Genomic DNA, 230686 nt, shown 5'->3' with positions numbered 1-230686 from the left:
CGGATCGTATAACCCCGGCCGGTCGCCAGCACGAAGTCGTCGGGTTCGTCGACCTGCAGCATCCGCCACATTCCTTCTACATACTCCGCCGCGTAGCCCCAATCTCTGATCGAGTCCAGGTTGCCGAGGTAGAGGTCCTTCTGTTCACCCGCCTGTATGCGGGCGACCGCGCGCGTGATCTTGCGCGTGACGAAGGTCTCGCCGCGGCGTGGAGACTCGTGGTTGAAGAGGATGCCGTTGACGGCGAAGAGGTCGTACGCCTCACGGTAGTTCTTGGTGATCCAGAAGCTGTACAGTTTCGCGGCCGCATACGGTGAGCGCGGATAGAACGGCGACAGCTCGTTCTGCGGCGGGGGTGTGGCGCCATAGAGCTCAGACGTGGAGGCCTGGTAGAACTTCGTGTCGATGCCCGACGACCGCACCGCCTCGAGCAGGCGGACCGTGCCGATGCCCGTCGTGTCGGCCGTGTGCACGGGTTCGTCGAACGACACCCGCACATGCGACTGCGCGGCGAGGTTGTACACCTCGTGGGGATGGATCTTCACGAGGAGGCTCACCAGCCCGGCGCCGTCGCTGAGGTCGCCGTAGTGAAGGAAGAGCCTCGCGCTCGGATCGTGCGGATCGACGTAGAGATGATCGATGCGCTGCGTATTGAAGGTCGACGCCCGGCGTATGAGGCCGTGGACCTCGTAACCCTTGCCGAGCAGCAGCTCGGCGAGGTAAGAGCCATCCTGACCGGTGATCCCGGTGATGAGTGCACGCTTCACGTCGTACTCCGTCCCCCAGCGACGCGCGGAGGTCGTACGGCCGTCTCCGCGCAGTCACGGATTCCGCGACGCGGGCAGCCAGGCTCGGGTGATCCTGTCGGGAGCTGTCTCACCGTCGAGAATACGGCGACGATACCGCAGGCTGACCGCGGAAAACAGGCCGCCTTCCGATCGCCGGGCGGAACGCGCTCATAGGATCGATGCATGCTCATCGGCCGCATCCGCCCTGTCGAAACCCGCACCGTCGATGTGGAAGGCGCCTCGCTCGAGGCCCTCAGCGCCGCCGTCCGGGCGGAGTTGGCGGCGGGGTGGGTCGTGACGGACGTCCCGGCCGCTATGCCCAAGGGCTCGCAGCTGCTCACGTCGACCGCGACGATGGCTCGCCGCGACGGCGTCGAGCAGATCGAGGCGGACGACATGGCCGCGCTCCAGGCGAAGGTCCCGGAGGGCTGGCAGCTCCTCGGCGTCTACGCGCTCTGACGGCTACGGCCGCCCCATGCCGTAGTACGTCCAGCCCGCAGCCCGCCAGGCAGCGGCATCCCAGCCGTTGCGGCCGTCGATGACGACGCGGCCGTCGGTGAGGGTGGAAGCGTGCTCGGGGGTGAGCTCGCGGCGGTACTCGTCCCATTCGGTGACGAGGATGATCGCGTCAGCCGCGCGGAGAGCCTCATCGCGGTCGGCGACGTAGTTCAGCTGCGGGTGCAGGCGCTGAGCGTTCTCGAGTGCGGCGGGATCGGTGATCGTGACCCAGGCGCCGAGGCCGTGGAGGCGTACGGCGACGTCGAGCGCGGGGGAGTCGCGGATGTCGTCGCTGTACGGCTTGAAGGCGGCGCCGAGCACGGTCACGTTCTTCTTGAAGACGGATCCACCGAACGCCTCGAGGACGAGCTGTACGGCGCGCTCGCGGCGGCGCAGGTTGATCGCGTCGACCTCGCGGAGGAACGCGACGGACTCGCCGCGGCCGAGTTCCTCGGCGCGCGCGGAGAACGCGCGGATGTCTTTGGGGAGGCAGCCGCCGCCGAACCCGATGCCGGCGCCGAGGAAGCGGCGCCCGATGCGGACATCGTGGCCGATCGCGTCGGCGAGCTGGGTGACGTCGGCGCCGGTCACCTCGGCGATCTCGGCCATCGCATTGATGAACGAGATCTTGGTGGCGAGGAACGCGTTGGCGGCGACCTTGACGAGTTCGGCGGTGGCGAGGTCGGTGACGATGAACGGCGTGTTCTTCGCGACGGAGGGGTGGTAGACCTCGCGCAGCAGGTCGGCGGCCGCCTCGCCGGCTTCGCCCGCGGGCACGCCGACGACGAGCCGGTCGGGGTCGATGGTGTCTTTGACTGCGAACCCTTCGCGGAGGAACTCGGGGTTCCACACCAGCGTCGCGCCGGTCTCCTCGACGCGCGGTGCGAGGTCGGCGGCGGTGCCGACCGGGACGGTCGACTTGCCGGCGACGATGTCGCCGGGCGACAGGTAGGGCAGCAGGCCGTCGACGGCGGCGTTCACGTAGGTGAGGTCGGCGGCGTAGCCGTCCTTCTGCTGCGGGGTGCCGACGCCCACGAAGTGCACCTTCGCGCCCTGGGCTTGCGACATGTCGGTGGTGAACCGCAGGCGTCCGGAGGCGATGCCCGCGGTGAGGATCTCCTGCAGCCCGGGCTCGAAGAACGGCGCCTCACCCTTCGACAACGACGCGACCTTGCGCTCGTCGACGTCGATCCCCACCACGTCGTGGCCGATCGAGGCTATCGCTGCCGCGTGGACGGCTCCAAGGTAGCCGCAGCCGATGACAGTCAGGCGCATAGGAAAGCCCTTCCAGGTATGGGACTAGGCCGTCCGAACGGACGACGGAGAACGGGAAGGGGCGGCGGTGACCCAGCTGCTTGTGATCATTCCATGAGTGAAGCCGACGCGGGAGTCAGCACTCCGCGAAGCCGCCAGTGTGACCTAAGTGTGGGTCGCACCTCGGAAGCCCAGCCATCGTGTCAATTCTTGGAACACACTCCCTGGCTGTTATCTCTGAACTCCGGCTCGGACCGGTGACTCCGTTGCGTACTTCGTGTGGGCGCGGCTGCTGCCGCGCGGCGTCGAGTGCCACATTGTGGCGCTCGGCTGTTGGCGCACTACGGGCGGTGGTAGCCCGGAACTCACGGTGCCGTCGACGAAGATTAGCTGGATCGACGCGCAGCGATCTACCTTGTGTCCCGATACGCGTGCACCGCGCGGAAATGCACGAAGTCTTGACTGGAGGACTGCGTCTTGCCCTGTTTCCTATAAAGCACCGCCGTCAACGCAACACAAGTCGCAGCGAAGACGATCTGCGCTCCGAGTGGGCCGCGCAGCACACCGATCTGCACCGCCGCCAGAACGGGCGTAACCATTGCGAGGCGGGTTGCCGCGCCGCTCACAAACGCAAGGTCTGCCTTCCGCGAATACAGCCCGATGATGAAGAACACCAGCAGCATGCCGATGACGCCGAACTCGACGTACATTTCAGACCATAGGGGCAGTGCGAGGTTCTGGAAGACATATCCGCGCGACTCTGCAACAGGGAACGAGGCCGGAAGCGCCTTGTCCTCCCACACGGATCTAGGGATAAAGAACCCGAGAGCAGATAGCAGGTGATATCCGAGTGTGTGGCCATGTTGCTCCACGTACCAGAGCGAGTTGACGGTCTGCTGGAAGCCATCGAAGTCGACCGACGCGAAGGTCTCCAGCTGGAAGTTCAGCCGGGTGGCGATCGCCGTGTTTTTGAACGCCGCGGACAGGGGGTACGCAACGAGTAGTCCGAGTACCATCCCAGCGGAGAGGCAGACGCGTGCGAACGTGGTCCTGAACGTGGCAAGAGCGAAGATCACCATGAGGATCGCGCTGAAGGCCTGGAACCGAGAGTTTGACAGTGGGTTGGCGAAAGTCGCGGCAGCGGCCAGCGAGACAAGCAGCGCCAGGAGCAATGGTAAACCGACTCGCTCGCCAGCGCGTCGTCGACGTCTTATCTCGTTGACCACGACGTAAACTCCAACCGCTGCAATGCAGATCGGTAGCGTCTTCAGGATGCCCAGCATCGCCCCGCCGCTTGAACCGTACTCAAGACCTTGCGCTGCGTAAGCTTCGATCAAATCGTCACGCGATTGAAACCGAGATGCCAAACTCACTCCAGACAGCGCCGCCAGAGGGAATGCAAGGATCGGCAGGAGCACGCCTCCGAGCAGGATGCGCGGGCGCAGTGGGCTGTTCTCCGGCGCGTCGGCAGTGCGTGAACGCGAGACGGTCTGCCCGATTCTGTACGCCAGCGCGGCTACCAGCGTGAGCAACTGGGCTGGGGCATGGAGATCGCCCGCAGGCACGTCTCTCCACGGCAGATGCCCGGCCGAAAGCTGATAGAGCGGGGCGATACCTGCCCACACCGCGACGAATGCCCAGAAAGTCAGGGAGAGCGGCCCGAGGCGTCCACTGCGCGAGTCGGCGGCCAACGACAGAAGCGAGGTGAGTACGATCGCGAGGCCCAGATACCCCGCGGTTGACGGAGTCGCGGCCACGAACATCGACCATGCGGCGATGCAGACGAAGGTCGCCCCGATGTAGAGCGACGTGGAGGCCACGGGCCCCGACTGGGTCAGCTTCGTCACGGCGATGCTGGGCTCAATCTTTCGAAGCACGACGTCGGCATGCCTGGATAGGGAACCATACTGCGACGGCTAGTCCCGTCACGACGAAGACTGGTGGAGCGTTGGAGCCGACGTGCGGGAGCGCCCCGGCAAGGGCCCCGAACAGGACGACGACCAACGGTCCGATTGCATGCTCGCAGACCACTCGCGGTTCCCGTTCTCCCACGCAGCCGATCATAGACGAGACCCATGCGCTGCCCTTGGGATGCCGGTCGTTCACTAATCGTCCGCACAAATCCAAACCTCACGCCCGCTTGACCAGCGCCGCGAGATCCGCCCGAAGCCGCGGGATCAGAAGTACCCACGCGAGAGAGATCAGCGTGACTGCGAGGGAGGGTAGCAACCATTCGGCAGGATCCTGCCCGGATGATGTTGCGGAAGCCCCCCACAGCGCGGCTAGAAACACCGGGCTGAGAAGGAGCACGCGCGCAACCATCGGCCGGGAGATGCCGAGACGCCATGTCGCGAGCGCGGCCTGGACTAGTGCTCCAATCGATACTCCCAGGCCGATTCCCAGTGCGCCCAATGGCCCGACGAGCAGTAGGTCGGCGATGATCATCGTTGCGGAACCACTGGCTATCACGAGCGCCGCCTCGGCGTTGCGCCTGCGCGAATTCAAGGCCTTGACTTGCGCGTACGCCAATACTTGTGCCCACAGGCCAACTGACATTCCCATCAGAAAGCTGGTGGTTATGGCAACAGACTCAGCTCCAAATGCTCCTCTGCCGAAGACGACGCTGATCACCAAGGGGCTTGCGGCTGCCAGACATGCACTTAGGGGAACGCACACCGTAAGGATCCGTTCGCTCAGCAACCTCGAGGTTGCCCTCGCCTCAGCCGGAGTTTGGATGGCGAGGCTGGCGAGCAGGAGTAAACCGAGTGGCGCGGCGATTAACGCCATCGCGGTTTCTGTGATGAAGCGCGCGTAATCTAGAGCGGCGATGTGCTCGGCTCCCAACAGGCTGGTGATCGCGCGTTCGCCAACCCATGCACCCTGGACGATGACAGGAAGCCACAAAACAGGTGTGATGGTTCGGATGAATACGCCCCAGGCTTCACTCGCATCTGCCCGCGAAAGCATCGAACGCCCGAGCGGATCTCTTGCGTATCCACGACGATGCACGCGAATAGACGCCCAAACACTAAAGATCACGTACGCGCTAGTGAACCCGGCGGCGAGGAATAGGGGCTCGCCGAGGTAGAAAGCTGCAACGGTACCCGCAATCAGACCGAGGCTCTGCACAGTGGGGCGCGCGCTCGCCAGAAGATAACCGCCATGCGAGATTTCCAGAAACGACGCGAGATTTGCGTGAACGTAGAACGGTACGGCCAGCGCCATGATGCCCAGCATCGCCGCGGCCAGGGAAGACGGGCTGCCTTCAACACCGGGAGCGATCACGCTCACCCACCAGTCGCGCGTCGCTAGGAGGAGAACCGCGACAGCCACTGAGAGAGCGAGCACAAGCGCTGCCACCGCTCGATAGAAGACCACGGCTCGCCGCCGGTCCTCAAGCAGGAAACGGGAGTGATTCGGCAAGAATCCGATCGAAAGTGCGTCTGCCGTGAACAAGTTCACCGGCACGAACGTCGCTGTGCTGGCGATCCGAAACGCTGCGACCGGTGTGCTGGTTCCGAAAAGGGCAGCAAGAATTAGTTCCCTGACCGCTCCAATGATCTTGCCGAATAGGTTGCCTGCGAAGAGCGATATGAATCCCTTTCTCATGCGCCCCGCACGGCTCGCAGAAGGTCCGTATATCGCCGACCGATACGGTCCCACGAGTAGTCGGCAACGGCGGCGGCGCATAGTTCCCTAACGGCCTCCGCGCCTCGCTCGACGATGAGCCGCTCTACTCTAAGAACCCCCTCCGCAACCGAGCCCGAGGTGCGCTCCACCAAGGCGCCGTTCACGCCGTCGCGGATAACCTCCGGTGCCAGGCCCGCCTCAGTCATGACGACGGGCAGCCCCGAAGCTTGTGCTTCAAGAAGGACAAGCGGCCCCGTCTCATAGTCGGTCGGCAGGACAAGCGCATCCGCAGAGCAGTAGAAGTCAACCATCGAACGCTGACTTCCCATGAAGATGATGCGCTCGGGCGTCAATCCAAGCGTTGCTGCCCGCCCGCGTGCGTTCTCCACCAGATCCGATGTTCCTCCCACGACGAGGAGGCGAAAGTGAGCAGGCAAGCTCATTAGAGCCTCGAAGATTACGAACAGGCCCTTGCGATCGAACTCTTGCCCGACAAACAGGAGCAGGCATTCGTCTTCCGATACCCCTAAGCGCTGCCGGAGTTCGGTGCGGACCACGGGCGTAACCGCCTGGAAGAGTTCTGGGTCGACGCCATTCGGGATTACATGGATTGGCGCGTTCACTCGCGGGTAGAGCCTCAACAGCGTAGCTTTGTCTGTTTCGGTCAGGCATACGATCGCGCGGTGGCTTCCGAACCGATAGCGATACTCATCCCGAACGAGCGTGAACCAGTGCATAGGGTTCGCCGGAATGTAGAAGCGCCTGTTGCCGCGTCGCTTATGCATCACTTCTTTCAGCAAACCATGGTTGACGTAAACATCTCCGCCGATGGGATCACCATGGGTCAAGATCGCTGTTGACGGTACCTCGCGTCGAAGAGTGCGGATCTTTCGGGTCCCCGCCACTGTGAACCATGCGACTTCGAGAAACAGCAGCGCTTTGGACCGCAGTGTGCGCCCAATTCTGTTCTCAACGTGGATTCCTGTGTCAGAGAGTGTGTAGCGCCGAGCGTCATCTCCGCCCGCGCGCATGGCTCCCTCTAGAGACTCAACGACTCGGGCCACGCCAGATTGGCCGCCGATATGTCGAGCCACCTGCAACACCTTCAGTTTGCTATTAACGTCGGGCATGAGGACGCCGTCAAGCGCCGCGGCGACGGACTCGATGTCGTACCTGGACAGCACAACACGGCGGGCTGCGGCCCCGACATCGATTCGCGAAGTGCGTGCGCGGCGTATCGCGTCTCGAATCGCCAAGGGTGACGGCGCGGCCGCAAGGAATCCAGTGACGCCATCCGTGATCTTGTCCGGTATGCCGCCCACGGGGGTGGCTACGCAGATCGTGGCATGAGCCATCGCCTCCAACGTAGTGAGGCTGCTCCCTTCATATCGAGATGGCTGTACAAACAGTCGAGCCGCGCGAACATTCGCCTGCACCTGCGCATCGCCTGCGTTCTCGACGATTTCGAGCGTCAGCCGTTCAAAAGCCCCCGCGTGGTTCTGCAGGTCCGCCGCCTCGCCGCGCCCGAAGTGGCGCCAAACGATCTGGCGTTGGGCATCATCCGCTAAGAGCAACCCGATAGCATCCAGGAGTAGGTCGTAGCCCTTGTTATGCACGATCCGGCCGACTGTCACGATATCTGCGACAGGCATGGACGGCGCGGCCGATCTGGCGAGTCTGTCGATGCGTTGAACGTCAATTCCATTCGGGATGACGACGACACTCTCTTCAGCGCACCTGATATTCTTCAGCACGGCTGCGCGCAATGAGGGGTCTGTGGCCACTACCGTGTCTGCATATCGAGCGCCGCGAGCGAGAAAACGCGCAAAGACGCGGTTGAACCACCTCAGCGGGCCGCTTGGTGCGAACTCCTCCATACCATGGGGGTTGCTAACTAGACGCGGCCGGCATTCTGCGCGAGCGAGGGCTCTGAATGCTCCAGCGCTCCCGCCGTGCGCATAGATCACGTCGAAGTCCTTGCTGTTCGCTGTTAGCCAGGCTTGCACGCGTCGAACCCACCAGAAGTACGCGACACCGAATCCCGGCGAACCCGGTCTCAACCTGCGTAGCGGCCAGTCGATCGGTACGACTGCGGTCTTTGATGACCCGCGCAAGAACTGAGGCGGTGCGCACAGGGTGACCGTCCACCCCAGACGGGTGAGAGCTGCAATCTGATCGCTGATAGCGCGTTCAAGCCCGCCGACACCATCTTCAAATGCGGCCGACCGAGTCAGAACTAGGAGGCGGCGCACATCGGTCACCGCTGGCCCTCCAGATCGGCGAACGTGTCGCTCATAAGAGACCGTGCTTGGTGCCCTCGGCCGATCCAACTGTGAGAGTCCGAGGCCCGAATGCGGTCCTCAACGAGCTTTCGGGAGGGAACACCGCTTTGCTCGATTACCGTCTTCACGAACCCCTCCGCGGATCGCACACGCCAAACGTTGATCTCGTCCGCGGTAACCCCCGGTAGATCAGTGGCGACGACAGCGACTCCGGACGCCAAGTATTCGTAGGTCTTTAGCGGACTCACACCCCGTGTGTAGTCATTGATGACGTATGGAATCAGCCCCACGGTCGAGCTGGCTAGTTCCCGTGCGACCTCCGGTAAAGAGAGCATTCCGAGGTAGGTCACGCCATGGTCGGCCAAGGACGCGAAGGCTTTGCTGTCATTGCCACCTCCCTCCGCTCGTGGTCCCGCGACTCTCACCTCAAGACCAGCATCCGCCAGCTGCTCGAGCAGCGAGTAGTCCACTTTGGACGGCGACAGATTGCCAGCGAAGAACACCCTTCCCGGCATCCGTTGCTGGTCGAGCGGTCCGGCGGCGGCGAAGATGGCCGTGTCAGCAACGTTCTCCCAGAGAATCGGCGAGAGACCTACCGCGCGCAGGTGGTCGGCCACGACATCGCTGCTCGCGATCGAGATCGCTCCATGTGCGGCAAGAGCTCGCTCGCCCTGCGAGACCGCACGGGAACTTATGCCGCGCACGGTACCCAGCAGATCCACACAGTGATAAATGGTGACGTCCGCGTGAGCTTCGAGCCCATAGGTGATCGGGGTGTAGGTCCAGAGGGCCTTCGGGCCCGGGTACTGCAGCCAGTCAGAAACCAGCCGTTGTAGGGACAGACGGTTAGGGCGCGAAAGAGGCCCGGTATGTACCGGAACAACGATCGGTGTTCTTACGGTCAAGCCTTCTGGGATTGGACGCCCTGGCGAGGATGCCGGCGCCTGATCACGGCCCCGCATGAGCACACGCAAGCGCCGCCCGATGCGACGCAAGTCGCGAGCCGACATCTCGGGCCGGCGGAGCGCGATCGATTCGACGAAGGTGACCTCAGCGAAACCGTCCCGACAGAGTTCGCGAACCATATAGTGCTGGTTGGTCGCGATGGGCTGGTTCCAGTCGGCCGTACCCAGTACGAGAACGCGTAGAGGGGCAGCGCTTTCGGAAGTGGTCATAGGAGTTCTTTCTGTCGATGCGCGCGAGACTTGAGCGAGGCCGCTAGCACGGCGAAACAGAACGAGTCAGCTCATCGACCCAGCGCTGAACATCGGAACGGAAGCGTTCGCTAGATAACAACGTCGATCGTGCCTGTAGGTCCGCTCTATCAATCGACGCGGCTGCTCGGATTCCGTGCTCCCAGCTTGGCGCGTCGAACGATTCGATTGCTGCGCCGCCGCCGAGCAGCTCCACACTCTCCGCCGCGCCGCCTATCGCGGGGGCTACCACAGGTGTCCCAGCCGCCATCGCTTCGACTGGCATGATCCCGAAGTCCTCGACCGCGGGGAAGACCAGGACCAGGGCCGCTTGAAACAGGGCGTACAGCAGCTCGTTGCTTGGATTGTCTACAATCAGCACCGGAACTCGTGCGTTGGCAGCGCGACTCGCTAGCCTCTCGCGCTCCGGTCCGCTGCCGGCTAGAACGACAGGAAGATCTGATGCTTCCCCCGCATCGATCACCAGGTCAAGTCGTTTGTACGGGATGAATCGCGACGCTCCCAGCAAGAAGGTCGCGGGCAGCTGCTCCAGGATGCCATTTTCATGACCCCGGACTCTATCCGCCCATGCTCCGCCAGCAATGATGCGGGTGGTGTCGACTGGCGGATAGATCACGGTGGCGTCGCGGTCCCATGTTCGCTGAATGCGAGCGCGCGTGAACTCGCTGTTTGCAGCGATCGCCGTTGCCTCGCGAGCACGCCTTCGGTCGAGCGGCTTCAAGATAGTGCTCGCCGCCCGCGGGGCGAACCCTGCGCCTCGCTGATCCAACTCGGGTTCCCACACGTAGCGCGCCGGCGTGTGGGCGTATACCAGCTTAGGTATGGCGCGGTTCACCCCTCGAAATCGAGCGTGGTGAGCAAACAGGTGAGAACTTATCAGCGCCCAGTCGTAGGCCCTCTCCGAATGCAGCTGGCGCCAAGCGGCCGGCATGAATGGGAGGGCCAGCGCCTTGTTCTTGCGCAGCGGCGTGCGAGCGATCCACGATTCCGACACCTCCCCGGGAATTCGGTCGGGTGCATCGTTCCAGAGTGCGTGAACGTCAGCATCAGGAAATGCGCGCACGAACTCGTCGAGCACCTGTTCCGACCCTCCGGTCGGTGCAATCCATTCGTGAACCAATACACCGGCCATCAGTGGGCTGTCTCACCAGGAGTGACGACGGCCTTGACCGTCTTTGCCATAATCGCGAGATCGCCCAACAACGACCAGTTCTCGACGTAGAAGAGGTCCAGGCGTACGGCCTGATCCCAGCTCAAGGAACTGCGGCCACTTACCTGCCATAGACCCGTAATTCCGGGTCGAGTGAGCAATCGTCGTCGAGCGGCGTCCGTGTAGAGCGCTACCTCCTGCGCGATCTGCGGCCTCGGGCCGACCAAGCTCATGGATCCACCAATCACGTTGAAGAGCTGAGGTAGTTCATCAAGCGAGTACTTTCGGATAAACCGGCCGGCAGGTGTGATTCGGGGATCGTTCTTGATCTTAAACAAAGGAGACTGAGCGGTTCCTTGCTCAGCGAGCAGGCTTGCCAATTGCTTGTCTGCGCCAACCCGCATGGACCGAAACTTGAGCATCTGGAATGGCGCGCCCCTTCGCCCGACGCGTTCCTGCTTGAACAGAACCGGGCCGGGACTCGTTGTTGCGACTACCATCGCTACCGCGGCGAGCAAAGGCGAAAGAAAAGCCACAATCAACGTTGCGAGGACGAGGTCGCAAGCCCGCTTGACAAAACGCTGGCCTCTGCTGAAACGCGGCGTTTCCACATGTATCAGGGGGAGGCCCGCGACCGGCCGAGTGTGGATCCGCGGTCCGGCGATATCCACGATGCTCGGCGCCAAGACGAGGTGGTGACGACCCGATTCGAGGGCCCAAGAGATCTGCTTGACCTTCATAGGCGGTAGGTCGTCGGTGCTAGTCACTGCGACGGTGTCTGCGCCAGTCGCCGCGATTGCTCGCTCGACGTTGTCCACGCTGCCCATCACCGGCACGGACGTGCCTGAGATGGTGTCGGCGATTCTTCCTGAGGGAACGCACGCCCCCACTACCTGGTATCCGGCAGTGGGAGACCGGTGGAGTTCGGTCGCGATTGCTGCGACAGACTCTTCGGAACCGACCAGAAGAACCTTCGCAGAGTACTGGCCGAGCCAGCGCTGCGCGATGAGCCACTGGCGCCAGAGCCAGCGCTCGAGCAGGAGGACGAAGATGCCGAGCGGGAGCGTGATGAGGAGATAGCCGCGGGCAACGTCGACACGGAAGAGGAACGCAAGGATCGCGATGGCCCCGAAGAACGTGAAGCTCGCGCGGGCCACGCGTACGTACTCGGTGGTGCCAGCTCCGATGATGCGGTGGTCGCGGGAGTCGATGAGCGAGAGGGCCCACATCCAGGCGATCACGAGCACCGCGGAGAAGACCCAGTAGGAGAACTCGTTGAAGCGGGAGTCCTCGCGGATCGCGACCTGGGCGTTGCCCCAGCCGAACCAGAGCAGCTGGGTTCCGTAGACGGCCCAGACGAGGACGAAAAGGTCGCTGAGCCAGAGGCGGGTGGCGTAGTTGCGGCGCCAAGAGGGGCGGCGTTGCTCGGAAGTCCGAGGCGTTTCGTCTTGCTCGTTCCTCGCTCGCTCAACGACCGGCAATGAGGTCGGAGCGGGACCGGCGGAAGGGCTCGCTGGAGGGGCGGCTGCCCGAGCCTGACTAGTGGACGGCGACTCCGTTGGCGCGTCGATCTGGGGATTCGACGTCACGATGCCTTCTCGCTTTGTGGTGGTTTTCCCGGCCACCACGGGAACAGTATCAGTTGGGCGCTGCGGGGGAATATGCGAGGTCGGCATCCGAATCCTGGGGAGAAGGGGAAACGTCATCCCATTATGAGAGACCTCTCATCCTCCCTAAGTTCATGTTTCGTCGCGTGGCATGTCGGCTCAGGATTCGCTCAAGGCCCGATGGAAACGAGCGCGTCGCCAGCCCAAACAACGATGTCGGCGCCGGCGGTGTCGATTGCGGCGGCGGTTGCAGCATCCGTTCCCTCGGCGCAGCCGACGACGGCAGCGGAGCCCTGATCAACCGGCAAAACGCGGGAGACCGCCACGCCGGCGCAACCGGGTGAAGTATGGGCGACGAGGATCTCGGGCGGGTCGACCGTGACTGCCAGCACGCCCTCGGGTGCTAGCGCGACCCACTCCTCGCCCGACCACGACCACGCCCGCCCGTCGCACACAAGCGCGATCATGTCGCCGAAGGCATGCAGTCCGAACGCGGTGGGGCATGGGGCCGGAACCGGGCCTGACGGCAGGTGCACCGAACCCGCATTCCGCGGGTCGATGTACCGCGAGGCGGCGAGCACATCGGGGTACGAAGCCCAGAACTCGCCCCGCGTGTACGTCCGCAGCGCCTGGGGCTCGCAACCGGCCATCGCGGCCACCAGCTCGGCGTCGCGGGCAGAGAAGGCCTCGAGCGTCTGCACCTGGGCGATGCCGAGGTACGCGGGCGTCACGTTGGCCCAGGTCTTGCCCTGGTCGGAGGAGCGCTCCACCACGGGCGCGGGACCAGCGCACGAGCCAGCCGTCGCGCGCCACCAGATCTCCGAACCGATCGACAGGAAACGGGTCTGCTCCAGGTTCACCGAATTCGCGGTCGGCGTCGGGGACGGTGACTGAGTCGGCACGCCCAGCGTGAACGTCGGAACCGGCTCGGCCTCACCGCCTGCGGACTCCGGGTTCGCGTGCTCCAGCGCAGCCCACACGAGCACCAGCACCGCCGCGACCAGCACGGCGATGCCCGCGATCGCGACCCATCTCGCGGTGCCGAGACGTTGCATCAGGGCGCCGGCGGGTCAGGGAAGAGGATCGTTGCGACCGGGCGCGGTCGACGCTCCACCCGCCTGGCGGATGATGTCGTCGATCGTCAGCCCGGCCTCCGGACCAGCCTCATCAGCGGGCGCCGGGATCGACCGAGCAGTGTCGACCGGGGCGAACGGGCTCGCCGCGGGGACTGCAGCCTTCGCCGGGCGCGTCGTCGCCGGCGCGGCAGCGGGTGCCGCTGCCTGTCGCACCGGGCTGGCAGCCGGCCGGGTCGGCGCAGGCGCCGGAGCAGCCTTCTCGGCCTTGGTCTTCTTCGGGGCCTTCGCCTTCGCCGGCTTCTCCTGCACGTAGCCGTACCCGTACGTCCCATACCCGTAGCCGTACGCGTATGAGTCCGGGCCGCGGGTCGGGACCATCGTCATCGCGACACCGGCGATGTGGGCGCCGGCGGTGTTCAGCGCGTCGACCGCGCCCGACAGCTGGTGGCGGTTGGTGTGGCCGGCGCTGACCACGAGGATCGCCCCGCTGGTCGCCTTCGCGAGGATCGCAGCATCCGTCACCGGAAGCAGGGGAGGAGCATCGCAGAGCACGATGTCGACGTCGCGCTCGAGGGCCTCGAGCAGCTGGAGCATGCTCTTCGAGCCGAGCAGCTCGCTCGGGTTCGGCGGGATCTTGCCGGCGGGCAGCACGTAGAGGCTGCGGTTGCCCCACGGGAGCATGACGTCGGCCAGGCGCGCGCGGCCGATCAGCACGTCCGTGAGACCGGCGCCGCCCTCGATGCCCAGGTACTCGGCGATCTTCGGCTTGCGCAGATCGGTGTCGAGGAGCGCGACGCGCTTGCCGGCGTCGGCCAGCGCGATCGCGAGGTTGATGGTCGTGGTCGACTTGCCCTCGCTGGGCACGCTCGAGGTGATGACGTACGACGCGCGGCCCTCGTCGGTCTCGAGGAACTGCAGGTTCGTGCGCATCGCGCGGAACGACTCGGCCCGCGGGCTGAGCGGATCGGCGTGCACGATGAGCGGGCGCTCCTTCGCCTTCGGATCGAAGGCGATCGCGCCGATGAGCGGGCGGTCGGTGACCTGCTCCACGTCGCGCGGCGTGCGGATGCGCGTATCGAGCACCGCGCGCAGCACGGCCGTGCCGATGCCGATCGCGAGACCCACCAGCGCACCCAGCGCCAGGTTGAGCGGAACGTTCGGGCTCGACGGGCTGAGCGGCGGCAGCGCGTCCTTCACGCGCTCGACGCGAACAGGGCTGGTGTCGGTGCCGTTGGGCGTCTCGAGCCTCTCGACCACCGACTTGAGCGACGCGCCGAGGGCGTTGGCGACGTCGGCCGCCTGCACCGGATCAGCGCCCGTCACGGTGATCGTGATGAGAGTCGTGTTGAGGGCGGCGGATGCCTCGACCTCGGCCGACAGCTCGCTCGCGGTCATGCCGAGCCCGAGCTCGGCGATCACCGGGTTCATCACGATCGGCGTCGTCACGAGGTTCGTGTACGTCTGCACGCGCGACTGCGTGAAGTTCGATCCCTGCTGCAGATCCTGGATCGTCGAACCCGACTGGGTCGACACGAAAACCGTGCTCTGCGCCTCGTACTGAGGGGTGCGGGTGAGCGACCATGCGGCGGCGACCCCGATCCCGACCAGGGTGGCGACCACGATGATGACCCAGTTCTTGCGCAGGATCCGGATGTAGTCGGTGAGCTCCATGTCGCCTCTCGCTGGCTGGCAGGTGTGCTCCGAGCATTCTTCCACAGGGCCAGGTCACGGCCCGGAAAGCGTTACGCCACGGCCAGCCGCACCGTCGCCGCGACCGCGGTGACGGCCGGCTCGAGCTGCCGCGCCGACAGCAGGTACGTCTCCCACGGCTGCCGGAACGGGTCGATCACATCGTCGTCGGCCGGATCCTCCAGCTGCGGCACGAGGCCGCGATACGAAGCGATCACGGATGCCGCGGCCCTGAGCTTCTCGGAGGGGGAGGTGGCAGCATCCGTCGCCGCTCGGATCTCGTCCTCGGGCACTGCGGCGGCGATGCGCGCGAACTCGCGGATCGTGAACGTGGACCGCAGGCGGGAGGGCGCCAGCTCGGCGATCGCACGGCGGTGCGTGCGGGTCATCGCGAGGATCAGGTCGGGCTTCACGAGGTGCTGCTCGGTGAGGAACCGCGACCGGTGCTCGGCAGTTTCCGTCGCCGGAACGCCGAGCGCCTCGGCGATGTGCGCGGCTTCCGGAGTCATCGGCGCGGCGGCGAGGCCACGCGTGCCGGCGCTCGAGACGTGGGGTGCCAGATCGGCCAGACGGGCCCGCAGCAACTGCTCGGCGAGGGGTGAGCGGCAGATGTTGCCCGTGCACACCGTGAGGATGTCGAACAAGAAGGTGCCTCCACACGGCGGGGTAACGTAGGCGCGTGCCCGACCAGCCTAGCGACGCCGCACCCACGGTCGACCTGTGGTCGCTGCGGCCGCCGGCAGGTTCCTCGGCCGCTGTCGCCGCGGAAGAAGCGCCGATCGAAGAGGAGGCGCCGCGCCGGTCGAGGCGCAGCTCCCACGAGGCCCGCACGGACTGGCGGCTCGGCGGGCGCACCGTCTTCCGCTGGCGCGAAGGCCTGCTGGCGATCGCACTGATCTCGCTCGGCGCCGGTGTGCTGCTCGGGTCGCTCGTGGCGGCGGTGTGGGATTCGCCGTGGGCCGCGGCATCCTCCACCGCCATCGTCTGGATCGGGATGCTGCTGCCCATCGTGTGGGCCTTCACCCGGTCGCGTCCGATCGGGCTGCTGCGAGTGCGAGCGGTGGATGTGCTCTACGGGGTCGTGCTCGGCGCGCTGCTGCGGACGACGCAGGGATGGATCGAGGGACTCGACGGGACGCCGGCGGAGTGGCCGGGCCTCGTGCAGGTGGGTGGCTCGGTGCCGCTGTCCTCTGTGATCTTCGACGTCGTCGGGCCCGTGGTCGTGGTGCCGGTGGTCGAGGAGTTCTTCTTCCGCGCCGTCGTGCTGGTGTCGCTGTACACGGTGCTGCGCCGCCCGTTCGGCAAGCTCACCGCCGGCCTCGCTGCGGCGCTCGGCTCGACGGCACTGTTCGTCGTGATGCACGGGATCTCCGGCGCCGCGGACGTGAGCGAGGTCGTCTCGCTGTCGTTGCTGGGCCTGGTGTGCGCTTTGCTCGTCTTGTTGACCGGGCGAATCTGGGGCGCCGTGCTCGTGCACGTCGTCTACAACGGCTCGTACCTCGCGCTGGCGGTGCTCGCGACGGCAATGACCTAGGTCATTTCGCATTTCGCTCAGTCTTGTCCCCCAAAGGGGGGACAAATGCGACAACTTGTTACCTTTTGGAAACGCCTCGCCCTCTCATCGAACTCTCAGAATGGGATATGGTGTTCCAAGTCGGCCCCTCGGGCGAACGTTTGCCGACAAAAAATCCGCCGATGACGCGCACATAACTCGGGAGATCTCCGCCATGTTCAAGAAGACTGCTGCCGCGCTCGCCGTGGCTGGCCTGCTCGTCCTCGGAGGCGCTGGGGCAGCCTCCGCTGATTACCCGTCTGACACCGCCGTGACCGCAGGTTCGGCGACCATCACCGTCGGCGGCTCGACCACCGTCACCGCGTCGGGTCTTGGGGACCTCGAGAGCGTCTTCTTCGCCGTCAGCGGCGGCGCCGGCGGTTCGCTGTCGTCGATCGTCCTGGCCAGCAGCGGCGGATCGACGGTGGAGAAGCCCGTCACCAACGGCTCGGCTTCCGCCACCTTCACCGCCACCGCGGTCGGCACGTACAACGTCAGCGTCTCGGACGGCGAGACCACGATCGGCCAGACCACGATCACCGTGACCGCCGCCAGCACCTCCGGTGGTGGCACCGGCGGCTCCGGCCAGCTGCCCGCGACCGGTGGCGAGGTCCCCGGCGCGATCATCTGGCTCGGCGTCGGCGCGATCGGCCTCGGTGGCATCGCGGTCGCAGCAGCCGTCGCCCGCCGTCGCGCAGCCGGCAACCGCTGATCAACGACTCCTCGAAGACCCCGGGCGCCCGCCCGGGGTCTTCGGCTTTCTCCAGCCACCTCGGGAGTGTGAAGGTGAAGGATTCGAACGGGCGCGAGTGGCAGCATCCGTGGGCGGCCGTCGCGGTCGCCGCGGTCGGAGCGCTGCTCGTCGCGGTCGTGATCCTGTGGCTGCCGTCGCTGCATTCGGCGCTGCTGCGATGGCCGGCGGTGGTGGTCGGGATCATCGACCTGGTGCTGCTGTCGGCGCCCCTGCTCGGGGCGGTGATCATCGCCGTGCGGGTGTCAGGAGACCGGTTCGCAACGGCGGTCGGGCTCCGAGGGTTCTCGTGGATCGACCTCGTCGCCGGTTTGGGTGTCGGGTTGGTGGCGCGGGGACTGGTCGAGCTCGTCGCACCCTCCGCTGGTGGTGGGTTCCTAGGGGGTGCAGCGGACGCGATGGCGGCCACGACCGTGGCTCTCGCAGGGGCCGTGCTCGTGACTCCCTTGATAGAGGAGCTGTTCTTCCGCGGATTGCTGCAGCGCGCGCTCGGTGATGCCCTCGCGGGAGCGGGCCGGCTCGTCGCCGGTGTGGTGGCTGTGTTGATCGCTACGGCGATCTTCACCGGGCTGCACGTGCTCGCGGCGGGGGAGTTCGTGCCGGTCGGGCTGCTGCTCGGCACCGTAGTCGTGGGGCTGGGGTGCGGCGCGCTGACCCTGCTGACCGGAAGGCTCGCCGGAGCCTTGATCGCGCACGTCGTCTTCAACGCGATCGGGGCGGCGCTGCTGCTCTGGTGAGGGGGTGGGGCGCAGCATCCATTCCTCTCTTATATGCCGGCCGGCTGTCGTTCAAGAGGTGCGAACAGAGATTCGAATGTCTGAGGTAGCTGACATGCTTCAGGTATGAACATCCTCACCGATCTGCAGGGCCGGCTCGACCGGCTCGCGGCATGGTCGGAGCTGGATGTCGACGCAGAGGCGCTCCCATCGAGCGCGGCGCGGTTGAGCGATGCGTCGGTGCTCGAGATCCTCGCCGAGGTCGGCGCGATCGCGAACGACGCCGACCGGTTGCAGGCGGTGCTCGCCGGTGTCGCTGCGACGAGGTCGTCGCGCGACCGAGGGCAGGGCGGACTCGCCGCAGGGCAGGGGTTCTCGACTCCCGAGAAGCTGATCCAGTCGATCACGGGCGGCACGAGGGCCGACGCGGTGCGGCAGGTGCGGGTCGGCACGTCGCTGGTGGAGGGGGTGGATGCTGCGACCCCTGCGTTCGTCCCTGGGGCTGGGGCTGGGGTTGGGGTTGCGGGCGATGGGCTTCCGGCGGTCGGTGACGGCGGCGAGGGCGGGGTGGGCGCAGGGCTTCCGGGGTCTGGGGCCGAGGATGACTTCGGTGGCGGCGCGGGTGCGCAGGCCGAGTCGCCGGCGCGCGTCGTGGCGTGGGATGAGCCGCTGCGGCGAGGGCTGCTCGACGGGCGGCTGACGACGGCGCAGCATGACGCGATCCGGCGTGGCCTCGGGGTGCCCGGCGTCACGATCGCGGCACGCGGGGCGGATGCCGTGCCTGGCGCGGGCGGGGAGCCGGGGCCAGGGGCGGGAGCGATGCCGCCCTCCCCTGCGGACCCGGTTGAAGAGCCAGCGCGCGAAGCGATGGTTCGCGAGGCGTGGATGCTTGCGGCCGAAGCGCTCGCGGCGGAGGCGTCAGGCCTTCCGGTGGAGGAGTTGGCGAAGCGCGCGCGCACCATGCGAGACATGCTCGACCCGGTCGGGGCTGAAGAAAGGTACGCGGGGCGGTTCGACGGCCGCGGATTCCGGATGTGGACCGATGCGGACGGGCAGGACCGCAGCACGATCGCCTTCGACGATGAGATGGGGGCGTTCGTCCGGTCCATGCTGGCCGCGGGCCTGCGTCCGCGGCGAGGCGGCCCTCGCTTCATGACAGATGAAGAGCGGGCGGCCGCGGCGGACCTGATCGACGACCCGCGCACGAACGACCAGCTCGCCTATGACCTGCTGATGGACATCATCCGAGCCGGCGCGCTCGCTGAGGCCAAGAGCGTGTTCGGCTCGCGGCAGCCGGGCGTGCGGATGGTCGTCGTGAAAGACGCCGGCCCCCGCGATGCGTTCGGACGGCCGCTCGCGGTCGGTCATGACATGGACGGCGGATGCGCGCTCCCGGGCTCCGTGATCGAGCGGAATGCGTGCGCGAACGGGTTCATCGAGGTCATCGTCGACCCTGAGGGCAACCCCTTCGACCTCGGGCGCGAGGCCCGCATGTACTCAGCGACGCAGCGACTGGTGCTCGCCGTCCGCGATGGTGGCTGTGTGTGGCCGGGGTGTGACCGGCCCCCGTCTTGTTGCGAGGCTCACCACTGCGACCACTTCGCAGAGGGTGGCAACACCGACGTGGATCGCGGTGTGCTGCTCTGTCGGTTCCACCATATGAAGCTGCACAACACCGGGTGGCGCATCACCCGGGACGGGAAAGGGCCGTTCGTGCTGCGCCCGCCGGTCGGCGAGGGTGCCCCGATCGTGCTGGTCTCGAAGGCGGCCTGGAGTTGGGCGTGGGATCCACCCCGACCACCCGACAGAGTCGAATGGCGGCAGCCGCCGGACCTTCCGCCGAGACCTGGCAGTCCCCGAGCGTGGGTTCCCGAAACGCAGAGTTCGGCCGAGCGTGCCAGGGGTAGCGGACGGAGAACCGGTACCTGACCAAGGAGGGTCGCGGTCCCCAGGAACACGCCAGGCGAAGAGGGCGCCGAACGAGGAGGGTGCTGATCGCACCCTCGTCTTCGGCGCGCTCGGCGTGGCGACCCCGAACCGGAGAAGCCCGCCGGTAGAGGGCCGGTTTGGCCGAGGCATCCATGTCGCGTAGTATTGATCTTTGGTGTCCGGCTCGGCTGACCCGGCATCACGAACGTGAGCCCTCCACTGGCGTGTTTCTCCGATCGTCGATCGGGAAACCACCCCGGAGTGGGATTCACGAACCTCTCCGTTCGAATCAAGAAAGCAGCACTACTGTGACGCGCACTTACACCCCCAAGGCTGGCGAAGCCCAGCGCGAGTGGCTGGTCATCGACGCGACTGACGTCGTCCTCGGCCGCCTCGCCTCGCACGCTGCCGCGCTCCTGCGTGGCAAGCACAAGGCGACCTTCGCCCCCCACATCGACATGGGCGACTTCGTCATCATCATCAACGCCGAGAAGGTCGCCCTCACCGGCCAGAAGCTCGAGCAGAAGAAGGCCTACCGTCACTCGGGCTACCCGGGCGGCCTCAAGTCGGTCACCTACTCGGAGCTCCTCGAGAAGAACCCGGTTCGCGCCGTCGAGAAGGCCGTCCGCGGCATGCTCCCGAAGAACAGCCTCGGCGCCAACCAGCTGTCGAAGCTCAAGGTGTACCGCGGTGCCGAGCACCCGCACGCCGCGCAGAAGCCCACCGCGTACGTTTTCGACCAGGTCGCCCAGTAAGCGCCGCACAGAACAGGACACACTGATGGCGAACATCGAAGAAACCCCCACGAGCTACTCCACCGAGTCCACCGTCGACGAGACCGTCGTCGCCGCCGAGCGCCCCGTGCTCTCGGTCTCGGGCGCCGCAGTCGGTCGCCGCAAGCAGGCCATCGCCCGCGTGCGCGTCATCCCCGGCTCGGGCACCATCACGGTCAACGGCCGTGCGTTCGAGGACTACTTCCCGAACAAGCTCCACCAGCAGCTCATCACCGACCCGTTCACGGTCCTCAACCTCACGGGTGCGTACGACGTCATCGTCCGCATCTCGGGTGGTGGCCCCTCGGGCCAGGCCGGCGCGCTCCGCCTCGGCATCGCCCGTGCGCTGAACGAGATCGACGTCGAGAACAACCGCCCGACCCTCAAGAAGGCCGGCTTCCTCTCGCGCGACGCCCGCGTCATCGAGCGCAAGAAGGCCGGTCTCAAGAAGGCCCGCAAGGCGCCGCAGTACTCGAAGCGCTGATCGGCTTCCATTCCGTATGCCGATCTTTGGCACGGACGGGGTGAGGGGGCTGGCCAACGGCCCCCTCACCGCCGATCTCGCACTGTCCCTGGCCCAGGCGACCGCCGTCGTCCTGGGCCAGGGCCGTTCCGCCGAGGCGCGCCGCGCCGCGGGCAAGCGGCTCACCGCCGTCGTCGCCCGCGACCCGCGCGTCTCCGGCGAGTTCCTCTCCGCCGCGGTCGAGGCGGGTCTCGCCTCGTCGGGGGTCGACGTCCTTGACGCCGGCGTGCTCCCGACCCCCGCGGCGGCGTTCCTGATCGCCGACATGGATGCCGACTTCGGCGTCATGGTCTCGGCATCCCACAATCCCGCTCCCGACAACGGCATCAAGATCTTCGCCCGCGGCGGCGTGAAGCTGCCCGACGTCGTCGAAGAGCGCATCGAGGCCGCCATGGCAGGCCCGAAGCTGCTGCCCACCGGCGCTGCCGTCGGCCGCATCCGCCGCTTCGCCGACGCCGAAGACCGCTACGTCGTGCACCTGCTGGGCTCGCTGCCGCACAGCCTCGACGGACTGCACGTGGTGCTCGACTGCGCGCACGGCGCGGCCTCCGGCGTCTCGCCCGAGACGTTCCGCGACGCCGGCGCACGCGTCACCGTGATCGGCGCAGACCCCGACGGCTGGAACATCAACGACGGTGTCGGCTCGACCCACCTCGACCAGCTCGCCGAGCACGTGGTGCGCGTCGGTGCCGACGTGGGCATCGCTCACGACGGCGACGCCGACCGCTGCCTCGCGGTCGACGCGACCGGCAAGGTCGTCGACGGCGATCAGATCATGGCGATCCTCGCGGTGTCGATGAAGAGCCGCGGCCAGCTCAAGGACGACACGCTCGTCGCCACGGTGATGAGCAACCTCGGGCTCCACCGCGCGATGTCGACCCACGGCATCCACGTCGAGACCACCGCGGTCGGCGACCGCTACGTGCTCGAGCGCATGAACGAGCAGTCGTTCTCGCTCGGCGGCGAGCAGTCGGGCCACGTCATCATGAGCGACTACGCGACGACCGGCGACGGCCTGCTCACCGGCCTGCACCTGGTCGCCGAGATGGCGCGCACCGGCAAGACGCTCGAAGAGCTCGCGTCGATCATGACCGTGTATCCGCAGGTGCTCGTGAACGTGAAGGACGTCGACCGCACCCGCGCGGCCACCGACGAGGGAGTTCAGGATGCTGTCGCCCGCGCATCCGCCGAACTCGGCCTCTCGGGGCGCGTGCTGCTGCGCCCGTCGGGCACCGAGCAGCTCGTGCGCGTGATGGTCGAGGCGTCCTCCGAGGATGAGGCCCGCCGTCACGCCGACGAGCTCGCGGGCGTCGTGCGCGAGCGCCTCTCGCTGTAGATCCGGGCGCGACGACACCTTCGATCGAGACGCGGCGGGCCTTCGGGCCCGCCGCGTTCGTCTTCCCACCGGCGGTTTTGTCACGGCCCACCACCCCGCGCCGGGATCGGCGGCGGGGCTAGCCTGGAGGCGTCCGAAAGGAGCCATCGTGGGTGAAGCGATCGTCGTCGGAATCACGGATGCCGCGGTCACGCGTCGAGCGGTCGACTGGGCAGCGCAGCGTGCGGTCGAGAGGCGGCAGCCGCTCGAACTGTTCACCGTCGTCGGAGGAGCGGTCGGGGCCGTGGGGGAGGACTCCCTCGTCGACGCCGCCCTCGCCCAGGCCGTCGAGCTCGCCGAGGCCGAGGCATCCCGCATCGCGTCGACAGGTGTCGACGTACGCACCCGGGTCGAACGGGGCAACCCCGTCGCGAAGCTGTTGGATGCCTCGACCGACGCGGCGCTGCTGGTCATCGGCAGCGACTACCAGGGGTCGGGATCGCGTGCGCACCGCGGTGCCCACGGCCTGCGCATCGCCGCGGGCGCGCACTCGCCGGTCGTGGTGATCCCGGACTTCGACGTCGCGGGCCGCACCGGGGTCGTGGTCGGCGTCGACGGCTCGCCGGTGTCGGAGAAGGCCGTCGCGTTCGCCGCCGCGGAGGCCGACCGGCTCCACGAGCCGCTCATCGCCGTGGCGGTGTGGACGCCGCTCGAGGTGCCGCGCAACATGGGCGCGTACCCCGTGCAGTACCTCGAGAACATGGAGAAGCTCACGGGCGAGGCGCTCGGGCTCTCGCTCGCCGGGCTCGCCTCACGCTACCCCGACCTCGAGATCGTGCGCCGCGTCGAGCGCGGGTATCCGTCGCACATCATCAACGAGCTCGCGGGCAGGGCACGCCTCGCGGTGGTCGGCTCGCACGGGCGCGGCGCGCTGGCGCGCTTCCTCCTCGGCTCCATCAGCCAGGAAGTGCTGGCGCGACTCGAGACCGCGACCGCCGTCGTGCGCTGAGCTCGGGGGTCGCACCGGGCCTGAGACCGCGACCGGCGTCGTGCGCCGGCGTTGTGCGGTCTCGCGCGGAGAACCACCAGAGAACCGTGGGCGATTTGTGAGAGCGCTCTCATCTCGATAGGTTCGAAGAGGGGACTTTCGATCCGGCGCTCACGCACCCGAAACGCAGAGCACGGACGAGTCATGGCGACGGGGTGACCCGTCTGCCGGCCTCCGTGCTCACGTGTGCGCGGATGGGGGGAACGCCCGCGTAGGGAGCGGGGGCGTTGCGCGCGCCTGCGCGGACGATATCTGGGGGACAGAACCATGTCAGGCAACAGGAACAAGCTCGCCACGGCTGCGGCGGCGGCCGCACTGATCGCGGGAGGGGTCGTCGGGGCATCCGCTCTGCCGGCCGTCGCGACCGAAACGGTCGTCGCCTGCTACGCGAACCCGATGGGCGCCGCGACGCCGATCGGGTCGGCGAGCGGCTACAGCATCTTTGTGACGGGCGATGCGATCCTCGCCAACAGCGAGCTGGAGGGGACCCTCGCCGTCGGCGGCGACGCCACGTTCGGCGACCCGCGCGGCTTCGCGGCCGGCCAGTATCCGCTACTGCAGGGCGGCGTCGGCGGCAGCGCCGACTACGCCGTGCCGACGATCGACGGCGCGCCCAACCGCGTGCTGCTCAACCGTTTCAGCCCGAACCTCGACGCCGTGAAGGTCGCGCAGGTCAAGCGGATCCCCGCGGGGTCGGTCTCGGCCGGCGCGAAGATCGTGACGCCGACCGCCGGCTACGCTTTCGGCCCGCAGCTCGGGGGCACCGGCACCACCTATCTGCCGGTCGGCGGCGGCAACATGAGCCCGCAGATCGAGTCGCACGTGCAGCCGTGGAACGGCGGCGCCGGCGCGGAGAGCTTCGCCACCGAGCTCGACGCGTTCGACGACTATTTCGCCGCCGACGAGGGCGCGGCGCTGCTGGCGCAGGAGGGCATCTGGCGCTCGCCGCAGGTGATCCCCGGCGGCGAGACCCGCATCGTGCTCGACCCCGCCGGACCCAACCGCGTCACGCTGGGGCAGATCGACGGGGCGGCGAAGTTCCGGCTCGAGGGGTACAGCGCGACGTCGCCGCTCGTCGTGAAGGTGGAGCCCGCCGACCTCGTCGACGGCGTGCTCACGGTGCCGTCGGAACTGAACGCGGGCAAGAACGCGCCGGGCAACGCGGCCCTGGGGTATGTGCTGTGGGATCTGTCGTCGATCACAGGCGACGTCGCGATCGTCTCGTTCAACGAGCCGGTGCGTGGTGCGATCTACGCACCTGCGGCGCACGTGATCTTCCCGGCCGAGAGCGCGGGCGGTCGTGAGTTCGAAGGGCAGCTGGTCGCGGCATCCTTCACGGCGCTCAACGGCGGCAAGGAGCTGCACACCAATCTTTTCCTCGGCGTGCTGCCGTGCGTCGACGGCACCCAGCCCGGCGAACCGGGCACGGAGGAGCCCGGTACGGAGGAGCCCGGCACGGAGGAGCCCGGCACGGAGGAGCCCGGCACGGACAAGCCGGGTACGGACGAGCCGGGTACGGATCAGCCGGGCACCGAGCAGCCGGGCACCGAGCAGCCGGGCACCGAGCAGCCGGGCACCGAGCAGCCCGTGACGGAGGAGCCGGAGGCCGCCCAGCCGGCCGTGGAGACGCCGGCCGCCCTCGCGGTGACCGGTGCCGCAGCGCCGTGGGCGTTCGGCGGTGCGGCCGCCGTGCTGGCGATCGCCGGCGGGGTGCTCCTGTGGCTCGCCCGTCGCCGCAGAGCGGCCTGATCTGACGCACGTCAGCGGCGCTCATGCATCGGCGGGGCGCCGCTGTCGTTCTTGCCCCGCGCGCGCCGGCAGCGCCGATCGAGGGCGAGCCCCAGGCAGCCGCGGCCCATAGGCTGGGCGTATGTCTGGCAAGACCGGCGGGCGCGCGCGCGTCAGCGACGTCGCCGCCGCCGCGGGCGTCTCAGCGACGACGGTGTCGCATGCGCTGAGTGGTGCGCGGGCGGTGAACGCCGAGACCCGCGAGCGGATCCTCGCCGTCGCCCGTGAGCTCGGCTACGTCCCCGATCGGGTGGCCAGCGGACTGCGCCGCCGACGCACCGGCGTCGTCGGGCTCATCGGCGATGACCTCGCGGCGACTCCGTTCGCGGGCCGCATCATCGAGGGTGCCCGTCGCGCCGGGCTCGAGCGCGACGTGCTGCTGATGGTCGCCGAGAGCGGCGGCGATGCCGAGGCGGAGCGCGACCTCGTCGCGCGCTTCCTCGCCCAGCGCGTCGACGGCCTCTTGATCGCCCGCATGTACCACCAGCGCGTCGAGCAGCCGGACGTCCCGGATGACGTGCCCGTCGTGCTCGTGGACGCGGCGCCTCAACCCGGCTGGGAGGTCGACGCCGTCGTCCCCGACGAGGCGCAGATCGCGGCTCTCGCCTGCGAGCGGCTCACGCGTGAGGGGCACCGCGACATCGCCTACGTCGGGACCACTGACGAGTCACGCGCCGCTCGCGGCCGCCTCATCGGCGTGCGATCCGCCCTGGGCGACTCGGGGATCGCCCTGACCGACGGTCGCCTCGACTTCTGCCCCTCCGATGCGGCGGGCGGTCGAGAAGCGGGAGGACGACTCCTCGATCAGCTCGTCCCGCCCACAGCCGTCATCTGCTTCAACGACCAGATCGCCATGGGCGTGATGCAGGCCGCGGCGCGGCGCGGCGTCCCCGTCCCGCACGGCCTCAGCGTCGTGGGGATCGACGATCTGCATCCCGTCGCCGACGCCCTCGACCCCGGGCTCACCACGGTCGCCCTGCCACACGACGAGATGGGGAGGTGGGGCATGACCCGCCTGCTCGACCGGATCGACGGGACCGCACCGCCGGTCGGCGACGGCATCCACCTGCTCCGCGGCTGGCTCGTCGAACGTCAGTCGGTGGCAGTGCCCGCGCGGCGCTAGCCCAGCGCTACCGGCGCTGCGACTCCCGTTCGACCGGGGCAACCCGCAACGGGGTGAGGGTGGCGCTGGTGACGGCGACCGGCTCCCGCGTGCCCTCGATCTGCAGCCCGCGCGCGCCGCTGGTGCCGAACGTGGCCATCGTGAGCGCCGCGCGACCGCCGCCCGCGAAGACCTCGATCGAGGAAGCGTCCACGACGATGTCGAGCGCGACGCGCCCATCCTCCGGCTCCACCGCCGCCGTGCGCACCTCGCGGTACGCCTCAGGCATCGTGTCGGCGACGGCGTCGGCATCCCGTGCGACGAACACGGACCGCGCCGCGAAGTCGTAGCCGACCGTCGCGAAGCTGCCGTCCCCCGTGAGGACCTTGACCCGAAGCTCGCCGGCCGGGCTCGCAGCATCCAATCGCAGTCGGTACGCGCCCGAGGCCGGCACCGTGACGTCCACGGCCTCGCCGTCGGTCAGCCGCACGTCGTCGAGGTGTTCGGGATCACCCGAGAGCGAGCCCAGCTCGGGTGCCGGCTCCGAGTGCAGCGTCGCGCGCCCCTCGTCGTCGCTCAGGGTGATCGTGCGCACGAGGGAGTCCGACCCGCCGTGCCAGTCCTCGGTGGGGAACCCGCCCGCGTAGGCCCAGTTGTTCATCCAGCCGATGCCGTACCGCGACCTGAGGCGGTCGTGCGCGTCCAGGCGTGGGTCGTCCCACGTGACGGCCGCGTAGTAGTCGGGGCCGTGATCCAGCCACTGGTGGCCGGTGTCGTCGGCGGTGAAACGCTCGCCGTTCCACTCGCCCACCCAGTACGCGGTGCCCGTGGTCATCCCCTCCGCGGCGCCGTTCGCGCCCGCGACGAGCACCCAGCGCACGTCGTCGGGATCGCCGTCGACCGCCATGGGGAACAGGTCGGGGCACTCGAGCACGCCGAGGTCGGTCGTGACGAAGTCCGACACGTACGTCCACGAGCGAAGGTTCGGCGAGGTGTAGAACCCGATTCGGTCGTGCTCGGCGAGGGCCATCACCCAGCGCCCGGCCGCGTCGTCCCAGAACACGCGCGGGTCGCGCCAGTCCGCGACACCGGGGTTCTCCATGACGGGATTGCCGTCGAATGACTCGAAGCGATAGCCGCCGTCGCGCGAGACGAACAGGGACTGCCTCTGCACCCCGTCGACCTGCTGCGTGACGATCGCGATGACGGCGCCCTCACCGAACCCTGCGGTGCCGTGCTCATCGACGACCGCCGTGCCGGTCCAGATGTCGCCGAGCCCGTTGGCGTACTTGTCGATCGCGATCCCCTCGTCCTTCCAGTGCACGAGGTCGGTCGAGGTCGCGTGGTACCACGCGGTGCCGTTCCCGTCCGGATAGTCGGCGTTGTAGAGGTAGTAGTAGTGCCACACGCCGTCGCGGAGGAACGGCTTCTGCGGGTCGTTCATCCAGTCCTTCTCCGGGGTGAGGTGCACTCCCGGCCGGTGCGGAGACCAGTCCGCCGGCCGCTCGAACCCGTCGGTCGTCGCGGAAGGTGAGGGCGCGGCATGCGTCCCGCCCCGTTGCGACAGGGTGACGGCGATCGCCGCCACGAGCACGATCGCGGCCGCCGCTCCGGCGAGCAGGGCGAGCAGGCGCCGCCGGGGCGACGCGGATCGGGCGTTCTGCGTGTGCATTCGGTCTCCTTCTCGGCTTCGGAACGGGACGAACGGATGCCTCGGCACGGGGTCGTGCCGAGGCATCCGCTCGACGGTCGTCAGGTCAGGGCAGCGGCGTGACCTTGCCGCCGTTGTTGACGTTGATGTTCGCCGGGATGTCGGCGTAGCCGCCGAGCCCGCCGCTCCCGTACGAGTAGTCGACCGCCGACGAGGCGCCGTCGATGTCGATCTTGACGGTCGGCGCGAGCGTGCCGCCGCGGCGGAAGTCGCCCTCCGTGCCGACAGTGTCGATGAACGACTGCACCAGTCCACCGGGCATCACGTAGTGCGAGTACGCCTGGAAGTGCCCGATCGGCTGGTTGTAGTCCGGCGCGAACGGCTGTCCGCCCGCGAAGTTCAGGTTCGTCGGGTTGCCCAGTGCCAGGCCCGAACCGGAGTTCATGGGCTGGTAGTCGCTGCGGATGCCGTCGCCGACGAACCCGTAGACGCCCTCGGGGCCATCGATGCCGTTCGCGAACGTGCCGCGGTGACTGATGGTGAAGAGGTAGTACTTGCCGTCCTTCATGTAGATCTGCGGACGCTCGGTCTGGTCGGTGACGCAGTTCGCCGACAGGATGGGCGGCAGGAACTCCCACTCGGTGAGGTCCTTGTTCTTCGCCTTCGCGAGACCGACGTTGCCGATCTGGTACGTGGCGCCCGAGGCGTTCACCTGGTCGACCGTCTCTGCGAAGGGATCTCCCTCGCGGTAGCCGAGGTCCTCTTCGTTGCACGTCGCGGTCTCGCGCGGCATGGCGGAGTTGCCCTCGAAGACCATGTAGGTCTCACCGGGATGGGCCGGGTCCTCGAACGTGAACGGGTCGCGGAAGTTGAAGAACTCGTTCTGCGCACCGGTCTGGTAGTACGTCCCATCGGCCTGCAGCAGGTCGGTGACCTTGTCGAACCCGGTCAGCTTCACGCCGTTCTTGTTGGCGTGCACCTTGCCGACGCTCAGCGCGATGCGCGGGTCGTAGGGCTTGCGGTTGCTGCCGTCCTCGTTGCGGTAGAACGCGACGTCCGTGAAGAACAGCTTGATCTCGCCGCCCTTCGAGATGCGCGCCGAACCCGACCACTGGGTCTGGTGGCTGTACGACTGGTCGGGGAAGATCTTGCCCGTCACCCCTTCGTCGAAGACGAGGCCGCCATACGTCCAGCCGCCGTTCTCCGGACGCTCATCGGCGGGAACGCCGGCGGGGCGGTAGAAGTAGCCGATCTTCGCGAACACGTGGCGCTCGTCGAACACGAGGTTGCGGTCGGCCACGAGCGAGAAGATGATCTCCTGGCCGTTGACGCTGTACTGATTGGCGTCCTCATCGGTCAGCGGCCACGAGTCCCAGACCCACACCTGCTCGTTGCTCATGTCGGGGAAGTCCTGCGAAACCGCGGGCATGGTGAGCTCGGCGGGCATCGAGTTCTGCTTCGAGCCCGCGGTCGGGTCCGACAGGCGCTTGAGCTGCCGGGCGTCCGCCCGGGTCCACTTCGCGGTGAAGTCGTCTTCGGGGGCGTACGCCTGCTGCGTGTGCGTCGTCGGCTGGGGGCCGTCCTGCAGCTCGGGCGTCGCCGGCACGGCCGGTGCGGCGAGGGCTGCCGCGGGCAGACCGACGAGCACGGAAGCTGCGACCGCAGCAGCGGTGAGGCCGCCGGTCAGGACGCGCCTGACCTTCTTCGGGGGAGTGTGCATTTCTGATTCGCTCCTTGGATTCTCCGCAATGCAAATCGATTTGCATTGCGAACTCATAGTTACATGTGCGGGCCGATCACGCACATGTGGATCCAGGCGCATGGACTTCGCCGGAACGCCGCACTTGACGGCTCGCTGTCGCTCGGTCCATAATCGGATCCGCTCGATAAATCGATTTAGCACGAGGGAGTGTCACTGATGGCGAGGGCTCGGATCTCAGACGTGGCGGCAGCGGCCGGCGTCTCGGTGACCACGGTCTCGCTCGTCATGAACGACGTCGAATCGCGCATCTCGGAGGAGACGCGTCAGCGCGTCCGTGAGGCGGCTCGGGCGGTCGGCTACGCTCCGAGTTCGGTGGCCCGAGGGCTCCGGACGCAGCGCACGCGCACGGTCGGACTCATCTCCGACCAGATCGCGACGACGCCGTTCGCCGGTCGCATGCTCGCCGGTGCGCAGGACGCCGCCCGCGACAACGGCTACCTCGTCTATCTGATCGACACGGGCGGCGATGCCGACATCGAACGCGAGGCCATCGACGCGCTCACCGCGCAGCAGGTCGACTCCATGATCTACGCGTGCATGTGGCACCGCGTGGTCGACGTCCCGCAGGGCGTCTCGGCGCAGACCGTGCTGCTCGACTGCCGCCCGGCGAACGGGGGCTACCGCAGTGTCGTCCCCGACGATCGCGCCGGAGGAGCGGCCGCGGTGCGCGAGCTCGTCGCCGCCGGCCACCGGCGGATCGCCTACATCGACACCGACGACGGCCCCATCGCCTCGCAGCTGCGCCACGAGGGCTATCTCGAGGCGCTCGCAGAGGCCGGCATCCCGGCCGACCCGGCGCTTCACATCACCGGTGACACCTCGGCCCACGGTGGTCGCGCGGCGGCCGAGGCGCTGCTCGACCTCCCCGACGACGAGCGCCCCACCGGCATCTTCTGCTTCAACGACCGCATGGCGGCCGGCGTGTACATCGCCGCGCACCGCCGCGGCCTCGACATCCCGCGCGATCTGTCCGTCGTCGGCTACGACGACCAGCAGCTGATCGCCGCGGAACAGGATCCCCCACTCACCACCGTCGCCCTGCCCCATTACGCCATGGGTCGCTGGGCGATGGAGGTCGCGCTCGGCGTCCGCGCGGAAGGGGATGAGGACGCCACGCACCTGATGGAGTGTCCCGTCATCCGACGAGACTCCGTAGGCCCGCCGCCGGCGCAAGTCGCCAAACCGAACCGGCGACGGGCTTCACACACCGAGCGGCCGCCGCAGGCGGCCCCCGATCGGTGACCCACGCGGGCGTGAGTCACCAAGAAAAGGAAACCACAACAATGCGCACAAGGACCCCGATCCTCGTGTCCGCGGGCCTGGTCACGGCGATCGCCCTGACCGGGTGCGGGCAAGCCGGCCAAGGTGACACCACCACCGCGGACGGCCGCACCCAGTTGACGATGTGGACCCACTCGGCGGGCAATCCCGCCGAGCTCGAGGTCTACGAGCAGATCATCTCCGACTTCAACGCGTCGCAGGACGACTACGAGGTCGTGCACGAGTCGTTCCCGCAGGGCGCCTACAACGACGCGATCGTCGCGGCCGCGGCATCCGGTGATCTTCCGTGCCTTCTCGACCTCGACGGCCCGATCATGCCGAACTGGGCCTGGGCGGGCTACCTGCAGCCGCTCGAGCTGCCCACCGAGATCACCGACTCCCTGCTGCCCACGGCCGTCGGCGTGTGGGACGACGAGATCTACTCCGCCGGCTACTGGGACGCCGCACTCGGCATCTTCGCCCGCAAATCGGTGCTCGACGCCAACGGCATCCGCATCCCGACCGTCGACCAGCCGTGGACCGCGGACGAGTTCGACGCGGCGCTCGCCACGCTGAAGGACGCCGGCTACGAGACGCCCATCGACATCGGGGCTGAGGACACCGGGGAGTGGTGGCCGTACGCCTACTCGCCGTTCCTGCAGAGCTTCGGCGGCGATCTCATCGACCGCGACACCATGCTGTCGGCCGACGGCGCACTCAACGGACCCGAGGCGGTCGCGTGGGGCGACTGGTTCGCGGGCCTCTTCGCCGACGGGTACGCCGGCAACAGCGGCACCGTGGGCAACCAGGAGTTCATCGACGACGAGGTGGCGCTCAGCTACACCGGCGTCTGGAACGCGGTCGCCGCGCTCGACGAGGTCGGCGACGACCTGCTGATCCTGCCCCCGCCGGACCTCGGCAACGGCCCGAAGATCGGCGGCGGCTCGTGGCAGTGGGCGATCTCGTCCAAGTGCAACGACGCCGACGGCGCTCGCGCGTACCTCGAGTTCAGCTTCCAGGACAAGTACATCACCGAGTTCGCCGACAAGCAGGTCGTCATTCCCGCGACGGATGCCGCCGCTCAGGCGTCGGAGTACTTCGGCGATGACGGTGCCCTGCGCCCGTTCGTCGAGTTCTCGCAGAAGTACGCGGTGCTGCGCCCCGAGACGCCGGCGTACGCGGTCATCTCGACGACGTTCGAGACGGCGGCGAAGGACATCATGAACGGCGCCGACGTCCAGGAGACGCTCGACCGTGCCGTCTCTGAGATCGACGCCAACATCGAGTCGAACGACGGCTACGGCTTCCAGTGATCCACCGTGCCGGCGAGGGCCTCGAGCCCTCGCCGGCGCACTTCCCGAGAGACCTGTCATGACTGTCACTCCTCCGACGGTCGCCGCCGAAGAGCCTCGGCGCGCCTACCGTCGCTTCCGCTCCATCAAGGGTCGCGAGACCTGGGCAGGACTGGGGATGATCGCCCCTGCGGCCGTCCTCCTCGTGCTGTTCCTCGTGATCCCCGTGATCCTCGCCTTCGCGCTGTCGTTCACGAACGCGCGTCTCATCTCGCCGAACCCGCCTCGGTTCGTCGGCTTCGACAACTTCATCCGCGCCTTCACGGCCGACCCGGTGTTCGTGCAGTCGGTCGGCAACACCGCGGTGTTCGCACTCGTCGTGGTCCCGGTGCAGGCGGCGCTCGGACTGCTCCTCGCGGTGCTCGTCAACCGGCGCATGCGCGGCGTGACCGCCTTCCGCGTGATCTTCTTCGTCCCCGTCGTGACCTCGATCGTCGTGGTCTCGATCCTGTGGAAGTTCATGTACCAGAAGGACGGCCTCATCAACGCCATGTTCGATGCGCTCACCTTCGGGGCGTGGTCGAACGTCGACTGGCTGAACGACCCGAAGACTGCGCTCGGCGCGATCATCGTGCTGTCGATCTGGCAGGCCGTCGGGTTCCACATGATCATCTGGCTCGCGGGTCTGCAGACGATCCCCGAGGAGCTCTACGAAGCCGCCAAGATGGACGGCGCGAGCCCGTGGCGCCAGTTCACGAACGTGACGTGGCCGGGCCTCAGACCCACCATGGTGTTCGTCCTCGTCACGATCACCATCGCCGCCCTCGGACTGTTCGTGCAGGTCGACGTCATGACCCAGGGCGGCCCGGTGAACTCGACCTCGACCATCGTGTTCCACGCCGTGCGCAAGGGCTACGAGCAGCAGGAGATCGGCTACGCCGCGGCGATCTCGCTGATCTTCTTCGTCGCGGTCCTCGCCATCGCGCTCATCCAGCGCCGGCTCACGCGAGAGAAGGACTGACATGACCGCCACCCAGACTCTGACGACGGCACCTGCCGACTCGCGCCGTGCCGCCCGCCCGGCTCCGGCTCGCAGCGAGAAGGCGCAGCGCATCAGGGGCAAGGTGTTCCTCTACATCGCCCTGTCGCTGTTCGGGATCATGTTCCTGTTCCCGCTGGTGTTCATGTTCGTGTCGAGCCTCAAGCCCGACAGCCAGATCCTGCAGGACATCGACTCGCCCGCGGCCTTCCTCCCGGTGGGCGACATCAGCCTCGACAACTATTTCGGGGTGTTCGACCGCGTGCCTGTCGCGCGGTTCCTGTTCAACTCGGTGCTCGTGACGGTGCTCACGGTGGGGCTCGGGCTCATCGTGAACTCGATGGCGGGCTTCGCGCTCTCCCGGCTGGCGTGGAAGGGCCGGATCGTCGTGCTCGCGCTGATCATCGCGACGCTGATCGTCCCGTTCGAGACGATCGCGGTGCCGATGGTCTACTGGGTCGCCCAGCTTCCGACGCTCGTGATGGAGGGAGGCGTGCTGAAGTACGACTTCGGATGGCTGAACACGTACGAGGTGCAGATCGTCCCGTTCATCGCGAACGCGTTCTCGATCTTCCTGTTCACGCAGTACTTCTCGACCATCCCGAAGTCGCTCGACGAGGCGGCCCGCATCGACGGCGCGAGCTGGTTCACGATCTACCGGCGCATCCTCGTGCCGCTGTCGGGTCCGGCCTTCGCGACCGTGGCGATCCTCACCTTCCTGCCGGCGTGGAACCAGTACCTCTGGCCCCTCATGGTGGTGCAGAAGGAGGAGCTGCGGCCGGTCATGGTCGGCATGCAGTACTTCTTCCAGCTGAACACCGCGTGGGGCGAGGTGATGGCCTACACCTCGCTCATCACGATCCCGGTGCTCATCGTCTTCCTGGTGTTCCAGCGGGCGTTCGTCAGCAGCATCGCGGCGAGCGGGGTGAAGGGATGACGGATGGGATGCTGCGCCTCGTGGTCGTCGGCGAAGCCCTCGTCGACATCGTCCATCGCGCGGATGGCCGTGTCGAAGAGACGCCCGGCGGCAGCCCCGCCAACACCGCGCTGACGCTGGGACGGCTGGGACGGCGCCCGACGCTGATCACCTGCCTGGCGGAGGACGACCGGGGCGGCCGTGTGCGACGGTGGCTCGGGGAGTCGGACGTCGAGGTGGTGGCCGTCGCGTCGGCGCGCACGTCGACGGCCGCCGCCCACCTCGATGCGAGCGGTGCCGCCACGTACGACTTCGACCTCGAGTGGGACCTCGGGGCGGACACCGCCCGCCTCGAGGAACTCGCGGGCGCTGCCGACGTCGTGCACGTCGGCTCCGTCGCCGCGGTGCTCGAACCCGGCGCCGGGCATGTTGCCGCACTCGTGCGATCGGTGCGGGGGCGGGCGATCGTGACCTACGACCCCAACATCCGTCCGTCGCTCGTCGACGACCCGGCTCGCGTCCGTCAGCGCGTCGCCGAGCTGGTCGAGGTCGCCGACGTCGTGAAGGCGAGCGACGAAGACCTCCGGTGGCTCCACCCCGGACAGGATCTTGTCGAGGTCGCCCGAGAATGGGTCACGCACGGGCCCCGCCTCGTCGTGGTCACGCTCGGCTCGGACGGTGCGATCGGCGTGACCGCCGATGGCGACGTCACCGTGCCCGCCGTCTCGACCCAGGTGGTCGATACGGTCGGCGCCGGCGACACGTTCATGGGCGTGCTCATCGACAGCATCGTCGGCAGCGACGGTCTGCGGGCGTCGCTCGCGACCGCGGGTGGCAGCATCCCGTCGTCTGCAGTCGAATCGCTCCTGCAGAGATCCGCCCGCGCCGCGGCGATCACCGTGTCGCGGCCGGGCGCCGATCCTCCCCGTCGTGACGAACTCGCCGCACCGGCGAGTTCGTCACGGTAAGCGGGCCCACCTCACACTTGCACCCCGCCCGCCGGGCGGAGGGCACACCATCGCGCGATCTCACGCGCACGACTCTTGAAGGAACTCTCGTGTTCGACCTCCCCGATTCCTGGGTATGGGACTACTGGTTCGCCGACGACGGCGAGCGCTACCACCTCTTCTTCCTCTACGCCTCGCGGGCGCTCCACGACCCGGAAGCCCGCCACTACCGCGCCTCGATCGGGCACGCGGTCTCGACGGACCTCGTCGAGTGGACGCAGGTAGCGGATGCGCTGGTGCGCAGCGACGCCCCCGCTTTCGACGAGCTCGCCACCTGGACGGGATCGGTGGTGCGCCACCCGGACGGAACGTGGTTCATGTTCTACACCGGCGCCACTCTCGCTCCGGGCGGTCAGAACATCCAGCGGATCGGCTACGCCACCTCGCCCGACCTCTTCACGTGGACGAAGGCCGGCGGGCCGGTGCTCGAGGCGAAGGGGCCCTGGTACGAGAAGCTCTCGAGCGGCGCGTGGCACGACGAGGCCTTCCGGGACCCGTGGGTGTTCGCCGATCCGGACGGGAACGGCTGGCACATGCTGATCACGGCCCGTTCCCCCGAGGGACCGGCGGACGGGCGCGGCGTCATCGGGCACGCCTGGTCGGCGGACCTGCGCACATGGGAGCTGCGCGAACCGCTCAGCGCGCCCAGTGCCGAGGGTTTCGGGCAGCTCGAGGTTCTGCAGGCAGAGATCGTCGACGGGCGTCCGGTGGTGATCTTCTCGTGTATGAAGGAGCAGAGCACCGACTCCCGGCGCGCCGAAGCCGCCGGCACCTGGGCGGTTCCGGCGGAGAGCCTCCTCGGACCGTTCGACATCGACGCCGCGTATCCGCTGACCGGCGAGGACTTGTACGTCGGGCGCCTGCTGCAGCGACGGTCGGACGGTCAATGGCTGCTGTTCGCGTTCCGCAACATCGGCGAGGACGGACGGTTCGTGGGTGGGGTCACCGACCCGATGCCGGTGCAGTGGGACGGCGGGCGGCTCGTCCGCCGTGAGGCGGTGGGTGTCTCCGCCTGACCCTCGGGGCCGGGGCTTCGCGGACGAGCCCCGGCCGGCCCGCCTCCCGGCGGACTGCGTCCGCGCCGACAGAAGGATGACGATGATGTCAGTTTCGAAGCGACGCTCCGTGCGTCTGGCGGCCGGCGCGCTGGCCGTGATCGCGGTGGGGGCGGGGGGAGCTGTCGTGGCAGGCGTCGGCGATGACGCCATCGCCGCCGATTCCGCCGACGACTACCGCGCGCAGTACCACTTCACGGTGCCCGACCACTGGAAGAACGACCCCCAGCGGCCGGTCTTCGTGGACGGCAAGTTCCACTACTACTACCTCTACAACAGCGACTACGACGCGGATCCCGCTGCCAACTTCGGAACGGAATGGCGGCTCGCGACATCGTACGACGGCGTCGTCTTCGCCGATCAGGGCGTCGCCGCGCCCAAGAAGACGAACGCGAACTACGACCTCTGGTCGGGGTCGACGGTGGTCGACGAAGCGAACACCGCAGGGTTCGGCGCCGGCGCCGTCGTGATGCTCGTGACGCAGATGGACCATCCGACACCGGCGCAGCAGGCGAACGCCTCGGGGCTCCAGGCGCAGTTCCTCTGGTACTCGACGGACGGCGGCCGCAACTTCCGGCCGTACGGCGAACAGCCCGTCATCCCGAACGGCGGGCGCGCGGACTTCCGCGACCCGAAGGTCGTGTGGGATGCCGAGCGCGGCCGCTGGCTCGCACTGATCGCCGAGCGCGACCGGGTGAGCTTCTACACGTCGCCGGATCTGAAGACGTGGTCTCGCACCTGGGAGTACGTGAACCCCGGCATCGGCACGATCGAGTGCCCGGACCTCTTCCGGATCCGCGCCGACGACGGCACCGTGAAGTGGGTGTTCGGCGTCAGCGCGAACGGGTACGCCACCGGGGAGCCGGCGACGTTCGCGTACTGGACGGGCGCGTTCGACGGCACGTCCTTCGCCTTCGATTCGAGCGCTCCGCAGTGGCTCGATCACGGGTTCGACTGGTATGGGGCGGTCACGTGGGAGGATCCCGCCGCGCCGCTGGACCGCCGGTACGCCGTGGGCTGGATGAACAACTGGGACTACGCGCATTCCACCCCGACGTGGACGGCTGACGGCTTCAACGGCACGGACTCGATCACCCGCCAGATCCGCCTCAAGAGGTACGGCTCGACGTTCAGCCTGGTGTCGCAGCCGGCGGCGGCCCTCGCCGACATCGCGACGGCTCGAACGCCGCTCGGCGACGTGGCCGTGGACGGATTCCTTCCGCTCGCCTACGAGGGCGACGCGTATCAGATCGAAGCCGATGTGACATGGGAGACCGCGACGAACATCGGCCTGCAGCTGCGACGCTCCGCCGACGGCACGCGTCACGCCGATGTCGGCGTGACCGGCGCGTACGCCTACCTCAATCGCGGCCAGACCGGCCACCCGGCCGGAACCTGGAAGACCGAGAGCCGCACGCCCTTCGCCGGCGGCGCCGGCACGGTGCATCTGCGCATCCTGGTCGACCGCACGACGATCGAGGTCTTCGTCGACGACGGGAGATACGTGCACTCGAGCCAGGTGTTCGCGCCGCCGGGTGACGACGGCGTCGCGCTGTACACGTCCGGCGGCACGGCCGTGTTCCACGATCTGACGATCACCGAGTTCGGCAGCGTCGTGCAGCGGCCGGCCCGGGTGATCGCCGATTTCGAGGGCGCCACGTGGGGTCAGGGGTGGACGGCGACGGGCAGCTTCATCGGCGCAGGACCGAGCGCGGCCGACCTGCGCGGACGAGTCGGTGCGCGGGCAGCCGACACGTTCGCGGGCGGGGGAGATGCGGCCACCGGCACGATCACCTCGGCGGCGTTCACGATCGACAGGAACTTCCTGCACTTCCTCATCGGCGGCGGGGATCACGCGCTGGGCGTGGAACCCGCCACCTCGGTGCAGCTGCTCGTCGACGGGCAGCCGGTCCGGACCGCGACCGGCGCGGACTCGGCGGACCTGCGGCACGTGCAGTGGGACCTCCGCGACCTCGCCGGGCGCACGGCGCAGTTCCAGATCCTGGATGACGCGACCGGACAGTTGGGTCATCTCATGGTCGACCAGGTCGTCCTCGCGGACTGACGGGAGCGCGGGGACGACGCATTCTCGAGTCGACTTGAGATATGAGACTCCTAGTCTCTAGTCTGGAATGCGTGCACGAGTCGGGGGGCTCATGCACGACGATCTTGCCGGCGGCCCCATGCCGTTGCGTTCGATCTAGTCGGTGCCGGGTTCTGGGGACCCGGCACCGCGAGTTTCTGCGGAGGCGAAGGGGCCTACCGGACAGCGCGTCGAGGACGATAATCGAGTGGTGGAGCAACCCGAATCCCGATCGCGGCGGCCTGCCGGCGAAACGCGCGCACTCATGCTCGCGGTCGCGGTCGACCGCGTCAAAGAGGAAGGTCTGCTGCTCGATTACGCCAACATCGAGCTCGAGGACCTGATCCGAACGGCCGGCGTGCCGCGCTCGACCGTCTTCCGCATCTGGCCGGACCGCGTGGCGTTCGTCGCCGATCTGGTCCGCGCCCTGTTCGAAGCGGACCCGGGCTTCGACAAGGGGTTCGACGGCGAGACGCTCCGCCGCCTCGAGGAGGCGGTGGCCGGCGACCCCCAGGTGATGAGCACACCCGAGGGGCGGCAGGTCGCGCTCCGCGAGGCGCTGCGGATCACCGTGTCGCACAACATGACCGCCGTCGAGCACACCGTGGCGTTCCGGGCCTACCGGGCGATGTCGGCGGCGCTCTCCAGCGGCGACGCCGTGCCGGGCGGGGCTGAGGTCCGTGCACTGCTGTCGGAGATCGAGGACCGCTACCTGACCCACATGGCCGAGACGTACCGCGGGCTCAACGCCGCCTTCGGCCTCCGCATGCGTGAGGGCGTCGACGAGCGCGACCTCGCCGTCGCCATCATGGCGATGGTCGACGGCATGAGCGACCACCGCCGCATCAACCCGGCGATGGTCGACGCGCCCCGCGTCACCGCCCTCGGCCCCGAGGGCCCGCGCGACTGGCACCTCGCCGGCATCGCGGTCTACGGCATCTACACCGCGTACACCGAGGCGGTCGAGGAGTAGCGCAGCGCTCAGACGCTCGGCGCGCTCCAGCTGAGCGACTCGATGTAGCGCAGCAGCACGCCCTCCCGCAGGGCCCATGGCGAGACCTCGAGCTCGTCCACGTCCATCGCGCGCATCGCCTCGTGCAGCACGACGGCGCCGGCGACGATCTGGAACGTCCGGTCCGGCGTGATGCCGGGAAGCTCCTGACGCGCCGACGCGGGGATGCGCGCCAGGCGCGGGATCCACGAGCCGAGGGACGCGCGGGGGAGCAGCATCCGTTCGATGCCCGACCAGCCCGGAACCGGATAGCCGACCAGCTTCGCGAGCGAGCGGATCGCCTTCGACGAGCCGACGACGTGGTCGGGCTTCGCGAGGGAGCCGAACGACGCCGCGACCGGGGCGAGGGTGGCGCGCGCGTGGTCGCGCAGCTTCTCGACGGCCGCCTCACCCGGCGGGTCATCGGGAAGGAACTGCACCGTCATTCGTCCCGCACCGAGGGGGACGGATGCTGCCTGCTCGGGCAGCTCGTCGGCTCCGGCCGCGATCTCGAGCGAGCCGCCACCGATGTCGAACAGCAGGATCTGCCCGGCCGCCCACCCGAACCAGCGCCGCACCGCGAGGAACGTGTACCGTGCCTCGGTCTCGCCGCCCAGCACCTGGAGCGGCTGGCCCAGCGCCTCTTCGATGAGGGCGATGACCTCCGGGCCGTTCCTGGCCTCGCGGACAGCACTCGTCGCGGTGGCCAGCAGTTCGTCGACCGACTCGGCCGACGCGATCTTGCGCGCTTCGGTCACCGCGGCGACGAGCGCCGTGACGCCCTCCTCGGTGATGGAGCCGTCGGGCGCGAGGTAGCGCATCAGCCGCAGCACCGTGCGCTGACTCGTCGTGGCGAGCGGCCGGCCGCCGGGGCGGACGTCGGCGACCAGCAGGTGGACGGTGTTCGAGCCGATGTCGAGAACTCCGAGGCGCACGCAAGAAGAGTAGCGGCACGACCGGACACACGGATGCCTCGACCCGGCCGGAGCGGCCAGGCCGAGGCATCCGTGTCCCGTCTTCTACGCCACGCCGGCGTAGCGGAGCAGGTCGATCATGAGGAAGTCGTCGCCCGTGCGACCGGGGTCGATCGTCGGGAGGGACGGCTGCCAGTCGGGATCCTGCGCGAGGTACGAGGCGCGGTCGCCCTGCAGAAGGCCGAGGAACACCTCGGCGACGATCCGCGCCCCGACCGGGCCGAGGCGCTCGCCGTCTTCGACGATGTCGGCTTCGCGGAGGATGTAGAACCACAGCGGCGTGCGGTCGTCCATGCCGTACTGCTGCAGGTCGTCGAGGTCGCGCCGCGCGAGCTCGGGCAGGTTCATCGCCCGGGCGACCCGCTGCCCCGACGGCAGCGAGAACGTCAGGTGCCGCAGCAGGTTGCGCTGCGCGAGCGACGCGGGATTCGTGGCGGCGTCCGGGCGGGCGACGACCGAACCCGGCAGCGCGAAGAGCGCCGACGAGAGGGTCGTGTCGATCTTCTTGTTCGGACGCACGTTGCCGTCGCCGAAGTCGAAGAACGTGGGCCAGTCGATGAAGCGGCGCGGGGCGCGGCATCCGCCCGACAGGTCGTCGGGATCGCCCGCAGGACCGCCGGCCGGAGTGAAGATCATGCCGAAGAACGGCGTGCCGCCCGGATTGCCGGTGAAGTTCGCCCGGTACGACGGACGGATCTGGCTGTGACCGAACCGGTACGCCGCGACCGAGAACTCGACAGGGATGAACGGCTCGTTGTGCCAGGCGTAGTACTTGCGACCCTTCTGGAGCACGTCGTCGACGACGGTCGAACCGCAGAGCTTGCGGAGGAACTGCTGCACGACGATCCACTGGTAGTGCCAGCGGACGATGCGCTGCGTCTCGGCGAACAGCTCGCCCGGCGCGGTGATCCCGAGGTCGGTGCGGACGTGCTCGGCGACGGCGTTGTGGAACCGCAGCATCGCGGTCTGCAGCTGCGAGACGATGAGGTTCTCGTCGTTGCGGGGGTCGCCGATCAGGGCGACGCCCTGCGCGTTGCGGGGGAGGTCCGACTTGCCCGGCGTGCCGCACTCCTCGACGAGCATCGTGACGCCGTGGCCCGCCTGCTGGTCGTAGAGGAACGGTGACGCGTTCGGGCCAGACCCGTACACGTTGTCGAGGCCGAGGCTCGGGGTGCGGAAGTTCGAGATGTACTCGGGATCCGCCTGGCGCTCGAGACTCGACGTCGGATCGAACGTGATGTCGTGGTCGATGAACTGCCCGAGGAACGTGTCACCCGCGACGTGCGTCGTGCTGTTGCGGTTGCCGTGCGACAGGGCGGGATCGACGATGAGCTGCACGGGCCCGGCGGCGAGATCGTCGCGGGCGTCCATGATCCCCTCCGGCTTCCCGATATCGAGCAGCGCCGCGCGCACCTCCGGGGTGTCGGCGGCGAACGGCGGCAGCTTGCCGAACATGCGGCCGAAGCGTCCCGAGTCGTAGTACTTCGACCGGGGCGGCACGATGTCGACCGGATACGAGCCGTGGCGGGTCATGATCATCTCCTTCGAACGGACTCCCCCTGCGCGCGGACGCGCACTCTGGGAGAGCGGTCTCCGCCGTCGTGAGATACATCGTCACGTGGATGCTGCGCCCCGGCGCCCGCGCGCCGTGCCTGTGGACGCGGCATCCGTCATCTCCCGCACCAGCGGTTACGATGGGCGCGATGTCCGCCGACGAAGCGACCGCTGTCGCCCCCGCACTCTCGCTGTACCGCGAGATCGACCGCGCCGAGTGGGCGCGTCTGGCGTCAGGCATGACGCAGCCGCTCTCCGAGACCGAGATCGTGCAGATCCGCGGACTCGGGGACCGCCTCGACATGGCCGAGGTCGCGCAGGTCTACCTCCCGCTGTCGCGCCTGCTGTCGCTGTACGCGGAGTCGACGAAGCGCCTGGGCGCGGAGGAGTCCGGGTTCCTCGGCGAGGCGGACTCCACCACCCCCTTCATCGTCGGGGTCGCGGGTTCGGTCGCCGTGGGCAAGTCGACGATCGCGCGCCTGCTGCGTGAGCTGACCTCGCGCTGGCCGGGAACCCCCCGCGTCGAGCTGATCACGACCGACGGCTTCCTCTACCCGAACGCCGAGCTCGAGCGCCGCGGCCTGATGGAGCGCAAGGGATTCCCCGAGTCGTACGACCGCCGCGCCCTCGTGTCGTTCCTCACCGAGGTGAAGAGCGGCGCCCCCGAGGTGAAGGCGCCGTTCTACTCGCACATGCGGTACGACATCGTGCCCGACGCGGTCGTCACCGTGCGCCGCCCCGACATCGTCATCGTCGAGGGCCTCAACGTGCTGCAGCCGCCGCCCACCCCGAACGACGTCGCCGTCAGCGACCTGTTCGACTTCTCCATCTACGTCGACGCGGATGCCTCCCACATCGCGCAGTGGTACGTCGACCGCTTCCTCGCTCTGCGCCGGGCCGCGTTCAGCAACCCGAAGTCGTTCTTCAACGTGTTCGCGCAGCTGTCGGACGAGGAGGCCGTGGAGCGCGCGCTCGGCTTCTGGAACTCGATCAACCTCCCGAACCTCGAGGAGAACGTGCTCCCGACGCGCCACCGCGCGAACCTCGTGCTGCAGAAGGCGGCCGACCACACCGTGGAGACGGTGCTCCTGCGCAAGCTCTGACACCCTGGGGTGCAGCATCCGTTTTCCACCGTGAACGGGGAGTCCGGATTCGTAAGGGTTCCTAGCGAAACCCGCCGCCTACCATTGAGCGCATGTGTGGAATCGTCGGATACGTGGGCCCGCGGCAGAGCCAGGCCGTCCTGATCTCAGGACTTTCGCGCCTCGAGTACCGCGGCTATGACTCTGCGGGCATCGCCGTGATCGACGGCGACGGCGGACTGGGCATGCGCAAGCGCGCCGGCAAGCTGAAGGTGCTGCGCGACGACCTCGCCGCCCACCCGCTCGCCGACGGCACGACCGGCATCGGCCACACCCGCTGGGCGACGCACGGCGGGCCGACCGACGGCAACGCGCACCCGCACCTCGCCGACGACGACAAGCTCGCCGTGATCCACAACGGCATCATCGAGAACTTCTCCGAGCTGAAGGATGAGCTTCTCGCCGACGGGTTCACCTTCCGCAGCGAGACCGACACCGAGGTGGCCGCTGTGCTCCTCGGCCGCGAGTACCGCCGCGCCGGCGACCTCGAAGAGGCCTTCCGTGCCGTCGTCTCGCGCCTCGAGGGCGCCTTCACGCTGCTCGCGATGCACGAGGACCAGCCGGGCCTCGTCGTCGGCGCCCGCCGCAACTCACCGCTCGTGATCGGCCTCGGCGAGGGGGAGAACTTCCTCGGGTCGGACGTCGCAGCCTTCGTCGAGCACACCCGCAACGCCCTCGCGATCGGCCAGGACCAGATCGTCGCCATCACCCCCGACGCCGTCACCGTCACCGACTTCTCCGGCAACCCGGTCGAGGTCGAGCCGTTCGAGGTGACGTGGGATGCCTCCGCCGCCGAGAAGGGCGGCTGGTCGTCGTTCATGGCGAAGGAGATCTCGGAGGAGCCCGAGGCCGTCGCCAACACGCTGCGCGGGCGAGTCCGTGACGGCGAGGTCGTGATCCCCGAGCTCGACGGACTCGACGAGCTGTTCGCCGGCGTCTCGCGCATCATCGTGATCGCGTGCGGCACCGCGGCATACGCCGGCCAGGTCGGCAAGTACGCGATCGAGCAGTGGACCCGCATCCCCGTCGACGTCGAGCTCGCCCACGAGTTCCGCTACCGCGACCCGGTGATCGGCCCCGACACCCTCGTCGTCTCGATCAGCCAGTCGGGCGAGACCATGGACACGCTCATGGCCGTCAAGTACGCCCGCGAGCACGGCGCGAAGACGCTGTCGGTCTGCAACACCCAGGGCGCGACGATCCCGCGCGAGTCCGACGCGATCGTCTACACGCACGCCGGCCCCGAGGTCGCGGTCGCGTCGACCAAGGCGTTCGTCGCGCAAATCACGGCGCTGTACCTCATGGCCCTGCACATCGGTCGCGTCCGCGGCGCGATCACGGCGGAGGCCGCGGCCGATCACGTGCGCGAGCTCGAGGCCGTTCCCGGCAAGATCGCGCAGATCCTCGAGCGCGAGCAGCCGCGCATCGAGCAGTTCGCGCACTGGATGGCCGACACGCGTTCGGTGCTGTTCCTCGGCCGCCACGTCGGCTACCCGATCGCCCTCGAGGGTGCGCTCAAGCTCAAGGAGCTCGCCTACATCCACGCCGAGGGCTTCGCCGCCGGCGAGCTCAAGCACGGACCGATCGCGCTCATCGAGCCTGGCCAGCCCGTGTTCGTCGTGGTTCCGTCGCCTCGCAAGTCGTCCGAGATGCACAAGAAGGTCATCTCGAGCATCGAGGAGATCCGCGCCCGCGGCGCCCGCGTCATCGCGATCGCCGAAGAGGGTGACGCGGCCGTGCTGCCCAAGGCCGACGAGGTGCTCCGCATCCCGCTCGCCGGCCCGTTCTTCGAGCCGCTCCTCGCCGTCGTGCCGCTGCACATCTTCGCGATGGGTCTCGCCACGGCCAAGGGTCTCGACGTCGACCAGCCCCGCAACCTCGCGAAGTCGGTCACGGTCGAGTAGCAGCATCCGTTCCGCGTGCTACGCGACAGGCGGCGGTGGTGCGGCCGCGCGATAGTCTGACGGATGCTGCGGCTGCAGCACGCAGGAGGACCACATGATCGTCGGTATCGGCGTCGACCTCGTCGACATCCCTCGGTTCGAGCGGACGATCGAACGCACCCCGCAACTGCTGCCGCGCCTCTTCTCGGAGGCCGAGCAGCGGCTCAAGCCGCACTCGCAGGCCGCGCGGTACGCCGCCAAAGAGGCGCTCATCAAGGCGCTCGGCGGCTCCGACGGGGTGCACTGGACCGAGATCGAGATCGCGTCCGAGGCATCCGGTCGTCCCGTGTTCTCGCTGTGCGGATCGACGGCCGCGGTCGTCGCGGAGCGCGGCATCACGGCGCTGCACCTGTCGCTCTCGCACGACGCGGGACTCGCGACCGCGTACGTCATCGCAGAGGCGGTGCCCGGCGCGCCGAACCAGGGGATTCTTCGCGAGACCCAGGACGACGCCCTCGGTCTCGGCGCGGATCCCCGGTCTCGCGAAACCGGCGGGCGCGAGGGGGCCGACGCGTGAGCCGCCTGCCCGCCGGAGTCCTGCGCGAGGCCCTCGTCGACGTCGGCGCGATCGAGGACAATGTGCGGCACCTCCGCCGGCTCACGGGCTCCGAGATCATCGCGGTCGTGAAGGCCGACGGATACGGGCACGGCGCGGTGCGATCGGCGCTGGCGGCACTCGCCGGCGGCGCGTCGCGGCTCGGCGTCTCCGACATCACCGAGGCGCTGGCCCTGCGCCGCGCCGGCATCGACGCGCCGATCGTCGCGTGGCTGCACGCGCCGGGCGCCGACTTCGCCGAAGCCGCCGCGTTGGGGATCGAACTCGGCATCTCGAGCCTCGAGCAGCTGCAGAAGGCGGCGGCCGCGGCATCCGCCGATCGACCCGTCGGGGTGCACCTGAAGCTCGAGACCGGACTCTCGCGCAACGGCATCGCGCCCGAGGACTACCGCGTGGTCTTCGCCGAGGCCGCGCGCCTCGAGCGGATCGGCCGCGTCCGCGTCATCGCGCTGTTCAGCCACCTCTCGAACGCGTCGACCGAAGACGACCGCGCGGCGCTGCGCGCCTTCGAAGACGGCGTCGCCGCTGCCGCCTCGTTCGGTCTCGCGCCGCCGCTGCGGCACATCGCGGCGACGCACGCCGCGATCGACCTTCCCGAATCGCGCCTCGGCTGCGTGCGCATCGGCATCGGCCTCTACGGACTCTCTCCGTTCGACGACCGCACGTCCGCGGATCTCGGCCTGCGCCCCGCGATGACCCTGCGCGGCGCGGTCGCCGCCGTGCGCCGCGTGCCCGCGGGCAAAGGTGTGTCGTACGGCTACGACTACCGCGCCGAGCGCGACACGACCCTCGCGCTGGTGCCCCTCGGCTACGCCGACGGCGTGCCGCGTCAGGCGTCGGGTGCCGGGCCCGTCGTGATCGGCGGACGGCGGTTCACCGTCGCTGGCCGCATCGCGATGGACCAGTTCGTCGTCGACGTGGGCGATGCGCAGGTTTCGGTCGGCGACACGGCGGTGCTGTTCGGAGACCCGACCCTCGGGGCGCCGTCGGCGACCGAGTGGGCGGAGGCCGCGGGCACCATCAACTACGAGATCGTCACGCGCATCGGACCCCGCGTGCCCCGCCGGCAGGTGTCGGAGTGAGCGGGAACGCAGACGACGCCCCCGTTGTTGCACCGGGCGTGGACACCACGGCACAAGGTTTGGACGCACTCGTCGGCACGCGCGAGATCACCTCGCCCGACGCGATGGAGGCACTCGGCGAAGAGATGGGACGGATGCTGCGCCCCGGCGACATGGTGGTGCTCACCGGTCCGCTCGGCGCCGGCAAGACCACCGTCACCCGCGGCATCGGCCGCGGGCTCGACGTGCGCGGACCCATCCAGAGCCCGACGTTCGTGCTCGCCCGGACGCACCCGTCGCTCTCGGGCGGAGCGCCGCTCGTTCACGTGGACGCGTACCGCCTGGGCTCGGCTGCCGAGCTCGACGACCTCGACATCGACTTCGACGGATCCGTCGTGATCGTGGAGTGGGGCCGAGGCCTGGTCGACGGACTCCGCGAGCAGTGGTGGGAGGTCGAGCTCGAGCGCGAGTGGCACGGCCGCGGCGTCGACAACGCCTGCGGCACGATCGCCCACGAGGCCGACCTCGACGCCGACACCCCCCGCCTGGTGAAGATCACCCGGCACGGGGCGCCGACTACCCTGGAAGGGTGATCCTCGGCATCGACACGTCGCTCGGCTCCGCGGTGGCGGTGGTCGAGCCGGACGGCGTGATCCGCTCCCAGGTCGAGAGCGCAGACCCGCGCGGCCACGCCGAGGTCATCGGCACGCTGATCGAACGGGCGCTGGCGGAGGCATCCATCTCCCCGTCCGATGTCACGCATGTCGCCGCGGGTATGGGACCCGGCCCGTTCACCGGGCTGCGCGTGGGCATCGCCGCAGCGCGCACCTTCGCCCTCGGGCGCGGCGTGCCGGTCGTTCCGGTCCCGAGCCACGACGCGGTCGCCCTCGAACTGCTTCTGCACGACGCGCTCACCGGTGGATACGAGGATGCCGGCGATGAGACGTTCGCCGTCGTCACCGACGCGCGTCGCCGCGAGTTCGCGTACACGCTGTACCGCGGGATCGACGACGACGGGCTGCCGATCCGCGTGGCGGAGCCCGCGCTGACGCCCCGCGACGAGCTCGACGACGTGCTCGCGGACGCCGCGGCCGCACGCCGCGACGCCGACCGCATCCCCGCGGCCATGCTCGCGCTCGCCGCGGCCCGCGCGCTCGCCGCCGGGCGCACGATCGGCCCCGCCGACGCGCTCTACCTGCGATCGCCCGACGTGACGCTCCCGCACGCTCCGAAGCGGGTGGGTTCGTGACCCTCCGCCCCGCGACCGGCGAAGACCTCGCCGCCATCATGACGCTCGAGCGGACGTCGTTCCCGACCGACGCGTGGTCCGAGGCCATGATGCGCGAAGAGCTCGCCTCGCCGCACGGGTGGTACGTCGTCGACGACGAGGCCGGCCGCCTCGTCGGGTACGCGGGACTCCGCGCCGTCGCCGGAGCGCGGGATGCCGACGTCCAGACCATCGCGATCGCCGAGGTGTCGCGGGGCCACGGCCGCGGTCGCGCGATGCTGCGGGCGCTGCTCGAGGAGGCCGCCCGCCGCGGCGTGACGGACGTCTTCCTCGAGGTGCGCGCCGACAACCCCGTCGCTCAGGCGCTGTACGTGTCGGAGGGCTTCGCCGAGATCGGCCGCAAGCCCCGGTACTACCAGCCCGACGACGTCGACGCCGTGGTGATGAAGCTCGATCTGCGCGGGTGGGCCCGCGCTTCGACAGGCTCAGCGACCGGATTCGACGGAGGGGTGTGCACGTGAACCGCGCCGAACCGCTGGTGCTGGGCATCGAGACGAGCTGCGACGAGACCGGGATCGGGATCGTGCGCGGTCGCACCCTGCTGTCGAACACGATCGCGAGCTCGATGGACGAGCACGCCCGCTACGGCGGCGTCGTGCCCGAGGTCGCCGCGCGCGCGCACCTCGAGGCGCTGCAGCCGTCGATCGAAGCGGCGCTCGCCGAGTCGGGCGTCGCGCTCGCCGACCTCGACGCCGTCGCCGTCACGTCGGGGCCGGGGCTCGCCGGTGCACTGATGGTCGGCGTGGGCGCCGCCAAGGCGCTGTCGGTCTCGCTCGAGAAGCCGCTCTACGCCGTGAACCACCTCGTCGGGCACATCGCCGCCGACATCCTCGACGCCGACGCGCCGCCGCTCGAGTACCCGACCGTCGCGCTGCTCGTCTCGGGCGGGCACACCTCACTGCTCCTGGTCCGCGACCTCACCACCGACGTCGAGCTGCTCGGCGAGACGATGGACGACGCCGCCGGCGAGGCGTTCGACAAGGTCGCGCGGCTGCTCGGGCTGCCGTACCCTGGTGGTCCCGAGATCGACCGGGCCGCAGCATCCGGTGATCCGAAGGCGATCCCGTTCCCCCGCGGGCTGTCGCGCGCGTCGGACATGGCGAAGCACCGCTACGACTTCTCGTTCTCGGGGCTCAAGACGGCGGTCGCCCGCTGGGTCGAGCAGCGGGAGGCTGCGGGCGAGCCGGTACCCGTGGCGGATGTCGCTGCGAGCTTCCGTGAGGCCGTGGTCGACGTGCTCGTCACCAAGGCCCTCGCAGCCTGCCGCGACCACGGCGTGCCGCGCCTGCTGCTGGGCGGCGGGGTCATCGCCAACCGCCGGCTGCGCGACGTCGCCCTCGAGCGCGGCGCCGCCGAAGGGGTCACCGTGCGCATCCCGCCGCTGTCGCTGTGCACCGACAACGGCGCCATGATCGCGGCGCTGACCTCCGAGCTCATCATGTCGGGCCGCGCGCCCTCGACCCTCGAGTTCGGCGCCGATTCGACCCTTCCGGTCACGGAGATCCAGGTCGCGGAGTCGGCATGACGGACGAACGGATGCCGCAGCCCGGCGACCCCGGGAAGCCCGAGGTCGTCAGGCCCGGGACTGATCAGGCCGATCTCGAATCGACGCCTGCGGACGCGGCAGGCGTTTCGACTGCGGGCGCCAGAGCGCCCTCCGCTCAACGAGCGGGAACTTCGGATGGAGTGGATGGACCCGACGCCTCGGCGACTTCGGGGGCCGCAGCGTCTGTTCCGCCTGAGGCTCCGGCTCAGCCGGCCGGGCCGACGGTGACGTCCGTGTCACCCGACGTCGACCTCGCGCAGGACGCGTCGCCGCTGCCGGGGGCTCACCGCGGAGGGTTCCTCCGGCTGCCGACGGCGCCGGTCGCCGTCACGGTGGAGACCGCACCGGCAGAGCCGGGCGGCGAGTTCACGCCCGACGCCACGTCGTGGACGACGTCGGACTCGGCGTTCCACCGCGGGCTCGCGGGCTGGTCGCTCGGGTTCGCGATCCTCGGGCTCCTGGTGTCGATGTTCGTCGGCTGGGGCTTCCCGATCGGGCTCGTCGCGGTCGTGTCCGCGATCATCGCCCTGCGCCGCCCGCTCGAGAGCCGCGCGGTGGCCGTCTGGGCGATCGTGCTCGGCACGCTGTCGATCCTCTACAGCGCCGGCTGGCTCCTCTACGCCGCGGCGCGCGCCAACATCATCGGCTGATCCGCGTCAGACGCGGTCGGCGAGGATCGCGGTCCGGCGGGCGCCGATCCGCGTGAGGAGGAGGGTCGCGGCCGCCGAGCCGCGGAGCTTCAGGCGGGTGCGGAGGGTGGCGGGGTCGACGTCCACGCCCCGCTTCTTGATCTCGAGGCGGCCGATGTCGCGCTCGCGCAGCGCCTTGCCGAGCGCCTTCTCGTCCGCGGGCAGCACCTCCCGCACGCGGAACGTCGAGACGAACGGCGACGTGAGGGCGGCGTCGGAGGTGAGGTAGGCGATGTGCTCGTCGAGCATCCCCGCCTCGAGGGTGCGTGCGACGTCGCCGATCAGGCGCGCGCGGATGACGGCGCCGTCGGGCTCGTGCAGGAAGGCGCCGAGTTCGCGGGCGGGTTCGTCCGCAGCATCCGTCTCCGCCGTCATCTCGTGAGCCTGGTCGCCGCGGATGACGAGCGCGGCGCGGCGCACGCCGGGGCGCGCGAGCGCGCCCGACCACAGCACGAGCTCGACCGTGGAGCCGTCCGCGCTCACCCACTGCGCCTCGACGTGGTCGGGGATGAGGTCGCGGTCGAGGCCGGGGCCGAGCTTCACGCCGACGGGCATGCGACGCGCGAGGTCGAAGACCCAGTCGAGCGAGGGCGACCAGTCCTCCGGGCGCGTGCGCGCGGTCTCGGAGTGCCCGGCGGTGCGGCGTGCCGGGTCGAGCCACGCGGCCTCGATGCCGTCGAGGTCTGTGTCCTCCGCGGTGCCGAGACGCACCTCCGCGTCCGCGCCGAACGGCGCGAGGTTGTAGGCGGCGATGCCGGCGGTCACCTCGTCGGCGTCGACCGCCGTCACGCGCAGGCCGAGCCCGGCGAGGCCGAGGGCGTCCCCGCCGATGCCGCAGCCGAGGTCGGCGACCCGTGTGAAGCCCGCGTCGCGGAACCGCGCCGCGTGGCGGGCCGCGATGCCGAGGCGCGTCGCCTGCTCGAGTCCGGCGCGGGTGAACAGCATCCGTTCCGCCAGATCGCCGAACTTCGCCCGCGCGCGCGTGCGGAGGCGTGCCTGGCCGACGACCGCCGAGACGAGGTCGGGGGAGTGGCCGTCGCGGCGCAGCCGCGTCACGGTGCGCGCGACGTCGTCGGAGGAGTCCACCGGCGGCATCGCGTCGAGCAGGCGCAGGCCCTCGGGTGTCAGGAGCGCTTCGAGTTCGGAGAGTTCCACCCGCCGAGCCTACGGCGCGGGCGCCCGCGCGGGCACCGCGGACCCCGCAGCTCCCCCCGGAATCCCCATCCGAATCCCCCTCTCATCGGGGGCAAGCCCCGGGAACACCCCCGATGTGCGGGTTCGCCCGCCTCGGGACACTCATCTGGAAGCGGTTTTTCGGCACTCTGAGAGAAGGAAGATCATGGCCGACGACAACAACAACCTGCTGGGGATCCAGACCGTCACGGACGACATCCTGTCGAACAACGATCTCCTCTCGAACAACGACAACTCGACCGACATCGGGGTCGGCATCTCCGACTCGTTCAACGACAACTCGGACAACAGCGACAACTCGGACAACTCGGACAATTCCGACAACTCCGACAATTCCGACAACTCGGACAACTCCGACAACTCGGACAACTCCGACAATTCCGACAACTCGGACAACTCCGACAACTCCGACAACTCGGACAACTCCGACAACTCGGACAACTCCGACAATTCCGACAACTCGGACAACTCGACCCACATCGACGTCGACATCGAGGACGCCTTCAACGACAAGTCGGTCCACGACTCGGCCAACGACTTCTCGGTCAACGCCGGCGTGCGTCAGTACAACGTCGGCTTCGAGGACCTCAACATCATCGGCTCGACCGGTGACGGCGGCGGCGGTGGCGGCGCGGGCTTCGCGGCCCTCGACGACGGCGGCGGCGCGTTCAACCTGTCGATCGACAACCGCTCGACGAACGTCGACAACTCCGTCAACCAGAACATCACGACGGCGTCGGGTTCGGGCGGAGCGGCGTGGGCGATCGGCGCCGACGGCGGGTCCGGCACGGGCGGCCTGGGCACTGGGGGCTCAGGCGGCTCGGGCTCGGGCGCGGCCGGCGGTGCGGGCACGGGCGGTTCGGGCTCCGGCGGAACCGCGACGGCCACGGTCGGCCTCGGCGCGAACGCCGACGCCGCCGCGAACGGCACCGGCGGCTCGGGCTCGGGCGCCGCAGGAGGCGCCGGCACCGGCGCTGCCGGCGGCGCGGGCACGGGTGGTGCGGGATCGGGCGGCGCGGCCGGCGACACCGGCGCAGCCGGCGGCTGGGCGACCGGTGGCAACGTCACGCAGGTGTTCAGCAACGACAACGTCGTCGCCTCGGGCGACGGGTCGGCCGCGGCCGGCGGGGACGTCAACATCGACAACTCCTCGTTCGAGGTGAACGTCGGCGACGTCAACATCGGCAACACGACCGACTCGTACAACGACGACTACGACTACTCCGACAACTGGACGGTCGACGTCAGCGACGCCTTCAACGACAACTCGGTCGACAACTCTTGGGAAGACGACCACTCGGTGGACGTCGACGTCGAAGACGTGAACCTGCTCAGCCCCGGCGCTGACGCGAACGACTTCGATCTCGATCTCTGAGTCACACCCGAGCGACACGCCCGGCCGCCCCCACACCGGCGGCCGGGCACGTCGCACGCCGGGGGATGCCCCGGGAATCGGGCTCGGGCTAGAGTCGGAGCGGCGCGAGGGAGGTGCAGGTCATGTCGGACTGGCGGATCCCCGGTGACCCGACGCCCGACGACTCCGAGCCCACAGAGCCCGACGACTGGTCGAGCGCCGCGGACGCCGCGCCGGATCCGTTCGCGGATTCCGCGTTCGCGGACTCGACCGACCCGTTCTCTGCCGAGATCGCCGACGTCGACGCCTCGGAATGGGATGCCGACCTTCTCTGGGGGCCGGACACGCCGGCCGACGGCGGCGACGACCTTCCCTTCTGAGCGCACCGGATCGGCCGCAACCGCACCCGGTGCATCCCTCCGCTCCCTCTGCCAGCATGGGGGTGGGGAGGGGCGCTGACACACGCGACCCTGAGGAGGCCACGATGGCCGCGACTGCTGACCCCGCAGACCGCCCCGGCGCTCTCGCGCCCGCCGCCCACCGCACCTCCGACCTCATCGAGGTCGCCTCCGGCGTCGAGAAGATCGCGTCCGAGACCGGGCGGGCCGACCTGTTCCGCCGTCTCGAGCAGACCCGGGCGCGCCTGCTCGACCCGGATGTGCGTGTCATCATCGTCGGCGAGTTCAAGCAAGGCAAGAGCAAGCTCATCAACGCCCTGGTCAACGCCCCCGCCTGCCCCGTCGACGACGACATCGCGACGAGCGTGTCGACCTCCGTCGGCTACGCGGCGGAGCCGTCGGCATCCGTGCTCATCAGGGAGACGGATGCTGCGGACGCGGTCGAACGGCGCACCATCCCCCTCTCGTCCGTGGCCGAGTACGTCTCCGAACGCGGCAACCCGGGCAACGAACGCCGGATCGTGTCGGCGGAGGTGCTGCTGCCGCGCGAGATCCTCAAGGGAGGGCTCAAGCTCGTCGATTCGCCCGGTGTCGGCGGCCTCGAGTCGTTCAACGCCCTCAGCACGCTGTCGGCGCTGTCGACGGCGCACGCGGTGCTGCTCGTCTCGGATGCGTCGCAGGAGTACACCGAGCCCGAGATGCAGCTGCTCAAGCACGCGATGCGCATCTCGCCGAACGTCGCCGCGGTGCTCGCCAAGACCGACCTCTACCCGTCGTGGCGTGAGATCGAGTCGATCGACAAGGGGCACCTCGAGGGAATCGGCGATGTGCCGCTCTACTCGGTCTCCAGCGACCTGCGCCTGCTCGCCGCGGAGCTTCAGGACGGCACGCTCAACGACGAGTCGGGCTTCCCGGCGCTCGTCGCGCACCTCAGGCGCGACGTGCTCGCGCAGGCGGAGCTCATCCACGAGCGCAGCGCCGTGCACGATCTGACCTCGGTCGTCGAGCAGCTCGCCATGTCGCTGCGCACCGAGCTGAGCACGATCCTCAATCCCGAGGGCACGCCGCAGATGATCGCCCGGCTCGAGGAGGCGAAGGCGCGCGCCGACGAGTTCCGCAGCCGCTCGTCTCGATGGCAGGTGACTCTGACCGACGGTATCGCCGACCTCATCGCCGACATGGAGCACGACCTGCGCGATCGGCTGCGCAAGGTTCAGCGCGAGGCCGAGAACGCGATCGAGGACGGCGACCCCGGGCCCATCTGGGACCAGTTCTCGGAGTGGCTGAGCCAGCGCGTGGTCGCGGCGGTGTCGGAGACCTTCGTCTGGACCGACGAACGCTCGAAGTGGCTGTCGGAGGAGGTCGCGCAGCTCTTCGCCGAGGGTGAGCTCTCGCTGCCGCACATCGACGTGGGCGACACGCGGGGCGTGATGGATCCGGTCGAAGAGCTCGCCGGCCTCGACCCCGGACGCATGAACGCCGCCGAGCGCATCTACATCGGCGTGCGCGGCTCGTACGGCGGGGTGCTCATGGTGGGCCTGGCCACGGGCCTCGTCGGGCTGTCGCTCATCAACCCCTTCTCCCTGCTGGCGGGCGTGCTCGTCGGGCGCCGCGCCTACCGCGAAGACATGTCGGCGCGGCTGTCGCGCCGGCAGCACGAGGCGAAGACCCTCGTGCGCCGGTACATCGACGAAGTCAGCTTCCAGGTCGGCAAGCAGCTCAAGGACCGCCTGCGGCTCGTCCAGCGCGCGGGACGCGACCACTTCGGCGCCATCGCGGACGAGCTGCACCGGTCGCTGACCGACGCCCTCAACGCGGCGAAGCAGTCCGCGGTCACCTACACCTCGCAGCGCGACGAGCGCGTCGCCCAGCTGCGCGCACAGCTGGGGCGTCTCGAGACCTTCGGCAAGGCGATCCCTCCGCTGCCGAAGGGTGAGACGCGGGCGGTGGCTCCCGCGCCCCCGCGACCGGCCGTGACGCCCGCGGCCACGCCGCACGAGCCGCAGCCCGCGGCGGCCGACCGGTGAGCACGTCGATGCGGGAGGATGCACGGGCGCTCCTGGCCGAGGCACGCGACGCGTACGCCGACGATGCGACCGCGCTGAGCGTGCTCGACGAGCTCGACCGGCGTCTCGCCGAGCCCCTGCGGCTCGCGCTCGCCGGCATGGTCAAGGCGGGCAAGTCGACGCTCCTCAACGCGATGCTGGGCGAGCAGATCGCCCCCACCGACGCCGGCGAGTGCACGAAGGTCGTCACCTGGTACCGCTACTCGATGACGCCGACGATCACGCTGCACCTGCGGACCGGAGAGACCCGTCGGATGCCCGTGCGTCGCGATGACGGACGCCTCGTCCTGGACCTCGGCGACACCGCCGCGGAGGACGTCTCGTGGATCGACGTCGGATGGCCGTTGGATGCCTTGAAATCGGTGATCCTCATCGACACACCCGGCATCGCCTCGCTGTCGGCCTCGACCTCCGCGCGCGCGGCGACCTTCCTCGCGCCCGAGGAGTCCGCCTCCGGCGCGGACGCGGTCGTCTACCTCCTCCGCCATCTGCACCCGTCGGACGTGAAGTTCCTGGAGGCGTTCCGCGACACCGCCGCGGGCGCCGCACAGACGATCTGCGCCGTCGGCGTGCTGTCGCGCGCCGACGAGATCGGGTCGGGCCGCATCGACTCCCTCCTCTCAGCGGGGAAGGTGGCGCGGCGCTACGCGCGGGACAGTTCGCTCGCATCGCTGCTCCTGGGGGTGATCCCCGTCGCCGGGCTTCTCGCCGAGGGAGCGCGCACACTGCGCGAACGGGAATACGCCGCGTTCCGCAAGCTCGCCGCTCTCGAGCGGGCCGACCGGGAGCGGCTCCTGGTGTCGGCCGACCGGTTCGTCCGCGACACCGCCCTCACGACCCTCGGCGCCGACGAGCGCACCGCCCTGCTGGAGAGGTTCGGCATCTTCGGCGTGCGGCTGGCGACCGCGCTCATCCGGGGAGGGGCGCGTTCGTCGTCCGACCTGTCGCGCGAGCTGGTCGAGCAGAGCGGCCTCATCCCGCTGCAGCAGTTCGTCCGCGATCAGTTCCGCACCCGCGAGGCGACGCTCAAGGTCCGCGGTGTGCTCCTCGGGCTCGAGCGGCTCATCGACGAGCGCCCGGTCGCCGGTGCCGTCGTCATCCGCGCCGGCATCGAGAGGCTGTCGGCCGGCGCCCACGCCCTGCGCGAGCTCTCGCTGCTCGCGACGGCCCGCGCCGAAGGGCTCCCGCTCGCGGCGCCAGACGCGGCGCAGGCCGTCGCGATCATCGGCGGGGACGGCACGCCCGCGACCACCCGGTTGGGGCTCCCGGAGGACGCGGGAGCGGAGGCCGTGCGGCAGCGCGCCCTCGCCCAGCTCGACCACTGGCGGCGGCTGAGCGACTCCCCGCTCACCGACCGCGCCGCGGTCGCGGTGTGCCGCGTCGTGATCCGCAGCCTCGAGGCGATCGTGTCAGAAGTCCCCGAGGGTGGGGGCGTCCGCCCCGCGGCGGACGTCGTGACGCCGGGCGGACCAGGCGATCGCTCGGGGGAGCGCGCTGATGAGCAGAGCGAGCGCGACGAGTCCGCATTGTCCGGCGAGCACGGGAAAGAGCGGCTCGCCGCGCTCGCCGATCGCGACGACCTCTGACGCCAGCAGCACCACGATCACCTGCAGCAGCAGGGTGCCCAGCTGCCACCACCGCACGTGCGGCTTGCGGCTCATGAACGACACGAGCAGCGTGACCTGCGTCAGCAGCACCGCCACCAGCGTGCCGAAGACCGACCAGAAGATGATGTCGGCCGCCGACTCGTAGGTCTCGTCGCTCCGCCCCTCCGTGACGCCGCGCACCACGTCGGCCATCAGGGGCAGCTGCGTCTCGCGGATCACGAACATGTAGACGATCGCGAACGCGCCGACCGCGAAGCTCAGGATCCAGCAGAACTGGCTCAGCCTCACCGAGAACGGCGGCGTCAGCTTCACGATCACGGGCGCCGTGCTCGGTCGCGCGACAGGTGGGCGCTCCGGCGCGGGTCGCGCCGGGCCGGAGGCCGGTGGGGACGACGCCGCGGGCGCACCGGGCGGAGGAGTCGTCGGGTCGGTCACGGCCGGATTGCTCATTGATCCTCGAGCGGCTCGTCGGGATATGCCTCGGGCTCAGGCGGCGTCAGCGGCTCCGCGGCGTCGACGCCCGACGTGTCCGTCATGTCCGCCATGAGCGGTGCCGCGTCCTCCGCGGGTGCGGGCTCGGCGGGCGCCGGCGCTTCCGTCGCCGCGGCGGCAGCGGCATCCGCTGCCGTGTCCACCGCGTCGGTCACCTGCGACAGGCCGTCGTCGAGCACGGGATCCGCGAGGACGGATGCTGCGGCATCCGTGTCCGCCGCGTCCGGGTCCGCGACATCGGCGTCGACGGGCGCGTCGGCCTCGTCGTCGGCGTCGCCGGTCGTCGTGGTGTTGTGGCTGCCGGTGGTGTTGCCGACCGCGACGTCGCCGACGCCGATCGTCGTCTCGGACTCGTCGACCAGGACGTCGTCGCCCGCTGCCACGGATCCGTCGCCCGCGGCGACGACCGCGCTCTGGTCGAAGATCTGGGTGAGGTCGCCGCCCTGCGTCCAGATGTTCTGGTTCGTGGACTGGTCGACGATGGTCGAGCGTGCGTCGATCGTCGTGAACTGGTTGATGATGCGCGAGATCTCGCGGACCACCTCAGGATCGGTGCTGCGGGGCGTGGGGTCGGGGACGGACTCTCTGACGACTGTCTGGTGGCTCGCAGGCCGCGGCGCCACCGAGGGGTGGTCGACGATGACGGGCGCGACACTGCGTACGTCGGCGGCGCACGCGCCCTGGATCCCCCGTGCGGCCATCGCGCCGTCGGGGTCGTCGTTGAACTCCTCGACCGCGTTGGGATCGCGCAGCAGGCTCAGGATGAACGCGATCAGCGCATCCGCGACCGTCTCGATCGGCGTAGTCATGGTCCCCTCCAGCGTCGGGTGGTTGCGGTACAGGTGTCCGCAATACTGAACGTGTTGCTCACGGTATTCAGATGTCGTGGGGTCGGCATCGGGGCTAACCCCTATGGCGTCACGCGGCCCGATGGGGGTCCGCGTCGGTCTCGGTGCCCGGAGCGTCCGCCGTCGTGGCGGGTTCGCTCATGAGCAGGCGCAGCTTCGCGATCACGTCCGAGCGCGACGTCGCGCCCAGGCGGCGGCGGATGTGCGCGATGTGGTGCTCGGCGGTGCGCGGCGAGATGAAGATGGCCTCGCCGATCTCGGCGTAGGTCTTGCCCTGCAGCACGAGCCGCGCGACCTCGCGCTCGCGCTCGCTGAGCACCTCGGCGGCCGGCGACGCGTCGCTGTCTGCGCGCGCGGCGGGCTCGCCGGACGCGGGCGCCGTGGTCCGCTCCAGCTCGATCGGATGCAGCTCCCGCGCCCGGGCCAGCAGCCGCGCGCTCACGCGCCGATCGGTCGAGCGTGCGGCTCCGTGACCGGCCAGGCGCGCAGCATCCCATGCCATTCCGTACGAGGCGAGCTGCTGGGCGGCCGCTTCCACGGCGTCGGGGTCGACGGTGCCCGCGAGCACCGACGTCCAGATGCGGCCCGCCTTCGCCATCGCGGCGGCCACGGCGCTGTGGTGGCCGGCGGCGACGAGGGCGTGCGCGTGCGGGATCAGCTCATCCGGACGACCGAGAAGGATGCTGCGCTGCACGCCCGCCCATCGCACGGCGGCCGTCCACAGCGGCGAACCCCCGAGCCCGTCCGCGACCTCCAGAGCCCGCTCCAGCGCCTGCGCGGCGCGATCGGCGTCGCCGGTCTTCGCGGCCGCGCACACGAGCTCGGTCAGGGGCAGGAAGAGGAAGGCGTCCACGTCGACGCGCAGGAGCGCGGTGTGGGCGGTGCGCCAGGCGGCGGCGAGATCGGCGGCGTCGCCGTATCGGCGCGCGAGCGCCACTTCGACCGCCCGCGCGAGGAGCCGGTCGCGGGGCGAGCGCGCGCCCGGCTGGGCCTCGGCCTGAGCCAGCGCGAGGCGTGCGTCGTGCGGGCGTACGCGCTGCACGGCGATCCACGCGCGCCACAGCAGCAGCCGCGGGCGCGCCCACTGCCCGCCGTGCCCGCCCGCGATCGCATCGTCGACGACGGACTGCGCCGTGACGGTGTCGCCGAGGTTGAGGGCGACGATCGCGGCGATCACCGCGGGCGGCTCGGCGATCGGCGCCGAGGCGCGTGCGGAGGTGTACATCTCGGACGCCCGGATGAGGTCGACGAGCACCGTGTCCGTCGCGTCGGAGGCGAGCGTCGCGCGGAGGCCCCGGTCGACGAGGCTCATCGCGGTGCCGAGGGTCGACGGCATGGCGGCGAGCCCGTCGGGCTCCGTCTTCGCAGCGGCGAGCGTGGCCCCGTCGCCGACGCCCAGCGCCGCGATGGTCGCGCGGGCCGATGCGGTCGCGGTTCGCGGTGGCATCGCGCGGTACGTCGCAGCGCTCTGGGCCATCATTCCCCGTGCGGCCCAGACGGCCGCGGCGAGGTCGGTGAGGGGCTCGGCATGCTCGAGGGCACCCGAGTCGCCGGTGCCGGCCTCGTCGTCGACCCGGGCGCGCGCGGCTTCGGTGAGGACTGCGGCCTCGTCGAGATCGCCGACGACCCAGGCCGCCTGTGCGCGGCGTTCGAGGACCGCCGTCGTCTGAAGACCGGCATCCCACGCCGCCTGGTACAGCTCCCGTGCGCGCTCGGGGTGGCTGTCGAGCAGCCGGTCGCCCTGGTCGGCCAGCGCGGCACCGAGCCCGGGTGTGTGCAGTCGCGACAGCATCGCGGCGTAGTCCGGGTCGTCGCTCGCGACGGCGAGCGTGAGGCCGTCGCCGAGCTCCGCCGTCAGAAGGGCGATGGTCTGCGCCGACGCCGCGGACCGCACGGCCGAGCGCACCGCCGGCGCCGGGCGTCCGCCGCGGAGCAGCAGCCCCTCCGCGTAGGCGCGGAGAGCGAGTTCGTCGTCCCCCTCGTCGTCCGCCGGCGCAGGGCCGTGGGCCGCGACGAGGCAGCGGCGCTCGACGAAGGTGCGGATGTCGGCATCGACGGTCTCGAGCCGGTGCGCGACGCGGTCGTCGAGCACGCGCGACAACGCGCGATGGGAGGCGTCGTCGACGCAGTCGCGCTCGTCGTGGGCGGCGATGGCCTCGGCGACGAGCCACGACACCCCGTCGGTGACCTCGAGGATGCGGTCCACGCACGCCGTCGGGATCGACCGCCGACGTGTCTCCAGATCATCGAGCACGTCCGAGCGCGAGACGTGCCCCAGGACGATCGCGGGCTGCGTGTGCTCGAGCAGGCGCGCAATGGTGACGGTGGCATCCGTCGTCGGCCAGGGCCTGCTCGCGACGATGAGACCCGCGTCGGGGTCGTCGGCCCGACGGCGCACCGCGGCGAGCAGTTCCGGTCGCAGCAGGTGCAGGTCGTCGACGAGGAGCACGTGTGCCGCGGGAAGACGGACGATCTCACCCGCGGTGTCCGGCATCGCCGCGACGTCGCGCTCGCCGGCGGCGAGGGCGTCCTGCAGGCGCTGCAGCAACGCGGTCTTGCCGGAGCCTGCCGTGCCCACCACCAGTGCACGCGGTGCGCGCCCCGTCCGGGCGGCCAGCGCGTCCACGACGGGCCGGAGGCGCCGGGGGAGGCCGGGTGCACCGCTGCGAGCGGCCGTGGTGGCCGGGCGATCTGTCGCGAGAAGCATGTCGGACCCTTGCGTGTCGTGTGTCTCTCCCGCTCACTGCGGGATCGGCACGTCCGTCGGTTCGGGGGTCGGGGCGGGCTCGCTCGGGGCTGGATCGGGGGGAGGGTCGCTCGGGGCCGGATCCGCGGGCGGGTCCGCGGGCGGATCGGTCGGGGTGGGGTCCGCCGGCGGGTCGGTCGGCGTCGGATCCGCGGGCGGGTCGCTGGGCGTCGGGTCCGCGGGCGGGTCGGACGGAGTGGGATCGGCGGGCGGATCCGTCGGCGTCGGATCGGACGGAGGATCGCTCGGCGTCGGGCCGGTGGGCGGATCATCCGCCGTCGACCCGCCGGGAGTGGTGCTCGTCGAGGGGCTGGTCGACGCGGAGTTCGACGCCGATCCCGACCCCGAACCGGAACCGGACCCTGAGCCCGATCCCGAACCGGAGCCCGACGACGGCGACGCGGCCTTCGCGGCCTGGCTCGGGCTGGTGGCGGGGGTACGTGCGTCCGACTCCGCCATCGCCTTGGTCGCGGTCGCCTTGCGAGGGTTCGCCGTCTTCGGCGCGGGCGTGGTGGTCTTCTCCTCGACCGGCGCGGCGGCGTGCTCGGTGAGGGGCGCCGCTGCCGACACCGGTGCCGCCTTCGGCAGCGCGGCGGGCGGGGCCGACGACGGCTCCTCCTCGTCCGCGGTGCTGCTGGGCGCCGGGCGCGGGTCCTCCGCGTCGGCGAGCGACCCGGCGGCCATCGTGCCGGCGAAGACGAGCCCGCCCGCCACCGCCACCGCGGCGGCGCTGATCAGCAGCGACAGTCCCCGCTTCGCCGCGTGCTCGGGTCGCGCTGCGGCGCCGACTGCGCGCGGCGGAAGAAGATCGAGCCCGCGTGCGGCCTGCGACACGAGGTCGTCGAACGTCGCCGGCGTCTCCGGAACGACGGCGAGCGCGCGCTCCTCGAGGCGTGCGAGCGCCGTGCGCGCGGCGCCGAGCGAGATCGACGCCTTCGGGTCGGCGTCGATCGCCACGGGGCGGTCGAACCTCTCCGACAGTCGCTGGGCGACCAGCGGGATGCGCGACGAGCCGCCGATGAGCACGAGCGCCGCCAGCTGGCCGGGCGCGAGGTCCGCCGAGTCGATCGTCCGCTCGAGCGCGTCCACCGTGCGCTCCAGCGCCGGCGCGATCATCGCCTCGAACTCGGCGCGCGTCACCCGGATGCTCGAACGTGCGCCTCCGACGAACACCGGGATCACGGCATCCGAGTCGAAGGAGAGCGCCTCCTTCGCCTCGACGCAGTCGCGTCGCAGCTGCTGCAGGGCGAGGCGGGTGTCCGCGTCGTCGAGTGACAGCGCGCTCGCCGCGAGGCCCGAGACCGTGAGCGCGTGGCGCAGCACGGCGTCGTCGAAGTCGGCGCCGCCGAGGTCGTCGATGCCTGCGGCATCGCCGCGCACCGCGAACGACGACCCGGCACCCTGCTGGAGCACGACGGCGTCGAACGTCCCGCCGCCCAGGTCGTAGACCGCCAGCGCCTGGCCGACAGCGAGCGGGTGCGTCGCGCCGTAGTGACGGGCCGCGGCCTCCGGCTCCGGGATGAGCTCGACATCGCGGATGCCGAGACCGCCGAGCGATTGCGTGACCAGGGCGAGCCGGTGCGGTCCCCACGCCGTCGGATGCGTCAGCGCGATCGCCGCCGGGGGAGCGCCCTCGCGCTCGGTCACGGTCTGCACGACCGCGGCGAAGGCGCGCGCGAAGAGGTCCTCGGATCTGAGCGAGCGTCCCCCCACCGCGATCGGGACCTCGTCGCCCACGCCGCGTTTGAACTCGCGGATCAGGCGCTCGGGCTGACTCAGGCCGCGGCGCTCGCCGGCGTCGGCGAACAGGAGGTCCCCGTCGTCCGTGACGAAGGCGACGGAGGCGACGTTGTCGCCTCTTCGACCCAACGGCACAGGTGTGACCGTCGCTTGGCCGCTGGATCCGGTTCGGGCCGTCGCGGCGGCCGTTCTACTCGTGCCGACATCGACCGCGAGTGCGTACTCATGCGAAACCATCGCTGAAACTCCCCCAAAGAGTTCAGGACGAGTCTCCCCCCGCGACTGGTCTACCACCGCAGACAGTCGAGCGCGAGGGGATGCCCGCAAAACGAAGACACATTCACGGAGACGCCCGGCGCGGTTCTGATACATCCGCGTGCGAATCGGTGTCCGGTTCGGCGCAACGGCGGGGCGCAGCATCCGTGTGACGACTCATTGGCACTCACGTTGCATGAGTGCCAGCCGGTTGCCTAGACTGACGTAAGCACTCTCAACGTCAGAGTGCTAACGAGTCTTAGTCTCAAGAAAGAAGAGGTAGACCGTGTCGGTTTCCATCAAGCCGCTCGAGGACCGCATCGTCATCAAGCAGGTCGAGGCTGAGCAGACCACGTCCAGCGGTCTGGTCATCCCCGACACCGCCAAGGAGAAGCCCCAGGAGGGCGAGGTCGTGGCGGTGGGCCCGGGTCGTATCGACGACAACGGCAACCGCATCCCGCTCGACGTCGCCGTCGGCGACCGCGTGATCTACAGCAAGTACGGCGGGACCGAGGTCAAGTTCGGCGGCGACGAGTTCCTCGTCCTGTCGGCTCGCGACGTCCTCGCGGTCGTCGTTCGCTGAGTTCTCGCGCACCACGCGCACCCCGAAAGGGTCGGATGCTTCGGCATCCGGCCCTTTCGTCGTCCGCCGTGGCAGGAATGACACCACCGACGACGGAAAACGGTCCCCACGCCCCCTCCACGCAGCGCTGGCGCGCTGCGCGGAGCCTCCGGGCGCGTGGGCCCAGCTGCGGCCCCTGGCCTGCGGGCCGTGCCGCGGCGGGGCGGGCGTAGGCTGACTCGGTGAGTCACGAGCAGTCTTCCCTTCCCGGTCGCGACGTGGTGGACGGGCTCGACGACTCGACGGCGCTCGACCTGGGCGTCACCACCGGGATCCGCAGGGCTGTGTCCGATGCGGCCGAGGCCCGGGAGCGCCGGCTCGGCGGGGTCTTCACGTTCTCCGCGTACCTGCTGTGGGGCTTCCTGCCGCTGTACTTCCTGCTCCTCGCGCCCACCGGGCCGTGGGAGATCGTGGCGTGGCGCATCCTGCTGTCGCTGGTCTTCTGCGCGCTCCTGCTCACGGTGACCCGCACGTGGCCGCGACTCGCGGCGATCTTCCGGCAGCCGAGGGTGCTCGGCCTCACCGTGGTCGCGGGCCTCTTGATCTACGTGAACTGGCAGGTGTTCATCTACGGAGCCTTGAACGGTCACGTGATCGAGACCAGCCTGGGCTACTTCATCAACCCGATCGCGACGGTGCTGCTCGCCGTGCTCGTGCTGCGCGAGCGGCTGCGGCCGACGCAGTGGGTCGCCATCGGCATCGCCGCGGCGGCGGTCGCGGTGATCGTGATCGGCTACCGCGCCTTCCCGTGGATCGCGCTCACGCTCGCGGCGTCCTTCGGCGTCTACGGTCTCGTGAAGAAGAAGGTCGGCCCGTCGGTCGACGCGGTGAGCGGGCTGACCCTCGAGACGCTGTGGCTCACGCCGATCGCGGTCGTCGTGCTCGTGATCGTCGGCGCGACCGAGGGGCTCACGATGGGCGCGGACGGCTGGCAGCACACGGTGCTCCTCAGCCTGACCGGTGTCATCACCGCGGTGCCGCTGCTGCTCTTCGCCGCGGGGGCGCGCCGAGTCTCGCTCACGACCATCGGACTGCTGCAGTTCGTCGCGCCGGTCCTGCAGTTCCTCGTGGGCTGGCTCTGGCTCGGCGAGCCGATGCCGCTCGAGCGCTGGATCGGCTTCGGCCTGGTGTGGGTGGCGCTCGTCGTCCTCACGGTCGATTCGCTCATCCACGCCCGCCGCAGCCGCGTCGCGGCCTAGCGCTCAGCGCACCAGGCGGGCGATGGCCTGCGTGGCCTCGGTGATCTTGGCGTCGGCCTCGGCGCCGCCCAGGCGGGCAGCATCCACCACGCAGTGGCGGAGGTGGTCGTCGAGCAGACCCACGGCGACGGCTTCGAGTGCGGAGGTCAGCGCGCTGATCTGCGTGAGGATGTCGATGCAGTATTTCTCGTCCTCGACCATCTTGTGGATGCCGCGGGCCTGCCCCTCGATGCGCTTGAGGCGATTGAGGTACTTGTCCTTGTCGGTGATGTAGCCGTGGTGGGCGTGATCGGCGGCGTGCGTGTGCTCGGGGGAGTGCTCGAGAGCGGTGTCGGTCATATCGGACTCCTTCAACGGTGAGCGGTCGAGAGGCTGCGGCCCTTCGACGGGCTCAGGGACCGGGAACGGCCGTGAGGCCGGGATTGGCTCTGGAAGCGACGCAGGCGCAGGCTGTTGCCCACGACGAAGACGCTCGAGAACGCCATCGCCGCTCCGGCGATCATAGGGTTCAAGAGGCCCAGCGCCGCCAACGGGATCGCGGCCACGTTGTACGCGAAGGCCCAGAACAGGTTGACCTTGATCGTGCCGAGGGTCGCGCGCGAGAGGCGGATCGCGTCGGCCGCGCTGCGAAGGTCCCCGCGGACGAGGGTGATGTCGGAGGCCTCGATCGCCGCATCCGTCCCGGTTCCCATCGCGAGACCGAGGTCGGCCTGTGCGAGGGCGGCGGCGTCGTTCACGCCGTCGCCGACCATCGCGACGACGCGGCCCTCGTTCTGGAGCTCGGTCACGACGGCGACCTTGTCCTGCGGAAGCACCTCGGCGATCACGCGCTCGATGCCGACCTCGTCGGCGATGGCCTGCGCCGCGGCGGCGTTGTCGCCGGTGAGCAGCACGGGCGCGAGACCGAGGGCCTTGAGCTGCCGCACCGCCTCGCGGCTGGTGGGCTTGACCTGGTCGGCGACGACGAGGAGGCCGTGCACCGCGCCGTCCCACGCGGCGAGGACCGGAGTGCGGCCCAGCGCCTCAGCGGCGGCCTTGGCGACGGCCAGGTCGTCGGGGAGGGTCAGCGCCCAGTCGGCGAGCAGGGCCTCGCGGCCGACGAGCACCGCGTGCCCCTCGACGACGCCCGAGACGCCCTTGCCCGGCACGTTCTGGAACGACTCGACGGGCGGCAGGTCTCCGGCCTCGGCGGTCGCGGCGCGGGCGATCGCCTGCGCGATCGGGTGCTCGGAGGCGTGCTCCAGGGCGCCCGCGAGACGCAGCAGCTCGGCGCGGGCCGCGGACGCCTGATTGGTGTGCGGATCGAGTGATCCGGCCACCACGACGTCGATGAGCGACATGCGTCCGCTCGTGACGGTGCCGGTCTTGTCGAGCACGACCGTGTCGACCGTGCGCGTGGACTCGAGCACCTCCGGACCCTTGATCAGGATGCCGAGCTGCGCGCCGCGGCCGGTGCCGACGAGCAGCGCGGTGGGGGTCGCGAGCCCCAGGGCGCACGGGCACGCGATGATGAGCACGGCGACGGCCGCGGTGAAGGCCATGGAGGCCGGGGCGCCGGCGAGGAGCCAGGCCCCGAGCGTGCCCAGCGAGATCAGCAGCACGATCGGGACGAACACGCCCGAGATGCGATCGGCCAGGCGCTGCACCTTGGCCTTGCCCGACTGGGCGTCTTCGACGAGCCGCGCCATCTGCGCGAGCTGCGTGTCGTCGCCGACGCGCGTCGCGCGCACGACGAGCCGGCCGCCCGCGTTGACGGTGGCGCCGACGACGGCATCGCCGGGGGAGACCTCGACGGGGACCGATTCGCCCGTCACCATCGAGGCGTCGACGGCGGAGGTGCCGGAGGTCACGACGCCGTCGGTGGCGATCTTCTCGCCGGGCCGCACGACGAACTCCTCGCCGACGCGGAGGTCGGCGAGCGGCACGCGCACCTCGGCGACGCCGTCGCCGTCGCCGGAAGGACGCAGCACGGCGACGTCCTTCGCGCCGATCTCGAGCAGGGCGCGCAGCGCGGCACCCGCCCGGCGCTTCGACCGCTGCTCGAAGTACCGGCCCGCGAGCACGAACGTCGTGACGCCGGCGGCCACCTCGAGGTAGATGTCGCCCGCGCCGCCCTGCGGGGTGGCGGACCACTCGAACGTGTGGGTCATGCCCGGCATGCCCGCGTGACCGAAGAACAGCGCGTACAGCGACCACAGGAACGCCGCAGAGACGCCGAGCGAGATCAGCGTGTCCATCGTGGCCGCGCCGTGGCGCAGGTTGATCCAGGCGGCACGGTGGAACGGCCACCCGCCCCACACCACCACCGGCGCCGCGAGCGCCAGCGACGCCCACTGCCAGTAAGTGAACTGCAGGGCCGGGATCATCGCCAGAAGGATCACCGGCACCGACAGCACGATCGACCCGATGAGTCGCTGCCTGAGGCTCGTGAGCTCGGGGTCGGCGGGCTCCTCGGTGGCGGGCTCGGCGGCCGGCGGCGCGGGGAGCGCGGCGCTGTAGCCGCTCTTCTCCACCTCCTGGATGAGCGCCTGCGGGTCGAGTCCCGCGGGAGCGGTGACGAACGCCTTCTCGGTGGCGTAGTTGACGGATGCCTCGACCCCGTCCATCCGGTTCAGCCGCTTCTCGATCCGCGCGGCGCACGACGCGCACGTCATCCCGCCGATCTCGAGTTCGAACCGGGATGCGGGGATCGAGGCCTCGCTCATGCGCGGACCGCGCTGTAGCCGGCCTCGTCGACGGCCGCGATGACGGCGTCGTCGGCGAGCTCGGCGGCGGAGACGATCCGGAGCGTGCCGGCGGCGGCGCTCACCTGGACGTCCTGGACGCCATCGAGCTTCGACACCTCGCCGCGCACGGACGCCTCGCAGTGCCCGCAGCTCATTCCCGTCACCGTGTACTCGGCCTCAGCCATGATTTCTCCTCCGTGGATCGTGGGGGATACCCCTCAGGGGTACCCGGTCGCTCCAGTGTATACCCGCAAGGGGTATGGGCGGCCGGCGCCGGATCCGGAATCCGTTCCGGCGCAGCGCGCGAACAGGCTGACGAGTTATCCACAGCAGGGCAACCCGGCGAGCGTCCAGAATTACGGTCCGATCACGGTTTTCAAGCTGTTACAGATCGTTAACGAAAGGCAACATTGCCGACGCTTGACGGCGATTAGGTTTAGTGCACTGGGTCGGCGCCCGAGCCGTTCCCGTTGTAATCGCACAGCAAGGAGCAACATGAGCGTCTTCACCCGCTCGCGCACGACCACCGTCCTCGGTGGCATCGCGCTCATCGGCGCCAGCGCCCTCGTCCTCGCCGGTTGTTCCGGCGGCGGCGGCGGGAGCAGCGAAACCACTCCGCCCACGGAGGAGCGCGACCTCACCATGAAGATCGGCACGATCCTGCCCCAGACGGGCACGCTCGCGTTCCTCGGACCGCCCGAGGAGGCCGGCGTCGGCCTGGCTGCCGCCGACATCAACGACGCAGCCAAGGGCATCACGATCCCCGACATCGTCTGGGGCGACTCCGGCGACACCGACAACAAGGCGTACGCCACCACCATCCAGAAGCTGATCTCCGAGAAGGTCTCGGCCGCCATCGGCGCCGCGTCCTCGGGTGTGACGAAGCTGTTCCTCGACGACGCCGTCGCGGCCGGCATCATCACGTTCTCCCCGGCGAACACCTCGCTGGACTTCACCACGTGGGACGACAACAACCTCTACTGGCGCACGGCTCCGGCCGACACGCTCCAGGGCGAGGTGCTCGGCAACCTCGTCGCCGAGGACGGCCACGAGAACGTCGCGGTCCTGTACCAGAACGACTCGTACGGCACCGGCCTCAACAAGGTGTTCCAGGACACCTTCACGAGCTCGGGTGGCGAGATCGTCGCCGAGCAGTCCTACAACACCGGTGACACGAACTTCGACGCGCAGATCTCTGCGATCCTCGCCTCGAACCCCGACGCCATCGCGCTGATCACGTTCGACGAGATCTACACGATCGGCCCGGCGCTCCTCGCCGCAGGCTACCCCGCCGAGGACCTGTACCTCGTCGACGGCAACCTGAAGAACTTCGGTTCGGACGAGAAGTGGCCGGCCGGCGTGAGCATGGAGGGTGCGAAGGGCACGACCCCCGCGGGTCCGGCTCCCGACACCGACTTCCAGGGACGCCTCAACGAGTGGTGGACCGGCGAGGGCAACCCCGAGCTGACCGACTTCTCGTACGCCAACGAGGCTTACGACGCCGTCGTGCTGCTCGCGCTCGCGTCGCTGGCCGCGAACTCCACCGACCCGGCCGACATCGCCGGCAAGCTGCAGGAGGTCTCGGGCGGTTCGGGTGACGGTGAGAAGTGCGACACCTTCGCCGACTGCGCCGACATCATCCTCGGCGGCGGCGTCGCGGACTACGACGGCTTCTCCGGCCCGATCACGTTCGACGAGAACGGCGACCCGACCGAGGCCACCATCGGTGTCTTCCAGTACGGTGCCGACAACCTCTACACCCGCATCGACCTGTAAACCAGGCTGACGCAGCGCAGGGCCCCGGAGCGATCCGGGGCCCTGTCGCGTTCCCGGCGAGTGCCTGCACTTCGCCGAGGCCCGTGCGCTCCGGGGACGGGCGGCCGCGACAACCCCTTCATCCGTGAGACGACAGTCGGCGGACGAGACCGTGGGGAATCCCCAAGGTCTCGGCTGGCCACTGTGGTCTCAGCGCGGAGGGCGGGGTCGTCGGCTCGCGGGCTCGGCCCCGCGCAGACAGAGAAAGAGGAGGGGACCGGATGCTGCAGCATCCGGTCCCCTCCTCCTGATGAGCTGTATCGGGTCAGGCCCCGTCGGCGCCCAGGCTGCCGAGGTAGAGGCCGATGACCTTGGGGTCGCTGAGCAGCTCGCGCCCGGTGCCCTCGTAGGCGTCGCGGCCCTGGTCGAGGACGTAGCCGCGGTCGCAGATCTGCAGGCAGCGGCGGGCGTTCTGCTCGACCATGATCGTGGTCACGCCGGCCTTGTTGATGTCGGAGACGCGGATGAAGGCGTCGTCCTGGCGGACGGGCGACAGGCCGGCCGAGGGCTCGTCGAGGAGCAGCACGGACGGGTTCATCATGAGCGCGCGCGACATCGCCACCATCTGGCGCTCACCGCCCGAGAGTGAGCCCGCGCGCTGCTTGAGGCGCTTGCCGAGCTCGGCGAAGATCCCGGTGACGAAGTCGAGCCGCTCGGCGTACGCCTTGGGGCGCTGGTAGAGCCCCATCTGCAGGTTCTCCTCGATGGTGAGCGACGGGAACACGTTGTTCGTCTGCGGCACGAAGCCGACGCCGCGCTGCACGAGCTTGTCTGACTTGAGGCCGACGACGCTGGTGCCGTCGACCGTGATCTCGCCGCCGCGCACCTTGACCATGCCGAAGATCGACTTCAGCAGCGTCGACTTCCCGGCGCCGTTCGGGCCGATGATGCCGATCAGCTCGCCCTTGCGTGCGACGAGGTTGGCCCCGTTGATGATGTTGATTCCCGGCAGGTAGCCGGCGGTGAGGTCCTTGACCTCTACGACGACCGTCCCGGTCTTCATGCCCTCCACGCGAGCCGCTCCGGGATCGGGGATGGCAGATCCCGGAGTGCGCGGGTTCGTCGAGGCGTCGCTCACTTCTTCTCCTCCTCAGCCTCGGCGATCGAGGCCTCCTCGGCCTCCTTGATCTCCTCGAGCAGCTCCTCCGCCGACGCGTCGAGTTCGCCGGCCACGCGCCCGGTCACGACGCCGAGGTCGACGTCCTGGTGGCTTCCGAGGTAGGCGTCGATCACCGCAGCGTCCTGCATGACGGTGTCGGGCGGGCCTTCGGCCACGACCTTGCCCTCGGCCATGACGACGACCCAATCGGCGATGTGGCGCACCATGTGCATGTCGTGCTCGACGAAGAGCACGGTCATGCCGAGGTCCTTGAGGTCGAGGATGTGGTCGAGCAGCGACTCGGTGAGTGCCGGGTTGACGCCGGCCATGGGCTCGTCGAGCATCACCAGCGTCGGGTCGCTCATGAGGGCGCGCGCCATCTCGAGGAGCTTGCGCTGGCCACCCGAGAGCGATGCCGCATAGTCATCGGACTTGGCGTCGAGCTTGAACCGCGTGAGCAGCTCCATCGCCTTGTCTTCGATGTCGTTGTCCTGTTTGCGCCAGATCGCCGGAACGATGCTGGCCCACAGGCTCTCGCCTCGCTGGCCGGTGGCGCCGAGCTTCATGTTCTCGAGCACCGTGAGCAGCGACAGGGCCTTGGTGAGCTGGAACGTGCGGACCTGACCCATGCGGGCGACCTTGAACGACGGGATGCCCGACAGATTCTGTCCGTCGAAGCTCCACGTTCCCGAGTTCGGCTTGTCGAAGCCGCACAGCAGGTTGAAGAGCGTCGTCTTGCCGGCGCCGTTCGGGCCGATGAGAGCCGTGATCGCGTTCCGCGGGATCTCGAGGTGCTCGACGTCGACGGCGGTCAGACCGCCGAAGCGGCGGGTGACGTCGTCGATGACGAGGATCGGATCGTTCTTCGCGACGCCGGGGACGGCATCGCCCTTCGCGAGACCCGCGGTCTTCGGGCGACGGATGCTGCCGGTCGCGGTCGTGACCGGGACCACCGGCTCGTCGGCCGGCGGGTTGCTGGGCGGGTTACTTGACAAAGGTCAGCTCCCTCTTGTTTCCGAAGATGCCCTGCGGGCGGAAGATCACGATCAGCATCAGCGCGACGCCGACGAGGATGAACCGCAGCGTCGCCGCCTGCTGTGCGGTCAGCAGCGAGATGATCGGGAGGTCGGACTGGGCGAGCACCGGGAGCACGTTGTCGAGGAAGCCCATGATCACCCAGAAGATGACCGAGCCCACGACGGGGCCGAACACGGTGGCCGCGCCGCCGAGCAGCAGGATCGTCCAGATGAAGAACGTGAGGCTCGTCGTGTACGTCGCCGGGACCACCGCCGACGGGAGGGCGAACACCACACCGCCGAGGGCGCCGAACACACCACCGATCATGAGCGCCTGCATCTTGTACGAGAAGACGTTCTTGCCGAGCGAGCGGACGGCGTCCTCGTCCTCGCGGATGCCCTTCAGCACGCGACCCCACGGGCTGCGCATGATGGCCCACACGAGATACACGGCGATCGCCAGCAGGATGATGCCGAAGACGCGCACCCACAGCTGGTCGGCGGTCCATTGCCATGGCCCGAAGCCATAGATGATCGGCTCGCCGTCGGCGCCGGTCTTCGGGAACGGATTCGCCCCGCGGAAACCGGCATGGTAGCCGCCGAGACCGTCGGCGGAGTTCGTCCACTCGTCGAACAGCTGGGTCGTGAGCAGCAGACGCACGATCTCAGCGGCGGCGATCGTCACGATGGCGAGGTAGTCGGCTCGCAGACGCAGCGTCGGGATACCGAGGATGAGCGCGAAGATCACGGCGGCGACGCAGCCGACCAGGATGCCCGCCCACCAGGGCCAGCCGAAGCTCAGGATCGAGATCGCGTACCCGTAGGCGCCGAGGGCCATGAAGCCGGCCATACCGAAGTTCAGCAGGCCGCCGAATCCGAACTGGACGGCCAGGCCGGTCGCCGCGAGCGCGTACGCGATGGTCTCCGGGCTGAAGACCCAGTAAGCGGTGTTGTTGAAGATCTGTCCCCAGTCCATGACTAACCGAGCCTCTCTTTCCGGCCCAAGATGCCCTGGGGTCTCACCAACAGGATGATGATCAGCACGGCGAGCGCGCCGACGTACTTCATGTCCGGCGGAATCCACAGCGTCGAGATCTCGACGAGGATGCCGACGATGAGCGAGCCGATGAGGGCGCCGAACGCGGTGCCGAGTCCGCCGAGCGTCACCGCCGCGAAGATCAGCAGCAGCACCTGCACGCCCATGTCCCACTTCACGCCGGGGCGGAAGTACGCCCACAGCACACCGGCGATCGCGGCGAGCGAGGTCGCCAGGATCCACACGATGCGGATCACGCGATCGACGTTGATGCCGGAGGCGGCGGCGAGGCCCGGGTTGTCGCTGATCGCGCGGGTCGCCTTGCCGATGCGGGTGCGCAGCAGCCAGTACGCGACCGCGATGAGCAGGACGATGCTGATCGCCATCGAGGTGACGTCGATCCACGACAGTTTGATCGGGCCGATGACGATGTCGCGCGGGGCGCCGGCTCCCGGCAGCTGGTAGGTGCCGCCGCCGATGAAGAACTGGAAGACGTAGCGGCCGGCGAGTGAGAGGCCGATGCTCACGATCATGAGCTGCACGAGCCCGAGACCGCGCCGCCGCAGCGGGCGCCAGAGGCCGGCGTCGAGCGCCCAGCCGAGCGCGGCGCCCAGCACGATCACGATCGGGATCGTGATGTACATCGGCACCTTGAGCCACACACCGAAGATCAGCGCCATGACGGCGCCGTACGTCAGCATCTCGCCGTGGGCGAAGTTGCTGAGGCCCGTGGTTCCGAAGATGAGCGACACTCCGACGGCCGCGAGCGCGAGCAGCAGGCCGAAGTTGATGCCGTTCATGAGTCGCTCGATGAGCTGGTCCCAGAACGATGTGGTGACGCGTTCGCCCTCGCCGAGGAAGAGGTTGACGATCTTCGAGCCGGTGAGGCCGAAGCTCACGTCGAACGACGCCGTCGTGCCCTGCTTGGGCTGGATGCCCTCGGGCAGCTGTGCCGGGTCGACGATCACGCCGTCGGGCAGCGTGTCCTCATCGACGGTGAGGACGTACTCCTCTTTCTCCGGCACGTACAGACGCCACTTGCCCTCGGCGTCCGTCACGGTGTCGGCCTTGAAGCCGTTGCCTTCGATCGACATCGTCACGCCCGCGACGGGCTCGTCGTCGTACTTGATCACGCCGCCGAAGTAGAAGTCGGTCTGTTCCTGGTCGCCGCCGGGGGTGTCGGGGGCATCCGCGTGCGCACCCGTGGGTGCGGACAGGAACACCATTCCCGCGGCCAAGAGCAGGCCGAAGATCACGAGGATCCAGCGGCGGCTGTTGATCGTGGTCACAGTCGTAGGACCCACAGAACCTCCAGTTCGGCACACCACGCGGACACCGAAGCTCGGGTCGCATCGGCCGTGATGACGACGCTACGACTGTAATGTGTCGTCACTGTTTCGCCCAAGGTCCCTTGTGGATAAGTGATCCGATCGCAACCGGACAGCGCTCACCGGCTCGCGCGCGCTCGCGCGTGCCGTTATCCCGGGAACAAACGGCGCCTGTGCGCGCTTAGAATCGAGTACGGAGCGTCACGAGCGCACCGGCCGCCGCCGTCCATCCCCAGAGCACGCGCGCGCCCGCGCGAGGAGACCCCCCATGGAGCACAACGACCCCTTCGGCTTCGTCGGACTGACCTACGACGATGTGCTGCTGCTGCCCGGCCACACCGACGTGATCCCCAGCGAAGCCGACACCTCGTCCCGAGTGACGCGACGCATCACCGTCGCGACCCCGCTCATCTCGAGCGCGATGGACACGGTGACGGAGTCGCGCATGGCGATCGCGATCGCCCGCGAAGGCGGTCTCGGGATCATCCACCGCAACCTCGCGATCGAGGACCAGGCTTCGATGGTCGACCGCGTCAAGCGGAGTGAGTCGGGCATGATCACCGACCCGATCACGACCACCCCCGACACCACGATCGAAGAGGTCGACTCGCTCTGCGCGCAGTACCGCATCTCGGGCCTTCCGGTCGTCGACGATGAGAACCACCTCGTGGGCATCGTCACGAACCGCGACATGCGCTTCGTCTCGGGCTTCGAGCGTCAGACCACCAAGGTGCGCGACGTCATGACCACCGACGGCCTGGTCACCGGCCGCGTGGGCATCAGCGCCGGCGAGGTCATCGCGCTCTTCGCGCAGCACCGCGTCGAGAAGCTCCCGCTCATCGATGAGCACGGCAAGCTCGCGGGCCTCATCACCATCAAGGACTTCGACAAGAGCGAGAAGTACCCCCTCGCCACCAAGGACGAGCAGGGCCGCCTCCGGGTCGGTGCCGCCATCGGCTTCTTCGGCGACGCCTGGCAGCGCGCCGAGGCCCTGCGCGACGCCGGCGTCGACGTCATCGTGGTCGACACGGCCAACGGCCAGTCGCAGGGCGTCATCGACATCGTCCGCCGGATCAAGGCCGACGCGAGCTTCGACCACATCGACGTCATCGGCGGCAACGTCGCGACCCGCGAGGGCGCACAGGCGCTCATCGACGCGGGCGTCGACGCCGTCAAGGTCGGCGTCGGCCCGGGGTCGATCTGCACCACCCGCGTCGTCGCCGGCGTCGGCGTGCCGCAGGTGACCGCGGTGTACGAGGCCTACCTGGCCGCGCGCGAAGCCGGCATCCCGGTGATCGCCGACGGCGGCCTGCAGTACTCGGGTGACATCGCCAAGGCGCTCGTCGCCGGTGCCGACACCGTCATGCTCGGCTCGCTCCTCGCCGGCACCGACGAGTCGCCGGGCGAGATCGTCTTCCAGGGCGGCAAGCAGTTCAAGCAGTACCGCGGCATGGGCTCGCTGGGTGCGATGCAGACCCGCGGCAAGAAGACGTCGTACTCGAAGGACCGCTACTTCCAGGCCGACGTCCCCACCGACGACAAGCTCATCCCCGAGGGCATCGAGGGCCAGGTCGCCTACCGCGGTCCGGTCTCGGCCGTCGCCTACCAGCTCGTCGGCGGTCTGCGCCAGTCGATGTTCTACGTCGGCGCCCGCACGATCGACGAGCTCAAGGCCAAGGGCAAGTTCGTCCGCATCACCGCGGCCGGCCTCAAGGAGTCGCACCCGCACGACGTCCAGATCGTCGTCGAGGCCCCCAACTACAAGAAGTAACCCGCTTCGAAACGGATGCCTCGGCCCCGCGCATCGCGCAGGGCCGAGGCATCCGTCGTTCCCGGTGAGCGTGGTCAGGGGAGGCGGAAGGGCTTCGCGGCCTGTGCGGCGTCGTCCGTCGCGAGGTCGGCGAGCACGGCGCCCACGGCCGGCGTGAACTTGAAGCCGTGGCCGGAGAAGCCGGCGCCGACCACGATGCGGCCGCGCCGGTCGAGGAGGAAGTCCTGCGAGTCCGTTGACGTGTAGGTGCAGCTGATGGGCTCGGCCGAGCCGGCGTCGAGACCCGGGAACCACTCGGCCACATAGTCGCGCAGCTGCGCGGCCTGCGCGGCCACCGGGCGGAAGGTGCGGGCGTCGGGGTCGACCACCGGGCCCACGAGGTGGAAGCCCACCTTCACGCCCTCGCCCGGCGTCGGCATGCCGTAGACGTTCGCGGGGTAGCGCTCGGGCGGCAGGAGATGGTTGAACGACGGCCACAGCGCGTCCGGCGTGATCGGGGCGAAGTGCGCGGGGCTCTCCTCGGTCACGGTCAGCCCGGGGAGCGGGAAGGACGCCGGAAGGATGCCGGGAGTCCAGGCTCCTGAGGTCACGACCACGGTCTCGGCCACGAGGTCGTGGCGCTCGCCGCCGACGTCGACCGTCAGCGCGACGCCGTCGGCGCGCTCGTCGAGCGAGACCACGCGGTGCCCGAAACGGACGTCGGCTCCGTGGCTGCGCGCGTCCTGCTCGAGCGCGTGGAGGGCGGCGGACGCGCGCACCACCCCGGCGTCGGGCGTGAACAGCACGTCGCCGGTGAACCGCATGCCGCTCCACCGCCGCGCCGCCTCGTGCGCGGCGAGCACCTCGGCACGCTCGCCGCGGACGATGAGCGCGCCGTGCACTTCCGCGACGACGGCGTCGTCGCCGTGGGTCACGAGCCCGTGCAGGCGCAGCAGCGGTTCGCCGGTCGCGCGCGAGAGCGCGTCCCACTCGGCGCGCGCCAGCGTGAGCAGGTCGAGGTAGTGGGCGGCGCCGTAGGCGTTGTTGAAGTTGCGGGTGGCGCCGTGCGAGGCGCCGCGGGTGTGACCCCGTTCGAACCGCTCGAGCGCGACCACGCGGTGTCCGCGGCGCGCGAGCTGCCATGTCGCCGCGAGCCCCATGGCGCCCGCGCCGACCACGACGTACGGAACATGCTCGGTCACGCAGGCCTCCCAGGTCTCGGATGCCGAGGGGCGCAGCATCCGTCTCCTCCTCCATCCAACCCCAGCACGCGCGGCCGCGAAGATGCGGTGACCCCGTGTGACGGCGGGCGCTCTGCACCGTGCGTCGCGAGTGTCGCTACCCTGGCGCCATGATCAGGCAGCGGCGGCATCCGGCGGCGACGCAGCGAACGACGCGTCTCGAGGCGTTCACCGACGGGGTCTTCGCGATCGCGGCGACGCTTCTCGTGCTCGACCTCACCCAGTACTCGCTCGGCAAGGTCGAGTCGAACGCGCAGATGTGGGCCGCGCTCGCGGGCATGTACGAGCTGTTCCTGAACTTCGGCCTGAGCTTCGTGCTGCTGTGCCTCATGTGGATGGTGCACGTCCAGCAGTTCGAGCACGTCGCGCGCGTGGATGCCACCACGGTGTGGATGAACAACGCGCGCCTGCTGTTCATCGTGCTGGTGCCGTTCGCGACGAACCTCACGACGGAGTACTCCGAGTGGCTCGCCGGACGGCTCGCGATGCCCGTGACGTTCTTCCTCGCGATCCTGTTCAGCTGGCTGCAGTGGGGCTGGGCTGTCCGGCAGCGCGACGTGCTGCTCCCCGACATGACGAAGGACGACGCCATCGCCTACGGGCGCAGCTCGCTCAGCGCCCTCATCATCTCGGCCCTCGTCGTGGTGCTCGCGCCGTGGATCGGGTCGATCGCATTCCTGCTGTTCGCCCTCGACGGGCCGTTCACGCGACTCCTGCGCGGAAGGAACAGCTGACGCGCAGTACCCCGGGACGGATGCCTCGTCCCGGGGTGCTGCGCGAGTGCTCAGACGGCGGCAGGCGTCACCTCTGCCACCTCGGACCCGGCCGCCTCGGCCTGATCGGCGGCGGGGGCCGCGGCATCCGTCGTCCCCTTGCCGGAGGGGAGCCACAGCGCCACGATCGTCGCGGCGAACAGGACGGCCGCACCGGTGAAGACCGCGGGGCGGGCGGCGTCGACGTACATGTCGGGCAGGAGCTCGCCACCGGCGCTCACGAAGATGGCGGTCATCACGGCGGTGCCGAGGGCGACGCCCAGCTCGCGGACGGTGGAGTTCACGCCCGACGCCTTGGCGTGGTCGATGAGCCCGAGTGTCGCGAGCAGCGCCGTCGCCGACGGGGCGAACACGAGCGCCATGCCGACGCCGGCCATGATGAACGGCGCGATGAGCGTGGGGTAGTCGAGGTCGGTCGACATGACGGCGGCGATCCATGTGAGCGCGACGGCCTGCAGGGCGAGACCGAGGACGAGCAGGATGCGCGTGCCGACGCGGGGAGCCAGGATGCCCGCGATCGGGGCGACGATCATGGGCGCGAGCGTCCACGGGGTGGTCTGCACGGCAGCTTCGAGGGGCGTGGATCCCTGCACGACCTGCAGGTACTGGATCAGGATGAACACCGCGCCGAACGTGCCGAAGCTGAACGCGAATCCGACGATGTTGGTGATCGAGAACGAGCGGTCGCGGAAGAGGCGCAGCGGCATGAGGGGCGCCTGCGCGCGGGTCTGCCACCAGAGGAACGCGGCGATGAGCAGCGTGCCGAGCACGATCTCCGCGATGACCCCGATCGAGTCCCAGCCGTCGTCGTTGCCGCGCACGATGGCGTGGACGAGGGCGAGCACACCGGCCGCGGCGAGCAGTGCACCGGGAATGTCGATGCGGGCGCGTGCGCCGAAGTCGTTGTTCAGCACGACGAGCGCGAGGGGGATGGCGATGATCGCGACGGGCACGTTGATCCAGAAGATCGCCTGCCAGTCCCAGCCCTCCATGATCGCCCCGCCGACGAGCGGGCCGACCGCGACGCCGAGGCCGGAGACGCCGCCCCAGATGCCGATCGCGAGGGCGCGCCTGGTCGGTGGCACCGCCCCGCTCAGCAGCGCGAGGGAGAGGGGCATCACGCCCGCGGCGCCCAGACCCTGCACGGCGCGGGCGGCGATGAGCTGACCCGGATCCGTGCTGAGCGCGGCGAGCACCGAGCCCACGCCGAACACGGCGATGCCGATCGCGAAGAGGGTGCGGCGGCCGAACCGGTCGCCGAGCGCCGAGGCGATGAGGATCGCGCCGGCGAATGCCAGCGTGTACGCGTTGACGAACCACTGCAGCTCTTCGACGCTCGCGCCCATCTCGCGGTGCAGCACCGGGAGCGCGTTCGTCATGACGAGGTTGTCGAGCGTGGCCATGAACATCGGAAGGGATGCTGCGGCCACCACGAGCGCGAACGGGCGCGTGCGACGGGGGGCCCTGGTGAGAGGTGATTCGGTCATGGGAGGCTCCGGTTGTAATCGAATGATTACCACAATGTAGTAATCGACTGATTACAAAGTCAAGTCATTCGCTGATAACCTTTCGGCATGACATCTCCGGCAGTGGACGAGGCGCGGGCCGAGACGGGCAAGCGCCTGTCGCCTGAGGAGCGGCGCCGTCAGATCCTGGTGGCCGCGCTCGCCGTGTTCGGCGCCCGCGGCTACGAGGGCGCGACGACCGATGAGGTGGCCCGCGCCGCCGGCGTCAGTCAGCCGTACGTCGTGAGACTCTTCGGCTCGAAGGAGAACCTCTTCCTCGCGGCGATCGAAGACGCCCTGGCGCGCATGCTCGCCGGCTTCCGGGCGGCGCTCGCCGACGACTCGCCGCACGACCCCGACATCACGCCGGAGAAGGCGGCGGCCAAGCGCATCGGACAGGCCTACGTCGACCTCATCGCGGTGCGCGGCCTCCATCAGACGCTGGCGCACGCCTACCTGCTCGGGAGCCATCCCGTCATCGGCGCGGCCGCGCGCCAGGGCTTCGCGAAGGTCTGGCGGTTCTTCCGCGACGAGATGGGGCTCGACGCCGACGAGTCGCGCGCGTTCATGGCCGAGGGCATGCTCATCTCGACGATGATCGGCCTGCGCATCGTGGACGACTACGGCTCCGACCCGCAGATCACCGAGCTCTTCCGCTCCTGCTTCCCGACCGAGCTGCCCCACGTGCTCGAGGTCCTCCCGCGCGGCACCGACCGCTGGTAGAAGCGGGGGACGGATGCTGCGGGCCGCAGCATCCGTTCACATCACGTGATCTCACCGAGTGCACACGTCGTTCGCGCGCACAACATGTCGCCTCGGTGACAGCACACGATGTGAACGATCGAGGACTGGGCGGATGCCTCGCCCTCGCCTGCGTAGGGGGCGCGGCGTAGGGTCGGGGGCATGTGCCGGAACATCCACACGCTCCACAACTTCGAGCCCGCAGCCTCGTCGTCCGAGGTCCACGCCGCCGCGCTCCAGTACGTGCGCAAGATCGCGGGCACGACCAAGCCCTCGAAGGCGAACCAGGAGGCCTTCGACCACGCCGTGCACGAGATCGCGCACATCACGCAGCACCTGCTCGACGACCTCGTCGCAGTGACGCCGCCCAAGAACCGCGAGGTCGAGGCCGCCAAGGCGCGTGAGCGCGCGATCCGCTCGGGCAGGTACGCCGCACCCGCCGCCTGATCTCTGGGGTAGTCTGGTCGGCTCCCCATCGGACGAACCCGTCCCCGGAGCAGACAGGGAACACCGTGGGGTACATCGACATCGCCGCCGTCTCGTATGCGCTGCCGGACGGCCGGCCCCTGCTCGACGAGGTCTCGTTCCGCGTGGGCGAGGGGTCGACGACGGCGCTCATCGGCCAGAACGGCGCCGGCAAGACGACGCTGCTGCGCATCATCCGGGGGGAGACTCCGGCGCTCTCCGGTGTCGTGTCCATCGACGGCGGCCTCGGCGTCATGGACCAGTTCGTCGGCCACGGCGAGGCCGGGCAGACGGTTCACGACCTCCTCATCGCGGTCGCTCCCGACCGCGTGCGTCGCGCCGCGCGCGAGCTCGAGGACTCCGAGGCGGCGATCATCGAGCACGACGACCTCGACACGCAGATGCGCTACGCCGGAGCGCTCGCCGACTACGCCGAAGCCGGCGGCTACGAGTACGAGACCGTCTGGGACACCTGCACGACGACGGCCCTCGGCATCCCGTTCTCGCGTGCACGGTTCCGCGAGCTCACCACGCTGTCGGGCGGCGAGCAGAAGCGGCTCGCGCTCGAGGCGCTGCTGCGCGGCCCCGACCAGGTGCTGCTGCTCGACGAGCCCGACAACTACCTCGACGTTCCCGGCAAGCGGTGGCTCGAAGAGCGCCTGCGCGAGACGCAGAAGACGGTGCTGCTGGTGTCGCACGACCGCGAGCTGCTGGCCCGTGCGGCCGACCGCATCGTGACCCTCGAGGCGGGCGGCGCGGGGAGCACCGCGTGGGTGCACGGCGGCGGCTTCGGCACCTATCACCGGGCACGGGAGGACCGGATGCTGCGCCTCGACGAGCTGCGCCGCCGCTGGGACGAGCAGCACGTCAAGCTCAAAGAACTCGTGGCGACCCTCAAGGTCAAGGCCACGGCCAACGACACCTTCACCTCTCGGTATCGCGCGGCTCAGACGCGACTTCGGAAATTCGAGGAGGCGGGTCCGCCGCAGGAGCGCCCGAGGGAGCAGGACCTCGACGTGCGCCTGCGCGGCGCGCGCACCGGCCGGCGGGCGGTCGTCGCCGAGCAGCTCGAGCTCACGGGGCTCATGAAGCCGTTCGACCTCGAGGTGTGGTTCGGCGACCGGGTCGCGGTGCTCGGATCGAACGGCTCGGGCAAGTCGCACTTCCTTCGGCTGCTCGCCCGCGGCGGCACCGACCCTGACGGGCGCCTCGGGCATCTCACGACGACGGGTGCCGGGCTCGACCCGGTCGCGCACACGGGGCGCGGGGTCCTCGGCGCGCGCGTGGTGCCGGGATGGTTCGCGCAGACCCACCGCCACCCGAAGTTCGACGGCAAGACGCTGCTCGACATCCTCCATCGCGGCGAGGACGCCCGGGCCGGGTTGCCCCGCGAGGCCGCGAGCAGCGCGCTCGACCGGTACGGACTCGTCGCCCAGGCCGAGCAGACGTTCGACAGCCTGTCGGGCGGCCAGCAGGCGCGGTTCCAGATCCTGCTGCTCGAGCTCTCCGGCGCGACCCTGCTGCTCCTCGACGAGCCGACCGACAACCTCGACCTCGTCTCGGCCGAGGCGCTGCAGGACGCCCTCGCCCGCTTCGAGGGCACCGTCCTCGCCGTCACGCACGACCGCTGGCTCGCGAAGTCCTTCGACCGGTTCCTCGTCTTCGGCTCCGACGGCCGTGTCTTCGAGTCGAACGAGCCGGTCTGGGACGAGTCCCGCGTCGCGCGGGCGCGCTGACGCTTTCGAGTCGTGAGAACCCCGGAAGGTAGGCTGGTCGCGTGAGCATGGACATCGAACTCGGCCGGGCCAAGCGGGCGCGTCGCGCCTACACGTTCGACGACATCGCGGTGGTGCCGTCGCGGCGCACGCGCAACCCCGAGGACGTCTCGACCACGTGGACGATCGACGCCTTCAGCTTCGACATCCCGGTGCTGGGCGCCCCCATGGACTCGGTCGTGAGCCCGCGCACGGCGATCATGCTGGGCCAGCTCGGCGGCCTGGGCGTCCTCGACCTCGAGGGCCTCTGGACCCGCTACGACGACCCCGAGCCGCTGCTCGCCGAGATCGCCGGCCTCGAGAAGGCCGCCGCGACCCGCCGCATGCAGGAGCTCTACGCCGAGCCGATCAAGCCCGAGCTCGTGCGCGATCGCCTCGCCGAGATCCGCGCCGGCGGCGTGACGGTCGCGGGGTCCCTGACCCCGCAGCGCACCCAGGAGCTCTACGAGACAGTCGTCGCCGCCGGCGTCGACCTCTTCGTGATCCGCGGCACCACAGTCTCGGCCGAGCACGTCTCGAGCGTCGACCAGCCGCTGAACCTCAAGAAGTTCATCTACGACCTCGACGTCCCCGTGATCGTCGGTGGCGCCTCGACGTACACCGCCGCCCTGCACCTCATGCGGACCGGAGCTGCCGGCGTGCTCGTCGGCTTCGGCGGGGGAGCCGCGTCCACCACGCGCGCGACTCTGGGCCTGCACGCCCCGATGGCGACCGCGGTCGCCGACGTCGCCGGCGCGCGCCGCGACTACCTCGACGAGTCGGGCGGCCGCTACGTGCACGTCATCGCGGACGGCGGCGTGGGCACGTCGGGCGACATCGTCAAGGCGATCGCGATGGGCGCCGACGCCGTCATGCTCGGTGTGGCGCTGGCGCGCGCGACGGATGCGCCGGGCCAGGGCTTCCACTGGGGACCCGAGGCGCACCACGCCAAGCTTCCGCGCGGCCGCCGTGTGAAGGTCGACCAGGTCGCGTCGCTCGAGGAGATCCTCTACGGCCCCGCGCCGGTCGCCGACGGCACCGCGAACCTCATCGGGGCCCTGCGCAAGTCGATGGCCACGACCGGGTACTCCGACCTCAAGGAGTTCCAGCGGGTCGAGGTCGTCGTCGCGCCGTACGCCGCGGGATGACAGGTGCCATGACCGACCCCGACCCGACGGGAGCGGCTGACCTCGCGCCCGAGGCCTTCCCGCCGACCCTGCGCGAGGTGATGCTGCGCCCGCGATGGATCGGGATGCTGCTGCTCTGCCTCGTCGTCGCGGGCGTGTTCGCGTGGCTGGGGCAGTGGCAGCTCGGTCGTGCGGTGACGACGAATCCGGTGCCGCCGGGGGCGACCGAAGAGGTGCAGCCCCTGGCCGACGTCGCCCTGCCGGGCGAGTACCTGCCGGAGCCGCTCGTCGGCCAGCGCGTGGAGACCCGCGGAACCTGGGTTCGCGAGGACTTCATCGTCGTCGAGTCGCGCTACAACGACGGCGCCGAGGGTTACTGGGTGACCGGGCACCTGCGCATCGACCCTGACGTGAGCGCGACCGTCGGCCCGACATCGGTCGCCGTGGCGCTCGGGTGGGCGGCCACCGAAGACGACGCGCGCGCAGCGATCGAGCGGCTCGAGGACGCAGCATCCGCCGGCGAAACCGTCGAGGTGACCGGACGCCTGATCTCGGACGAGGGCCCCCTGCTCCCTCCCCGTGGTGCGGACCCGCAGACACTGACGCGCATGTCGCCCGCGGCCCTGCTCGGTCAGTGGCACGACACCGATGCGCTCTTCGTGTACCGCCCGTACATCGCCTCCGTGGATGCCGTCGCCGGGCTCGACGCGATCTCGTCGCCGGCACCGGTGGAGGGCTCGGGCATCAACTGGCTCAACATCTTCTACGCGGTCGAGTGGGCCGTGTTCGCCGGCTTCGCCTTCTACCTCTGGTACCGCCTTGCGAAGGACGCGTGGGAGAAGGAAGTCGAGGACTTCGAGGACGACCGCCGCGAGTCGGAAGGCGATCCCGAGCCCGCGACATCCTGAACGGGAAACGCCCCGGAACCCCGCGGGTAGACTGGGGGTCATGCCCCGCGCCCCGAAGCTCGCTTCCTTTCCGGCGATCCGCGGAGCCCTGAAGTTCTACCAGGTGTGCTCGATCATCACGGGCACGATGCTGCTGCTCCTCGTCGCCGAGATGATCATCAAGTACGTCGTCGGCTACGAGCTGTTCCTCGGTGGTTCCGGCGGGTTCCTGTGGTTCGCCCCCGTCGTCGAGACGGCCTCGGGCCTCGAGTCGACCGGTGACGGGTTCAACCTGTCGCTCGGCATCCTCGTCGCCCACGGCTGGTTCTACGTCGTCTACCTCATCTCGTGCTTCCGCGTGTGGAGCCTCATGCGCTGGAACCTCCTGCGCCTGGGTATGCTCGCCGCCGGTGGAATCGTGCCCCTTCTGTCGTTCTTCATGGAGGCGCGCGTCGGCCGCGACGTCAAGACCTACCTGGCCGAGCGTGAGGCAGCGGAGCTGCACTCGCAGGCCGCGCACTCGACCCTCACCCACTCGATCCCGACGGAGAACAAGCGTTGACCGCACAGACCGAGACCTCCCAGCGTCCCGTCCTCGTCGTCGACTTCGGCGCCCAGTACGCCCAGCTGATCGCGCGCCGCGTCCGCGAGGCCGGCGTGTACAGCGAGATCGTCCCGCACACGGCGTCCGCCGCTGACATCGCGGCGAAGAACCCGGTCGGCATCATCCTCTCGGGCGGCCCGTCGTCGGTCTACGAAGAGGGCGCACCGGCACTCGACACCGGCGTCTTCGACCTCGGCGTGCCGACGCTCGGCATCTGCTACGGCTTCCAGGTCATGGCGCAGGCGCTCGGCGGCGAGGTGGCCAACACCGGACTCCGTGAATACGGAGCGACGGATGCTGCCGTCACGGGCGACGGCGGCGTGCTGCTGGGCGGTCAGCCGGCCGAGCAGAACGTGTGGATGAGTCACGGCGACCAGGTCTCGCGCGCCCCCGAGGGCTTCGACGTGCTCGCCTCGACCGGCGCGACCCCGGTGGCCGCCTTCGGCAGCGACGAGCGCCGCTTCTACGGCGTGCAGTGGCACCCCGAGGTCAAGCACTCCGACCACGGCCAGAACGTCATCGAGAACTTCCTGCACAAGGCGGCGGGCCTTCCCGCCGACTGGAACAGCGGCAACGTCATCGCCGAGCAGGTCGCGAAGATCCAGGCGCAGGTCGGCTCCGGCCGTGTCATCTGCGGGCTGTCGGGCGGCGTCGACTCCGCCGTGGCCGCGGCGATCGTGCACAAGGCCGTCGGCGACCAGCTCGTCTGCATCTTCGTCGACCACGGACTCCTCCGTAAGGATGAGCGCGAGCAGGTCGAGCAGGACTACGTCGCCTCGACCGGCGTGCGCCTGGTCACGGTCGACGCGCGTGAGCAGTTCCTGAACGCGCTCGCCGGCGTCAGCGACCCCGAGCAGAAGCGCAAGATCATCGGCCGCGAGTTCATCCGCACCTTCGAGCAGGCCGAGGCCGCGCTCGTCGCGGAGGCCGAGGCCGACGGCGAGCCCATCCGCTTCCTCGTCCAGGGCACGCTGTACCCCGACGTCGTCGAGTCCGGCGGCGGCACCGGCACCGCGAACATCAAGTCGCACCACAACGTGGGTGGCCTCCCCGAAGACCTGCAGTTCGAGCTCGTCGAGCCGCTGCGCACCCTGTTCAAGGACGAAGTGCGCGCGATCGGCCGCGAGCTCGGGCTTCCGGAGGTCATCGTCGGCCGCCAGCCGTTTCCGGGCCCCGGCCTCGGCATCCGGATCGTGGGTGAGGTCACCGCTGACCGCCTCGAGATTCTGCGCGATGCCGACGCCATCGCCCGCGAGGAGCTGACGAAGGCCGGCCTCGACGGCGAGATCTGGCAGTGCCCGGTCGTGCTGCTCGCCGACGTGCGCTCCGTTGGAGTGCAGGGCGACGGCCGCACCTACGGCCACCCCATCGTGCTGCGTCCCGTCTCGAGCGAAGACGCGATGACCGCCGACTGGACGCGCCTGCCCTACGACGTGCTCTCGAAGATCTCGAACCGCATCACCAACGAGGTGCGCGACGTCAACCGCGTCGTCCTCGACGTGACCTCGAAGCCCCCGGGGACCATCGAGTGGGAGTGATGTCATGACGGATGCCTCGGACCGACCGGTTCGGGGCATCCGTCGTTTCCGGGCGTGTGGGGAAGGATGGACGGGTGACGGATGCTGCAGACACGCTGCCCGACGCCGACTATGTGCTGCTGGGCAGCCGGGTGGCATTGGGGCTCGACGGCGGGTTCGCCGTCGCAGTCCCGTCGCGGCTGCGGCTGCTCGAGGCGGCCGGCGCTCCCCAGCCGCTCCTGCTGAGTGTCGACGGTCAGGCGCCTGAGGCGCACGCGGTGCAGCGGCAGGCGTTCCTCGATGGCGGCCACGTGCCCGACGCTTCGCGGGTGCGCAATCTCTTCGACGACCTCCTGGACCGCGGGGAGTGGCTCGAGCGCGTCGGCGAGCCCGGGGGTCGCACGCCCGGCGTCGCCTATCGGACGATCACGGATGCTGCGTCCCTCCCCGTCGTCTCGCTTCCCGTGTTCGAGAACGACCCCGAGTGGCACCTGCGCGATGCGGCCGTCGTCGTGCACGCGAAGGCCGGCGATCGGGCGCTCCGGGGCTTCCGTGGGCTCTACGTCGCATGGCTGGAGACGATCGCCGATGAGCGCCGTCGGGCCGCCGGCGATCCCGACCGGCTGTTCGTCGTGGTGTGCGAATCACGCCAGATCGGCGAGACGCTCGTGGGATGGGGTGCACCGCGGGTGCGGCTCGTGCACACCGTCCACAACTCGCACCTGCCGGAGCCCCACGACGATCCGCAAGCTCCGGTCGTCGGGCTGTGGCGGCGGTGGCTGTCGACGTTCGATCGCTACGACGCGGTGCTGTGGCCGACCGCCGCGCAGCGCGACGAGGTGGCCGCGCGGTTCGGCGATCCCGGCACGTTCCACGTCGTGCCCAACACGATCGAGCTCGGCGCCACACCGCCGGACGCGGCGTCTCGCGATCCCCACCGCGTCGTCATGCTGAACCGCCTCGCCCCGCAGAAGCGCGTCGACCTCGCGATCCGGGCCTGGCAGCGGGTGGCCGAGGCGGTGCCCGAGGCGCGGCTCGACGTGTACGGCGACGGCCCCCTCCGTGACGAGCTGCAGGCGCTGATCGACGAGCTCGGGGTGGCAGCATCCGTGACGCTCCACGGAGCCACCGACCAGCGCGACGCGATCTTCGACCGTGCCGCGCTGTTCGTCACGTCGACGGCGTTCGAAGGCCAGGGCCTGTCGATCGCCGAGGCGCTCGCCCGCGGACTGCCGGTCGTCTCGTTCGACGCCCGGTACGGCCCGCGCGAGGCGATCGCCGACGCGGGCATCGTCGTTCCGCCCGGTGACGTCGACGCCTTCGCCGACGCGATCATCGAGCTGCTGCGCGACGACGACCGCCGTGCCGAACTGGCGTCGCGCGCGCGTGGCGCTGCGGCCGCGTTCACGCCCGACGCGGTGCGTCCCGAGCTCGTCGCCGCGCTCCGCTCCGCGGTCGAGAAACCCTCGCGTCGCGCCCGGTAGGTGCCGCGCTCCGCCCACGGCAGAGCCGCCGGGAGCGGAAACGCATGCTGCGACCCCGGCGGGCGCGCAGGCTGAGGGCATGGCTGACGACATCCGGATTCCCCAGTTCGGGGCCGAGGCGCGACGCGAGCTGTTCCACCAGCGTGTGCTCGTGCTCGACGGCCCGCTCGACGACGACAACGGCACCCTGATCGCGACGCAGCTGCTGGCGCTCGCGGCGGAGGACGAGGCATCCGATATCGCCCTCTGGATCCACTCGCCCGGTGGATCGGTGCCCTCGATGCTCGCGATCCGCGACGTCATGAACCTCATCCCCAACGACGTCGCGACCCTCGCACTCGGCCTCGCGTGCAGCGCCGGGCAGTTCCTGCTGTCCGCGGGGGCGAAGGGCAAGCGGCGCGCGCTGCCGCACGCGCGCATCCTCATGCACCAGGGCTCGGCCGGCATCGGCGGGTCGGCGGTCGAGGTCGAGGTGCAGGCCGACGACCTGCGCCACATGCGCGACACCGTGCTCGGCCTCATCGCCGACGACACCGGGCAGAGCGTCGAGCGCATCTTCGAGGACTCGCTGCACGATCGCTGGTACACCGCCGCCGAGGCGCGCGACTACGGGTTCATCGACGGGATCGTCGAATCGTTCGCCCAGGTGGTGCCGCGGCGGCGGCGGCCCGCGGGACTCGGACTCGGACCTGCGGAGGTGGCGGCATGAGCTCGTACACGATCCCCAACGTGGTGGCGCAGCATCCGCGCGGCGATCGCATCATGGACGTGTACTCGCACCTGCTCGCCGAGCGGGTCGTGTACCTCGGCACGGGTATCGACGCGGGCGTCGCGAACGCGCTCATCGCGCAGCTGCTGCACCTCGACGCCGACAGTCCTGACCGCGACATCCAGCTCTACATCAACTGCGAGGGCGGCGATCCGGCGGCGATGCTCGCGGTGTACGACACGATGCAGCACGTCCGGCCCGACGTCGCCACGACCGTCGTGGGACAGGCGATCGGCGTCGGCGCCGTGATGCTCGCCGCCGGCGCGACAGGGAAGCGCTCCGTCCTGCCCCACGCGCGCATCGTGCTGCATCAGCCGGCGGGCCAGGGGAGGGGCGCGATCCCCGACCTGATCCTCCAGGCCGACGAGCTCGTGCGCGTGCGCGGCGAGGTGGAGGAGATCCTCGCGAGGCATACCGGACAGGATGCTGCGAAGCTGCGCGCCGACACCGATCGCGACCGCGTCTTCACCGCCGCCGACGCGGTCGCCTACGGCCTGGCCGACGCCGTCCTCGAACGGGCATCCGCCCCCGTTCGTTGAGCGGAGGGCGCTCCGGTGCCCGGGATCAGCGGTCGAGGAGCGAGCCGGGCCAGGTCTTGCCCGCCCACGGGTCGTAGTCGGCGAGGAGATCCTCCTGCGGCGGCCGCTCCGCTTCGGCCACGTGCTGGAGGTTGACGCGCACGCGGTACCAGAGCGAACTCGAGCCGCGCATGCCGTCGATGAGCACGTCGGCGGGATGCAGCTGCTCCACCACGGACGCGTGCGTGCTCTTCCAGGTCTCGAGGGCCTGGACCGCCTCGGGCTTCGTCTTGGTGCGCGCGATCTCGATGAGCGGCATCGTCGACTGTCGCCGCCCCGACCCGTCGCCGCCGCGCGGCGGCTTTTTCCCCGCTTCTCCTCCACGCGCCGCTGGCGCGTCGCGCGGAGCCTCTCGAGGCGGGGGCCCAGCTGGTCCCAATTCCTCAGCGAGGCGGAGCAGCCCGTCGAGCGTGCCGACCGCGTCGTCGATGCCGGCGTGCGGGTCTCCGAGCTCGGCGTATCGGCCGGGCACCGTGAGCACGGTGAACTCGGCCGGGCGCCGCTCGCGCACCTCGTCCCAGTCGAGCGGGGTCGAGACGCGTGCGTCGGGCAGCGGGCGGATCGAGTACGCGGATGCTACGGTGCGGTCTTTCGCGTTCTGGTTGAAGTCGACGAACACGCTCTCGCCGCGTTCCTCCTTCCACCAGCGGGCGGTCGCGAGTCCGGGCGCGCGGTTCTCGACTTCGCGGGCGAGGGTCTCGGCGGCGACGCGCACCTGCTTGTAGTCCCAGTGCGCCGCGATGCGGACGAGGATGTGCATGCCGCGGGAGCCGCTCGTCTTCGGCCAGCCGACGAGTCCGACATCGTCGAGCACCTCGCGGGCGACGAAGGCGACGTCGACGATCTGCGACCAGTCGACACCCGGCATCGGGTCGAGGTCGATGCGCAGCTCGTCGGGGTGGTCGAGGTCTTCGGCGCGGACGGGATGCGGGTTCAGGTCGAGACACCCGAGGTTGACGACCCACGCGAGGCCCGCAGCATCCCGGATCACGGCCTCTTCGGCGGACGTCCCACGCGCGTACTGCAGAGTGGCCGTGTCGATGAACTCGGGGTGGTTCTCGGGGACGCGCTTCTGGAAGAACGGCTCCTGGTCGATGCCCCGTGGGAAGCGCTTGAGCACCATGGGGCGCCCGCCCGCGCCGCGGAGCGCGCCGTCGGCGACCGCGAGGTAGTAGCGCACGACATCGAGCTTGGTGATCCCCGGGGCGGGGAACACGATCTTCGTCGGGCTCGAGATGCGCACCTCGTGCCCGTCGATCTCGAGGATCTCGGCTTCCGACTTCGCGGGCGTCACTCGGCCAGGCTAGCGACGGCCCAGGGCATCGACCAGGGGCGCGACGTCACGCGGCGAGGGAGTAGGTGGCGCGGCACCCGACGGCCGCGCGCTCGGTCGCACGCGAGCGGAGGTCGTCGACGACCCCCGCGGTCAGCTCGATCAGCGTCACCTCGAGGGCGCCGGCGACCGCGGCGATCATCTCGCTCGACGGCTCCTTGAGGCCCCGCTCGATCTCGGACAGGTACTGCGGCGAGACGCCGGCGCGGTCGGCCGTATCGGCGAGGCGTTCCCCTCGTTCATGGCGGAGATTGCGCAGCCGCTCACCCAGCGCGTCGCGCCAGAGCGGCTCGGGCTCGCGGGACGGACGCGGTGCCTTCGTCGGCAGCGGGATGATCTCGGCCATGGCGTCACGATAGGACGCGGGTGCACCCCGGGGCGAGACGATTCCGCTCTGAGCAGAATGCTCAACCTGGGAAGACACTGTTGATCTTTGAGGAGTTCGCGCATAGCGTGCCGCCGTACCCCTCGCTGTTCCCACACACACGAGAAGGCAGGCTCCCCTTGTACCGTCGTTCCCTCGCAATCGTCAGCGCGCTCGCGCTGGCGATCGCAACCCCCACCGCGGCGATGGCCGCCGCGCCAGACGACGACGCGTCGTCGCGCTTCGAGAAATCCGACACCAAAGGACCGGTCGGCACGACCGCGCGTCCCCTGAGCATCGGCGCCGACGGGCGAGTCACCGTCATCGTCGAGATGGCCGGCGACCCGGTCGCCGTCGCCCAGGCGAAGAAGGGCAGCGATCTCAGTGCCGCCGAGCGCAAGGCCATCAAGAGTTCCCTGAAGAAGAACCAGGACGCCATCACCGGCACGATCAAGGCCAAGGACGGCCGGATCGAGGCGACGATGCAGTCGGCGTACAACGGCATCCAGATGAACATCCCCGCCGACCAGGTCGACGCCGTGGCCGCGCTGCCCAACGTCGTCGCGGTCCACGCGGTGAAGACGTACACGCTCGACAACGCCGTGTCGGTGCCCTTCCTCGGGGTTCCGCAGGTGTGGGAGAACACCGGATTCACCGGTGAGAACGTCAAGGTGGCGGTGATCGACACCGGCATCGACTACACGCACGCGAACTTCGGCGGCGTCGGCACGCCTGAGGCGTATGCCGCCGCGAACGCGGCCGAGGCGCAGCCGGCCGACCCGGCGCAGTTCGGCCCGAACGCCCCGCGCATCAAGGGCGGCTGGGACTTCGTCGGCGACGCGTACAACGCGGACCCCGCCTCGGAGGACTACGACCCGGTCCCGAAGCCCGACGCCAACCCGCTCGACTGCAACGGCCACGGCAGCCACGTCGCCGGCACCGCCGCGGGCAGCGGCGTCACCGCCGCCGGCGACACCTACGAGGGCCCGTACGACGAGTCCACGGCATCCGCCGAGTGGACGATCGGCCCGGGCGTCGCGCCGCAGGCCGACCTCTACGCGCTCCGCGTGTTCGGCTGCGGCGGCTCGACCGACGTGGTCGTCCCGGCCATCGACTGGGCCGTCGACAACGGCATGGACGTCATCAACATGTCGCTGGGCTCGCCCTTCGGCCGCGGTGACGACCCCGACGAGGTCGCCGCCTCGAACGCGATCGGCGCCGGTGTCGTCGTCGTGAAGTCCGCGGGCAACGAGGGCCCGAGCCCCTACCTCGCCGGCAACGGCGACGGCGTGGTCTCGGTCTCGGCTGTCGACAGCACGGCGACCTTCCCGGGTGCGCTGATCACCGTCGACGGCGTCCAGGTGCCGGCCATCAACGCGAATGGCGCGGTCCTCACGGGCCTCCCCGCGATGTCCGTCGTGCGCCTCACCGACAACCCCGCGACCCCGGAGGAGAACGAGGCGCTCGGCTGCTCGGTCGCGGCGTACAACTACGCCGGGGTCACGGTCGGCGGCAACCAGCTCGCGGTCTCGACCCGCGGTGTCTGCGCCCGCGTCGCGAAGGCGATCTTCGCGCAGCAGGCCGGTGCCGCGGCGGCAGTGATGATCAACACCTCGGAGGACTACCCGCCGTTCGAGGGCGAGATCACCGAGAACCCCGACACCGGCGACGACTACACGGTCACGATCCCGTTCCTCGGCGTGCGGATGTCCGATGGGCCGAAGCTCGTCGATGACGCTGAGGCGACGGTGGAGCCCGCTCCGCTCGACAACCCCGGCTTCCGCGGGTACGCGTCGTTCAGCTCGAGTGGACCCCGCAGCGGTGACAGCGCCCTCGGCGTGGATGTCGCGGCACCGGGTGTCTCGATCGTCTCGACCGGCGTCGGTACCGGCAACGGCCCGGCGACCATCTCGGGAACGTCGATGGCCGCTCCGCACGTGGCAGGTGTCGCGGCGCTCGCCGTCGAAGCCCACCCGACCTGGTCGGCGGCGGAGGTCTCGTCGGTGCTCGTCTCGACGGCCGATCCCGACAAGGTCGCGGGCCAGAACCTCGTCCGCGGCGGCGTGGGACTGGTGGACGCGGCGCAGGCCGTGGCCGAGCAGGTGACGGCGACGGGCGACTCGTTCAAGACCGACGACGGAAAGCACCGCGAGACGGCGCTCAGCTTCGGCTTCCAAGAGACGGCGAAGACCTTCCAGGGCAAGAAGACGGTGACGGTGACGAACTACGGCAGCCAGCCGGTGACCTACAGCGTGGGCATCGAGGCTTCCGCGCAGTCCGAGGCCGCTACCGTCACGGCGAGCCCGAGCCAGGTCACGGTGAAGCCCGGCCGTTCCGAGAGGGTCACGGTCAACCTCACCGCTCCGGCCACCGCCGTGGGAAGCTCCGGCACCGGCGGGTTCGCCTTCTACGAGTTCTCCGGCGACGTCGTGCTCACGTCTGCGGGCAGCACCCTGCGGGTCCCGTACCTGCTCGTGCCGCGCGCCACGACTGCGGTCTCGGCTGCGGGCGACCTCAAGGTGACGAAGAAGAACACGCCCGTCGACGGTGACGTCACGCTCACGCTGAAGAACAACCAGGGTGCCTTCGAGGGCGGCGCGGACTTCTACACGTGGGGCCTCGAAGACAAGAAGGATGCGCCCAAGGCGTTCACCGACACCGGATACGACCTTCGCGCCGCGGGTGTGCAGTCGTTCGACATCGATGGCGAGCAGCTGCTCGTCTTCGCGGTCAACACCCACAACCGGTGGTCGAACGCCGCCGCCAACGAGTTCGACGTGGTCATCGACACGAACGGCGACGGCGAGCCCGATTGGATCGTGTTCTCGGCCGACGGCGGTCTCGTGACCGCGGGCGACGCGGACGGCATCTCGCAGGTCTTCGAGTACGAGATCGCGACTGGCGACGTGTTCGCCGCGGGCTTCAACGCCTCGGCGCCGACCGACAGCAGCACGATCCTGCTCCCGGTCTTCGCGAGCGACCTCGGCATCACCGCAGGGTTCGACTACACCGTGCAGAGCTTCTCGTCGGTCAACGACGGCGAGGACGCGTTCGACGGCACGGCGAGCTACGACCCGTGGGCGCCCGCGCTCAGCAACGGGCAGTTCGCGTCGGTCCCGGTGGGCGGCAAGATCGACGTGCCTGTCACCGTGAGCGGGGCGGCGTTCTCGGCGCAGAAGCCGCTCGGCGTGATGGTCGTCGTGCAGGACAACGCGGCGGGCGCCGGAGAGGCGCTCCTGGTCAAGGCCAAGTAAGCCGCAGCACAAGAGGTGGCGTCCCGTCGCAGGGCGGGGCGCCACCTCGGTGCGTGAAACGGGAAACGGATGCTGCCGCCCAGGCGCGCAGCTGGGCCCACGCGCCCGGAGGCTCCCGCCAACGCGCCAGCGTTGCCGGGAGGGGGCGTGGGGACCGTTTCGCGTTCAGCGGGTGCAGAGTTTGGGCGAGTCCGTCGTGCCGAACCGGTAGTCGTAGGTCGTGCCGTCGACCTCGACGATGACCCGCATGCCGTCGACGATCGCCTGCGTGTAGGAGACGCCCGGGGACGGACAGCCCAGGGCGCCGTTGTTCCACGTGACGGCGTGCGCCGACACGAGCTCGGGTGTACCGGTGACGCCGCGCTCGGCGAGGTCGGCGACGATCGCGTCCCAGCGCGCGGGTGGCACCGCGACGGGTTCTCCTGTCGGTGCGATCGGCCCGCGTGTGGTCGTCTCGAAGGGCGTGCGCGTCGGTGTCGGCTGGGCGGGGGTCGGCTCGAACGGCGTGGGCTCGGTCATGGGGGCTCCTCCTCCGCATCCGGTGAGGCAGACGAGCAGCACCGCCACCGCGCCGAAGGCCGTACGACGTCTGGCCATGCCACTCCTCGAATCGGCTTCAGCCTAGGCGTGACGCCGACGGAACAGAACGGCCGCCCGGTGAACCGGGCGGCCGTTCGAACGCGAAGCGCTGGGCGTCAGTTGTTGCCGCGCGCGATCGCGAGGATGCGCAGGATCTCGAGGTACAGCCAGACGACGGTCACCATGATGCCGAACGCGCCCATCCAGCCGAACTGACGGGGAGCGCCGTTGCGCACGCCCTGCTGGATGCTGTCGAAGTCGAGCACCAGCGAGTACGCCGCCATGATCACGACGAAGATGCCGATGAGCACGCCCCAAGGGATGCCGAACAGGGGGCTCTCGTTGCTCAGCATGCCGAACGCGCCACCGGCGATCGGGACGTTGAAGATCATCAGCATGATGTTCACCAGCGAGAACACCAGGTAGCCGACCATCGCGATCAGGAAGACCTTGGTGGCGCGCTTCGACGCGCGGATCTTGCCGCTGGCGAACAGCGCGAGGGTGACACCGACGACCGCGAGCGTCGCGAGCGTCGCCTGCACGACGATGCCGTGGTACAGGAACTCGAAGAACGCCGAGATCGCGCCGACGAAGAGGCCCTCGAAGGCGGCGTAGCCGAAGATCAGCGCCGGGCGGATCTTCTTGCGCGAGGTGAAGATGACGACCATCGCCAGCACGAAGCCGCCGAGTGCACCGATCATCCAGGGGAGGATCGACGGGTTCGGGTTCGCGGCGGTGACGCCGTTCATCGTCCAGATCCAGCCGACGGCGGCGGTGACCAGGAGGACGGCGAAGAGGCCGACGGTCTTCCAGATGGTGTCTTCGTACGACATGCGGCCGGTCTCGACGGCACCCGCGGACGGTGCCGCGTACATGCCTTCGAGCTGCGCCTGAGCCGCAGCATCCGTTCCGGCGCGCTGCGCCGTCGCAAACTGCGACTGCCCGCCCAGGTTCGCCGCCTGCGAACCGCCGGGGTAGGTCTGAACGGCCTTCGGGTCCTGGAAGGCCGGGTTGTTGAACGCGGGGTTGTTGAGGGCCACTGCTCTCACACTCCAATGTCAAGGGAATCCCAGCACGATGCTGTTGATCAACACTATCCGACCGGCCGTGACCGGGCACGGGTCGGCGCTGTGAGCTGACTATGAACGGTCCCCACGCCCCGGGCCCCTCGGGCGCTCGTGGTTACGCTGAATCGGTGCCCCGTCGTCATCCCCTCGTGATCGGACACCGCGGTGCGCCCGGGTACCGGCCCGAGCACTCGCGCTCGTCGTACGCGCTCGCCTTCGAGATGGGCGTCGACGCGGTCGAACCGGATGTCGTGGTGTCGAAGGACGGCGTGCTCGTCGTGCGGCACGAGAACGAGATCTCGGGAACGACCGATGTGGCGACCCGGCCCGAGTTCGCCGATCGTCACGCGACGAAGTACGTGGACGGCGCCGAGCTGACCGGCTGGTTCACCGAGGACTTCACGTGGGACGAACTGTCGACGCTGCGCTGCCGCGAGCGGATCTCGGAAGTGCGGCCCACGAGCGCGAGCTTCGACGACGAGCAGCCCGTGCTGCGGCTGCGGGACGTGCTCGACGCGGCGCGCGACGCCTCGCTCGAGTTCGGCCGTGAGATCGGCGTCGTGCTCGAGATCAAGCACGCGACGTACTTCGCGGCGATCGGGTGGGATGTCGCCGCGCTCGTCGACGCCGAGCTCCGCGAGGCGGGCTGGGCGTCGGGCGAGCTGCCGCTCACCATCGAGTCGTTCGAGTCGACGGTGCTGTTCGCGCTTCAGGAACGCGGCATCCGCGGCTCCTACGTGTATCTGCTCGAGGACGCGGGGCGTCCGTTCGACCTCTTCAGCGCACACGGCAAGGCATCGCTGACGTACCGGCAGACCGCCGCCCCCGAGGGGCTCGACGGGCTCGTGGGGCGGGTGGACGGGATCAGCGTCGACAAGCGCACCGTCCTCCGCCCCGACCGGCTCGGGCGCACCGCCGGACCGTCGCGCGTCGTCGCCGACGCGCACGACCGCGGGTTGCGCGTCTTCACGTGGACGTGCCGTCCCGAGAACAGGTTCCTGATCGGTCAGTTCCGCACTCGCGGCGGCCCGGCGTCGTTCGGCGACTGGGAGTCCGAGTGGGCGGTGATCCGCGAGGCCGGCGTCGACGGCGTCTTCGTCGATCACCCCGATCTCGGCGTGGAGTTCTTCCGCGCCTGAGCTCGTCGCCGGCGCGGGTGGCGCGACACGCCGCTTCGCTCGCGGGATGCGGCGTGTCTTGACACTCCCCGTCTCATCAACGCGCGGCCGCGCCTCGCGGGGTCGCTAGGGTGGGGCGCGTGAGCATGCCGAGTCCGGCCCCTCAGGCCCCCGGAATCCCCGCCGAGCCCGGCATCGTCGTGCAGGGCGTGCGTCGCGCGTTCGGCGATGTGCAGGCCGTCCGCAACGTCACGCTGAGGGCGCACGCCGGCCGGGTCACCGGCCTCGTCGGCCCGAACGGCTCGGGCAAGACCACGCTCCTGCTGATGCTCGCGTCGCTCCTGGCGCCCGACGACGGCTCGATCCGCATCGACGGCGTCGACCCCGTCACCGACCCGCAGGCGGCCCGGGCACTCCTCGGCTGGATGCCCGACGCGCTCGGCGCCTGGAACTCGCTCACGTCGCGCGAGACGCTGGCGGTCACGGCGAGGCTGTACGGGATGCCGCGGGCCGAGGCATCCGTCCGCGCCGACGCCCTCCTGGGGGAAGTCGGCCTGGTCGATCTCGCCGACGCCCCCGCACGCGTGCTGTCGCGGGGGCAGAAGCAGCGCCTCGGACTCGCGAGGGCCCTCGTGCACGACCCGCGCGTGCTCCTGCTCGACGAGCCCGCTTCGGGTCTCGACCCGCAGGCCCGCATCGACCTGCGGCTGCTGCTGCGGCGGTTCGCCGCCGAGGGGCGCACCGTGCTGGTGTCGAGCCACATCCTGTCCGAGCTCGAAGAGGTCGTCGACGACGCCGTCTTCCTGATGGCCGGCGTGACCGTCGACCCCGCCCGCGTCGAGGCGGCCTCGCGCCGTGCGCGCCCCTGGCGGGTGCGGCTGGCGGGGGCCGAGGCATCCGTCGCCGTCCAGCAGGTGGCGGGCGCACTGCGGATCCCGGCCGAGAGCCTCGGCGTCGACCGCCGCGACGTCGTGGTGTCGTTCGAATCGGAGGATGCCGCGGCCGCCGCGCTGCGCGACCTCGTCGGCGCCGGACTCGACGTGGTGGAGTTCGCGGCGGCGCAGGGTGCGCTCGAGCGCACGTTCCTCGACCTCGGCGACGGACGACCGCCCCAAACCCCACCGCCGTCCGAACCTCCGGCACCAGGCGAGGACGAGAGCGAGGCGACGTCGTGAGCGGTCAGCGACTCGGCACCATCGTCGGCCTCGAGCTGACGCAGCGCACCCGCAGCATCGCCTGGTACGTGCTGCTCGGCGTCTTCGCCGTGCTGCTGGCGATCGTGACCGGGCTCTCGTTCCTCGCGTGGGGGTCGGCGTACCGGCCGGGCGGGGCGATCTACTCCACGATCGTCTACATCACGCTGCTGCTGGTGGTGCTCGTCTCGCCCACGCTGAGCGGCAACGCGATCAACGGCGACCGGGATGCCGCGACCCTCGCACCCGTCCAGGTCACGCTGGCGACGACCCTCGAGATCCTGGTCGGCAAGTTCCTCGCCGCCTGGGTCACGGGCCTCGCGTTCGTGGCGGTGTCGGTTCCCTTCCTGGTGCTCGCGACGCTCGGCGGCGGGGGAGCGCCGGCGACGATCACCGTGTCGCTGCTGGTGCTGGTGTTCGAGGTGGGCATCATCTCGGCCATCGGCGTGGCCCTCAGCGGCATCCTGTCGCGTCCGCTCTTCTCGGTCGCGACCACGTACCTCGTCGTCGCGGCGCTCGTCGTCGGCACCCTCATCGCGTTCGCACTCGTCGGCATGACGATGCGATCCGAGGTGACGAGCCACTATCGCTCGATCGAGTACGACCAATACTCCGGCGACGGCTTCCCGTGCATGCCCGGCGAGACGCCGAGCGACGAGTACCCGTGCGACGACGACATCGAGGTGCGGTGCGGCGAGTGGCAGACGTCGACGTACGACCAGCCGCGGTTCGACCAGGTGTGGTGGCTGCTGGCGGCGAACCCGTTCGTGATCCTGGCCGACGCGACGCCGACGCAGTACGACGAGTACGGCAATCCGAACGACCTGTTCGGCCAGATCAAGTTCGGCGTTCGTGCCGCTCAGCAGCCGCCGGAGCTCGAGCAGCGCTGGGACGACTGCGCCCCTCCGCTCCAGGACGAACGCCCCACGCCCGCGGAGGTCATCGACCAATCGACGCCGAGCTGGTTCGTGGGCATGACGCTGCAGCTGCTGCTCGCGGCCGGTCTGATGTGGTGGGCGTGGGCGCGGACGCGCACCCCCGCCGGCCGTCTGCCGGCGGGGACGCGCATCGCGTAGAAGCGGGGTTCTGGCCCGTTTCGCCGGGTGGGGGTCAGCGCACGAGCGCGAGACCGCCGGTCCAGCCGATCTGCTCGCCCACGGCGAGGGTCAGCTGGAGGAAGCCGATCGACTCGAGCTCGTGGGCGCGGGACATTGCGCCGGCGTCGACGGCAGCGAGCCCGCCCGCGGTGATCGCGGCGATGAGGCCGGCCTTGGCGTCGGCGTCGTCGCCCGCGACGAGCACCGTGGTCGTGGCGTCGCCCTCGCGCCCGCTCACGAGCGTCGCGGCGAAGTTGGTGTTGAAGGCCTTGAGCACCTTCGCCTCGGGGAGCGCGGACTGCAGCTCCGCGGCCGCCGAGCTGCCGGCGGGCACGACGAGGGCGTCGAAGGTCGAGAAGTCGAGCGGGTTCGTGATGTCGACGACCGTCTTGCCGGCGAGCTGCGGGCCGTACGCGGCGGCGATCTGGGCGAGCGCCGGGTAGGGCACTGCCAGCACGACGATGTCGCCGTTCACCGTGGCGCCGGTGTCGGCGCTGCTGATGTGCTGGATGTCGGCTCCGCCGCGGGCGAGCACACCGCTGATGGCCTGGCCCATGTTGCCGTTTCCGAAGATCGTGATCGTGGTCATGGCTGTTCTCTCCTGTCGAACGAATTGCTTGTAGCTTCAAGCGTCTGAGGGAGGATAACTCGCTTGTCGCCACAACTATTCCTAGAATCGGAGTATGAACAGGCCGCGGTTCTACACGGGCGACGAGCAGGACACCTGGGTGCCGTTGGCCGCACTCCTCGAACTGCTCCCACGCGAACTCGACGCCCAGCTCCTGCGTGACGAGGACCTCACGCACTTCGACTACTTCGCGCTGTCGATGCTGTCGAACTCCGACGACCACCGCCTCCAGATGAAGGAGCTCGCGTCGATGACGAATGCGACGCTCCCGCGGCTGTCGCATGTGATCTCCCGGCTCGAGGCGCGCGGCCTCGTGCGCCGCGAGCGCAACGCCTCCGATGCGCGCGCCACCGACGCCGTCATCACCGCCGACGGCCGCCGCAAGGTGCTCCAGGCGACCCCGGGCCATGTCGAGACGGTGCGGTCCCTTCTGCTCGACGTGATCACGCCCGAGCAGGCGGAGCAGCTGCGCGAGATCACCGCCGCCGTGCTCGCCCGGCTCGACCCTGACGGCCGGATGGCGGCGAGCCGCCCGCGCTGACCCGCTGGTGTTCGCATCGTGTGCTCTCACCGAGACCACACGTCCGTCACGTTCGGATCGTGTGATCTCGGTGAGAGCACACGAAGTGACCCGCCGGGGGAAGCGGACCGGTCGCTGACGGCTTTGGTGCGCCGAGAGCGTTCACCCGATGCACCCCGGGCGTTCATCGACATCGAGGCGCGCGGCCCCGACGATGGATCGACCGGCACCGGCGCCGACAGTGACCGGCTGGAACGAAGGTTTCCGGCTTCCGATCCGTCCGTCGTCCCTCCCCCCGAGAGGTGCCACATGACCCTTCGCGTGCTGTCCCTGTACGAAGGCTTCTTCGCCGGCGGGGCGAGGATCCTTCACTCCGATGTCGTCGCCGGGCTCCATGCCGGTGGCGGGCAATCCCATGCGGTGCTGTCGCTGTCGGCGCAGGCGCGCCGGGACGCCACCGTCCAGTTCGCCCACGACGACCCCCGCTACCAGCGACTCGCCGCGGCGGGCGTCGAGATCACGGCGCTCGGCGGCACGACCGGCGCGGATCCGATGGATCCGTCCTCGTTCCGCGAGCTCGATCTGCATCGTGCCGCTGAGGCGATCGCGCAGGTGGATGTCGTGCTCTCGCTCAAGGAGCAGCCGCTCGGTCTGCTGCTGGCGTTGCGCGCCCACGGGCTGATGCCGTCCGTGCCCGTCGCTGCCTGCCTGCACCGCTCGGATCCGACCCACTCCGGTCCGGCGCTCGGATGGCTCCGTGAGGCGGCCGAGACCGGACTCCTCACCGCCACGATCTCGTGCGCGCGCTCGACCGACGAGGCCTATGCGCAGCACTTGCCGCTCGGCCTCGATCGGCGGGTCGTGCCGAACGGCATCGACATCGACGTGTTCGGTCCGGCCCCGGACGACTTCGAGAGCACCGCGCTGCGCGCGAGCCTCGGCATCCCGCTCGACGCTCCCGTCGTGCTCCTCGCCGCCCGGTTCGATGCGATGAAGGACCCGGGGCTGTTCCTCCGCGCGGCCGCGCGCCACGCGGCAGCGCGGCCGGATGCGCACTATGTGATGTGCGGCGCGGGCATGACCTGCGACAACGCGGGCTTCGCTTCGCTGCTCCGGGATGCTGCGGCCCCGGCCGATCGCGTGCACGCCCTGGGCATCCGCGGCGACATGCCGGCGCTGTACCGGATCGCCGACATCGTCGCGCTCACGAGTGCGTTCGGGGAAGCATCGCCGCTATGCCTGCTCGAGGGGGCGGCCTCGGGCGCGACACCGGTGACCACCGACGTCGGCGACGCGGCGCGGAGCATCGAAGGGTTCGGGCTCGTGACGCCGCGCGATCCCGACGCCATCTCAGCCGCCTGGGACGCCGTGCTGCACGATCGGGCACCCTACCGCGATGCCGCGCTCGCCGCTCGCCCGAGCCTGTCGCGCGGCCGGATGATCGACGAGTACCGCCTGGCGATCGAGAGCCTGGCCGAGCGCCGCCGCCTCGCGGCGTGAACCGCGGCTCGGGTCAGGCGTAGAAGCCGTCGCGCAGACGCTCCCGCACCACCCGTGCCGTCGCGGCGGGGTCGGGCCGGTGCATGACCGATTCCGGCACGACCACGAGCTCCGCGCCGTCGATGGCATCGGCGAGGCGATCGGAGGAGCCGATCAGGAACGGGAAGGTCTGCGCGCCGCGCAGGACGGTGACCGGCACTCCGACCGCGAGCATCTCGGGGCTCGGCGTCGACGCCTCGCGCGTGAGGTTGGTGTCGTAGACGGTCGACTGTGCGAGAGGCAGCAGCGCGGCGAACTGATCGCTCGCGCGGATGCCGTCGACCATCTCCTGCGGCAGCCCCACGCCCTCGAGCTGGAAGGTGACGATCGCATCGTCGAGCCGGCCTTCGTCGACGGCCAGCTGCAAGCGCTCGGCCAGGTCGTCCGCCGGCCCATCCTCACCGAAGTGCAGCGGGGGCTCTGACAGGAACAGTGCCCGTACGGGCACGCCCCGCGCGGCCGCGACCAACCCGAGCACCGCGCCCGACGAGTGGCCGAGCACGGCCGCGTCGCCGCCCACCGCATCGATCACCGCTGCCAGGTCCTCGACCTCCCGGTCGGGCGTCGAGCCGCGTGCATCACCGCTCGAGCCGCGCGCGCGGCGGTCCCACGTGACCGCTCGGAAGCCGGCATCCGCCAACGCCGTCGCCAGTCCTGCGGCATCGGCGGCCGTCGACATGGCGCCGTTCACGATCACGACGACCGCGCCGTCTCCGGTCTCGTCGTACGCGATGGGGGTTCCGTCCGCAGAGGTCACGGTGTTCATGGGCGCCAGCCAACCACGGGCATCCGACATGCGACAGAGGAGCAGCATCCGACTTCCGGAGACCATGTCGCCGCCGCCCGCGCGCAGGTCGACGACCCCCTCGACATCCCGTGAGCCGTCGCCGGCTCAGCGCGACCGGATCGCGAGGAACCGGATCGGCACCTCGATGAGCTCGACGGGGCCGTGGGCGGCCTCGCCGTCGAGGAGCAGCGCGTCGCCGGGCTCCATCTCGTACTCGTAGCCGCCGTGCCCGTACTTCATGCGCCCCTCGAGCATGTAGAGGAACTCGGTGCCCGGGTGCTGGAACAGCGGGAACACGTTCGAGGCGTCGGTGAGCGTCACGAGCGTCGGCTCGAGCGCGTTCGGGGTGTCTTTCAGCACCCCGAGCATGCGATACAGATGCCCGTGCTGCGTGCCGCTGCGCACACTGACGCTGCCGGCGCCGGCCTTGGTGAACGAGGCCTCACGGTCGCTGGCCGAGCCCCGGAACAACGCCGTGACCGGGATGCCGAATCCGTCCGCCAGGCGCTGCAGCGTCGTGAGCGAGCACGAGGTCGTCGCCGACTCGATCTTCGAGATCATGGCCTTCGAGAGTCCGGTGCGCGCCGCGAGGTCGGCCGCCGAGATGCCCTGCTCGGCGCGGTACCGCCGCACCTGCTGGGCGATGATCGGCTCGAGCACGCCTCCCGCGCCGTCTGCTCCGGGGATCGCGGCACTCACCTCGCCATCATATGGCGGGCGTCCGCGGTGACCCCGGCGCCCGGTGCGGCGAGGGCTTGCAGCACGTCGGCCAGCGCGACGGCCCCGACGTCGGCATCCGCGTCCTCCACCAGCTCTTCGGGGGAGTGCGAGATGCCGGTCGGGTTGCGGACGAACAGCATCGCGGTGGGGAGGGATGCTGCGAGCACACCCGCGTCGTGACCAGCACCCGTGCCGAGCTCGGGAGCATCGGCGAGCGTCGCGCGGAGCGTGTCGCGCAGGCCCCGGTCGAAGTCGACGGTGGGGCTGAGCGACTCCTCGCGGACCTCGGCGCGACACCCCTCCTCGACGGCTGCCGCGAGGACGCGGTCGCGGGCCTCCGACGCGAGCGCCGCGGTCACGAGGTCATCGGGGTGGCGGATGTCGATCCAGAAGCGCACCTGCGACGCGATCACGTTCGTTCCGCCGGGCACCGGTTCGAGGCGACCGACGGTCGCACGCGCATCCGGCGTGCGGCGGGCGAGGTCGCGGATCTCGACGACCATGCGGGCGGCGGCGACCATCGGGTCGCGCCGGTCGTCCATGAGGGTCGTGCCGGCGTGGTTGCCCTGGCCGTCGACGGTCACGCGCCAGCGGCCGTGGCCGAGGATCGACGACGCGATGGCGACGGGGCGGCCGAGGTCGATGAGGCCCCGGCCCTGCTCGACGTGCAGCTCGACGAACGACGAGATCCGCGCGAGCCGCTCGGGGTCGGGGCCGAGGTATGCGGGGTCCAGTCCATCGCGGCGCAGGGCTTCGGCGAACGTGTCGCCCTCGCCGTCGGTGAGCGCCAGCGCGCGCTCGGGGCTGATCGCACCACTCATCAGGCGCGAGCCCAGGCACGCGACGCCGAAGCGCGAGCCCTCCTCTTCGGGGAAGACCGCGATGCCGATCGGGCGCTCGGGCACCACGGATCGAGACCGCAGCAGATCCACGGCGGCGAGAGCGGATGCCACGCCCAGGGGCCCGTCGTAACCGCCCCCGCCGGGCACGGAGTCGAGGTGGCTCCCCGTGATCACGGCGTCGGCGGTGCTGCCGCCGGGGTTCCACCACGCCCACAGCGTGCCGTTGCGGTCGCGCTCGAGGTCGAGGCCACGCGCCTCGGCGTGCCCCGCGAACCACTCGCGGAGCTCGCGGTCGGCGTCCGAGTATCCGGCGCGGCTGAACCCGCCGCGCGTCGGGTCTGCGCCGACTCCTGCGATCTCGCGCAGCATCCCCGCGACGCCGTTGTTCTGCTCCGCAGTCGCCTTTTGCGCATGGGGCGCCCGGGCACCCGCCGAAAGCGACTGCGGAACATCGGTGGAGTCCGGCGCGGGGAACGCGGGAGAGCCGGGTGCAGGGGGCGTGGGGAAGGCGGGCGCGGTCATGCGCCGGCCAGGGCCGCGAGCGGGCGGAACCGCGCAACCCCCGAGTCGGAGCCCGTGACGAGACGCGCGGTGAGCTCGCCCAGCAGGGGCGCGAACTTGGCGCCGTGGCCGGAGCACGGCGACAGGATGGTCACGCCGCCGACGCGGTCGATGATGAACTCGTCGGCCGGAGCGTTCGTGAACAGACACGTCGTCTCGGCGTACGGCTCGGGGACGAGCCCGGGCAGCGCCTCGGCGACGTACTGGGCGAGCCGCTCGCGGCGCGCCGGGTCGACGACGCGGTCGTGCTCGAGCGCCGAGCCGATGACGCGGCCGCCGTTGTACTCGGCGACCTTCTGCCCGCGGAAGCCCGCGTCGCGTCCGCCCGGCAGGCCGTACACCTGGATGTCGGACCGCTTGTTGATGAAGGTCGGCCACACCGTCTCGCGGTCGCGATACGGGAAGTGCAGCGCCTGCTCCTGCCGCACCTCCAGCCTCGGGAACGCGTCGAGCGCCTCCTGCGGCAGGCCGAGCCCGCCGAGCAGCGCCGGCAGCCAGCCGCCCGCCGCCACGACGACCTGCGACGCGACGACGGTGTCACCGGACTCAGACTCGACGAGGTAGTCGTCGCCGTGGGGCAGCACACGGGCGGCCGCCCAGTTCTGCCGCAGGTCCGCACCCGCGGCGACCGCGAGCCCGACCATCGTCTTCACCGTCTCCTCGGCGTCGATGACGCCGGCGTTCTCGTGCCACAGCACCGGGCCGTCGAACGCGAAGCCCGCCCAGCGGTCGCCGGCCTCGGCGGCGGTGAGCAGTTCGTGGGCGATGCCCGCGCCCGACAGCACGGTCGCGAGCGCTGCGGGGTCGCGGGTGGCGCCGTAGTCCAGCGAGCCGGTCGGCGTGATGAGGCGCTCGCCGCGGAGCTCCTCGAGCTCGTCCCAGCCGCGCCGCGCCTCCACCATGAGCCCGGTGTAGAACGGGTCGGGGTAGGTGTAGCGCAGGATCCGCGCTGAGCCGTGCGAGCTGCCCCACTCGCTCGCGGGAACGCTGCGCTCGAGGATGACGACGTCATGTCCGCGGCGGGCGAGCTGCCACGCCGTGGCGGCGCCCGCGAGGCCGGCGCCGATGATCGCGATCGGATGAGTGGACATTCAGGGCCTTTCAGGTGTGCGGCTCGTCGCCGGACGGAGTGAGGTCGAATCGCGCTATGAGCGCGGACTCGCAGCGGATGCGGCGCTCGCGCGGGCTCTGCAGCAGGGCGCTGCCGGGCGGCAGCGGCAGGTCGTCGACCGTCGCCGCTCCGGCCAGCAGCACGGTGAGGGTCGCCGTCGGATCGACGCGCACCATGCCGCGGTGCAGTTCGACGCGGTACGCGGGTTCCGCGAGCCCGCGCTTGACCATGAGGTTCACGACCGAGACGCCGCCGCGATCCGCGGTCGCGACGACGCGGGCCTCGCCGCGGAAACGGATGCCGCGCTCCCGCGTCACCCGTCGCTCGACGCCGTCGACCGCCAGGGTGACCGTGGGCGCACTCAAGGGGATGAGCACGCGGTCGATGCCGGGGAACGCCGAGAACGGCATCCGCCCCCGCAGCTCCGCGATGCTCAGCCGCCACGCGAGCCGCTTCGCGAGCACCCGCGTGACGCCGAGGCCGTTCGCCCACGACTCCGGCGAGGCGTCGGCGGGCGTGACCACGTCCAAGTCAGCGAGTGCGCCCAGGTCGAGGGACATGGCGTCAGCTGCGCCCGGGGATCCAGGACGTGCCGGCCAGCGGCACGCCCGCCATCGCCGCGGACTCGACGGTGAGGGCCACGAGGTCCTCCGGTTCGAGGTTGCGCACGTGCGACTTGCCGCACGCGCGGGCGATGGTCTGCGCCTCGAGGGTGAGGACGCGGAGGTAGTTCGCGAGCCGGCGTCCGGCGGCGACCGGGTCGAGGCGGGCCGAGAGCTCCGGATCCTGCGTCGAGATGCCCGCGGGGTCGCGTCCGTCCTGGAAGTCGTCGTAGAAGCCGGCCGCAGAGCCGAGCTTCGCGTACTCGTCGGCGTAGCGCGGGTCGTTGTCGCCGAGCGCGATGAGGGCCGCAGTGCCGATGGCCACAGCATCCGCTCCCAAGGCCAGTGCCTTCGCGACGTCGGCACCGTTGCGGATGCCGCCCGACACGATCAGCTGCACGCCGGTGCGGTGCACGCCGAGCTCCTGCAGCGCGGCGACCGCGGGTCCGATGGCCGCGAGCGTCGGAATGCCGACGTGCTCGATGAACACCTGCTGCGTCGCGGCGGTGCCGCCCTGCATGCCGTCGAGCACGACGACGTCGGCGCCCGCCTTCACCGCGAGCGCGGTGTCGTAGTACGGCCGCGAGGCGCCGATCTTGACGTAGATGGGCTTGCGCCAGTCGGTGATCTCGCGGATCTCAGCGATCTTGATGGTGAGGTCGTCGGGTCCGGTCCAGTCGGGGTGGCGGCTCGCCGAGCGCTGGTCGATGCCGACGGGGAGCGTCCGCATGCCCGCCACGCGCTCGGTGATCTTCTGGCCGAGCAGCATCCCGCCGCCGCCGGGCTTGGCGCCCTGGCCGAGCACGATCTCGATCGCGTCGGCCTTGCGCAGGTCGTCGGGGTTCATGCCGTAGCGCGACGGCAGGTACTGGTAGACGAGCGTCTTGGACTGGCCGCGCTCCTCGGGCGTCATGCCGCCGTCGCCGGTGGTCGTCGACGTGCCCGCCTCGCTCGCGCCTCGGCCGAGCGCCTCCTTGGCGTTGGCAGACAGGGCGCCGAAGCTCATTCCGGCGATCGTCACCGGGATGTCGAGGTGGATCGGCTCCAGCGCGTTGCGCGCGCCGAGCGTGACGTCGGTGGCGCACCTCTCGCGGTAGCCCTCGAGCGGGTACCGAGACATGCTCGCCCCCAGGAACAGCAGGTCGTCGAAGTGGGGGAGTGCGCGCTTGGCTCCCCACCCGCGGATGTCGTAGATGCCGGTGTCGGCGGCGCGCTGGATGTCGGCGATGGTGGCGCGGTCGAACGTCGCGGATTCGCGGAGGCCGAGCGCGGCGAGATCTTGGGTCATGGTGTGCTCCAGGTGTTGCGAAGGGTCAGTACGAGCCGGCGTTGTCGGCCTTGAAGTGGTAGAGGCCTCGCGCCGATCCGTAGCGGCGGAACTCCTCGGGCCGCTCGGCGCGGCCGGCGCGCTCGAGCAGGTCGCCGAGCTCGGCGAGGTGCTCAGAGCGCATCTCCTTCTCGACGCAGTCGGCGCCGAGTGAGGCGACCTCTCCGCGCACGTAGATTCGGGCCTCGTAGATCGAGTCGCCGAGGGCCTCGCCCGCGTCGCCGCACACGACGAGGCGGCCGGCCTGCGCCATGAAGGCCGACGCGTGGCCGATGCTGCCCCCCACGACGATGTCGACGCCCTTCATCGAGATGCCGCAGCGGGCGCCGGTGTTGCCGTCGACGATCACCAGACCGCCGTGGCCGGTCGCACCGGTCGACTGCGAGGCATCCCCCGTCACGTGCACGACGCCCGACATGATGTTCTCGGCGAGCCCGACCCCGGCGCTGCCGTGCACGGTGGCCGTGCCGGTCTGGTGCATGCCGGCGAAGTAGTAGCCGACGTCGCCCTCGACCGTCACGTCGATGTCGGCGGTGATGCCGACGGCGATGTTGTGGCTGCCGACGGGCGACTCGACGACCCACGACGTTCCGTCGGTCGCGTCGTGCAGCAGCTGGTTGAGCTGACGGACGCTCGCGTCGACGAGGTCGACCGTGGTGGCAGGCGTGCCTCCGCGAATGCTGGTGACGGGCTGTGTGGCGATGAGGGTCATCGGGCTGCTCCTTCCAGGACGGGCGCGAGCGCCCAGGTGTAGACGACGCCGGGCGAGGGCTCGAAGATGCGGGCGTCCTCGATGCCCGGCAGGCCCGCGAGGGCGCGGTACTCCGACGCCATCGCGATCCAGTCGACGGTCTCGGCGATGATCGCCGGCTTGCACGCGATGGGGTCGCGGACGACCGCCATGCTGTCGGCGGTGGTGACGACGAGCGTGTAGAACCCGTCGAACACGCCCTGCAGCGCTTCGAGCGCGGTCGTGAGGTCGTCGCCGTGACTCATGCGCCAGGCGATGAAGCGGGCCGCGACCTCGGAGTCGTTCTCGCTGTCGAACTCCACGCCCCCGGCGCGCAGCCACCGGCGGATCGAGGCGTGGTTGCTGAACGAGCCGTTGTGCACGAGGCAGAGGTCCTCGGCGACGGTGAACGGGTGGGCGCCGACGGCGGTCACGGCCGACTCGGTCGCCATGCGGGTGTGCGACAGAGCCTGGGTGCCGCTGATCCCGGTGAGCCCGTAGACCTCGGCGAGCGCGACCGGGTGGCCGACGCCCTTCAGCACGGCCACGTTCGAGCCGCGGCCGATGATGCTCTCCCCGGGAAGCGCGGCGCGCACGGCGGCCTCCAACACGGATGCCTCGACCTCGGCGTTCACGAGCACGGACTCGGCGTACGCGACCACCGTCGGCTCCGCTCCCTGCGGCAGGCTCGCGCGCAGATCCGCGGCGAGAACCGCGGGGTCGGCATCCGTGATCACGGTGATCGCCGACGATCCTTCGGGGGTCAGCCGATCCGAGCCGTAGAGGGCGAGGCCGGCCGAGTCGGGGCCGCGCTCGACGATCTCGCACAGCATGCCGTGCATGAGGCCGCCGAGCTCGCCGCGCAGCGCGGGGTTGCGAATCTGCAGTGCAGCGATTCCGCACATGGGTGGTTCCTTTCGTTCGTAACGGATGCCGCGGCGCTCAGTACGCCGTGAGATAGCGGTCGAGCTCCCACTCGGTGACGGTGTTGTGCCAGCCGAGGAACTCTTCCTCCTTGGCGTCGGCGAAGTACTCGCCGACCCCGTGGCCACCGTCGTCGAGCGCGTCGCGCAGGACGGCGTCGTCGCGGAGCGACTGCACCGCGTGCAGGAGGGTGCGGGGGAGCACGGCCGAGGTCTCGCGGAACTCTCCGGGTCCGCACGGGGCGCCGGGGTCGGCCGCGCGGTCGATGCCGTCGAGGCCGGCGTGCACCACGGCCGCGAGGGCGAGGTACGGGTTCGCCGAGCCGTCGGCCGCGCGCAGCTCGATGCGATTCGCGTCGGGCACGCGGATGAAGTGCGTGCGGTCGTTGCCGCCATACGTCGCGTGCTTCGGCGACCAGGTCGCGCCCGAGGCGCTCGTCGTCGCGCCGCGACGCTTGTAGGAGTTGACGCTCGGCGCGAGGAACAGCTGCAGCCCGGGGGCGTGGTCGAGCATGCCCGCGACGAAGGAGTACGCCACCTCCGAGAGCCCGAGGCCGCGCTCGTCCGTCGCGGAGGGGAACACCGGTGCGTCGTCGTCGTTCCACAGCGACAGGTGGAAGTGCAGGCCGTTGCCGGCGCGGTCGCTGAACGGCTTCGGCATGAACGTCGCCGTCATGCCTCGCTGCTCGGCGAGCATGCCGATCAGGTAGCGCAGCGTGATGACGCGGTCGGCGGTGACGAGCGCCTCGTCGTACTTGAAGTTCTGCTCGAACTGGCCAGGGGCGTCTTCGTGGTCGTTGGCGTAGTTCCCCCAGCCGAGCGCGTTCATCGCGTCGCTGACCGCAGCGAGGTGGTCGTACATGCGCGTGACGCCGCGGGCGTCGTAGCAGGAGCGCAGGCCCTCGTCCTTGGCATCGGCCGCCGTCAGCGTGCCGTCTTCGGAACGGTCGACGAGGAAGTACTCGACCTCGGCCCCGACCTTTGCCGACAGGCCGCGCTCGGCGAGGCGGGCGAGCGCGCGCTTCAGGATCACGCGAGGCGCGTAGGGCCAGGGCTCACCGTCGACGTAGGGGTCGCAGTGCACGATCGCGAGCCCCTCCCGCACGAACGGGATGGGCGCGTACGAATCGAGGTCGGGCACGGCGATGAGGTCGGCGTCGTGCGGGCGCTGACCGATGAGGCCGGCGGCGAAGCCCGCGAAGCCGAGTTCGCCGGCCTCGAGCTCGTCGGCCGCCGAGACGGGCACGAGCTTGGCGCAGGGCTTGCCGTTCAGGTCGACGAACACCGCGAGGATGAAGCGGATGTCGTCCGCCAGCGCGCGATCGCGCAGCGACTGCGGTGCGGTGGGGAGGGTGACGACGTCACCCCCGGCGAAAGCGGGAAGGGTCATGACGGTTCTCCTCTGGTCGGGTTGACTGCTGGTGACGCTTGTTGATTGACAGTAACAATCGGTGCACGCCGAGGAGGTGTCACCCATGTTTCGGGCACGTAAAACCGTTCTCACTCGATGTCACGCAAGGTTCACGCGGTAGAAATCGCGGCTGAGTTGCGCCTGAGGAAAATGGGTTGCACGGCAGTGGTCTGTCTGCAGGCGCAGATCACAGGTGCACCGCAACCCGGCGGTCCCTCCCGCGGCCGCCTGCAGAGAGGCTCGCGTCATGGATCAGGGAAACACCACTTTCATCCTGCTGTCGGCAGCACTCGTGCTGCTGATGGCGCCCGGTCTGGCCTTCTTCTACGGAGGCCTCGTCAAAGCGAAGAGCGTCATCAGCATGATGATGATGACGTTCGGCGCCGCCGGGCTCATCGGCGTGCTGTGGGTGATCTACGGCTATGCGATCGCGTTCCCGGGCTCCGACGGACTCGTCGCCCCGTGGTCGATCGACTGGTCGGCCATCGGGCTCGAGAGCCTCATAGAGGTGCCCGAGGGTGCGGCCTACCCGCCCATGGCGTTCGTCGCCTTCCAGGCCACGTTCGCGATCATCACGGTCGCCCTGATCTCCGGCGCGATCGCCGACCGTGCGAAGTTCGGATCATGGATGCTGTTCGCCGGCGTGTGGGCGACGGTCGTGTACTTCCCGGTCGCCAGCTGGGTCTTCAACTTCGGGCTCGCCGACGACGGCAGCTTCGCCTACGGCGGCTGGATCACCTACGGCCTGCAGGAGGTCTTCGGCGTCGGCGTCATCGACTTCGCCGGTGGTACGGCCGTGCACATCAACGCCGGTGCCGCGGCTCTGGCGCTCGCGCTCGTGCTCGGCAAGCGCGTCGGGTTCAAGAAGGGCGTCCACACGCCCCACAACCCGCCGTACGTGCTGCTCGGCGCGGGCCTGCTGTGGTTCGGCTGGTTCGGATTCAACGGCGGCTCCGAGCTCGCCGCCGACGGCACCGCGGCCCTCGTCTACGTCAACACGATCGCCGCGACCGCCGCGGCACTGCTGGCCTGGCTCGTGGTCGAAAAGCTCAAGGACGGCAAGCCCACCTCCGTCGGCGCCGCCTCGGGCGCCGTCGCGGGTCTCGTCGCGATCACCCCGGCGTGCGCGGCCCTCACCCCCATCTGGGCGATCGTGCTCGGCCTCGTCGCCGGCGCGCTCTGCGCCCTGGCCATCGAGCTCAAGTACAAGTGGGGCTTCGACGACTCGCTCGACGTGGTGGGCATCCACCTCGTCGGCGGCCTCATCGGCACGCTGTACCTCGGCTTCTTCGCCACCGGCACCGGCCTCTTCATGGGCGGTGACGGCACGCAGCTCATCGTCCAGGCGATCGCCGCCTTCGCGGTGCTGGGCTACTCGCTGATCCTCACCCTCGTCATCGGCTTCGCGATCGACAAGACGCTGGGCTTCCGCGTCAAGAGCGAGGACGAGGTCGCCGGCGTCGACCTCGCCGAGCACGGCGAGACGGGCTACGTGCTGGACGAGAAGCAGCCGGCCTGACGCCGGCGCCGGGGCGCAGCATCCGTCCCCGGCTCGCCCGTATCGCGAGAGGGTAGGTCTTCGCACTTCACGGTGTGCGACCTGCCCTTTCGCGACTCTCGGCGCCGGCCATGACGGTTGCCTCGGCCCGGCGCGGGTGCACAGAGTCGGAGGATTTCGGCGACACGCCGGCGACGGATGCCTCGACGCGGCGTGTCGCGCATTCTCTCCGATTCTGTGCTCGCGTCAGCGGGCCGGGGCCGGGCCGGAGGATTCGCGCACCACCACGTGCGGGATGTCGATGGGCACGGGACGCGCCGGAACCCCCTCGATCTGACCGATGAGGGAGGCGACCGCTTCGCGGCCGCGCGCGACGTGGTCGACCCGCAGGGTGGTGAGCGGGGGATCGATGTACGCCGACTCGGGGAGGTCGTCGACGCCCACGACGCTGACGTCGGCGGGAACACGGAGACCGCGTCGCTTGAGGGCGAGGATGGTGCCGATGGCCATCTGGTCGTTCGCCACGACGTAGGCGGTCGCGTCGGGCAGGACCGGGAGGTCGGCGATGGCGTCGTAGCCCGATCGGGCGGACCAGTCGCCGGTGAGCTCGCCGGCGTTGATGAGTCCGAGATCCTCGACCGCCGCCGCGAAAGCGCGCGCCCGATTGCGGCCGGCTGACCAGTTCGCCGGGCCGGCCACGTGGGCGAGCCGGCGGTGGCCGAGATCGCGGAGGTAAGCGATGAGGGCCGGCATGCCGACGCGGGAGACGTCGGTCTTCGCGAGGCGGGTGTCGTCGGCCTCGCTGTGGACGTAAGTGGGCATCGTGAAGTGCGCGGCCTCGAACGCGTGGACCATCTCGTCGGTCGACGCGAGGGCGAGGACCCCGGCGAGGGCGTTCGGCCCGATCAGCGCGAGGGACTTCTCGATCGAGTCGCGGTCGTGGGCGTCGAGTGAGATGACGTCGAGCACGTAGCCCGCCTCACGTGCTTCCATGGTCGCGCCGTGGGCCGTGAGACTGGGGCCCGTCTCGGACTCATCGTGGACGAGTGCGCCGATCCGGTGGGACCGCCCGGACTTCAGGCTGCGGGCGGACAGGTTCGGCTGATAGCCGAGCTCAGCGAGCGCTGCCTCGACGCGCGCCTTCGTCTCGGGGCGGATGCCCGGGTAGCCCGTGAGGAAGCGGCTGACGGTCTGGTGCGACACGCCGGCCGCCTGCGCGACGTCGTAGATCGTCGCTGCGCGCGCCGACGACGCGGGCGCCCCCAGTTGCGGTTGGGTCTCTTTGCTCACGATTCCCGATTGTCCCTTGACAACTCGATGTTATCGCAAACATACTAGCTCCGCCCTGATGTTTCCGAAAACATCCACCCCGCTCTCGACGACAACGGAGTCCCTGATGCACCTCGACCGATCCGGCATCCTCTTCGGCGCCGCGTACTACGCGGAGTACCACCAGAGCGACCGTGTCGATCAAGACCTCGACCTGATGAAGCAGGCCGGGTTCACGGTCATCCGGGTGGGCGAGTCGGTGTGGTCGACGTGGGAGCCGCGCGACGGCGAGTTCGATCTGGAGTGGCTGCAGCCGGTGCTCGACGGCGCGCACGCCCGTGGCATCTCCGTGGTGCTCGGCACCCCGACGTACGCCGTTCCGCCGTGGCTGCAGACCGCGTACCCCGAGATCGCCGCCGACGTCCGCACCGGCGAGCCGATGCCCTGGGGTGCCCGCCAGGAGGTCGACTACTCGCACCCGGCCTTCCGCTTCCACGCCGAGCGCGTCATCCGCGCCGTCGTCGGCAGATACGCGTCGCACCCGGCGGTCATCGGCTACCAAGTCGACAACGAGCCCGGCATGGTGCTCTTCCACAACCGCGGCTCGTTCCAGCGGTTCGTGCGGCGGCTCGCGGCCCGGTATGGCGACGTCGAGACGCTCAACCGCGAGTGGGGGCTCACCTACTGGTCGCACCGTCTGTCGGACTGGTCCGACCTGTGGACGCCCGACGGCAACTCGCTGCCGCAGTACGACCTCGCGTGGCGCCGCTACCAGGCCGAGCTCACGACGGAGTTCATCGCCTGGCAGGCCGAGATCGTGCGCGAGTACTCGACCCCCGAGCAGTTCGTGACGACGTGCATCGCGTACCCGCGCCCGGCGCTCGACGACGAGAAGCTCGTCGAGGCGCTCGACGTCACGGCGGGCAACCCGTACTACGCGATGCAGGACCACCTCGACGCGACGAAGGATCTGGCCCCGGTCACGCCGTGGACGACGAGCGGCGTCCCCGCGATGTTCCGCCAGGCCGACCGGCTGTTCTCGTCGAACCAGGCCCGCTTCCTCGTCACCGAGACCGACGCGCAGTCCATCGGCGGGTCGGAGTTCAACCTGCCTCCCTATCCCGGGCAGCTGGCGCAGGCGGCGTTCGCGTTCGTCTCGCGCGGCGCGGCGATGATCGAGTACTGGCACTGGCACACGCTGCCGTACGGCACGGAGACCTACTGGGGAGGCATCCTTCCCCACAGTCTCGAGCCGGGCCGCGTCTACCGTGAGCTCGCGGGCGTCGGCGCGGATCTCGCCGCCATCGGCGACCTCCTCGACGGCTTCGAGCCCGATGCCGACGTGGCGATCCTGTGGTCGAACGACTCGCGCTTCGCCCTGGAGTTCTTCCCCACCTTCCCCACGGAGACGGGCCAGCCGGATCGCACCAGCTACACGCGCATCTTCGATGCCTACTACCGCGGAGTCATCGACGGCGGCGCGCAGGCGCGGGTGCTGCACCCCGATCAGGCGCTCTCCTGGGGCGCGAAGGATCTGGCCGCACGGTTCCCCGTGCTGATCGCCGCCGGCTTCTACGTCGCGACCGACGCCCAGCTCGACCTGCTGCGCGAGTACGCCGCCGCCGGCGGCCACCTCATCGTCGGCATCCGCACCGGTTACGGCGACGAGGAGGCACGGGCGCGGGTCAGCGTGGCTCCGGCACGGCTGACGGATGCCGCGGGCGTCAGCTACGAGGAGTTCTCGAACCTGCGCGACCCGCTGCCGGTCACGTCCGAGCAAGGCCTCGCCCTGACCGGCGGCGCCGCGGCGACCCTGTGGGCGGACGGGCTCCTCGCGTCCGATGCCGACACCCTCGTGCGCTACGTGCACCCGCGCTTCGGCGACTTCGCGGCGGTGACGAGCCGGGAGCACGGCGACGGACGCATCACCGTCGTCGGCACCGTCCCCTCCGCCGAACTGGCGGCCGATCTCGTGCGCTGGGCCGCACCGGCGACCGTCGCCGACGCGATCGCGCCGGAGCGCGCGCTGCCGGTCACGGTGAGCTCAGGCTCGCTGCCGGACAGCCGCCGCGCCTGGTTCGTCTTCAACTGGAGCGGCGAGCCGCAGGCGTTCACGCCCGCCGTCGACCTCGCGGACGCCGTCACGGCGGAGGAGCTCTCCGCCGGCACCGAGATCTCCCTTCCGGCGTGGTCGACACGCTGTCTCGTCGGAAGGTGAGCACCCAAGGGGTCACGCGACCCCACCGAGAAGAAAGAGCAATCATGAAGAAGGCACGCAGAACAGCAGCGACGCTGACCGTCGGCGCGGCCACGGTCGCGGTGCTCCTCACGGGGTGCGCCCCGAGCGGCAACGACGGCGGCGGCGCGCAGGGCCCGATCACGCAGGATCAGATCGACGAGGCGATGAGCACCCCGACGGAGCTCACCTTCTGGACCTGGGTTCCCGACATCCAGAACGAGGTCGATCTCTTCGAGAAGAAGTACCCCGACATCTCGGTGAAGGTCGAGAACGTCGGCCAGGGCCTGCCCCACTACCAGAAGCTCCGCAGCGCGATCGAAGCGGGCGAGGGTGCCCCGGATGTCGCGCAGATCGAGTACCAGTACATCCCGTCGTTCGTGCTTCCCGAGTCGCTCCTCGACCTCACCCCGTACGGCGCGGACGACCTCGCCGACGACTACGTCGGATGGGCGTGGAACCAGGTGTCGCCGGGCGACGAGGTGTGGGCGATCCCGCAGGACGTCGGCCCGATGGGCAACCTGTACCGCGAGGACATCCTCTCGGCGGCGGGCATCACCGAGGCCCCGGCCACGTGGGACGACTACGCGACCGCCGCGAAGGCCGTCAAAGACAGCACGGGCTCGTACATCTCCAACCTCGGCGCGACGCAGGCCGGGCAGATGATCGGGTTCTTCTGGCAGGCGGGCGTCAAGCCGTTCGGCTACGACGGCAAGGAGACCGTGACGATCGACGTCAACAGTGACGAGGCGAAGAAGGTCGCCGACTACTGGACCGGCCTGATCCAGGACGACCTCATCTCGACGGACGTCGACTTCAACGACAACTGGTACCAGGGCCTGGCCAGCGGCAAGTACGCCGGATGGCTGACGGCCGCGTGGGGTCCGATCTTCCTCCAGGGCACCGCCAAGGACACGTCGGGGCTGTGGCGCGCCGCGCCGCTGCCGCAGTGGAACGCCGGTGACGAGGTCTCGGGCAACTGGGGCGGATCGTCGGATGCCGTGCTGGCGTCGAGCAAGAACCCGATCGCCGCGTACGAGCTCGCGAAGTTCATCAACAACGACCAGGAGTCGGCGATGATGCTCGCGACCGAGCAGTTCCTCTACCCGCCGCAGGTGTCGGTGCTCGAGGACCCGGCCTTCGTCGACCAGGAGTCGGAGTTCTACGGCGGCCAGCAGGTCAACAAGCTGTTCGCGGAGATCTCCACGACGGTCGACACCGACTTCCAGTGGCTCCCCTTCATGGACTACGTGTACTCCACCTATGAAGAGACCATGGGCGCGGTGATCGCGGAGAAGGGCGACATCAGCGGCGCCCTCGACGCCTGGCAGGACCAGCTCGTCACCTACGCAGAGGACCAGGGCTTCACCGTCAAGTGAGCCCGAAGGGTGCCCGCCTGCCCTGCGCGGGCACCCTTCGCCTCGGCCGATCGCACCGCAGCCGTGACGCGATCGGGCGGTCCGCAGCATCCATTCGAAAGGAGACTCCCGTGGCGAACTCAACAGCATTGCCGGCCGCTCGTCCCGCAGCGCCCGCGAAGAAGCGGCGCACCAGCCCCACCAAGCGCAAGCAGTACCGCGCCGCCTACCTGTTCCTGCTGCCCTTCTTCATCGTGTTCATCACGATGCTCGTCATCCCGCTCGTCTACGCGGGGTACCTGAGCCTCTTCGAGAGCAAGCTCATCGGCGGCGAGGTGTTCGCGGGCCTGAACAACTACGTCCGTGCGCTGACCGACCCGCAGTTCTGGGGCGGCCTCGGCAGGGTGGCGCTGTTCTTCGTCGTGCAGGTGCCGATCATGCTCGGCCTCGCCCTGTTCTTCGCGCTCGCGCTCGACACGTTCCTGGCACGGGGATCGAAAGGCATCCGCCTGCTCATCTTCATGCCGTACGCCGTTCCGGCGGTCGTGGCGACGCTGATGTGGGGCTACCTGTACGGTCCGGACTTCGGTCCGATCGCCCAGATGGCGCGGGCCCTCGGATTCGGCACCCCCGACTTCCTCTCACCGGGGAACATCCTCGGCTCGATGATGAACATCGTCACGTGGGAGTTCGTGGGCTACAACATGATCATCATGTACGCGGCCCTGCGTGCGATCCCGGGGGAGCTCTATGAAGCGGCCGAGATCGACGGGGCGGGCCAGTTCCGGCTGGCGTGGAGCATCAAGATCCCCGCCATCCGCCCGGCGATCCTGCTGACCGTGATCTTTTCGGTGATCGGCTCGTTCCAGCTGTTCGCGGAGCCGAATCTGCTGAACATCATCGCCCCCGACGCGATCACCATGGGCTTCACGCCGAACTACTACGCGTTCAATGTCGCCTTCATCAACCAGGAGCTGAACTACGGTGCGGCTCTCGCGTTCCTGCTCGGAATCGTGATCGCGATCATCTCGTACTTCGTGCAGCTCGGATCCGAACGATCCGCGCGCCGTGAGCGGAAGGGGCTCGCATGACCTCCACCGAGACCCGCACGCTGGTCACCGGGAAGCGGCTCGACAATGCGAAGGCGTCGTACTCCCGCACCCGCCGGCGCAGCTGGCTGCTGACGGTCCTGCTGTGGCTGTGCGTGCTGTACTTCGTGCTGCCGCTGTGGTGGCTGTTCGTGTCGTCGACGAAGGACAACTCCGCGCTGTTCTCCACTTTCGGGCTGTGGTTCGGCGGCGAGCTGTCGCTGTGGGACAACCTGCAGACACTGTTCACGATCCGCGGCGGCCTGTTCACCCGCTGGCTGATCAATACGGTGGTGTACTCCGTGACCGCGGCGGTCGGCGCCACGCTGCTGTCGGCGATGGCGGGCTATGCCTTCGCGAAGTACGAGTTCCCCGGCAAGAAGGTGCTCTTCAGCGCGACCCTCGGCGCGATCATGATCCCGCTGACGGCTCTCGCCCTGCCGACGTACCTGCTGTTCGCGCGAGCCGGGCTGACCGACACCCCGTGGGCCATCATCATCCCTTCGCTCGTCAGTCCGTTCGGGGTGTACCTGATGCGGGTGTATGCGGCCGACGCGATCCCCGACACGCTCATCGAGTCTGCGCGCGTCGATGGGGCGGGCGAGTTCCGCACGTTCTGGCAAGTCGGCTTCCGGCTGCTCGGGCCGGGGCTCGTGACGGTGTTCCTCTTCTCGCTCGTCGCGACGTGGAACAACTACTTCCTGCCCCTGGTCATGCTGAACTCGTCCGAGCTGTATCCGATCACCGTCGGCCTCGCCCAGCTCCAGGCGGCGGCGTCCGCGGGCGGCGGCACGCAGGCGCTGTTCTCGACCGTGATCACCGGCTCGTTCGTGTCGATCCTGCCGCTGATCGTCGCGTTCCTGTTCCTGCAGCGGTACTGGCAGTCGGGCCTCGCCACGGGAAGTGTGAAGGGTTGAGCGCTCCGCCCGTAGGGTGGGCACATGAGGCAACCGTCGTATGCGAAGGGCATGGCGCGGCGCGACGAGATGCTCGCGGCGGCGATGCACGCCATCGCGGGGGCCGGTTTCCGGCGGCTCAGCCTGCGCGAGATCGCGCGCGAGAGCGGTGTCGAGGCCGCGCACCTCGTCTACTACTTCGGCTCGCGCGACGGACTGCTCCAGGCTGTCATCGAGAGATGGGATGCTGACACCCAGGCTGCGCGTGCCGTCGACGCCGTGCCCGACCGGCCCCTCGACTTCCTCGTCGAGCATGTGCGCCTCAATCTGTACGTGCCCGGGTTCGTGCACCTGCTGCACTCGTTCGCCGCCGAGGCCGTCGCGCCCGACCACGAGGCGCACGCGTTCTTCCGCGAGCGCTACGAGCGCGTCGCGCAGCAGATCGCGGAGGCGATCACCGTGGAGCAGGATGCCGGCTTCATCCCGGCCGACCTCGATCCCGCGGACGAGGCGCAGCGGCTCATCGCCGTGTCGGACGGCGTGCAGCTGCAGGCGCTGCTCGACGAGCGGATCGATGCCGTCGCCCTGCTCGCGGGCGCCGTCGAGGCGCTGCGATCGCTGGCCGACGACCCGGCTGTGCGGTTGAGCGACGAGTCCGTGCCGCAGCTGGCCTCGCTCCGCAAGGGCATCGCCGCGTCCACGTGACCCACCGCCCGAACGGTGCGCACAGAACCGCGGAGTCGACAACGCACACGACGGCCCCAGCGCGATGTCGCGCCGGGGCCGTCGTGCCGCTGATCAGTTCGCAGGGGAGAACCCGAACAGCGACGGATAGGAGTTGGTCGGCCACATCGCCACGGCCGTGCCGTTGTCGTGCGCGAAGCTGCCCTGCTTGCGGTACCACGGCGCGAACCACGCCTGGTGCGTGATGTAGGCGTTGAGGTCCTTCGTCGCCTGTTCCGCCTCTTCCGGCGTGCCCAGCTGGATGGTCGAGATGTAGTCGTCGACCTGCGGGTCCTGAGAGTGGAAGGGGTTGAACGTGGCCTCGGGAGCGATCATGAAGTTGATCAGCTGCCAGTCCGGGTTCTGCTCGAGTGACATCCAGGTGGCCGGGTACTTCGGGGCGAGCATGTCGGTGATGAAGTTGCCGGTGCCGGGGTCGGTGTAGTCGACCGTGATCCCGATGTCCGCCAGCTGCTGCGCGACGAGGTCGAAGGTCGTCTGAAACGCTGGAGTCGACATCATGGCGAGGGTGAAGCCGTCGGGGTAGCCCGCTTCGGCGAGGAGTTCCTTGGCGCCCGCGGGGTCGTATTCGTAAGTGCTGTCGAGGGCCTCGTCGTAGCCGACCGATGTCGCCGGGAACACCTGCTCCGTGAGGGTTCCGTAGCCGGCCTGCAAGACGTCCAGCAGTGCCTCCCGGTCGAAGGCCATGTTGATGGCCTGCCGCACCCTCACGTCGGCGAGCTCCGGTGCCATCGCGCCGGACCGATCGAGCAGGATGAGGCCGTGGAAGTCGAGCTCGTTGGAGGCGACCTCCCAGCCCGACGCCGACACCTCGTCGATCGCATCGTTGTTGACCAGCGGCAGCCCGTTGGCTTCGCCGGCCTTCATCGCGTTGAGGGCGGCAGTCGGATCGTCGATGACGTTGATGGTCAGGTTGTCGTAGTGGACGGCGTCGGGGTTCCAGTAGTCCGGATTCGCCGTGTAGACGTAGGTCGTTCCCGTGACGGACGCCGCGCTGTCGAGCACATACGGGCCCGAACCGACCGGGGAGGTCGCCGACGAAGGGTCGTCGAAACTGGACGGGGCCTGGATCAGGCCGGGTGCGATCGACAGCAGATTGATGAGGGAGGGGTCGGGTGCGGGCTGGGTGATGGTGACCGTCGTCGCGTCGACGGCTTCGAACTCCTTGCCGGCGAAGGTCGCCGCCTGCGGTGCCGTCCCGTCACGGAAGCGCTCGAGGCTGGCGACGACGGCGTCGGCATCCAGTGCGGTGCCGTCGCTGAACTCGACGTCGTCGCGCAGGGTGAGTGTGAGCACCGTGCTGTCGTCGTTGTACTCCCAGTCCGTCGCCAGCCAGGGGATGATCTCTCCGGCGGCGTCCTTCTGAAGCAGCGTGTCGAACACCGCCTGGAAGAACACGCTGCGGTTGCCGTACTCGGCGCCCTGGCCGACGTCGTAGCTCGTGGGTGACGCGATCGCGATCAGCGTGAGTCTCTCTGCGCGCCCCGAGTCGCTCGTGCCCCCGCCGGCGCCCTCCCCGCCGGCGCAGCCGGCGAGGGTGAGCGAAGCGACGATCGCGAGGGCTGCTGTGGCCTTCCAACGGAACATCCTTGGTCCCTTCTCGTGGAGGTGATCCGCCAGTGGATCGCCATGGCCGGAGAAGCTATCAGCATGTTTTGAACATTGTCAAAGATTACTTCCTTGGTTGTCGAGAAATCTTTTACGATGCTAAAGTCATCGCGTCGCCGATGACCGAAGGAGTATCGATGCTGCCCAGATCCCTGCCCGAACCGGAGCTGTTCCTTCCCGAGAGGGGCGAACCGGCGCTGCGCTGGGGCGTCCTCGGTGCCGGCTGGATCGCGGGGTTCTTCGTCGACGCCGTGCAGAAGCACACCGCGCAGAACGTGGTCGCCGTCGCCGCGCGCGCCCAGGCCAAGGCCGAGAGCTTCGCCCAGGCGCACAGCATCCCGACCGCTCATTCGAGCGTCGACGCGCTCCTCGCCGATCCGGGCGTCGACGTGATCTACGTCGCGGCACCGCAGAGCGAGCACCTGTCGCTCGGACTGCGCGCGATCGCCGCCGGCAAGCACGTGCTCATGGAGAAGCCGCTCGCGACGAGCGCCGCCGACGCGCAGCAGCTGGTCGACGCGGCGCGTGCCGCCGGCGTCTTCCTCATGGAGGCGATGTGGACGCGGTATCTGCCGCAGACACGGATGATCCGTCGCGTCATCGACGAGGGGATCATCGGCGATGTCCGCAGCGTCATCGCCGACCACGGCCAGCCGCTCGCCGACGACCCGGATCACCGGCTGCTGCTGCCGGGCACCGGGGGCGGTGCGCTGCTGGATCTCGGCATCTACCCGATCCAGCTCGACTCGATGGTGCTGGGCGAGCCGTCGTCGATCACGGCCGTCGGTTCGCTGACCCCGTCGGGGGTGGACGCGACCTCGACCGTCGTGCTCGGCCACGGCGACGAGCAGTCCACGCTGATGACCTCGATCCTCACGCGCACGCCGACCGTCGCATCGATCTGCGGCACGGCCGCGCGGATCGACATCGACGGGCCGTTCCACATCCCGACCGCGATCACCCTGCGCTCGCACGATCTCTTCGAAGAGCCCGTCGTCTGGCGTGATCCGACCGGGGTGGGGCTCATGGACGGGCTGGCCTGGGAGGCGACTGCGCTCGCCCGCTACATCGGGGAAGGCCGGGCGGAGTCCCCGCTGCACACGCACGCCGAGACCGTGTCGATCCTCGCGACGATCGACGAGGCCCGCCGGCAGCTGGGGGCGCGCTGATGGCGTGGGCGCGCACGCTCGCCGACGGGCAGGTCGCCCGCGTCCACGTCTACGACGTGACGACGGGGGAGAGCACGGTGGTCCACGTCGACCGCGAGGTTCTCGTCGAGGCGCCGAACTGGACGGCCGGCGGCGACCTGATCCTCAACGGCGACGGGATCCTCTGGCGCATGCCCGCCGACGGCTCTGCCCCGCCGGCTGCGATGCCGATCGCGAAGCTGCCGGAGCTCAACAACGACCACGTGCTCGCACCTGACGGCGACACGATCTATGTGTCGGCGAACGACGGCCACCTCTACGCGGCGTCCCTCACGACCGGCGCGGTGCGGAAGGTGACGCCGGACGGCAGTCCGCATTGGCACTTCCTCCACGGCGTGAGCCCCGACGGCGAGCATCTGGCGTACGTGGCGCTGAACCCCGCGAACGGCTGGGACAGCGGCACCATCCGGGTGATCGATGCATCGGGGTCGTGGGATGCGGCGCTCACCGAAGGTCGCGGGCCCGACGACGGCTCGGAGTATGCGCCCGACGGCGAGTGGGTCTTCTTCAACACCGAGCGGTTCACCGAAGCTCCCGGGCACGCGCAGATCGCCCGCATCCGTCCGGATGGCACAGGGCTCGAGCAGCTGACGTTCGACGAACGGGTCAACTGGTTCCCGCACATCGATCCCACGGGCACCCGCGCGGTGTACCTCAGCTTTCCTGTCGGCACTGAGGGCCACCCCGCCGACCTGCCCGTACAGCTCCGGGTGGTCGATGACATCTCGCAGACGGATGCGTGGACCCGGGGTCGCGTCGCGGTCGAGCTGTTCGGTGGCCAGGGAACCATCAACGTCAACAGCTGGTCACCCGACGGCACCCGCTTCGCCTACGTGGACTACCCGATCGGAAGCGCCGGCCACGGCGAGGAGGAGGAGTGATGGATCAGGATCTCGTCACCGTGCTCGAAGCGGAAGAGACCGGGCTCGTCTGGGACGAGTTCGGCACGGATGAAGCGTGGCGCTTGGGCAGCGCGGTGCGCGCGCTCGCGGAGGAACGCGGGCACGGGGTGGCCATCGACATCCGCCGCGTCAACGGAATGATCCTGTTCCGCAGCGCGCTGCCCGGCGTCACCGTGGATCAGGAGGACTGGATCCGGCGCAAGAGCGCGGTCGTGTTCCGGTTCGAGACGAGCTCGGCGCTGTTCGCCGCGCGGATGGCGGCCGCAGGCTACGACCCCACCGCCGTCGGGTGGCTGGCGGCGAGCGACTACGCGGTGACCGGCGGCTCGGTGCCCATCCGGGTGCGCGGAGCCGGCGTCGTCGCCGCGCTGACACTGTCGGGGCTGTCGTCCGAGGAGGACCACGCGCTCGCCGTGGAGGGGATCCGCGCGACGCTCACCCGGTGACATCGCCAGCGGCTGAGCGCGGTGCGCGGCGGCGTCAGCGGATCGGGAAGTGGACGCTCACGAACCCGCCCCGCTGCTCGGCAGTCGCGGTCTCGTCGCGGTCGACGCGGAGAGGCCGAGCGTATCGGCGCTCGAGGTCCTCGACCCGGGTCTCCTCGACACTCCACCCCGCTGCGCCCAGCACCACGGCCGGGTCTGGCGGATCGGTGCGGGCGAGCAGCTCATCGAACGGGATGCCGGTGGCCAGTGCGAAGGTCTCGAGTCGCTCCCGCGTCTCCGGGGTGTCGGTCAGGGCCGGCGCGCGCTCGATCACGGCGCGCGAGCCCGGGGCCGACAGATCGATGATGTCGTCGAGCAGCGCCGACTGGTCGTGGGCGCTGAGGTAGGGGAGGAGTCCCTCGAGCACCCAGTGCGTCGGCTGGTCGGGCCGGAACCCGCTGCGCACGATGGCGGCGGCCCAGGGCGCCGTCACATCGGCCCCGAGAGCGGTGCGGTCCGCGGTCGGCGTCGCGGCCGCAGCATCCATCGTCCTCTCGACGAAGTCGACGACCTCCGGCGAGTCGAGCTCGAAGACGCGCGTTCCCGCCGGCCAGGCGAGGCGCCACGAGCGGGTGTCGAGCCCACTGCCGAGGATGGCGACCTGCCGCAGCCCGCCGGCGAGCAGCTCGTCGTCGATGAACCGCGTGCGCATGCCGATGTACATCGCGCCGAGGAGCATCGAGTGCTCGACCGCGGCGGCATCCTCGGGGCGCTCGGGCCAGCGCTCGGGGAACGGCACGGCGACGCCGGATTCGCGGACGAGCGCCGCAGCCCACGGGTCGACGATGAGCGGGTCGGGGCGATCGGTCTCGAGGGCGCGCGCCGCAGCGACGGCTACGGCGGTGACTCCCACACCTTCAACGGGCATGGCGTCCATCCTTGCTGGCGCGATCGGCGGAGCCGGTCGGATTCGCTACCGGCGCAACGTCCCGCCGGAGCCGGACCTCACGCGGGCGGCGCTGCCGTCGAGCCCCGAACGATCAGCTGCGAGTTGAGCACCGCGGCTTCCTCGGGTGGGGTGCCGGCCATCGCCTGCAGCAGGAGGTCGACGGCGAGGGCCCCGCTTCTGCCGATCGGCATCCGCACCGTGGTCAGACCCGGCGTCACGGCACCTGCCATCTCGATGTCGTCGATGCCGACGATGCTGATGTCGTCGGGACACGAACGGCCTAGGTCCGACATGCCGGCTTCGACCCCGAGCGCCACGAGGTCGTTGTACGCGATCACCGCGGTGGCGCCGCTCGCAGCCGCAGGTGCCGCCGCAGCGCGTCCGCCCTGAATGGACGCGGCGTGGTGGCTGAGCCGGGTGAGACGGATGCCGAAGCTCTCGCACGCCCGCGCGACCGTGTCCGATCGCCGGCTGTCGGCCCACGAGCCGAGGGGCCCGGCGGCGTAGGCGATGTGCCGGTGGCCGAGTGCGGCCAGATGCTCGACCGCCTGGCGAGGCCCGTGCTCGGCGTCCATCAGCACGCACGGAGCGCCCTCGAGAAGCCGGTTGATCACGACGTACGGCGTCTCGCCGACGAGGGCCAGCACCTCTTCGTCGGGCAGGCGAGGGGAGCACAGCAGCATGCCGTCGAGCTTGCGCGCGCGCTCGATCTGCTCGCGCTCGCGCCGGAGGTCCTCGTCCGCGTCGAAGAGCACGATCCGATGACGGCCGTGCCACGCCTGACCCTCGATCGCCTTGAGCAGGGTGGCGTATACGGGGTTCGCCACGTCGGGGACGATGACGCCGATCGTGCGCGTGGCCGTTGCGGCCTGCGTATTCGCGTACCCGAGGTCGCTTGCGGCGCGGAGCACGCGATCCCGCGTCGCGACCGCCAGCCGGTCGGGCTCTCCGAACGCGCGCGAGGCCGTCGCGACCGACACGCCCGCGCGTCGCGCCACGTCGGTCAATGTCGCCGTCATCCCGCGTTCCGATCTCGAGCCCAGCCAGCGCTTCCATCATGGCTCATGCCGATGTGATGCAACGCCTTGACAAACATTGTACAAACCGTGCACACTCTTTTCCATGACGATCACCGAGGATCCCTCGACTCGACGGACGAGCGCACACGCAGGAGCGACGGCATGACCGCCGCCCGGCTCGGCCGGAGCTTCGCCACGACGGTCGCCGTTCCCGACGCGCCCCGCTCGGCGGGAATCCTCCACCTCGGTCTCGGCAACTTCCACCGCGCGCACCAGGCCGTGTACACCGCTGCTGCGCTCGCCGCGGGAAGCGGCGATGATTGGGGGATCGTGGGAGTCGCGTCGCGCTCCCGGTCGGTCGTCGACGCGATGCGCGCGCAGGACATGCTCTACTCCGTCGCCGAGATCTCGCCGGCGGGAACCCGACTCGCTGTTCCCGCCGTCCACACCGACGCCTTCGTCGCCGCGGATGAGCCCGACCGGGTCGTGCAGGCCATCGCCGATCCGGCGATCCGCATCGTCACCCTCACCGTGACCGAGAACGGCTACAGCTACTCGCCCGCGACCGGCCACCTCGACATCGCCGACCCGGTCATCGCCGCCGACTTGCGGGGCGGCAGCCCGGCCTCGACGATCGGTCAGCTCGCACGCGGCATCCAGCGGCGGGCCGCAGCATCCGGTGCTCCGCTCACCGTGCTCAGCTGCGACAACCTGGCGGCCAACGGATCGCACACCCGCCGGCTCGTGCGCGAGTTCCTGCAGAGCCTGCCCGGAGTCGAAGGGGCCGAGGCGCTCGCGTTCCTCGACGAGCGCGTGTCGTTCCCGTCGAGCATGGTCGATCGCATCGTCCCGTCGACGACTCCTGAGCTGCGGACGCGCGTGTCCGGCCTGCTGGGTGCGCGCGACGAGATCCCCGTCCCCGCGGAACCCTTCACGATGTGGGCGATCGAGGACGACTTCCGCGCCGGCCGCCCGGCGTGGGAGGCCGGGGGAGCCGTGTTCACCGACGAGGTCGGCCGCTACGAGCAGATGAAGGTGCGGCTGCTCAACGGCACCCACTCGCTCATCGCCTACCTCGGCGCGCTCCGCGGGGTCGAGACCATCCCCGAGGCGATCGGCCTCGCCGACATCGACGCCGCCGCGCGGATCGTCCTCGCGGACGAGTACGCGCCGTCGATCGAGATGCCGACGGGCGTCGACTTCGACGACTACCAGCGTGAGCTGTTCGAGCGCTGGGGCAACACCGCTCTCGGCCACCGCACGACGCAGGTCGGCACCGATGGCTCGGTGAAGCTCCGCCAGCGCATCCCCGAGCCCGCCGTGCAGGCGCTCGACAACGGGGCGATGCCGCACCTGATCGCGCTCACGGTCGCCTCGTACCTGTCGTGCTTCGCTCCGCTTCCGGGCTTCCAGCCGGGTCGGTTCGCGGATGCGATGACGGATGCTGCGCGCCCGCGACTCGCCGAGGCCGCAGCGGGCGCGCGCAACGGGGCGGGCATCGCCAACGCCGCGATCTCGGGGCTGCAGCTGTTCGGCGAGGAGCTCGCGGGTCGTTCCGCGTTCATCGCGCGGGTGGGAGAGCTCATCGACACGATCACCGCGGGTGGCGTGGAGGCGGCGGTGGCCGACAGCGTGGCCGCCGCGCAGGCCGACGCATCCGGCATCCGTCACGAGGTCTCGGCTTGACCGCGGCACAGCACCAGGAAGGAGCCGCCATGAAGGCGCTCGCGATCCACGGCAAGGAAGACATCCGCTGGGAGGACCGACCGCTTCCCGAACCCGGCGAGGGTGAGGTGCGCCTGCGCGTCAGGTTCGTCGGCATCTGCGGGTCGGACCTGCACTACTACTTCCACGGCGTCAACGGCGAGTACGCGATCAAGGAGCCGCTCATCCCGGGGCATGAGCTGTCGGCCGTGGTCGACCTCGACCCGTCCGGCCGTCTCGAGCCGGGAACCCCGGTCACGGTGCACCCGGCGCGCTACGGCGCGTCGGTCCCGGGACTCGAGGACCACCCGCACCTGCGACCCGGTGGCGACTACTTCGGCAGCGCCGCGACCACGCCGCACCGTCAGGGCGGCGCCGCCGAGTACCTCGTCGTCGAGGAGCACATGATCCGCGTGCTGCCCGAGACGCTGCCGCTCGAGCGTGCGGCCCTGGCGGAGCCGCTCGCCGTGGCGCTGCACGCCGTCAACCTCGCCGGCGACATCACGGGCAAGCGCGTGCTCGTCATCGGCGCGGGTCCGATCGGGCTTCTCGTGGTCGCCGCGGCGGCGCACGCCGGGGCCGCTGTCATCGGCGCGAGCGACGTGCGCACCGAGCCGCTCGACCGCGCCGCAGCGCTCGGGGCGAGCGAGCTGGTGCTCGTCGGCCGCGACACGATCGCCGACGAATCGTACGACGTCGTGTTCGAGTGCTCCGGCGTCGCCGTCTCGCTGACGCAGTCGGTACGCGCCGCGCGCCGTACCGGAACGATCGTCCAGGTCGGCATGCTCCCGAACACCGAGATCGGCGTGAACCTGGCGCCGATGCTCGCGAAGGAGCTCACGGTGCGCGGGGCGTTCCGCTTCTCCACCGAGATCGACGACGCCGTGGCGATGCTCGCCGAATCCGACGCGCTCGATGCCGTCGTCTCGCACACGATCGAGGCATCCCGTGCCGTCGAGGCGTTCTCGGTCGCGCGCGACTCGTCCGCGTCGGCCAAGGTCCTCCTCGAACTCTGACTTCTCACCCCCCTCCACCGCTCACTCATCTACGAAGGAGTACTCATGAGCACCCCCCAGGTCCCCGGCGTCGACGCACCCGCGCCGCCGCCCACCGTCACCCGCTCGACGGGCGACCTCGTCCGCGCCGCCGTCTCCGGCTGGCTCGGCACCGCGCTGGAGTTCATGGACTTCCAGCTGTACTCGCTGGCCGCGGCCCTGGTCTTCAGCCAGCTCTTCTTCGCCGGCGAGGAGCCCGGCATGGCCGTCGTGCTCGCCATGGCCACCTATGGCGTCGGCTACCTCGCCCGTCCGCTCGGCGCGTGGTACTTCGGGCGCATGGGCGACAAGATCGGCCGCCGCAAGGTGCTGTTCTACACGATCCTGCTCATGGGCCTGGCGACCACGCTGATCGGCTTCCTGCCGACGTACGAGACAGCCGGCATCATCGCGCCGATCATGCTGGTGCTGCTGCGTCTCGCGCAGGGCTTCGGCGCGGGCGCCGAGATCTCGGGTGCGGGTGTCATGCTCGCCGAGTACGCGCCGGCCAAGCGCCGCGGCATCATCGCCTCGCTCGTCGCACTCGGCACCAACTGCGGGACGCTCTTCGCGTCCGCGATCTGGGCGATCCTGCTGGCCGTGATGGTCGAAGAGGACGTCCTGGCCTGGGGCTGGCGCATCCCGTTCATCGCCTCCGCCGTGATCATGGTGTTCGCCGTCTGGGTGCGCCTGAACCTCAAGGAGAGCCCGGTCTTCGAGGAGCGCACCGACGTCGTCGACGGCCAGGCGCTGTCGCGCGACGAGATGGTCGACCTCGCGACGCAGACCAACGACATCCGCACGCTCGAGTCGCTGCAGCGCAAGCCGATCAAGGCGACGCTCGTCTCGTTCTTCCTGCGCTTCGGGCAGGCCGGCAACTCGGGTCTCATCCAGACGTACCTGATCTCGTTCATCACGATCACCCTCGCCGTGCAGAAGGGCGTCGGGCCCGAGATCGTCATCGTCTCGTCGCTCATCGGCTTCGCGACCATCCCGTTCGTCGGTTGGCTCGGCGACAAGTTCGGCCGCCGCCGGATGTACATCGTCATGACGTCGCTCGCGCTGGTGCTCATCGTCCCGACGATGCTCGCGATCAACACCAAGGAGGTCGCCTGGATCTTCGTCGGCTACGTCGTGATCCACAACGTCGCCGTCCTGGGCCTCGCCTCGATGGAGAACATCGCCATCCCCGAGATCTTCGGCTCGCGCAACCGCTACACGCTCACGGCCATCGTGCGCGAGATCGCTGCGATCATCGCGACCGGCATCGGACCCGTGCTGGCCGCCGCCTGGGTGGCCGCGACCACGGGCAGCATCATCCCGGTGATCGTGCTCCTCGCGCTGTACACCCTGTCGGCGCTCATCGCGGCGGTCGTCGCGCCCGAGTGGACCGGTCGCGACCTGACCGATCCGCGTCCGGCGATGTAGTCCTCGCGGACACCCGATCCGAACCCTGGTGCGGCCGCCGTCCGCGGCGGCCGCACCGACACTTCCTAGGAGACACAGATGGCGATCGAGAACGTCACCGTCAACATCACCAGCCCCGGTCGCAACTTCGTGACGCTCAAGATCGTGACCTCCGACGGCATCGTCGGGTGGGGCGACGCCACCCTGAACGGCCGCGAGCTGTCGGTCGCCTCGTACCTCGCGGACCACGTCGCCTCGATGCTCATCGGGCGCGACGAGGATCGCATCGAGGACACGTGGCAGTACCTCTACCGGGGTCCGTACTGGCGTCGAGGCCCCGTGACGATGGCGGCCATCGCCGCGGTCGACATGGCCTTATGGGACATCAAGGCGAAGAAGGCCGGGATGCCGCTGTACCAGCTCCTCGGCGGTGCCAGCCGCTCGGGCATCCGTGTCTACGCCCATGCCTCGGGCACCGACTACCAGGCTCTCGCGAACGCGATCACCGGGTACGAGGAGCTCGGCTTCACCGCGGTCCGCGTGCAGACGGGTGTGCCCGGCCTCGGCCAGATCTACGGCGTCTCGTCGGCCGGTCCGGGCGTCCGCTACGACTACGAGCCCGCCAAGCGCGCCGCCGACGGCCGGCCGAGCGAGGAGACGTGGGACACCCGCACCTATCTCTCGCACATGCCCGACGTGTTCGCCAAGATCCGTGAGGACTTCGGCGCCGGCCTGCGCATCCTGCACGACGGACACCACCGGATGTCGCCCATCGAGGCGGCGCGGTTCGCCAAAGACATCGAGCCCTACGACCTCTTCTGGCTCGAGGACTGCACGCCGGGGGAGGACCAGTCGGCGCTGCGTCTGGTGCGCCAGCACTCCACGACGCCGCTCGCCATCGGCGAGGTCTTCAACACCGTGTTCGACTACCAGACGCTCATCACCGAGCGGCTCATCGACTACGTGCGCTCGGCGGTCACGCACACCGGCGGCATCACGGCGATGAAGAAGCTGCTGGACTTCGCGGCGATCTACGGCATCAAGTCGGGCATCCACGGCCCCACCGACATCTCGCCCGTCGGCATGGCCGCGGCCCTTCACCTCGACCTCGCGATCCACAACTTCGGGATCCAGGAGTACATGCCGCACAACGAGCAGACGCTCGAGGTGTTCCAGACGTCGTTCACGTTCGACCGCGGCTTCCTGCACCCGGGCGAAACGCCGGGCCTCGGGGTCGAGCTCGACGAGGACGCCGCCGCGGCATTCGAGTACACGAAGGCCTACCTCCCGGTGAACCGCCTGCTCGACGGGACCGTCCATGACTGGTGAGACCGCGCCCGGGCGCCTCGCGCTGCCCGAGCGCACGGTCGCCGCGCGCCTCGTCGTCGTCGCACGCGCCGCGCGTGCGGAGGACTACGACGGCGTGCTCGACGTGCTGGTCGAGGCCGGTATCCGCAGCGTCGAGCTGACGCTCACGACCCCCGGCACGTTCGACCGGTGGGCGGCGCTGCGCGAGCGGTACGAGAGCGTGCTCGATCTCGGGATCGGCACGGTGACGAACGCGCGCGACCTCGCCCGGGCCATCGACGCCGGGGCCGCGTACGTGGTCACGCCGATCACGGACCCCGCGCTGGTCGCGCAGGCGACGGATGCCGGCCTGCCGATCGTTCCCGGAGGGCTCACGCCCACCGAGCTGTTCTCGTCGTGGTCGGCCGGCGCTTCCGCGGTGAAGATCTTCCCCTCGGGCGTGGTGGGTCCCTCGTATCTCACGGACCTGCGCGGGCCGTTCCCCGACATCGTCGCGATGCCGTCGGGTGGCGTCGACCTCGACGGCGCGGCCGCGTGGCTGAAGGCCGGCGCCGTCGCCGCGAGCGTCGGCGGTCCGCTGCTGGGCGACGCGTTCCGCGGGGGCGACCTCGCAGCCCTCCGCGACCGTGCGAAGGCGTTCGTCGACGTCTGCGCGGAGGCGGGCGACCGATGACCGACGCACGCCCTGGGCGACCCGTCGTCACGCTCGGCGAGACGATGGCCCTCGTGCGCACGACCGAGCTCGGATCGCTGCGTCACGCGTCGGGCCTGGCGCTCGGCATCGGCGGGGCCGAGAGCAACGTCGCCATCGGGCTGGGCCGCCTCGGCGTCTCGGCGTCGTGGCTGGGCCGCGTCGGCGACGACTCGCTCGGCGCGCGCGTCGTGCGCGAGATCCGCGCCGAGGGACTCGATGTGCGCGGCATCGTCGACGCCGGCGCGCCGACGGGGCTCATGGTGAAGGAGCGGCCGTCCGCCTCCTCGACGGCCGTGCACTACTACCGCTCGGGCTCGGCCGGGTCGCGGCTGAGTCCCGAAGACCTTCCGGCCGGCTGGGTCGAGGAGGCGGCGCTGCTGCACGTCACGGGCATCACGCCGCTGCTGTCGGAGTCGGCGCGCGCGAGCGTGCGCGGCGCCGTCGATCGGGCGCGGGCCGGCGGCGTGGCGGTGAGCTTCGACGTCAACTACCGTTCGGCGCTGGCGAGCCCCGAGGCCGCCGGCCCGGTCTTCCGTGAGATCGCCGAGCACGCCGGGGTCGTGTTCGGCGGCGTGGAGGAGCTCGGCCTGCTGTTCCCGCAGACGGACGCCGAGACCGCCGCGCGCCGCTTGCTCGAGGCCGGGTGCACCGAAGTCGTGCTGAAGCGCGGCGCCGAGGGCGCTACCGTCTACACCATCACGGGCGCTGTCGAGTCGCCGGGCTTCGTCGTCGACGTCGTCGACACGGTGGGCGCGGGCGACGCGTTCGTCGCCGGATACCTCAGCGCCACGCTCGACGGTCTCGACGTGCCGGAGCGGCTGCGACGCGCGAATGCGTGCGGCGCGCTCGCGTGCACCTCCCCGGGGGATTGGGAGTCCGCTCCGACGCTGCGCGACGTCGAGAGGTTCCTCTCGGGAGGCGACAGCGACCCCGTGCGTCGCTGATCCCGACGGGCGAGAGAGCCCGCGGCGGAGCCGCTCTACCGAAGCCGTCGGCATCGGCGCATCCTGGTCATGATCGTCATGACCGAGCCAGTCCCCGCGGACCGCAAGCGTCCGAGCATCTACGACGTCGCTGCGCGCGCCGGCGTGTCGCACATGACGGTCTCACGCGTGCTCAACGGGGCGGAGAGCATCAGACCCGAGACGAAGCGGCGCGTGCAGCTCGCGATCGACGAGCTGAACTACTCGCCCAGCGCCGCCGCCCGCAGCCTCGCGACCCGACGTGCGATGCGCATCGGCGTCCTGCTCGACACCCCCGCCGAGTTCGGACCGAACAGCACGCTGCTCACCCTGGAGGCGGCCGCCCGAGAGCACGGGTACACGGTGGCGACGTTCTCCCACACGGGTGCCGACGACGACATCCTCACGATGGGTGTCGCCGAGCTCCAGCGTCAGGGCATCGATGCGCTCTGCGTGGTCGCGCCCCGCGAGGGGACCCCGCGCGCGCTTCGAGAATCGGCCCTCGACATCCCCGTCGTCCTCCTCGGCGACGGCAGTGACGTCGACGGACTCATCAGCATCGACGCGGATCAGGAGCAGGGCGCGACCCTCGCGGTCGAGCACCTGCAGTCGCTGGGGCACCGCTCGATCGTGCACCTGACGGGTGCGCCCGACAGCCTTGCGGCCCGAGCCCGACGGCGCGCATGGCAGGCGGCGCTCGAGCGGGCGGGCGTGGAGCCGCGGTGGATCGAGGGCGACTGGAGCTCGGATGCCGGCTACCGGCTGGGCGTCAGCGCGGAGCTGATGGGCGACGCATCCGCCGTGTTCGCCGGCAACGACCGGATGGCCCTCGGTCTCGTCCATGGGCTCGCAGCGCGCGGCCGGAGCGTGCCTCATGAGGTCAGCGTCGTCGGATTCGACGACATGCCCGAAGCCGCGCACTTCCTTCCTCCCCTGACGACGGTGCGGCAGGACTTCTCAGGCCTCGCCCACGCCGCGGTGACGGCGATCCTCGGTGCCCTCGAGGGCGAGGAGACGCACCCGGCGCGGATTCCGGCGACCCTCGTCGTCCGCGAGTCGACCGCGCCCTTCACCGCGCGATGACCGTCGCCTGGTCGAGGCGGGGTCAGAGCCGGAGCACGCCGTCGGCCACCACGAGCCCGCTGCCCGACAGGTCGACGCGATCGCCGTCCACGGCGACCTCGAGGATGCTCGGCCTTCCCATCGCGTGGCCTTGCAGGATACGGATGCTGCCACCCGGCGCGAGACCGTCGCGCGAGAGCAGCGCGGCGAGAGGCCCGGCGGCTGTGCCCGTGGCGGGGTCTTCGACGATGCCCACGGTGGGGTTGAAGAACCGGCTGTAGGCGTCGGCGCCGTCCGCGCCGCTCTCCGTGGTGAAGACGTAGCAGCCCTCCGCGCCCACCCCGGCGAGCAGAGCCCGGAGCCGCGCCGGCTCCGGCGCCGCGGCGTCGACGTCGGCGCGCGTGCGGAGCCCGAGCATGAGGTGCTCGGCCCCCGTCCAGACGACCTCGGCAGGTCGGTCGGCGAGAACGGAGGGGGAGAGCCGGAGCGCCTCTGCGAAGTCCGCGTGTTCTGTCGTCGAGTGCAGGAACCGGGGTGCGGCCTGCCGCATCGTCACCCTCGACCGGCCACCGGAAGTGCGCGTGATCCACACCGGCAGCACGTCGTCGCCGATCTGCTGCGCGAACTCGTTCCGCTCGCGCGGCAGTACGCCGGTGTCGGCGAGCCAGATCCAGGCGCCCATCGCGTTGTGACCCGCGCCGAGCACCTCGACGCCGGCGGCGGTGAACGACCGGAGTCGGTGGTCCGCGCCGGAGGCCGACGGCGTGACGAGGAACGTCGTCTCGGACTGGTTGAACTCCTGCGCGATCGCGCGCATCTCGCTCTCGCTCAGCGCATCGGCGTCGGGCACGAGCGCGAGCGGATTGCCGGTCAGCGGGGTCTCGGCGAAGACGTCCACCCACGAGAAGCGCAGCTCGGCCATGTCATCCCATCCGTCGCGAGGCGTGCCGCCAGTCTCGGCCGCACGCACGCCTGCGGTCAATGCGCGTTCCTGCCGAAGGGCCGATCAGCCGGGAGAAGTCGCCGGATGACGGGATTTGACGCCCTTTGACATCCGGTGCCGATGCCGCACGACGCCGCGGTGAGCGCCGCCATACGATCCCGGCAACCGGGCGCACCCCGCGGCCCGAGCAACGGAGGACACGATGAGCCGCATCCCGATCGGGATCGACCTCGACGGCGAAGGCGCCCACCCCGCCGCCTGGCGAGCCGCCGACCATGCACCCGCCGAGCTGTTCACGCCTGCCCGGATCACGGCGCGCATCACGGCCGTCGACGAGTCGGGCCTCGGGTTCGCGACGTTGCCCGAGTTCGACCCGACGGCGTCCGGCGGCGTCGGCGCCGGGCTCGACACGATCGAGACCGCCTCGTTCGCCGCCGCGTCCACCTCGCGCATCGGGCTCGTGCCGGTCGTCAACGCGATCCACGCCGAGCCGTACCACCTCGCCAACCAGCTCAACACCCTCGACTGGGCCTCGCGCGGTCGCGGCGGCTGGCTCGTCCGTTCCGTCGACTCGGCCGACATCGCGGCCGGCTACGGCCGCGAGCCGCACCGTGACGCGGCGGACGCCGACGAGGAGGCCCGCGACGTGATCACCGCGGTGCGCCGTCTCTGGGACACCTGGGAGGACGACGTGCTCATCGCCGACCAGGAGGGTGGCCGCTTCCTCGATCTCGACCGCTGGCACTACGCCGACGCCGTCGGAGGCTCGTTCGCCATCAAGGGACCAGGGCTCCTCCCGAGGCCCCCGCAGGGGCAGCTCGTGGTCTGGGCCGACGAGCGCGGCTCGGCGCTCGCCGCGTCGGCGGACATCGCGGTGGTCAGCGGACGCAGCCTGCCGCAGGTGATCGCGCGATCGGTCGCGGCGGCCGAGAGTGGCGTGCCGCGTCGCGTCGCCTCCGTCGAGATCGCCCTCGACGCGCGCGGCGAGACGGCGGCCGACCGCCTCCGTTCCCTCGACCGCGACACCGAGTGGGCGCCGGGCGACCGGCTGCGGATCGTCGGCACGGCGGCAGAGGCCGCCGAGCGGCTGGCGGAACTCGCGCCCCATGTCGACGGCATCCGTCTGCATCCCGCCGTGATCGACGTCGACCTCGCCGTCATCGCCGACGAGCTGCTGCCGCGCCTCGATGCCGGGGGCCTGCTGCGCGCGCCGCTTTCCGGCGAGACGCTCCGCGATCTGTTCGGCCTGCCGCGCCCAGCCAACGTCTTCGCGCTCGTGGAGGAGAACCGATGAATGACCGTCGTCTGCGAGACGCGGACTACCCGCGCCCGCACGCACGCCTGCACCTCAACGTCTTTCAGCCGTTCGGACCGATCTACGACTGGTCGCGCACACCCCGGCTGCGCGACTACTACGAGCCCGATTCCTACCTCGCGCTCGTCCAAGAGGCCGAGCGGGGACTCTTCAGCGCGATCTTCCTCGGCGAGAGCCTGCGGCTGCGCGAGCACCTCGGCCGGCTGAACGACATCGCGGTGACCGGTCGCCCCGACGCACTCGCGCTGTTCGCCTATCTCGCCGCGAACACCAGCCGCATCGGCCTGGTCGCCACCCTCAACACCACCTACACCGACCCAGTCGACCTCGCTCGCCGCATCGCGACCGTGGATCTGCTCAGCGGCGGCCGTGCGGGCTGGAACATCGTCACCACCGACAACGGCTGGACCGGCGAGAACTTCCGGCGCGGCGGCTTCCTCGATCGCGACAACCGCTACCTGTACGCGGAGGAGCACGTCGCGGCGGTGCAGGCGATCTGGGACGGCTTCGCGCCCGACGCGACGTCGACTGACACGGATGCTGCCTCCTGGCTGCGTCCGGGCGGAGTCACGCGCGTCGAGCGCAGCGGGGACCACCTCAGCGCCCGCGTCGTGCCGCAGGTCCCGCCGAGCCCGCAGGGGCAGGCCGTCTACTTCCAGGCGGGGGATTCTGACGAGGGCCGTGACTTCGCCGCACGTCGCGCGGAGGGCATCTTCACCCATCGCATCGAGTTCGACGAGGCGGTCGCCTTCACCGCCGACATCCGCCGACGTGCCCGCTCCTACGGTCGCAGCGGCGATGACATCCTCGTCGTCCCCGGCGCGTCCATCGTCGTGGGCGACACCGCCGCCGAGGCCGACGAGAAGGCACGTCACCTGCGCGAGCGGTTCCTCACCGATCGCCGCGTCCGCCAGATCGTCGAGGAGGTGTGGCAGGAGGACCTCTCCGACGTGGACCTCGACGGGCCGCTTCCGACGCACGCGCCCGCCGTCGACCGCCAGAGCCGCACGCACGGCATCGTGCACACCGGACACGAGCCGTCGGCCAAGATCCGCCAGTGGCGGGCGATCTCGGAGACGCGGGGGTACAGCATCCGTCAGCTCGTCCATCACCTCACGAGCGCGCGGGCGTTCGTCGGCACCCCCGGCGACGTGGCGGACGAGCTCGCTCATTTCGTGCGCTCCGACGCGTTCGACGGACTCAACGTCACGCCCGATGCGTTCCCCGACGGACTGGGCGACGTCGTCGACCGGCTCGTGCCTGAGCTGCAGGAACGCGGGATCTACCCGACCGAGTACCCCGGCACGACCCTGCGCGAGAACCTCGGACTGCCCGAGACCGTCGGGCATCGCGTGCCGGAGCGGGCCGCGGTGCACGCCGAGTCGGTGGCGGTGTGACGAACCTCGCGGCGGCGGAGACGGATGCTGCATCCTCCTCCGTCGGGGAGTCGTCGCTGTTTCAGCCGCTGCGACTGCGCGGGCTCGAGGTGCCCAATCGTCTGTGGCTCTCGCCGATGTGCCAGTACTCGGCGGTGGACGGCGTACCGGGGGACTGGCACCTCGCGCATCTGGGCGACCGGGCATCGGGCGGCTGGGGACTGCTGTTCACCGAGGCGACCGCCGTCTCGCCCGAGGGGCGCATCAGCGATGGCGACACCGGCATCTGGAGCGCCGCACAGGCCTGCGCGTGGCAGCGGATCGTGGACTTCGTGCACGGTCGCGGCGCGCGCGTCGCACTGCAGCTGGGCCACGCCGGTCGCAAGGCGTCACTCGCGGCACCGTGGAAGGGGACGGAGGGATCCGTTCCGCCGGAGCACGGCGGATGGGTCGCCCGGTCGGTGAGCGCGGAACCGGTTCCGGGCCTCGCTGCCCCGCTCGCACTCGAGGCGGATGAGCTCCCGCGCATCGTCGATGCCTTCGCGGAGGCCGCGGCGCGTGGCGTGTTCGCCGGCTTCGACGCGATCGAGATCCTCGCGGGGCACGGGTTCCTGCTGCACTCCTTCCTGTCGCCGCTCACGAACCATCGCACCGACGCGTACGGGGCGGGGCATCGCAGTGGGCTGCTCGAGGAGGTCGTCGTCGCTGTGCGCGGCACGATCCCGGCGCACGTGCCCCTGCTCGTACGGGTGTCGGCGACCGACTGGTTGCCCGGCGGCATCTCCGTCGCCGACACCGTGCTGCTCGCGCGGCGCCTCGCGGCTCTCGGCGTGGACCTCGTCGATGTATCGAGCGGCGGACTGCTGCCGGCCGACATCCCGGTGGGTCCGGGCTATCAGGTGGACGCCGCCCGGCGCATCCGCGCCCAGGCGGGCGTGCCGACCGGAGCGGTGGGGCTCGTCTCCGATCCGCATGTCGCCGACCGGATCGTTCGCTCGGGCAGCGCCGACGCGGTGCTCATCGGTCGCGCGGCGTTGCGCGATCCGTACTTCGCGCTGCGCTCGGCGCACGAACTGGGAGCGGAGGCGGACTGGCAGCCGCAGTATGTCCGCGGAGCCTGGGGCTGACCGGAGCGCGAGGGGCGGACGCAGCGGGAGGGATGGATAGGCTCCGACCGTGAACGTGCCCGCCGACCTGGCCCCGACGCTCGTCGGCGTGCTGGTGCTCGCGGCCGTCACGACCGTCGTCCTGGCGGCGTTCCGCATCCCGAGCATGTGGGCGCCGGTGGTGGCGATCCTGCGCGGGGCGGTGCAGCTCGCGGTGATCAGCGTCATCCTGACCGGCGTCATCACGAACCCCGTGTGGATCGCCGTCGCGCTCGTCGTCATGTTCACCATCGCCACGTCCGTCGCGACGGGCCGCATCGGCTGGTCGACGCGTGGGTTCGCCACGATGTCGACGTCGATCGCGGTCGGCGTCCTCGTCGCCACGACCGTGGTGTTCGCGACCGGCGCGCTGGAGCTCACTCCGCGGTACGCCCTCGCCATCGGGGCGATCATCATCGGCAACGCGATGAGCATCGCGACGCTCACGGGGCGCATGTTCACGACCGCGATCGTGGACCACTGGGACGAAGTCGAAGGGTGGCTCGCCCTCGGAGCGACGCCGCGAACCTCTACTCTGCTGCTCGCTCGCCGCGCCGTGCGCGATGCGCTCGTGCCCGCGATCGACCAGACGAAGACGACCGGGCTGGTCGTGCTGCCCGGCGCCTTCGTCGGTGCGATCTTCGGCGGCATCTCGCCGATCGAGGCCGGTCGCTTCCAGATCGTCGTGCTCGCCGCGATCATGGCCGCGGGCGCGATCACGTCGGTGCTGGTCGCGACGTGGATGGGCCCGGTGCGCACCAAGCCCGCGCAGCCGGCGTGACGCCTACATCTCCCTGCTCGACGCCTCCGCGAGGCTCTCGGCCATCTTGGCGAACGACGCCTGCGCGTGGCCGCCGGCCAGCCGCGACGCGAGCGACGCGAACGCCACGGCGCCCGTGATCTGCGCCGCCGCGACATCCCACGGCTCGGGTTGCGGGCCTTCGCCGCGCGGACCCGGCAGCGGAATCGGCAGCCGCCGCGGCCAGCCGGTGCCGCACCAGTCGTCCAGCACCTCGGTCACCCAGCCGGGCTGGTCCTCACCCCGAAGGTCGGCCTCGAGCACCGCTTCGGCGATGTAGCCCGAGAGCTCCGACGCCGCCAGCATCCACCGGGGCGGCAGTGGCTGCGGGTTGAGCGCCACCGCGTCGAACCTGCTCGCGAGGTGCGCTCGGTGGCTGTGCGGCGGGAAGACGTCGAACATCTCCGGCCTGATGCGCCCCAGCAGCGAGAGCATGCGAACGGTGCTGCTGATCTCGTTCCAACTCATGGGTGACTCCCTTTCGGATCGGTGGATTGCATTCCACGCACCGTCACGCCGGGCCCATCACCTCTGAGCGCGCCCGATCGTGACCGCGACCGGATCGCCGAGCGAGCCGTCCGGCAGCGTCGTCTGGTAGGTCATGGTCACGGTGGCGAACCCGAGGGTGATCTGCACGGCGGGTTCCTCGCCCGCGAGCGCGGTGGTCGCCGAGGTCACGACGGCCTCCTCCAGGCGCACGGTGAAGTAGTCGCCGATCATGCCCACGCGTCGTGCCGACAGCAGCGCTTCCGGCAGACGGATGCTGCGCGCACAGGCATCGAAGAGGCGCGGGGTCGCAGCATCCAACCGCAGCGAAACCGCGATATCGGAGAGCGTCGGCTTGCCGACACGACCTCCGCCTGCGCCACCGCCGGCCGGAGCGGCGTTCGACACCGCCCAGCTCCAGCTGAGGACCTCGATGGCGCCCGGATGCCGGTCGTCGACGACCTCCCCGGGGATCGACGCGATCGTGAGGAACTGCTCATCGGCCATCGCACACGCTCCCCGCCTGTATCCGCGATTCCCCCGTTCGCGCGGTCGCTCGCGCGACCACCTCACAGATACTCCCGGCGGGCGGCACCCGCAAGAGGGTCGGCGGTCAGTCCGCGGAGCGTTCCGTATTGTTCGGCTGCTCCGCCGCTTCGAACCGGTCGATGAGGATCGGGATGCCCGTCTGGTGCCACCACGACGGCAGGACGTTGCCGGCCGACATCCCGTGACCGGGGTCGAACTCCGGCACGTGGATGGGGTCATCGGTGTGTGCGAGGGGAGCGCCGATGATCCCTTCCGCTGCCTGCACGACCATTAGGCGGAGCTCGAACCACGTGGACGGCAGGGGAGTCGCGGCGAACTCCGCGCGAAGAGCGAGCCACAGGTAGGCGTCTCCCCGCATGCCCATCTGCGCGGGCGCTCGGTCGAACAGCTGCCCGACCGAGCCGGGTTCCGTCGGCGGCGGGAACAGGCGGTGCACCTGCGACTGCACCCGCCGATGCGTGTCTTCGCTGAACGAGACCAGCACGACCTCTTCGACGCGGGTCGGGGTCTTCGCGATCGTGGTGATCGCCGCATCGATGGCGTCGTTGAGCGGCCACGCGTACACACCAGCGCTGATGAGGGGGAAGCCGACGCTGCGGGCGCCGATCTCGTCGGCGACCTCCAGCGCTCGCCGATAGCACGACTCGAGGAGCGCGCGGTCGCGCTCTCCGGCGCCGTAGTTGGGGCCGACCGTGTGGATCACCCACGTCGCGGGGAGGTCTCCGGCCGTGGTCCAGCCGGCGTCGCCCGTGCGCAGGCCGTCGGGGAAGCGCGTGATGCAGTCATCGAGGATCACGCGCCCACCTGCGCGGTGGATCGCGCCGTCGACCCCGCCGCCGCCGCGCATCGCGTTGTTCGCCGCGTTCACGATCGCGTCGACGCGCTGCCGGGTGATGTCGCCGTGAACGGCGGTGACCGTGACCATGTGCCCAGTCTCGCGCTTCAGGCGGGATTCAGGCGCAGCGGGCCAGACTGGAGCGGATGCGGATTCTGGTGGTGGATGACGAGGTGCGCCTGGCCGACGGCATCCGTCGGGGGCTCGAGGCCGAGGGTTTCGGCGTGGATGTCGCGCACAACGGCGTGGACGGATTGTGGCGGGCCCGCGAGACGGCGTACGACGCCATCGTGCTCGACCTGATGATGCCGGGCATGAGCGGCTGGAAGGTCTGTGAAGCCCTGCGCGCGGAGGACAACTGGACGCCGGTGCTCATGCTCACGGCGAAGGACGGCGAGTGGGACCAGGTCGAGGCGCTCGAGACCGGGGCCGACGACTACGTCACCAAGCCGTTCTCGTTCGCCGTGCTCGTCGCCCGGCTGCGTGCCCTGATCCGCCGCGGCGGGATCGAGCGGCCGACGGTGCTCGAAGCGGGAGACCTGCGGCTCGACCCGGGAGCGAGAAAGGTATGGCGCGGCGACGCCGAGATCGAACTGACCTCGCGGGAGTTCTCCGTGCTCGAGCACCTCATCCGCCATCGCGGGCAGGTGCTCTCCAAGCGTGACCTCATCGCCGGCGTGTGGAACGACGACTTCGAGGGCGACCCGAACATCGTCGAGGTGTACGTCGGGCACCTGCGGCGCAAGGTCGATCGCCCGTTCGGGCGAGAGGCGATCGAGACCGTCCGCGGTGCGGGCTACCGACTGGCGGCCGACGGTGGGTGAGCCGCGGCGCCGCCGCCGCTCCTTGCGCACGCGCATCACCGGGGCCGCGACGCTCGTCGTCGCCGCTGCGCTCGTGGTCGGCGCCCTGGCCTTCTACGGCATCCTGTCGGTCAGCATCCACGACACCACTCTTCGCGCGGCCGAGACGCGCGCCGAGCAGCTGGCGGCTCGCGTCGACGCCGAAGGCCCTGCGGTGGTGGCCGAGCTCGACGACGACATCGTGCAGGTGGTCGATGACGAAGGGCGTGCCGTCGCTTCATCCGAAGAGGCCGACAGCGGCGACCTGCCGAGCTCCGAGGGAACCGTCACCTACGACGACGAGCCGATGCTCGTCGTGCGGGAAGACCTCGACGACGGCACGCTGCTTCTCGCCGTGCCGGTGGAGGACGACGCGCAGACCCTCGCCACCGTGGCAATGCTGCTGGCGTTCGCCGTGGTCGCCGTCGTCGTACTGGTCGCCGCGACCACGTGGTGGGTCGTCGGGCGTGCGCTGCGGCCGGTGTCGCGCATTCGCGCGGAGGTCGACGACATCACGGCCGACCGCCTCGATCGGCGTGTGGCGGTGCCGCCGTCGGGTGACGAGATCGCCGCGCTCGCGGGGACGATGAATCGCATGCTGGACCGATTGGATGCTGCCGCCACCGTGCAGCGCCGGTTCGTGTCCGACGCATCCCACGAGCTGCGCTCGCCGCTGGCGACGATTCGCCAGCACGCCGAGCTGGCACAGCTGCACCCCGAGGCCACCTCGGTGGGCGACCTCGCCGAGGTGGTCCGCGACGAGGGACTCAGAATGCAGGAGCTCGTCGACGCCCTGCTGCTGCTGACCCGGCTCGACGAGCGGGCGGAGCTGCAGCGGGACGACGTCGATGTGGACGACCTCGCTCTCGCCGAGGCGAAGCGGCTGCGTGCCGGGGGCACGCGCGTGGATGCCTCCGGCGTCCACGCGGCGCGCGTGCGCGGCGATGCCCGCCTGCTGAGTCAGCTCGTCCGCAACCTCGCCGACAACGCGGCACGCCACGCGGGGAGCGCCGTGGCGATCGCGGTCGTCGAGCGGGGTGGACAGGTGCTGCTGACGGTCGACGACGACGGAGCAGGCGTGCCGGCGGGAGAGCGCGAGCGCATCTTCGACCGCTTCGTGCGGCTCGACGAGGGCCGCGCGCGCGACGCCGGGGGCAGTGGTCTGGGTCTGGCGATCGTCCGCGCGATCGCTGAGGCCGAGGGCGGCAGCGTGCGCGTCGAGGACTCGCCGCTCGGTGGGGCACGGTTCGCCGTCGTCCTGCCGGCCGCCCGCTGAACGAGGCTTCAGCCGGCTTCAGGTCTGCTTCAGCGACCGCTCGGCACCATCGGAGCATGGATGACACGAACAGCAGCCCCGAGACCTTTTCCGCTCAGCCCGCAGATCGCACCGAGGTCGTCATGGCTCCTCCGGCCGACGCACCCGCTCCGAAGCGCAGCCGCACGCGCGGCTGGTTGATCGGCGGCGGTGCGGTGCTCGCCGCGGCACTCCTCGCCGGTGGCGGCATCGCCCTCGGTGCGGAGATCGCCGACGCGGCCGACGAGGACGACACGACGTCCTCGGTGTCCGACGACCGCAGCGACGATGACTCGACCGACGGCGCGAGCGCGAGCGGCGACGCGTCGAACCTGGGCACCGACTCCGCCGACGACCTGGTCGCGATGATCGACGCCGCGTCCGCCGCCGGCGAGGGCGAGCCCACGTCGATCGATCTGAAGCGCGACGGCAGCGCCGAGGTGACGCTCGAGGCAGCTGATGGTGCCGAGACCGAGGTGCGCGTCGACTCCGGCGGCGAGGCATCCGTTGTCTCCACGGAGTCCGCGGACGACGACGGCGCCCCCCAGAACGTGCTCGACGCCGACACGATCGCCGAGATCGTCGACGCCGCGCTCGCCGAGGCCGACGGCCGCATCGTCGAGATCGAGGCCGACGACGACAGCACGTCGCCGTGGAACGTCACGGTCCTGACGGACGCCGGCGAGTTCGTCGAGCTCGACCTCGACGCCCAGTTCGCCGTTGTGGCCACGGGAACCGAAACCGACGACTGAGCGTGGGTTCGAGGACGGCGGTCGGCCCGAGAGGGCGGCCGCCGTTCGGCGTCCTGTCGGGTGCTCGCTCGCGATGGGATGCCGCGGGGCGTGCGCCGGCGGCGCTCAGTCGCTCGTCAAGGCCTCGAGTGCGCCCGCGTCGAGCTCGTCGCGAGAGGTCAGGCCGAGTTTCCGGAGTGCGTTCGACATGTGGGTCTCGACGGTGCGAGGAGAGAGATACAGCTCCGCGGCGATCGCGCGGTTCGTGCGCCCCGCCGCTGCTCGCTGCACGACCTCCTGTTCGCGCCGCGAGAGGTCGTTTCCGTGCGTCGGGCGCCCGCCGCGCCACGGATACGGCACGGGAACGCCGTGCCGCCGCATGGTTCGGGTCACGCGGGCGATGTCCTGCCGTGCAGACAGACGGCCGTACGCGGTGAGGGCCTCCGTGAGCAGACTGGGGCCGTCGGCCGCAGCCCGTTCGCAGCGCCAGTCTCCGAGCCGTTCTGTCGATCGAGCCGCCACGTAAACGAGCCCCGCCTCGTGCGCGGCCGCCCGGGCGTGCGACAGCCGCTCCTCAGCAGTGGAGGTGTCGCCGTCGTGGTGCGCGATCAGGGCCTCGCACGTCGTCACGGCCACGGCGATCGCGGGCGCCTGCGCGTCGCGGATGCGCTCGCCGACAGCCGTGACCCGCCCGCGGATGTCGTCCATCGTGCCGAGGTCCGACGCGGCCTCGACCTGGCAGACCAAGGCGTCGGCTGCCCACGCCCACATGCCCTTGCGCCGGATCTGCTCGAGGGCGGCGGATGCCTCGTCAAAGGCCGCCTGCGGATCGCCCAGCGTGAGCCGCAGGCGCGCGAGCGCCGCGCGTGCGGGCACCAGCGGCCACACCGCACCGACCCTCTCGCAGTCGCGGATGAGGTCCGTGAGACCTTCGACCGCTTCCGCGGCGTTCCCGCGAGAGCCCTGAACGAGGTGGTGCAGGTAGCGCGCCTCGAAAGAGGCGGCACCGAATCCGAACGCGCGCGAGGCCAGGGCGTCGGCCCGCTCGGCGAGCCCGTCCCATCGCCCCGCGGCGTGGTCGACCATCGCCCCGACCAGCTCGAAGACCTCCAGCAGGCGCGGCGAGAGCGATCGCTCGGCGATCGACCGCCCCTCGGCCAGCAACTCGTCAGCGCGGCGCACGTTGCCGATGTGGAGGGCGCCCTGCGCCCAGTTGAGCGCGGCTCGAGCATGTTCTCGTGGCTGCGTGAGCACCACGGGGTCGCGTCGTGCGGCGTCGATCAACCCCCACGCGGCCGGAGCGCCCTGTTCGAGAAGAAGCGAGGCGCGCGCGATGCGCACCCCGAGTTCGACGTCCACCGATCCGGCGCGCTGAGCCGCCGCCACGGCCTGCGCGCACCGCGCCAGATGCGCCTCGAGCGACACATCGACGACGGTCTCGGGAGCTGCCAGCACCGCCAGCGCACGCGCCTGGAGGTCGGGACGCTCGTCGAGCTCATCGACCGCGCGCTCGATCTCGCCGTATCCGTCGCGGGCGAACCCCTGCTGACGGTAGAGCCGGCCCAGGGCGAACCGGAGCTCGCCGCGGGCTGCCGGCGTCAGCTGCTCGCTCTCCAAGAGGCGGGTGAGGATCGGGGCCGACTCGGCATGCGCCAGTCCGTCGACGGCGGCACGACCCAGCTTCGTCGCGATCCGCACGCGATCGTCGATCGAGAGGTCGGTCATGTCGGCGGTCGCCTCGCGGAGGAACTCGGCCGCCGCCGCCTCGTTCCCGTGGCGCACGGCTTCATCGGCCGCGGCCTCCGCCCAGCGGACGAAGTCCTTCACGAGACCGGCGCGCTGGTAGTGGTGGGCGATGCGCGCCGAGAGGATCGGGTCGTGCCGCTCCTCGAGCACGCGGGCGATCCGGGCGTGCCACCACTGACGAGTGGGCAGAGGTGTGGCGTCGTAGACGATCTGCTGCGCGAGCACGTGCCGGAAGCGGCTGCGGCCGTCCTGCTCGTGCAGCAGGCCTGCGGCATGGGCTGCCGTGAGAGCGGTCGCCACCTGCCGGGCGTCGTGCTCGGTGAGCTCTGCGGTGAGGCCGGGGTCGACGGTGGGCCCGACCACGGCGGCAGCCTCGATGACCTCACGGGCGGTCGCGTCCAGCGTCATCAGCCGCTGGATGACGACATCACGCAGCGCCGTCGACACCGACAGCGCCGCGAGGGCGTCCGTGTGGGTCGGGATGTCCGCGGCGGGAAGCTGGGCCAGCAGGGTGCGGAGGACCTCCTCGACGACGAAGGGGACGCCGCCCGTGACCTCGTGCAGCGCCGCGGCGACCGGATCAGGGACGTCCACCCCGAGCAGGTGCCGGGTGAGTTCGCCGACCTGCGCGACGTCCAGCGGGGCGAGCCGGGCCGTGCGGGTCCGGCCCTCCGGGGCGCGGGCGAACGACTCTCCGACGGGCGTCGCGCCGAGGTCCGTGCGACTGGTCACGACGATCGTCACCTCGGCCGGCTGGTGCGCGATGAGGTAGGTGAGGAAGTCGAAGGTGACGGCGTCGGCCCAGTGCACGTCTTCGAGCACCAGCACCGCGGGGGAGAGATGCTCGATCAGCTCGGTCGCCGCGCGGAAGATCTGGTGTCGCGCGTCGCGCTGATCCGCCGGGCGTTCGGGTGGCGCGGGGAGGCGGTCGGCGATCTCCGGCACGAGCGGAGCCAGATTCCCCACGACGGGGCTGAGGTCGCGGACGTCGATGCGATCGCGCTGTTGCCGGAAGGCGTCCAGTACTGGTCCGAGCGGGAACGGATCGTGGAGCGGCTGACACTGACCCATCAGCACCGCCGCCCCGGGCGGGGCCGCGGCGAGGAGTTCGCGCACCAGGCGGCTCTTGCCGATCCCGGCTTCGCCCTGGACGACGATGAGCGCCGGGGGTGACGTGATCGCGCGAGCCAGCGCGTCGAACTCGGCGCGACGACCGACGAGGACAGGCGACACCCCGCCGGGAGGTGGAGCGGGGGGCTGAGGCATGACTGCCATTCGTCTCGTGGGGCGCGAGCAAAAGTCAGTGTAGGTCACGGATGCAGGCCCCGTTCACCCGTCCGTAACCTCCAACGCAAGGTGTGAAACGAATCATCCGTGTGCGAGGAGAGACAGTGCCCAGACATCTCAGACAACGACCGCGGAGGCACGCCTCCACGCGGCTGACCATCGCGGCGGCCGCCGCGCTCGCCCTCGTGGTGACAGCCGCGCCGGCCGCACCGACCGCGGCGCTCGCCGTGGACCCGGCGCCGGTTGTGGTGGAGGACCTCGGCGACCGGACCGGCGGCGTGAAGGTCACGACCCCCGAAGACGCGCAGGCGCTGGTGAGCGAAGCCGGGCAGCCGCAGACGTACATCGTGCAGATGGCGCCCGCGCCCGTGGTCGCGTACGGGGGCGGTGAGAAGGGGTTGAAGTCCACGAAGCCCCGCGGCGGCGCGAAGGTCGACCCGGCCGATCCCGCGGTCGAGGCATACAGCACGCACCTCAAGGGGCAGCAGCGAGCGGCTCTGGCGAAGGTGAACGGCGGCAAGCCCTCGTACAGCTACGTGTACAGCTTCAACGGCTTCGCGGCCGAGCTCACCCCTGCGCAGGCTGCCGAGCTGGAGGCCCAGCCGGACGTCATCTCGGTGCACCCCGACGAAGCGGTCGAGACCGACACGTCGTCCACGGAAGGGTTCCTCGGACTCGACGACCCGGACGGCCTGTGGGCACAGCTCGGCGGTCCGGCCGGCGGCAAGAAGACGCCCGGAGCCGGCGAGGACATCGTGATCGGCGTCATCGACAGCGGAATCTGGCCCGAGGTCGCGAGCTTCTCGGATCGCAGCGACAAGAAGCTCGTGTACCAGGGCAAGCCCCAGGGGTTCCGCGGCACGTGCGCGTCGGCCGAGAAGGTGGGCGACGACTCGTGGGACGCCAACCTCTGCAACAACAAGCTCGTCACAGCCCAGTACTTCAACGCCGCGTGGGGAGGCAACGAGGGCGTCACGCAGCAGCTCCCGTGGGAGTTCCTGTCGCCGCGTGACTACAACGGTCACGGCACCCACACCGCCTCGACCGCCGGCGGCAACTACGGCGTCGACGTGACGGGCCCGGCCGCGCCGTTCGGTGAGATCTCGGGCATCGCGCCGCGGGCGCGCATCGCCGCGTACAAGGCGCTGTGGTCCGTCGAGGACGGCTCCACCGCGACCGGCTACACGTCCGACATGGTCGCCGCGATCGACAAGGCCGTCGCCGACGGCGTCGACGTCATCAACTACTCTGTCTCGGGTTCCAGCACCGACTTCCTCGAGCCCACCGAAGCGGCGTTCCTCAACGCCGCCGCAGCGGGCATCTTCGTCGCGGCATCCGCCGGCAACTCCGGCCCTGATGCCGCGACCGTCGCCCACCCCGGTCCGTGGCTGACCACCGTCGCGGCCGGCACCCATGACCGCACGACGACGGGCGCCGTGGTGCTCGGCAACGGCGCGCGCTACGAGGGCGTCTCGCTCAGCAGCGCTGCGGTCGGCCCCGCACCGATCATCACGGGCGCCGCCGCGCGGCTCTCGGGTGTCTCGATCGGCGCCGGTGCCCGCTGCTATCCCGCGAGCGACAACAACGGCAAGCCGGCGCTCGATCCCGCCAAGGTGGCCGGCAAGATCGTGCTCTGCGAGCGCGGCGGCGACATCGCACGCGTCAACTCGTCGCGCGCGGTCGCCGAGGCGGGCGGGGTCGGCATGATCTTCGTGAACGCCTTCGGCAACTCGCTCAACGCCGACTTCCACTCGGTGCCCACGGTGCATCTGCAAGACACCGAGTGGAGCGCGATCAGCGCGTACGCGGCGACGGCGGGAGCCACCGCGACCATCGAGAAGGCGGTCATCGCGAACGGCGGCACGGCGCCCTTCACCGCGGAGTTCTCCTCGCGCGGCCCGCTCGTCGCCGGCAACGGCGATGTGCTGAAGCCCGACGTGATCGCTCCGGGACAGGACATCCTCGCCGCGGTCGCCCCTCCCGGCCAGGGCGGGATGGACTTCAACCTGATGAGCGGCACGTCGATGTCGGCGCCTCACGTCGCCGGTCTCGCCGCCCTGCTGCAGGACCTCCACCCGGACTGGTCGCCGATGGCGATCAAGTCGGCGCTGATGACCACGGGATCGGACGTGCTGGACGGCCAGGCGAACACCGACCCGAACCTCATCTTCAAGCAGGGTGCGGGGCATGTGCAGCCCACGAGCGCGGCCGACCCGGGCCTGGTCTACGAGAGCGGCGTGGACGACTGGACCGCGTTCCTCTGCGGCTCGACGCGCAGTGTGGCCGATGCCGCCTGCGACGACCTCGAGGCGGGAGGGCGCTCGCTGGACCCCAGCGACCTGAACACCCCGTCGATCGGCATCGGCCTGCTCGACGGCACGCAGACCGTCACCCGCACGGTCAAGAACGTCGACGACGAGGCCGCGACGTACACCGCGACGGTCAGCGGGCTCGCCGGAGTCGGTGTCACGGTCGAGCCGAGCACGCTCACGGTGGCATCGGGCGCGACCGCGTCGTACACGGTGACGTTCGCCGTCGGCGAGGAGACGCCGCTGTTCGACTACCTCGCCGGCCAGCTCTCGTGGACCGACGGCACGCACACGGTGCGGTCGCCGATCGTGCTCCGGGCGAAGCAGCCGGGTGACGAGGACTGGGCGGCCCGGTACGACGGAGCGGGCGGGCAGTTCGGCAGCTCGTCGGATGTCGGCACCGAGCTCCTGCTCCACCCCGATGGTGAGCGCGTCTACATGAGCGGCTTCAGCCGGCCGCCGTCGGCGGGTGGGCTCGTGAGCGACTTCCTCACCGCGGCGTACGACCCCGAGACCGGCGACGTGATCTGGGAGGAGCAGTGGGATGCCTCTGACGGCGGTTCTGACGAGCCCGCGGGCTTCGGAATGAGCCCCGACGGAGAGACGCTGTACGTCGGCGGCACCAGCGGTGGCGACTACCTCACGGTCGCCTACGACGGAGCCACCGGTGAGCGGCGCTGGACCGCGCGACTGGACGGTCCGGCTCAGGCCGGGGACTCGCTGAACGACCTCGTCGTCAGCCCGGACGGATCGACCGTCTACGTCACCGGCTACCAGACCACGGGTGAAGCGCAGCTCGACTACGCCACCGTCGCGTACGACGCGGCGACCGGCGCCGAGCGCTGGGTGTCGCGGTACGACGACCCGGTGAACGGGACCGACGACGCGCGCAGCATCGCGGTGAGCGAGGACGGCGCGACCGTCGTCATCACCGGTCAGAGTGCCGGCGACGGCACCGGCCTCACCGATTGGGGCACGGTCGCGTACGACGCGACGACCGGCGTGCAGAAGTGGGATGTGCTGCGCAACGGTTCGGACGGGCACGTCGACATCGCGGACAACATCGCGATCGTCGGTGACTCCGTGATCGTGGCCGGCGTCGTGAGCAACACCGACCGCCAAGTCGACTGGGAGACGGTGGCCTACGACCTCGCGACCGGCGAGGAGCGCTGGGCGACCGGCTACGGCGAGGCGGGCACGGACGTGCCGCAGGCGCTCGCGGTCAGTCCGGACGGCGGCACCGCCGTGGTCGTCGGCAACGTCGAAGGCGGTGCTGACATGGACTACGCGTCCGTCGCCTACAACGTGGCCGACGGTGAGCAGCTCTGGGTGAACCGCTACGACGGCACCGCTCACGGGCTGGACGTCGCCTACGACGTGGCGCTGACCGCCGACGGCACCCACGCCGTCGTCACCGGTGAGTCTCGCGACGCCGAGTCGGCCTGGGACTACGTCACGATCGCCTACGACCTCGTCACGGGCGAGCAGGTCTGGTCCGCGAACTACGACGCGACCGGCGCGAGCGACGGGGCGAACGGCGTGGCGGTCGACCAGCGAGCCGACGGCACACGGCGGGTGTTCGTCACGGGAGCGAGCACCACCGCGTTCGACGCGGTCGGACTCGACAGCAACATCGACGCCGCGACGGTGGCGTACTTCGACCCGTTCGACTGATCGACCGGCCGCCGCGGCCGCCGGGCGAGGACTCCGTTCTCGTCCGGCGGCCGTCGGCGTTCTCGGGAGTTCGCGGTCGATACGCTCGCTGTCATGGTGAGAGGCCTGAGCAGAAGGGGGCTCGCGGCGGCTGTGGTGCTCGCGGGCCTCGCCGGATACGTCGACGGCTTCGCGTTCGTCTTCCTCGGCGGCTACTTCGTCTCGTTCATGACCGGCAACACCACCCGCGCGAGCGTCGACCTGTCGCAGCTCTCGCTCGTGAGCGCGGCGTTCGCCCTCACGCTGATCGTCGCGTTCGTGGCGGGCGTGATGGCGGGGACGCTCGTTCCCGGCGATCGCGCCCGCGGGCAGCTCCGGGTGCTGCTCCTGATCCTCGGCCTCGTGTGCGCCGCTGCGATCCTCGCCGGATTCGAATGGCGATGGGCGACGGGATGCTGCCTCGCCTTCGCAATGGGAGTGCTCAACACCGTCTTCGCACGAGGTGGCCAGGTCGCGTTCGGAGTCACCTACATGACGGGTGCCCTGGTGAAGGTCGGGCAGGGTCTGGTCGGCGCGATGCGCGGCGAGGCCGGCACGGGGTGGCCGCGCCATCTGCTGCTGTGGACGTCGATCGCCTCCGGCGCCGTGCTCGGCGCCGCGGCGTTCGCTTGGATCGGGCATGGAGCGCTCTGGCTCATCGCGGGCGCGCTGGCCGTCCTTCTCGTGATCCGTTGGATGGCACGCGAGCGCAGCACGCGCGGAGGAGCGGCGGGCTGACCCCGCCCTCCGGAGGAACTCGGCCGACGCGATGCGTCGTGTGTTCGGCACGGAGCGAGCGCCACCGGATCGACGAGGTCGGCCTCCACGCAACGCGCATCGGAAATGCCGACGGCGGCGGACGCGTTGGCCTGTCGCATGCGATCGATCGTCTACTCCCGCACCGGAAGCTCGTCCGTCCTCTCGCTCGCAGAGCGCGAGCCCCTGAATCCAGGGCCCGGAGAAGTGCGCGTGAAGGTGGCCGTCTCGGGCGTGAATCCGACGGATTGGAAGGCGCGGGCCGGGAGCGGAGCGAAGCCGGCCTTCGACGAGGTCGTGCCGAACCAGGATGGTGCGGGCGTCGTCGACGCCGTCGGCGACGGTGTGACGGAGCTCGTGGTCGGCGACCGCGTGTGGCTGTATCTCGCCCAGCACCAGCGCCCCACCGGCACCGCTCAGGAATACACCGTGGTCCCCGCCGAGCGGGCGGTGAAGCTGCCGGATGGCGTCGGCTTCGACGTGGCAGCGAGCCTCGGTGTGCCCGCGATGACGGCACACCGGGCGCTCACGGTGCACGAGTTCGGACCTGCGCGGCTGTCGCCCGGTTCGCTCGACGGACGTGTCGTGCTCGTGGCCGGCGGAGCGGGTGCCGTCGGACACGCGGCGATCCAGCTCGCGGTCTGGGCTGGTGCGACCGTGATCGCGACGATCTCGAGTGATGAGAAGGCGTCGCTCGCGCGTGCCGCTGGGGCGCACCACATCGTGAACTACCGCGACGAGGATGCCGCCGACCTGATCGCCGCGATTGCGCCCGGCGGCGTCGACCACATCGTCGAGGTGTCGATCGCGCAGAACGCCGGTCTCGATGGTCAGGTGGTCGCGAATCACGGTTCGATCGCGTACTACGCCGACAACGGCGGCGAGGAGGCAACCATCCCGGTGCGGCCGACCTTCGCGAAGAACGTGCGCATCCAGGGGCTGCTGCTGTACACGGTCGGCGCAGCCGCCTTGGAAGCCGCCGCCGAGGACATCACCGCCGCGCTACGCGACGGCGCGCTTCCCGTGGGTGAGGCGGCGGGACTTCCGCTGACGTGGTTCTCGCTCGAGCAGACCGCGGCGGCGCACGATGCCGTCGAGCAGGGTGCCGTAGGCAAGGTGCTCATCGACGTCTCGGGCGAGAATCGCTGAGGACGGATGCCGCTGCCCTGACCGCCTGATGATCAGGGGTCGCGCAGGTCGTCGGGGAGCAACCCCGACGCCCGCCGATGCGGGCATCTCCGGACCCCGCGGCCCGATGTTCGATGCGTCGCTCCCCGCCGCTACCCGGCGGGGAGCAGCCTTCGCGGCGCTGGTCGCAGGTCGCCGAAGTCGTATCGGCGAGCCACCCGCGTCGGCAGCGCGGTGGGTGGAAGTCCGGGGCGGTGGAGGATGAAGTCCTCCTTCCCCTTTCTCGTGATCCGCCAGCCGTGGTGGTGCAGGTTCATGTGGTGGAACGGGCACAGCAGGATGCCGCGGTCGATATCGGTGCGGCCGCCTTTCGCAAACGGGTCGATGTGATGCGCCTCGCAATACGATGCGGGTCGGTCGCACGCGGGGATGCGGCATCCGCCATCCCTGATCGCGAGCGCGATGCGCTGCTGGGGTGTGAAGAGCCGCGCCTCTCGTCCGAGATCGAGCGGATTGCCCGCCGGATCGATGGTGACGGTCATGGTGGCGGTGTCGCAAGCTCGGGTGCCGATGATCCAGCCGGGCAGCGTCGCGCCTGAGTCTTCGACCAGCGCAACCGTCGGTCGTCCTTGCGTGGCGTCTGCGACGGCGGCTTGAGTCGCGACGACGCGGATGCCTGCCTGACGCGTGCCGAACACGGCCGGGGCCTCGGCGAGCGCGCCGGCGCGGATGACGTCCATCATCAGGTCGTAGGCGAGTTGGTCGTTGGTGCGCGGATCGTCCTGCAGCTCCTGGGCCCGGGCGGCTTCGTCGGGATCGACGAAGCGCGGTCCACCGCGGCGCGGACGCAGCGCCGTGCCGATGATCGTGTCGATGCCGACCGCGCCGACGTCGTCGAACGTGAAGCTGCCGCGTCGCACTCCTTCGCGGTCGGTCCAGGTGCGGAATGAGCGAGCGTCGAACCGCTCGTCGAAGCGACGTTCCGCGCCTTCGGGGTCGAGCAGGTCGCGGACCGCCCGAGCGGCCGTCGCAAGTTCTTCGACGGTACGAACCTGCGCCTCATCGATCAGCTGCTCCGCAGCCGTGGCCCACGCGTCTCGCGCGTCGGTCTCGTCGGCATCTGCGTCAGATCCGGTCTGCGGCGCCCCGAGTCCGCGGAAGATCGCGTCGTGCTGCGCAGACGTGAGCGCGCCCGACATGAGCGCCGCGCCGAGCGCCGCGTGCCACGGCCGTGGCGCCGGCGCTGCTGCGACGGGGGCCGTGGCGTCCTCACCGCCACCGGCATCGGGTTCAGCAGGAACGGATGCCGCGGCCAGCGCCTCGCCGATGCGCACCTGCTTCGTCGCGTCGGCGCGGGTGCTGCCGGTGAGGTCTTGGATCAGCGAAACCGCCGAACGGTGCCCGCGCTGCTGAGCGAGCCCGCCGTGCCCGGCATCCCTCGTGGAGCGAGCTGCCACGACCCCGGACGCCGCGATCCGCAGGGACTCCCCGGCGCGGACGAGTGTCGTGGCACTCCGGATCACCGACAGCAGATCGTCGTCATCGAGCCCCTGCGCCGTTGCCGGAATGCCGGCCGCGTCACCGTCTCCGAACGCCGCGCGCAGCGCGTCGAGCGCCGCTTGCATGTCGGAGAAAATATCCATGATTCATTGTGTCGAACACTTCCGACATTCGAACAAAAAGACGCACCCTGCTTTCGTATCGACGCTGGCCTCAGCGCCGTGCGGTGGCGCAACCGGGGGAGGGTTCGGCGGCCGCTGAGCCCCAGGAGATCGCCTCGGCGCCGTGGCGTCTGGGAGCATTGCCCGCACAGTTCGGCCCGCATGACGATGGAAGTCACGGTCGGTTTCCGTTCCGACGGGATCCCCGGTAGAGAACGAGTATGGATGCCGCGATCGAGACCGCCCTCGCCCTGACCGACGACGCGCCCTTCGCGCAGCGCGTGGTCGACATCACCACGCGGGGAGCCCGCTCCCAGCAGCTCCGCCGGATCGAGATCTGGTTCCACAACGTCGACGGCGAGGTGTACATCACCGGCACTCCCGGTGCCCGGTCCTGGTACGCGAATCTGCTGGCTCACCCCGAGTTCACCTTCCACCTGAAGCACGAGGTGCAGGCCGACCTTCCGGCGACGGCGACCGCGATCATCGACCCGCAGGAGCGCACCGAGGTGCTGAGCGCGATCGTGGACGGCATCGACGCGATCTACTCAGGGCACGCCTCGCGGCCGGAGTTCGCACCCGTCGAGGAGTGGATCGATCGCAGCCCCCTGGTGCGGGTGAACTTCAACTGACGCGGGCGCGCGCCGCGGCGCGGCTGGAACGGGGTCGCACGGGGCGCGGACTCGCGTCGCGATGGATTTCCCGCATGCGGCCCCGAGCCCCGCGCACCAGGCGTAGCCTCCCGGCATGACACCTTCGCCTTCCGGAATCACGACGGCCGGCCAGCTGCGCGCATCGGGTCACACCTACCGGCCCGTCCGCATCGAGATGCGCGAGAACCTCCTCGCCGCCCTCGCGAACGGCGACGATCCGTGGCCGGGCATCCACGGCTTCGACACCACCGTCATCCCGCAGCTCGAGCGGGCCATCCTCGCGGGCCACGACATCGTCCTCCTGGGAGAACGCGGTCAGGGCAAGACCCGTCTCCTGCGCAGTCTCAACGGCCTCCTCGACGAGTACAGCCCGGTGATCGAGGGGTCGGAACTCGGCGAGCATCCGTTCCACCCCATCGCCCCGGCATCCATCCGCCGCGCGAGCGAGCTCGGTGACGAACTCCCGGTGAAATGGCGCCACCGCCGCGAGCGGTACGCCGAGAAGCTCGCCACGCCCGACACGTCGGTGGCCGACCTCATCGGCGACGTGGACCCGATCAAGGTCGCCGAGGGGCGCTCGCTCGGCGACCCCGAGACGATCCACTACGGGCTGGTGCCGCGCAGCAACGGGGGCATCGTCGCGATCAACGAGCTGCCCGACCTCGCCGAGCGCATCCAGGTGTCGCTGCTGAACGTCATGGAGGAGCGCGACATCCAGATCCGCGGGTACGTGCTGCGCCTCGACCTCGACGTGCTCGTCGTCGCGACGGCGAACCCCGAGGACTACACCAACCGCGGCCGCATCATCACGCCGCTGCAGGACCGCTTCGGCGCCGAGATCCGCACGCACTACCCCCAGACGATCGACGAGGAGATCGCCGTCATCCGCCAGGAGGCCGACCTCGTCGCCGAGGTGCCGGCGCACCTCCTCGAGATCCTCGCGCGTTTCACGCGCAACCTTCGGGAATCGGATGCTGTGGACCAGCGCTCGGGCGTCTCCGCCAGGTTCGCGATCGCCGGCGCCGAGACGATCGCCGCCGCGGCTCTGCATCGCGCGACCCGCCAGCACGAGGAAGTCGCGGTGGCCCGCCCGGTCGACCTCGAGACCGCCGTCGACGTGCTCGGCGGCAAGATCGAGTTCGAGACGGGCGAGGAGGGCCGCGAGCGGGCGATCCTCGAGCACCTGCTGCGGACTGCGGTGGCCGATACGGCGCGGGCACATCTGCGCGGCCTGGATTCCCGTGCGCTGGCGGACGCCCTGCACACCGGCGCGACGGTGATGACCGGCGAACAGGTGCCCGCGGTCGAAGTGCTGTCGGCGATGCCGGTGCTCGGCGAGTCGGACCTGTACGACCAGGTGGCCTCCCGGCTCGAGGCTGTGACGCCCGGTGAGCGTGCGGGCGCGCTGGAGCTGCTCCTCGAGTCCCTGTACCTCGAGAAGAAGATCGGCAAAGACAGCGCAGGCGGTGAGACCGTCTATGGCTAGGTGCTCGGCGTCGCACCCCCGCTCGTTGAGCGAGCGAAGCGAGACGAAACGCCCCGAACGCGGTCGCGACCCAGAGCCGAGGCATCCGTAATGCCCCGTTCCTTCCACCGCACCCCCGCGCACACCTCCCGCTACGGCCGTTACGCCGGCGGTGACCCGCTCGCGCCTCCCGTCCCCATCCAGTCCGCGCTCGAGGCGATCGGTCGCGAGGTCATGGAAGGAACCTCTGCCGAGCGGGCGATGCGCGAGTACCTCCGCCGCGGCGATCAGAACCGCCTCGGCCTCGACGAGCTCGCCCGCCGCGTTCGCGAGCGCCGAGCCCAGCTCACCCAGCGTCACCGCCTCGACGGCACTCTCGAAGAGGTCCGCCGGCTCCTCGACCACGCCGTGCTCGAAGAGCGCAAGCACCTCGTCCGCGACGTCAATCTCGACGACGACACCAGGGCCTTCTCCGAGATGCGGCTCGAGAATCTCCCCACCAGCACCGCCGCAGCGGTCAACGACCTCGCCGACTACGACTGGCAGAGCCCGACCGCGCGTGCCGACTACGACCGCATCCGCGAGCTGCTCGGCCGCGAGCTGCTGGATCAGCGTTTCGCCGGCATGAAGAACGCACTTGAGAACGCGACGGATGCTGACCGCCAGGCGATCCGCGACATGCTCAACGATCTGAACGACCTGCTCGAGAAGCGCCGTCTCGGCGAAGACACGCAGGAGGACTTCGACGAGTTCATGCAGAAGCACGGGGACCAGTTCCCCGAGAATCCGCAGAACCTCGACGAGCTGCTCGACACGCTCGCCGAGCGCGCCGCTGCGGCGCAGCGGATGCTCAACTCCATGACCCCCGAGCAGCGCGACGAGCTGCTGAGTCTCGCCGAGCAGGCGTTCGGCTCGCCCGATCTCATGCAGTCGCTGTCGCGTCTCGACGACAACCTGCGGTCGCTTCGGCCCGGCGAGGACTGGTCGGGTTCGGCATCCTTCTCCGGCGATCAGCCGACGGGTCTCGGCGAGGCGACCGGCATCATGCAGGATCTCTCCGATCTCGATTCGCTCACCGACCAGCTCGGCCAGATGTACCCGGGCGCGCGCATGGATGACATCGATATCGACGCGCTCGAGCGGCTCATGGGCGAGGACGCCGCCGTCAGTGCGCGCACGCTGCGCGAGCTCGAGCAGGAACTGAGGGATACCGGGATGCTGCAGCGCGCGTCCGACGGACAGCTCAGGCTGACCCCGCGGGCGATGCGGCAGCTGGGTCGGGCGCTGCTGCGCGACATCGCGACGCGGCAGTCCGGTCGCTCGGGTCGCCGCGAGACGCGGAACGTCGGCGCTGCCGGCGACCGCACCGGATCCGCGCGCGAGTGGGCGTTCGGCGACACCGAGCCGTGGGACATCCCGCGCACGGTGTCGAACGCGGTGCTGCGGACCGTGCTCGACGGGGGAGAGATGTCGGCCGGCGTGCGCCTGGACACGCGGGACGTCGAGGTGGTCGAGACCGAGGAGCGCACGCAGGCGGCGGTCGCGCTGCTCGTGGACACGTCGTTCTCGATGGCGATGGACGGCCGCTGGGTGCCGATGAAGCGCACGGCGCTGGCGCTGCATCATCTGATCTCGTCGCGCTTCCGCGGCGACAAGCTGCAGCTGATCGCGTTCGCCCGTCACGCCGAGGTGATCGACATCGAGCAGCTCACCGCGAAGGACGCGGTGTGGGACAAGGGCACGAACCTGCAGCACGCGCTGCTGCTCGCGCAGCGGCATTTCCGCAAGAACCCCGTTGCGCAGCCGGTGCTGCTGATCGTGACCGACGGCGAGCCGACGTCGCACCTGCGCCCGGACGGGAGCGTGTTCTTCGCCTACCCGCCGGACTCGCGCACGGTGGCGGTCACCGTGCGCGAGCTCGACAACGTGCAACGGATGGGCGCACAGACGACGTTCTTCCGGCTGGGGGAGGACCCGGGGCTGGCCCGGTTCATCGACGCGCTGGCGCGGCGCGCGGGCGGGCATGTCGTGGCACCGGAGCTGGACGACCTCGGACGTGCGGTGGTCGACAGCTACCTCGGCGCGCGGCACACGGGGCGCGGGACGCCGGAGGACTTCGGCGACATGCTCCACGGCAGATCGTGGTGGTGGTGACCGCTCGCGGCTAGCATGCCAACCTCCCTCGACCTTCCGGCTCGGGGGAGTCTTGCGCTGATCTTGCGCTTCGTATGAAGGCCGTCCGGCCTCGCAGGTTTCTTGTCGCGATCTTGCGGCAGCGCTCGTGCTCACTCGGTGGGACGTTGCGGTGCGCCGCCAAGACTTGCAACGTGCTCGAGGAGCGGTCGGGAATCCGATCGAATGTCCGCCGGCACCTCTGCCTCCACGAAGAAGAGCGGCGCCGCCCGCGAAAGGACACTCCCATGAAGAAGATCGTCAAGGCCTCCATCGCCACCACCGCCGGTGTCATCCTGCTGCTCGGCGGCGCGGGCACCTTCGCCACCTGGAACTCGTCGGCCACCACGCAGGGCGCATCGATCATGGCGGGCAACCTCGTTGTCGAGGCCTCGCAGGACGCGGGCACCTGGACCGCCAACGGCTCGGCCATCTCCATCGACGACTACCGCGTCGTCCCCGGCGACGTCCTCACCTACACGAAGACCATGAGCGTCGGTGCCGAGGGCGACAGCCTGAGCGCGACGCTCGCCCTGACCGACTCGTCGATCGCTCCCGCCGACGTGACGAAGCCCGCTGACGTGGCTCTCGCGAGCTACCTCACCGACTCGGCCGTCCTCACCGCCTCGGGCGCCGGTATCACCGGCACGGGCCCCACCTTCACCGTGACCCCGGCCGGCGACGTCGTCAGCCAGGACGTCACCGTCACGGTCACCATCGCCTTCCCGTACGGCGACGTCGCCGGCGGCAACAACGCCGCGATGAACGGTGCCGTCACGCTCGACGAGCTCACCGTCAGCCTCACGCAGAACACCAAGTAAGCCCCGGGGGCCCGTCTCTGACCGAGAGGCGGGCCTTCGGTTCCACGTCCGTCCACCACCGAGAAGGAGCCGCCATGAGCCGCCGCACCCGCCGCCACGCCGCCCGGCGCGACGCCCGCCGTGCGGCGGCGCCGCGGCGCCTGCTGCTCGGCGCGCTGGGTGCGGCGGGCGCGATAGTCCTCGGCGTGCTCGCCGGCGGCGGCACGTTCGCCCTCTGGACCGTTGCCGCGCCGGCCGCCTCCGCCGTCACGCTGCAGGCCGGGTCCGCGGGCCTCACCTCGACGCCGCTCCAGCTCTCGGCCACGAACCTCTATCCGGGCCGCACCGTCTACGCCGCGACCACGGTGAGCAACACCGGCACGACGCCGCTCGCTCTCACGATCGACCCGGTCACGAGCACCGCAGCCACCCCCTTCACCACGGCGGTCGCTGTCTCCGTGGGCAAGACCTCCTCGGCCGCGGATTGCACCGCCGGCCGCGTCCCCGCCACGGTCACCACGACCGTCGGCGCCGCCGGCTCCGCCCTGCAGCTCACCCTCGCTCCCGGGGCCTCCCAGCTCGTCTGCATCGGCGTCGGGCTGCCGCAGAACGCGCCGGCCGCCGCGGCCGGGGCCGCAGCATCCACCCTCACGATCACCATCTCGGGAACGCAGGTGCGCCGATGACCCGCCGTCGCCTGCTCGGCCCGATCGCGGCGCTCGTCACCCTCGCGGTGCTCGGCAGCGCCGGCGGCGCGACCGCCGCGTGGATCGCGCGCACGTCGGCGGCAGCATCCGTCTCCTCCACGGCCATCGCCACCACGGCGCAGCTGACGAGCGGCCTCGACGCGAACTACCGTTCCGGCACGACCGCGCCGGCCACCGCGGGCCAGCTCACGATCGCCAACACCGGCGGCGCTCCGCTGTCGTACGCGCTCGCGACGCAGCTCGGCGCCGGCAGCAGCAACGCGCTCGCCGCGAAGATCACGCTCCGCCTGTGGTCGGGCAGCGCGTGCGGCACCACCGCTCCGAGCGGCGCCGTGAGCACGACTCTCGCCGACACCGCCCCTGCCCTGCCGACCGCGGCACGCACCCTCGCGCCGGGCGCATCCGTGGTGGTGTGCGTGTCGACCCAGATCACCGGGCAGATGGATGCCTCGCTCTCGGGGCAGTCCGTCACGGCGGCGTTCCGGGTGACCGGCGCGGTCGGAACGAACTGGACCGCCTCGGCGACCACCGCCGCGTTCACCCAGTCCGTCTCGGGACTCGGCCCGGCCGGCGCTCCGACCTGCACGCAGGCGCCGCCGCACGGGGTGCAGCTGAGCTGGACCGCCCCCGCGAACCGCGCCGCCGGTGCCAGCCTGCTGTACCGCATCGTCGACAAGTCCAACACCGTCGTCAAAGAGGTCTCGAGCAGCGCCGCAACCGTCGCCGTGACTCTGGGCGGAACCGACATCCGCGCAGACGGTGTTCACGAGCTGCGCATCGTCACCATCGAGACGACCGGGTCGACGACCACCTCGTCCGACAGTGCAACTCTCACCGTGCGGCGGACCGCCGTCGGAAACTCCAACGTCAAGTACGAATGCGTGAACCCATGACCATCTCCACCTCCGCGACGTCCACCCTTCCGACGCTCCGCGCTGCCGAGTCGTCTCGCCGAGCCCTCCGCGCCGATGCCCGCCGTCGTGACGAGGGGCAGAGCCTGCTGCACTACCTCGCCGTGTCGGTCAGCGCGTCGATCCTCGTCCTGCTGCTGGGCGTGGCGGTCGCGGTGGTCGGCCTGCCTGTCGTCGTCGGCGGCAGCGCCATGACGGTGCTCACGCAGTCGATGGAGCCCGGCTTGCCGCCCGGGACGCTCGTGGTCATCCGCCCGACGCCGGTGGACGAGATCCGCGTCGGCGACGTCATCACCTACCAGATCAGCTCGGGCGAAGCGGCCGTGGTGAGCCACCGCGTGGTGTCGAAGACGTACGCCGACGGCGAGCTGACCTTCATCACGAAGGGTGACAACAACGACACCGTCGATCCCGCGCCGGTGCGTCCCGTGCAGGTCCGCGGCACCCTCTGGTACAGCCTGCCGCTGCTCGGCTGGGTGAACAGCCTGCTGAACGGCGCGAACCGCACGATCGTCCTCGCGGTCGTCGCCGGCGGTCTCTTCCTCTACGCCGCGGTGTCGGTCGGTGGGGCCGTGCGGGATCGACGGAAGAAGACGGATGCTGCCGCCGCCGTCGCAGAGCAGGCCGAGGCGCCGAGTGTGTCGCGGCGGCGGAGCCGGTAGGCGCGCTCTCGCTGCGGAGCGCGGCGACGGCACCTGTGCGAGCCGCGAGCGTCGGTCGCATCGGCAGTTGATGAGATGGTGCCGCGGGCTCCTCACGGCCGAGGAGCCCGCGCCGTTCGTCAACCGGACGCGCCCTTGCGTGGCTTGATGAACGATCGTGACTCCTGGCTCGCGCGCTTCTCGGCGCGCTTCTCCTTCGCTGATGACTGGGCGACCTTCTTCGTGTCGCGTGCTCGCGGTGATCGACCTGACATGCGGACTCGCTTCCCCTGGTTGGCTGGCGGGTGAACCCACGACCATAGCCGTCTTCCTGGGAAAGTCAACTCGAGCACGTGCGCACAAAAAAAGCGCTGACTTGCCATTTTCTGGAAGCGGGCTATGGTGATGGCCATGACCCCGATGGCCCGCCCTCACCGCACGGAGCGTCTCGCTGACGCCTCCGTGGTGACGGCAGTGGTCGACATCGCGGGCGCCCGTCACGAGGTGCTGCCGCCCCGGCGGAGCGACGCGGATGGTCTGTCCGTGCAGCCCCTCCGTCGCGTCGCGCCCCCGTGATGACCGATCCGAACGATCGGTCCAACCGGACACACCCGCGCGTCGCACCTGCGGCGCGTTTTTTGTACCCCGAGGAGCATCAATGCCCATCGAAATCACCGAACCCGTCCCGCTCGCCGGCGTGCAGCGCGAGCTCGAGCGGCAGCTCGACGAGCGGCTCGCCGTCCTCCAGGAGCTCGAGCCGTTCGCTCTCCCGAGCGTCGATCCCGTCGCTTACCAGTCGGCGGCGTCCCACCGGATCGCGATCGAGCAGATCACCGCGGCGCTGAATCGCATCAGCCAGGGCACGTACGGCCGCTGCATCCGGTGCGGAGGTCAGGTCGCACCCGCACGGCTCGAGGTTCTCCCGTACGCGGCCGCCTGCATCGAATGTCAGAGCCATGCCGAAGCCGCGTAATCGCAAGCCCTTCGCCATCCCGTCCGTCCCGCCGGTCGCTGTCGCCGGGGACGCCGGCGCAGCGGCATCCTTCCCCGCCCGGATTCTTGTTCAAGCAGGCGCACTCCTGCGTCCGCGCACGGATCGTCTCGTCGTGCATCGTCGACTCGTCGATCGTTCCTCCGAGACGCCGCGAGCCCAGGCGGTTGCTGCGGGTGATTCCCACGCCGGACCGGCGAGCACCTTCCACGGTGCGACTGCCCGCTTCGTCGCGCTCGGCTGAGCCCCTCCGGCCGCTGCGAGCGATCAGCTGCGGTTCGGGGGGTGTGGTGAGGTCGGATGCCTCGCCCTCGGCGGCACCCGCCGCGAGCCCGTCCGCGTGAGCGCCTACGACGACAGCGGCATCGAGCACGCGTGCGCGCTCCTCGGCTCGATACCGAGGACTTCGCCCGTGTGCACCGCGGCTGAGTTCCGGAGGGGTGGCACGAGCGCGCTCCGAGTTCCATCATGGTGACGTGGGCGCGGCTGGGAGCGCTCAGGCTCTCCGCGGCTTCGCCCTGCACCCGGCGAGGGCTGTCGAAGGTCGCCCGCAGACCTGTCGGCACACCTTCGATGGCGGAGGGAGTCATTGATGAACGGAAACGGATGCCGCGTGCCCGGCGCCGTTGTGATCGCGGCGTCGGTTCTCGCGCTGGCGGGGTGCTCATTGATGATCCCCGTCGGACCGATGACCTCGGAAGAGCGAGACATCGGCGACGTGTCGCACGTGGTGCTCGAGACATCCGGCGATCTCGTCGTGTCGGAGGGGGAGCCGGCACTCACGGTGCACGCACCGCAGGGGATGATGAACCGACTCACGTCCGATGTCGACGGCGACACCCTCGTGCTGGACACCACCCCCGGCTTCACGATGGGGATGGGTGACGTGCGGTACGACCTGACACTGCCACGGCTGGAGCGGCTCGAACTGAACGGCTCGGGCGACGTCGAAGCGACGGTCTCGGCGGCCGGCACCGTTCAGCTCGATATCGACGGATCAGGCGACGTCGACTGGTCGGGCCTCGCGGCCGATCGTGTCGAGGTGCGCATCTCGGGCTCGGGCGACGTCACCCTGAGCGGCTCGGTCGCCGAGCTCGCCATCGACCTGGAGGGCAGCGGCAACGTGGACGCCGAGAATCTCGATGCGCAGCACGCCGTGGTCAACCTCTCCGGATCGGGGGAAGTCGACGTCGCGGCGAGCGACACCCTCTCCGTCGACCTTTCGGGCAGCGGCCGAGTCACGTACTCGGGTGACCCAAGTACCGATGTGCGCGTGTCTGGCTCGGGGGACGTCGTACGCCGCTGAGCGGACCTCGTCGCGGAGAGCAGGTTCTCGCTCTCGTCGTTGGAGCTGCGCGGCGCTAAGGCGAAGCTCGACTGCGCCGACAAGCTCTTCGAGAAGCTCAACGAGGTGGCCGGCGCGCCAGGAATTCTGTACCACGGCGCGACAAAGTTACGACCACCTGCTGGAAGCGCGCAGGGGCTTAGGCCAGATGATCATCGAGTTTCACCTCTCGCCGCACTTCGGGGTTGCGCCGAAGATTTCGGGACGTAAGGCCTGTCCGACATCAGCCTCGCTTCCGACTTGTCTTGTGGTGCCGCCATCGGAGACGCTCCAAACTGATGGAGTCCCACCGGCGGTCGACCGCACCAACTCAATCTTGAGACAATAGTCAGCGGGAACGACCGCGCTCGTAGTGTCGAAGCTCGCTCAAATCGAGTCCTCCGTTGAGTGGGAACCGACTCGGACTACGGCCCGCGGCGCCGGCGCCGAAGGGTAGGGCGAGCTGGCCAACGGCTTCCAAGCTAAGCGTGGAGATTTCCCTAGCGAGGCGGTCGAGCGCTGCTGGGAGCGGAAGCCGAGCGATCCCAGCATCAGTAATCCGCACCGAAAGGGGCGCCTCGATGTACCGGCGAAACGCAGAGGGCTCCATGACAAGAGAGGCCACCTGAGTAAGCAGCTGCGCACCGCGTTCGTTGCTTGGGCGACTCTGGCGAAGCAGAGCTCGGTATGCCGTGGCCATTGTCCCGAGTCCATACTCCATTTGGTCCCGAGTCGCGGGGTTTCCCGAGCCGTTGTGAACCACAAGCCCCGCCACCCCGAGGGCGAGTCGGGGGTGACTATCCTGCAATTCGACGCGCGCGAGCTCGTTCAGGTAGACGCGAACAGCACTGCGTGCGTCGGAAGCCGTCGCGAGCAGTGGGACTATGCCCCGAGCGTAGGCCGCGGCCTTCGCTGCATCATGCGTGCGTGCGACCCTCAGGTAGGTGATCCTTGGCTCGAGGAGGTCTGGTGCACCTTCGATGGCTCCGACGCACGCCGCCATCGCCGCCGGAGCCTCGTCGAGATGCTTGCCGAGCATGTACGCGTCCTGATAGTCGAGTCTGTCAGCCCCCGCGAGTCTCATGCGTGCGCCCGCGCGGCCGCATAGTGCGGCGACTTCATTGAGAAGTCCTGCACGTCTCAACCAAGTGACGGCAACTTCCGCGATGAGGGGATGACGTGCGTAGACGTGTCGGCCCGAAAAGGTGATGCTGGCTTCTCTTCCCAAAGCATTCAACACAGCGGTGTTTTCCAACGAGTCGTCAATATTGACGATCTCACCAACGAGAGATCGAGTGGCCCCTTGTGCAGTGCCTTGCTCGGGGTCGGTGGCCACCTGCATTAGACAGATGGCTCCGTAGACGTGTGCGAGCGTGAGCTTCGACCGAGCCCGTGCCGGCACCCGAGAAAGCCGGTCCATAAGCTCGTCAACCCGCGTCGACAATGTTGTTGTCCCTTGCACCGCAAGGATTGCCCCGAACAGCGTGGATCGCGAGGAATTATGGTTTGGGCGGGACTTCTCAATTAGCTCATCGCGCACCGCCGCGACGTCCAGCTTCTTCGCGCCGCCCGGAGTTGACCGAGTGACTTCGATCCCAAGATCATCCCAGCGCTCCGCGATATCACTGGCGTCCTGATCGCTGAGGCCATCAAAGAGTACGGGTGACACCCGCTTGGTAATTGAGGGCGGAAGTGACCACCACAGGCGATCATGCGCCGCCAGCATCAGAATTGATCGCGCGCGGCCAGCGTGAGACAGCAGTAGCTCGATATCATCCGCGGCGAGGTCCGCCTCATCAATGCAGAAGACCGCGTCACCGAGCGCCTCTCGCGTGTCTTCGAGCCACTCCCTGGTGAGCGGCGGGGCTCCGGCGGAGCGAAAGAAGACCGACCATTCGGATCTGTCAGCGAACGCCATCGCGGCTTGATGAAGCGCCATCGACTTGCCTTCGCCGAGGGGGCCGATCGCGGCGACACCAGCAGAGGGGACGCCGCTATCCGCGATGCGTTCCGCCTCTTCTATGACTTCTCGCGTCGCCGTCAGCAGCGGCCATCGGCCAGGCACAGCATCTGACCAAGATGGGGTTGCTCCTTCGCTGAAGTGATGCGGCGGGCGATACGTATCGATTCTTATTGGCAATGCTGTCCATCCGCGTGGGCTAGACGGCGGCGGACTTGTCGATTGGAGACCGATGGGGGCGTCAAAAAGTGTGCTCGCATCGATTCCCGTGTACAGCTGAAAGCCGGGGGACTTCGCCAGTCGGCCCAGAACGGGATTCTGAGTTACTTGCACCCGATCCTTGGAATAAGCGCACCACACAACTTCAGCGTTAAGCAAGCTTTGATCGGAGGCATGGCGCTGGAGAACGCGCATGAAGGAGTCTTCCCACCCTCCATAACCAAGAACCAATACCGTCGCGTCGACAAACAGCGAGCTCAGTAGCCCCTCCAGCTGGGTTCGCACCGCATCGAGCTGATTTAGAGAGTTGATGCTCCAGGGCTCGCTGAAGTATCCGTGGATATGGATAACGGGGACTGCGCTCGAGTTTCTCAGCTGCGCCAGCGTCGGCGGATCATCAAATGAGACGGGTACGGCATCCGCAACAATGTTTCTTTCCCTCAACGCGACCTCGATGAGGGGGTCGAAGTTCGTCGTGATAATCGGTGAACGTGCTTCGGCCGGAAGCCGAGAGTAGAACTCCGCCAAATCGCGATGTGCCTTCGTTAGCTTCCACCGTGATTCTCGCACCGCGCGCCGCATATCGCCGGTGCGGATGTCGAAATCGTCGTCGATGGCCTCAGCGACGGCTGATCGGATAACGGTGGTCAACGCTCGGTCGCCGCGTTGGCGGCACACGGCTTCGGCCGCTTGCTGATAGCGAGCGTAAGGCGGTGTGTCCGGCTTCCAGCGTTGACGAACCCCTTCAGCGAGCTCCGGACTGATAGCGGATAGGAACCGCTCGGTCATCTCCTCTGTCGTGGCGACGGATCCGCGGCTTACGCCGGAGCCGACCACTGTGAGGAGAGGCCCCGCGTCACCACGCGCGATATAGGCCAGTCTCTCCCGCAGATCCCGAGTGTCATCACCTCTGTCATCGACGGTATTCAATCATCGCCCCAGTCAGCCGCCATACGTGCGAGATTAGAATGTATCGACAAAACGGCCATGAACTCGTATTGGGGAGTTGCCAGGGCGCTGCGCGCGTTTGACCTGCCGAGCGCGCAGATTCTCGTGCTTCGGGGTCATCAGCGGCCGGTCAGGCGAACTCGAAGCGTCTTCATCTTGCAGCTCAACTTCTCACAGGTCGCCGGTCGTGAAGCGGTCCCTGAATCGGAGACGTTGCGCCGGTATCACACCACTGACCGCAATTACGCTCGGAGCTCCTTCTCGGTCAACGGGGCCACTTCCCTCGTTCAAGCACGATTGACCGCCGTGTCAGATGCGGTGGTTGGTGCCGCGCGTGCAGACGCGACGGCGGGAGTCGAACCCGCAACGCTCCCGGGTATGAACCGGTGCCCGGGACCGCCCGGATCGCCGCGATGACCCCACGCTAGACGCCGCCTGCACGCATCGCCTGCGAGTGTCGGAGCGTGTCGGGTGATGACGAGATATGACGCGACCCCAGCCCTTCGGCAACTCGCGGCCGAGGCATCCGTCAGTGTCCGTCGTGGGTGACGACGGGGAGAACCGTGCCGTCGGCGTCGAGGAGCGCGGCGCCCTGGCAGACGCCGAGCGCGGGTACGACGACGAGTGTGACCAGCGCCGCCGCGCCGATCAGGCTCCACAGGCCGGACCGCGGGGACGGATGCCGTGTGCCGTGCACGATCCCGCAGGCCACGGCGACTCCGAGCGCAAGCAGCAGTGCCACCGCGAGGATGCTCGCTCGTCCCGGCGCGGTCGCGAGCAGCGCTACTGCGGCCCCCATTTCGACGAACACAGCGGCAACGGCGACCCGCGGGGTCGGCGTCCGGTTGAGGTACAGACTCGTCGCGCCCCACGCCAGGGCGCCCAATCCCACAGCAACCGACAGTGCACCGAGCACCCGGGAGAGCGTGTCGGCCTGTACCGCGACGATCGCCGCGGCGCCCAGTCCGACCGCGACGAGCCCGAAGCCCCACGCGGTGACGGACACCCACGACGGAGCGCAGCTGACGCGCTCCGTCGTGGATCCCTGAACCATGGTCACGCGGTCGCGACCTGCGGCGAGCGCTCGGCGGCCAGGCCTACGCCGAGAAGCACGATGGCGCTGGCGAGGTGCAGGAAGTGGTCGGGCGCGTTGAGCGCCAGGATGTTCGCCGGCGTGCCGACAAGGAAGAATCCGATGACACCCAGCAGCAGGTACGCGGCGCCGACCGTGATGTTCGTGATCTTGGCGGGGCGCGCACCGGCGATGCCGGAGATCAGCAGCGCGGCTCCGATGAGCAGGTGCGCGACGTTGTGCAGCGGGTTGACCTCGAAGATGCCCAGGAGCAGCCCGCCCTCGGTCGCGATGAAGCTGATGGGACCGGTGACGAAGAACCCGAGAAGGCCGACGAGGAGGTAGACGGCGCCGAAGACCGTGGCGACGATGCGATTCGGTGACGAGCCCATGAGAGACCTCTCTTTCCCAGCGGCGATCTGCCGTGCTGTGAGGGTTGTTCGGGGCGGGCGGAGAAACGGATGGGATGCCGTGATCGAAGCTTCGGAGCCATGTCAGCCAACACCTGCTTCAGGCGCTGAATGCCCGCGGCGGTCAACAGGATCTGGTACCCGCTCGTTTCCTTGCGCTAGAAGTGATGGATGAGTTCGGTTCCATCGCACAAGCTGAACTGGCGCGACGAGTTCGAAATTGTCGATTCGCTTCCTGCTGGTGCTACGCCCAAGGATCGAATAGCTCGAGGCAAGGCCTTCGAGCGAATTCTGCACAGCATGTTCTGGGAAGCGGAACTGCATCCGCGGCTCAGCTTTCGGCCAAAGGGAGAAGAAATAGACGGATCCATATGGCTTGACGGTCGAACGCTCCTGGTCGAGGCAAAGTGGACCCAAGGCCCCCACCCGGCCTCGAGCATCTATCAGTTCCGAGGCAAGGTAGACGGAAAGCTCGTGGGGACGGTCGGTCTCTTTGTGAGCATGGCAGGTTTCAGCCCGGATGCGGTGAACGCGCTCGTCGCGGGCAAGGAGTTGAATGTAGTGCTTATGGACGGGCAAGACGTGCGCGAGATAGTTGCCGGGACCTTCTCACCGCGCGCAGCGATCCGGCAGAAACTGCGTGCTGCGGGCGACTTCGGGACTCCGTTTGCTCCCTTGGCGAAGCCTCAGATCGCTGCCGTGCGGCGCATTGTCCTTGTTGAAAGCCGATTCGATGCGCAAATACTTCAGGCCCTGCACGCGATGTTCGGTAGTCCGTCCGGGATCTTAATCGTCCCGGCCGGCGGCGTGCTGAACATGCCGCCTTTGCTGGACGACCTCCTAGCGGCTCACAATTCAGATCTGGAACGGTTGACGATCGTGCTGTCAGCGGGCGAGGCGGAGCGACCGGACGTGCCCGAACTTGTAGAAGAGGTGAAATCTGTGCTTCGGGCTCGCCATCTGCGACCGAGGGTGCTGGTCAGTCTCATCTATCCGAGCCTCGCTGGCCGCCTGGCGGTCGCCCCCTCGCGCGAGCCCCGCGAAGAGCGGGTCCGAGCGTCCCAAGAAGAGCTTTACGTCGCACTGAGCCAAGTGGAACCCGCTGCCGTCTATGTCGAAGATCGGAACGTGCGCCTCGCCATGAAGGGCGCGGGCATCTACCTTCCTTACTGAGCTAGTCCGCTCGCTTGGCCGGCGACGTTAGCTGGCGCGGGGTTCCTCGTTGATCGGAGCGTTTCGACTCACTCGTTCTTCGCTCGCTCAACGAACGGGGGGTGTCCGCCCGCACAGGTACGCTGGCCCGGACATGGGGGAGCACGTGAGTCTGGCGGGGGAGCCTCGACGGCTGTCGAATTACGGCGAGGGCACCGACCTGCTCGTGGCGCTCACCGAGGCCATCGCCGGTGCCCGCACTCGCGTGTGGGTCAAGGTGCCATGGTGGGACGCCTCGCCCGTCGCGCGCCGCCTGCTCGACGCGATTCTCGCCGCCCACCGAAGGGGCGTCGACGTCAAGGTGCTCCTGCGACCCGAGGCGTCGAACGACGCGGTCGTCCGCGAACTCCGCAGCGCCGAGGTAGCCCTCATCCCGGTGCGGTACATCCACGAGAAGGAACTCCTCGCCGACGACGTCGCGATCACGCACTCGATGAACTTCACGGCCCCCGAGATCGGTCGCAACCAGAACTCCGGGTTCCTGCACACCGACCCCGCGATGGTCGACGCCGTCGAGCTCGGGTTCACCTCGCTCATCGACAATGCGAACGCGGTCGCGCACGGCGACGAGGCGTGGACTGCGGCATCAACTCTCATCCCACCCGCTCTGCAGAAGTACCTCGACAAGTTTGATCGGCTGAACCCGCTGCAGTCGAAGGCGGTGCCGGCGGTGCTGTCGACGAGCGGGCACGTGATGGTCGTCGCGCCGACGAGCTCGGGCAAGACGCTGATCGGCGAGGTCGCGGCGCTGCGGTCCATCGTGTCGGACGGCAAGCCCGCGGTGTGGCTGCTGCCCGCCCGGGCGCTCGCCGCGGAGGTCGCCGAGATCGCGCGGCGGTGGAACGCGCACGGCATCCGCACCATCGAGCTGACCGGCGAGACGAACATGTCGAGCGACGCGGTGCGGCAGGCGCAGCTGTGGGTGGCGACCACCGAGAAGTTCGAGGCGCTGTACCGGCGGGCGTCGCTCAAGGACGTCATCGGACGGATCGGATGCCTCATCATCGACGAAGTCCACCTCGTCGGTGATCCAACGCGAGGTGCCACGCTCGAGTCGCTCATCGCACGTCTGCGGGTCGCCGAAGGGCGCACCCGGATCGTCGCGCTGTCAGCGACCGTGTCGAACGCCGACGAGCTGGCGGCGTGGTTCAACGCCGACCTCGTGCGCTCGGCCTGGCGCCCGACGGTGCTGACGACGCAGCTGGTGCCGTACGACGTGCCGACCCAGGGCAAGCGCGAGCAGTACGAGTCGGCGAAGGACGAGATCGTCGTGCCGCTCCTGCGGAGCCTGGTCGGCGACGACCTCGGCACTGCCGGAGAGAACTCACCGGGATCCAGCGCGGTCGTGTTCTGCGGCAGCAAGGCCGCCGTTCTCCGCACCGCAGCCCGTGCGGCCGGGGTGCCGCACTTCGGCGTCGAGCTCGACGCGCTCGTGGAGGCGTGCTTTCGCCGGGGCGTCGGCATCCATTTCCGTGATGCACCGCGCGCGAATCGGGCGCTGGACGCGTTCCGATCACGGCAGCTGCGCGTGCTCGTCGCCACGTCGGGGCTGTCGACCGGGGTGAACACGCCCGCGAAGTTCGTGATCATCCGGGACCTCGAACTCGGGATGACGCCGCTCGAGGTGAGTCAGGCCCAGCAGATGTTCGGGCGGGCCGGGCGCGCGGGGCAGGAGCCCGAGGGCTTCGGATTCATGCTGGTGCCACGCGCCGAAGAGGGCGCGTGGAAGCTGAAGCTCAGCGACGGATACGCGGCGAACAGCCGCCTCACTGCGGCGCTGGGTGACGCGGTTCTCGCGGAGCTGCTGCTCGGGTCGGTGGTCGATCGCGAGACCGCGCGGTCGTGGTTCGCGCAGACCCTCGCGTTCGCGCAGAACCGGTCGGCGGTCGACCTCGACGCGGTGGTCGACGAGCTGCTGCAGCGCGGGTTCGCGACCGAGGTCGACGACCGGCTTGCTCCGACGGAGATCGGCGTGCTGACTTCGCGCCTCATGATCGACGTCCAGTCGGCCGCTCGCCTGTTGGTTGCGCTGAAATCGCTGCCGGTTCCGGCGACCGCCGACGAAGCTGAGGAGCTGGTGCTGCAGACGGTCGCGACCGCCGTCGCGTCGCTGCGCGAGCGACCCGTCAACGAGCGCACGTACACCGACTATGTCGACGAGCTGCTGCGGGGCTGGTCGCCGCGGGTCGTCGCGCGCGCCGGCGAGTGGTTCGGCGCGCGCGTCTGCATGGCGGCCGCCCAGCTCGTGCTGCGCGCCCCCGCCCGCGCCCGCGAGAACCCGCCGGTGGGCGTGTCGATTGCCGAGCTCCGCCGTGCGGCCGAAGACCTGCCCCGCTACCTCGCGTGGGTGGCCGCGCTCGGATACGCGGACGCCTCCACCTGGGCACCCGCCGTCGCCGGCGACCTCGCCCGCCGGCTGACGTGGTGGCACCTCTCGCCGCACCCGGAACGCGGTTCGGGTCGCTTGCTGTGGATGCTGGAACGGATGCTGCACCCCCAACACCACCGCGAGCAGCTGCCTCCCCTCTGGCGTCGAGCACGTGCGGCGGGGTTCGCTTCGCCCGACGGGATCAATGCGCGGCCGCGCGGGGTGGACGTGTCGGCCGAGGGGTTCGCGGAGATCGTGGGTTCTCGAGCGGACTTCTCGCTCGCACCGCTGGTGGATCTTGAGCTGACGTATCGCACGCCGAACACGCAGGCGCGGGTCACGGCGTTGAGCACCACCGGGGCAGCTCGCGCGGTTGCGACTTCGCGACCGGCGGCGGGGCTGATCGACCTGGTGCTGCCGGCGCGATCGGCGGGCAAAGTCGCGGCGGACGTGTTCCTCTACACGCGCGACGGGGACTTCGGGTACGCGAATCTCGTGGGGGACGTTCCCGAAGGAGTCGGGTCGGGCACGCCGGTCGAGGAGGCCGCGCGGCTGCTGAGCGACTTGCCTGAGGTGCATTCGGTGCTGAGCCACGCCCGCGGGGTGCGGCGCCTGTTTCAGGGCGAGCGGAAACGGCTGCTCGGCAGCATCCGTCCGCTCATCGCCGCTGACCCTCGACTCTGGCCGATCTCGGTCGCGTTGTCGGAGCAGCACAGCGAGCCCGACGCCGCGGTGGTCGCGCTGCGGACCAACTTGCGGGCGCTGCTGCGGCGGTCGGACCGCACCGACCTCCGGTCGCCGCACGCGGTGCTGCGCTCGCGCGAGGCGTCGGAGGCCGAGGTGCAGGTGACCCTCGCCGCGCTGCTCGCTTCGCTCCTGCTGGAGGTGGGCGTCGCGACGGCGGACGGGCATCCGCTCGCTGTGGTGCGGGTGGGGGAGCGGTGGGCGCTCGCCGGCCCGCTGCATGCGCAGCCGGGGCGGATGGAGCCGCTGATTCCGGCGGTGCTCCCGCGGCAGATCGAGACGGTGGCGGTGCCTGTGGCTTCGGCGGCGATGGTGGCGGAGCCGCGGTGCGGGTGGATGGCGGAGTTCGTGCTCTGACACGGGGCTGCTCGGAGGTTCGGGGCGTGTCGTCTCGCTCGTTCCTCGCTCGCTCAACGGCCGGAGGGGTGCATCCGAACTCGCCGTTCGACAGGAATCACTCTTGAGAGGCACCCTGCCGTACGCGCCACCACACGGATAGCGTGGTCGCGACCCGTGTCGTGTGCGCAGGCGATGGAGCCGGAACGGCAGAGGGAACACGTGGACGACGAGGAAGAGCGCGAGCTGTGCGGCCGTTTCGCCGCCGGTGACGAGCGCGCCCTCGAGCAGATCTACCGGCGCTGGTCGCCGATCGTTTTCACTCTCGCGCTGCGGGTCCTCGGCGACAGGGGCGACGCCGAAGACGTGACGCAGAAGACCTTCGTCTCGGCCTGGACCTCACGCGCGTCGTACGACCCGGCCAAGGGGCGGCTGTCGACGTGGCTCGTCACGATCACGCGCCGCCGCATCGCCGACACCCTCGACGCGCGCCGGCGCGTGCGCGAGCTCCACGAGAAGCTGCAGCGGTTCGCAGTGAGCGACGAGCCGATGTCGTCAGAGATCGACCTCGGCGACCGGCTGCTGCTCGCCGACGAGATCGACCGGCTCGAGCCCGACGCGCAGCGCGTGGTGCGGCTGGCGTTCTACGACGACCTGACCCACCAGCAGATCGCCACGCGCCTCGACATGCCGCTGGGTACCGTGAAGAGCCACATCCGCCGAAGTCTCACCCGCCTGCGCGACCGATTGGAGGTGCCTCATGTCGCATCTTGATCCCGAGCGCCTCGCGCTGGTCGCGGTCGGAGAAGCGCTGACGGATGCTGAGCAGCAGCACCTCGCGACGTGCGACGCCTGCTCGCTCGAGCTGGCAGAGCTCGAGCACACGGTCGCGGTCGGCCGGTCCACCGTCACCCTCGGCGACCTCGAGACGCCGCCGGAGCGGGTCTGGGACCGCATCCTCGACGAGGTCCGGTCAGAGCCGGAGCTCGCAGCATCCGGGATTCCCGTCGGCGTCCCCGTCGTCTCTCCACCGGCCGTCGCGGAGAACCAGCCGGATCAGCGCCGTACGCGTCGGCGGGGACGGATGCTGTTCGCCCTGGCCGCGAGCATCGCCGCGGTGCTGGCGATCGCCGGCGTGTGGACCTTCGTCCGCACACAGCAGCCGGTGGAGATCGCGTCGGCGACCCTCGACGCCTTCCCGGATCACCCCGACGCTGTCGGGACGGCCGAGGTGACCGAGCTGTCGGACGGGGAGCGCACCCTCACGGTGAGCATCGACGATTTCGACGAGAGCGACGGGTTCCGCGAGGTCTGGCTGATCACCGCAGATGCGTCCGACCTCGTGAGCCTCGGCGAGCTGGACGGGAAGAAGGGGACGTTCGTCGTACCGGCCGACGTCGACCTGCGCGACTTCGTGCTCGTCGACGTCTCGCAGGAGCCGCGCGACGGCAACCCCGCCCACTCCGGCGATTCGATCGTGCGCGGGCAGCTCGAGTTCAGCTGACGCCGCGCGGCGGCCTGGTCCGCCCTCGGCCCACCAGGGGCGAGTCGCGAACGAAGTCTTGGCCGCTGCATCCGTCCCCGTCGCTTCTGGCGAATACCTCTACGGCACCCTCTGTTCGGACCGTGCCGGGCATCGCATCGAAGGAGATCGGAACCATGAAGAAGTCTCGCCTGGCCGTCGCGGCGGTCGCCGCACTGGCGCTCGTCCTCACGGCCTCGCCCGCGCAAGCCCACGGATGGGGTGGCGGAGCACCCTCCGGCACGATCGTCGACGTCGCGGTCGCCGCATCCGGCGGCGGCACTCCCGACGACAACCCGTGGGACTACGACATCCTCGTTCAGGCGGTCGTGGCCACCGGGCTGACCGGGGCGCTCGCCGACACGAGCCAGACCTACACGGTGTTCGCGCCGAACGACCGCGCGTTCCTGCGGCTCGTGACCGACCTCACCGGCACCGCGCCGGCGAGCGAGGCCGACGCGCTGGCGGCCATCACCTCGACGTTCACCGCCCAGCAGATCTCGAACATCCTGCTCTACCACGTGGTCGCAGGCCAGAAGCTCGGGTTCGTGAAGGTCATCACGGCCGGCTCGCTCACGATGGCCAACGGAGGGGTCGTCGAGCCGCGCGGCGTCAAGCTCCGCGACGAGACGCCCGCGCTCCGCGACCCCAAGCTCGTTCCCTGGGCGGTCAACATCCAGGCGACGAACGGCGTGATCCACACGATCGACCGCGTGCTGGTTCCCGCGTCGTAGCAACGGGCCGACCGCAGTGGGCCTCCGTCGTGCGTCGGGATCCACCGTGGCGGGACGAGCTCGCAGGGATTCTGAGCGCCGGCACGAGGCCCGAACTCGAAGCGGGCGCGTCCGACTACCGCGGAAGGACGAGCGAGACGGATGCCTCGGATCGGCATTCCCCGCCGGTTCGAGGCATCCGTCTGCTCCTTATCGCTCGCTCAACGACCACGGAGCGGGGTCGGCACCGACCGGAGCTCCCCGGATATCCTCTCCATGTGTCGCTTCGTGAGGATTCCGTTCCCGAGCGGACGAGCATGGGCCGAGGGATCGACGTGCTCTCCTGCGTCGCGCAGCTGTCGGCGTCGAGTGCGCACGGGGCGTCCGTCCAGGACATCGCGCGCGAGCTGCAGCGCGACCGCTCGCAGATCTCGCGCACACTCGCCGCGCTGGCAGCCGAGAGGCTCGTGACGCGGGGCCCGGACGGGCGCTACCGCCTGGCGTGGGGCTGGTATGCGACCGCGGAGCGGCTGGTCGACAGACGTCTGCGCAGCGAAGGCCTGACGATCCTCGACGAGCTCTCCGCGGAGGTCGGAGAGGCCTGCTTCCTCGGCGTTCTCGAGGGTGACGCGACGGTCACGCTTGTCGAGAGCGTGCCGGCCGCCGCGCGCATGATCGGTTCCTGGATCGGCCGCGGGTACCCGGCGTTCTGCAGCGACGCGGGCCAAGCGGTGCTGTGGGATGCCTCGGACGACGAGATCCGCGGAGTCTTCAGCCGCACCGAGTTCCGAAGCTCCGGCCCGAACGCGGCCGCGTCCGTCGACGAGTTCCTGTCGAGACTGACCGAGGCGCGGACCAGGGGCTATGCGATCGTGGCGGAGGAGGCCGAGCCAGGACTGTACTCGGTGTCGGCGCCCGTCTGGGATTTCCGGGGCGAGGTCATCGCGGGACTGCAGATCGTGGGAGAACGCCACCGGCTGGAGCCGAGATCGGCGGCTCTGGGTGCGGCGTGCGCCGACGCGGCGCACCGGCTCTCAGTGGCGCTGGGCGCCGCTGCTGCGCGGGTCAGCTGAGTCCGTTCCGCGCGTCACGGCTCCCGGACGAGTCGGGTCAGATGCGTGTGAGCGTCGTGGAGTGCTTCGTGCGCTTCCCGCACGCGACGCGCCGACAGGGCCCCACCGCTGATGCCGATGGATGCCACGATGCCCTGGCTGTCGCGGATCGGCAGGGCGTACTCCTGCACGCCCTCGACGTACTCCTCGCGCGCGTCCACCATCCCCAGATCCCGGTCCCGCTCGAGGAGCTGGTGGAGCTCGTCGACCGACCGCGCTGCACCGGGGCCACCGACGCCGACGAACTGGACGCTGTCGAGCAGTGTCTGGAGCTCCTCATGGGTGTGGTCCCACAGGAGCGCCCTGCCCGGACCGGTGCACCAGATCGGCGTCACCATGCCAGGGCGAAGATAGTCCGCCGACACTCCGGGACCCTTCTCGGAGCGCAGCAGGATCGCGCCCGGCCCCTCGGCCGCCATCAGCTGGGCCGAGACGCCCAGCCGAGAGGCGAGGACGCGCAGGTCCTCGCGGGCCGCGCGCAGCCAGGGGCGGTTCAACGCGCCGGCGGCGCGGAAGTACTCGTCGCCGGCACTGAAGACCGCCGTGTCGTCGCGGTCGAGGTAGCCCAGGTCGCGCAACTCCCGGGTCAGACGCGACACGCGGCTGCGTTCGATCCCCGTCGCCTCCGCAAGGCGGGACGCATTGTGGCCGTGGCGTCCGGATCGCTCCTGCGCGATGGCCGCGTCGAGCAGTGCGATGCCCTGCAGCAGCGAGGAGGGGGCGCTCATGGTGCGGTGCTCTCTGGGCGGGTGTCGCGGTGGCGTCACGGAGTGGGGGTCGGCTCGTACACCGGCACGTTGACGACGACCCGCGCGTTCAGCCGACCCCACGCGGTATACGCCGCGGCGGCGATGGTGCCGCTTGCCTGCTCGATGTCGGCCGCGTGGATCCGTGCCGATCCCTGCCGTCCGTAAAGTACCACTTCGTCTCCGGCGTCGGCCGAGGGCACGTGGGTGACGTCGACGATCAGACTGTTCATCGCGAGCCGGTCGACCACCGGCGCGAAGGTGCCGCGGACGAGCACGCTCGCGCGGCCGCCGAGCACCCGCGGATAGCCGTCTGCATACCCGAGGGGCACGACGGCCAGTCGGCCGGCGCGGTCCAGCCGTCCGACGCGGTCATACCCGATGGTGCTGCCGGCGGGGTACCGGTTGATCGCCGCGATACGAGAGACGAGGCGCATGGCGGGACGCAGACCGGGCGCTGCCGCTGAGGTGTCGCCGTAGAGCGCGGCTCCGATCCGGACCATGTCCATGCGTGAGCCGGGGACCGTCAGCGCCGCGTACGAAGTGGCGCAATGCTTCTCGAGCAAGCCGCGGGGAGCCCCCAAGAGGCGCTCTGCCGCACCCGCCTGGTTTCGGAATGTGAGGGCGCCGGTGCGCACATCGTCAGCGTCCTCGCACGGAAAGTGCGAGCAGATTCCGACGACGGTGAGCTCTGGACTGGCCGCAATGCGTCGAAGGTGAAGCTGCGACTGCGGATCGTCCCAGTCCATTCCGTCTCGACTGAGTCCTGTGGAATTGAGGGAGAGGTGGACCCTGATGGGGCGCCCGAGCGAGCGGGCGGCGGCGGTCACGACACGTGCGTGATCGCCGCCGCCCACCCACTCTTCGATGTCGAACCGACCACCCTCCTGGACCTCTTCGCGCAGCGCCGCGCGGAGCCGGATGATGCGTCCTGAGAAGCCCAGTCGGCGTGCCTCCGCCGCTTCCGTGTTGGAGGTGATCCCGATGACGTCGACGCCCGCCGCCATCAGGATCGGGAGCACCGCCGTGATGCCGTGTCCATAGGCATCGGCTTTCACCACCCCGCACAGCCTCGTCGTGGTTCCGGACTCGCGACGTACGAGGTCGAGATTGTGGGCGATGGCACCGGCGTCGATCTCGACCCAGGCGGGCGTGGTGCTCATGGGCGCAGCATCCGCTATCCGTGTCAGGCGCGGGGCTGGCGGACCGGCTCCTCGGCGACGGGGTCGTCCGCCTCGTCGACGGGGGCTTCCTCCGACACGGCGACGACCCGGCGCGCACCGCGGCGCCCATAGCGCCACCAGAAGTACAGGTAGCAGAGGCCGACGAAAGGAACCCCGAAGTACAGCGCCGCCACCTGGTTCGGGTCGAATGCGATGGCCACCAGCGAGATCGCCAGCAGCACGAAGGCGAGGATGGGAAGCGCCGGGTACAGCGGTGTGCGGTACGGCAGCTTCTTCACGTCGCCGCCTTCGCGCACGAACCGGCGGCGGTGGAAGAACTGCGACGCCACGATCGACATCCACACGGCCACCACGGCGAATCCCGCGATCGACACCAGCACGAGGTAGACGGTCTGCGGCGCGATCACGCTCGAGATCAGCGAGACGAGGCCCAGCGCCAGGCTGACGGTGAGGGCGACGAGCGGGATGCCGCGGCGGGTCAGGCGCTGCAGGACTCGCGGTGCGTGGCCTTCCTCGGCGAGCGAGAAGAGCATGCGGGCGCAGGAGAACAGGCCGCTGTTGCCGGCCGAGAGCAGCGCGGTGATGATGACGAAGTTCATGATGTCGGCGGCGTACGGGATGCCCACGTACTCGAAGACGTCCACGAACGGGCTGCTGGTGAGGCCAGCGTCCTCGTACGGGAGGAGCGCGGCGATCACGGTGATCGATCCGACGAAGAGGATCAGCAGCCGGAAGACCGTCGAGCGGATCGCCTTGGGGATGTTCTTGCCGGGGTCCTTGGTCTCTCCGGCGGCGACGCCGATCAGCTCCGAGCCGCTGAACGCGTAGAAGACGGCGAGGGCCGTGACGACGACGCCGGCGACGCCGTTCGGGAACAGACCTTCCGGAGTGACGAAGTTGCTGAACAGTGGGGCAGCGGGGTGCTCGGTCGACAGCGGGGTGAAGCCGAAGATCGCCATGCCGCCGAACACGATGAGCCCGACGATGGCGACCACCTTGATCAGCGAGAACCAGAACTCCGTCTCACCGAAGACCCTCGCCGAGATGGCGTTGATCGTGAAGAGCCCCAGGGCGAAGATCAGGCACCACACCCACACGTCGACGCCGGGGAACCAGCGCTGCATCAGGATGCCGGACGCCGTGAACTCCGAGCCGAGCGCGACGACCCAGCACAGCCAGTAGAGCCACGCGGTGGTGAAGCCCGTAGCTGGACCGATGGAGCGTGCCGCGTAGATGTGGAACGCGCCCGAGACGGGATAGGCCAGCGCCAGTTCGCCGAGGCAGGCCATCACCAGCCAGACCACGAAAGCGCCGATGAGGTACGCGATGATCGCGCCCAGCGGGCCCGCCTGGCTGATGGTGTAGCCGGAGCTCAGGAAGAGCCCGGACCCGATCACACCGCCCAGGGCGATCATGATCAGGTGGCGTGCGTCCATGGAGCGCTGCAGTCGTCGCAGCGGAACCTGGGTCGCGGTGGTGTGGGGGAGGGCGTTCGGAAGCGCACTCTCCTGGGGCAGCGGGCTCATGAGGTCTCGCATTCGAGTTGAGAGATCAGGTGTTGGCAGTTGTGCCACATCATCACAGCAATGTGTCTATGATGCACGCACGATGTGTCGGGCAGATTACCGGGCTCGGGGGTGGGCACACAAGACAACCTCGGAAATCCGCGGCGTTCGAGGGCGATTCGGGCAGAGCTTCCGCGCCGCGGTCGGTTTGACATCCTGCACGAGCGATCTGGCAGGCGCGGGCTGACGCGACCGCTGGGGAAGCTGGGTCGAACCTCTTCCCCACCCTCTAGAAGGAGCTCGACGTGAACCGTCATGACATCGCGCTGATCGGCTTCGGCGGCGTCAACCGTGCGCTGGCGCAGATCATCCTCGACCGCGGCGACGAACTCGCCACTGAGCTCGGCTTCGCGCTGCGAGTCGTCGCCATCACCGACCTGCGCCTCGGCTCCCTGATGCAGGCCGACGGCATCGACCTGGCCGACGTGTTCGCGATGTCCGACGGCGAGACCTTCGCGGGAAAGCCGGGTGGAACGGCCGCCCCGCAGAATGACTACGTCATCCGCAACAGCACGGCCGACATCGTGGTCGAGGCCACGTTCACGAACCCGATCGACGGCGAGCCGGGGATCTCGCACGTGCGCGCTGCACTGGAGAGCGGCAAGAGTGTCACCACGACGAACAAGGGGCCGGTCGCGCTGGGCGGGCTCGAGCTGAACCGGCTCGCGGCCGCCAACGGTGTCACCTTCCAGTACGAGGGGTCGGTGGTCAGCGGAACCCCGATCCTGCGGTTCGCGTCCGAGACGCTCAAGGGTCTGCGCATCGACGCGGTAGAAGGCATCCTCAACGGCACGAGCAACTACGTGCTCGGTCAGATGGAGTCGGGCATGACGCTGGACGCCGCCGTCGCGGAGGCTCATGCTCTCGGTTACGCCGAGGCGGACCCCACGGCCGACATCGAAGGTTCCGACGTCCAGCTGAAGGTCGTGATCCTGGCCAACGAACTGCTGGGTGCCGACATCACCACCACCGATGTGACCCGGCGGGGGATCTCCGGGGTCTCGGCCGCCGACATCATCGAAGCCGCCGCGCAGGGCAAGCGGTACAAGCTGATCGGGTCGGCGTTCCGCAACGCCGCCGGCACGGTCACCGCGAAGGTCGAGCCGGTGGCGCTGCCGCTGACCCACCCGCTCGCCAGCGTCAGCGGTCCGACGAACGCGGTCTCCTTCGACACCGATCTCCTCGGCACGGTGACCGTCTCAGGCCCCGGCGCCGGGCGTATCGAGACCGGGTATGCGCTGCTGTCGGACATCATCGCGATCGACGCGCATCAGCGGGCTCGCATCGAGGCTGTCCGATGAGCATCGTGGAGCACACGCCGGCCATCGGCTCCGGGTACCCAGGCCTGGTCGTCACGGACCCGTTCGACGGAGAGGTGATCGGCGTCGTCCCGCAGAACGGTCCCGCCCAGCTCGAGCAGATCCTGGAGCGCGCTCGCACCGGATTCCAGCTGTCGCGGTCGCTGTCGCGGTTCTCGCGGCACAAGATCCTCGAGCGTGCGTCGACGCTGCTCGAGGAGCGTGCCGAGACGGCCGCCGACCTGATCGTGCGGGAGGCGGGAAAGACGCTTCGGCAGGCGCGGAAGGAGGTCGCCCGAGCGGTGATGACACTCTCGCTGTCTGCCGACGCCGCCCGCTCCGATGCCGGAGAGGTCGTCCCGTTCGATGCGTTCGAAGGCTCGGAGAACCGTCGCGGGTGGTTCACCCGCGAGCCGCTGGGCATCATCGTCGCCATCACCCCCTACAACGATGCGTTGAACCTCGTCGCGCACAAACTGGGCCCGGCGGTCGCCGGAGGCAACTCGGTCGTGCTCAAGCCCTCCCAGCTGACCCCCCTGACCGCGCGGTTCCTGGTCGATCTGCTCATCGATGCGGGCCTCCCCGATGAGATCATCACCGTCGTGCACGGCGACCGTGAACTGGCGCAGGCGCTCACCTCGGCCCGCGAGGTGCGCATGGTGTCGTTCACCGGCGGGTTCGCCACAGGTGAGGCGATCGCCCGCAACGCCGGTCTGAAGAAGCTCGCGATGGAACTGGGCGGCAACGCTCCGGTCATCGTGTTCTCCGACGCGGACATTCCCGCGGCAGTGGAGGCGTGCGTGTCCGGCGCATTCTGGGCAGCCGGGCAGAACTGCGTGGGCGCGCAGCGCATCCTCGTGCAGAGGGAGGTGTACGAAGAGTTCCGCGACCGGTTCGCGGCGCAGGCGATCGCCCTCCACGCGGGCGACCCGCGCGACGAGGCCACCGACGTCGGCCCGATGATCTCCGTCGCCTCGGCGCAGGCCGCCGAGCGGCTCGTCGACGACGCGGTGGCGGCGGGAGGCCGTGTGCTGGCGGGGCATCGCCGAGAAGGCGCTGTGTACTGGCCGACCGTCGTCGAAGGAGTGCCGTTCTCATGCGAGCTGTGGGCGGACGAGGCGTTCGCGCCGGTGGTCGTACTGTCGCCGTTCGAGACCGAGGAGCAGGCGATCGCGCAGGCGAACGAGATCGACTACGCGCTGCACGCCGCCACGTTCACCCGCGACATCACCCGGGCGCTTCGGGTGTCGGAGCAGCTGGATGCTGGGGGAGTGATGATCAACGACTCCTCCGACTACCGGGTCGACAGCATGCCGTTCGGCGGCTCGAAGTACGGCAGCATGGGCCGCGAGGGCGTGCGATTCGCGTACGAGGAGATGACCCAGCCCAAGGTCGTCTGCATCAACGCATGAGCCCGATCGCCACCCGCCTCGAGCGCGATTCACTCGGCGAGCTGGAGGTGCCCGCCGACGCCTATTGGGGCGTCCACACGGCCCGCGCCCGGGAGAACTTCGCGATCAGCAGCACGCCGATCTCGCAGCATCCTGGTCTCGTCGAGGCTCTTGTCACGGTGAAGGATGCTGCCGCTGCTGCCAACCACGAGCTCGGGCTGCTTCCGGCCGGCGTGGCGGAGGCCATCGCCGTCGCCTGCCGGAGGGTGCGGGAAGGTGAACTGCACGACCAGTTCTGTGTCGACGTTCTGCAGGGCGGTGCGGGGACCAGTACGAACATGAACACGAACGAGGTGATCGCCAATGCCGCCCTGGAGTTCCTGGGGCTGCCGCGCGGGCGCTACGACGTGGTGCACCCCATCGACGACGTGAACCGGAGCCAGTCGACGAACGACGTCTATCCGACCGCGGTCAAGATCGCGGTGGCGAATGGGCTCCTCCGACTCATGCCTGCGCTGGAGGAGCTCGCCGCGGCGTTCGAGGAGCGAAGCGTCGCATTCGGCGACATCGTCAAGATCGGCCGGACCCAGTTGCAAGACGCCGTGCCGATGACCCTCGGCGACGAGTTCGCCGCGTTCGCGGTCGCCATCCGCGAAGACGTGGTGCGCATCGGCGACACCGTGCCGCTGCTGCTGGAATGCAGCCTCGGCGGAACCGCCGTCGGCACCGGCGTGACCGCTCCGGCCGGATATCGGGAGGTCGCTCTGGAACGGCTCCGCGAGCGTTCCGGGCTGCCGATGTCGCCGGCGGCGCACCTGTTCGAAGCCAGCTGGGACGTCAGCGCGTTCCTGCAATCCTCCGCGGTGCTTCGTCGCACGGCGATCAAGCTGTCGAAGATCAGCAACGATCTCCGGCTGCTCGGCAGCGGTCCGCAGGCGGGTTTCGGCGAGATCCGCCTGCCGTCTCGCCAGGCGGGGTCCTCGATCATGCCGGGAAAGGTGAACCCGGTCATCCCCGAGGTCATGAACCAGATCGCGTTCGCGGTGATGGGGGCGGACGTGACGATCGGCGTCGCCGCCGAGAGCGGTCAGCTGCAGCTGAACGCGTTCGAGCCGATCATCGCGCACTCGATGCTGCAGTCGCTGGCCTGGGTGACCAACGGCGTCTTGGCGCTGCGCCGGTTCTGTGTGGAGGGCATCGAGGCGAACGACAGTGTGCTCTCGCGGAACGTTGCGACGTCTGTCGGCACCGTGACCGCTCTCGTGCCGTCCATCGGCTACGAGGCGGCCGCCCACGCGGCTCAGCACGCGCTTCGCACCGGCATCCCGATCGCCGACGCGGTGTCGCAGCACACCGGTCTGTCTCCGGAAGAAGCGGCCGAGCTCTTGGCGCGCTGAGGCGCTGCCGCCCAGCCTCACGGGCGGCAGCGTCACCGCCGGTCGATGGCCCGTGACAGCGAGACCGCCGTCACGGTGTCGGCCACGCCCGGAAGGGCGGCGATCTGCTCCCAGATCTGGCCCACGCGATCCATCGAGTCGGCCTCCACCGTCACGAAGAGGTCGTACGCCCCCGACAGCACGTCGCACCGAGCGACCTCCGGAATGCCGCGCAGTGCGGCGATCACCCGGTCGTCCCGCATCCGGTCGACGCGGTAGACCATGACCATCGCCGTCACGCGTGGCCGCGATGCGGCGCCCCGGAGGACGGTGTATCCGGCGATGACGCCATCGCGCTCCATGCGTTCGATGCGCTGGCGGACCGCATTGCGCGACAAGTGCACCTGGCCTGCCAGGGTGACCATCGGCAGCCTCGCGTCCGCGGTCAACGCTGCGAGCAGCTGCTGGTCGATGTCGTCCAGGTGCGATGCGGCCACGATGCCTCCGTGCACGATTAGCAATTGCAAGTGTCAACTGCACACACTACCGTAGACCCAGGGGTGCTCTGGTGCCCCGTCTCTTCGCTGGAAGGTAAGGAACGCGATGTCGCAACGGCCGGACCGCCGACGGGTGGAGACCCTGTCGGACCTCACCCTCGCTGTGCACGGCGGTAATCGCCTCGACTCCACGAAGGCGCTGCGGACGCCCTTGGTGATGGCGAACTCCTATGAGCTTCCCGACGATCCGAGCGACATCAGCTGGTCGGCCTCCGCGCCGGGGCTGTACACCCGCAACACGGGTGTCAATCAGGCCGGCCTGCAGGACAAGCTCGCGGCCCTCGACGGAGGCGAGGACGCCGTCGCGCTCGCATCGGGCGTGGCAGCCCTGCACGCGGTCTTCTTCACGCATGTTCGCGTCGGCGACCACGTCATCGTCAGCGACATCACGTACGAGGCCACCTGGCGACTGTGGAGCGAGCTTCTGCCGCAGCGGTACGGCATAGAGGCGACGTTCGTCGACATGGGCGATCTGGACGCGCTGCGCGCGGCCTTCCGTCCCAACACCCGGCTCGTCTGCATCGAGGCCATTGCGAACCCCACCACGAAGGTGGCGGACGTCTCCGCGATCGCGGAGATCACGCGTGCCGCCGGCGCGATCCTGATGGTGGACTCGACCTTCACGCCGCCGCCGTTCTACCGCCCGCTCGCCGACGGCGCCGATCTCGTCGTCCACTCCCTGACGAAGTACATCAACGGTCACGGTGACGCCATGGGAGGCGCCGTCGTCGGCTCGCGCGCGCTCATCGAGCCGATCAAGGCCGACGCCATGGTCGATGTCGGTGGAGTGATCTCACCCTTCAACGCCTGGCAGATCCATCGCGGGTCGGTGACCCTCCCGCTCCGCCTTCGGCAGCACATGGCGTCGGCGCTCGCCGTCGCCGAGTTCCTCGAAGAGGACCCGCGAGTCGAGTACGTCTACTATCCCGGCCTGCCGTCGCACCCCGAGCATGCTCTGGCGACGCGGCAGTTCGGCGGTCGCGGATACGGCGGCATGATCGCGTTCGCCGTCGCCGGAGACCCCGGCACCCAGAACCGGTTCGTCGCCCACCTCCGGCTCATCACCTCGGGCTTCTCCCTCGGTCACGACGACTCACTGATCGTGCACACCGGAACCGAAGGCGGTCGAGTCGCGACCTACCCGCAGCCCTTCCGCACGTTCGGCCACCTGCGCCTCTCGGTCGGCATCGAGGAGACCTCCGATCTGCTCGCAGATATCGAAGGCGCCCTCGACGCGACGTTTCCGTCCTCCCGAGCGCAGCGGTCACGGGTGCTCGAGCCGGGTGCCCCCGCATCGTCGGACTGGGGCCGATCGGAGAGGATGAGCGGGTGAGGATGTCGCGGACACCGGTGATCGTGCTCGACGGCGGGCTCTCCAACGCGCTCGTCGACCGTGGCCACGATCTCACCGACGACCTCTGGACCGCGCGCCTGCTCCGTGACGCGCCTGGCGAGATCGCCGCTGTGCACCGTGCGTACTTCGAGGCCGGTGCGCAGGTCGCCACCACAGCCAGCTACCAGGCGAGCGTCGCCGGGTTCGAGCGCGCCGGAATGACTCGCGCGGAGGCCGAGACTCTCATCCCCCGAAGTGTGGCGCTCGCCCGCGACGTGCGCGACGATGTCGCCGCCTCCGCTGGGGACGACGCGGTCAGGCTGGTCGCGGCATCCGTGGGCCCCTACGGAGCGGTGCTCGCCGACGGATCGGAGTATCGCGGCCGCTACGGGCTGAGCCGCGCCGCGCTGCGCGACTTCCACGCCCCGCGGATGGAGCTGCTCGTCAGCGCCGGGCCCGACATGCTCGCGCTCGAAACCATCCCGGACCTCGACGAGGTCGCGGTCCTCCTCGACCTCGCGGATGAATTCGCAACGCCCGCCTGGCTGTCATGCACGATCACCGGGGACCGGTTGCGAGACGGCCGTCCCGCGGCCGAGGCCTTCGCGCTGGCCGCCGACCATGACGGCGTCGTGGCCGTGGGCGTCAACTGCTGCGCGCCCGGCGACGTGCTGCCGGCGGTGCGGTCCGCGATCGCGGCGAGCGGCAAGCCCGCCATCGTCTATCCCAACTCGGGTGAGACGTGGGATGGTGCGGCTCGTCGATGGATCGGCGAGCCTGAATTCGACCTCGCGCTGACGAGCTCCTGGGCCGAGGCGGGCGCACGCTTCATCGGCGGATGCTGTCGTGTCGGTCCGGCCGCCATCGCCGCTGTCGCGCGGGCGCTTGTGTAGCCTGAACCCCACCGCCGAGAGGGGGACCGGTGCCGTCGACCATCGCTTCGTTCCCCGTGCTGGGCATCGTCCTGGCCATCGCCTCGGCCGCCGCGCTGGCGCTCGGCAACATGATGCAGGCGCGCGGGGTGCGCAGCGGCACCACCGGATCCCTCGGTGCCAAGCAGTTCTTCGCACTCCTGCGCAACGGGCCGTGGGTGATCGGCGCACTGCTGATCGGGGGCGCGATCCTGCTCCAGCTGGCGAGCCTCACGTTCGCACCGCTCATCGTGGTGCAGCCGGTCGGGGTCGTCGCCCTCGTCTTCGCCTCGCTGCTCACGGCGAACGCGACACGGAGAAGGCCGTCCCGCACGGAGATGCGCGCCATCGCGACCAGCGTCATCGGGGTGGCGGGTTTCGTCACCGTCGCCGCGCTGGTGAGCACCCAGCGCACGATCCACGACAGCCAGCTCATCGCGATCCTGCTCACGCTCGCCGTCGTGCTCTGCGCCGCGATCATCGTGGCCCTCGTTCAGCGCGGACGCCGCGGACCCGCCGTGCTGATCGTCATCGCCGCCGGCGTGTTCTCGGGTTTCGTCGCGACGCTCGGCAAGACCGTGATCCTGCGGGTGCAGACGGTCCTCACCGAGCAGGATTACAGCTTCGACTCGTCGAATCTGCTGACTCTGGCCTGCCTCATCGGCATCGCGGTCTCGGGCGGCCTCTCGATCTACCTGGTTCAGCGGGCGCACACCGTCAATTCCCCCGAGGTCGTCGTCGGCGGCCTCACCGTGATCGACCCGTTCGTCGCGGTGGTGCTCGGCATCACGATCCTCGGCGAGGCCACGGGTGCGCCGCTCTGGTCGCTGCTCCTGCTGGCAGCGGCAGGCGCGGTCGCGGTCTGGGGCGTGATCGATCTCGCCCGGGCGCAGCAGCGAAGCGCGAGCGACGCGGCGCTCGGGGGCTGACGCGGGAACGGATGCTGCGGGCCGGGGTTGCTCGGTGGCCCGGGGCTTTTCGTCTCGCTTCGCTCGCTCTACGAGCGCGGGTACGGCAGCGGGGCAACGTCGAGCGTGAAGCCGTGCGAGCGGAGGCGGTCGGCGAGGTGCTCGCCCATGGCGACCATCGGGGTCAGGACGCCGCCGCGGTCGGGGAGGTCGTCGAGCGCGAGGCTCAGCGCGGACTCGGCGAGCATCACGCCGGTCCCGCCGTAGCCGGGGTCGTACGGTGCGGTGATCCGTGTGCGTTCCGGCTGGCCTTCGACCGGGTACACGTCGACGTCGAGGGCGAAGCGGCCGTGCTCTATCGCGTCCGCGCTGGGGCCGCTGCCGGGGGACGGCAGCACCCGATCGAGCACTGCTCGCGTCGGCGGGAACGCCAGTGCGCCGACGAGGCCCGCCGTGCCGAGGGCGATCGCCCCCGCTCGCGCGAAGGCGGCAGGGCCGCGACCGGTCGCCACCACCTCGCGGTACTGCATGAGCTGGCCGTAGCTCCAGCCGGTGAGATAGTTGCTGCGCTGCACGATCTGCTGGTTGTACGAGCCCATGACGAACGGCGCCTGCCAGGCTCCGCGCACCTTGCCCCAGCCCCTGCCCGCGTGGCCGGGCAGACGCACCGACGGCCCGGGCGTGAGCGCGTAGGGGTTCGCGAGGAGGCGGCGGGCCGAGGCATCCGATTTCGCCTCTTTCAACTGCTGCCGAAGCGAGTCGATCGTGCCGCCGCTGATGCCGCCGCGCAGCGACCGCACCTTCAGCGTCGCCGCGACGATGGGCACACCGCCGGCGACGGCGTGGGCGAGCCCGAGGCCGAGGTCGGACGGGATCGAGTCGAACCCGCACGAGTGCACGATCTTGGCGCCGGTGGTCTCGGCGACGGCGTGATTGCGCTCGATGCTCCGGGCCACGAAGATGCTCTCGCCCGACAGATCCGCGTACGACGTGCCCGCGCTCGCGCAGGCCGCGGCCACGCCGGTGCCGTAGCGAAGGTAGGGTCCGACGGTCGTGGCGACGACGGACGTGGATGCTGCGACACGGGCGACCGCGGTGTCATCCGAGGTGTCGACCTCGAGGGTCGGCCAGTCGACGCCGAGTTCGCGTCTGACGTCGTCGAGGCGTGCCGTGGAGCGACCGGCGATGGCGATCCGCACCCCATCGGGCGCGGATCGGGCCAGATGCCGCGCGGTGTACCTGCCGACGAAGCCCGAGGCGCCGAGCAGGACGATGTCGTGGTCGCGGTCGTTCGTCGTCATGCTTCGGGAGCGTAGGCGCGGTTGCGCGGAAGCGACAGCGGGTTGCGCGGAGGCCCGAGGCGTTTCGTTCGCTCGTTCCTCGCTCGCGCAACGACCGGAGGGCAGCGCTGGACGAGCAGTGGCAGGCTGGGGTCATGCGAGAAGGAGATGCGATGAAGCAGCGCACGCTGGCGGGGCGACAGGTTTCGGCGATCGGGCTCGGGGCCATGCCGCTCTCGATGAACAACGACAAGGTGTACCCGTCGTTCGAGGACGCAGTGGCCACGGTGCACGCGGCGCTGGACGCCGGTGTCACGCTCATCGACACCGCCGACATCTACGCGCCGGATGGTGAGGAGATGGGGCACAACGAGCGCATCGTCGCCGAAGCCCTGCGCACGTGGGACGGCGACGCGTCGGGCATCTTCGTCGCGACCAAAGGCGGGATCACCCTCGGCGAGGACGGCTCCAAGGGACGCGACGGGTCGGAGGCGTACCTGCGGTCGGCGGCCGAGAAGTCGCTCGACATCCTCGGCATCGACCAGATCGAGCTCTACCAGTACCACCGTCCCGACCGGTGGCTCGTCTACGGCGACATCATCGCGGGACTGAAGGCGATGCAGGACGACGGCCTGATCCGCGCGGTCGGCATCTCGAACGCGAGCGTCGAGGAGATCCAGATCGCGATCGACGTGCTCGGCGAGGGCAACCTCGCGAGCGTGCAGAACGAGTTCTCGCCGAAGCACCCGGGAAGCATCGACGAGCTGCGCTTCTGCGAGAAGCACGGCATCGCGTTCCTGCCGTGGAGCCCGCTCGGCGGGACCGGCGGCGGAGCGCGCCGGGTCGGCGACCGGTTCTCGGCGTTCCGCGAGGTCGGCGAGGATCACGGCGTCAGTCCGCAGCAGGCGGTGCTCGCGTGGGAACTGGCGCTGGGCTCGCACGTCATTCCGATCCCGGGAGCTCGGCGCGCAGCATCCATCACCGACTCGGCGCAGGCGGCGAGCCTCGAGCTCAGCGCCGACGAGGTCACGCGGCTGTCGGAGTCCGTGGGGATCTTCGACGACTGACTCACCCGCGTGAGGGGCCGAAGCGGGTGACCAGACGGAGGATCGTCGGTAGCCCGCGGGAGGTCGCCCGGTCGCCGGTGAGGCGCTCGAGGACCGGTGTGGCGTTGCCCTGGCCGTCGACGTCGTTGCGGACGAGCGCCCAGCCGGGTCCGGCGTCGACGATCTCGCAGCGGGCTCGCGTCTGGAGGCTGATCGCGTCGGGTGCGTGGACGTCGACCGCTCCGCCGCGGTGGAGGGTGAACTCGTACCCGCGGGAATCGTGCGCCGCGCCGTGTTCGTCGACGATCGCGACGAGGTCGGCGAACGGGATCCAGAGGATGTCGCGTTCATGGCCGGATCGCGCGGCGATCGCTTCTTCGGCGCTCTCGACGACCTCGGTGGGTTCGTCGGAGTCGAAGAGGATCGTGCCGTTGCTCTGGAAGGTCTGAACCTCGCGGCAGCCCGCGTCGGCGAAGCCGGCGACGATGTCGGCTGTGGAGGGGTGGCCGCGCTGACCCTGGTTGAGGTTCCGCATGAAGGCGACGCAGCGCATACGCCGAGCGTACGTGTGATGTGCTGGCTACCGCGCGACGTCGTTGTCGGTCGCGTCGGCGCTCGAGTCGGCGAGAGCGGCGAAAGCCAGGGTCGCACCGGGGCGCTCGTGCTGTGCGGCGGCCTCGGTGAGAAGCGGCTCCCGGCCCGGCCACGCGGGATCGGCGAGCAGGGCGACCGCGTCGGCCAGCTCGTCCGTGGTCGCGGTGTTCGGCGCCAGGGCGAGACCGGCCCCGCCGCGTTCGATCGCCGCTGCGCCGGCGAACTGGTCGGTCGAGAACGGGAGCACGAGAAGGGGCACCCCCTGCCCGACGGCCTCGGTCACCGAGTTGTTGCCGCCGTGGGTGACCGCGGCGGCCGCACCACCGAGGAGACGCACCTGCGGCAGGTATTCGCGAACCAGCCAGTCGTGCGGCACCCGCCCGAGCTCGCTCGCTGGGGTCGAACCGAGCGCGATCGCCGCGCGCAGTCCCGTCCGCGCGATCGCCGCCGCCACCCGGGCCAGCACATCGCCACGCACCGACAGGAAGCTGCCGAAGCTCACGTAGACGAAGGGCGTCACATCGCGAAGGAACTCGTCGACCTCCGGATCGTGGCGCTCCTCGCGGCGAGCCGAGCCGAGGAAGATGTGGGGCGGCAGCATCCGGCCGTCGTCCGCGAGAAGAGCGGGGTAGTTGTAGAGCACGACGTCGCCGTGAAGGGCGAAGGCGTCGGCGACCTCGGCAGCTCGCGGATCCAGCGTCCGGGCCGCGGTGTTCCACTCGTGCGCGAAGCGGTCCGACACCTCGGCACAGAGCGTGCGCAGGTCGGCGAGCTCGGTCGGGTCGGGGTCGAACGCTCGGGGCCAGGCCGGCGGGTAGCCGTAGACCTCGCCCGCCACGGGCAACGCGGTGGGATGGCCGAGCACCACATCTGCGTACGCGATGCGGGCGGTATGCAGCGCGAGGCGCGCACTGAACGCGAGGTGGTCGACGAGGATCGCGTCCGGGCGAACGCGATCGACGGCCTCCAGCGTCGCTCGCGCCCGTTCCTCGGGCCGCCACATCAGGTCGGTCAGCCGCTCGCGGGCCTGATACGTCAGGGTGGCGACCATGCCTCGGCGCGTCGCGTCGAAGAAGCGCTCGAGAGACGCCGCCTCCGCCGTCTGCTGCTCTCGCGTGCGCATCACGCCCGCGTTCGCCCCTCTCCCCAGGGGCAGGTCGACGCGCTCGAGGCCGAAATCGGCGACGATCGGCGCCGTCGCGGTGCCGGTGGCGACGACCACGCGCTCGCCGGCGTCGCGCCACGCGGTCGCCAGCGTCGCGAGTGGAAGAAGGTGCGAGGCGTAGTCGGGGCTGATGACGAGGAGCGTCATGCCGGCAGCCTCGTCGGCTGCGCGAACTCGGCCTCCTGCGCGACGACCGAGGCGTAGATCGGCGCGAGGGTGGCTGCCATCGCCTGGATCGTGAACTTCGACGCGACGACGTCGCGTGCCCGCACCGCGCGAAGCTCGTCCGCGTCGGCTGCTCGGTCGAGGGCCGAAGCGATGGCGCCGGCGAGGTGGTCGGCATCCCAGGTCGCCGTGAGGAAGCCGGTGTCGCCGTGGTCCACATAAGTCGCGGGCCCACCGCCGTCGGGCGCGACGACGACGAGACCCGTGGCCATCGCCTCGAGCACCGCGAGGCCGAACTCCTCCTTCAAACTGGCGCACACGTAGACGCCGCCGACGGCCGCGAGCCGCGGCATCCCGAATCTCGCGGTCGCCATCCAGCGCGCGGCGACGTCGTTGGGACGATGACCTGGAAGGATCAGCCCGCGCCGCGCGCGTTCGTGCGGGGGTACCAGCGCGGCGATACGATCCAGCTCGCCCTGCTCATCCCGGGACGGATTCTCGAGGTCGCCTCCGATGATCAGCAGGTTCGCGCGGTCGGCGAGGGGCGATCCTGCCCACGTCTCGACGAGAGAGGCCATCCCCTTCACTCGGTGCAGACGCCCCACCGAGACGAGCAGCGGACGTCCCCGGCGATCCGGGTCGAGGGAGCCGAGCAGCGCCTCGAGTTCGGCGAACGCATCGTGCGGCGGCGTGGCGGCGGCCGGGCCGGCCGCTGCCCGCGCCTGGACGACCGCCCTGTCGGTGACCGCGAGATCGACGCCCTCTGCGACGACGGTGTGCCGCTCGCTGCGCGACGTCATGTCGATGCCGACGAGTTCCCGCATCTCGTCGACGAGGTTCGGGCGCGGGAAGAACACAGTGTGGGACGCCGATGCCGCGAGCTCCTTGACCAGTCGCACCCGGAACCAGAAGTGCTCGCGGAGATCGGCCTCACCGAACCTCGCCCGCGTCAGGGCGCCGGAATCCTGGAGCGATTGGATCACGCTGTGCGGATCCGGCGCGACGGTGAAGATCGTCGGGATGCCGAGCTCCCTGGCGACGTCCGCGGCCGCGAGGCTGCCCACGTCGGCCATGCGCAGATGCAGGACGTCGACGTCACCCGCGGCGCGGAGGATGCGCCGGATACCGCGCCGCGCAGCGACCCGGTACGGCCACGCGGCTGCGGACGCCACCGGCTCATCGGGGAGAGCGATGTGTCCGTAGAGATGGCCGGTCGGAGTGCCGGCGAGCTGAAGCAGATCGACGGTGCTCTGCCCGAGCCGGCCGCGAGACAGAGTGAGGACCCGCGTGACGGGGCTGTCGTCGGTCGCGGTCAGCGCATCGCCGAGGCGCACCAGGAGGGTGGCGATTCCGCCGTTGTCGCCTGCTCCCGCTGCCGAGAGCGCGGGGTCGATGTCGGCGTGCAGGAAGAGCTGGGCGACCGTGAGCGCTCGCGGCGTCCGGTATGGGCGTGAAGGGCGGAATGCGGGCGGTGCGGTGCTCGCGCCGGGGATGGGGTCGAGATCGATCAGCGCGAGGCGAGCGATCGGCGCGAGAGGACCGCCGGTCGCCAGGAGCGCGCCGAGCTCCTCCTCGAGGCCCGCGGTGTCGCGTCGCTGCCCGAGTGCGGCGATCGCGGTGGCGCGCACAGCGTCGTGCTCGGTCGGATCCGACGCTACTTCCCGCAACAGGCGTGCGGCGACCGGTTGAGAAACGAGCCCGAGGGTTTCGACGAGCGCTGCTCGGGGTGCAGCATCCGTGATTCCCAGCAGTGCTGCCTCGATGCCGATCGCGATCGCGTCGCTCGCGTGGCTCGACCACCTCTCGATGGTGTGCTGGGCCAGCATGCCCGTGAAACCACCGGCGGCGACCAGCGCGAGCAGGCGTCCCACCGCCTCCGGCCGCGGCAGACTCTGGCCGAGCGCCCATGCGGCATGCTCCTGGATGAAGGGCCGCTCGTCCGACAGTAAGCCGACGAGCTGACGCTGCGCCTCGTCGTCGTGCATCTCCGCCAGCGCGTGCACCGCCGCGATGGCGGCGATGTCGTCGGTGCCCGAGAGCGCCGTCGACAGCACCCGCAGAGTGCGGACGCTGGGATCGCGGCCGGCTTCGAAGGCCAGATCGTCGGCGGCGAGCAGCGCCTTGACGATCGTCGGAGCGTCGAGAACGTCGTCCATCGCGGTGTGCACGCCCACGTTCCACCTCACTCACCGCACGGGGCGCCCGTGCTGTCGAAAAGGGTATGTCTCCGGGGGACGCGCGAGGGGTTCTTGACAAGATGGACGGGCCGGTGCAGGCGAACCAGGCGACCGGCGCCACGTCAGCGGCCGGCGGCGATCTCCTGCGTGCCGATCACCGAGAGCAGTTGCAGCCGCTCGTAGCTCGGGGTGCCGGGTGTCGCCGTGAGCACGAGGAGCGTCTGTCCCTGCTCGGGGTCGATGAGGAACTGGCACTGCATGTCCATCACGCCGACCTCGAGGTGCTGCAGCCGCTTCTCGCGGGCGTGCGTCGAGCGCACCTCGTGCTCCGCCCAGAGTTCGGCGAACTCGGGGCTCTCCTGCAGCAGCGCCGACACCATCGCGCCGGCGCGGGAGTCGGTGCCGAACTTCGCGTAGGCAGTGCGGATCTCGGCGGCGAACGCGCGCGAGTGCATCGGGTGGTCCTCGGTCGGGTACACGGTGCGCGCCGACGGATCGGTGAACCAGCGATAGCCGACGCTGCGGGCGAACCCCTCGAAGCGCGTCTCGTCGCCGAACAGCGCGCGGGCCGCCGGCGTCTGCGCGAGCGTCTCGCCCAGCTCGGTCATCACCTGCGCGGGCGTGTCGGCGAGGCGGTCGAGGATGCGCATGAGGCCGGGCGAGACGTGCTCGCTGCGCAGTGCCCGAGCCGGTGCCGTGTGACCGGCGAGCCGGAACAGGTGGTCCCGCTCGTCGAGCGTGAGCCGCAGACCGCGCGCGATCGCGGCGAGCATCTGCTCCGACGGCTGAGGACCGCGGGCCTGTTCGAGCCGGCTGTAGTAGTCGGTCGACATGTCGCAGAGCACCGCGACCTCCTCGCGACGAAGACCCGCGGTGCGGCGCCGAGACCCACGGCGCAGTCCGACGTCTTCGGGCTGCAGCGCTTCGCGGCGGCGACGAAGGAAGTCCGCCAGCTGTGCTCTGTCCATCACCTGAGTCTGCGGCATCCGTCATTCCTCATCCAGGGACTCCAGATCCCACTGTTAGCGGGTTACGCCTTGACCCGCACGCCGGTGAGCTGCTCGGAGAGCTCCCACACGCGTCGGGCGTCGGCCTCGCTCCGCACGCGCGAGTACAGCGGCTGCTCCGCGGGCAGGCCGCTCAGATGGCGGAAACCCTTCGGCCCGTAGAGGTGGCCGCCGCGGGCGTCGGGGCTCGTGGCCGCGTACACCGCCGACAGCGCCGCCGACGACGGGGTGCCGAACAGGATGCCGCGCCGCGACATCGCGCGGATGACCCTCACCGCCGTCGTATCGGCGGACCGCCCCATTCCCGGCTGCGCGGCGAGCAGGTTCGTCGGCGTGATGCCGGGATGCGAGAGGTTGCTGCGGATGCCCCAGGCCGCAGCATCCGATCTCCGCTGCAGCTCCATCGCGAACAGGCCGAACGCGATCTTCGACGAGCTGTACGCCTTCATCGGGTCGTAGCCCTGCTCCCAGTTCGGGTCGTCCCAGTTGACGGCGCCCTGATCGGCGGCGATGCTCACCTGGCTGGTGACGTGCGCCTTCGCCGCGACGAGCAGCGGCAGCAGCTGCGCGACGAGCGCGAAGTGGCCGAGGTGGTTGGTCGCGAGCTGGAGCTCGAACCCGTCGGCGGAGAGCTGCCGGGTCGGCGGGTTCATCACGCCGGCGTTCGCGATGAGGAGGTCGATGGGGCGGCCCTCGTCGTTCAGCTGCGCGGTGAGGGTGGCGACGGAGCCGAGCGACGCGAGGTCGAGCGGGAGGGGACGGATGCTGGCGGCCCGGGTCCGCTGTCGGATCCGAGTTGCCGCAGCCTCGCCCTTCTGCGGGTTGCGGACGGGCATGAGGATGTCGGCACCGGCGCGGGCGAGGCGCGCGGCGATCTCGAGGCCGACGCCGTCGCTCGCACCGGTGACGAGGGCGAGCTTGCCGGAGAGGTCGGGAACGGGGATGTCGAGAGGCTTGGGCATGAGGGGCTCCTCTGTGGGTGGTGCTTGTCATGCTGGACGCGGGGACGGCGCGGATTCAGGGCGCGGTCATCCGGGGATCGGGGATCCATGGATAGGGACTTCTCGTTCGCGGGCGCCGGTGAAAGGCTTCGGTCATGAGCGCTGAGCGACGCTTTCGAACGGTGGTGGCTGTCGATCGACGAGGACGCACCATCGTGCCGGTCCCGTTCGACCCCGACGAGGCCTGGGGTGTGAAGTCGCGGCATCCGGTGCGCGGCACGGTCGGCGGTTGCGCCATGCGTGGCAACGTCGAGAAGCACGACGACGTCCCCGCGATCGCGCTCGGGCCGACGTGGGCCAGGGTGCCGTTGCCGGACGGCGCCGAGGTGGAGGTCGTGCTCGAACCCGAAGGTCCGCAGCGGGCCGACCTCGCCCCCGACATCGCCGCCGCGCTCGACGCCGCGCCCGATGCGGGGGCGTTCTTCGACTCCCTCGCGCAGTTCTACCGCAACGCTTGGCTGCGGTGGATCGACGCGACCAAGCGCAGTCCCGAGCAGCGGCCGGTGCGCATCGCCGAGATGGTGCGGAACCTGCAGGAGGGGCGCAAGATGCGTCCGTAGATCCTGCGGGGCTTTGGTCTCGTCACGCGTCGGCGCGCGAGATATCGGCGAGCCAGGCGCGCAGGTGCTCGACGACGAACGCGTGGTCCTCGGCCTGCGGGAGGCCCGAGACGCCGACGGTCCCGACGACGCCGACGCCTTCGATCGTGATCGGGAACACGCCGCCGTGCGCCGCGTACTGCGTGGTGTCGAGGCGGCCGTCGGTGTCGAAGTCGCCGCCCGCGGCGCGGAACGCCAGGCCCACGCCGAACGACGAACGGCCGTAGCGGCGGGCGACGCGCGTCTTGCGCTCGAGCCAGCCGTCGTTGTCGGCGCTCGATCTCGGCAGAGCGGTGTGGAACACCCGCGCCTCGCCCAGCGAGATGCCGATCACGATCGGCAGGCCGAGGGCCGCTGCTTCCTCGCGCATGCGGGAGCCGAGAGTCCAGGCATCCGTCACATCGAAACGCGGGAGAACCACCTCGGCCTCGTCGGCTTCGACGCGGGCGAGCAGGGCGGCGATGTCGTCTGTCATGGGACGAACGTACCCGCTGGGCGGTTGCGCTCAACGAGCCGAGCAGAACTCCGCCCACCGGTCGTCGAGCGAAGGGCGCTCTGGCGCCCGCAGACGAAACGCCATGAGTATGCGGGGGTGTTCGGGCGGGGTACGGGGTCGGGGTTTGCGTCTGCGTTCACGGTGCCTCGTCTCACCCGTTCTTCGGTTCCGCGGTGGAGGGCTCGGCGCTGATTCCTCCCCAAGTAGTCGTGACTCGGATGGATTCGAGGTTGTCCACAGAATTGCCGCTGACCAGCGCTTTAGGTCCGCGTGAATGTCGGTGGCCCTCGGCAGAATTGGGGTATGAACTTCCCGCTGACGGACCTCCGGAACATCGCCGATCTGCTCGGCGACGCGCTCGGTGCGTCGCTCGGTGGTGAGGCGCAGCGGGGGTTGTCGCACGGCGAGTTGGTCGCCGCGTTGGGTGTCGTCGAACAGGTGGGCCGGTTCACGGATGCTGCCCGGCTGGCGCTGGCCGGAGAGGTCGGCCGGCGTGCCGACTCCGAGTTCGGCGACGACCGGATCACCGCGCAGTTCGGGTGCGGGTCGGCGCAGGAGCTGGTGGAGCGCATCACGGGGGTGTCCGCGGCGACCGCGCGGGCACGGTTGCGGGACGCGAAGGCGGTCACCGGTCGGGTGACCTTGACCGGGCAGACGCGCCCGGCACCCCTGGAGCACGCCCGGGCGGCGCTGGCTGCCGGGCGGCTCTCCGCGGACGCGTTGAGCACGATCGTCGACGCGCTGCGGCCGTTGCTGGGCCGGTGCACGGTCGACGAGATCGCGGCAGCGGAGGGCGAACTCGTCGCCGCCGCCGTCGGCGCCGGCGGGGAGCCGGGGTGTGGGATCCATGAGTTGAAGGTGATGGCGACCACGTGGGCGCTGTACCTGGACCCGGACGGCACGCTGCCGGACGAGGAGTACGCGCAGCGGGTGCGGGGGATCCGGATCAGCCGCCGCGGGTACCGGGGGCTGCGGCGGATCTCCGGGGATGTCACCGCCGACGTCGCCGCACAATTCGACCGGCTGCTGGACGCGCACCTCAACCCTCGGGTGCAGGACCGCGGCCTCCGGTTCGTCGATGTCGAGACGGAAGGCGCGTCGGACGAGGCGGCGGAGCGGGTGGGCGATCCGCGGACGGTGGACCAGAAACGGCACGACGCGTTCGCGTCGATCCTGACCGCCGCGGCCGGCGCGGCCGCGACGCCGACACTCGGCGGGGCGGCACCGACCCTGATCGTCACCACCACCGCCGAGGACCTGGCCGCCCCGGAGGGGGTGGCGTTCGTGGAGTCCGCGGGCGGTCCGGTGCCGGTGCCGGCATCGTTCGCGCGGCATGTCGGCTGTCACGGCACCATCCACCGACTCTCCCTCACCGACACCGGCGCGATCAAAGCGCTGGTCGTCGAGGACCGGGTGTTCAACCATTGGCAGCGCAAAGCGATCGGCGCCCGCGACGGCGGCTGCATCATCCCGGGCTGCACCGTCCCGGCCGCGTGGTGCGAGGTGCACCATGTCGTCGACTGGGCCAACGGCGGCCCGACCTCCGTCGACAACGGGGTGCTGCTGTGCTGGCACCATCACCATGGCATCGAGACCAGCGGATGGGAGATCCGCATGATCGACGGCCTGCCGCAGGTGCGACCACCCGCCTGGATCGACCCGCACCGACAATGGCGCGGGCCCAACCGGCTCCTGCTGCACGAACTCAGACGAGCCAGGTCCGCCTAGACCACCCCGCTCGCTCGACCCCCATCGCCGACACGGCGCAAGGGCGACACCGCGTTGCCCAGCAACGACCCGGGTCGACGGGGCGAGAGCGTGGGTGCGTGGGGTTCGGAGTTGCTCAGACGTTCGGGGCGTTTCGTCTCGCTCGTTCCTCGTTCGCTCAACGACCGAAGGTCGAGGACGGGGAGCGCTGCGGGTCAGTGGTCGCCGCCCTGGCGCGACAGGCGGGTCTCCTCGAGGTCGAGCATGGCCTGCGCCTCGGCCAGCACTCGGGAGGAATAGACGCCCTGCGCACGCAGCTCCAGCAGGCGTTCGCGCTCCGCATCGACGACGGCGAGGCGCACCTCCCGGTACCGCTGATGGGGCATCTCGCCCGGCTTGCGCACCACGCGCGCCCGCTCCCAGGCAGCCTCCGTACTGAGGAACGACGCCCGCCTCACGCGTTCGATGACATCGGGGTCGATCGGGGCGGTGGTGGCAGCATCCGCCTCTATCTCGTCCAATGTCTGGAGGCCGACGTTGCTGATGTCTTCGAGGAGGGACGCGAGCTCCCGGCGGTCCTCCTGCGCATCGATGCCCTGCACGTTGAGCAGGCGGATCAGCCACGGCAGCGTGCCGCCCTGCACGACGATGCTCACCACCGCGACGGTGAACGCGATGAGGATCAGCTGCGGCCGATACGGCGTGTTCTCGGGGAGCGACTGCGCGGCGGCGAGCGTTACGACGCCGCGCATGCCCGACCAGCCCAGCACGATCCCGCCGCGCCAGTCGATGTGCTCCTGGCGCTGCTGCTCGAGATCGGCGCGCCGGCGCTCGTAGTCGCGCTCGAGGCGATCCCGGGTGCGGGCCTGCCGCACCGTGCTGACCGGGTGACTCCGGTAGTAGTACAGGGCGAGGAGTGCGTGGTACGTGCGCTTCTCGGTACGCTCCTCGCGCTTGCCGAGGGCGTAGACCATCGGTCCGATCCACAGGAAGCGGATCACGATGAGGGCTGCGGTCGCGAGCAGGCCGATGAGGATCGCGTCGCCGACGCTGAGCACGGTCGGGTCGACGTGATCCACGAGCGTGCGGATCTCGAGGCCGATGAGGAGGAACACGCCGTTCTCGAGGAGGAACTGGATCGTGCGCCAGTTGATGCGGTCGCTGATCCTCGCCTGCGCGCTGAACTTCGTGGGCGCCGCATGGCCGGTGTAGAGGCCGGCGACGACGACCGCCATCACCCCGGACGCGCCGAGCGCCTCGGCCGGCGCGAAGGCGACGAACGGAACAGCGATCGACAGCGCCGTGTCGAGCACGGGATCGTTGAGCTTGGAGCGCACGAACACGGTGACATATCCGGCGACCAGGCCGATCGCGACCGCCACGACGACGGCGTAGACGAAGTCGACGACTCCGGCCCACGGCGTCGTGAGACCGCCCACCGCCGCGGCCGCGACCGCTGAGCGCAACAGCACCAGTGCCGTCGCGTCGTTGAGGAGGCCTTCGCCCTCGAGCACCGTGAGCAGCCGCGGCGGAAGGCCGAGTCGGCGGCCGATCGACGTCGCCGCGACCGCATCGGGCGGGCTGATGACCGCTCCGAGCGCGATCGCGGCGGCGAGGTTGAGATCGGGCAGCAGCGAGAACAGCAGGAAGCCCGCCGCGAACGCGGTCACGATCACCAGGACGACCGACAGGCTCGCGATCGACCCCACATTCCGGCGGAAGTCGGTGATCGGCACACTGATCGCCGCCGCGTACAGGATCGGCGGCAGCACCCCGTCGAGGATGATCTCGTGCGGCACCTCGATGTCGGGCACGCCCGGCAGATACGACAGCCCCACACCCACGACCACGAGGATGATCGGCGCCGCCACGCCCAGCTTCTTGGAGAACGCGGCGACCGCCACGATGACCGCCACGGCGATGACCGCGTAGATCCCCAGCTCCATTGGCCCAGCCTATTGAGCGACCCCAGAGTGGCGGCGTCGTGTGTCGATGGATGAGACGCGGGTGGATGCTGCGGACCGGCGTAGCTCGTCGGTCCGGGGCGTGTCGTCTCGCTCGCTCAACGACCCGGGGACGAGGGCCCAGGCTCAACCCGGCAGCTGACGCTCCCTCTCCCGCGCCCGCTGCGGCGGGACCGGAGGGGCGGGTGCGTCCAGGGCTCGCAGCATCCGCTCGAGCGTCTCGCGTAGCTCTTCCCGCGCCGGCGACGGCAGGTCCGTCGTGTACTCCACACCTGCCGGGATCCAGGTCAGGCCGTACATCGTCTCGCGGAAGTCCGAGCCGCCGACCGGCCACCGGGTGTGCGTCGCGTCCTCGGCCGTCGCACCCTGACCCCACTGGCCGAAGTAGTCCCGCATCTCGTCCAGCGGCAGCTCCATCACGGCGTCTGCCTCGACCGCCTGCCGCGCCCACGAGCGTGCGACGAAGATGAACTCCTCGATCTGCTCCGGTGTCAGGGGCTTCGGCTCGAAGAGGACGCGCGTGTGTGCGACATCCGCCAGCCGATCCACGCGGAACGTGCGCCAGTCCTCCTTGTCGAGATCCCAGCAGAGCAGGTACCAGTGCCGGTCGGCGGGTGCGAGGGCGTGCGGCTCGACGCGGCGATGCGTGACCTCGCCCGATGCCGCCGTGTACGTGAAGCGCACGCGCTCGTGATCGCGCGTGGCCAGCGCGAGCTCGCCGAGCACTTCGCCCGACACGGCTGCTCCGGCGTTGAGTCCGGCGGGCTGCACGGTCTCAGCCAGCGCGGCGACGCGGCGGCGCAGGGGAGCGGGCAGCACCTGTTCGAGCTTCGCGAGCGCGGTGATGGTCGTCTCAGGACCGCTCACGAGCCGCTGGGATGCTGCCACCCGCAGCCCGATCGCCATCGCCACCGCCTCTTCATCGGTGAGCAGCAAGGGTGGCACGGCACTGCCGGCCTCGAGGCGGTAGCCGCCCGCCGCACCCGGGATCGACTCGATGCGGTAGCCCAGCTCACGCAATCGTTCGACGTCGCGCCGCACCGTGCGCTCGGTGACGCCCAGCCGGTCGGCCAGTTCGGAACCCGGCCAGTGCCGATGAGTCTGGAGCAGGTTGAGCAGCGACAGGGCTCGGGTGGTGGTGTCGGACATGCGAGAAGAATCTCATGGATCGCGGACAGGATCTGTCCGCATCCGCTCCTACCTTGAGGGCATGGCGAACGAATCGATCATCCAAGCGCAGGGTTTGACCAAGCGCTTCACCGTGAAAGGCAAGACCGTCGAGGCCGTCACCGACCTCGCGTTCGAGGTGGGGCGCGGCGAGCTCGTCGCGTTCCTCGGACCCAACGGCGCCGGCAAATCGACCAGCCTGCGCATGCTCACCACCCTCATCCCGCCGACGTCGGGCACGGCGCGGGTCGTCGGCTTCGACATCCTGAAGCAGCCCGCAGATGTGCGCGCGCGCATCGGCTACGTCGGCCAGCTCACGAGCGGCAGCTTCTCGCAGCGCGCCCGCGACGAGCTGCTGAGCCAGGGCGCGTTCTACGGAATGTCGAAGGCCGCAGCACGCACGCGGGCCGACGAGCTCATCGAGTCGCTCGATCTCGCCGGCTTCGCGACGCGGTCGGTGCAGCAGCTGTCGGGCGGGCAGAAGCGCCGCCTCGACGTCGCGCTCGGCCTCATGCACGCGCCGCCGCTGCTGTTCCTCGACGAGCCGTCGACCGGCCTCGACCCGCAGAGCCGCGCCAACCTGTGGCAGCACATCATCGACCTGCGCGCGAAGTACGGCACGACGGTCTTCCTCACGACGCACTACCTCGAGGAGGCCGACCGCTACGCCGAGCGGGTCATGGTCATGGACAAGGGTCGCGTGATCGCCGACGACACCGCGGCCCGACTGAAGGCGGAGCTCGCGGGCGACGTGCTCACGTTCGGCTTCGCGGACGAGACGGATACCGCAGCCGCCGTCGCCGTGGTGCAGCGGCTCACCGAGCGCGAGGTGCGGCGGGTCGAGGCATCCGTCGTCCTCACGGTGCCGGAGGGCGACGCGCTGCTGCCCGCCGCGGTGCGGGCGCTCGACGCGGCCGGGCTGATGGTGCGGACCGCGACCGGGGTGCCGCCGACGCTCGACGACGTGTTCCTGGCGCTCACCGGCCGCACGCTGCGCGAGGCCGGTGAGGGTGAGGGCGAACCCGAGGAGAACGCGGATGCGGCGGCTGCAGCATCCGGAACCGCCGAACAGGTGGCCGAGACGACAGGAGCGAAGCGATGAGCACACAGATCGAGACCCGGCCCGACACGGCGGTGCGGGCGAACCCGGCGCGAGACACCTGGAACGTGCTGACGCGCGAGCTGAAGCCGGTGGTGCGCGACCCGTTCACGCTGATCTTCAGCCTCGTGCAGCCGCTGGTGTTCCTCGGGCTGTTCGCGCCGCTGCTGGTCGGCTCGTCGGGCGCGCCCGTGGGGGAGACGCTGCAGTGGTTCGTGCCGGGCGTGCTCGTGATGATCGTGCTGTTCGGCACCGGCGCGACCGGGTCGAACCTGCAGTACGAGATGATGACGGGCTCGCACGAGCGCACGCTGGTCGCGCCGCTCGCGCGGTCGTCGCTGCTGGTCGGACGCGCGCTCAAGGAGATCGCGCCGATCGTCGTTCAGGCGGTGATCATCGTGCTGATCGCGTGGCCGTTCGGCTTCACGATCAACGTGCCGGGGCTCGTGATCGGGCTCGCGCTGCTCGCGGTGTTCGGGGTCGGGCTGGGGTCGCTGTCGTACACGCTCGCGCTGAAGACCAAGGACCGCGAGTGGCTCTTCTGGGGCGTGCAGCAGACCCTGATCTTCCCGCTGCTGATCCTCTCGGGCATGCTGCTGCCGCTCGACGAAGGGCCGGCCTGGATGCGCGCGGTGTCGACGGTGAACCCGGTCAACTGGGTCGTGCAGGCCGAGCGCGCGCTGTTCGCCGGCGACCTCGGCGCGGTCGAGGTGCTGTGGGGCTGGGTCGCCGCGATCGTGCTCGCCGTGGTCGGGCTGGCCGTCGGGATCCGCGCGATGCGCAAGAGCAGCTGACGGATGACGGATGCTGCGGACCCGGCGTTCCGCGCCGGGTCCGGGGCGTTTCGTCTCGTTCGTTCCTCGCTCGCTCAACGAGCGGGGATCGGCATCGGTGGTCTACTGCAGGATGGCGGACGACGCGTGGTGGGCGACGGCGACGCGGTCTCCGCCGGCCATCTTCGCCTCGTACATGGCGTGGTCGGCGGCGCGGATGAGCTGGTCCATGACCGGAGCGCCGTCGTTTCCGACGGTGACCACGCCGACGCTCGCGGTGATCGACAGCACCGGAGGAAGGTCGGCGTACGGCTCGGCGATCGCGGCGCGGATGCGGTCGGCGAGCGCTGCGGCGTCGCCGACGCTGTCGACCGCGGCGACCGCGATGAACTCGTCGCCGCCGAATCGCCCGAGCACATCCGATTCACGGATGACCCCGCGCAGGCGCTGCCCGATCTCGTGAAGGAGCGCGTCTCCGGCGGCGTGCCCGAGGAGATCGTTCACCGCCTTGAAGCCGTCGATATCGATGAAGATCACGGTCAGCGCCGAGTAGTCCTGGAAGAGGGTGCGGGTGACGTCCTCCTCGATCAGGCGCCGGTTCGGCAGCCCCGTCACCTCGTCGTGCATGGCCGCGCGACGCAGGGTGTCTTCGAGGCGGATCCGCGCGATCGCCTGGGCCGCCTGATTGGACAGCGCCTCGGCGAGCGGAACGGCTTCTTCGTCGAACTCCCGGGGGTGGTCGAAGAAGCAGACCATCGCACCGACCGCATCGCCGTGGGACCGCATCGGCGAGGCGATCGCCGCATGCACGCCGCCGGCGCGATAGATGTCGCTCATGCCGACTCCGGGCACATAGGAGTCCGCATGCTCGGGCGAGCGCACGATCAGCACCTGCCCGCCGAGGAAGGTGGTCGTTCCGGCCGGCCGGAGGTCTGCCGGCCAGTGGGCGGCGAGCGGGTTCACGCCGGCGACCTGAACCAGCCCGTCGGGCCCGCCGATGTGCACGCTCACCGCGCTCGCGGCGAACGCCCGCTGCGCCACGTCGACCAGGAGTTCTGCCGCATCGGTCTCGGACCGCACATTGCCGAAGCCGACCGCCGCGTTGAGAAGGATCTGCAGCCGCTGCCGGCCGCGTTCCGTCTTCGCCTCCGCGCCCTGGAACCCGAGGTTGAAGGAGGACCGGGTCGACACGTCGTAGACGGCGATGCGCTCCGCACCGCTCTCGTCCTCACCGAGGGAGCCGACCACCACGGGGCGGACGACCCCGGACACGCCATGAAGAGTGGCATCTGTCGGGCGCTCCCCGTCAGCGGACGCCAGTGGCATGCGCAACGTGAGGAGCGTTTCGAGCGGCCTTCCGATCACGTCGTCCCGGTCGCAGCCCATCCACTCGAGCACTTGCTGATTCGCGTCGAGAATCGTCGACTGGCGATCGACAGCGATCAGCCCGCAGATCGCGAGATTCAGCATGGGAACCTCTTGACGTGGGGTGTGGTCAGGATGCGGCATCCGATCGGGGCGTCTCCGTGGATCACGGTGCCTCCTGGCTTCTGAATCGAGGCGATGGTGTGGGCGGAACGGGGAACGACATCTCGCCTGCGGGTGGGATCAGTTTAGTCGATGCTTCGAAGAATTAGGTAAGTATTCTAAATTTTCGCCAACTGACTATTCTGATCTCGAAGCGATGGGGGGAGAATGTCGGTATGGCGAACGACACACCGGCGCTGACCCTCGGGGTGGCGCTGCGCCGGTACCTCGATGCGCGCAACGCCGCGCTGGTGGCCGCGCGCGCCAGTCTCGGCATCACCGACATCGATGCCCGCGCCCTGTTGTTCGTGGTCGGCAACCCCGGGACGCGGCCGACGGCGTTGCGCGAATACCTCGGCATCACCTCCGCGGGAGTGACGACGCTCATCGATCGGCTCGTGAGCCGCTCTCTCGTGCGACGCGATGTCGACCCGACCGACAGGCGGGTGAACCGCATCACCGCCACCGTCGATATGGGCGAAGACCCCTGGTCTGCCCTCAATCGGTTCGACGACGACTTCGACGTCGCCGTCGACGCTGCCGATCAGGTCATGGTCGAGAACTCGACCGCGTTGCTCGCCGCCTTGACCGCGGCGACGGTGGGCACGCGGCACTGAACCCTGCTCAGGCGACGTCGGTGCCCTGATACGCCTGCGACCTCGCCTCGAGGAACGCGCACAGCTCGGAGACCGCAGCCAGCTCGGCGGAAAGCTCGAGCAGCCCCGCGGCGTCGAGCACGAGGCTCTCTTCGCGGGGCTCCATGGTCGCGACCCATCCGATGGCATCCTGCGTGGCGGGCTGGATGAACACGCCGGTCGGAGCGTGACCGAGCCGGAAGGCCACCAGACCGGTGTTCGCCCCGCCATCGCCGTCCTGCACCATCACACGCGCGGAGTCCGCCAGCGGCTTGCCCTGCGCCCGATACTCCGCGAGCCAAGACTCCAACGTCTCCAGATTCCGAAACGCCATCGCGACCCTCTCCCTGCATCTGCGACGACAAAAGTATAAGGATCGGGGGATCCGTCCTTGAAGACCTCGCCACGAACGCGTGGCGGAGACGGACTTTAGCCGATCCTCGCTCGTCCTGCGTCTGCTTGCGATCAGGGCACTTCGCAGGGCTGACTTGAGGGATGCCCACCACTCCTGGAGACCTCGCGGATGATCTGGCGGCCGCCGTCGGCGGTCCCGAGATCTTCGCCGTCTACCAGCCGCAGGTGTCGCTGGAGAGCGGATCGATCGTTGCGGCCGAGGCGCTGTGCCGCTGGCGGCACCCGCGGCTCGGTGACATCGATCCCGTGACGATGATCGGCGTCGCCGAGCAGAGCGGAGTGATCCACGCGCTGGGGCGGCGAATGCTCGACGAGTGCCTCGACACGCTCGCGGGATGGCGCGAGACGGGCCGCGACTGGGCCGTCGCCGTCAACGTCTCGCCGATGCAGTTCGCGGACGAATCGTTCGCCGATCACGTCGCCGGCGAGTTCGAGCGTCGTGCGCTCGCGCGCGGCTCCCTCGTCTTCGAGCTTCCCCGCGACCTGCCACCGATCGGCGATGATGCGGTGCTGTCGCGACTGCACCTGCTTCGCGAGATCGGCGTGGAGTTCTCCCTGGCCGGCTCCGGTGACGAGGCTCCCTCGCCGGAACTCCTCCGAAGCCTGCCGGTGACAGAGGTGAAGCTGCCGGGCGAACTGGTGCGAGCCGCTGAGCGACCCGCGCCGGCGTGGTTGCGCGAGCAGGTCGAGGTCGCGCACGCACACGGTCTGCGCGTGGTCGCGGAGGGCATCGAGACCCTCACCCATCTCGACACCGCGGTCGAGCTCGGCTGCGATCGTGCGCAGGGGTTCCTCATCCGGCAGCCGCACGAAGAGATCACGCTCCCGTAGATCTAGGATCAAGGGATGACGACGGCGCGACGGCGAGGCATCCTCGCTGTCGTCACCGCGATCATCCTGCTGGCGCTCGGCGCCGGGGTCGCGTTCGCCGTCGGAGACGCGCTCGGCATCCGCACCGAGCCCTCGGCCCAGATGGAGCCGCAAGCCCCCGTGGTGCCGACGGTCGCCGAACCCGTCCTCCCGCCTTCCTTCACGTTCGACGCCCCCGATACGGAGCGCGTGTCGGTCGCGCTGGAGGAGTTGACGGATGCTGTGACCGCAGCATCCGGAACCTCCGGCGAAGCCGTGCTCACGGTGCGGATCGACCCGACCCTCGTCGCGACCGACGACGCGTACGCCATCGAGGGGGACGCCGCCGCGCTGCTCATCCGCGCCGGAAACGAAGACGGCGTCACGCGCGGCATCTACGACATCAGCAACCAGATCCGCGCCGCCGCCTCCCTGACGGACCTCGTCGGAGAGCACGAGGCGTCGCGCCTGCCGCTGCGCATGACCGACCTCGGCGCGGTCGGCGTGATCCCCGATCCTGCCGAGTGGGAGTCCGGCGACGACTACTCGCACGCGTCGAAGGCGTTCGCCGCGGTCATGCAGCCCGAGCCGCCGTACGTCGACGAGACTGCGCTCGCCGCCGCGTTCGACGACTTCGACGGGTTCCTGCGGCACTCGCTCGCGAACGGGTTCAACGCCGTCGCGTTCCCCGGGTTCGTCGAGTACGTCACGTTCGACGGGGCACCCGAGGGACCGGTCTACGCCGACGGCGACGACCATCGCGACAAGGCGCTCGCCCTGCGCGACGCGTACGCGCCCTTCTGGGAGCGTGCCGACGAGCTCGGCATGAAGGTGTTCCTGCGGACCGACATGCTCGCCCTCACCGGTCCGCTCGAGCAGTACCTCGCCGACGAGTTCGGCTCGCTCGACACCGAGAACCCCGAGCTCTGGAACGTGTACACCGCCGGCCTCGACGAGCTGTACGACGCGGTGCCCGCGCTCGACGGCGTGCTCATCCGCATCGGCGAGGCGGGGCCGGTCTACGACGTGGGCGGCTGGGACTACTACTCCGCGCTCGAGGTGACGTCGGTCGACGCCGTGCGCACGATGCTCGAAGCGTTCACGGCGCAGGCCGAGGCATCCGATCGCGAAGTGATCTTCCGCACGTGGTCGGTCGGCGTCGGCGCCGTCGGCGACATGCACACGAACTCCGCGTCGTACGAGGCGGTGCTCGGCGGCATCGACTCGCCGGCACTCATCGTGTCGACGAAGTACACGCTCGGCGACTTCTACACGTGGCTGCCGCTCAACGACACCCTCGAGCAGGGCTCGCAGCGGCGCATCGTCGAGTTCCAGAGCCGGCGCGAGTTCGAGAACTTCGGCGCGTTCCCCAACGACCTCGGCCCGCAGTACCAGTGGGCCCTTCAGCAGCTGCTCGCCGCCAACGACCAGGTCGAGGGCATCTGGGTCTGGACCCAGGACGGCGGCCCGTGGCGCGCCGGACCCATGAGCCTGTACCTGAAGTCGGGATTCTGGCAGCTGTACGAGCTGAACACGCAGCTCGCAGCATCCCTCGCCCAGAATCCTGAGGCCGACGTCGCCGGCATCACCGCGGCCTGGGCCCGGGAGTACTTCTCCGAAGACCCCGCCTCCGTCGAGGCGATCGTCGAGGCGATGACGCACTCCCGCGACGCCATCGCCCAGGGCATGTACGTGCCGCAGTTCGCCGAGCAGCGCGTGTTCGCGATCGGGCTCGAGCCGCCGCCCATGATGTGGATCTTCGAGTGGGACATCCTCACGGGCGACTCCGCCGTGCTCGATGTGCTCTATTCGATCGTCCGCGACGGCGGTTCCGGTGGCGTCGAAGCGGCGATCGGCGACGGCGCCCAGGCTGTCGTCGCGGTCGAGCAGATGCGCGATCTCGTGTCGGACACGGATGCTGCGAGCTGGCGCTCGTCCGAGATACGGGCCGCGTTCCTCGACACGCTGGACTACGAGCTCGACACCCTCCGGCTGCTCGAGTCGTATCGCGCGATGATCCTGCATCAGGGTCAGTGGCACGACACGCTCTCGCCCGAGGCGCACGCGCAGTGGGATGCCGACCGCGTCGCGTACGAGGAGCGTGCGGCCGAGCATCTCGCGAAGTACGAGGGCAACCTCGACTACCCCGCCTTCAACCTCACGGCCGCGCAGCTCGGCGTCGAGCGCGCGGTGCGCGACGAGCCCATGGCATGGATCGCTCGTGTGCTGCTCGTGCTCGCCCTGGCGTGGGTCGTGATCGGCATGCTCGCGGCGCGCACGCGCCTGGTCGCCAAGCCCGGCGCCGCGGCGGCGCGAGCGACGTGGATCGCGTCGACGAGGCCGTGGCGGGCGCGCGAATCCACTCTCGGCATGCTGGAGCTCGACCGGTGGCTGCTGCTGATCGTGCCGGCGGGCCTGCTCGTCGCGACGCGCGCGGTGCAGACGTCGTTCCTCTCGTGGACGCACCTCGCCGTCATCATCGGCGCCTGGGTCGTGTTCGCGCTCGTGCTGCGCCTCTTCGTCTGGGAGCGCTCGCCGTGGCCGGTCATCGCGGCGGTCGGCGGGGTTGTGATGCTGCGCTGCATCGTCACGCTGTTCGCGCTCTCGTTCACGGGCCCGGGCGGGTACTGGTTCGCGTTCTGGACCGACCCGCTGCTGCGCACCGTGTACATCAGCATCGCGTTCGCGCTGTTCGTGTGGGTGTTCGTCGCGGCCGGCTGGGCGCTGTCGGCGCAGGTGCGCGCGCGGCGCGCGACCGGGTACGTGCTCGCCGCGGTCGGCGCCGGGCTCCTCGTGCCGGCGGCGGTCGTCGGGGCGATCGGACTCGAGACCGCGCTCACGCTGTGGAACGACGAGATGGGTCTGCTGCCCTGGGGTCTCGCCCGCATCCTCGGCATCACGACGTACCTCGAGATCCCTTCCGTGACCCCGTGGGCGGCCGCCGCGTTCGGTGGGGCGCTGCTCATCGTCGGCCTGCTGCTCGCGGTGCCGTGGCGACGGCGGCGGGGCACAGCATCCGGTCCCTCCTGAAACGGGGGAGTGCACGGTGTGCGCGTGGTCGGACCACACGTTTCGGAGGAGTACTTTAGAAACATCCCCGAAACAATTCGAAGAGGTATTCACCATGCGCTCACGAAGCACAGCACTCCTGTCCATCGCCGCCGTCTCCGGCCTTCTGCTCGCCGGCTGCGCGTCCACCGCCAGCCCCGAGCCGACGTCCTCGTCGGCCGCCGACTCCATCGTGAAGTCCTCGGTCACCGAGCCCGCCGCCGCCGGTGAGCGCGTCGGAGCCGACGGCACCGAGCTCGAGGTGTGGAGCAGCATCGTCCCCGACGAGAGCGCCGCCGCCACGCTCGACGAGCCCGCCGAGGGCAACCAGTGGGTCACCGTCAACGTCGCCCAGTGGGTGTCGGAGAAGGGCCAGTCCGATGTGGATGTGGCGCCCGTCCTGCGCTCGACCACGGACGAGTCGTTCTCGGCCGACGCGGTCTCGCAGCGCTCCGTCGAGGTGCCCATGACGCCCGAGAAGTCCTACACCTTCGTGTGGAGCTTCCAGGTTCCTGAGGACCTCGTCGACACCGAGACTCTCGTGGTCTGCGTCGGCTCGGGCGACGAGGGCTGCAGCAGCCTCGTCGCCGAGTGATCGTCAGGCGTCGGTCGCCCCACGGCCGGCGCCTGATCCACCGCGTGCGCGCCGTGTGCCTTCGGGCACACGGCGCGTTCGCGTTCAGGCGCGCTCTGGCCGCTCACCTGTCACGAATTGCCGGTTGGGGTGGCGCTTCGTGACAGGTGAGCAGTCAAGCGGTCGGGGGAGAGGATGCTGCTGCCCTCGGCCCGCGCTGCAGGCGGCGGGCGATGCCGACCAGGCCGCCCACGAGCGCGATCGCGCCGCCGGCGAGCAGGAGGTAGGCGACGATCGCGGGCGGGGAGAGGGAGACGACCCAGTCCGCCACGGCGTCGCGACGGCCCGCGTCGACGGTGACCCAGAGTGCCGTCGCGGAGATCGCCGCGAACACCAGACCCCAGATGATCGCCGCCCAGCGCGTGCGCGGCGCCGCATCAACCGCAGGGCCGGTGACGGGCTGCTCGGCAGGCGCCGAGGGGAGAGGAGCCATCAGCACGGGCGGCGTCAGGTCGAGGGTGGGGTTCGTGTCGGTCATCGCTGTTCCTCCGGTACGTAGACGGTCACGTAGACGGAGCCGAGTCCCTGCTCCAGCACGATCTTCTGGCGGGTGGCAGGGTCGCCGGCGGCCGCGGTGTTGCGGGTGAACCACGACCACTCCGACGTCCCCTCTTCGCCGGGGCGCAGGGTGACGGGCACGTCCTCGACGGCGTTCGACCGCGGGTCGAGGCGCTGCACCTCCACCCGGCCGGCGCCCAGCCGCGCCTCGATCTCCACCGCGGTGCCCGGGTTCACCGTGATGTAGGTGACACCGGTGCTCTTGCGGATCGTGATCGTGCCGGCGTCGACGTTCTCGTCCTCCGAGAGGGGCAGCACGGTGATGTCGGTGCTGCCGAAGGGCTGCACGATCGTGGTGGGAACGGTGCTCGTGCCGAGACCCACGTTGCCGAGCACGAAGCTGCGGGGGCCCGAGGCGATGGCCGTCACGACGCCGATCGTCACCAGCACGATGGCGACCGCGGTGAGGAAGCCGCTGCGGCGACGCGCGATGCCGGCGACCACCATCGCGAGGCTCACGACGATCGCGGCGGACAGGATGCCGATGGCGGCCGCGAAGCCGGCCAGCGTCGGGTCGCCCAGGGCGATCAGCACGGTCAGTGCTCCGGCGACGATCGCGGCTCCCAGGGCCGTGACGACGAACACGAAGCTCGTGCGCGGACGGGTCGCGCGGCGCACGCGACGGCGTTCTTCGGCCTCGGCGGCATACACCGCGCCGTGCGCGTGTCGTTCCCGCCGGGCCTGTTCGCGGGCGGCGCGGGCCGCGTCCTGCTGGCTGCGACGCCACGCGTCGTTCTGCACCCGCCACTCTTCCTGGCTCGCGCGCCAATCGGCGCGCCAGTCCGCCGCGGCATCGCCGGCGTCGGGAGCGGGAGCGGGGACCATCTCCGGTCCTGTCGCGGATCCGGCCGGCGCCCGACCGGCCGGATCCGCGATGCCCGCGGCGTCGGCCGCGAGAGGGGAGGCCGCGTCGACACCCGAATGCGACGCGACCGGGGCGGGCGGCGCGGAAGCCATCGGCGCACCCGCCCGGGAGGGCCGGCCGGCCTGAGCCGCCCGGACGATGAAGTACACGGCCGTGCCGATGAGCGCGAGGGCGAGGATCACGCCGATGCCGCCGAACGGCGAGCCGAGGTCCCAGATGCCCGAGCCGTCCCACGCCCACGGTGCGAACCCGGTGAGCGCCCACAGCGGCCACATCAGGATGTTGCGCAGCCACGGCACGACGGGGACGAACCCGACGACGGCCAGGATGAAGACGCCGGTCATCGCGGAGTCGTAGCGGCCCTGGAAGAGCTCGCGCAGGTGGATGCGCCCGCTCGTGTCGGGAAGCAGCGCCCACGCGATCGCATAGACCAGGAGCGCCGGGAATCCGAAGAGCGCCACCACGACGAAGATGCCGCGCACGATGATCGGGTCGATCCGCAGGCGCGCCGCGAGGCCGCCGCACACGCCGCCGAGCCAGCCGTCGGCCCGGACGATGCCGAGGCCCTCCACCCACGAGAAGAACCGGTCCGTGCCGCTCGGCAGCCCCGGAGGGGCGGTCGGCGGAGGTCCCGGGTCGGTGGGGGGAGCGGTGGTCGTGTCGGTCATGGTTCCACCCTGGCGGCCTCCGCGAGGGGCTCGCTATGGGGTGATCCCCTGACGCGTCCCTGATCTCCGCTCGGGATCGTGGCTCGGGGTCTGGCACGATGATTGGATTGTCGGCATGCCCCTCCCCACGACTCCGACGCACGCCGTCGCGGGTATGGCGCCGCTTCCGACAGCTCCGGGCCGTCCGCCGCTGCGTCGTCCGCGTGACTGCGCCGTCTCCGGAGTCTCGGCGGGACTCGCCCGCCACCTGGGCTGGCCGCTGTGGGTCGTGCGCGGCGCGTTCGTCGCGCTGACCGTCGTGTGGGGTGCCGGCGCGCTGCTGTACGCGTGGCTGTGGGTGTTCGTGCCCTGGGACGACCCGCGGACGGATGCTGCGACCGAGGCCGCACCCGTGCACGACGTGCCGACACGCCGAGTGCCCGTGGCCTGGCTGCTCACCGGAGCCGCGATCGCGGTCGCGCTGGTGACGGTGGCTGCGATCGCCCTGTTCGGGGCGAACGGCGTCGGCTCGACGTCGCTACCCGGATGGGTGGGAGGCGTGGTCCTCGCGACGGCGCTCGCGGTCGCGGCCGGCGCCTGGGCGACGCTCGTCGACCGGCGTGACCCCGCGCGCGGCCCGCGGCACGAGAACGTCGTGCGCATCGTGGTGACGGTGGCCCTGATCCTGCTGCTGCTCACGCAGCTCTCGGCGCTGCGGCAGACCGGCGTCGCGGGGTTCGTGATCGCGCTGCTGCCCATCGCGGGGATCCTGCTCGTGTACTCGTCGATCCTCGTGGACCGCTGGCGTGAGCTCTCGGGGGAGCGCGTGCGACGCATCCGCGAGGAGCAGCGCGCCGAGATGGCCGCACACCTGCACGATTCGGTGCTGCAGACCCTCGCCCTGATCCAGAACCGCGCCGGTGCATCGAGCGAGGTCGCACGCCTCGCCCGCGCTCAGGAGCGCGAGCTGCGCGCCTGGCTCTACGACGGCGACGCCCCCGCCGACAGCGATCTGCCGACGGATCTTCGCGATTACGCCGCCGCGCTCGAACTCGACTACCCGGTGCGCATCGACGTCGTCTCGGCGGGGCTTCCCGCGGAGCGCGCGAGCGGCGAGGTCGCTGCCGCCTCGCGCGAGGCGATGCTGAACGCGGCCCGCCACGCCGGAGGCGACGTGTCGGTCTACATCGAGGGCAACGCGAACGCCGTCGACGTGTACGTGCGCGACCGCGGCCCCGGGTTCGACCTCGACGACGTCCCGGACGACAGGCTCGGCATCCGTCAATCCATCCTCGGCCGCATGCGCCGGGCGGGCGGCTCGGCGACCATCCGGCGGGGAGCGGGCGGCGGCACCGAGGTGCACCTGCGCTTCGCCGCGACTCCCTCGCCCGACGCCGGGCCCGCATACTCCTGGGAGGGGAGCCGTGGCTGAACGCACCGTGCGCGTCGTGATCGTCGACGACCACTCGATCTTCCGCTCGGGTCTGCGCGCCGACCTCGACGCGTCTGTCGAGGTGGTCGGCGAGGCGGCCGACGCAGCGTCTGCGGTGGCCGTCATCGAAGCGACGGCCCCCGACGTCGTGCTGCTCGATGTGCACCTGCCGGCCGGGGCGGGCGCGTCATCGGGCCCCGATGCGGCCGGTGGCGAAGCCGTGATCCGCGGGGCGGCTCCGTCCGTGCCCGCCACGCGGTTCCTGGCGCTCAGCGTGTCGGATGCCGCCGAAGACGTCGTGCGCGTCATCCGCGCCGGCGCCCGCGGGTACATCACGAAAGGGTCGTCCGGCGCGGAGGTCAGCAGCGCGGTCCACGCGGTCGCCGACGGAGACGCCGTCTTCTCACCGCGCCTCGCGGGCTTCGTGCTCGACGCCTTCGGCGCCGCCGTCGGCGAGACCGCGACGACCAACGACGAGCTCGACCGCCTGTCGTCGCGCGAGCAGGAGGTGATGCGGCTCATCGCCCGCGGCTACGCCTACAAGGAGGTCGCCGCCGAGCTCTTCATCTCGATGAAGACCGTCGAATCGCACGTCTCGGCGGTGCTGCGCAAGCTGCAGCTCTCGTCACGGTACGAGCTCACCGCCTGGGCGTCGGCGCGCCGACTGCTGTGAGGAACCGGATGCCGCGGGCCGCAGCATCCTGTCCGCTCAGTCCGCCGTGCGAACGGCGTCGACGCCCTGCTGCGCGGCGCAGACGGCCTTCTCGGCGTGCGGCAGAAGGCGACGCCCGTGATCGGTGAGCGCGAATGCGCGACCGCCGCGGTGGATGAGCGTGGTCTCGAGTTCTCTCTCGAGGCGCTGGATCAGAATCGAGATCGCCGGCTGCGTGACGTGTAGTCGTTCAGCAGCTTTGGTGAAGCTCCCGAGGTCGGCCGCCGCGACGAATGCCTGCAGCTGAGCGAGGGAGGTGCCGCCGACGGCCGCCCGAGAGGCCGCACTGCCGACGGGTGGTTCAGGACTCATCGCCGAACATGATCTCGTGGCAGAGGCGGCGGCTCGTGTCCACGTGTCGCAGTGCGACATCGGCCGCCGCGTCGCCGTCGCGCTTCGCGAGGGCCTCGACCAGCTCCCGATGCTCGGCGAGCAGGATCTCGGGTGACCGGTTCTGGCGGAGCACCCAGTGGAGCCGGCCCTCGAGCGGCTCGAGGGTCGACGCCAGGATGCGGTTGTGCGCCATGCGCGGGACGGCGTCGTGGAAGGCCTGATTGAGCTCGGCGATAGCGCCGAGGTCGCCCCGCGCGAGCGCCGCATCGGCCGCGTCCGCGATGGCTGCGAGCGCCCGGATCTCGTCGTCGGTCGCCCGCGCGCTGGCCAAGCGCGCGCACTGCACGTCGAGGGCGACGCGCACGTCGAACAGGTCGTCGACGTCCTCCTTCGCCAGCACCGTGACGATGACGCCGCGCCGCGGCACATCCTGAACGAATCCCTCGCCCTTGAGAAGCGTGAGCGCTTCGCGCACCGGGACGCGTGAGACGCCCATCTCCTCGGCGAGCACCCGCTCGACGAGGCGGTCCCCGGGCGCGAAGTCGCCGCGGACGATCCGATCGCGAAGGAGATCCCTCACCCGCTCGCGCAGCGGCAGGTGCGTCGCTCCGATCGTGGACGTGGCGTCGATCGCCGTGCGTGCGGCTGGGGTCTCTGGGGTCATTTCTCTCCTCGGGGAGTAGCGCCTCCCTGACTGTTGTATACGGCATACCGCCCCAGGTCGAGTCGGTCTGAGAGGTATAAACACCGTCGATACGCAACATAACCGTCATGCGCTTGGTGGATATGGCGACGTCTTTTCGCTTGCTCGTATGTTGTATACCAACTTGCTCGTCAACGAAGATCGGAGCTGTCGGATGACTCTCATCGACGTCCACCACCACCCCACGCTGCCGGGACTCATCGCCCACCAGGAGCGTCGCGGGCTCCCGGTCTTCCGTGGCGGCCCCGCGTGGAACCCCGAGATCGCGCTCGAGCAGATGGCGATCACCGGCACCACGATGTCGGTGCTGTCGGTGCCCGCGGACCTGTCATGGGCGGGGGGCGATCTCGCCGCCGTGACCGACGACCTGAACGATGAACTCGCCGACATCGTGCGGGATTCGCCCAGCCGTTTCGGCGCGTTCGCCACTCTTCCGCTGCCCGACCCCGACCTCGCGACTGCTCACGCCGTCGCAGCCCTCGACAGCGGCCGGTTCGAGGGCGTCGCGATGCTGACGAGCTACCAGGGCGCCTACCTCGCGCAGCCCGAGTACACGGGCCTTCTTCAGGAGCTCGACGCCCGCGACGCCGTGGTGTTCATGCACCCGATCCTGGTGTTCAACGCACCGGCCGGCTTGCCGGGACCCTTGCTCGAGGGGACGTTCGACACGACGCGGGCGGTCACCGCGCTCGCCGCGGCGAATGTGTTCGAGCGCTTCCCGAGGGTCCGGTTCATCTTCCCGCACACGGGCGGAATGGTGCCGTACGTCAAGTGGCGCATCGCGATGCACGCTCTGCAGGGCGGCGACTGGAACGTGGCGGTGACAGCCGAGGGCCTCGAGGCCGAGACCCGCAAGCTCGACGGCCTCTACTACGACACCACGCTGAACCTCGGGCCTCTCCTGCAGCTCGAGCGCACCGACCGCATCCTGTTCGGCACCGACGTGCCGTGGGCGAACGACTCCATCCTGCCGCTGGAGCGCGACTACGCGACCCAGGTGCGTGACGGGTGGTCGGCCGAGCAGGTCGCAGCGGTGTCGAGCGGGAACGCCCTCCGCATCCTTCCGCACGCCGGCCGCCGCCTCGGCGTGGAGGTGCCGGCGTGACGCGCATCGGCTCCGACATCAGCCTCGTCCGGGTCGGCGATCTGTGGGGGCACGGCCCGGCACTGCTCGACACGCTGCACGCGCAGGGTCTCGAGGGCGTCAACATCCGCACGCTCACCGATCTGTCGCCCACGCTCGACAAGGGGGAACTGGATGCGTTCCGGCAGCGCGCGGACGAACTCGGCATGTACGTCGAGATGGGTGTCGGAAAGATCAACCCCTACATGACCGCGGAGCTGCCCGAGGTGCGCGCCCTGGGGGACGGTGACTTCATCGCCGGCATGGAGCGCATGTTCTCCGCGTGCGCCGAGATGGGCTGGACCACACTGTGGACGGCGTGCGCAGGCGTCAAGGAGTACGCGGCACCCTACGACACCGATCGCGCCCGTCGGGAGGCGCCGTGGCCCGACCAGCTGCGGGCCATCAGCAGCCTCGTCGACAAACTGCTTCCCGCGTTGCGGCACTACGACCTCGTGCTGGGCATCGAAACGCACGAGGAGATCACCACCCGCGAACTCCTGCGTATCGTCGAGGGTGCGGACGATCCGCACGTCGGCATCTGCCTCGACCCCGCGAACCCCATCGCCCGGGGGGAAGACCCGCGCGCCGCGGTGGAGCGCGTCGCTCCGTACGTCGTCAGCACGCAGCTGCGCGACATCCGTGTCTTCCCGTCTCCCGACGGCGATGGGCTGACCCGGTTCCTGCGCCCGTGCGGCGACGGGCAGCTGGACTGGAGCGAAACGCTCGGCATCCTGCTCGCGGCCAACCCGGCGCTGAACCTCACCATCGAGGGCGTCGGCGGCTGGTCGGGTCGTAGCGAAGTGCCGGTCTCGGACGCGTTCTGGCAGAGCCTGCACCCCGAGCTGAGCGACGCCGAGCTCGCCGCGCTGCAGGAGCTCGGCGCGGAGTCCGCGCGGGCCGCCGCAGACGGCCGTGAGCCGTCGTTCGCCGAGCTCGACGTCTTCCAGCCCGACCAGCGCGCTGCGCACGACGCCTTCATCGCCCGGTCCGCCGCACATCTTCGCTCCGTGCTCGCCGAGCTCGCAGCATCCGTCCCCTCCCGATAGGAGCAACATGTCCTCGACCCTCACGATCACCCCGATCGAGCAGCTCGCCGACGCCGTCGAGTGCGATGTCCTGTACCCCGGCTCCTCGGAGTACGACCTCGCGCGCCGCCTCTGGAACGCCGACATCGATCGTCGCCCCGCCGCCATCGTGCGCGTGCGCAACGCCGAAGACGTGTCGGCAGCCCTGCGCTGGTCGACGGCCCACGGCTACCCGATCACGGTTCGCAGCGGCGGGCACAACCTCGCCGGCACGGCCGCGATGGACGGGGCCGTCCAGATCGATACGCGTCTCATCAATGACATCGAGATCGACCAAGATGCCGGCCTCATCCGCGTCGGCGGTGGCTGCAACTGGGGCCAGGTCGACCGTGCGTGCGAGGGGACCGGTCTCGTGGTCCCCGCCGGCGTGGTGTCGCACACCGGTGTCGCGGGACTCACGCTCGGCGGCGGCTTCGGCTACCTCGCGCGTCAGCACGGCGCGACCGTCGACCACCTCGAATCGATCGAGGTCGTCGTCGCCGACGGCAGCATCCTCGACGTGAGCGCGACGTCGCACCCCGACCTGTTCCGCGCGATGAAGGGCGCCGGCCACAACTACGGCGTCGCGACGCGGTTCACGTTCCGTCCGCAGCGGCTCGCGGGCCTGGCGACGGTGCGCCTCGCGCTCTTCGCCGCCGACGACCGTCGGGCGATCATGCAGCGCTTCGCCGAGCGCGGCATCGGGATGCCGTCGGAGGTCGGGACGTACCTGCGGCTCTACCGGGCGCCCGAGTTCTGGAGCCAGATCCCCGCCGAGCACCGCGGCCGGCCGATCCTCTCGCTCGCGACCATCCGCTACGGAGACCCGGCGGACGAGCCGGCGGCGACCGCGCCGATCTTCGAGGGCTTCACGCCGATCTATCTCGACGTGCGCACGATGCCGCACGTGACGCTGCAGCACCAGACCGACGACGAGTTCCGTTACGGCCTTCGCCACTACTGGAAGCACACGTTCATCGAGGAACTCACCGACGACGTGATCGACACGATCATCGAGCAGTCCGACGTCTATCCGGGCCGTGCGCTGAACTCCAGCGCGTTCATCTCGCACCAGGTGATGTGCCCGTTCGAGATCATCGCCGGCCCCGGCACGGCGCGTGCGGGTCACGACGACGCGCTGCCGACGGGTCGCGTCATGAATTACTCCGCCAACATCGGGGCGGATTGGGAGTACCCGTCCGAGAAGGCTCCGCTGGTGGAGTGGGCCCGCGGGTTCTCGGACGCGCTCGCGCCCTCGAAGCGCGGCACCTATATCAACTTCGCGTCGGTGCAGGGTGATGACGAGGTGGCCAAGGCGGTCTACGGCGCGAAGTACGAGGACCTCGCCGCGACCAAGCGCCGTTACGACCCCGAGAACGTCTTCCGCCGCGGCCTGGTCGACCTGTCGGACCCCGGCGACGACAAGGGCGCCGACGCATGAGCCGGATCCGGGTCGGCACCGACTCGACGAAGCTGCCCGGCGCGTTCACGCACGACGCGCACTGGGTCATCGAGCGGGTCGCCGAGCTGGGGCTGGACGGGGTGTTCTTCCGCGACATCCTCGATCTCAGCCCGACGCTCGATGCCCGGGAGCTGGCCGACATCGCAGCCGCGGCCGCCGAGCGCGGCCTCTACCTCGAGGCGGGGGCCGGCAAGGTCAACCCGTTCGCTATGCCCGAGGACGCGACGACACGTGGGCTCGGCGACGGTGACTGGCTCACCGGCATGCGCCGCAAGCTCGAGGCGGCCGCGGGGTGCGGGATCAGGGAGGTGTGGGCCGCGACGACGAACTACCAGTTCCGGCTGCGCGGACTGCGCGCCTGCGACCGCTTCCGCACGGATGTGTCGTGGCCCGAGCAACTGGCCGCCACGGCGCGCGTGCTGGGGATGCTGCGCCCCGCGCTGCTCGATCTCGGGCTTCACCTGAATCTCGAGACCCACGAGGAGATCTCGAGCTTCGAGGTCGTCCGCCTCGTCGAGGAGTCCGGCCCGGACTCGTTCGGGATCACGTTCGACTCTGCCAACGTAGTGGTCCGGGGCGAGGACCCGGTCGAGGCCGCCCGCCGCGTCGCCCCGTACACGCGCCAGACCCATCTGCGCGATGTCGTGGTCGTCCCGAACCAGCACGGCATCGGGCGCCTCATCACGCCCATCGGCGAGGGAGTCATCGACTGGGACGGGATGCTGAATGCCTTGGCGTCCGCGCCGGCGCGGAACTACTCGATCGAGGGGCTCTTCCCCGGCATGCGCGAGGACCCGGGCACCGAGATGTCGCTGTTCGTCGACCACCCGGAGTGGCGCGCCTCGCACATCGACCTGAGCGACGCCGAGCTGGCCTGGGCACGCGATCATGCGGACGCGTTCGCCTCGGCAGGCGACATGCGCGCGACCGAGGCGCGCCTGCGCGCGACGGTGACCGGCGACGCGGCGACGAACTTCATCGTCGACAGCGCGCGCGTGCTGCACGACCGCTTGCTCGACCGTGCGCCGCGCCCGGTCGCGGTCTGACACCTGAACCAACCCGAAACACCCGAATGAAAGGCAGAACCATGGCACGCAAGCAGGTCCGACGAAGCACCCTCGTGCTCGCCACGAGCGCCTCGGCGGCGCTCCTCCTCGCCGGCTGCGCCGGCTCGGCCGACGCCGGCGACGGAGAGGAGCCGCAGACGATCACGTTCGCCTACTCCATCGCAGCCGACGCGCAGGACTGGTACGAACAGCTCGCGCAGAGCTACATGGACAGCCATCCGGGCGTCACCATCGAGATCCAGAAGTACGGTCTCGACGGCTACCCGTCGCTGCTGAACACGCAGCTCAACGCCGGCAACGGCCCCGACGTGTTCTACACCCTGTCGGGCACCGGCCAGAACCCGTCGGTCGGGCCGCTCGCCGAGGCAGGTCTCGTCCTGCCGCTCGACACCGAGGTCCTCGAAGAGGCGCTGCCCGAGGCCGTGCAGGCGGGCTGGGTGTTCGATGGCACGTTCTACGGGGTGCCGACGTCGGTGCAGGTGAACGGTCTTGTCGTGAACGGACCGCTCGCGGAGGAATCCGGCATCGACTGGACCGCCGAGACCTCCGTCGAGGACCTCGCGGCGCAGTGCGGCGACGCCGCCGACGGCGGCCTCGCGGTGCTCGGTCTCGCGGGTGCGGTACCCACGGCCCCGGCGATCACGGCGCTCGGTTTCGCGGCCAGCACGGTGTACGGCCCGGAGCCCGACTGGAACGACCAGCGCGCTGCCGGCGACACCACGTTCGCCGCGTCCGATGGCTGGAAGGACGCGCTGCAGGCCATCAAGGACCTCTACGACGCCGGGTGCATGCAGCCCGGCGCGGAGGGCGCCGGCTTCGACGCCCTCACCAACGGCGTCGCCGGCGGCACCATGCTCGCGTTCGCCGCGCCGAGCAGCGCGACGGTGACGCTGTCGAACGCGTCGGGCGGCGCGCTGAAGATGGACGTGCTGCCGATGCCCGCACCCGATGGCCTCGACCCGAAGATCCTGCTCACCAGCACCGACGGCATCGCGGGTAACGCCAAGACCGAGAGCCCCGAGCTCGTCAAGGACTTCATCCAGTGGTCGGCCGAGCCCGAGCAGGCGGCCATGATGGCCGAGATCCAGGGCACGCTTCCGCTGGGCGGCGATACGGCCGACCTTCCGGAGGCCTACCAGAGCTCGCAGGAGCTGCTCACCGCCGAGGGCACGCGTCCTTACCCGCCTGTCGATTGGCCGAACGGCGCGGTGTTCGACGCGCTCGGCACCGGCGTGACCGGCATCCTCACCGGACAGCTCACAATCGAGCAGGTTCTGAAGTCGATGGACACCGCCTGGGGCTGATCCACCCGGGGAGAGGGCGCGGCGACGCGTCCTCTCCCTCACCCGTTCGCCTGCACAGCCGACAGAAAGCTCCGACATGCCACCGGCCCGCACACCGTTCCCCCGACCGACCCTGCACGAACGCGATCGTCGATGGGCGGTCGTGCGGGAGCTGATGGACGCCGACGACCTCTCGGGGGTCGTCGCCTTCGGCAGCGCGTTCGATCGCACCGACGTGTACCTGGCCGGCGAGGCCATTCCCGGTGGCATCGTCGCGATTCCGCGCGACGGGGATCCCACCCTCATCTCGGGAGTGGGTGCGGTAGGTCTGCTGAGGTTCGACGACCAGGGCCGGAGGCTCGCGGACGCGCGATGGATCGCGGATCTGCGGACCGGCCCCCCGCCCCTCCTGATCGCCGACGCGCTGCGCACCTGGCGCACCGGTCGCGCGCGCATCGGAGTGATCGGCCTGGGCGGTGCGTCCCCGTTCGGCGGTGGCATCCCGTACGGAGCATGGGAGATGATCACGGCGGCGACGCCCGACGTCGAATGGGTCGACATCACGCTCCCCTTCGCGCGGGCGCGCCTGGTGAAGAGCCCGGAGGAGCAGGAGCTGTTCCGTCACGCGGCCGAGATCGGCGAGCACGCCAGTCGCGTGTTCCTGGATGCTGCGCGCATCGGTGCGCGCGAGAGCGACGTGTACGCGGCGGTCGAAGCCGAGATCACGCGCCGGGGCGGTCATAGCGCGGGACCCGGGATGATCCTCCGCAGCGGGAACCCCGCCTTCGGCGGTCCCATCGAATGGGGCTGGGCCGGCGGCGAGCCGCCGATCCTCCGTCCGGGCGACTCGATCGGAGCGGAGATCTTCGCCTGCTGGGCAGGGCTCGAGTCGCAGCAGCAGATGCACGTGCAGTTCGGCGCCGACGACGTGCACCGCCGGCTCGCCGATGCTGCCCGCGCCGCCTACGAGGCCGGCGTCGCCGCTACGCGGCCGGGCGTCCTGTTCTCGGACGTCTACGCCGCGATGCACGCCGAGATCGTCGCCGCCGGCGCCTGGATCCGGCCGCCGGTGATCCAGACCGTCTCACCCGGGATGTACAACAGCCCGATGTGGGTCAATGCCCAAGGCCGTGCCGACCTCGACGGCTATCCGATCCCCGGCGTCGTGCCCGCAGACGGCGACGTCGAACTCCGCGCAGGCATGACGTTCGCGTTCCAGCCCGCCGCGCTCATCGGGCTCCGCCAGGTGTGCGTCGGCGGAGGGGTCCTCGTGACGTCGGACGGATGCGAGGAGCTCAACGTCCTCGCCACGCGCTCGCACATCGTCGAGCCCTAGCCGCGGGCGGGTCGCGGCATCCGTGATCCGGATCAGACCGGCTGCAGCGTGCGGCTGTCGACGATGACCTTGCCGAGGGGCATGAGCGAGATCGGGACGAGCTTGAAGCTCGCGATGCCCAGCGGGATGCCGATGATCGTGATGCACAGCGCGATGCCCGTGACGATGTGGCCGATCGCCAGCCACCAGCCCGCGAGGATCACCCAGACGACGTTGCCGAGGAACGAGCCGACGCCCGACGTCGGCTTGCCGACGATCGTCCGGCCGAACGGCCAGAGCGCGTAGAGGCCGATGCGGAACGAGGCGATGCCCCACGGGATGGTGAGGATCAGGATGCACAGCACCACCCCCGCCAGCATGTAGCCGAGGAACATCCAGAAGCCCGACAGCACGAGCCAGATGATGTTGAGGAGGGTGCGCATGAGGTCCATCTTGCCCACTCTCGGCTGAAAGCTCTCTCCGGCCAGCCCCCGAGTCCTAGGCTCGGGGGATGCGCAGGTCGCGGAAGAACCCCACCGTCGGGGACGTGCTCGGGGAGATCGTGCGCCGCGCGGCGGCCGAGGTCGAGGAGAGCGCCGCCGCAGCTTTGGCCGACGAGCCCGACGGCGTGCATCAGCATCGCGTGCGGGTGCGGCGTCTGCGCAGTGTGCTCGGGGGGTTCCGCGAGGCGCTCGACGCCCGGGCTGCCGAGCGCGTCCGGGTCGCCTACGCCGAGTGGGGCCGCGAACTCGGCGTCGTGCGCGACATCGAGGTGAGGGCCGACGTCGCGGAGCAGCTGCTGGAGCGCGCCGAGATCGACGACCCGGCGGTCGTGCATCGGCTCGTCGAGAGCCAGCGCGAGGCCTACCCCGCCGCGCACGAGCGACTCGTGGAGCTCGCGCGCTCGCCGCGGGCGCAGGAGCGCGCACGGCTGCTGCGCGAGTTCGTCGACCCGCCGGTCGTCGTCGAGCCGGACCGGCCCGCGGCCGACGTGCTGGCAGCTGTGCTCGCGACGCAGGCGCGGCGCGTCGAGAAGGCCGAGGACCGCCTCGACGGCTCGGACGAGGCGCACCACGAGCTGCGGAAGGCTGCACGCCGCACCCGGTACGTCGCCGAGGCCATCGCCGACGTCGCACCCGACCTGTTCACCGAGCAGGTCGAAGACATCGCGGATGCCGGTGACGACCTGCACGACGCGCTCGGCGCGCACCGCGATGCGATGCTGCTCGCGCGCCGGGTGTCCCACGAAGGCGCGCTCGCGGGCCGGGCGGGCGAGCTGTCCGACGCGTACGAGACGATCGCCGGCCTCGCACGCGAGGAGGCGGAGGAGCGACTCGAAGAGGTGCCTTCTGCGCTGCGGAAGCTGAAGGCGGCGGCATCGCGGCTGCCGTGAGGCGCAGCTGGGCCCACGCGGCCGGAGGCTCCGCTCGACGCGCCGGCGGCGAGTGGCGGGGCCGTGGGGGACCATCGCTCTGCAGCGGCGTGAGCCGAGCGGCGTGGGTGTCGGGGCGCGCGCCTAGACTTGACGGGCAATGACGGACGCCAGCACCCCCATCATCGTCGGCAGAGACATCGGCCCCCAGGCCCCCGGCGCACGCCCCGACGACGACCTGCTCGAAGGGCTCAACCCGCAGCAGCGGGAGGCCGTGACCTACCGCGGGCAGGCACTGCTCATCGTGGCCGGCGCGGGCTCGGGCAAGACCAGCGTGCTGACGCGGCGCATCGCGTCGCTGCTGCGAGGCCGCGAGGCGTGGCCGAGTCAGATCCTGGCGATCACGTTCACCAACAAGGCCGCCGGTGAGATGCGCGAGCGCGTCGAGCACCTGATCGGCGACTCGGCGCGCGGCATGTGGATCTCGACCTTCCACTCCGCGTGCGTCCGCATCCTGCGGCGCGAGGCCGAGCAGTTCGGCTTCACCAAGTCCTTCACGATCTACGACTCGGGCGACTCGCGCGCGCTCATCAAGCGCCTCGTCAAGGAGCACGAGGCCGACGCGTTCGGCCTCACGCCCGCGGCCACGCAGTCGAAGATCTCGCGGCTCAAGAACGAGCTGGCGGATGCCGAGTCCTACGCCCGCACGGCCAACATGAGCGACCCTGCCGAGCGCGTGTTCGTCGAGCTGTTCGGTGCGTACCAGCGGGAGCTGCAGAAGGCGAACGCCTTCGACTTCGACGACCTCATCGGACAGACGGTGTTCCTGTTCCGCGCGTTCCCGCAGGTCGCCGACGTCTACCGGCGACGCTTCCGGCATGTGCTGGTCGACGAGTACCAGGACACCAACCACGCGCAGTACGCGCTCATCCACGAGCTGACGCGTCCTCCGGGATCGGATGCCGCACCCCTCGCCGCGTCGGGCGGCATGATGATCTTCGAGCCGGAGCCCGCCGCCGAAGAGGGCGCGTCGCTCACGGTCGTCGGCGACTCGGACCAGTCGATCTACGCGTTCCGCGGCGCCGACATCCGCAACATCAGCGAGTTCGAGAAGGACTACCCCGGCGCCAAGGTCGTGCTGCTCGAGCAGAACTACCGCTCGACGCAGAACATCCTGTCGGCCGCGAACGCCGTCATCAGCCACAACTTCGACCGCAAAGACAAGAAGCTGTGGACCGACGTCGGCGAGGGTGAGCAGATCGTCGGCTTCACCGGCTACTCGCAGCACGACGAGGCGCAGTTCGTCGCCGACGAGATCGAGGCCCTGCGCCGGGCCGGCGTGGACTACTCGCAGGTCGCGGTGTTCTACCGCACCAACTCGCAGTCGCGTGCGCTGGAAGAGATCTTCATCCGCTCGGCGCTGCCCTACAAGATCATGGGCGGCACGAAGTTCTATGAGCGCGCCGAGATCAAGGACGCCCTGGCGTACCTCGTCGCCGTGGCGAACCCGGCGGACGAGATGGCGATGCGCCGCATCATCAACCGCCCGCGCCGCGGCATCGGCGACGTGACGATCGAGACGATCTCGCGGTACGCGGCCGACCAGCAGATCACGTTCCGCGACGCGCTCGCGAACTCGTCGGCGCTGGGCGTCGGCCCCAAGATCCAGGCGGCCATCGCGCATCTCGACGCGGTGCTGGCCGAGGCATCCGAGATCATGCTTCCGGCGTCGGGCGAGCTCGCCCCGCCGACCGCGGTCGCCGAGGGTCTGACGCTGCTGCTGAACAAGAGCGGCTATTACGACGCACTGCGCGCCAGCAAGGACGCGCAGGACGAGGCGCGCATCGAGAACCTCGACGAGATGGTGGCCGTTGCGCGCGAGTTCGCGCGCAACAACCCCGAGGGCACGCTGCTCGACTTCCTGACCGAGGTGGCTCTCGTGTCGGACGCCGACGACCTCGAGGACGCCTCGGGCTCGGTGTCGCTCATGACGATGCACACGGCGAAGGGCCTCGAGTACGACGCCGTGTTCGTCACGGGTGTCGAAGAGGACCTCATCCCGCACCGCATCTCGGCGGGGGAGCCCGGCGGTCCGCAGGAGGAGCGCCGGCTGTTCTACGTCGGCATCACGCGGGCCCGCAAGCGTCTGTACCTGTCGCTCGCGATGACCCGTGCGCAGTTCGGCGAGGTGACGGTGGCGATGCCGAGCCGGTTCCTGCAGGAGATCCCGGCCGAGCTGCTGCACTGGCGCCAGTCGCCGGGCGACGTCAACTCGCGTGGCGGCACACAGTCCCGCGCACTGAACGCGCGGCGGGGTTCGGGGTCGGGCTCCGGCTTCGGCGGTTCGGGCAGTCGGCGCTACGGCGATGACCTGGTGCCGCTGGCGCGGCGCGAGCCGTCGGGCAACCTCGAGCGGTTCGCGAACAAGATCCCCGCCAAGGTGCGCGACAACGGCGACCTCGAGCTGGCGCCCGGCGACCGCATCCGTCACGACGACTTCGGCGAGGGCCGCGTCGACGCCGTCACGGGCGAGGGCGCGAAGCGCGTCGCCCACGTGCGGTTCGACTCCGCCGGCCCGAAGAAGCTGCTGATCAAGATCGCCCCGATCTCCAAGCTCTGACGCGGAGGCAGGGCCCGGGCGCAACCCGAGGTGGGCTGCTCAGCGACCGTTGCCCTCGACCAGCAGGTGGTGGTGGGCCAGACGGCGGAGTGCGAGGATCACCGGCTCGTACAGCGCGGTGCCGAGCACCGCGTAGGGCACCGCCTCGGCGCGCGACATGCCGGCCATCGGGGCGAGCTCTTCGGTCGCGACCTGGCGCATCGCGTCGCTGTAGCGGCGGAGCACGGTGGGGGAGGCATCCAATCCCGCCGCCTCCAGGGCTCTCAGCGCCTCGTCGAGTTGCGGAACCGCGGTGAAGTCGGGGTCGTACGTGAGGCCGAGTTCGCCGATCGCTTCTCGCGCGCGGGGATAGTCGTCGCGGTCGGACTCGACGTACGGCGGGAGGGCGCCCACCGCACGCCCCAGGGTCGCGATCGGGTCGTCCTCCGGGGCGTCGATGAGCGCGAGGATGTCACGCACGCGCGACAGCGGGAGTCCGCGCACATCGGCCAGGGCGCCGATGAGCGTGAGGCGAGCCAGGTGCTCCTCGCCGTACTCGGCGCGCGTCGTCGAGAGTGCCTCGCCCCGCGGCAGCATGCCCTCGCGGATGTAGAACTTCACGGTGGCCACGGGGACCCCGCTGCGCTCCGACAGCTCCGAGATCTTCATGATGCGGCCCCCTAGGTCTTGACATTGGATACTATAGCTATCCAATATTGGAGAGCGAAACTATCCAACGGAGGCCACGATGGACCCGATCCTCACGATCGTCGCCGGAGCGACGATCCTCACCGTCATCGGCATCATGTCGGGCGGCACCTTCCTGCTGCGGATCGCGACGCGCGGTCTGCCCTTCAACGGGCTGCAGAAGACCTTCTTCCGCGCCGGGCACGCACACGCCGGCGTGCTCGTGATCCTGGGGATCGTGAGCCTCCTCCTGGTGTCGGCGGTCGGTGTCCCCATGCCGTGGCAGTGGGCATCGGTCGGCGTGCTCGCGAGCGCACTCCTCATCCCCGGCGGGTTCTTCCTGTCGGTGCTGGGACGCGATCCCCAGCGCCCCGGCCGCGCGATCGCGCTGCTGTGGGCCGGCGTCGTCGTGCTCGCGGCATCGCTTCTCGCCGTCGGCATCGGGGTGATCGTCGCCGGGGTCTCCGCGCTGAGCTGACCTGTGGAGGTGCCGAGTCGCATCCGATCCGGAGGGACGCGTCGCCACGGCGGGTTAGGCTCGCACAATGGCCTTGTTCTCGCGCCGTCCGAAGAAGCCCGCCGAGCAGCCGCCGACCTCCCCCGAGCCCGCACAGGCTGAGGACGTCGCGGCCGAGATCGCACCCGATGGAGCGGTCGCTCCCTCCGGATCTGCGGAGGCTGTGGCAACTGATGCGCCTGGTTCCGAGGCGGATGGTGCCGCCTCGAGGGCGGAGCCGGGCACGGCGCCCGACGCGCCCGCTGATGAGGGGGCGACGGATGCCGCGGCATCCGTGTCCATCTCCGTCTCGTCCTTCGGCGGGCTCGGGGTGTCTCCCGCGGAGTCTCAGCCGGTTCACCCGGCCGAGCCCCGCGAGCCGCAGGCCGACGAGACCGTCCCGCCGGGACCGCAGCCGCGCATGGGTGTGCGGGAGTGGATGCGCACGGCGCCCGAGCAGACCGAGACGGTGCCGGGGCTGCGCGACAATGTGCTGCTGCGCGCCGCGCTCGGGCGGATCGGCGACGCTCCGGCGTCGCAGGCGCTGCTCGACGTCGCGCGGCAGCTGATGCAGGGCCATCTGTTCCTGCGGGTCAAGGGCGACGCCCGGGCGCTCCTCGCCGAAGGGAAGGGGCTTCCGCTCGCGATCGCGAACTCCGGGGAGCGCACCTTCGCGCTGGTCTACTCGAGCGGCGCCGCACTCCAGGCGAGCGTGAAGGCGGACGGCGACGTCGAGACCTCGGCGATGGGCCAGCCCGTGCTCACGGTGCTGCGGCACGTGTTCGCCAGTTCCTACGACGGGATCATCATCGACCCCGCGTCCGCGCCGTCTCGCGCCGTGCTCCCGAAGGAGCTCCTCGAGCGGGCC

The 230686-nt window shown here is 70.0% G+C and carries 196 protein-coding genes, 1 tRNA gene and 3 pseudogenes (2 of these 200 cut by a window edge); 122 read left to right on the top strand and 78 right to left on the bottom strand.

Annotation, left to right across the window (positions count from 1 at the left end; translation table 11 throughout):
- Positions 1–767: the 5' portion of a GDP-mannose 4,6-dehydratase gene (gene gmd / locus ACFC1K_RS10635; RefSeq protein ID WP_375871590.1), read on the bottom strand. 277 nt of this gene lie to the left of the window's left edge; only the first 767 of its 1044 coding nucleotides appear in the window; the start codon lies at positions 765–767; its stop codon lies off the left edge, out of view.
- A 204-nt stretch (positions 768–971) separates the two neighbouring features.
- Between gmd and ACFC1K_RS10630 the strand changes: the two genes are divergently transcribed.
- Complete coding sequence (locus tag ACFC1K_RS10630; protein WP_375871589.1) at positions 972–1247, top strand: hypothetical protein; 276 nt, start codon at positions 972–974, stop codon at positions 1245–1247.
- A gap of 3 nt (positions 1248–1250) precedes the next feature.
- On the opposite strand, the gene ACFC1K_RS10625 is transcribed toward ACFC1K_RS10630, so the two are convergent.
- The 10 genes from ACFC1K_RS10625 to ACFC1K_RS10580 form a co-directional block, all read right to left on the bottom strand.
- A complete protein-coding gene (locus tag ACFC1K_RS10625; RefSeq protein WP_375871588.1) occupies positions 1251–2561 on the bottom strand; it encodes a UDP-glucose dehydrogenase family protein in 1311 nt (436 codons plus the stop codon).
- Between the two features lie 389 nt (positions 2562–2950).
- Complete coding sequence (locus ACFC1K_RS10620; protein ID WP_375871587.1) at positions 2951–4387, bottom strand: O-antigen polymerase; 1437 nt, start codon at positions 4385–4387, stop codon at positions 2951–2953.
- Positions 4388–4670: 283 nt separating this feature from the next.
- A complete protein-coding gene (locus tag ACFC1K_RS10615) occupies positions 4671–6149 on the bottom strand; it encodes a lipid II flippase MurJ (RefSeq protein WP_375871586.1) in 1479 nt (492 codons plus the stop codon).
- On the bottom strand, positions 6146–8422 hold the full coding sequence (locus tag ACFC1K_RS10610) for a glycosyltransferase family 4 protein (RefSeq protein ID WP_375871819.1): 2277 nt from the start codon (positions 8420–8422) through the stop codon (positions 6146–6148). Before ACFC1K_RS10610 ends, ACFC1K_RS10615 begins: the two co-directional genes overlap by 4 nt.
- A 5-nt stretch (positions 8423–8427) precedes the next feature.
- Positions 8428–9627: a glycosyltransferase gene (locus tag ACFC1K_RS10605; protein ID WP_375871585.1), complete on the bottom strand. Its 1200-nt coding sequence runs from the start codon at positions 9625–9627 to the stop codon at positions 8428–8430.
- Between the two features lie 43 nt (positions 9628–9670).
- Positions 9671–10798, bottom strand: a complete 1128-nt coding sequence (locus ACFC1K_RS10600) for a glycosyltransferase (protein WP_375871584.1) — start codon at positions 10796–10798, stop codon at positions 9671–9673.
- On the bottom strand, positions 10798–12522 hold the full coding sequence (locus tag ACFC1K_RS10595) for a sugar transferase (RefSeq protein ID WP_375871583.1): 1725 nt from the start codon (positions 12520–12522) through the stop codon (positions 10798–10800). Before ACFC1K_RS10595 ends, ACFC1K_RS10600 begins: the two co-directional genes overlap by 1 nt.
- A 71-nt stretch (positions 12523–12593) precedes the next feature.
- Positions 12594–13478: a hypothetical protein gene (locus ACFC1K_RS10590; RefSeq protein WP_375871582.1), complete on the bottom strand. Its 885-nt coding sequence runs from the start codon at positions 13476–13478 to the stop codon at positions 12594–12596.
- Between the two features lie 15 nt (positions 13479–13493).
- The gene (locus ACFC1K_RS10585; RefSeq protein WP_375871581.1) at positions 13494–15170 is read right to left on the bottom strand and encodes a polysaccharide biosynthesis tyrosine autokinase; all 1677 of its coding nucleotides are present in this window, start codon (positions 15168–15170) and stop codon (positions 13494–13496) included.
- Between the two features lie 71 nt (positions 15171–15241).
- On the bottom strand, positions 15242–15832 hold the full coding sequence (locus tag ACFC1K_RS10580; protein ID WP_375871580.1) for a low molecular weight phosphatase family protein: 591 nt from the start codon (positions 15830–15832) through the stop codon (positions 15242–15244).
- A 35-nt stretch (positions 15833–15867) separates the two neighbouring features.
- Here ACFC1K_RS10580 and ACFC1K_RS10575 point away from each other — a divergent pair, with 35 nt between their 5' ends.
- The 10 genes from ACFC1K_RS10575 (at position 15868) to ACFC1K_RS10530 (ending at position 26706) form a co-directional block, all read left to right on the top strand.
- Entirely contained in the window at positions 15868–16722 is an 855-nt protein-coding gene (locus ACFC1K_RS10575) for a lysostaphin resistance A-like protein (RefSeq protein ID WP_375871579.1), read from the top strand.
- Positions 16723–16915: 193 nt separating this feature from the next.
- Entirely contained in the window at positions 16916–17452 is a 537-nt protein-coding gene (locus ACFC1K_RS10570; protein WP_310288498.1) for an LPXTG cell wall anchor domain-containing protein, read from the top strand.
- A 74-nt stretch (positions 17453–17526) separates the two neighbouring features.
- On the top strand, positions 17527–18228 hold the full coding sequence (locus ACFC1K_RS10565; RefSeq protein ID WP_375871578.1) for a lysostaphin resistance A-like protein: 702 nt from the start codon (positions 17527–17529) through the stop codon (positions 18226–18228).
- Between the two features lie 105 nt (positions 18229–18333).
- Positions 18334–20136, top strand: a complete 1803-nt coding sequence (locus ACFC1K_RS10560; RefSeq protein WP_375871577.1) for a DUF222 domain-containing protein — start codon at positions 18334–18336, stop codon at positions 20134–20136.
- A 308-nt stretch (positions 20137–20444) separates the two neighbouring features.
- Positions 20445–20891 carry a 50S ribosomal protein L13 gene (rplM, locus tag ACFC1K_RS10555; RefSeq protein WP_310288502.1) on the top strand — a complete coding sequence of 149 codons (447 nt, stop codon included), beginning with the start codon at positions 20445–20447 and terminating at the stop codon, positions 20889–20891.
- A 25-nt stretch (positions 20892–20916) separates the two neighbouring features.
- Complete coding sequence (rpsI, locus tag ACFC1K_RS10550; RefSeq protein WP_203582317.1) at positions 20917–21393, top strand: 30S ribosomal protein S9; 477 nt, start codon at positions 20917–20919, stop codon at positions 21391–21393.
- A 16-nt stretch (positions 21394–21409) separates the two neighbouring features.
- Positions 21410–22768, top strand: a complete 1359-nt coding sequence (gene glmM / locus ACFC1K_RS10545) for a phosphoglucosamine mutase (RefSeq protein WP_310288506.1) — start codon at positions 21410–21412, stop codon at positions 22766–22768.
- A gap of 148 nt (positions 22769–22916) precedes the next feature.
- Positions 22917–23756, top strand: coding sequence for a universal stress protein (locus tag ACFC1K_RS10540; protein WP_375871576.1), 840 nt, complete (start codon positions 22917–22919; stop codon positions 23754–23756).
- 306 nt (positions 23757–24062) lie between these two features.
- Positions 24063–25544, top strand: coding sequence for a collagen-binding domain-containing protein (locus ACFC1K_RS10535; RefSeq protein WP_375871575.1), 1482 nt, complete (start codon positions 24063–24065; stop codon positions 25542–25544).
- Between the two features lie 121 nt (positions 25545–25665).
- Positions 25666–26706, top strand: a complete 1041-nt coding sequence (locus ACFC1K_RS10530) for a LacI family DNA-binding transcriptional regulator (RefSeq protein ID WP_375871574.1) — start codon at positions 25666–25668, stop codon at positions 26704–26706.
- 7 nt (positions 26707–26713) lie between these two features.
- Here ACFC1K_RS10530 and ACFC1K_RS10525 read toward each other — a convergent pair whose 3' ends face one another.
- Together ACFC1K_RS10525 and ACFC1K_RS10520 are read right to left on the bottom strand one after the other, a co-directional pair.
- Positions 26714–28357: a glycoside hydrolase family 32 protein gene (locus ACFC1K_RS10525; protein ID WP_375871573.1), complete on the bottom strand. Its 1644-nt coding sequence runs from the start codon at positions 28355–28357 to the stop codon at positions 26714–26716.
- Between the two features lie 85 nt (positions 28358–28442).
- On the bottom strand, positions 28443–30056 hold the full coding sequence (locus ACFC1K_RS10520; protein ID WP_375871572.1) for a glycoside hydrolase family 68 protein: 1614 nt from the start codon (positions 30054–30056) through the stop codon (positions 28443–28445).
- Positions 30057–30278: 222 nt separating this feature from the next.
- Between ACFC1K_RS10520 and ACFC1K_RS10515 the strand changes: the two genes are divergently transcribed.
- From ACFC1K_RS10515 to ACFC1K_RS10480, 8 genes are all read left to right on the top strand, one after another.
- Positions 30279–31340 (top strand): LacI family DNA-binding transcriptional regulator, encoded by a 1062-nt coding sequence (locus ACFC1K_RS10515; RefSeq protein WP_375871571.1) that lies wholly within the window; start codon positions 30279–30281, stop codon positions 31338–31340.
- 41 nt (positions 31341–31381) lie between these two features.
- Positions 31382–32671, top strand: coding sequence for an extracellular solute-binding protein (locus ACFC1K_RS10510; protein ID WP_375871570.1), 1290 nt, complete (start codon positions 31382–31384; stop codon positions 32669–32671).
- A 58-nt stretch (positions 32672–32729) separates the two neighbouring features.
- Complete coding sequence (locus ACFC1K_RS10505) at positions 32730–33671, top strand: carbohydrate ABC transporter permease (protein WP_375871569.1); 942 nt, start codon at positions 32730–32732, stop codon at positions 33669–33671.
- Between the two features lies 1 nt (position 33672).
- A complete protein-coding gene (locus ACFC1K_RS10500; protein ID WP_375871568.1) occupies positions 33673–34626 on the top strand; it encodes a carbohydrate ABC transporter permease in 954 nt (317 codons plus the stop codon).
- Complete coding sequence (locus ACFC1K_RS10495) at positions 34623–35573, top strand: carbohydrate kinase (RefSeq protein ID WP_375871567.1); 951 nt, start codon at positions 34623–34625, stop codon at positions 35571–35573. The genes ACFC1K_RS10500 and ACFC1K_RS10495 overlap by 4 nt, the downstream gene beginning before the upstream one ends.
- 89 nt (positions 35574–35662) lie before the next feature.
- Positions 35663–36628: a family 43 glycosylhydrolase gene (locus ACFC1K_RS10490; RefSeq protein WP_375871566.1), complete on the top strand. Its 966-nt coding sequence runs from the start codon at positions 35663–35665 to the stop codon at positions 36626–36628.
- A gap of 85 nt (positions 36629–36713) precedes the next feature.
- Positions 36714–38732: a glycoside hydrolase family 32 protein gene (locus tag ACFC1K_RS10485; protein ID WP_375871565.1), complete on the top strand. Its 2019-nt coding sequence runs from the start codon at positions 36714–36716 to the stop codon at positions 38730–38732.
- Between the two features lie 229 nt (positions 38733–38961).
- A complete protein-coding gene (locus ACFC1K_RS10480) occupies positions 38962–39723 on the top strand; it encodes a hypothetical protein (protein ID WP_375871564.1) in 762 nt (253 codons plus the stop codon).
- A gap of 8 nt (positions 39724–39731) precedes the next feature.
- Here ACFC1K_RS10480 and ACFC1K_RS10475 read toward each other — a convergent pair whose 3' ends face one another.
- Complete coding sequence (locus ACFC1K_RS10475; protein WP_375871563.1) at positions 39732–40676, bottom strand: Ppx/GppA phosphatase family protein; 945 nt, start codon at positions 40674–40676, stop codon at positions 39732–39734.
- Between the two features lie 84 nt (positions 40677–40760).
- Positions 40761–42248: a heme peroxidase family protein gene (locus tag ACFC1K_RS10470; protein ID WP_375871562.1), complete on the bottom strand. Its 1488-nt coding sequence runs from the start codon at positions 42246–42248 to the stop codon at positions 40761–40763.
- A 170-nt stretch (positions 42249–42418) separates the two neighbouring features.
- Between ACFC1K_RS10470 and coaA the strand changes: the two genes are divergently transcribed.
- From coaA to ACFC1K_RS10425, 9 genes and pseudogenes are all read left to right on the top strand, one after another.
- Positions 42419–43372 (top strand): type I pantothenate kinase, encoded by a 954-nt coding sequence (gene coaA, locus ACFC1K_RS10465; protein ID WP_310288544.1) that lies wholly within the window; start codon positions 42419–42421, stop codon positions 43370–43372.
- Between the two features lie 92 nt (positions 43373–43464).
- Positions 43465–45315 carry a glutamine--fructose-6-phosphate transaminase (isomerizing) gene (gene glmS / locus ACFC1K_RS10460; protein ID WP_310288546.1) on the top strand — a complete coding sequence of 617 codons (1851 nt, stop codon included), beginning with the start codon at positions 43465–43467 and terminating at the stop codon, positions 45313–45315.
- 94 nt (positions 45316–45409) lie between these two features.
- Positions 45410–45763, top strand: a pseudogene (locus ACFC1K_RS10455) (holo-ACP synthase); the annotation flags it as partial.
- A gap of 104 nt (positions 45764–45867) precedes the next feature.
- The gene (alr, locus tag ACFC1K_RS10450; RefSeq protein ID WP_375871561.1) at positions 45868–46992 is read left to right on the top strand and encodes an alanine racemase; all 1125 of its coding nucleotides are present in this window, start codon (positions 45868–45870) and stop codon (positions 46990–46992) included.
- A gap of 104 nt (positions 46993–47096) precedes the next feature.
- Positions 47097–47564, top strand: a complete 468-nt coding sequence (gene tsaE / locus ACFC1K_RS10445) for a tRNA (adenosine(37)-N6)-threonylcarbamoyltransferase complex ATPase subunit type 1 TsaE (RefSeq protein ID WP_375871818.1) — start codon at positions 47097–47099, stop codon at positions 47562–47564.
- Positions 47561–48220, top strand: a complete 660-nt coding sequence (tsaB, locus tag ACFC1K_RS10440; RefSeq protein WP_375871560.1) for a tRNA (adenosine(37)-N6)-threonylcarbamoyltransferase complex dimerization subunit type 1 TsaB — start codon at positions 47561–47563, stop codon at positions 48218–48220. Before tsaE ends, tsaB begins: the two co-directional genes overlap by 4 nt.
- Positions 48217–48720, top strand: a complete 504-nt coding sequence (rimI, locus tag ACFC1K_RS10435; protein WP_375871559.1) for a ribosomal protein S18-alanine N-acetyltransferase — start codon at positions 48217–48219, stop codon at positions 48718–48720. Before tsaB ends, rimI begins: the two co-directional genes overlap by 4 nt.
- Positions 48717–49784 carry a tRNA (adenosine(37)-N6)-threonylcarbamoyltransferase complex transferase subunit TsaD gene (gene tsaD / locus ACFC1K_RS10430; RefSeq protein ID WP_157549738.1) on the top strand — a complete coding sequence of 356 codons (1068 nt, stop codon included), beginning with the start codon at positions 48717–48719 and terminating at the stop codon, positions 49782–49784. Before rimI ends, tsaD begins: the two co-directional genes overlap by 4 nt.
- 254 nt (positions 49785–50038) lie before the next feature.
- On the top strand, positions 50039–50455 hold the full coding sequence (locus tag ACFC1K_RS10425; protein ID WP_375871558.1) for a hypothetical protein: 417 nt from the start codon (positions 50039–50041) through the stop codon (positions 50453–50455).
- 6 nt (positions 50456–50461) lie between these two features.
- On the opposite strand, the gene ACFC1K_RS10420 is transcribed toward ACFC1K_RS10425, so the two are convergent.
- Positions 50462–51649: an SAM-dependent methyltransferase gene (locus ACFC1K_RS10420; protein WP_375871557.1), complete on the bottom strand. Its 1188-nt coding sequence runs from the start codon at positions 51647–51649 to the stop codon at positions 50462–50464.
- A 184-nt stretch (positions 51650–51833) separates the two neighbouring features.
- Between ACFC1K_RS10420 and ACFC1K_RS10415 the strand changes: the two genes are divergently transcribed.
- The 4 genes from ACFC1K_RS10415 to ACFC1K_RS10400 all read left to right on the top strand — a co-directional run bounded on the left by ACFC1K_RS10415 (position 51834) and on the right by ACFC1K_RS10400 (position 57092).
- A complete protein-coding gene (locus tag ACFC1K_RS10415; RefSeq protein WP_375871556.1) occupies positions 51834–53063 on the top strand; it encodes a hypothetical protein in 1230 nt (409 codons plus the stop codon).
- A 122-nt stretch (positions 53064–53185) separates the two neighbouring features.
- Positions 53186–53422, top strand: a complete 237-nt coding sequence (locus tag ACFC1K_RS10410; protein WP_375871555.1) for a hypothetical protein — start codon at positions 53186–53188, stop codon at positions 53420–53422.
- A 104-nt stretch (positions 53423–53526) separates the two neighbouring features.
- Complete coding sequence (locus tag ACFC1K_RS10405) at positions 53527–55467, top strand: dynamin family protein (RefSeq protein WP_375871554.1); 1941 nt, start codon at positions 53527–53529, stop codon at positions 55465–55467.
- A complete protein-coding gene (locus ACFC1K_RS10400; RefSeq protein ID WP_375871553.1) occupies positions 55464–57092 on the top strand; it encodes a dynamin family protein in 1629 nt (542 codons plus the stop codon). Before ACFC1K_RS10405 ends, ACFC1K_RS10400 begins: the two co-directional genes overlap by 4 nt.
- Positions 57093–57559: 467 nt before the next feature.
- On the opposite strand, the gene ACFC1K_RS10395 is transcribed toward ACFC1K_RS10400, so the two are convergent.
- The 3 genes from ACFC1K_RS10395 to ACFC1K_RS10385 form a co-directional block, all read right to left on the bottom strand.
- Complete coding sequence (locus ACFC1K_RS10395) at positions 57560–58414, bottom strand: IniB N-terminal domain-containing protein (RefSeq protein WP_375871552.1); 855 nt, start codon at positions 58412–58414, stop codon at positions 57560–57562.
- A 109-nt stretch (positions 58415–58523) separates the two neighbouring features.
- Entirely contained in the window at positions 58524–61160 is a 2637-nt protein-coding gene (locus ACFC1K_RS10390; protein ID WP_375871551.1) for a LuxR C-terminal-related transcriptional regulator, read from the bottom strand.
- 33 nt (positions 61161–61193) lie between these two features.
- A complete protein-coding gene (locus tag ACFC1K_RS10385) occupies positions 61194–63074 on the bottom strand; it encodes an Hsp70 family protein (RefSeq protein ID WP_375871550.1) in 1881 nt (626 codons plus the stop codon).
- Positions 63075–63480: 406 nt separating this feature from the next.
- Here ACFC1K_RS10385 and groES point away from each other — a divergent pair, with 406 nt between their 5' ends.
- Positions 63481–63777 (top strand): co-chaperone GroES, encoded by a 297-nt coding sequence (gene groES / locus ACFC1K_RS10380; RefSeq protein ID WP_045275440.1) that lies wholly within the window; start codon positions 63481–63483, stop codon positions 63775–63777.
- 323 nt (positions 63778–64100) lie between these two features.
- The gene (gene rarD / locus ACFC1K_RS10375; protein ID WP_375871817.1) at positions 64101–65015 is read left to right on the top strand and encodes an EamA family transporter RarD; all 915 of its coding nucleotides are present in this window, start codon (positions 64101–64103) and stop codon (positions 65013–65015) included.
- A gap of 3 nt (positions 65016–65018) precedes the next feature.
- On the opposite strand, the gene ACFC1K_RS10370 is transcribed toward rarD, so the two are convergent.
- Genes ACFC1K_RS10370 through ACFC1K_RS10360 form a run of 3 tightly spaced genes read right to left on the bottom strand, consistent with a single transcriptional unit; the run spans position 65019 to position 67926 of the window.
- Complete coding sequence (locus tag ACFC1K_RS10370; RefSeq protein ID WP_375871549.1) at positions 65019–65354, bottom strand: metal-sensitive transcriptional regulator; 336 nt, start codon at positions 65352–65354, stop codon at positions 65019–65021.
- A gap of 11 nt (positions 65355–65365) precedes the next feature.
- Positions 65366–67720 carry a heavy metal translocating P-type ATPase gene (locus tag ACFC1K_RS10365; protein WP_375871548.1) on the bottom strand — a complete coding sequence of 785 codons (2355 nt, stop codon included), beginning with the start codon at positions 67718–67720 and terminating at the stop codon, positions 65366–65368.
- Complete coding sequence (locus ACFC1K_RS10360; RefSeq protein ID WP_310288591.1) at positions 67717–67926, bottom strand: heavy-metal-associated domain-containing protein; 210 nt, start codon at positions 67924–67926, stop codon at positions 67717–67719. Before ACFC1K_RS10360 ends, ACFC1K_RS10365 begins: the two co-directional genes overlap by 4 nt.
- Positions 67927–68236: 310 nt before the next feature.
- Between ACFC1K_RS10360 and ACFC1K_RS10355 the strand changes: the two genes are divergently transcribed.
- Positions 68237–69517: an ABC transporter substrate-binding protein gene (locus tag ACFC1K_RS10355; RefSeq protein WP_310288594.1), complete on the top strand. Its 1281-nt coding sequence runs from the start codon at positions 68237–68239 to the stop codon at positions 69515–69517.
- 304 nt (positions 69518–69821) lie between these two features.
- Here ACFC1K_RS10355 and ACFC1K_RS10350 read toward each other — a convergent pair whose 3' ends face one another.
- The 4 genes from ACFC1K_RS10350 to ACFC1K_RS10335 form a co-directional block, all read right to left on the bottom strand.
- Positions 69822–70559, bottom strand: coding sequence for an ABC transporter ATP-binding protein (locus ACFC1K_RS10350; RefSeq protein WP_310290009.1), 738 nt, complete (start codon positions 70557–70559; stop codon positions 69822–69824).
- 71 nt (positions 70560–70630) lie between these two features.
- Entirely contained in the window at positions 70631–71608 is a 978-nt protein-coding gene (locus ACFC1K_RS10345; protein ID WP_375871816.1) for an ABC transporter ATP-binding protein, read from the bottom strand.
- Positions 71609–71639: 31 nt separating this feature from the next.
- Positions 71640–72647, bottom strand: a complete 1008-nt coding sequence (locus ACFC1K_RS10340) for a branched-chain amino acid ABC transporter permease (RefSeq protein WP_375871547.1) — start codon at positions 72645–72647, stop codon at positions 71640–71642.
- Between the two features lie 2 nt (positions 72648–72649).
- Positions 72650–73933, bottom strand: a complete 1284-nt coding sequence (locus ACFC1K_RS10335; protein WP_375871815.1) for a branched-chain amino acid ABC transporter permease — start codon at positions 73931–73933, stop codon at positions 72650–72652.
- A gap of 370 nt (positions 73934–74303) precedes the next feature.
- Here ACFC1K_RS10335 and guaB point away from each other — a divergent pair, with 370 nt between their 5' ends.
- A complete protein-coding gene (gene guaB / locus ACFC1K_RS10330) occupies positions 74304–75806 on the top strand; it encodes an IMP dehydrogenase (protein ID WP_310288600.1) in 1503 nt (500 codons plus the stop codon).
- 74 nt (positions 75807–75880) lie between these two features.
- Here guaB and ACFC1K_RS10325 read toward each other — a convergent pair whose 3' ends face one another.
- Positions 75881–77026 carry an FAD-dependent oxidoreductase gene (locus ACFC1K_RS10325; RefSeq protein ID WP_375871546.1) on the bottom strand — a complete coding sequence of 382 codons (1146 nt, stop codon included), beginning with the start codon at positions 77024–77026 and terminating at the stop codon, positions 75881–75883.
- A 110-nt stretch (positions 77027–77136) separates the two neighbouring features.
- Between ACFC1K_RS10325 and ACFC1K_RS10320 the strand changes: the two genes are divergently transcribed.
- The gene (locus ACFC1K_RS10320; RefSeq protein WP_375871545.1) at positions 77137–77760 is read left to right on the top strand and encodes a TMEM175 family protein; all 624 of its coding nucleotides are present in this window, start codon (positions 77137–77139) and stop codon (positions 77758–77760) included.
- A 50-nt stretch (positions 77761–77810) separates the two neighbouring features.
- Here the strand turns inward: ACFC1K_RS10320 and ACFC1K_RS10315 are convergent, their stop codons facing one another.
- The gene (locus tag ACFC1K_RS10315; protein WP_375871544.1) at positions 77811–79286 is read right to left on the bottom strand and encodes an MFS transporter; all 1476 of its coding nucleotides are present in this window, start codon (positions 79284–79286) and stop codon (positions 77811–77813) included.
- An 87-nt stretch (positions 79287–79373) separates the two neighbouring features.
- Here ACFC1K_RS10315 and ACFC1K_RS10310 point away from each other — a divergent pair, with 87 nt between their 5' ends.
- The 10 genes from ACFC1K_RS10310 to ACFC1K_RS10265 all read left to right on the top strand — a co-directional run bounded on the left by ACFC1K_RS10310 (position 79374) and on the right by ACFC1K_RS10265 (position 89191).
- Positions 79374–80027: a TetR/AcrR family transcriptional regulator gene (locus tag ACFC1K_RS10310; RefSeq protein ID WP_375871543.1), complete on the top strand. Its 654-nt coding sequence runs from the start codon at positions 79374–79376 to the stop codon at positions 80025–80027.
- Between the two features lie 180 nt (positions 80028–80207).
- Positions 80208–80492, top strand: coding sequence for a DUF2277 domain-containing protein (locus ACFC1K_RS10305; RefSeq protein WP_375871542.1), 285 nt, complete (start codon positions 80208–80210; stop codon positions 80490–80492).
- A gap of 65 nt (positions 80493–80557) precedes the next feature.
- Positions 80558–82246, top strand: coding sequence for an ABC-F family ATP-binding cassette domain-containing protein (locus tag ACFC1K_RS10300; RefSeq protein ID WP_375871541.1), 1689 nt, complete (start codon positions 80558–80560; stop codon positions 82244–82246).
- Positions 82247–82293: 47 nt separating this feature from the next.
- Entirely contained in the window at positions 82294–83412 is a 1119-nt protein-coding gene (locus tag ACFC1K_RS10295; protein ID WP_310290014.1) for a GuaB3 family IMP dehydrogenase-related protein, read from the top strand.
- An 80-nt stretch (positions 83413–83492) separates the two neighbouring features.
- Positions 83493–84299 carry an SURF1 family protein gene (locus ACFC1K_RS10290; protein ID WP_375871814.1) on the top strand — a complete coding sequence of 269 codons (807 nt, stop codon included), beginning with the start codon at positions 83493–83495 and terminating at the stop codon, positions 84297–84299.
- A 40-nt stretch (positions 84300–84339) separates the two neighbouring features.
- Positions 84340–84840, top strand: a complete 501-nt coding sequence (locus tag ACFC1K_RS10285) for a DUF3817 domain-containing protein (RefSeq protein WP_310288618.1) — start codon at positions 84340–84342, stop codon at positions 84838–84840.
- Positions 84837–86420 carry a glutamine-hydrolyzing GMP synthase gene (gene guaA / locus ACFC1K_RS10280; protein WP_375871540.1) on the top strand — a complete coding sequence of 528 codons (1584 nt, stop codon included), beginning with the start codon at positions 84837–84839 and terminating at the stop codon, positions 86418–86420. Before ACFC1K_RS10285 ends, guaA begins: the two co-directional genes overlap by 4 nt.
- 74 nt (positions 86421–86494) lie before the next feature.
- Positions 86495–87883 carry a glycosyltransferase gene (locus tag ACFC1K_RS10275; RefSeq protein ID WP_375871539.1) on the top strand — a complete coding sequence of 463 codons (1389 nt, stop codon included), beginning with the start codon at positions 86495–86497 and terminating at the stop codon, positions 87881–87883.
- Positions 87884–87962: 79 nt separating this feature from the next.
- Complete coding sequence (locus ACFC1K_RS10270) at positions 87963–88592, top strand: ClpP family protease (protein ID WP_375871538.1); 630 nt, start codon at positions 87963–87965, stop codon at positions 88590–88592.
- Complete coding sequence (locus ACFC1K_RS10265) at positions 88589–89191, top strand: ClpP family protease (protein ID WP_375871537.1); 603 nt, start codon at positions 88589–88591, stop codon at positions 89189–89191. The genes ACFC1K_RS10270 and ACFC1K_RS10265 overlap by 4 nt, the downstream gene beginning before the upstream one ends.
- Before the next feature lie 25 nt (positions 89192–89216).
- Here ACFC1K_RS10265 and ligD read toward each other — a convergent pair whose 3' ends face one another.
- The gene (gene ligD, locus ACFC1K_RS10260) at positions 89217–90524 is read right to left on the bottom strand and encodes a non-homologous end-joining DNA ligase (protein WP_375871536.1); all 1308 of its coding nucleotides are present in this window, start codon (positions 90522–90524) and stop codon (positions 89217–89219) included.
- Positions 90525–90570: 46 nt separating this feature from the next.
- On the bottom strand, positions 90571–90909 hold the full coding sequence (locus ACFC1K_RS10255) for a helix-turn-helix domain-containing protein (protein WP_375871535.1): 339 nt from the start codon (positions 90907–90909) through the stop codon (positions 90571–90573).
- Positions 90910–91067: 158 nt separating this feature from the next.
- On the opposite strand from ACFC1K_RS10255, the gene ACFC1K_RS10250 reads away from it, so the two are divergent.
- Positions 91068–94181 (top strand): S8 family serine peptidase, encoded by a 3114-nt coding sequence (locus tag ACFC1K_RS10250; RefSeq protein WP_375871534.1) that lies wholly within the window; start codon positions 91068–91070, stop codon positions 94179–94181.
- 165 nt (positions 94182–94346) lie between these two features.
- Here the strand turns inward: ACFC1K_RS10250 and ACFC1K_RS10245 are convergent, their stop codons facing one another.
- Complete coding sequence (locus ACFC1K_RS10245; RefSeq protein ID WP_375871533.1) at positions 94347–94778, bottom strand: hypothetical protein; 432 nt, start codon at positions 94776–94778, stop codon at positions 94347–94349.
- Between the two features lie 98 nt (positions 94779–94876).
- The gene (locus tag ACFC1K_RS10240; protein WP_375871813.1) at positions 94877–95800 is read right to left on the bottom strand and encodes a Bax inhibitor-1/YccA family protein; all 924 of its coding nucleotides are present in this window, start codon (positions 95798–95800) and stop codon (positions 94877–94879) included.
- Positions 95801–95955: 155 nt separating this feature from the next.
- On the opposite strand from ACFC1K_RS10240, the gene ACFC1K_RS10235 reads away from it, so the two are divergent.
- From ACFC1K_RS10235 to ACFC1K_RS10225, 3 genes are all read left to right on the top strand, one after another.
- The gene (locus tag ACFC1K_RS10235) at positions 95956–96966 is read left to right on the top strand and encodes a glycerophosphodiester phosphodiesterase family protein (RefSeq protein ID WP_375871532.1); all 1011 of its coding nucleotides are present in this window, start codon (positions 95956–95958) and stop codon (positions 96964–96966) included.
- A gap of 125 nt (positions 96967–97091) precedes the next feature.
- Positions 97092–98120 (top strand): ABC transporter ATP-binding protein, encoded by a 1029-nt coding sequence (locus ACFC1K_RS10230; protein WP_375871812.1) that lies wholly within the window; start codon positions 97092–97094, stop codon positions 98118–98120.
- Positions 98117–99214, top strand: a complete 1098-nt coding sequence (locus ACFC1K_RS10225) for an ABC transporter permease (RefSeq protein ID WP_310288645.1) — start codon at positions 98117–98119, stop codon at positions 99212–99214. Before ACFC1K_RS10230 ends, ACFC1K_RS10225 begins: the two co-directional genes overlap by 4 nt.
- A gap of 34 nt (positions 99215–99248) precedes the next feature.
- Here the strand turns inward: ACFC1K_RS10225 and ACFC1K_RS10220 are convergent, their stop codons facing one another.
- The gene (locus ACFC1K_RS10220) at positions 99249–99824 is read right to left on the bottom strand and encodes an NADPH-dependent F420 reductase (protein ID WP_375871531.1); all 576 of its coding nucleotides are present in this window, start codon (positions 99822–99824) and stop codon (positions 99249–99251) included.
- Between the two features lie 94 nt (positions 99825–99918).
- On the opposite strand from ACFC1K_RS10220, the gene ACFC1K_RS10215 reads away from it, so the two are divergent.
- Both ACFC1K_RS10215 and ACFC1K_RS10210 read left to right on the top strand, forming a co-directional pair.
- Positions 99919–100404: a MarR family winged helix-turn-helix transcriptional regulator gene (locus tag ACFC1K_RS10215; protein ID WP_375871530.1), complete on the top strand. Its 486-nt coding sequence runs from the start codon at positions 99919–99921 to the stop codon at positions 100402–100404.
- Between the two features lie 288 nt (positions 100405–100692).
- Entirely contained in the window at positions 100693–101883 is a 1191-nt protein-coding gene (locus ACFC1K_RS10210; RefSeq protein ID WP_375871529.1) for a glycosyltransferase, read from the top strand.
- A 13-nt stretch (positions 101884–101896) separates the two neighbouring features.
- Here ACFC1K_RS10210 and ACFC1K_RS10205 read toward each other — a convergent pair whose 3' ends face one another.
- The 9 genes and pseudogenes from ACFC1K_RS10205 to glnT all read right to left on the bottom strand — a co-directional run bounded on the left by ACFC1K_RS10205 (position 101897) and on the right by glnT (position 110915).
- Positions 101897–102688, bottom strand: a complete 792-nt coding sequence (locus tag ACFC1K_RS10205; RefSeq protein ID WP_375871528.1) for an alpha/beta fold hydrolase — start codon at positions 102686–102688, stop codon at positions 101897–101899.
- 126 nt (positions 102689–102814) lie between these two features.
- Complete coding sequence (locus ACFC1K_RS10200; protein ID WP_374977148.1) at positions 102815–103408, bottom strand: helix-turn-helix domain-containing protein; 594 nt, start codon at positions 103406–103408, stop codon at positions 102815–102817.
- Entirely contained in the window at positions 103405–104640 is a 1236-nt protein-coding gene (locus tag ACFC1K_RS10195; protein ID WP_375871811.1) for an allantoate amidohydrolase, read from the bottom strand. The genes ACFC1K_RS10200 and ACFC1K_RS10195 overlap by 4 nt, the downstream gene beginning before the upstream one ends.
- A 152-nt stretch (positions 104641–104792) precedes the next feature.
- Positions 104793–105923, bottom strand: a pseudogene (locus ACFC1K_RS10190) (FAD-dependent oxidoreductase); the annotation flags it as partial.
- Between the two features lie 10 nt (positions 105924–105933).
- Positions 105934–106503, bottom strand: a complete 570-nt coding sequence (locus ACFC1K_RS10185; RefSeq protein WP_375871527.1) for a HutD family protein — start codon at positions 106501–106503, stop codon at positions 105934–105936.
- A gap of 4 nt (positions 106504–106507) precedes the next feature.
- The gene (locus ACFC1K_RS10180; protein ID WP_375871526.1) at positions 106508–107833 is read right to left on the bottom strand and encodes an FMN-binding glutamate synthase family protein; all 1326 of its coding nucleotides are present in this window, start codon (positions 107831–107833) and stop codon (positions 106508–106510) included.
- Between the two features lie 25 nt (positions 107834–107858).
- Entirely contained in the window at positions 107859–108584 is a 726-nt protein-coding gene (locus tag ACFC1K_RS10175; protein ID WP_375871525.1) for a protein glxC, read from the bottom strand.
- Positions 108581–109507, bottom strand: coding sequence for a glutamine amidotransferase (locus ACFC1K_RS10170; RefSeq protein WP_375871524.1), 927 nt, complete (start codon positions 109505–109507; stop codon positions 108581–108583). The genes ACFC1K_RS10175 and ACFC1K_RS10170 overlap by 4 nt, the downstream gene beginning before the upstream one ends.
- Positions 109508–109544: 37 nt before the next feature.
- Positions 109545–110915: a type III glutamate--ammonia ligase gene (gene glnT, locus ACFC1K_RS10165; RefSeq protein ID WP_375871523.1), complete on the bottom strand. Its 1371-nt coding sequence runs from the start codon at positions 110913–110915 to the stop codon at positions 109545–109547.
- Positions 110916–111183: 268 nt separating this feature from the next.
- Here glnT and ACFC1K_RS10160 point away from each other — a divergent pair, with 268 nt between their 5' ends.
- Complete coding sequence (locus ACFC1K_RS10160; protein ID WP_310288677.1) at positions 111184–112455, top strand: ammonium transporter; 1272 nt, start codon at positions 111184–111186, stop codon at positions 112453–112455.
- Positions 112456–112680: 225 nt separating this feature from the next.
- Here the strand turns inward: ACFC1K_RS10160 and ACFC1K_RS10155 are convergent, their stop codons facing one another.
- The gene (locus tag ACFC1K_RS10155) at positions 112681–113724 is read right to left on the bottom strand and encodes a LacI family DNA-binding transcriptional regulator (RefSeq protein WP_375871522.1); all 1044 of its coding nucleotides are present in this window, start codon (positions 113722–113724) and stop codon (positions 112681–112683) included.
- A 106-nt stretch (positions 113725–113830) separates the two neighbouring features.
- Here ACFC1K_RS10155 and ACFC1K_RS10150 point away from each other — a divergent pair, with 106 nt between their 5' ends.
- The 5 genes from ACFC1K_RS10150 (at position 113831) to ACFC1K_RS10130 (ending at position 119986) form a co-directional block, all read left to right on the top strand.
- The gene (locus ACFC1K_RS10150; RefSeq protein WP_375871521.1) at positions 113831–115921 is read left to right on the top strand and encodes a beta-galactosidase; all 2091 of its coding nucleotides are present in this window, start codon (positions 113831–113833) and stop codon (positions 115919–115921) included.
- Between the two features lie 44 nt (positions 115922–115965).
- Positions 115966–117318 carry an extracellular solute-binding protein gene (locus tag ACFC1K_RS10145; protein WP_310288686.1) on the top strand — a complete coding sequence of 451 codons (1353 nt, stop codon included), beginning with the start codon at positions 115966–115968 and terminating at the stop codon, positions 117316–117318.
- 110 nt (positions 117319–117428) lie between these two features.
- Positions 117429–118388 carry a carbohydrate ABC transporter permease gene (locus ACFC1K_RS10140; RefSeq protein WP_375871520.1) on the top strand — a complete coding sequence of 320 codons (960 nt, stop codon included), beginning with the start codon at positions 117429–117431 and terminating at the stop codon, positions 118386–118388.
- Positions 118385–119302, top strand: coding sequence for a carbohydrate ABC transporter permease (locus ACFC1K_RS10135; protein ID WP_375871519.1), 918 nt, complete (start codon positions 118385–118387; stop codon positions 119300–119302). The genes ACFC1K_RS10140 and ACFC1K_RS10135 overlap by 4 nt, the downstream gene beginning before the upstream one ends.
- 24 nt (positions 119303–119326) lie before the next feature.
- Positions 119327–119986 carry a TetR/AcrR family transcriptional regulator gene (locus ACFC1K_RS10130; protein WP_375871518.1) on the top strand — a complete coding sequence of 220 codons (660 nt, stop codon included), beginning with the start codon at positions 119327–119329 and terminating at the stop codon, positions 119984–119986.
- Positions 119987–120079: 93 nt separating this feature from the next.
- On the opposite strand, the gene ACFC1K_RS10125 is transcribed toward ACFC1K_RS10130, so the two are convergent.
- Complete coding sequence (locus ACFC1K_RS10125) at positions 120080–121612, bottom strand: ABC transporter substrate-binding protein (protein WP_375871517.1); 1533 nt, start codon at positions 121610–121612, stop codon at positions 120080–120082.
- Between the two features lie 158 nt (positions 121613–121770).
- On the opposite strand from ACFC1K_RS10125, the gene ACFC1K_RS10120 reads away from it, so the two are divergent.
- Genes ACFC1K_RS10120 through ACFC1K_RS10110 form a run of 3 tightly spaced genes read left to right on the top strand, consistent with a single transcriptional unit; the run spans position 121771 to position 124189 of the window.
- Positions 121771–122802 (top strand): Gfo/Idh/MocA family protein, encoded by a 1032-nt coding sequence (locus tag ACFC1K_RS10120; protein ID WP_375871516.1) that lies wholly within the window; start codon positions 121771–121773, stop codon positions 122800–122802.
- Positions 122802–123722, top strand: a complete 921-nt coding sequence (locus tag ACFC1K_RS10115) for a TolB family protein (protein ID WP_375871515.1) — start codon at positions 122802–122804, stop codon at positions 123720–123722. The genes ACFC1K_RS10120 and ACFC1K_RS10115 overlap by 1 nt, the downstream gene beginning before the upstream one ends.
- Entirely contained in the window at positions 123722–124189 is a 468-nt protein-coding gene (locus ACFC1K_RS10110) for a heme-degrading domain-containing protein (protein WP_375871514.1), read from the top strand. The genes ACFC1K_RS10115 and ACFC1K_RS10110 overlap by 1 nt, the downstream gene beginning before the upstream one ends.
- Before the next feature lie 34 nt (positions 124190–124223).
- On the opposite strand, the gene ACFC1K_RS10105 is transcribed toward ACFC1K_RS10110, so the two are convergent.
- Together ACFC1K_RS10105 and ACFC1K_RS10100 are read right to left on the bottom strand one after the other, a co-directional pair.
- The gene (locus ACFC1K_RS10105; RefSeq protein WP_375871513.1) at positions 124224–125096 is read right to left on the bottom strand and encodes an SAM-dependent methyltransferase; all 873 of its coding nucleotides are present in this window, start codon (positions 125094–125096) and stop codon (positions 124224–124226) included.
- Positions 125097–125173: 77 nt separating this feature from the next.
- Positions 125174–126136: a LacI family DNA-binding transcriptional regulator gene (locus tag ACFC1K_RS10100; protein ID WP_375871512.1), complete on the bottom strand. Its 963-nt coding sequence runs from the start codon at positions 126134–126136 to the stop codon at positions 125174–125176.
- Between the two features lie 162 nt (positions 126137–126298).
- On the opposite strand from ACFC1K_RS10100, the gene ACFC1K_RS10095 reads away from it, so the two are divergent.
- The 7 genes from ACFC1K_RS10095 to ACFC1K_RS10065 all read left to right on the top strand — a co-directional run bounded on the left by ACFC1K_RS10095 (position 126299) and on the right by ACFC1K_RS10065 (position 134328).
- Positions 126299–127822 carry a mannitol dehydrogenase family protein gene (locus ACFC1K_RS10095; RefSeq protein WP_375871511.1) on the top strand — a complete coding sequence of 508 codons (1524 nt, stop codon included), beginning with the start codon at positions 126299–126301 and terminating at the stop codon, positions 127820–127822.
- Positions 127823–127851: 29 nt separating this feature from the next.
- Positions 127852–128856, top strand: coding sequence for an L-idonate 5-dehydrogenase (locus ACFC1K_RS10090; RefSeq protein ID WP_375871510.1), 1005 nt, complete (start codon positions 127852–127854; stop codon positions 128854–128856).
- A gap of 45 nt (positions 128857–128901) precedes the next feature.
- On the top strand, positions 128902–130302 hold the full coding sequence (locus ACFC1K_RS10085; protein ID WP_375871509.1) for an MFS transporter: 1401 nt from the start codon (positions 128902–128904) through the stop codon (positions 130300–130302).
- A gap of 78 nt (positions 130303–130380) precedes the next feature.
- Positions 130381–131610, top strand: coding sequence for a D-mannonate dehydratase ManD (gene manD, locus ACFC1K_RS10080; protein ID WP_375871508.1), 1230 nt, complete (start codon positions 130381–130383; stop codon positions 131608–131610).
- A complete protein-coding gene (locus tag ACFC1K_RS10075; protein ID WP_375871507.1) occupies positions 131600–132262 on the top strand; it encodes a bifunctional 4-hydroxy-2-oxoglutarate aldolase/2-dehydro-3-deoxy-phosphogluconate aldolase in 663 nt (220 codons plus the stop codon). Before manD ends, ACFC1K_RS10075 begins: the two co-directional genes overlap by 11 nt.
- Complete coding sequence (locus ACFC1K_RS10070) at positions 132259–133227, top strand: sugar kinase (RefSeq protein ID WP_375871506.1); 969 nt, start codon at positions 132259–132261, stop codon at positions 133225–133227. Before ACFC1K_RS10075 ends, ACFC1K_RS10070 begins: the two co-directional genes overlap by 4 nt.
- Positions 133228–133305: 78 nt before the next feature.
- Positions 133306–134328, top strand: coding sequence for a LacI family DNA-binding transcriptional regulator (locus tag ACFC1K_RS10065; RefSeq protein WP_375871505.1), 1023 nt, complete (start codon positions 133306–133308; stop codon positions 134326–134328).
- Positions 134329–134350: 22 nt separating this feature from the next.
- On the opposite strand, the gene ACFC1K_RS10060 is transcribed toward ACFC1K_RS10065, so the two are convergent.
- A complete protein-coding gene (locus ACFC1K_RS10060) occupies positions 134351–135229 on the bottom strand; it encodes a PhzF family phenazine biosynthesis protein (protein ID WP_375871504.1) in 879 nt (292 codons plus the stop codon).
- A gap of 223 nt (positions 135230–135452) precedes the next feature.
- Between ACFC1K_RS10060 and ACFC1K_RS10055 the strand changes: the two genes are divergently transcribed.
- From ACFC1K_RS10055 to ACFC1K_RS10040, 4 genes are read left to right on the top strand one after another with little or no spacing between them, the layout of a single operon-like run.
- Positions 135453–136544 carry an LLM class flavin-dependent oxidoreductase gene (locus ACFC1K_RS10055; protein WP_375871503.1) on the top strand — a complete coding sequence of 364 codons (1092 nt, stop codon included), beginning with the start codon at positions 135453–135455 and terminating at the stop codon, positions 136542–136544.
- Positions 136541–137962 (top strand): NtaA/DmoA family FMN-dependent monooxygenase, encoded by a 1422-nt coding sequence (locus ACFC1K_RS10050; protein WP_375871502.1) that lies wholly within the window; start codon positions 136541–136543, stop codon positions 137960–137962. Before ACFC1K_RS10055 ends, ACFC1K_RS10050 begins: the two co-directional genes overlap by 4 nt.
- Positions 137959–139068 carry an NADH:flavin oxidoreductase/NADH oxidase gene (locus ACFC1K_RS10045; protein WP_375871501.1) on the top strand — a complete coding sequence of 370 codons (1110 nt, stop codon included), beginning with the start codon at positions 137959–137961 and terminating at the stop codon, positions 139066–139068. Before ACFC1K_RS10050 ends, ACFC1K_RS10045 begins: the two co-directional genes overlap by 4 nt.
- A 49-nt stretch (positions 139069–139117) precedes the next feature.
- Positions 139118–139867, top strand: coding sequence for an ABC transporter permease (locus tag ACFC1K_RS10040; RefSeq protein ID WP_375871500.1), 750 nt, complete (start codon positions 139118–139120; stop codon positions 139865–139867).
- Between the two features lie 3 nt (positions 139868–139870).
- On the opposite strand, the gene ACFC1K_RS10035 is transcribed toward ACFC1K_RS10040, so the two are convergent.
- The 3 genes from ACFC1K_RS10035 to ACFC1K_RS10025 all read right to left on the bottom strand — a co-directional run bounded on the left by ACFC1K_RS10035 (position 139871) and on the right by ACFC1K_RS10025 (position 141845).
- Positions 139871–140353, bottom strand: coding sequence for a hypothetical protein (locus ACFC1K_RS10035; protein ID WP_375871499.1), 483 nt, complete (start codon positions 140351–140353; stop codon positions 139871–139873).
- Positions 140354–140410: 57 nt separating this feature from the next.
- Positions 140411–140878: an Hcp family type VI secretion system effector gene (locus ACFC1K_RS10030; protein WP_375871498.1), complete on the bottom strand. Its 468-nt coding sequence runs from the start codon at positions 140876–140878 to the stop codon at positions 140411–140413.
- A gap of 106 nt (positions 140879–140984) precedes the next feature.
- Positions 140985–141845 (bottom strand): O-acetyl-ADP-ribose deacetylase, encoded by an 861-nt coding sequence (locus ACFC1K_RS10025; RefSeq protein WP_375871497.1) that lies wholly within the window; start codon positions 141843–141845, stop codon positions 140985–140987.
- A 56-nt stretch (positions 141846–141901) separates the two neighbouring features.
- Here ACFC1K_RS10025 and ACFC1K_RS10020 point away from each other — a divergent pair, with 56 nt between their 5' ends.
- The 3 genes from ACFC1K_RS10020 to ACFC1K_RS10010 are packed head-to-tail and all read left to right on the top strand — an operon-like array spanning position 141902 to position 144643.
- Positions 141902–142579, top strand: a complete 678-nt coding sequence (locus ACFC1K_RS10020; RefSeq protein ID WP_310288771.1) for a response regulator transcription factor — start codon at positions 141902–141904, stop codon at positions 142577–142579.
- A complete protein-coding gene (locus ACFC1K_RS10015) occupies positions 142545–143873 on the top strand; it encodes a sensor histidine kinase (protein WP_375871496.1) in 1329 nt (442 codons plus the stop codon). The genes ACFC1K_RS10020 and ACFC1K_RS10015 overlap by 35 nt, the downstream gene beginning before the upstream one ends.
- Before the next feature lie 56 nt (positions 143874–143929).
- Entirely contained in the window at positions 143930–144643 is a 714-nt protein-coding gene (locus ACFC1K_RS10010) for a PepSY domain-containing protein (protein ID WP_375871495.1), read from the top strand.
- Positions 144644–144748: 105 nt separating this feature from the next.
- Here ACFC1K_RS10010 and ACFC1K_RS10005 read toward each other — a convergent pair whose 3' ends face one another.
- Positions 144749–147634: an AAA family ATPase gene (locus ACFC1K_RS10005; protein WP_375871494.1), complete on the bottom strand. Its 2886-nt coding sequence runs from the start codon at positions 147632–147634 to the stop codon at positions 144749–144751.
- Positions 147635–147759: 125 nt separating this feature from the next.
- Between ACFC1K_RS10005 and ACFC1K_RS10000 the strand changes: the two genes are divergently transcribed.
- The 3 genes from ACFC1K_RS10000 to ACFC1K_RS09990 all read left to right on the top strand — a co-directional run bounded on the left by ACFC1K_RS10000 (position 147760) and on the right by ACFC1K_RS09990 (position 153561).
- Positions 147760–151638 carry a S8 family serine peptidase gene (locus tag ACFC1K_RS10000; protein ID WP_375871493.1) on the top strand — a complete coding sequence of 1293 codons (3879 nt, stop codon included), beginning with the start codon at positions 147760–147762 and terminating at the stop codon, positions 151636–151638.
- 93 nt (positions 151639–151731) lie between these two features.
- Positions 151732–152394: a YoaK family protein gene (locus ACFC1K_RS09995; protein WP_375871492.1), complete on the top strand. Its 663-nt coding sequence runs from the start codon at positions 151732–151734 to the stop codon at positions 152392–152394.
- Positions 152395–152532: 138 nt separating this feature from the next.
- Entirely contained in the window at positions 152533–153561 is a 1029-nt protein-coding gene (locus ACFC1K_RS09990) for an NADPH:quinone reductase (protein ID WP_375871491.1), read from the top strand.
- Positions 153562–153692: 131 nt separating this feature from the next.
- Here ACFC1K_RS09990 and ACFC1K_RS09985 read toward each other — a convergent pair whose 3' ends face one another.
- On the bottom strand, positions 153693–155183 hold the full coding sequence (locus tag ACFC1K_RS09985) for a DUF222 domain-containing protein (protein ID WP_375871490.1): 1491 nt from the start codon (positions 155181–155183) through the stop codon (positions 153693–153695).
- A 239-nt stretch (positions 155184–155422) separates the two neighbouring features.
- On the opposite strand from ACFC1K_RS09985, the gene ACFC1K_RS09980 reads away from it, so the two are divergent.
- From ACFC1K_RS09980 to ACFC1K_RS09935, 10 genes are all read left to right on the top strand, one after another.
- Positions 155423–155833 (top strand): nitroreductase/quinone reductase family protein, encoded by a 411-nt coding sequence (locus ACFC1K_RS09980; RefSeq protein WP_375871489.1) that lies wholly within the window; start codon positions 155423–155425, stop codon positions 155831–155833.
- A 115-nt stretch (positions 155834–155948) separates the two neighbouring features.
- Complete coding sequence (locus ACFC1K_RS09975; protein ID WP_375871488.1) at positions 155949–157340, top strand: AAA family ATPase; 1392 nt, start codon at positions 155949–155951, stop codon at positions 157338–157340.
- A gap of 90 nt (positions 157341–157430) precedes the next feature.
- Positions 157431–159473, top strand: coding sequence for a VWA domain-containing protein (locus ACFC1K_RS09970; RefSeq protein WP_375871487.1), 2043 nt, complete (start codon positions 157431–157433; stop codon positions 159471–159473).
- 266 nt (positions 159474–159739) lie between these two features.
- A complete protein-coding gene (locus tag ACFC1K_RS09965; RefSeq protein ID WP_375871486.1) occupies positions 159740–160312 on the top strand; it encodes an alternate-type signal peptide domain-containing protein in 573 nt (190 codons plus the stop codon).
- A 74-nt stretch (positions 160313–160386) separates the two neighbouring features.
- Positions 160387–160977: a hypothetical protein gene (locus tag ACFC1K_RS09960; protein WP_375871485.1), complete on the top strand. Its 591-nt coding sequence runs from the start codon at positions 160387–160389 to the stop codon at positions 160975–160977.
- On the top strand, positions 160974–161891 hold the full coding sequence (locus ACFC1K_RS09955; RefSeq protein WP_375871484.1) for a hypothetical protein: 918 nt from the start codon (positions 160974–160976) through the stop codon (positions 161889–161891). The genes ACFC1K_RS09960 and ACFC1K_RS09955 overlap by 4 nt, the downstream gene beginning before the upstream one ends.
- Positions 161888–162571: a signal peptidase I gene (locus tag ACFC1K_RS09950; RefSeq protein ID WP_375871483.1), complete on the top strand. Its 684-nt coding sequence runs from the start codon at positions 161888–161890 to the stop codon at positions 162569–162571. Before ACFC1K_RS09955 ends, ACFC1K_RS09950 begins: the two co-directional genes overlap by 4 nt.
- Positions 162572–162961: 390 nt before the next feature.
- Positions 162962–163126, top strand: a complete 165-nt coding sequence (locus ACFC1K_RS09945) for a hypothetical protein (RefSeq protein ID WP_375871482.1) — start codon at positions 162962–162964, stop codon at positions 163124–163126.
- A gap of 82 nt (positions 163127–163208) precedes the next feature.
- On the top strand, positions 163209–163523 hold the full coding sequence (locus ACFC1K_RS09940) for a TraR/DksA family transcriptional regulator (protein WP_375871481.1): 315 nt from the start codon (positions 163209–163211) through the stop codon (positions 163521–163523).
- Between the two features lie 631 nt (positions 163524–164154).
- On the top strand, positions 164155–164847 hold the full coding sequence (locus ACFC1K_RS09935; protein WP_375871480.1) for a head GIN domain-containing protein: 693 nt from the start codon (positions 164155–164157) through the stop codon (positions 164845–164847).
- Positions 164848–165214: 367 nt separating this feature from the next.
- On the opposite strand, the gene ACFC1K_RS09930 is transcribed toward ACFC1K_RS09935, so the two are convergent.
- The 4 genes from ACFC1K_RS09930 to ACFC1K_RS09915 all read right to left on the bottom strand — a co-directional run bounded on the left by ACFC1K_RS09930 (position 165215) and on the right by ACFC1K_RS09915 (position 169456).
- The gene (locus ACFC1K_RS09930) at positions 165215–167833 is read right to left on the bottom strand and encodes an SIR2 family protein (protein ID WP_375871479.1); all 2619 of its coding nucleotides are present in this window, start codon (positions 167831–167833) and stop codon (positions 165215–165217) included.
- A gap of 499 nt (positions 167834–168332) precedes the next feature.
- A tRNA-Met gene (locus ACFC1K_RS09925) sits at positions 168333–168405 on the bottom strand.
- A 116-nt stretch (positions 168406–168521) separates the two neighbouring features.
- Positions 168522–169052, bottom strand: a complete 531-nt coding sequence (locus ACFC1K_RS09920; RefSeq protein WP_375871478.1) for a hypothetical protein — start codon at positions 169050–169052, stop codon at positions 168522–168524.
- Entirely contained in the window at positions 169049–169456 is a 408-nt protein-coding gene (locus ACFC1K_RS09915) for a DUF4383 domain-containing protein (RefSeq protein WP_375871477.1), read from the bottom strand. The genes ACFC1K_RS09920 and ACFC1K_RS09915 overlap by 4 nt, the downstream gene beginning before the upstream one ends.
- 189 nt (positions 169457–169645) lie before the next feature.
- Here ACFC1K_RS09915 and ACFC1K_RS09910 point away from each other — a divergent pair, with 189 nt between their 5' ends.
- From ACFC1K_RS09910 to ACFC1K_RS09885, 6 genes are all read left to right on the top strand, one after another.
- Positions 169646–170647, top strand: coding sequence for a restriction endonuclease (locus ACFC1K_RS09910; protein ID WP_375871476.1), 1002 nt, complete (start codon positions 169646–169648; stop codon positions 170645–170647).
- A gap of 133 nt (positions 170648–170780) precedes the next feature.
- Complete coding sequence (locus tag ACFC1K_RS09905; RefSeq protein WP_375871475.1) at positions 170781–174155, top strand: DEAD/DEAH box helicase; 3375 nt, start codon at positions 170781–170783, stop codon at positions 174153–174155.
- A gap of 201 nt (positions 174156–174356) precedes the next feature.
- Positions 174357–174908 carry an RNA polymerase sigma factor gene (locus ACFC1K_RS09900; RefSeq protein WP_375871474.1) on the top strand — a complete coding sequence of 184 codons (552 nt, stop codon included), beginning with the start codon at positions 174357–174359 and terminating at the stop codon, positions 174906–174908.
- Complete coding sequence (locus ACFC1K_RS09895) at positions 174895–175638, top strand: anti-sigma factor (RefSeq protein ID WP_375871473.1); 744 nt, start codon at positions 174895–174897, stop codon at positions 175636–175638. The genes ACFC1K_RS09900 and ACFC1K_RS09895 overlap by 14 nt, the downstream gene beginning before the upstream one ends.
- Before the next feature lie 155 nt (positions 175639–175793).
- Positions 175794–176390, top strand: coding sequence for a fasciclin domain-containing protein (locus tag ACFC1K_RS09890; RefSeq protein WP_375871472.1), 597 nt, complete (start codon positions 175794–175796; stop codon positions 176388–176390).
- 257 nt (positions 176391–176647) lie between these two features.
- Entirely contained in the window at positions 176648–177442 is a 795-nt protein-coding gene (locus tag ACFC1K_RS09885) for an IclR family transcriptional regulator (RefSeq protein WP_375871471.1), read from the top strand.
- A 14-nt stretch (positions 177443–177456) separates the two neighbouring features.
- Here ACFC1K_RS09885 and ACFC1K_RS09880 read toward each other — a convergent pair whose 3' ends face one another.
- From ACFC1K_RS09880 to ACFC1K_RS09870, 3 genes are read right to left on the bottom strand one after another with little or no spacing between them, the layout of a single operon-like run.
- Entirely contained in the window at positions 177457–178209 is a 753-nt protein-coding gene (locus ACFC1K_RS09880; RefSeq protein ID WP_375871470.1) for an IclR family transcriptional regulator, read from the bottom strand.
- Between the two features lie 35 nt (positions 178210–178244).
- On the bottom strand, positions 178245–179390 hold the full coding sequence (gene alr / locus ACFC1K_RS09875; protein ID WP_375871469.1) for an alanine racemase: 1146 nt from the start codon (positions 179388–179390) through the stop codon (positions 178245–178247).
- Between the two features lie 23 nt (positions 179391–179413).
- Positions 179414–180937, bottom strand: coding sequence for an amino acid permease (locus ACFC1K_RS09870; RefSeq protein WP_375871468.1), 1524 nt, complete (start codon positions 180935–180937; stop codon positions 179414–179416).
- 284 nt (positions 180938–181221) lie between these two features.
- Between ACFC1K_RS09870 and ACFC1K_RS09865 the strand changes: the two genes are divergently transcribed.
- From ACFC1K_RS09865 to ACFC1K_RS09855, 3 genes are read left to right on the top strand one after another with little or no spacing between them, the layout of a single operon-like run.
- Entirely contained in the window at positions 181222–182277 is a 1056-nt protein-coding gene (locus ACFC1K_RS09865; RefSeq protein ID WP_375871467.1) for a homoserine dehydrogenase, read from the top strand.
- The gene (locus ACFC1K_RS09860) at positions 182274–183686 is read left to right on the top strand and encodes an aldehyde dehydrogenase family protein (protein WP_375871466.1); all 1413 of its coding nucleotides are present in this window, start codon (positions 182274–182276) and stop codon (positions 183684–183686) included. The genes ACFC1K_RS09865 and ACFC1K_RS09860 overlap by 4 nt, the downstream gene beginning before the upstream one ends.
- Entirely contained in the window at positions 183683–185062 is a 1380-nt protein-coding gene (locus ACFC1K_RS09855) for an aspartate ammonia-lyase (RefSeq protein WP_375871465.1), read from the top strand. The genes ACFC1K_RS09860 and ACFC1K_RS09855 overlap by 4 nt, the downstream gene beginning before the upstream one ends.
- 32 nt (positions 185063–185094) lie before the next feature.
- Here ACFC1K_RS09855 and ACFC1K_RS09850 read toward each other — a convergent pair whose 3' ends face one another.
- Positions 185095–185538 carry an Lrp/AsnC family transcriptional regulator gene (locus ACFC1K_RS09850; protein WP_375871464.1) on the bottom strand — a complete coding sequence of 148 codons (444 nt, stop codon included), beginning with the start codon at positions 185536–185538 and terminating at the stop codon, positions 185095–185097.
- 106 nt (positions 185539–185644) lie between these two features.
- Between ACFC1K_RS09850 and ACFC1K_RS09845 the strand changes: the two genes are divergently transcribed.
- From ACFC1K_RS09845 to ACFC1K_RS09835, 3 genes are read left to right on the top strand one after another with little or no spacing between them, the layout of a single operon-like run.
- The gene (locus ACFC1K_RS09845) at positions 185645–186931 is read left to right on the top strand and encodes a trans-sulfuration enzyme family protein (protein WP_375871463.1); all 1287 of its coding nucleotides are present in this window, start codon (positions 185645–185647) and stop codon (positions 186929–186931) included.
- Positions 186932–186933: 2 nt separating this feature from the next.
- The gene (mmuM, locus tag ACFC1K_RS09840; protein WP_375871810.1) at positions 186934–187824 is read left to right on the top strand and encodes a homocysteine S-methyltransferase; all 891 of its coding nucleotides are present in this window, start codon (positions 186934–186936) and stop codon (positions 187822–187824) included.
- Between the two features lie 29 nt (positions 187825–187853).
- Entirely contained in the window at positions 187854–188771 is a 918-nt protein-coding gene (locus ACFC1K_RS09835) for a DMT family transporter (RefSeq protein WP_375871462.1), read from the top strand.
- Between the two features lie 68 nt (positions 188772–188839).
- Here ACFC1K_RS09835 and ACFC1K_RS09830 read toward each other — a convergent pair whose 3' ends face one another.
- Positions 188840–190051 (bottom strand): saccharopine dehydrogenase family protein, encoded by a 1212-nt coding sequence (locus ACFC1K_RS09830; RefSeq protein WP_375871461.1) that lies wholly within the window; start codon positions 190049–190051, stop codon positions 188840–188842.
- A gap of 152 nt (positions 190052–190203) precedes the next feature.
- Between ACFC1K_RS09830 and ACFC1K_RS09825 the strand changes: the two genes are divergently transcribed.
- On the top strand, positions 190204–191097 hold the full coding sequence (locus tag ACFC1K_RS09825) for an aldo/keto reductase (RefSeq protein WP_375871460.1): 894 nt from the start codon (positions 190204–190206) through the stop codon (positions 191095–191097).
- Position 191098: 1 nt separating this feature from the next.
- Here ACFC1K_RS09825 and ACFC1K_RS09820 read toward each other — a convergent pair whose 3' ends face one another.
- The 5 genes from ACFC1K_RS09820 to ACFC1K_RS09800 all read right to left on the bottom strand — a co-directional run bounded on the left by ACFC1K_RS09820 (position 191099) and on the right by ACFC1K_RS09800 (position 197146).
- Positions 191099–191629, bottom strand: a complete 531-nt coding sequence (locus ACFC1K_RS09820; RefSeq protein WP_375871459.1) for a DUF1697 domain-containing protein — start codon at positions 191627–191629, stop codon at positions 191099–191101.
- A gap of 27 nt (positions 191630–191656) precedes the next feature.
- Positions 191657–192982, bottom strand: a complete 1326-nt coding sequence (locus tag ACFC1K_RS09815; protein ID WP_375871458.1) for a glycosyltransferase — start codon at positions 192980–192982, stop codon at positions 191657–191659.
- Positions 192979–195174, bottom strand: a complete 2196-nt coding sequence (locus ACFC1K_RS09810) for a glycosyltransferase (RefSeq protein WP_375871457.1) — start codon at positions 195172–195174, stop codon at positions 192979–192981. The genes ACFC1K_RS09815 and ACFC1K_RS09810 overlap by 4 nt, the downstream gene beginning before the upstream one ends.
- A 125-nt stretch (positions 195175–195299) precedes the next feature.
- Positions 195300–196145 carry a helix-turn-helix transcriptional regulator gene (locus ACFC1K_RS09805; protein ID WP_375871456.1) on the bottom strand — a complete coding sequence of 282 codons (846 nt, stop codon included), beginning with the start codon at positions 196143–196145 and terminating at the stop codon, positions 195300–195302.
- 62 nt (positions 196146–196207) lie between these two features.
- Positions 196208–197146 (bottom strand): SDR family oxidoreductase, encoded by a 939-nt coding sequence (locus ACFC1K_RS09800; protein ID WP_375871455.1) that lies wholly within the window; start codon positions 197144–197146, stop codon positions 196208–196210.
- 134 nt (positions 197147–197280) lie between these two features.
- On the opposite strand from ACFC1K_RS09800, the gene ACFC1K_RS09795 reads away from it, so the two are divergent.
- Complete coding sequence (locus ACFC1K_RS09795) at positions 197281–197745, top strand: YdeI/OmpD-associated family protein (protein ID WP_375871454.1); 465 nt, start codon at positions 197281–197283, stop codon at positions 197743–197745.
- Between the two features lie 22 nt (positions 197746–197767).
- Here ACFC1K_RS09795 and ACFC1K_RS09790 read toward each other — a convergent pair whose 3' ends face one another.
- The gene (locus ACFC1K_RS09790) at positions 197768–198259 is read right to left on the bottom strand and encodes a heme-degrading domain-containing protein (protein ID WP_375871453.1); all 492 of its coding nucleotides are present in this window, start codon (positions 198257–198259) and stop codon (positions 197768–197770) included.
- 324 nt (positions 198260–198583) lie between these two features.
- On the opposite strand from ACFC1K_RS09790, the gene ACFC1K_RS09785 reads away from it, so the two are divergent.
- On the top strand, positions 198584–200008 hold the full coding sequence (locus ACFC1K_RS09785; protein ID WP_375871452.1) for a DUF222 domain-containing protein: 1425 nt from the start codon (positions 198584–198586) through the stop codon (positions 200006–200008).
- Between the two features lie 194 nt (positions 200009–200202).
- Here ACFC1K_RS09785 and ACFC1K_RS09780 read toward each other — a convergent pair whose 3' ends face one another.
- Complete coding sequence (locus ACFC1K_RS09780) at positions 200203–201933, bottom strand: cation:proton antiporter (protein ID WP_375871451.1); 1731 nt, start codon at positions 201931–201933, stop codon at positions 200203–200205.
- A 144-nt stretch (positions 201934–202077) separates the two neighbouring features.
- Positions 202078–203100: a YafY family protein gene (locus tag ACFC1K_RS09775; RefSeq protein WP_310288865.1), complete on the bottom strand. Its 1023-nt coding sequence runs from the start codon at positions 203098–203100 to the stop codon at positions 202078–202080.
- A gap of 61 nt (positions 203101–203161) precedes the next feature.
- On the opposite strand from ACFC1K_RS09775, the gene ACFC1K_RS09770 reads away from it, so the two are divergent.
- The gene (locus ACFC1K_RS09770) at positions 203162–204220 is read left to right on the top strand and encodes an ATP-binding cassette domain-containing protein (protein WP_375871450.1); all 1059 of its coding nucleotides are present in this window, start codon (positions 203162–203164) and stop codon (positions 204218–204220) included.
- On the top strand, positions 204217–205011 hold the full coding sequence (locus tag ACFC1K_RS09765; RefSeq protein WP_375871449.1) for an ABC transporter permease: 795 nt from the start codon (positions 204217–204219) through the stop codon (positions 205009–205011). Before ACFC1K_RS09770 ends, ACFC1K_RS09765 begins: the two co-directional genes overlap by 4 nt.
- A 102-nt stretch (positions 205012–205113) precedes the next feature.
- On the opposite strand, the gene ACFC1K_RS09760 is transcribed toward ACFC1K_RS09765, so the two are convergent.
- Both ACFC1K_RS09760 and ACFC1K_RS09755 read right to left on the bottom strand, forming a co-directional pair.
- Positions 205114–206262, bottom strand: coding sequence for a sensor domain-containing diguanylate cyclase (locus ACFC1K_RS09760; protein WP_310288872.1), 1149 nt, complete (start codon positions 206260–206262; stop codon positions 205114–205116).
- Between the two features lie 51 nt (positions 206263–206313).
- A pseudogene (locus ACFC1K_RS09755) lies at positions 206314–206460 on the bottom strand (PAS domain-containing protein); the annotation flags it as partial.
- Between the two features lie 233 nt (positions 206461–206693).
- Between ACFC1K_RS09755 and ACFC1K_RS09750 the strand changes: the two are divergent.
- Entirely contained in the window at positions 206694–207134 is a 441-nt protein-coding gene (locus ACFC1K_RS09750; RefSeq protein ID WP_375871448.1) for a MarR family winged helix-turn-helix transcriptional regulator, read from the top strand.
- Between the two features lie 7 nt (positions 207135–207141).
- Here the strand turns inward: ACFC1K_RS09750 and ACFC1K_RS09745 are convergent, their stop codons facing one another.
- On the bottom strand, positions 207142–207486 hold the full coding sequence (locus tag ACFC1K_RS09745; RefSeq protein WP_375871447.1) for a hypothetical protein: 345 nt from the start codon (positions 207484–207486) through the stop codon (positions 207142–207144).
- 161 nt (positions 207487–207647) lie between these two features.
- Here ACFC1K_RS09745 and ACFC1K_RS09740 point away from each other — a divergent pair, with 161 nt between their 5' ends.
- The 3 genes from ACFC1K_RS09740 to ACFC1K_RS09730 all read left to right on the top strand — a co-directional run bounded on the left by ACFC1K_RS09740 (position 207648) and on the right by ACFC1K_RS09730 (position 212058).
- Positions 207648–208397, top strand: a complete 750-nt coding sequence (locus ACFC1K_RS09740) for an EAL domain-containing protein (protein WP_375871446.1) — start codon at positions 207648–207650, stop codon at positions 208395–208397.
- A gap of 15 nt (positions 208398–208412) precedes the next feature.
- Entirely contained in the window at positions 208413–211445 is a 3033-nt protein-coding gene (locus tag ACFC1K_RS09735; protein ID WP_375871445.1) for a hypothetical protein, read from the top strand.
- 94 nt (positions 211446–211539) lie between these two features.
- Complete coding sequence (locus ACFC1K_RS09730) at positions 211540–212058, top strand: hypothetical protein (protein WP_375871444.1); 519 nt, start codon at positions 211540–211542, stop codon at positions 212056–212058.
- A 154-nt stretch (positions 212059–212212) separates the two neighbouring features.
- Here ACFC1K_RS09730 and ACFC1K_RS09725 read toward each other — a convergent pair whose 3' ends face one another.
- Entirely contained in the window at positions 212213–212575 is a 363-nt protein-coding gene (locus ACFC1K_RS09725) for a hypothetical protein (RefSeq protein WP_375871443.1), read from the bottom strand.
- Complete coding sequence (locus ACFC1K_RS09720; RefSeq protein ID WP_375871442.1) at positions 212572–214188, bottom strand: PspC domain-containing protein; 1617 nt, start codon at positions 214186–214188, stop codon at positions 212572–212574. Before ACFC1K_RS09720 ends, ACFC1K_RS09725 begins: the two co-directional genes overlap by 4 nt.
- Positions 214189–214303: 115 nt before the next feature.
- On the opposite strand from ACFC1K_RS09720, the gene ACFC1K_RS09715 reads away from it, so the two are divergent.
- Both ACFC1K_RS09715 and ACFC1K_RS09710 read left to right on the top strand, forming a co-directional pair.
- Positions 214304–215599, top strand: a complete 1296-nt coding sequence (locus tag ACFC1K_RS09715; RefSeq protein WP_375871441.1) for a PspC domain-containing protein — start codon at positions 214304–214306, stop codon at positions 215597–215599.
- Positions 215592–216272: a response regulator transcription factor gene (locus ACFC1K_RS09710; protein ID WP_310288893.1), complete on the top strand. Its 681-nt coding sequence runs from the start codon at positions 215592–215594 to the stop codon at positions 216270–216272. The genes ACFC1K_RS09715 and ACFC1K_RS09710 overlap by 8 nt, the downstream gene beginning before the upstream one ends.
- A 36-nt stretch (positions 216273–216308) precedes the next feature.
- Here the strand turns inward: ACFC1K_RS09710 and ACFC1K_RS09705 are convergent, their stop codons facing one another.
- Together ACFC1K_RS09705 and ACFC1K_RS09700 are read right to left on the bottom strand one after the other, a co-directional pair.
- On the bottom strand, positions 216309–216623 hold the full coding sequence (locus ACFC1K_RS09705; protein WP_310288896.1) for a LysR family transcriptional regulator: 315 nt from the start codon (positions 216621–216623) through the stop codon (positions 216309–216311).
- Positions 216613–217308: a GntR family transcriptional regulator gene (locus ACFC1K_RS09700; RefSeq protein ID WP_310288898.1), complete on the bottom strand. Its 696-nt coding sequence runs from the start codon at positions 217306–217308 to the stop codon at positions 216613–216615. Before ACFC1K_RS09700 ends, ACFC1K_RS09705 begins: the two co-directional genes overlap by 11 nt.
- 193 nt (positions 217309–217501) lie before the next feature.
- On the opposite strand from ACFC1K_RS09700, the gene ACFC1K_RS09695 reads away from it, so the two are divergent.
- From ACFC1K_RS09695 to ACFC1K_RS09670, 6 genes are all read left to right on the top strand, one after another.
- Positions 217502–218452, top strand: a complete 951-nt coding sequence (locus tag ACFC1K_RS09695) for an amidohydrolase family protein (RefSeq protein WP_375871440.1) — start codon at positions 217502–217504, stop codon at positions 218450–218452.
- Entirely contained in the window at positions 218449–219519 is a 1071-nt protein-coding gene (locus tag ACFC1K_RS09690; protein WP_375871439.1) for a sugar phosphate isomerase/epimerase family protein, read from the top strand. Before ACFC1K_RS09695 ends, ACFC1K_RS09690 begins: the two co-directional genes overlap by 4 nt.
- Before the next feature lie 7 nt (positions 219520–219526).
- Entirely contained in the window at positions 219527–220978 is a 1452-nt protein-coding gene (locus ACFC1K_RS09685) for an FAD-binding oxidoreductase (protein ID WP_375871438.1), read from the top strand.
- On the top strand, positions 220975–222045 hold the full coding sequence (locus ACFC1K_RS09680; RefSeq protein WP_375871437.1) for a sugar phosphate isomerase/epimerase family protein: 1071 nt from the start codon (positions 220975–220977) through the stop codon (positions 222043–222045). Before ACFC1K_RS09685 ends, ACFC1K_RS09680 begins: the two co-directional genes overlap by 4 nt.
- 41 nt (positions 222046–222086) lie before the next feature.
- Complete coding sequence (locus ACFC1K_RS09675) at positions 222087–223370, top strand: ABC transporter substrate-binding protein (protein ID WP_375871436.1); 1284 nt, start codon at positions 222087–222089, stop codon at positions 223368–223370.
- Positions 223371–223512: 142 nt separating this feature from the next.
- Positions 223513–224685 (top strand): M24 family metallopeptidase, encoded by a 1173-nt coding sequence (locus ACFC1K_RS09670; protein ID WP_375871435.1) that lies wholly within the window; start codon positions 223513–223515, stop codon positions 224683–224685.
- A 32-nt stretch (positions 224686–224717) separates the two neighbouring features.
- Here ACFC1K_RS09670 and ACFC1K_RS09665 read toward each other — a convergent pair whose 3' ends face one another.
- Positions 224718–225107: a YccF domain-containing protein gene (locus ACFC1K_RS09665; protein ID WP_375871809.1), complete on the bottom strand. Its 390-nt coding sequence runs from the start codon at positions 225105–225107 to the stop codon at positions 224718–224720.
- 68 nt (positions 225108–225175) lie between these two features.
- On the opposite strand from ACFC1K_RS09665, the gene ACFC1K_RS09660 reads away from it, so the two are divergent.
- Entirely contained in the window at positions 225176–226057 is an 882-nt protein-coding gene (locus ACFC1K_RS09660) for a CHAD domain-containing protein (RefSeq protein ID WP_375871434.1), read from the top strand.
- Positions 226058–226196: 139 nt separating this feature from the next.
- Complete coding sequence (locus ACFC1K_RS09655) at positions 226197–228656, top strand: UvrD-helicase domain-containing protein (protein ID WP_310288923.1); 2460 nt, start codon at positions 226197–226199, stop codon at positions 228654–228656.
- Between the two features lie 39 nt (positions 228657–228695).
- On the opposite strand, the gene ACFC1K_RS09650 is transcribed toward ACFC1K_RS09655, so the two are convergent.
- On the bottom strand, positions 228696–229304 hold the full coding sequence (locus tag ACFC1K_RS09650) for a MerR family transcriptional regulator (protein ID WP_375871433.1): 609 nt from the start codon (positions 229302–229304) through the stop codon (positions 228696–228698).
- 79 nt (positions 229305–229383) lie between these two features.
- On the opposite strand from ACFC1K_RS09650, the gene ACFC1K_RS09645 reads away from it, so the two are divergent.
- Both ACFC1K_RS09645 and ACFC1K_RS09640 read left to right on the top strand, forming a co-directional pair.
- Positions 229384–229800, top strand: coding sequence for a hypothetical protein (locus ACFC1K_RS09645; RefSeq protein ID WP_310288929.1), 417 nt, complete (start codon positions 229384–229386; stop codon positions 229798–229800).
- Between the two features lie 67 nt (positions 229801–229867).
- A protein-coding gene (locus tag ACFC1K_RS09640) for an SseB family protein (RefSeq protein ID WP_375871432.1) crosses the window boundary here: on the top strand, positions 229868–230686 show its 5' portion. Its footprint extends 375 nt past the window's final position; only the first 819 of its 1194 coding nucleotides appear in the window; its start codon is at positions 229868–229870; its stop codon lies beyond the right edge, outside the window.

The organism is Microbacterium sp. NPDC056057, from assembly GCF_042266945.1.
Lineage (GTDB): Bacteria > Actinomycetota > Actinomycetes > Actinomycetales > Microbacteriaceae > Microbacterium > Microbacterium trichothecenolyticum_C.
The sequence above is the reverse complement of the archived record's forward strand: the minus strand, read 5'-3'. Positions and strand labels throughout refer to the sequence as shown.

Bases quoted from the DNA above. Each gene is read 5' to 3' on its own strand.
- ACFC1K_RS10630 (WP_375871589.1), top strand. From the start codon at position 972: ATGCTCATCGGCCGCATCCGCCCTGTCGAAACCCGCACCGTCGATGTG.
- ACFC1K_RS10625 (WP_375871588.1), bottom strand. From the start codon at position 2,561: ATGCGCCTGACTGTCATCGGCTGCGGCTACCTTGGAGCCGTCCACGCG.
- ACFC1K_RS10615 (WP_375871586.1), bottom strand. From the start codon at position 6,149: ATGAGAAAGGGATTCATATCGCTCTTCGCAGGCAACCTATTCGGCAAG.
- ACFC1K_RS10605 (WP_375871585.1), bottom strand. From the start codon at position 9,627: ATGACCACTTCCGAAAGCGCTGCCCCTCTACGCGTTCTCGTACTGGGT.
- ACFC1K_RS10600 (WP_375871584.1), bottom strand. From the start codon at position 10,798: ATGGCCGGTGTATTGGTTCACGAATGGATTGCACCGACCGGAGGGTCG.
- ACFC1K_RS10595 (WP_375871583.1), bottom strand. From the start codon at position 12,522: ATGACGTTTCCCCTTCTCCCCAGGATTCGGATGCCGACCTCGCATATT.
- ACFC1K_RS10590 (WP_375871582.1), bottom strand. From the start codon at position 13,478: ATGCAACGTCTCGGCACCGCGAGATGGGTCGCGATCGCGGGCATCGCC.
- ACFC1K_RS10585 (WP_375871581.1), bottom strand. From the start codon at position 15,170: ATGGAGCTCACCGACTACATCCGGATCCTGCGCAAGAACTGGGTCATC.
- ACFC1K_RS10570 (WP_310288498.1), top strand. From the start codon at position 16,916: ATGTTCAAGAAGACTGCTGCCGCGCTCGCCGTGGCTGGCCTGCTCGTC.
- ACFC1K_RS10560 (WP_375871577.1), top strand. From the start codon at position 18,334: ATGAACATCCTCACCGATCTGCAGGGCCGGCTCGACCGGCTCGCGGCA.
- rpsI (WP_203582317.1), top strand. From the start codon at position 20,917: ATGGCGAACATCGAAGAAACCCCCACGAGCTACTCCACCGAGTCCACC.
- glmM (WP_310288506.1), top strand. From the start codon at position 21,410: ATGCCGATCTTTGGCACGGACGGGGTGAGGGGGCTGGCCAACGGCCCC.
- ACFC1K_RS10535 (WP_375871575.1), top strand. From the start codon at position 24,063: ATGTCAGGCAACAGGAACAAGCTCGCCACGGCTGCGGCGGCGGCCGCA.
- ACFC1K_RS10530 (WP_375871574.1), top strand. From the start codon at position 25,666: ATGTCTGGCAAGACCGGCGGGCGCGCGCGCGTCAGCGACGTCGCCGCC.
- ACFC1K_RS10525 (WP_375871573.1), bottom strand. From the start codon at position 28,357: ATGCACACGCAGAACGCCCGATCCGCGTCGCCCCGGCGGCGCCTGCTC.
- ACFC1K_RS10520 (WP_375871572.1), bottom strand. From the start codon at position 30,056: ATGCACACTCCCCCGAAGAAGGTCAGGCGCGTCCTGACCGGCGGCCTC.
- ACFC1K_RS10510 (WP_375871570.1), top strand. From the start codon at position 31,382: ATGCGCACAAGGACCCCGATCCTCGTGTCCGCGGGCCTGGTCACGGCG.
- ACFC1K_RS10505 (WP_375871569.1), top strand. From the start codon at position 32,730: ATGACTGTCACTCCTCCGACGGTCGCCGCCGAAGAGCCTCGGCGCGCC.
- ACFC1K_RS10500 (WP_375871568.1), top strand. From the start codon at position 33,673: ATGACCGCCACCCAGACTCTGACGACGGCACCTGCCGACTCGCGCCGT.
- ACFC1K_RS10495 (WP_375871567.1), top strand. From the start codon at position 34,623: ATGACGGATGGGATGCTGCGCCTCGTGGTCGTCGGCGAAGCCCTCGTC.
- ACFC1K_RS10485 (WP_375871565.1), top strand. From the start codon at position 36,714: ATGTCAGTTTCGAAGCGACGCTCCGTGCGTCTGGCGGCCGGCGCGCTG.
- ACFC1K_RS10470 (WP_375871562.1), bottom strand. From the start codon at position 42,248: ATGACCCGCCACGGCTCGTATCCGGTCGACATCGTGCCGCCCCGGTCG.
- coaA (WP_310288544.1), top strand. From the start codon at position 42,419: ATGTCCGCCGACGAAGCGACCGCTGTCGCCCCCGCACTCTCGCTGTAC.
- glmS (WP_310288546.1), top strand. From the start codon at position 43,465: ATGTGTGGAATCGTCGGATACGTGGGCCCGCGGCAGAGCCAGGCCGTC.
- tsaE (WP_375871818.1), top strand. From the start codon at position 47,097: ATGGAGGCACTCGGCGAAGAGATGGGACGGATGCTGCGCCCCGGCGAC.
- ACFC1K_RS10415 (WP_375871556.1), top strand. From the start codon at position 51,834: ATGGCCGACGACAACAACAACCTGCTGGGGATCCAGACCGTCACGGAC.
- ACFC1K_RS10410 (WP_375871555.1), top strand. From the start codon at position 53,186: ATGTCGGACTGGCGGATCCCCGGTGACCCGACGCCCGACGACTCCGAG.
- ACFC1K_RS10405 (WP_375871554.1), top strand. From the start codon at position 53,527: ATGGCCGCGACTGCTGACCCCGCAGACCGCCCCGGCGCTCTCGCGCCC.
- ACFC1K_RS10395 (WP_375871552.1), bottom strand. From the start codon at position 58,414: ATGACTACGCCGATCGAGACGGTCGCGGATGCGCTGATCGCGTTCATC.
- ACFC1K_RS10390 (WP_375871551.1), bottom strand. From the start codon at position 61,160: ATGCTTCTCGCGACAGATCGCCCGGCCACCACGGCCGCTCGCAGCGGT.
- ACFC1K_RS10370 (WP_375871549.1), bottom strand. From the start codon at position 65,354: ATGACCGACACCGCTCTCGAGCACTCCCCCGAGCACACGCACGCCGCC.
- ACFC1K_RS10365 (WP_375871548.1), bottom strand. From the start codon at position 67,720: ATGAGCGAGGCCTCGATCCCCGCATCCCGGTTCGAACTCGAGATCGGC.
- ACFC1K_RS10360 (WP_310288591.1), bottom strand. From the start codon at position 67,926: ATGGCTGAGGCCGAGTACACGGTGACGGGAATGAGCTGCGGGCACTGC.
- ACFC1K_RS10355 (WP_310288594.1), top strand. From the start codon at position 68,237: ATGAGCGTCTTCACCCGCTCGCGCACGACCACCGTCCTCGGTGGCATC.
- ACFC1K_RS10350 (WP_310290009.1), bottom strand. From the start codon at position 70,559: ATGAAGACCGGGACGGTCGTCGTAGAGGTCAAGGACCTCACCGCCGGC.
- ACFC1K_RS10340 (WP_375871547.1), bottom strand. From the start codon at position 72,647: ATGGACTGGGGACAGATCTTCAACAACACCGCTTACTGGGTCTTCAGC.
- ACFC1K_RS10335 (WP_375871815.1), bottom strand. From the start codon at position 73,933: ATGGTGTTCCTGTCCGCACCCACGGGTGCGCACGCGGATGCCCCCGAC.
- guaB (WP_310288600.1), top strand. From the start codon at position 74,304: ATGGAGCACAACGACCCCTTCGGCTTCGTCGGACTGACCTACGACGAT.
- ACFC1K_RS10325 (WP_375871546.1), bottom strand. From the start codon at position 77,026: ATGCTGCGCCCCTCGGCATCCGAGACCTGGGAGGCCTGCGTGACCGAG.
- ACFC1K_RS10320 (WP_375871545.1), top strand. From the start codon at position 77,137: ATGATCAGGCAGCGGCGGCATCCGGCGGCGACGCAGCGAACGACGCGT.
- ACFC1K_RS10315 (WP_375871544.1), bottom strand. From the start codon at position 79,286: ATGACCGAATCACCTCTCACCAGGGCCCCCCGTCGCACGCGCCCGTTC.
- ACFC1K_RS10310 (WP_375871543.1), top strand. From the start codon at position 79,374: ATGACATCTCCGGCAGTGGACGAGGCGCGGGCCGAGACGGGCAAGCGC.
- ACFC1K_RS10305 (WP_375871542.1), top strand. From the start codon at position 80,208: ATGTGCCGGAACATCCACACGCTCCACAACTTCGAGCCCGCAGCCTCG.
- ACFC1K_RS10295 (WP_310290014.1), top strand. From the start codon at position 82,294: ATGGACATCGAACTCGGCCGGGCCAAGCGGGCGCGTCGCGCCTACACG.
- ACFC1K_RS10290 (WP_375871814.1), top strand. From the start codon at position 83,493: ATGCTGCGCCCGCGATGGATCGGGATGCTGCTGCTCTGCCTCGTCGTC.
- ACFC1K_RS10285 (WP_310288618.1), top strand. From the start codon at position 84,340: ATGCCCCGCGCCCCGAAGCTCGCTTCCTTTCCGGCGATCCGCGGAGCC.
- ACFC1K_RS10270 (WP_375871538.1), top strand. From the start codon at position 87,963: ATGGCTGACGACATCCGGATTCCCCAGTTCGGGGCCGAGGCGCGACGC.
- ACFC1K_RS10265 (WP_375871537.1), top strand. From the start codon at position 88,589: ATGAGCTCGTACACGATCCCCAACGTGGTGGCGCAGCATCCGCGCGGC.
- ACFC1K_RS10255 (WP_375871535.1), bottom strand. From the start codon at position 90,909: ATGGCCGAGATCATCCCGCTGCCGACGAAGGCACCGCGTCCGTCCCGC.
- ACFC1K_RS10245 (WP_375871533.1), bottom strand. From the start codon at position 94,778: ATGGCCAGACGTCGTACGGCCTTCGGCGCGGTGGCGGTGCTGCTCGTC.
- ACFC1K_RS10230 (WP_375871812.1), top strand. From the start codon at position 97,092: ATGCCGAGTCCGGCCCCTCAGGCCCCCGGAATCCCCGCCGAGCCCGGC.
- ACFC1K_RS10220 (WP_375871531.1), bottom strand. From the start codon at position 99,824: ATGACCACGATCACGATCTTCGGAAACGGCAACATGGGCCAGGCCATC.
- ACFC1K_RS10215 (WP_375871530.1), top strand. From the start codon at position 99,919: ATGAACAGGCCGCGGTTCTACACGGGCGACGAGCAGGACACCTGGGTG.
- ACFC1K_RS10210 (WP_375871529.1), top strand. From the start codon at position 100,693: ATGACCCTTCGCGTGCTGTCCCTGTACGAAGGCTTCTTCGCCGGCGGG.
- ACFC1K_RS10205 (WP_375871528.1), bottom strand. From the start codon at position 102,688: ATGAACACCGTGACCTCTGCGGACGGAACCCCCATCGCGTACGACGAG.
- ACFC1K_RS10195 (WP_375871811.1), bottom strand. From the start codon at position 104,640: ATGCTGCGCGAGATCGCAGGAGTCGGCGCAGACCCGACGCGCGGCGGG.
- ACFC1K_RS10185 (WP_375871527.1), bottom strand. From the start codon at position 106,503: ATGTCCCTCGACCTGGGCGCACTCGCTGACTTGGACGTGGTCACGCCC.
- ACFC1K_RS10180 (WP_375871526.1), bottom strand. From the start codon at position 107,833: ATGACCCAAGATCTCGCCGCGCTCGGCCTCCGCGAATCCGCGACGTTC.
- ACFC1K_RS10175 (WP_375871525.1), bottom strand. From the start codon at position 108,584: ATGACCCTCATCGCCACACAGCCCGTCACCAGCATTCGCGGAGGCACG.
- ACFC1K_RS10170 (WP_375871524.1), bottom strand. From the start codon at position 109,507: ATGTGCGGAATCGCTGCACTGCAGATTCGCAACCCCGCGCTGCGCGGC.
- glnT (WP_375871523.1), bottom strand. From the start codon at position 110,915: ATGACCCTTCCCGCTTTCGCCGGGGGTGACGTCGTCACCCTCCCCACC.
- ACFC1K_RS10160 (WP_310288677.1), top strand. From the start codon at position 111,184: ATGGATCAGGGAAACACCACTTTCATCCTGCTGTCGGCAGCACTCGTG.
- ACFC1K_RS10150 (WP_375871521.1), top strand. From the start codon at position 113,831: ATGCACCTCGACCGATCCGGCATCCTCTTCGGCGCCGCGTACTACGCG.
- ACFC1K_RS10145 (WP_310288686.1), top strand. From the start codon at position 115,966: ATGAAGAAGGCACGCAGAACAGCAGCGACGCTGACCGTCGGCGCGGCC.
- ACFC1K_RS10135 (WP_375871519.1), top strand. From the start codon at position 118,385: ATGACCTCCACCGAGACCCGCACGCTGGTCACCGGGAAGCGGCTCGAC.
- ACFC1K_RS10130 (WP_375871518.1), top strand. From the start codon at position 119,327: ATGAGGCAACCGTCGTATGCGAAGGGCATGGCGCGGCGCGACGAGATG.
- ACFC1K_RS10125 (WP_375871517.1), bottom strand. From the start codon at position 121,612: ATGTTCCGTTGGAAGGCCACAGCAGCCCTCGCGATCGTCGCTTCGCTC.
- ACFC1K_RS10120 (WP_375871516.1), top strand. From the start codon at position 121,771: ATGCTGCCCAGATCCCTGCCCGAACCGGAGCTGTTCCTTCCCGAGAGG.
- ACFC1K_RS10115 (WP_375871515.1), top strand. From the start codon at position 122,802: ATGGCGTGGGCGCGCACGCTCGCCGACGGGCAGGTCGCCCGCGTCCAC.
- ACFC1K_RS10110 (WP_375871514.1), top strand. From the start codon at position 123,722: ATGGATCAGGATCTCGTCACCGTGCTCGAAGCGGAAGAGACCGGGCTC.
- ACFC1K_RS10105 (WP_375871513.1), bottom strand. From the start codon at position 125,096: ATGCCCGTTGAAGGTGTGGGAGTCACCGCCGTAGCCGTCGCTGCGGCG.
- ACFC1K_RS10100 (WP_375871512.1), bottom strand. From the start codon at position 126,136: ATGACGGCGACATTGACCGACGTGGCGCGACGCGCGGGCGTGTCGGTC.
- ACFC1K_RS10095 (WP_375871511.1), top strand. From the start codon at position 126,299: ATGACCGCCGCCCGGCTCGGCCGGAGCTTCGCCACGACGGTCGCCGTT.
- ACFC1K_RS10090 (WP_375871510.1), top strand. From the start codon at position 127,852: ATGAAGGCGCTCGCGATCCACGGCAAGGAAGACATCCGCTGGGAGGAC.
- ACFC1K_RS10085 (WP_375871509.1), top strand. From the start codon at position 128,902: ATGAGCACCCCCCAGGTCCCCGGCGTCGACGCACCCGCGCCGCCGCCC.
- manD (WP_375871508.1), top strand. From the start codon at position 130,381: ATGGCGATCGAGAACGTCACCGTCAACATCACCAGCCCCGGTCGCAAC.
- ACFC1K_RS10075 (WP_375871507.1), top strand. From the start codon at position 131,600: ATGACTGGTGAGACCGCGCCCGGGCGCCTCGCGCTGCCCGAGCGCACG.
- ACFC1K_RS10070 (WP_375871506.1), top strand. From the start codon at position 132,259: ATGACCGACGCACGCCCTGGGCGACCCGTCGTCACGCTCGGCGAGACG.
- ACFC1K_RS10065 (WP_375871505.1), top strand. From the start codon at position 133,306: ATGACCGAGCCAGTCCCCGCGGACCGCAAGCGTCCGAGCATCTACGAC.
- ACFC1K_RS10060 (WP_375871504.1), bottom strand. From the start codon at position 135,229: ATGGCCGAGCTGCGCTTCTCGTGGGTGGACGTCTTCGCCGAGACCCCG.
- ACFC1K_RS10055 (WP_375871503.1), top strand. From the start codon at position 135,453: ATGAGCCGCATCCCGATCGGGATCGACCTCGACGGCGAAGGCGCCCAC.
- ACFC1K_RS10050 (WP_375871502.1), top strand. From the start codon at position 136,541: ATGAATGACCGTCGTCTGCGAGACGCGGACTACCCGCGCCCGCACGCA.
- ACFC1K_RS10035 (WP_375871499.1), bottom strand. From the start codon at position 140,353: ATGAGTTGGAACGAGATCAGCAGCACCGTTCGCATGCTCTCGCTGCTG.
- ACFC1K_RS10030 (WP_375871498.1), bottom strand. From the start codon at position 140,878: ATGGCCGATGAGCAGTTCCTCACGATCGCGTCGATCCCCGGGGAGGTC.
- ACFC1K_RS10025 (WP_375871497.1), bottom strand. From the start codon at position 141,845: ATGGTCACGGTCACCGCCGTTCACGGCGACATCACCCGGCAGCGCGTC.
- ACFC1K_RS10020 (WP_310288771.1), top strand. From the start codon at position 141,902: ATGCGGATTCTGGTGGTGGATGACGAGGTGCGCCTGGCCGACGGCATC.
- ACFC1K_RS10010 (WP_375871495.1), top strand. From the start codon at position 143,930: ATGGATGACACGAACAGCAGCCCCGAGACCTTTTCCGCTCAGCCCGCA.
- ACFC1K_RS10005 (WP_375871494.1), bottom strand. From the start codon at position 147,634: ATGCCTCAGCCCCCCGCTCCACCTCCCGGCGGGGTGTCGCCTGTCCTC.
- ACFC1K_RS09995 (WP_375871492.1), top strand. From the start codon at position 151,732: ATGGTGAGAGGCCTGAGCAGAAGGGGGCTCGCGGCGGCTGTGGTGCTC.
- ACFC1K_RS09990 (WP_375871491.1), top strand. From the start codon at position 152,533: ATGCGATCGATCGTCTACTCCCGCACCGGAAGCTCGTCCGTCCTCTCG.
- ACFC1K_RS09985 (WP_375871490.1), bottom strand. From the start codon at position 155,183: ATGGATATTTTCTCCGACATGCAAGCGGCGCTCGACGCGCTGCGCGCG.
- ACFC1K_RS09980 (WP_375871489.1), top strand. From the start codon at position 155,423: ATGGATGCCGCGATCGAGACCGCCCTCGCCCTGACCGACGACGCGCCC.
- ACFC1K_RS09975 (WP_375871488.1), top strand. From the start codon at position 155,949: ATGACACCTTCGCCTTCCGGAATCACGACGGCCGGCCAGCTGCGCGCA.
- ACFC1K_RS09970 (WP_375871487.1), top strand. From the start codon at position 157,431: ATGCCCCGTTCCTTCCACCGCACCCCCGCGCACACCTCCCGCTACGGC.
- ACFC1K_RS09965 (WP_375871486.1), top strand. From the start codon at position 159,740: ATGAAGAAGATCGTCAAGGCCTCCATCGCCACCACCGCCGGTGTCATC.
- ACFC1K_RS09960 (WP_375871485.1), top strand. From the start codon at position 160,387: ATGAGCCGCCGCACCCGCCGCCACGCCGCCCGGCGCGACGCCCGCCGT.
- ACFC1K_RS09955 (WP_375871484.1), top strand. From the start codon at position 160,974: ATGACCCGCCGTCGCCTGCTCGGCCCGATCGCGGCGCTCGTCACCCTC.
- ACFC1K_RS09950 (WP_375871483.1), top strand. From the start codon at position 161,888: ATGACCATCTCCACCTCCGCGACGTCCACCCTTCCGACGCTCCGCGCT.
- ACFC1K_RS09945 (WP_375871482.1), top strand. From the start codon at position 162,962: ATGACCCCGATGGCCCGCCCTCACCGCACGGAGCGTCTCGCTGACGCC.
- ACFC1K_RS09940 (WP_375871481.1), top strand. From the start codon at position 163,209: ATGCCCATCGAAATCACCGAACCCGTCCCGCTCGCCGGCGTGCAGCGC.
- ACFC1K_RS09930 (WP_375871479.1), bottom strand. From the start codon at position 167,833: ATGACCGAGCGGTTCCTATCCGCTATCAGTCCGGAGCTCGCTGAAGGG.
- ACFC1K_RS09915 (WP_375871477.1), bottom strand. From the start codon at position 169,456: ATGGGCTCGTCACCGAATCGCATCGTCGCCACGGTCTTCGGCGCCGTC.
- ACFC1K_RS09910 (WP_375871476.1), top strand. From the start codon at position 169,646: ATGAGTTCGGTTCCATCGCACAAGCTGAACTGGCGCGACGAGTTCGAA.
- ACFC1K_RS09905 (WP_375871475.1), top strand. From the start codon at position 170,781: ATGGGGGAGCACGTGAGTCTGGCGGGGGAGCCTCGACGGCTGTCGAAT.
- ACFC1K_RS09895 (WP_375871473.1), top strand. From the start codon at position 174,895: ATGTCGCATCTTGATCCCGAGCGCCTCGCGCTGGTCGCGGTCGGAGAA.
- ACFC1K_RS09890 (WP_375871472.1), top strand. From the start codon at position 175,794: ATGAAGAAGTCTCGCCTGGCCGTCGCGGCGGTCGCCGCACTGGCGCTC.
- ACFC1K_RS09880 (WP_375871470.1), bottom strand. From the start codon at position 178,209: ATGAGCGCCCCCTCCTCGCTGCTGCAGGGCATCGCACTGCTCGACGCG.
- alr (WP_375871469.1), bottom strand. From the start codon at position 179,390: ATGAGCACCACGCCCGCCTGGGTCGAGATCGACGCCGGTGCCATCGCC.
- ACFC1K_RS09870 (WP_375871468.1), bottom strand. From the start codon at position 180,937: ATGAGCCCGCTGCCCCAGGAGAGTGCGCTTCCGAACGCCCTCCCCCAC.
- ACFC1K_RS09860 (WP_375871466.1), top strand. From the start codon at position 182,274: ATGAGCATCGTGGAGCACACGCCGGCCATCGGCTCCGGGTACCCAGGC.
- ACFC1K_RS09855 (WP_375871465.1), top strand. From the start codon at position 183,683: ATGAGCCCGATCGCCACCCGCCTCGAGCGCGATTCACTCGGCGAGCTG.
- ACFC1K_RS09845 (WP_375871463.1), top strand. From the start codon at position 185,645: ATGTCGCAACGGCCGGACCGCCGACGGGTGGAGACCCTGTCGGACCTC.
- mmuM (WP_375871810.1), top strand. From the start codon at position 186,934: ATGTCGCGGACACCGGTGATCGTGCTCGACGGCGGGCTCTCCAACGCG.
- ACFC1K_RS09830 (WP_375871461.1), bottom strand. From the start codon at position 190,051: ATGACGACGAACGACCGCGACCACGACATCGTCCTGCTCGGCGCCTCG.
- ACFC1K_RS09825 (WP_375871460.1), top strand. From the start codon at position 190,204: ATGAAGCAGCGCACGCTGGCGGGGCGACAGGTTTCGGCGATCGGGCTC.
- ACFC1K_RS09820 (WP_375871459.1), bottom strand. From the start codon at position 191,629: ATGCGCTGCGTCGCCTTCATGCGGAACCTCAACCAGGGTCAGCGCGGC.
- ACFC1K_RS09815 (WP_375871458.1), bottom strand. From the start codon at position 192,982: ATGACGCTCCTCGTCATCAGCCCCGACTACGCCTCGCACCTTCTTCCA.
- ACFC1K_RS09805 (WP_375871456.1), bottom strand. From the start codon at position 196,145: ATGGACAGAGCACAGCTGGCGGACTTCCTTCGTCGCCGCCGCGAAGCG.
- ACFC1K_RS09800 (WP_375871455.1), bottom strand. From the start codon at position 197,146: ATGCCCAAGCCTCTCGACATCCCCGTTCCCGACCTCTCCGGCAAGCTC.
- ACFC1K_RS09795 (WP_375871454.1), top strand. From the start codon at position 197,281: ATGAGCGCTGAGCGACGCTTTCGAACGGTGGTGGCTGTCGATCGACGA.
- ACFC1K_RS09790 (WP_375871453.1), bottom strand. From the start codon at position 198,259: ATGACAGACGACATCGCCGCCCTGCTCGCCCGCGTCGAAGCCGACGAG.
- ACFC1K_RS09785 (WP_375871452.1), top strand. From the start codon at position 198,584: ATGAACTTCCCGCTGACGGACCTCCGGAACATCGCCGATCTGCTCGGC.
- ACFC1K_RS09780 (WP_375871451.1), bottom strand. From the start codon at position 201,933: ATGGAGCTGGGGATCTACGCGGTCATCGCCGTGGCGGTCATCGTGGCG.
- ACFC1K_RS09775 (WP_310288865.1), bottom strand. From the start codon at position 203,100: ATGTCCGACACCACCACCCGAGCCCTGTCGCTGCTCAACCTGCTCCAG.
- ACFC1K_RS09770 (WP_375871450.1), top strand. From the start codon at position 203,162: ATGGCGAACGAATCGATCATCCAAGCGCAGGGTTTGACCAAGCGCTTC.
- ACFC1K_RS09765 (WP_375871449.1), top strand. From the start codon at position 204,217: ATGAGCACACAGATCGAGACCCGGCCCGACACGGCGGTGCGGGCGAAC.
- ACFC1K_RS09750 (WP_375871448.1), top strand. From the start codon at position 206,694: ATGGCGAACGACACACCGGCGCTGACCCTCGGGGTGGCGCTGCGCCGG.
- ACFC1K_RS09745 (WP_375871447.1), bottom strand. From the start codon at position 207,486: ATGGCGTTTCGGAATCTGGAGACGTTGGAGTCTTGGCTCGCGGAGTAT.
- ACFC1K_RS09740 (WP_375871446.1), top strand. From the start codon at position 207,648: ATGCCCACCACTCCTGGAGACCTCGCGGATGATCTGGCGGCCGCCGTC.
- ACFC1K_RS09735 (WP_375871445.1), top strand. From the start codon at position 208,413: ATGACGACGGCGCGACGGCGAGGCATCCTCGCTGTCGTCACCGCGATC.
- ACFC1K_RS09730 (WP_375871444.1), top strand. From the start codon at position 211,540: ATGCGCTCACGAAGCACAGCACTCCTGTCCATCGCCGCCGTCTCCGGC.
- ACFC1K_RS09725 (WP_375871443.1), bottom strand. From the start codon at position 212,575: ATGACCGACACGAACCCCACCCTCGACCTGACGCCGCCCGTGCTGATG.
- ACFC1K_RS09720 (WP_375871442.1), bottom strand. From the start codon at position 214,188: ATGACCGACACGACCACCGCTCCCCCCACCGACCCGGGACCTCCGCCG.
- ACFC1K_RS09715 (WP_375871441.1), top strand. From the start codon at position 214,304: ATGCCCCTCCCCACGACTCCGACGCACGCCGTCGCGGGTATGGCGCCG.
- ACFC1K_RS09705 (WP_310288896.1), bottom strand. From the start codon at position 216,623: ATGAGTCCTGAACCACCCGTCGGCAGTGCGGCCTCTCGGGCGGCCGTC.
- ACFC1K_RS09700 (WP_310288898.1), bottom strand. From the start codon at position 217,308: ATGACCCCAGAGACCCCAGCCGCACGCACGGCGATCGACGCCACGTCC.
- ACFC1K_RS09695 (WP_375871440.1), top strand. From the start codon at position 217,502: ATGACTCTCATCGACGTCCACCACCACCCCACGCTGCCGGGACTCATC.
- ACFC1K_RS09685 (WP_375871438.1), top strand. From the start codon at position 219,527: ATGTCCTCGACCCTCACGATCACCCCGATCGAGCAGCTCGCCGACGCC.
- ACFC1K_RS09680 (WP_375871437.1), top strand. From the start codon at position 220,975: ATGAGCCGGATCCGGGTCGGCACCGACTCGACGAAGCTGCCCGGCGCG.
- ACFC1K_RS09675 (WP_375871436.1), top strand. From the start codon at position 222,087: ATGGCACGCAAGCAGGTCCGACGAAGCACCCTCGTGCTCGCCACGAGC.
- ACFC1K_RS09665 (WP_375871809.1), bottom strand. From the start codon at position 225,107: ATGCGCACCCTCCTCAACATCATCTGGCTCGTGCTGTCGGGCTTCTGG.
- ACFC1K_RS09660 (WP_375871434.1), top strand. From the start codon at position 225,176: ATGCGCAGGTCGCGGAAGAACCCCACCGTCGGGGACGTGCTCGGGGAG.
- ACFC1K_RS09655 (WP_310288923.1), top strand. From the start codon at position 226,197: ATGACGGACGCCAGCACCCCCATCATCGTCGGCAGAGACATCGGCCCC.
- ACFC1K_RS09650 (WP_375871433.1), bottom strand. From the start codon at position 229,304: ATGAAGATCTCGGAGCTGTCGGAGCGCAGCGGGGTCCCCGTGGCCACC.
- ACFC1K_RS09645 (WP_310288929.1), top strand. From the start codon at position 229,384: ATGGACCCGATCCTCACGATCGTCGCCGGAGCGACGATCCTCACCGTC.